At 36.4% G+C, this 230686-nt stretch carries 242 protein-coding genes, 2 tRNA genes, 4 pseudogenes and 6 other annotated features (2 of these 254 running past the window's edge); of the genes and pseudogenes, 180 read left to right on the plus strand and 68 right to left on the minus strand.

Annotated elements, in window-relative coordinates:
- Together MNO09_RS06245 and MNO09_RS06250 are read left to right on the plus strand one after the other, a co-directional pair.
- On the plus strand, window positions 1-574 hold the 3' end of the coding sequence (locus MNO09_RS06245) for a putative polysaccharide biosynthesis protein (RefSeq protein ID WP_001284032.1). Its footprint begins 1079 nt before the window's first position; the window shows 574 of its 1653 coding nt (coding positions 1080-1653); the start codon falls outside the window, past its left edge; it ends in the stop codon at window positions 572-574.
- A 41-nt stretch (window positions 575-615) separates the two neighbouring features.
- Window positions 616-1344, plus strand: coding sequence for a pseudouridine synthase (locus MNO09_RS06250; RefSeq protein ID WP_001234941.1), 729 nt, complete (start codon window positions 616-618; stop codon window positions 1342-1344).
- Window positions 1345-1425: 81 nt separating this feature from the next.
- Here the strand turns inward: MNO09_RS06250 and MNO09_RS06255 are convergent, their stop codons facing one another.
- Complete coding sequence (locus MNO09_RS06255; RefSeq protein WP_000805512.1) at window positions 1426-1647, minus strand: DeoR family transcriptional regulator; 222 nt, start codon at window positions 1645-1647, stop codon at window positions 1426-1428.
- Window positions 1648-2004: 357 nt separating this feature from the next.
- On the opposite strand from MNO09_RS06255, the gene pepV reads away from it, so the two are divergent.
- The 4 genes from pepV to MNO09_RS06275 all read left to right on the plus strand — a co-directional run bounded on the left by pepV (window position 2005) and on the right by MNO09_RS06275 (window position 7365).
- Entirely contained in the window at window positions 2005-3411 is a 1407-nt protein-coding gene (gene pepV, locus MNO09_RS06260) for a dipeptidase PepV (RefSeq protein ID WP_001274256.1), read from the plus strand.
- Window positions 3412-3514: 103 nt separating this feature from the next.
- Window positions 3515-4060, plus strand: coding sequence for an RNA 2',3'-cyclic phosphodiesterase (gene thpR / locus MNO09_RS06265; RefSeq protein ID WP_000418979.1), 546 nt, complete (start codon window positions 3515-3517; stop codon window positions 4058-4060).
- Between the two features lie 138 nt (window positions 4061-4198).
- Complete coding sequence (gene pulA / locus MNO09_RS06270; RefSeq protein WP_000921765.1) at window positions 4199-6340, plus strand: type I pullulanase; 2142 nt, start codon at window positions 4199-4201, stop codon at window positions 6338-6340.
- Window positions 6341-6567: 227 nt separating this feature from the next.
- Complete coding sequence (locus tag MNO09_RS06275; RefSeq protein WP_002096266.1) at window positions 6568-7365, plus strand: phosphotransferase family protein; 798 nt, start codon at window positions 6568-6570, stop codon at window positions 7363-7365.
- A gap of 3 nt (window positions 7366-7368) precedes the next feature.
- On the opposite strand, the gene MNO09_RS06280 is transcribed toward MNO09_RS06275, so the two are convergent.
- A complete protein-coding gene (locus tag MNO09_RS06280; RefSeq protein WP_001122237.1) occupies window positions 7369-7647 on the minus strand; it encodes a YtzH-like family protein in 279 nt (92 codons plus the stop codon).
- 228 nt (window positions 7648-7875) lie between these two features.
- Here MNO09_RS06280 and trmB point away from each other — a divergent pair, with 228 nt between their 5' ends.
- Window positions 7876-8529: a tRNA (guanosine(46)-N7)-methyltransferase TrmB gene (gene trmB / locus MNO09_RS06285; protein WP_001239384.1), complete on the plus strand. Its 654-nt coding sequence runs from the start codon at window positions 7876-7878 to the stop codon at window positions 8527-8529.
- A gap of 69 nt (window positions 8530-8598) precedes the next feature.
- Window positions 8599-9453 (plus strand): YtnP family quorum-quenching lactonase, encoded by an 855-nt coding sequence (locus tag MNO09_RS06290; protein WP_000436842.1) that lies wholly within the window; start codon window positions 8599-8601, stop codon window positions 9451-9453.
- 142 nt (window positions 9454-9595) lie between these two features.
- Here MNO09_RS06290 and MNO09_RS06295 read toward each other — a convergent pair whose 3' ends face one another.
- Window positions 9596-9907 (minus strand): PepSY domain-containing protein, encoded by a 312-nt coding sequence (locus tag MNO09_RS06295; RefSeq protein ID WP_000118541.1) that lies wholly within the window; start codon window positions 9905-9907, stop codon window positions 9596-9598.
- A 148-nt stretch (window positions 9908-10055) separates the two neighbouring features.
- On the opposite strand from MNO09_RS06295, the gene MNO09_RS06300 reads away from it, so the two are divergent.
- From MNO09_RS06300 to murC, 10 genes are all read left to right on the plus strand, one after another.
- Window positions 10056-11129 carry a M42 family metallopeptidase gene (locus MNO09_RS06300; RefSeq protein WP_002096267.1) on the plus strand — a complete coding sequence of 358 codons (1074 nt, stop codon included), beginning with the start codon at window positions 10056-10058 and terminating at the stop codon, window positions 11127-11129.
- 132 nt (window positions 11130-11261) lie between these two features.
- Complete coding sequence (locus MNO09_RS06305) at window positions 11262-11771, plus strand: DUF84 family protein (protein WP_000869956.1); 510 nt, start codon at window positions 11262-11264, stop codon at window positions 11769-11771.
- 83 nt (window positions 11772-11854) lie between these two features.
- On the plus strand, window positions 11855-12169 hold the full coding sequence (locus tag MNO09_RS06310) for a thioredoxin family protein (protein ID WP_000838193.1): 315 nt from the start codon (window positions 11855-11857) through the stop codon (window positions 12167-12169).
- A 78-nt stretch (window positions 12170-12247) separates the two neighbouring features.
- The gene (locus tag MNO09_RS06315; RefSeq protein ID WP_000784602.1) at window positions 12248-13060 is read left to right on the plus strand and encodes a DUF1444 domain-containing protein; all 813 of its coding nucleotides are present in this window, start codon (window positions 12248-12250) and stop codon (window positions 13058-13060) included.
- Entirely contained in the window at window positions 13057-13671 is a 615-nt protein-coding gene (ytpR, locus tag MNO09_RS06320) for a YtpR family tRNA-binding protein (protein ID WP_001006767.1), read from the plus strand. Before MNO09_RS06315 ends, ytpR begins: the two co-directional genes overlap by 4 nt.
- A gap of 194 nt (window positions 13672-13865) precedes the next feature.
- Window positions 13866-14210 carry a hypothetical protein gene (locus tag MNO09_RS06325; RefSeq protein WP_000813286.1) on the plus strand — a complete coding sequence of 115 codons (345 nt, stop codon included), beginning with the start codon at window positions 13866-13868 and terminating at the stop codon, window positions 14208-14210.
- Between the two features lie 40 nt (window positions 14211-14250).
- The gene (locus MNO09_RS06330; RefSeq protein WP_000874061.1) at window positions 14251-15207 is read left to right on the plus strand and encodes an N-acetylmuramoyl-L-alanine amidase; all 957 of its coding nucleotides are present in this window, start codon (window positions 14251-14253) and stop codon (window positions 15205-15207) included.
- Between the two features lie 155 nt (window positions 15208-15362).
- Window positions 15363-19040, plus strand: a complete 3678-nt coding sequence (locus tag MNO09_RS06335) for a DNA translocase FtsK (protein ID WP_088107407.1) — start codon at window positions 15363-15365, stop codon at window positions 19038-19040.
- A 61-nt stretch (window positions 19041-19101) separates the two neighbouring features.
- On the plus strand, window positions 19102-20220 hold the full coding sequence (locus MNO09_RS06340; protein ID WP_000658380.1) for a nicotinate phosphoribosyltransferase: 1119 nt from the start codon (window positions 19102-19104) through the stop codon (window positions 20218-20220).
- Window positions 20221-20473: 253 nt separating this feature from the next.
- Complete coding sequence (gene murC, locus MNO09_RS06345; protein ID WP_000219461.1) at window positions 20474-21784, plus strand: UDP-N-acetylmuramate--L-alanine ligase; 1311 nt, start codon at window positions 20474-20476, stop codon at window positions 21782-21784.
- Window positions 21785-21838: 54 nt separating this feature from the next.
- Here the strand turns inward: murC and MNO09_RS06350 are convergent, their stop codons facing one another.
- Together MNO09_RS06350 and MNO09_RS06355 are read right to left on the minus strand one after the other, a co-directional pair.
- Window positions 21839-22501: a hypothetical protein gene (locus MNO09_RS06350; RefSeq protein ID WP_001031386.1), complete on the minus strand. Its 663-nt coding sequence runs from the start codon at window positions 22499-22501 to the stop codon at window positions 21839-21841.
- Window positions 22498-22842 (minus strand): PadR family transcriptional regulator, encoded by a 345-nt coding sequence (locus MNO09_RS06355; RefSeq protein ID WP_000414144.1) that lies wholly within the window; start codon window positions 22840-22842, stop codon window positions 22498-22500. Before MNO09_RS06355 ends, MNO09_RS06350 begins: the two co-directional genes overlap by 4 nt.
- A 142-nt stretch (window positions 22843-22984) precedes the next feature.
- Here MNO09_RS06355 and MNO09_RS06360 point away from each other — a divergent pair, with 142 nt between their 5' ends.
- From MNO09_RS06360 to MNO09_RS06380, 5 genes are all read left to right on the plus strand, one after another.
- On the plus strand, window positions 22985-23533 hold the full coding sequence (locus MNO09_RS06360; protein WP_000494657.1) for a GNAT family N-acetyltransferase: 549 nt from the start codon (window positions 22985-22987) through the stop codon (window positions 23531-23533).
- Entirely contained in the window at window positions 23530-24021 is a 492-nt protein-coding gene (locus MNO09_RS06365; protein ID WP_001003143.1) for a GNAT family N-acetyltransferase, read from the plus strand. The genes MNO09_RS06360 and MNO09_RS06365 overlap by 4 nt, the downstream gene beginning before the upstream one ends.
- A gap of 76 nt (window positions 24022-24097) precedes the next feature.
- Window positions 24098-24502, plus strand: a complete 405-nt coding sequence (locus tag MNO09_RS06370; RefSeq protein ID WP_000347187.1) for a PH domain-containing protein — start codon at window positions 24098-24100, stop codon at window positions 24500-24502.
- Window positions 24499-24681 carry a hypothetical protein gene (locus MNO09_RS06375; protein WP_000878350.1) on the plus strand — a complete coding sequence of 61 codons (183 nt, stop codon included), beginning with the start codon at window positions 24499-24501 and terminating at the stop codon, window positions 24679-24681. Before MNO09_RS06370 ends, MNO09_RS06375 begins: the two co-directional genes overlap by 4 nt.
- Window positions 24682-24711: 30 nt before the next feature.
- Window positions 24712-25113 carry a hypothetical protein gene (locus MNO09_RS06380; RefSeq protein WP_000465680.1) on the plus strand — a complete coding sequence of 134 codons (402 nt, stop codon included), beginning with the start codon at window positions 24712-24714 and terminating at the stop codon, window positions 25111-25113.
- A 37-nt stretch (window positions 25114-25150) separates the two neighbouring features.
- Here the strand turns inward: MNO09_RS06380 and MNO09_RS06385 are convergent, their stop codons facing one another.
- Entirely contained in the window at window positions 25151-26266 is a 1116-nt protein-coding gene (locus MNO09_RS06385; protein WP_000654744.1) for an aminopeptidase, read from the minus strand.
- A gap of 187 nt (window positions 26267-26453) precedes the next feature.
- Between MNO09_RS06385 and MNO09_RS06390 the strand changes: the two genes are divergently transcribed.
- The 6 genes and pseudogenes from MNO09_RS06390 (at window position 26454) to ccpA (ending at window position 30760) form a co-directional block, all read left to right on the plus strand.
- Window positions 26454-26966: a DUF948 domain-containing protein gene (locus tag MNO09_RS06390; RefSeq protein WP_001197725.1), complete on the plus strand. Its 513-nt coding sequence runs from the start codon at window positions 26454-26456 to the stop codon at window positions 26964-26966.
- Window positions 26966-27292: a bacillithiol system redox-active protein YtxJ gene (ytxJ, locus tag MNO09_RS06395; RefSeq protein ID WP_001057455.1), complete on the plus strand. Its 327-nt coding sequence runs from the start codon at window positions 26966-26968 to the stop codon at window positions 27290-27292. The genes MNO09_RS06390 and ytxJ overlap by 1 nt, the downstream gene beginning before the upstream one ends.
- Window positions 27293-27409: 117 nt before the next feature.
- On the plus strand, window positions 27410-28426 hold the full coding sequence (locus tag MNO09_RS06400; protein WP_000738032.1) for a CamS family sex pheromone protein: 1017 nt from the start codon (window positions 27410-27412) through the stop codon (window positions 28424-28426).
- 92 nt (window positions 28427-28518) lie between these two features.
- Window positions 28519-29001, plus strand: coding sequence for a DUF2247 family protein (locus tag MNO09_RS06405; RefSeq protein WP_001049288.1), 483 nt, complete (start codon window positions 28519-28521; stop codon window positions 28999-29001).
- A gap of 256 nt (window positions 29002-29257) precedes the next feature.
- Window positions 29258-29379 (plus strand): annotated as a pseudogene (locus MNO09_RS30990) (bifunctional 3-deoxy-7-phosphoheptulonate synthase/chorismate mutase); the annotation flags it as partial.
- 382 nt (window positions 29380-29761) lie between these two features.
- Window positions 29762-30760 (plus strand): catabolite control protein A, encoded by a 999-nt coding sequence (gene ccpA, locus MNO09_RS06415; protein WP_001103308.1) that lies wholly within the window; start codon window positions 29762-29764, stop codon window positions 30758-30760.
- Window positions 30761-30794: 34 nt separating this feature from the next.
- On the opposite strand, the gene MNO09_RS06420 is transcribed toward ccpA, so the two are convergent.
- The 3 genes from MNO09_RS06420 to dhp61 all read right to left on the minus strand — a co-directional run bounded on the left by MNO09_RS06420 (window position 30795) and on the right by dhp61 (window position 31771).
- Complete coding sequence (locus MNO09_RS06420) at window positions 30795-31157, minus strand: DUF4288 domain-containing protein (protein ID WP_033657718.1); 363 nt, start codon at window positions 31155-31157, stop codon at window positions 30795-30797.
- Between the two features lies 1 nt (window position 31158).
- A complete protein-coding gene (locus tag MNO09_RS06425) occupies window positions 31159-31395 on the minus strand; it encodes a DUF3949 domain-containing protein (protein ID WP_000637905.1) in 237 nt (78 codons plus the stop codon).
- Window positions 31396-31474: 79 nt separating this feature from the next.
- Window positions 31475-31771: a protein Dhp61 gene (gene dhp61, locus MNO09_RS06430; protein WP_088107405.1), complete on the minus strand. Its 297-nt coding sequence runs from the start codon at window positions 31769-31771 to the stop codon at window positions 31475-31477.
- Between the two features lie 148 nt (window positions 31772-31919).
- On the opposite strand from dhp61, the gene MNO09_RS06435 reads away from it, so the two are divergent.
- Window positions 31920-32192, plus strand: a complete 273-nt coding sequence (locus tag MNO09_RS06435) for a DUF3917 domain-containing protein (protein ID WP_000636592.1) — start codon at window positions 31920-31922, stop codon at window positions 32190-32192.
- Between the two features lie 48 nt (window positions 32193-32240).
- Here the strand turns inward: MNO09_RS06435 and mscL are convergent, their stop codons facing one another.
- The 3 genes from mscL to MNO09_RS06450 form a co-directional block, all read right to left on the minus strand.
- Window positions 32241-32639: a large-conductance mechanosensitive channel protein MscL gene (gene mscL / locus MNO09_RS06440; protein WP_000267008.1), complete on the minus strand. Its 399-nt coding sequence runs from the start codon at window positions 32637-32639 to the stop codon at window positions 32241-32243.
- Window positions 32640-32767: 128 nt separating this feature from the next.
- The gene (locus tag MNO09_RS06445; protein ID WP_000042907.1) at window positions 32768-33694 is read right to left on the minus strand and encodes a Gfo/Idh/MocA family protein; all 927 of its coding nucleotides are present in this window, start codon (window positions 33692-33694) and stop codon (window positions 32768-32770) included.
- Between the two features lie 136 nt (window positions 33695-33830).
- Entirely contained in the window at window positions 33831-34511 is a 681-nt protein-coding gene (locus tag MNO09_RS06450) for an ankyrin repeat domain-containing protein (protein ID WP_000475149.1), read from the minus strand.
- A 149-nt stretch (window positions 34512-34660) separates the two neighbouring features.
- Here MNO09_RS06450 and MNO09_RS06455 point away from each other — a divergent pair, with 149 nt between their 5' ends.
- From MNO09_RS06455 to MNO09_RS06465, 3 genes are all read left to right on the plus strand, one after another.
- Window positions 34661-36115 (plus strand): sensor histidine kinase, encoded by a 1455-nt coding sequence (locus MNO09_RS06455; protein ID WP_000023887.1) that lies wholly within the window; start codon window positions 34661-34663, stop codon window positions 36113-36115.
- A gap of 1 nt (window position 36116) precedes the next feature.
- Entirely contained in the window at window positions 36117-36806 is a 690-nt protein-coding gene (locus tag MNO09_RS06460) for a response regulator transcription factor (RefSeq protein WP_000821763.1), read from the plus strand.
- A 113-nt stretch (window positions 36807-36919) separates the two neighbouring features.
- On the plus strand, window positions 36920-37168 hold the full coding sequence (locus MNO09_RS06465) for a hypothetical protein (RefSeq protein WP_002096278.1): 249 nt from the start codon (window positions 36920-36922) through the stop codon (window positions 37166-37168).
- Between the two features lie 65 nt (window positions 37169-37233).
- Here MNO09_RS06465 and MNO09_RS06470 read toward each other — a convergent pair whose 3' ends face one another.
- From MNO09_RS06470 to acuA, 4 genes are all read right to left on the minus strand, one after another.
- Entirely contained in the window at window positions 37234-38094 is an 861-nt protein-coding gene (locus tag MNO09_RS06470; protein WP_097860441.1) for an alpha/beta fold hydrolase, read from the minus strand.
- A 141-nt stretch (window positions 38095-38235) separates the two neighbouring features.
- A complete protein-coding gene (gene acuC, locus MNO09_RS06475) occupies window positions 38236-39402 on the minus strand; it encodes an acetoin utilization protein AcuC (protein WP_000092827.1) in 1167 nt (388 codons plus the stop codon).
- Complete coding sequence (locus tag MNO09_RS06480; protein ID WP_000634565.1) at window positions 39399-40043, minus strand: acetoin utilization AcuB family protein; 645 nt, start codon at window positions 40041-40043, stop codon at window positions 39399-39401. Before MNO09_RS06480 ends, acuC begins: the two co-directional genes overlap by 4 nt.
- An 18-nt stretch (window positions 40044-40061) precedes the next feature.
- Complete coding sequence (gene acuA, locus MNO09_RS06485; protein ID WP_000581390.1) at window positions 40062-40694, minus strand: acetoin utilization protein acetyltransferase AcuA; 633 nt, start codon at window positions 40692-40694, stop codon at window positions 40062-40064.
- 176 nt (window positions 40695-40870) lie between these two features.
- Here acuA and acsA point away from each other — a divergent pair, with 176 nt between their 5' ends.
- The 6 genes from acsA to tyrS all read left to right on the plus strand — a co-directional run bounded on the left by acsA (window position 40871) and on the right by tyrS (window position 46139).
- The gene (acsA, locus tag MNO09_RS06490) at window positions 40871-42589 is read left to right on the plus strand and encodes an acetate--CoA ligase (protein ID WP_088107404.1); all 1719 of its coding nucleotides are present in this window, start codon (window positions 40871-40873) and stop codon (window positions 42587-42589) included.
- 85 nt (window positions 42590-42674) lie between these two features.
- Entirely contained in the window at window positions 42675-43232 is a 558-nt protein-coding gene (locus tag MNO09_RS06495; RefSeq protein ID WP_000845594.1) for a maltose acetyltransferase domain-containing protein, read from the plus strand.
- Window positions 43233-43298: 66 nt separating this feature from the next.
- On the plus strand, window positions 43299-43754 hold the full coding sequence (locus MNO09_RS06500) for a hypothetical protein (RefSeq protein WP_000066430.1): 456 nt from the start codon (window positions 43299-43301) through the stop codon (window positions 43752-43754).
- Window positions 43735-44280: an RNA polymerase sigma factor gene (locus MNO09_RS06505; protein ID WP_000057177.1), complete on the plus strand. Its 546-nt coding sequence runs from the start codon at window positions 43735-43737 to the stop codon at window positions 44278-44280. The genes MNO09_RS06500 and MNO09_RS06505 overlap by 20 nt, the downstream gene beginning before the upstream one ends.
- Entirely contained in the window at window positions 44261-44506 is a 246-nt protein-coding gene (locus MNO09_RS06510; RefSeq protein WP_001293777.1) for a hypothetical protein, read from the plus strand. The genes MNO09_RS06505 and MNO09_RS06510 overlap by 20 nt, the downstream gene beginning before the upstream one ends.
- Window positions 44507-44583: 77 nt before the next feature.
- Window positions 44584-44812 (plus strand) — a binding site (T-box leader).
- 70 nt (window positions 44813-44882) lie between these two features.
- A complete protein-coding gene (gene tyrS, locus MNO09_RS06515) occupies window positions 44883-46139 on the plus strand; it encodes a tyrosine--tRNA ligase (protein ID WP_000512075.1) in 1257 nt (418 codons plus the stop codon).
- Between the two features lie 78 nt (window positions 46140-46217).
- On the opposite strand, the gene MNO09_RS06520 is transcribed toward tyrS, so the two are convergent.
- A complete protein-coding gene (locus MNO09_RS06520; RefSeq protein ID WP_000154636.1) occupies window positions 46218-46520 on the minus strand; it encodes a YjdJ family protein in 303 nt (100 codons plus the stop codon).
- A gap of 150 nt (window positions 46521-46670) precedes the next feature.
- Between MNO09_RS06520 and MNO09_RS06525 the strand changes: the two genes are divergently transcribed.
- Window positions 46671-46799, plus strand: a complete 129-nt coding sequence (locus tag MNO09_RS06525) for a hypothetical protein (protein ID WP_000050940.1) — start codon at window positions 46671-46673, stop codon at window positions 46797-46799.
- Window positions 46800-46864: 65 nt separating this feature from the next.
- On the opposite strand, the gene MNO09_RS06530 is transcribed toward MNO09_RS06525, so the two are convergent.
- The 5 genes from MNO09_RS06530 to rpsD form a co-directional block, all read right to left on the minus strand.
- Window positions 46865-47329 (minus strand): hypothetical protein, encoded by a 465-nt coding sequence (locus MNO09_RS06530; protein ID WP_001147017.1) that lies wholly within the window; start codon window positions 47327-47329, stop codon window positions 46865-46867.
- A 72-nt stretch (window positions 47330-47401) separates the two neighbouring features.
- Entirely contained in the window at window positions 47402-47866 is a 465-nt protein-coding gene (locus MNO09_RS06535) for a hypothetical protein (protein WP_000312812.1), read from the minus strand.
- A 256-nt stretch (window positions 47867-48122) separates the two neighbouring features.
- Entirely contained in the window at window positions 48123-48668 is a 546-nt protein-coding gene (locus MNO09_RS06540; protein ID WP_088107403.1) for a hypothetical protein, read from the minus strand.
- Window positions 48658-50049 carry a T7SS effector LXG polymorphic toxin gene (locus tag MNO09_RS06545; protein ID WP_002096281.1) on the minus strand — a complete coding sequence of 464 codons (1392 nt, stop codon included), beginning with the start codon at window positions 50047-50049 and terminating at the stop codon, window positions 48658-48660. The genes MNO09_RS06540 and MNO09_RS06545 overlap by 11 nt, the downstream gene beginning before the upstream one ends.
- A 496-nt stretch (window positions 50050-50545) precedes the next feature.
- Window positions 50546-51148 carry a 30S ribosomal protein S4 gene (rpsD, locus tag MNO09_RS06550; RefSeq protein WP_000135322.1) on the minus strand — a complete coding sequence of 201 codons (603 nt, stop codon included), beginning with the start codon at window positions 51146-51148 and terminating at the stop codon, window positions 50546-50548.
- A gap of 399 nt (window positions 51149-51547) precedes the next feature.
- On the opposite strand from rpsD, the gene megL reads away from it, so the two are divergent.
- Window positions 51548-52726, plus strand: coding sequence for a methionine gamma-lyase (megL, locus tag MNO09_RS06555; protein WP_000726585.1), 1179 nt, complete (start codon window positions 51548-51550; stop codon window positions 52724-52726).
- 62 nt (window positions 52727-52788) lie between these two features.
- On the opposite strand, the gene msrC is transcribed toward megL, so the two are convergent.
- Window positions 52789-53268, minus strand: a complete 480-nt coding sequence (gene msrC / locus MNO09_RS06560; protein ID WP_000494320.1) for a free L-methionine (R)-S-oxide reductase MsrC — start codon at window positions 53266-53268, stop codon at window positions 52789-52791.
- 147 nt (window positions 53269-53415) lie between these two features.
- Here msrC and refZ point away from each other — a divergent pair, with 147 nt between their 5' ends.
- On the plus strand, window positions 53416-54054 hold the full coding sequence (refZ, locus tag MNO09_RS06565) for a forespore capture DNA-binding protein RefZ (protein ID WP_000814940.1): 639 nt from the start codon (window positions 53416-53418) through the stop codon (window positions 54052-54054).
- Window positions 54055-54065: 11 nt separating this feature from the next.
- On the opposite strand, the gene MNO09_RS06570 is transcribed toward refZ, so the two are convergent.
- Complete coding sequence (locus tag MNO09_RS06570) at window positions 54066-55010, minus strand: DMT family transporter (RefSeq protein ID WP_000358804.1); 945 nt, start codon at window positions 55008-55010, stop codon at window positions 54066-54068.
- 124 nt (window positions 55011-55134) lie between these two features.
- Between MNO09_RS06570 and MNO09_RS06575 the strand changes: the two genes are divergently transcribed.
- The 8 genes from MNO09_RS06575 to MNO09_RS06610 all read left to right on the plus strand — a co-directional run bounded on the left by MNO09_RS06575 (window position 55135) and on the right by MNO09_RS06610 (window position 64716).
- Entirely contained in the window at window positions 55135-55977 is an 843-nt protein-coding gene (locus MNO09_RS06575) for a LysR family transcriptional regulator (RefSeq protein ID WP_000362566.1), read from the plus strand.
- A gap of 207 nt (window positions 55978-56184) precedes the next feature.
- Window positions 56185-57897, plus strand: coding sequence for a septation ring formation regulator EzrA (gene ezrA / locus MNO09_RS06580; RefSeq protein ID WP_000377307.1), 1713 nt, complete (start codon window positions 56185-56187; stop codon window positions 57895-57897).
- A 227-nt stretch (window positions 57898-58124) separates the two neighbouring features.
- Window positions 58125-59267, plus strand: coding sequence for a cysteine desulfurase family protein (locus MNO09_RS06585; RefSeq protein ID WP_000638959.1), 1143 nt, complete (start codon window positions 58125-58127; stop codon window positions 59265-59267).
- A 6-nt stretch (window positions 59268-59273) separates the two neighbouring features.
- Window positions 59274-60488, plus strand: a complete 1215-nt coding sequence (gene thiI, locus MNO09_RS06590; protein WP_000989277.1) for a tRNA uracil 4-sulfurtransferase ThiI — start codon at window positions 59274-59276, stop codon at window positions 60486-60488.
- A gap of 80 nt (window positions 60489-60568) precedes the next feature.
- The gene (locus tag MNO09_RS06595) at window positions 60569-60763 is read left to right on the plus strand and encodes an alpha/beta-type small acid-soluble spore protein (protein ID WP_000157912.1); all 195 of its coding nucleotides are present in this window, start codon (window positions 60569-60571) and stop codon (window positions 60761-60763) included.
- 176 nt (window positions 60764-60939) lie between these two features.
- Window positions 60940-62526: an acyl-CoA synthetase MbcS gene (gene mbcS, locus MNO09_RS06600; RefSeq protein WP_000817724.1), complete on the plus strand. Its 1587-nt coding sequence runs from the start codon at window positions 60940-60942 to the stop codon at window positions 62524-62526.
- A 102-nt stretch (window positions 62527-62628) separates the two neighbouring features.
- Window positions 62629-63060: a VOC family protein gene (locus MNO09_RS06605; protein WP_000600353.1), complete on the plus strand. Its 432-nt coding sequence runs from the start codon at window positions 62629-62631 to the stop codon at window positions 63058-63060.
- A gap of 87 nt (window positions 63061-63147) precedes the next feature.
- On the plus strand, window positions 63148-64716 hold the full coding sequence (locus MNO09_RS06610) for an amidohydrolase (protein WP_088107401.1): 1569 nt from the start codon (window positions 63148-63150) through the stop codon (window positions 64714-64716).
- Between the two features lie 107 nt (window positions 64717-64823).
- Here MNO09_RS06610 and MNO09_RS06615 read toward each other — a convergent pair whose 3' ends face one another.
- Window positions 64824-65627, minus strand: a complete 804-nt coding sequence (locus MNO09_RS06615; RefSeq protein ID WP_000785190.1) for an NAD kinase — start codon at window positions 65625-65627, stop codon at window positions 64824-64826.
- Window positions 65628-65832: 205 nt separating this feature from the next.
- Here MNO09_RS06615 and MNO09_RS06620 point away from each other — a divergent pair, with 205 nt between their 5' ends.
- The 5 genes from MNO09_RS06620 (at window position 65833) to ackA (ending at window position 70192) form a co-directional block, all read left to right on the plus strand.
- A complete protein-coding gene (locus MNO09_RS06620) occupies window positions 65833-66471 on the plus strand; it encodes a DUF2953 domain-containing protein (protein WP_002096283.1) in 639 nt (212 codons plus the stop codon).
- 12 nt (window positions 66472-66483) lie between these two features.
- Window positions 66484-66879: a GerW family sporulation protein gene (ytfJ, locus tag MNO09_RS06625; protein ID WP_000350005.1), complete on the plus strand. Its 396-nt coding sequence runs from the start codon at window positions 66484-66486 to the stop codon at window positions 66877-66879.
- Window positions 66880-67012: 133 nt separating this feature from the next.
- Window positions 67013-67513, plus strand: a complete 501-nt coding sequence (gene tpx, locus MNO09_RS06630) for a thiol peroxidase (RefSeq protein WP_000024522.1) — start codon at window positions 67013-67015, stop codon at window positions 67511-67513.
- 199 nt (window positions 67514-67712) lie between these two features.
- Window positions 67713-68699: a class I SAM-dependent methyltransferase gene (locus MNO09_RS06635; protein ID WP_000084362.1), complete on the plus strand. Its 987-nt coding sequence runs from the start codon at window positions 67713-67715 to the stop codon at window positions 68697-68699.
- Window positions 68700-68998: 299 nt separating this feature from the next.
- Complete coding sequence (ackA, locus tag MNO09_RS06640) at window positions 68999-70192, plus strand: acetate kinase (RefSeq protein WP_000034572.1); 1194 nt, start codon at window positions 68999-69001, stop codon at window positions 70190-70192.
- Between the two features lie 27 nt (window positions 70193-70219).
- Here the strand turns inward: ackA and MNO09_RS06645 are convergent, their stop codons facing one another.
- Both MNO09_RS06645 and MNO09_RS06650 read right to left on the minus strand, forming a co-directional pair.
- Window positions 70220-70651 (minus strand): NUDIX hydrolase, encoded by a 432-nt coding sequence (locus tag MNO09_RS06645; protein WP_000283463.1) that lies wholly within the window; start codon window positions 70649-70651, stop codon window positions 70220-70222.
- A gap of 71 nt (window positions 70652-70722) precedes the next feature.
- Window positions 70723-71358: a DUF1796 family putative cysteine peptidase gene (locus tag MNO09_RS06650; protein WP_001054279.1), complete on the minus strand. Its 636-nt coding sequence runs from the start codon at window positions 71356-71358 to the stop codon at window positions 70723-70725.
- A 137-nt stretch (window positions 71359-71495) separates the two neighbouring features.
- Between MNO09_RS06650 and MNO09_RS06655 the strand changes: the two genes are divergently transcribed.
- Window positions 71496-72329, plus strand: a complete 834-nt coding sequence (locus MNO09_RS06655) for an EcsC family protein (RefSeq protein WP_001256871.1) — start codon at window positions 71496-71498, stop codon at window positions 72327-72329.
- A gap of 31 nt (window positions 72330-72360) precedes the next feature.
- Here the strand turns inward: MNO09_RS06655 and MNO09_RS06660 are convergent, their stop codons facing one another.
- Complete coding sequence (locus MNO09_RS06660; RefSeq protein WP_001244522.1) at window positions 72361-73023, minus strand: YitT family protein; 663 nt, start codon at window positions 73021-73023, stop codon at window positions 72361-72363.
- Window positions 73024-73878: 855 nt separating this feature from the next.
- On the opposite strand from MNO09_RS06660, the gene MNO09_RS06665 reads away from it, so the two are divergent.
- Complete coding sequence (locus MNO09_RS06665) at window positions 73879-74073, plus strand: hypothetical protein (protein WP_000910293.1); 195 nt, start codon at window positions 73879-73881, stop codon at window positions 74071-74073.
- Between the two features lie 28 nt (window positions 74074-74101).
- Here the strand turns inward: MNO09_RS06665 and MNO09_RS06670 are convergent, their stop codons facing one another.
- Complete coding sequence (locus MNO09_RS06670; protein ID WP_000417209.1) at window positions 74102-74419, minus strand: hypothetical protein; 318 nt, start codon at window positions 74417-74419, stop codon at window positions 74102-74104.
- 166 nt (window positions 74420-74585) lie between these two features.
- Between MNO09_RS06670 and MNO09_RS06675 the strand changes: the two genes are divergently transcribed.
- On the plus strand, window positions 74586-75791 hold the full coding sequence (locus MNO09_RS06675; RefSeq protein WP_000412316.1) for an argininosuccinate synthase: 1206 nt from the start codon (window positions 74586-74588) through the stop codon (window positions 75789-75791).
- Window positions 75788-77179, plus strand: a complete 1392-nt coding sequence (gene argH, locus MNO09_RS06680) for an argininosuccinate lyase (protein WP_088107400.1) — start codon at window positions 75788-75790, stop codon at window positions 77177-77179. Before MNO09_RS06675 ends, argH begins: the two co-directional genes overlap by 4 nt.
- A 77-nt stretch (window positions 77180-77256) precedes the next feature.
- On the opposite strand, the gene MNO09_RS06685 is transcribed toward argH, so the two are convergent.
- Window positions 77257-77787, minus strand: coding sequence for a DinB family protein (locus MNO09_RS06685; protein ID WP_000834355.1), 531 nt, complete (start codon window positions 77785-77787; stop codon window positions 77257-77259).
- A gap of 101 nt (window positions 77788-77888) precedes the next feature.
- Window positions 77889-78068, minus strand: coding sequence for a hypothetical protein (locus MNO09_RS06690; protein ID WP_000342757.1), 180 nt, complete (start codon window positions 78066-78068; stop codon window positions 77889-77891).
- Between the two features lie 95 nt (window positions 78069-78163).
- Between MNO09_RS06690 and MNO09_RS06695 the strand changes: the two genes are divergently transcribed.
- Both MNO09_RS06695 and MNO09_RS06700 read left to right on the plus strand, forming a co-directional pair.
- Window positions 78164-78859, plus strand: a complete 696-nt coding sequence (locus MNO09_RS06695; protein WP_001252908.1) for a hypothetical protein — start codon at window positions 78164-78166, stop codon at window positions 78857-78859.
- Between the two features lie 83 nt (window positions 78860-78942).
- Window positions 78943-79614, plus strand: coding sequence for a hypothetical protein (locus tag MNO09_RS06700; RefSeq protein ID WP_000522932.1), 672 nt, complete (start codon window positions 78943-78945; stop codon window positions 79612-79614).
- A gap of 56 nt (window positions 79615-79670) precedes the next feature.
- Here the strand turns inward: MNO09_RS06700 and MNO09_RS06705 are convergent, their stop codons facing one another.
- Entirely contained in the window at window positions 79671-80129 is a 459-nt protein-coding gene (locus MNO09_RS06705) for a universal stress protein (protein ID WP_001066680.1), read from the minus strand.
- Between the two features lie 147 nt (window positions 80130-80276).
- Between MNO09_RS06705 and MNO09_RS06710 the strand changes: the two genes are divergently transcribed.
- The 9 genes from MNO09_RS06710 (at window position 80277) to MNO09_RS06750 (ending at window position 86388) form a co-directional block, all read left to right on the plus strand.
- Window positions 80277-81068: an SDR family oxidoreductase gene (locus tag MNO09_RS06710; RefSeq protein ID WP_033657720.1), complete on the plus strand. Its 792-nt coding sequence runs from the start codon at window positions 80277-80279 to the stop codon at window positions 81066-81068.
- A 213-nt stretch (window positions 81069-81281) separates the two neighbouring features.
- Window positions 81282-82415, plus strand: coding sequence for an alanine dehydrogenase (ald, locus tag MNO09_RS06715; RefSeq protein WP_001219405.1), 1134 nt, complete (start codon window positions 81282-81284; stop codon window positions 82413-82415).
- 142 nt (window positions 82416-82557) lie between these two features.
- Window positions 82558-82983, plus strand: coding sequence for a hypothetical protein (locus MNO09_RS06720; RefSeq protein WP_000532859.1), 426 nt, complete (start codon window positions 82558-82560; stop codon window positions 82981-82983).
- Between the two features lie 44 nt (window positions 82984-83027).
- The gene (locus tag MNO09_RS06725) at window positions 83028-83360 is read left to right on the plus strand and encodes a cupin domain-containing protein (RefSeq protein ID WP_000859795.1); all 333 of its coding nucleotides are present in this window, start codon (window positions 83028-83030) and stop codon (window positions 83358-83360) included.
- The gene (locus MNO09_RS06730; protein ID WP_000736762.1) at window positions 83357-84145 is read left to right on the plus strand and encodes a GNAT family N-acetyltransferase; all 789 of its coding nucleotides are present in this window, start codon (window positions 83357-83359) and stop codon (window positions 84143-84145) included. The genes MNO09_RS06725 and MNO09_RS06730 overlap by 4 nt, the downstream gene beginning before the upstream one ends.
- A gap of 2 nt (window positions 84146-84147) precedes the next feature.
- Window positions 84148-84492 carry a DUF6176 family protein gene (locus MNO09_RS06735; protein ID WP_001100229.1) on the plus strand — a complete coding sequence of 115 codons (345 nt, stop codon included), beginning with the start codon at window positions 84148-84150 and terminating at the stop codon, window positions 84490-84492.
- A 122-nt stretch (window positions 84493-84614) separates the two neighbouring features.
- On the plus strand, window positions 84615-85124 hold the full coding sequence (locus tag MNO09_RS06740) for an RNA polymerase sigma factor (protein WP_000017719.1): 510 nt from the start codon (window positions 84615-84617) through the stop codon (window positions 85122-85124).
- Window positions 85105-86118 (plus strand): anti sigma factor C-terminal domain-containing protein, encoded by a 1014-nt coding sequence (locus MNO09_RS06745; protein ID WP_088107399.1) that lies wholly within the window; start codon window positions 85105-85107, stop codon window positions 86116-86118. Before MNO09_RS06740 ends, MNO09_RS06745 begins: the two co-directional genes overlap by 20 nt.
- Window positions 86119-86181: 63 nt before the next feature.
- Window positions 86182-86388 carry a hypothetical protein gene (locus MNO09_RS06750; protein WP_001248904.1) on the plus strand — a complete coding sequence of 69 codons (207 nt, stop codon included), beginning with the start codon at window positions 86182-86184 and terminating at the stop codon, window positions 86386-86388.
- Between the two features lie 14 nt (window positions 86389-86402).
- On the opposite strand, the gene MNO09_RS06755 is transcribed toward MNO09_RS06750, so the two are convergent.
- Window positions 86403-87230 (minus strand): DUF2785 domain-containing protein, encoded by an 828-nt coding sequence (locus MNO09_RS06755; RefSeq protein WP_088107398.1) that lies wholly within the window; start codon window positions 87228-87230, stop codon window positions 86403-86405.
- Window positions 87231-87323: 93 nt separating this feature from the next.
- Between MNO09_RS06755 and MNO09_RS06760 the strand changes: the two genes are divergently transcribed.
- Window positions 87324-87698, plus strand: coding sequence for a hypothetical protein (locus tag MNO09_RS06760; protein ID WP_140399257.1), 375 nt, complete (start codon window positions 87324-87326; stop codon window positions 87696-87698).
- A gap of 20 nt (window positions 87699-87718) precedes the next feature.
- The gene (locus tag MNO09_RS06765) at window positions 87719-88084 is read left to right on the plus strand and encodes a DUF3221 domain-containing protein (RefSeq protein ID WP_088107396.1); all 366 of its coding nucleotides are present in this window, start codon (window positions 87719-87721) and stop codon (window positions 88082-88084) included.
- Window positions 88085-88113: 29 nt separating this feature from the next.
- On the opposite strand, the gene pepQ is transcribed toward MNO09_RS06765, so the two are convergent.
- A complete protein-coding gene (pepQ, locus tag MNO09_RS06770; RefSeq protein ID WP_061673019.1) occupies window positions 88114-89211 on the minus strand; it encodes a Xaa-Pro dipeptidase in 1098 nt (365 codons plus the stop codon).
- A 149-nt stretch (window positions 89212-89360) separates the two neighbouring features.
- On the opposite strand from pepQ, the gene MNO09_RS06775 reads away from it, so the two are divergent.
- On the plus strand, window positions 89361-90044 hold the full coding sequence (locus MNO09_RS06775; RefSeq protein ID WP_088107395.1) for a metal-dependent hydrolase: 684 nt from the start codon (window positions 89361-89363) through the stop codon (window positions 90042-90044).
- Window positions 90045-90084: 40 nt separating this feature from the next.
- Here the strand turns inward: MNO09_RS06775 and MNO09_RS06780 are convergent, their stop codons facing one another.
- Window positions 90085-90246, minus strand: coding sequence for a hypothetical protein (locus MNO09_RS06780; protein ID WP_000976301.1), 162 nt, complete (start codon window positions 90244-90246; stop codon window positions 90085-90087).
- A 244-nt stretch (window positions 90247-90490) separates the two neighbouring features.
- On the opposite strand from MNO09_RS06780, the gene MNO09_RS06785 reads away from it, so the two are divergent.
- The 3 genes from MNO09_RS06785 (at window position 90491) to MNO09_RS06795 (ending at window position 93541) form a co-directional block, all read left to right on the plus strand.
- Entirely contained in the window at window positions 90491-91804 is a 1314-nt protein-coding gene (locus tag MNO09_RS06785; protein WP_000201589.1) for a CBS domain-containing protein, read from the plus strand.
- Window positions 91805-92246: 442 nt separating this feature from the next.
- Window positions 92247-93188: a phosphotransferase enzyme family protein gene (locus MNO09_RS06790; protein WP_088107394.1), complete on the plus strand. Its 942-nt coding sequence runs from the start codon at window positions 92247-92249 to the stop codon at window positions 93186-93188.
- Between the two features lie 89 nt (window positions 93189-93277).
- Window positions 93278-93541, plus strand: coding sequence for a DUF3949 domain-containing protein (locus MNO09_RS06795; protein WP_000093751.1), 264 nt, complete (start codon window positions 93278-93280; stop codon window positions 93539-93541).
- A 17-nt stretch (window positions 93542-93558) separates the two neighbouring features.
- Here MNO09_RS06795 and MNO09_RS06800 read toward each other — a convergent pair whose 3' ends face one another.
- A complete protein-coding gene (locus tag MNO09_RS06800) occupies window positions 93559-93855 on the minus strand; it encodes a YtpI family protein (RefSeq protein WP_001144772.1) in 297 nt (98 codons plus the stop codon).
- 240 nt (window positions 93856-94095) lie between these two features.
- On the opposite strand from MNO09_RS06800, the gene MNO09_RS06805 reads away from it, so the two are divergent.
- Window positions 94096-95028: a DHH family phosphoesterase gene (locus MNO09_RS06805; RefSeq protein ID WP_048562137.1), complete on the plus strand. Its 933-nt coding sequence runs from the start codon at window positions 94096-94098 to the stop codon at window positions 95026-95028.
- A gap of 233 nt (window positions 95029-95261) precedes the next feature.
- Here the strand turns inward: MNO09_RS06805 and ytrI are convergent, their stop codons facing one another.
- A complete protein-coding gene (gene ytrI / locus MNO09_RS06810) occupies window positions 95262-95765 on the minus strand; it encodes a sporulation membrane protein YtrI (RefSeq protein ID WP_001265727.1) in 504 nt (167 codons plus the stop codon).
- Window positions 95762-96175, minus strand: coding sequence for a sporulation membrane protein YtrH (ytrH, locus tag MNO09_RS06815; protein WP_073516695.1), 414 nt, complete (start codon window positions 96173-96175; stop codon window positions 95762-95764). Before ytrH ends, ytrI begins: the two co-directional genes overlap by 4 nt.
- Before the next feature lie 42 nt (window positions 96176-96217).
- Between ytrH and dnaE the strand changes: the two genes are divergently transcribed.
- From dnaE to MNO09_RS06855, 8 genes are all read left to right on the plus strand, one after another.
- Window positions 96218-99544: a DNA polymerase III subunit alpha gene (gene dnaE / locus MNO09_RS06820; RefSeq protein WP_000673712.1), complete on the plus strand. Its 3327-nt coding sequence runs from the start codon at window positions 96218-96220 to the stop codon at window positions 99542-99544.
- Window positions 99545-99677: 133 nt separating this feature from the next.
- Window positions 99678-100886, plus strand: coding sequence for an NADP-dependent malic enzyme (gene ystJ, locus MNO09_RS06825; protein ID WP_161796084.1), 1209 nt, complete (start codon window positions 99678-99680; stop codon window positions 100884-100886).
- Between the two features lie 14 nt (window positions 100887-100900).
- Complete coding sequence (locus tag MNO09_RS06830; protein WP_000204434.1) at window positions 100901-101545, plus strand: FadR/GntR family transcriptional regulator; 645 nt, start codon at window positions 100901-100903, stop codon at window positions 101543-101545.
- Window positions 101546-101730: 185 nt separating this feature from the next.
- On the plus strand, window positions 101731-102600 hold the full coding sequence (gene accD, locus MNO09_RS06835) for an acetyl-CoA carboxylase, carboxyltransferase subunit beta (protein WP_000942866.1): 870 nt from the start codon (window positions 101731-101733) through the stop codon (window positions 102598-102600).
- Window positions 102588-103562, plus strand: coding sequence for an acetyl-CoA carboxylase carboxyl transferase subunit alpha (gene accA / locus MNO09_RS06840; protein WP_000818786.1), 975 nt, complete (start codon window positions 102588-102590; stop codon window positions 103560-103562). Before accD ends, accA begins: the two co-directional genes overlap by 13 nt.
- 128 nt (window positions 103563-103690) lie before the next feature.
- On the plus strand, window positions 103691-104650 hold the full coding sequence (pfkA, locus tag MNO09_RS06845; protein WP_000821162.1) for a 6-phosphofructokinase: 960 nt from the start codon (window positions 103691-103693) through the stop codon (window positions 104648-104650).
- 53 nt (window positions 104651-104703) lie between these two features.
- Window positions 104704-106461: a pyruvate kinase gene (gene pyk, locus MNO09_RS06850; RefSeq protein ID WP_001232679.1), complete on the plus strand. Its 1758-nt coding sequence runs from the start codon at window positions 104704-104706 to the stop codon at window positions 106459-106461.
- A gap of 195 nt (window positions 106462-106656) precedes the next feature.
- Window positions 106657-107046 carry an FxsA family protein gene (locus MNO09_RS06855; RefSeq protein WP_000871634.1) on the plus strand — a complete coding sequence of 130 codons (390 nt, stop codon included), beginning with the start codon at window positions 106657-106659 and terminating at the stop codon, window positions 107044-107046.
- A gap of 630 nt (window positions 107047-107676) precedes the next feature.
- Here the strand turns inward: MNO09_RS06855 and ytvI are convergent.
- Window positions 107677-108795, minus strand: coding sequence for a sporulation integral membrane protein YtvI (ytvI, locus tag MNO09_RS06860; RefSeq protein WP_001081380.1), 1119 nt, complete (start codon window positions 108793-108795; stop codon window positions 107677-107679).
- Between the two features lie 564 nt (window positions 108796-109359).
- Here ytvI and MNO09_RS06865 point away from each other — a divergent pair.
- From MNO09_RS06865 to MNO09_RS06885, 5 genes are all read left to right on the plus strand, one after another.
- Window positions 109360-109821: a DUF441 domain-containing protein gene (locus MNO09_RS06865; RefSeq protein ID WP_000625511.1), complete on the plus strand. Its 462-nt coding sequence runs from the start codon at window positions 109360-109362 to the stop codon at window positions 109819-109821.
- A gap of 386 nt (window positions 109822-110207) precedes the next feature.
- Window positions 110208-111356, plus strand: coding sequence for a citrate synthase (citZ, locus tag MNO09_RS06870; protein WP_140399256.1), 1149 nt, complete (start codon window positions 110208-110210; stop codon window positions 111354-111356).
- A gap of 160 nt (window positions 111357-111516) precedes the next feature.
- The gene (gene icd / locus MNO09_RS06875; RefSeq protein ID WP_117616433.1) at window positions 111517-112809 is read left to right on the plus strand and encodes an NADP-dependent isocitrate dehydrogenase; all 1293 of its coding nucleotides are present in this window, start codon (window positions 111517-111519) and stop codon (window positions 112807-112809) included.
- A 19-nt stretch (window positions 112810-112828) separates the two neighbouring features.
- Window positions 112829-113767, plus strand: coding sequence for a malate dehydrogenase (gene mdh, locus MNO09_RS06880; RefSeq protein WP_000153236.1), 939 nt, complete (start codon window positions 112829-112831; stop codon window positions 113765-113767).
- 216 nt (window positions 113768-113983) lie between these two features.
- On the plus strand, window positions 113984-114457 hold the full coding sequence (locus MNO09_RS06885) for a MaoC family dehydratase (protein WP_000914190.1): 474 nt from the start codon (window positions 113984-113986) through the stop codon (window positions 114455-114457).
- 56 nt (window positions 114458-114513) lie between these two features.
- On the opposite strand, the gene MNO09_RS06890 is transcribed toward MNO09_RS06885, so the two are convergent.
- Window positions 114514-114645 carry a hypothetical protein gene (locus MNO09_RS06890; RefSeq protein WP_001265021.1) on the minus strand — a complete coding sequence of 44 codons (132 nt, stop codon included), beginning with the start codon at window positions 114643-114645 and terminating at the stop codon, window positions 114514-114516.
- 88 nt (window positions 114646-114733) lie between these two features.
- Here MNO09_RS06890 and MNO09_RS06895 point away from each other — a divergent pair, with 88 nt between their 5' ends.
- The 19 genes from MNO09_RS06895 (at window position 114734) to MNO09_RS06985 (ending at window position 134938) form a co-directional block, all read left to right on the plus strand.
- Complete coding sequence (locus tag MNO09_RS06895) at window positions 114734-114970, plus strand: hypothetical protein (RefSeq protein ID WP_000871421.1); 237 nt, start codon at window positions 114734-114736, stop codon at window positions 114968-114970.
- Between the two features lie 148 nt (window positions 114971-115118).
- The gene (gene phoP, locus MNO09_RS06900) at window positions 115119-115838 is read left to right on the plus strand and encodes a two-component system response regulator PhoP (RefSeq protein WP_001065222.1); all 720 of its coding nucleotides are present in this window, start codon (window positions 115119-115121) and stop codon (window positions 115836-115838) included.
- Complete coding sequence (gene phoR / locus MNO09_RS06905; protein WP_001032126.1) at window positions 115831-117594, plus strand: sensory box histidine kinase PhoR; 1764 nt, start codon at window positions 115831-115833, stop codon at window positions 117592-117594. The genes phoP and phoR overlap by 8 nt, the downstream gene beginning before the upstream one ends.
- A 283-nt stretch (window positions 117595-117877) precedes the next feature.
- Window positions 117878-120511, plus strand: a complete 2634-nt coding sequence (gene polA / locus MNO09_RS06910; protein WP_140399255.1) for a DNA polymerase I — start codon at window positions 117878-117880, stop codon at window positions 120509-120511.
- Between the two features lie 12 nt (window positions 120512-120523).
- Window positions 120524-121354 (plus strand): DNA-formamidopyrimidine glycosylase, encoded by an 831-nt coding sequence (gene mutM, locus MNO09_RS06915; RefSeq protein WP_001114486.1) that lies wholly within the window; start codon window positions 120524-120526, stop codon window positions 121352-121354.
- A gap of 72 nt (window positions 121355-121426) precedes the next feature.
- Complete coding sequence (ytaF, locus tag MNO09_RS06920) at window positions 121427-122059, plus strand: sporulation membrane protein YtaF (RefSeq protein WP_000281748.1); 633 nt, start codon at window positions 121427-121429, stop codon at window positions 122057-122059.
- A gap of 53 nt (window positions 122060-122112) precedes the next feature.
- Window positions 122113-122715 (plus strand): dephospho-CoA kinase, encoded by a 603-nt coding sequence (coaE, locus tag MNO09_RS06925; RefSeq protein ID WP_070169143.1) that lies wholly within the window; start codon window positions 122113-122115, stop codon window positions 122713-122715.
- A 109-nt stretch (window positions 122716-122824) separates the two neighbouring features.
- Window positions 122825-123853 (plus strand): glyceraldehyde-3-phosphate dehydrogenase, encoded by a 1029-nt coding sequence (locus MNO09_RS06930; protein WP_000198978.1) that lies wholly within the window; start codon window positions 122825-122827, stop codon window positions 123851-123853.
- A gap of 388 nt (window positions 123854-124241) precedes the next feature.
- A complete protein-coding gene (gene speD / locus MNO09_RS06935; RefSeq protein ID WP_002003660.1) occupies window positions 124242-124625 on the plus strand; it encodes an adenosylmethionine decarboxylase in 384 nt (127 codons plus the stop codon).
- 285 nt (window positions 124626-124910) lie between these two features.
- Window positions 124911-125372 carry a transcriptional regulator NrdR gene (gene nrdR / locus MNO09_RS06940; RefSeq protein ID WP_001203687.1) on the plus strand — a complete coding sequence of 154 codons (462 nt, stop codon included), beginning with the start codon at window positions 124911-124913 and terminating at the stop codon, window positions 125370-125372.
- A 152-nt stretch (window positions 125373-125524) separates the two neighbouring features.
- The gene (locus MNO09_RS06945) at window positions 125525-126931 is read left to right on the plus strand and encodes a replication initiation and membrane attachment family protein (protein ID WP_000415023.1); all 1407 of its coding nucleotides are present in this window, start codon (window positions 125525-125527) and stop codon (window positions 126929-126931) included.
- 33 nt (window positions 126932-126964) lie between these two features.
- On the plus strand, window positions 126965-127903 hold the full coding sequence (dnaI, locus tag MNO09_RS06950; RefSeq protein ID WP_000400116.1) for a primosomal protein DnaI: 939 nt from the start codon (window positions 126965-126967) through the stop codon (window positions 127901-127903).
- 277 nt (window positions 127904-128180) lie between these two features.
- A complete protein-coding gene (gene ytxC / locus MNO09_RS06955) occupies window positions 128181-129062 on the plus strand; it encodes a putative sporulation protein YtxC (protein ID WP_000569607.1) in 882 nt (293 codons plus the stop codon).
- Between the two features lie 31 nt (window positions 129063-129093).
- Window positions 129094-129323 (plus strand) — a binding site (T-box leader).
- Window positions 129324-129370: 47 nt separating this feature from the next.
- The gene (gene thrS, locus MNO09_RS06960) at window positions 129371-131308 is read left to right on the plus strand and encodes a threonine--tRNA ligase (protein WP_000786074.1); all 1938 of its coding nucleotides are present in this window, start codon (window positions 129371-129373) and stop codon (window positions 131306-131308) included.
- A 210-nt stretch (window positions 131309-131518) separates the two neighbouring features.
- Window positions 131519-131639 (plus strand) — a sequence feature (ribosomal protein L20 leader region).
- Between the two features lie 62 nt (window positions 131640-131701).
- Complete coding sequence (gene infC, locus MNO09_RS06965; protein ID WP_000973214.1) at window positions 131702-132205, plus strand: translation initiation factor IF-3; 504 nt, start codon at window positions 131702-131704, stop codon at window positions 132203-132205.
- Between the two features lie 21 nt (window positions 132206-132226).
- Entirely contained in the window at window positions 132227-132427 is a 201-nt protein-coding gene (gene rpmI / locus MNO09_RS06970) for a 50S ribosomal protein L35 (protein ID WP_001125946.1), read from the plus strand.
- A gap of 37 nt (window positions 132428-132464) precedes the next feature.
- Window positions 132465-132821: a 50S ribosomal protein L20 gene (rplT, locus tag MNO09_RS06975; RefSeq protein ID WP_001138364.1), complete on the plus strand. Its 357-nt coding sequence runs from the start codon at window positions 132465-132467 to the stop codon at window positions 132819-132821.
- A gap of 470 nt (window positions 132822-133291) precedes the next feature.
- Window positions 133292-133783 carry a dUTP diphosphatase gene (locus MNO09_RS06980; protein ID WP_000365057.1) on the plus strand — a complete coding sequence of 164 codons (492 nt, stop codon included), beginning with the start codon at window positions 133292-133294 and terminating at the stop codon, window positions 133781-133783.
- Window positions 133784-133852: 69 nt separating this feature from the next.
- Window positions 133853-134938, plus strand: a complete 1086-nt coding sequence (locus tag MNO09_RS06985) for a M42 family metallopeptidase (RefSeq protein ID WP_000163550.1) — start codon at window positions 133853-133855, stop codon at window positions 134936-134938.
- A 40-nt stretch (window positions 134939-134978) separates the two neighbouring features.
- Here MNO09_RS06985 and MNO09_RS06990 read toward each other — a convergent pair whose 3' ends face one another.
- Window positions 134979-135596, minus strand: a complete 618-nt coding sequence (locus MNO09_RS06990; RefSeq protein ID WP_000023655.1) for a TetR/AcrR family transcriptional regulator — start codon at window positions 135594-135596, stop codon at window positions 134979-134981.
- Between the two features lie 297 nt (window positions 135597-135893).
- On the opposite strand from MNO09_RS06990, the gene MNO09_RS06995 reads away from it, so the two are divergent.
- Both MNO09_RS06995 and MNO09_RS07000 read left to right on the plus strand, forming a co-directional pair.
- A complete protein-coding gene (locus MNO09_RS06995; protein WP_001071413.1) occupies window positions 135894-136547 on the plus strand; it encodes an HlyD family secretion protein in 654 nt (217 codons plus the stop codon).
- A gap of 12 nt (window positions 136548-136559) precedes the next feature.
- On the plus strand, window positions 136560-138359 hold the full coding sequence (locus MNO09_RS07000; protein WP_000094766.1) for a DHA2 family efflux MFS transporter permease subunit: 1800 nt from the start codon (window positions 136560-136562) through the stop codon (window positions 138357-138359).
- A 21-nt stretch (window positions 138360-138380) separates the two neighbouring features.
- Here MNO09_RS07000 and MNO09_RS07005 read toward each other — a convergent pair whose 3' ends face one another.
- From MNO09_RS07005 to sspI, 5 genes are all read right to left on the minus strand, one after another.
- Entirely contained in the window at window positions 138381-138737 is a 357-nt protein-coding gene (locus tag MNO09_RS07005; protein ID WP_000467049.1) for a hypothetical protein, read from the minus strand.
- Window positions 138738-138775: 38 nt separating this feature from the next.
- A complete protein-coding gene (locus MNO09_RS07010) occupies window positions 138776-139147 on the minus strand; it encodes a hypothetical protein (RefSeq protein ID WP_000950047.1) in 372 nt (123 codons plus the stop codon).
- Between the two features lie 141 nt (window positions 139148-139288).
- On the minus strand, window positions 139289-140002 hold the full coding sequence (locus MNO09_RS07015; RefSeq protein WP_001182116.1) for a CPBP family intramembrane glutamic endopeptidase: 714 nt from the start codon (window positions 140000-140002) through the stop codon (window positions 139289-139291).
- Window positions 140003-140141: 139 nt separating this feature from the next.
- Window positions 140142-140699 (minus strand): HD domain-containing protein, encoded by a 558-nt coding sequence (locus MNO09_RS07020; protein ID WP_001189001.1) that lies wholly within the window; start codon window positions 140697-140699, stop codon window positions 140142-140144.
- 178 nt (window positions 140700-140877) lie between these two features.
- Window positions 140878-141087 carry a small acid-soluble spore protein SspI gene (gene sspI, locus MNO09_RS07025; protein ID WP_000009511.1) on the minus strand — a complete coding sequence of 70 codons (210 nt, stop codon included), beginning with the start codon at window positions 141085-141087 and terminating at the stop codon, window positions 140878-140880.
- A gap of 82 nt (window positions 141088-141169) precedes the next feature.
- On the opposite strand from sspI, the gene MNO09_RS07030 reads away from it, so the two are divergent.
- From MNO09_RS07030 to MNO09_RS07050, 5 genes are all read left to right on the plus strand, one after another.
- A complete protein-coding gene (locus tag MNO09_RS07030; RefSeq protein ID WP_002096285.1) occupies window positions 141170-141967 on the plus strand; it encodes a TrmH family RNA methyltransferase in 798 nt (265 codons plus the stop codon).
- Window positions 141968-142015: 48 nt separating this feature from the next.
- Window positions 142016-142244: a binding site (T-box leader), on the plus strand.
- A gap of 43 nt (window positions 142245-142287) precedes the next feature.
- Window positions 142288-143322: a phenylalanine--tRNA ligase subunit alpha gene (pheS, locus tag MNO09_RS07035; RefSeq protein WP_000388220.1), complete on the plus strand. Its 1035-nt coding sequence runs from the start codon at window positions 142288-142290 to the stop codon at window positions 143320-143322.
- A gap of 18 nt (window positions 143323-143340) precedes the next feature.
- Window positions 143341-145761: a phenylalanine--tRNA ligase subunit beta gene (pheT, locus tag MNO09_RS07040; protein ID WP_241950102.1), complete on the plus strand. Its 2421-nt coding sequence runs from the start codon at window positions 143341-143343 to the stop codon at window positions 145759-145761.
- 144 nt (window positions 145762-145905) lie between these two features.
- Window positions 145906-146157, plus strand: a binding site (T-box leader).
- A gap of 52 nt (window positions 146158-146209) precedes the next feature.
- Window positions 146210-147601, plus strand: coding sequence for an asparagine--tRNA ligase (asnS, locus tag MNO09_RS07045; RefSeq protein ID WP_000432172.1), 1392 nt, complete (start codon window positions 146210-146212; stop codon window positions 147599-147601).
- 91 nt (window positions 147602-147692) lie between these two features.
- Window positions 147693-147827, plus strand: a complete 135-nt coding sequence (locus tag MNO09_RS07050) for a YuzL family protein (RefSeq protein WP_000039594.1) — start codon at window positions 147693-147695, stop codon at window positions 147825-147827.
- A gap of 44 nt (window positions 147828-147871) precedes the next feature.
- Here the strand turns inward: MNO09_RS07050 and MNO09_RS07055 are convergent, their stop codons facing one another.
- From MNO09_RS07055 to rnhC, 3 genes are all read right to left on the minus strand, one after another.
- Window positions 147872-148123 carry a hypothetical protein gene (locus MNO09_RS07055; RefSeq protein WP_048562156.1) on the minus strand — a complete coding sequence of 84 codons (252 nt, stop codon included), beginning with the start codon at window positions 148121-148123 and terminating at the stop codon, window positions 147872-147874.
- Between the two features lie 13 nt (window positions 148124-148136).
- Entirely contained in the window at window positions 148137-148406 is a 270-nt protein-coding gene (locus tag MNO09_RS07060; protein WP_000925541.1) for a hypothetical protein, read from the minus strand.
- A 115-nt stretch (window positions 148407-148521) separates the two neighbouring features.
- On the minus strand, window positions 148522-149457 hold the full coding sequence (rnhC, locus tag MNO09_RS07065; protein WP_000071613.1) for a ribonuclease HIII: 936 nt from the start codon (window positions 149455-149457) through the stop codon (window positions 148522-148524).
- 124 nt (window positions 149458-149581) lie between these two features.
- Here rnhC and zapA point away from each other — a divergent pair, with 124 nt between their 5' ends.
- The 12 genes from zapA (at window position 149582) to srtB (ending at window position 165346) form a co-directional block, all read left to right on the plus strand.
- On the plus strand, window positions 149582-149851 hold the full coding sequence (gene zapA / locus MNO09_RS07070; protein ID WP_000082701.1) for a cell division protein ZapA: 270 nt from the start codon (window positions 149582-149584) through the stop codon (window positions 149849-149851).
- Between the two features lies 1 nt (window position 149852).
- The gene (locus tag MNO09_RS07075; RefSeq protein ID WP_000565411.1) at window positions 149853-150392 is read left to right on the plus strand and encodes a CvpA family protein; all 540 of its coding nucleotides are present in this window, start codon (window positions 149853-149855) and stop codon (window positions 150390-150392) included.
- 55 nt (window positions 150393-150447) lie between these two features.
- Complete coding sequence (gene polX / locus MNO09_RS07080; RefSeq protein ID WP_000867526.1) at window positions 150448-152166, plus strand: DNA polymerase/3'-5' exonuclease PolX; 1719 nt, start codon at window positions 150448-150450, stop codon at window positions 152164-152166.
- Between the two features lie 19 nt (window positions 152167-152185).
- The gene (locus MNO09_RS07085; protein WP_000893722.1) at window positions 152186-154546 is read left to right on the plus strand and encodes an endonuclease MutS2; all 2361 of its coding nucleotides are present in this window, start codon (window positions 152186-152188) and stop codon (window positions 154544-154546) included.
- 194 nt (window positions 154547-154740) lie between these two features.
- Window positions 154741-155430, plus strand: coding sequence for a 23S rRNA pseudouridine(2604) synthase RluF (locus MNO09_RS07090; protein WP_000700742.1), 690 nt, complete (start codon window positions 154741-154743; stop codon window positions 155428-155430).
- Window positions 155431-155538: 108 nt separating this feature from the next.
- Window positions 155539-155789: a binding site (T-box leader), on the plus strand.
- A gap of 115 nt (window positions 155790-155904) precedes the next feature.
- Window positions 155905-157230 (plus strand): branched-chain amino acid transport system II carrier protein BrnQ6, encoded by a 1326-nt coding sequence (brnQ6, locus tag MNO09_RS07095; protein ID WP_000842661.1) that lies wholly within the window; start codon window positions 155905-155907, stop codon window positions 157228-157230.
- A 499-nt stretch (window positions 157231-157729) separates the two neighbouring features.
- The gene (gene isdC / locus MNO09_RS07100; RefSeq protein WP_001226909.1) at window positions 157730-158437 is read left to right on the plus strand and encodes a heme uptake protein IsdC; all 708 of its coding nucleotides are present in this window, start codon (window positions 157730-157732) and stop codon (window positions 158435-158437) included.
- Between the two features lie 49 nt (window positions 158438-158486).
- A complete protein-coding gene (gene isdX2, locus MNO09_RS07105; RefSeq protein ID WP_241950195.1) occupies window positions 158487-161828 on the plus strand; it encodes an NEAT domain-containing hemophore IsdX2 in 3342 nt (1113 codons plus the stop codon).
- A 69-nt stretch (window positions 161829-161897) separates the two neighbouring features.
- Window positions 161898-162779 (plus strand): heme ABC transporter substrate-binding protein IsdE, encoded by an 882-nt coding sequence (gene isdE / locus MNO09_RS07110; RefSeq protein ID WP_002096287.1) that lies wholly within the window; start codon window positions 161898-161900, stop codon window positions 162777-162779.
- Window positions 162780-162806: 27 nt separating this feature from the next.
- Complete coding sequence (locus MNO09_RS07115; RefSeq protein WP_001036828.1) at window positions 162807-163790, plus strand: FecCD family ABC transporter permease; 984 nt, start codon at window positions 162807-162809, stop codon at window positions 163788-163790.
- The gene (locus MNO09_RS07120; protein ID WP_000403736.1) at window positions 163780-164550 is read left to right on the plus strand and encodes an ABC transporter ATP-binding protein; all 771 of its coding nucleotides are present in this window, start codon (window positions 163780-163782) and stop codon (window positions 164548-164550) included. Before MNO09_RS07115 ends, MNO09_RS07120 begins: the two co-directional genes overlap by 11 nt.
- A gap of 31 nt (window positions 164551-164581) precedes the next feature.
- Complete coding sequence (srtB, locus tag MNO09_RS07125) at window positions 164582-165346, plus strand: class B sortase (RefSeq protein ID WP_000095588.1); 765 nt, start codon at window positions 164582-164584, stop codon at window positions 165344-165346.
- A gap of 65 nt (window positions 165347-165411) precedes the next feature.
- On the opposite strand, the gene isdG is transcribed toward srtB, so the two are convergent.
- Complete coding sequence (gene isdG, locus MNO09_RS07130; protein WP_000587823.1) at window positions 165412-165735, minus strand: heme oxygenase; 324 nt, start codon at window positions 165733-165735, stop codon at window positions 165412-165414.
- Between the two features lie 295 nt (window positions 165736-166030).
- On the opposite strand from isdG, the gene MNO09_RS07135 reads away from it, so the two are divergent.
- Complete coding sequence (locus tag MNO09_RS07135; RefSeq protein ID WP_001255863.1) at window positions 166031-167230, plus strand: class I SAM-dependent rRNA methyltransferase; 1200 nt, start codon at window positions 166031-166033, stop codon at window positions 167228-167230.
- Window positions 167231-167269: 39 nt separating this feature from the next.
- Here MNO09_RS07135 and MNO09_RS07140 read toward each other — a convergent pair whose 3' ends face one another.
- Window positions 167270-167464: a YwbE family protein gene (locus MNO09_RS07140; RefSeq protein WP_001014310.1), complete on the minus strand. Its 195-nt coding sequence runs from the start codon at window positions 167462-167464 to the stop codon at window positions 167270-167272.
- Window positions 167465-167638 (minus strand): hypothetical protein, encoded by a 174-nt coding sequence (locus MNO09_RS07145; RefSeq protein ID WP_001293585.1) that lies wholly within the window; start codon window positions 167636-167638, stop codon window positions 167465-167467.
- 169 nt (window positions 167639-167807) lie between these two features.
- Here MNO09_RS07145 and MNO09_RS07150 point away from each other — a divergent pair, with 169 nt between their 5' ends.
- From MNO09_RS07150 to MNO09_RS07180, 7 genes and pseudogenes are all read left to right on the plus strand, one after another.
- Window positions 167808-168500, plus strand: coding sequence for a response regulator transcription factor (locus MNO09_RS07150; protein ID WP_000018045.1), 693 nt, complete (start codon window positions 167808-167810; stop codon window positions 168498-168500).
- A 1-nt stretch (window position 168501) separates the two neighbouring features.
- Window positions 168502-169437: a HAMP domain-containing histidine kinase gene (locus tag MNO09_RS07155; protein ID WP_000247695.1), complete on the plus strand. Its 936-nt coding sequence runs from the start codon at window positions 168502-168504 to the stop codon at window positions 169435-169437.
- Window positions 169438-169562: 125 nt separating this feature from the next.
- Window positions 169563-170486, plus strand: coding sequence for an ABC transporter ATP-binding protein (locus tag MNO09_RS07160; RefSeq protein ID WP_000221080.1), 924 nt, complete (start codon window positions 169563-169565; stop codon window positions 170484-170486).
- Complete coding sequence (locus tag MNO09_RS07165; protein ID WP_165690484.1) at window positions 170479-170640, plus strand: hypothetical protein; 162 nt, start codon at window positions 170479-170481, stop codon at window positions 170638-170640. Before MNO09_RS07160 ends, MNO09_RS07165 begins: the two co-directional genes overlap by 8 nt.
- A gap of 34 nt (window positions 170641-170674) precedes the next feature.
- Entirely contained in the window at window positions 170675-171379 is a 705-nt protein-coding gene (locus MNO09_RS07170; RefSeq protein ID WP_000945222.1) for an ABC transporter permease, read from the plus strand.
- A gap of 34 nt (window positions 171380-171413) precedes the next feature.
- Window positions 171414-172287, plus strand: a pseudogene (locus MNO09_RS07175) (DUF4097 family beta strand repeat-containing protein).
- A gap of 24 nt (window positions 172288-172311) precedes the next feature.
- Window positions 172312-173007 carry an ABC transporter permease gene (locus MNO09_RS07180; protein ID WP_000945190.1) on the plus strand — a complete coding sequence of 232 codons (696 nt, stop codon included), beginning with the start codon at window positions 172312-172314 and terminating at the stop codon, window positions 173005-173007.
- 60 nt (window positions 173008-173067) lie between these two features.
- Here MNO09_RS07180 and MNO09_RS07185 read toward each other — a convergent pair whose 3' ends face one another.
- The 4 genes from MNO09_RS07185 to fpuA form a co-directional block, all read right to left on the minus strand.
- Window positions 173068-173400, minus strand: a complete 333-nt coding sequence (locus MNO09_RS07185) for a YfjL-like protein (RefSeq protein ID WP_088107391.1) — start codon at window positions 173398-173400, stop codon at window positions 173068-173070.
- Window positions 173401-173534: 134 nt separating this feature from the next.
- Window positions 173535-174038 (minus strand): DinB family protein, encoded by a 504-nt coding sequence (locus MNO09_RS07190; RefSeq protein WP_000284969.1) that lies wholly within the window; start codon window positions 174036-174038, stop codon window positions 173535-173537.
- A gap of 113 nt (window positions 174039-174151) precedes the next feature.
- The gene (gene fhuB / locus MNO09_RS07195) at window positions 174152-176188 is read right to left on the minus strand and encodes a Fe(3+)-hydroxamate ABC transporter permease FhuB (RefSeq protein ID WP_001087097.1); all 2037 of its coding nucleotides are present in this window, start codon (window positions 176186-176188) and stop codon (window positions 174152-174154) included.
- Window positions 176189-176195: 7 nt separating this feature from the next.
- Window positions 176196-177170 carry a petrobactin ABC transporter substrate-binding protein FpuA gene (gene fpuA, locus MNO09_RS07200; protein ID WP_000821936.1) on the minus strand — a complete coding sequence of 325 codons (975 nt, stop codon included), beginning with the start codon at window positions 177168-177170 and terminating at the stop codon, window positions 176196-176198.
- A 448-nt stretch (window positions 177171-177618) separates the two neighbouring features.
- Here fpuA and MNO09_RS07205 point away from each other — a divergent pair, with 448 nt between their 5' ends.
- The 8 genes from MNO09_RS07205 (at window position 177619) to uvrC (ending at window position 186146) form a co-directional block, all read left to right on the plus strand.
- Window positions 177619-178467: a BclA C-terminal domain-containing protein gene (locus MNO09_RS07205; RefSeq protein WP_241950103.1), complete on the plus strand. Its 849-nt coding sequence runs from the start codon at window positions 177619-177621 to the stop codon at window positions 178465-178467.
- Window positions 178468-178655: 188 nt separating this feature from the next.
- Window positions 178656-180341 (plus strand): long-chain-fatty-acid--CoA ligase, encoded by a 1686-nt coding sequence (locus MNO09_RS07210; protein ID WP_117616430.1) that lies wholly within the window; start codon window positions 178656-178658, stop codon window positions 180339-180341.
- A gap of 106 nt (window positions 180342-180447) precedes the next feature.
- A complete protein-coding gene (gene fadR / locus MNO09_RS07215; protein WP_000742213.1) occupies window positions 180448-181035 on the plus strand; it encodes a fatty acid metabolism transcriptional regulator FadR in 588 nt (195 codons plus the stop codon).
- Window positions 181036-181046: 11 nt separating this feature from the next.
- Complete coding sequence (locus MNO09_RS07220; protein ID WP_000911294.1) at window positions 181047-181823, plus strand: enoyl-CoA hydratase; 777 nt, start codon at window positions 181047-181049, stop codon at window positions 181821-181823.
- Window positions 181824-181901: 78 nt separating this feature from the next.
- Window positions 181902-182675 (plus strand): electron transfer flavoprotein subunit beta, encoded by a 774-nt coding sequence (gene etfB, locus MNO09_RS07225; protein ID WP_001029031.1) that lies wholly within the window; start codon window positions 181902-181904, stop codon window positions 182673-182675.
- Between the two features lie 36 nt (window positions 182676-182711).
- Window positions 182712-183689, plus strand: coding sequence for an electron transfer flavoprotein subunit alpha (gene etfA, locus MNO09_RS07230; RefSeq protein WP_000101967.1), 978 nt, complete (start codon window positions 182712-182714; stop codon window positions 183687-183689).
- Window positions 183690-183899: 210 nt separating this feature from the next.
- Window positions 183900-184214: a thioredoxin gene (trxA, locus tag MNO09_RS07235; RefSeq protein ID WP_001018943.1), complete on the plus strand. Its 315-nt coding sequence runs from the start codon at window positions 183900-183902 to the stop codon at window positions 184212-184214.
- Between the two features lie 147 nt (window positions 184215-184361).
- The gene (uvrC, locus tag MNO09_RS07240; RefSeq protein WP_000544266.1) at window positions 184362-186146 is read left to right on the plus strand and encodes an excinuclease ABC subunit C; all 1785 of its coding nucleotides are present in this window, start codon (window positions 184362-184364) and stop codon (window positions 186144-186146) included.
- A gap of 114 nt (window positions 186147-186260) precedes the next feature.
- Here the strand turns inward: uvrC and MNO09_RS07245 are convergent, their stop codons facing one another.
- Window positions 186261-186710 carry a YslB family protein gene (locus tag MNO09_RS07245; RefSeq protein ID WP_000042225.1) on the minus strand — a complete coding sequence of 150 codons (450 nt, stop codon included), beginning with the start codon at window positions 186708-186710 and terminating at the stop codon, window positions 186261-186263.
- A 299-nt stretch (window positions 186711-187009) separates the two neighbouring features.
- On the opposite strand from MNO09_RS07245, the gene sdhC reads away from it, so the two are divergent.
- From sdhC to MNO09_RS07265, 4 genes are all read left to right on the plus strand, one after another.
- Window positions 187010-187636, plus strand: coding sequence for a succinate dehydrogenase cytochrome B558 (sdhC, locus tag MNO09_RS07250; RefSeq protein WP_088107389.1), 627 nt, complete (start codon window positions 187010-187012; stop codon window positions 187634-187636).
- 13 nt (window positions 187637-187649) lie between these two features.
- Window positions 187650-189443, plus strand: coding sequence for a succinate dehydrogenase flavoprotein subunit (gene sdhA / locus MNO09_RS07255; RefSeq protein ID WP_000676749.1), 1794 nt, complete (start codon window positions 187650-187652; stop codon window positions 189441-189443).
- Entirely contained in the window at window positions 189436-190197 is a 762-nt protein-coding gene (sdhB, locus tag MNO09_RS07260) for a succinate dehydrogenase iron-sulfur subunit (RefSeq protein WP_001291830.1), read from the plus strand. Before sdhA ends, sdhB begins: the two co-directional genes overlap by 8 nt.
- Before the next feature lie 93 nt (window positions 190198-190290).
- The gene (locus MNO09_RS07265; protein WP_000822749.1) at window positions 190291-190737 is read left to right on the plus strand and encodes an acyl-CoA thioesterase; all 447 of its coding nucleotides are present in this window, start codon (window positions 190291-190293) and stop codon (window positions 190735-190737) included.
- Window positions 190738-190773: 36 nt separating this feature from the next.
- On the opposite strand, the gene MNO09_RS07270 is transcribed toward MNO09_RS07265, so the two are convergent.
- Window positions 190774-191553 (minus strand): M15 family metallopeptidase, encoded by a 780-nt coding sequence (locus MNO09_RS07270; RefSeq protein ID WP_000720204.1) that lies wholly within the window; start codon window positions 191551-191553, stop codon window positions 190774-190776.
- Window positions 191554-191818: 265 nt separating this feature from the next.
- On the opposite strand from MNO09_RS07270, the gene motA reads away from it, so the two are divergent.
- Together motA and motB are read left to right on the plus strand one after the other, a co-directional pair.
- The gene (gene motA / locus MNO09_RS07275; RefSeq protein ID WP_000344854.1) at window positions 191819-192613 is read left to right on the plus strand and encodes a flagellar motor stator protein MotA; all 795 of its coding nucleotides are present in this window, start codon (window positions 191819-191821) and stop codon (window positions 192611-192613) included.
- The gene (gene motB / locus MNO09_RS07280) at window positions 192603-193391 is read left to right on the plus strand and encodes a flagellar motor protein MotB (protein ID WP_001256734.1); all 789 of its coding nucleotides are present in this window, start codon (window positions 192603-192605) and stop codon (window positions 193389-193391) included. Before motA ends, motB begins: the two co-directional genes overlap by 11 nt.
- Window positions 193392-193417: 26 nt before the next feature.
- Here motB and MNO09_RS07285 read toward each other — a convergent pair whose 3' ends face one another.
- On the minus strand, window positions 193418-194245 hold the full coding sequence (locus tag MNO09_RS07285; protein WP_000782761.1) for a 5'-nucleotidase, lipoprotein e(P4) family: 828 nt from the start codon (window positions 194243-194245) through the stop codon (window positions 193418-193420).
- A 343-nt stretch (window positions 194246-194588) separates the two neighbouring features.
- Between MNO09_RS07285 and MNO09_RS07290 the strand changes: the two genes are divergently transcribed.
- The 3 genes from MNO09_RS07290 (at window position 194589) to MNO09_RS07300 (ending at window position 197246) form a co-directional block, all read left to right on the plus strand.
- A complete protein-coding gene (locus MNO09_RS07290) occupies window positions 194589-195473 on the plus strand; it encodes an ABC transporter ATP-binding protein (RefSeq protein ID WP_000058125.1) in 885 nt (294 codons plus the stop codon).
- Window positions 195474-195475: 2 nt separating this feature from the next.
- Window positions 195476-196696, plus strand: coding sequence for an ABC transporter permease (locus tag MNO09_RS07295; protein WP_001225001.1), 1221 nt, complete (start codon window positions 195476-195478; stop codon window positions 196694-196696).
- A 118-nt stretch (window positions 196697-196814) separates the two neighbouring features.
- Window positions 196815-197246, plus strand: a complete 432-nt coding sequence (locus MNO09_RS07300) for an Rrf2 family transcriptional regulator (RefSeq protein WP_000512998.1) — start codon at window positions 196815-196817, stop codon at window positions 197244-197246.
- 59 nt (window positions 197247-197305) lie between these two features.
- Here MNO09_RS07300 and MNO09_RS07305 read toward each other — a convergent pair whose 3' ends face one another.
- Complete coding sequence (locus MNO09_RS07305; protein WP_000913205.1) at window positions 197306-197971, minus strand: aquaporin; 666 nt, start codon at window positions 197969-197971, stop codon at window positions 197306-197308.
- A gap of 143 nt (window positions 197972-198114) precedes the next feature.
- Window positions 198115-199080: a DMT family transporter gene (locus MNO09_RS07310; protein WP_001201647.1), complete on the minus strand. Its 966-nt coding sequence runs from the start codon at window positions 199078-199080 to the stop codon at window positions 198115-198117.
- Between the two features lie 100 nt (window positions 199081-199180).
- Between MNO09_RS07310 and MNO09_RS07315 the strand changes: the two genes are divergently transcribed.
- A complete protein-coding gene (locus MNO09_RS07315) occupies window positions 199181-199753 on the plus strand; it encodes a helix-turn-helix domain-containing protein (RefSeq protein ID WP_000658052.1) in 573 nt (190 codons plus the stop codon).
- Window positions 199754-199823: 70 nt separating this feature from the next.
- Here MNO09_RS07315 and MNO09_RS07320 read toward each other — a convergent pair whose 3' ends face one another.
- The gene (locus MNO09_RS07320; RefSeq protein ID WP_000044335.1) at window positions 199824-200009 is read right to left on the minus strand and encodes a PspC domain-containing protein; all 186 of its coding nucleotides are present in this window, start codon (window positions 200007-200009) and stop codon (window positions 199824-199826) included.
- A gap of 335 nt (window positions 200010-200344) precedes the next feature.
- Here MNO09_RS07320 and MNO09_RS07325 point away from each other — a divergent pair, with 335 nt between their 5' ends.
- The 6 genes from MNO09_RS07325 (at window position 200345) to MNO09_RS07350 (ending at window position 205462) form a co-directional block, all read left to right on the plus strand.
- Window positions 200345-201586, plus strand: coding sequence for an amidohydrolase family protein (locus MNO09_RS07325; protein WP_000219570.1), 1242 nt, complete (start codon window positions 200345-200347; stop codon window positions 201584-201586).
- Between the two features lie 98 nt (window positions 201587-201684).
- On the plus strand, window positions 201685-202980 hold the full coding sequence (locus MNO09_RS07330) for a purine/pyrimidine permease (protein ID WP_000792686.1): 1296 nt from the start codon (window positions 201685-201687) through the stop codon (window positions 202978-202980).
- 165 nt (window positions 202981-203145) lie between these two features.
- Window positions 203146-203370: a spore germination transcription factor GerE gene (gene gerE / locus MNO09_RS07335; protein ID WP_000659484.1), complete on the plus strand. Its 225-nt coding sequence runs from the start codon at window positions 203146-203148 to the stop codon at window positions 203368-203370.
- 186 nt (window positions 203371-203556) lie between these two features.
- The gene (locus MNO09_RS07340; RefSeq protein ID WP_000780756.1) at window positions 203557-203844 is read left to right on the plus strand and encodes a hypothetical protein; all 288 of its coding nucleotides are present in this window, start codon (window positions 203557-203559) and stop codon (window positions 203842-203844) included.
- 156 nt (window positions 203845-204000) lie between these two features.
- Entirely contained in the window at window positions 204001-204663 is a 663-nt protein-coding gene (locus MNO09_RS07345) for a type 1 glutamine amidotransferase domain-containing protein (protein WP_000919622.1), read from the plus strand.
- A gap of 160 nt (window positions 204664-204823) precedes the next feature.
- The gene (locus tag MNO09_RS07350) at window positions 204824-205462 is read left to right on the plus strand and encodes a TetR/AcrR family transcriptional regulator (RefSeq protein WP_001233026.1); all 639 of its coding nucleotides are present in this window, start codon (window positions 204824-204826) and stop codon (window positions 205460-205462) included.
- A 43-nt stretch (window positions 205463-205505) separates the two neighbouring features.
- Here MNO09_RS07350 and MNO09_RS07355 read toward each other — a convergent pair whose 3' ends face one another.
- A complete protein-coding gene (locus MNO09_RS07355) occupies window positions 205506-206195 on the minus strand; it encodes a type 1 glutamine amidotransferase domain-containing protein (protein WP_000728524.1) in 690 nt (229 codons plus the stop codon).
- Window positions 206196-206655: 460 nt separating this feature from the next.
- Between MNO09_RS07355 and MNO09_RS07360 the strand changes: the two genes are divergently transcribed.
- The 9 genes and pseudogenes from MNO09_RS07360 to MNO09_RS07400 all read left to right on the plus strand — a co-directional run.
- Entirely contained in the window at window positions 206656-207981 is a 1326-nt protein-coding gene (locus tag MNO09_RS07360; protein WP_070169136.1) for an MFS transporter, read from the plus strand.
- A 358-nt stretch (window positions 207982-208339) separates the two neighbouring features.
- Window positions 208340-209149 carry a glutamate racemase gene (gene racE / locus MNO09_RS07365; RefSeq protein WP_000773993.1) on the plus strand — a complete coding sequence of 270 codons (810 nt, stop codon included), beginning with the start codon at window positions 208340-208342 and terminating at the stop codon, window positions 209147-209149.
- A gap of 131 nt (window positions 209150-209280) precedes the next feature.
- Entirely contained in the window at window positions 209281-210330 is a 1050-nt protein-coding gene (gene gerM / locus MNO09_RS07370) for a spore germination protein GerM (protein WP_001126755.1), read from the plus strand.
- 128 nt (window positions 210331-210458) lie between these two features.
- The gene (gene rph / locus MNO09_RS07375; protein ID WP_001261774.1) at window positions 210459-211196 is read left to right on the plus strand and encodes a ribonuclease PH; all 738 of its coding nucleotides are present in this window, start codon (window positions 210459-210461) and stop codon (window positions 211194-211196) included.
- A gap of 11 nt (window positions 211197-211207) precedes the next feature.
- A complete protein-coding gene (locus MNO09_RS07380) occupies window positions 211208-211816 on the plus strand; it encodes an XTP/dITP diphosphatase (protein WP_000815934.1) in 609 nt (202 codons plus the stop codon).
- Between the two features lie 13 nt (window positions 211817-211829).
- On the plus strand, window positions 211830-212333 hold the full coding sequence (locus tag MNO09_RS07385) for a metallophosphoesterase (RefSeq protein WP_000645515.1): 504 nt from the start codon (window positions 211830-211832) through the stop codon (window positions 212331-212333).
- A 109-nt stretch (window positions 212334-212442) separates the two neighbouring features.
- Window positions 212443-212516, plus strand: a tRNA-Gly gene (locus tag MNO09_RS07390).
- Window position 212517: 1 nt separating this feature from the next.
- Window positions 212518-212591 (plus strand) — tRNA-Arg (locus MNO09_RS07395).
- Between the two features lie 110 nt (window positions 212592-212701).
- Window positions 212702-212959 (plus strand): annotated as a pseudogene (locus tag MNO09_RS07400) (hypothetical protein); the annotation flags it as partial.
- 220 nt (window positions 212960-213179) lie between these two features.
- Here the strand turns inward: MNO09_RS07400 and MNO09_RS07405 are convergent.
- Window positions 213180-213302, minus strand: a complete 123-nt coding sequence (locus MNO09_RS07405; protein ID WP_000756801.1) for a hypothetical protein — start codon at window positions 213300-213302, stop codon at window positions 213180-213182.
- Window positions 213299-214393, minus strand: a complete 1095-nt coding sequence (locus MNO09_RS07410; protein ID WP_000382780.1) for a response regulator aspartate phosphatase — start codon at window positions 214391-214393, stop codon at window positions 213299-213301. The genes MNO09_RS07405 and MNO09_RS07410 overlap by 4 nt, the downstream gene beginning before the upstream one ends.
- A 230-nt stretch (window positions 214394-214623) precedes the next feature.
- Here MNO09_RS07410 and MNO09_RS07415 point away from each other — a divergent pair.
- The 3 genes and pseudogenes from MNO09_RS07415 to MNO09_RS07425 all read left to right on the plus strand — a co-directional run bounded on the left by MNO09_RS07415 (window position 214624) and on the right by MNO09_RS07425 (window position 217803).
- A pseudogene (locus tag MNO09_RS07415) lies at window positions 214624-216124 on the plus strand (T7SS effector LXG polymorphic toxin).
- Between the two features lie 5 nt (window positions 216125-216129).
- Window positions 216130-216549: an Imm70 family immunity protein gene (locus MNO09_RS07420; protein WP_002096291.1), complete on the plus strand. Its 420-nt coding sequence runs from the start codon at window positions 216130-216132 to the stop codon at window positions 216547-216549.
- Window positions 216550-217602: 1053 nt separating this feature from the next.
- Window positions 217603-217803: a hypothetical protein gene (locus MNO09_RS07425; RefSeq protein ID WP_000124457.1), complete on the plus strand. Its 201-nt coding sequence runs from the start codon at window positions 217603-217605 to the stop codon at window positions 217801-217803.
- A 94-nt stretch (window positions 217804-217897) separates the two neighbouring features.
- Here MNO09_RS07425 and MNO09_RS07430 read toward each other — a convergent pair whose 3' ends face one another.
- Window positions 217898-218512 carry a PH domain-containing protein gene (locus MNO09_RS07430; RefSeq protein WP_000473874.1) on the minus strand — a complete coding sequence of 205 codons (615 nt, stop codon included), beginning with the start codon at window positions 218510-218512 and terminating at the stop codon, window positions 217898-217900.
- Window positions 218513-219032: 520 nt separating this feature from the next.
- Here MNO09_RS07430 and MNO09_RS07435 point away from each other — a divergent pair.
- The 7 genes from MNO09_RS07435 to ysxC all read left to right on the plus strand — a co-directional run bounded on the left by MNO09_RS07435 (window position 219033) and on the right by ysxC (window position 228473).
- Window positions 219033-219281, plus strand: coding sequence for a hypothetical protein (locus MNO09_RS07435; RefSeq protein ID WP_001983650.1), 249 nt, complete (start codon window positions 219033-219035; stop codon window positions 219279-219281).
- Between the two features lie 197 nt (window positions 219282-219478).
- Entirely contained in the window at window positions 219479-220477 is a 999-nt protein-coding gene (locus MNO09_RS07440; protein WP_000358261.1) for a hypothetical protein, read from the plus strand.
- A 309-nt stretch (window positions 220478-220786) separates the two neighbouring features.
- Window positions 220787-222064: a trigger factor gene (gene tig / locus MNO09_RS07445; protein ID WP_000729261.1), complete on the plus strand. Its 1278-nt coding sequence runs from the start codon at window positions 220787-220789 to the stop codon at window positions 222062-222064.
- Between the two features lie 264 nt (window positions 222065-222328).
- The gene (gene clpX / locus MNO09_RS07450; RefSeq protein ID WP_000472285.1) at window positions 222329-223588 is read left to right on the plus strand and encodes an ATP-dependent protease ATP-binding subunit ClpX; all 1260 of its coding nucleotides are present in this window, start codon (window positions 222329-222331) and stop codon (window positions 223586-223588) included.
- Window positions 223589-223694: 106 nt separating this feature from the next.
- Window positions 223695-225365 (plus strand): ATP-dependent protease LonB, encoded by a 1671-nt coding sequence (gene lonB, locus MNO09_RS07455; RefSeq protein ID WP_000119165.1) that lies wholly within the window; start codon window positions 223695-223697, stop codon window positions 225363-225365.
- Between the two features lie 184 nt (window positions 225366-225549).
- Entirely contained in the window at window positions 225550-227880 is a 2331-nt protein-coding gene (lon, locus tag MNO09_RS07460; RefSeq protein WP_241950105.1) for an endopeptidase La, read from the plus strand.
- On the plus strand, window positions 227877-228473 hold the full coding sequence (ysxC, locus tag MNO09_RS07465) for a ribosome biogenesis GTP-binding protein YsxC (RefSeq protein ID WP_000869124.1): 597 nt from the start codon (window positions 227877-227879) through the stop codon (window positions 228471-228473). The genes lon and ysxC overlap by 4 nt, the downstream gene beginning before the upstream one ends.
- Window positions 228474-228509: 36 nt before the next feature.
- On the opposite strand, the gene MNO09_RS07470 is transcribed toward ysxC, so the two are convergent.
- Window positions 228510-228926, minus strand: coding sequence for an organic hydroperoxide resistance protein (locus tag MNO09_RS07470; protein WP_000359787.1), 417 nt, complete (start codon window positions 228924-228926; stop codon window positions 228510-228512).
- Between the two features lie 2 nt (window positions 228927-228928).
- Entirely contained in the window at window positions 228929-229381 is a 453-nt protein-coding gene (locus tag MNO09_RS07475; RefSeq protein WP_000138543.1) for a MarR family winged helix-turn-helix transcriptional regulator, read from the minus strand.
- Window positions 229382-229796: 415 nt separating this feature from the next.
- Between MNO09_RS07475 and hemA the strand changes: the two genes are divergently transcribed.
- Window positions 229797-230686, plus strand: the 5' portion of a protein-coding gene (hemA, locus tag MNO09_RS07480; RefSeq protein WP_000547843.1) for a glutamyl-tRNA reductase. 445 nt of this gene lie beyond the right edge of the window; only the first 890 of its 1335 coding nucleotides appear in the window; the start codon lies at window positions 229797-229799; its stop codon lies off the right edge, out of view.

Below are 230686 nucleotides of genomic sequence, written 5' to 3' on the forward strand. Positions count from 1 at the left end.
TGCGTTCTATGACTCAGATCCATTAGGTGGACAAGTATTAATGTGGTATGCACCAGTTGCATTGTTATTCGCTTTATTTACAGTAACAGCAGCAATTCTGCAAGGAATCAATCAACAAAAACATGCGATTGTCGCGCTTATTATGGGTGTTATTTTGAAATTCGTATGTAACGTAATCTTTATCCGTTATTTCGGTACAGTTGGAGCGATTTTAGCTACTGCAGTCGGCTTCTTAGCTTCCGTATGGTATACGAATAGACAAATCAAAAAACATGTACACTATTCATTTGGTGTTGTATATAAGAGAACATTCCAAATTGCAATATTAACACTTATAATGGTCATTGCTGTAAAGTTATCACAATGGATTCTGTCCTTCATGATTTCGCCTGATGGCCGAATGGGTGCTCTTATTACAGTTGTGGTTTGTGCAGGTATTGGTGGTCTTGTGTACGGATTGTTAGCAATTCGCACAGGAGTACTTGAAAGAGTATTTGGCGGAGAAGCATTAGAGAAAATCCAACGTAAACTTGGCAATAGATTCAAAATAAAGTTGAAATCAAAAGGGGCGTAATTACGTCCCCTTTTCTATGATAAACAAAGAAGGTGAAAAACGTGAGATTAGATAAATTATTAGCGAATATGGGATATGGAAGTAGAAAAGAAGTAAAGAAATTATTGAAAGACGGCGTTGTGAAAATTGATGGAACGCCAGTGAAAGATGCGAAGGTTCATGTAAATGTAGAAGAGCAAGAAGTTATGATTCACGGAGAAGTTGTGGAATATAAAGAGTTTGTTTATTTAATGTTGCATAAACCACAAGGCGTTATTTCAGCGACAGAAGATGATAATCATGAAACGGTAATAGATTTATTAGAGTTAGAAGATGCAATCTTTGATCCGTTCCCAGTTGGACGACTTGATATTGATACGGAAGGTTTCTTATTGATAACAAATGACGGGAAGTTATCACATCAGTTGTTATCTCCGAAAAAGCATGTGCCGAAAAAATATTATGCACACGTTGCAGGAGTAGTAACAGAAGAGGATGTAAAAGAGTTTGCTAAAGGTGTTATTTTAGATGATGGCTATGAAACAAAGCCAGGTGCACTTACAATATTAAAAAGTGATGCGATTTCTGAAATCGAGCTTGTAATTACAGAAGGAAAGTTCCATCAAGTGAAGCGTATGTTTGAAGCGGTAGGGAAAAAAGTAGTCTACCTAAAGAGAACAGAGATGGGACCATTAGTATTAGATGAAGAGCTAGAACTTGGACAATACCGAGAGCTATCAGATGAAGAAGTAGAAATGTTAAAAACATATCAAGTAGATACTGAGAAATAGTGCTGTTTTTGGCGCAGAAAAGACCCCTTTCTAATGAGTTAGAAAGGGGTATGTATTTATTTACATACAATTATTTTTTCATTATGAGGTCATTCTCACTTTCTTTCCTGTTGTTGTCCACTTACCGCGGCAAGGGCTATACACGAGTTCATTAAACTGCAACACATTTAGATCACGTTGTATCGTTCGCGGTGTGATCCCGAACTCATCTACAAGGTCTTTCGTCGTTACCGTTCCGTTTTCATTGATGTACATATAAATTGATTTAATGCGTGTTAGCATACGAGTAGTTGTAGGTTTCAAGAGAAAACCACTCCTCTACTAGTTTTTTTGACCCCATTCAGGAAAGAAGGTCGTTACTACCATTGTACTCTACATGATAAAATTCATGCTTTAATCTACTTAAATTTTACAAAAGTTTAACAAATATTCATATAGAAAAATATTGGTAGTTGACATTTTATATATGGTCAGTCAACTAACACATAAAATTCTACGTAAAACGCCAAATTCCTGCAAATTTTTTTAGAAAAATAAAAGAAAAATTAATAAGAAATATCTGAAAAATTACAATTGTTCGGTATTTGGTTTTCGTATGTGGCATAAGAGATTTCGGTTTGTTATGATGAAAGAAACAATATAGTGAAGGATGGATGCGTGATGTCAGCAATTAATTGGACAGAAGAAGTTGCGAAACGAAAAGATGATTTAATTCGTGATACACAACAATTTTTACAAATTAAAAGTGTATGGGAAGAAGAATCAGCGAAAGAGGGCGCACCATTCGGTGAAGGTGTAGAAAAAGCTTTATCTTTCATGTTACATAAAGGAGAAACTGAAGGTTTTGCTTCTAGAAATTTAGAAGGGTATGCAGGTCATCTTGAAATGGGACAAGGAGAAGAGTTAGTAGGTATTCTTTGTCACGTTGATGTTGTACCAGAAGGAGATGGCTGGACGACTCCGGCATATAGTGCAGATATTCGCGATGGAAAGATTTTTGCACGTGGTGCAATTGACGATAAAGGCCCAACGATGGCAGCTTATTATGCGATGAAAATTGTGAAAGAATTAGGTTTACCTCTTTCAAAACGCGTTCGCATGATTTTAGGAACAGATGAGGAAAGCAATTGGAAATGTGTAGATTACTACTTTAAAAACGAAGAAATGCCAACAATCGGTTTTGCGCCAGACGCAGATTTTCCAATTATTAATGCAGAAAAAGGAATTTCTGATATACAAGTTGTGCAAAGTGGTAGTGAAAAGAAGAAAGGTACATATGAACTTGTTTCATTTGAATCAGGTCGCCGTTTAAATATGGTTCCTGATTTTGCAGAAGCGATTATTACAGGAGAAGATGTAAATGCACTTACAGTAGCATATGAAGAGTATTTACAAACTGCTAAAAAAATAGGTGAAGCAATTGTAGAAGGTAATACGGTGACGTTGCAAATTAAAGGGATTTCAGCTCACGGATCTACTCCAGAGAAGGGTGAGAATGCAGGTTTATTACTGGCAAACTTCTTAACTACAGTTGCTCTTGATGGAAAAGGGGCTTCGTTTGCATCGTTTGTAACAGAAACATTTACAGGAGATATTTTAGGAGAGAAAGCTGGTATTTCTTATAAAGACGATATTAGCGGTCCGTTAACAGTGAATGTTGGTCGCCTTTCTTATACGAAAGAGAATGGTGGTAATTTAGGATTAAATGTACGTTATCCAGTTACGACTAACTTTGAAGAAATGATCACGAAGTTAAAAGGGTATGTTGGTACTCATGGATTTGCGGTAGCAGACTATTCGAACTCTCGCCCGCATCACGTTGATAAAGACCACGTGTTAATTCGTACGTTGCAACGCGTATATGAAGAACAAACAGGTGAAAAAGCAGAGCTATTAGCAATCGGCGGCGGTACTTACGCTCGTTCATTGAAAGCTGGCGTTGCGTTTGGTCCGTTGTTCCCTGGAAAAGAAGAACTTGCGCATCAAAAAGACGAGTACATTGAAATTGAAGACTTATTAAAAGCAACAGCAATTTACGCGCAAGCAATTCATGAATTAGCGAAGTAATGGATATATAAATAATGACCGCTCTCTATTTTGGAGAGCGGCTTCTTTTTACCTGAATGAGATAAGAAAGAAAAGCAACAATAGAAAGAAGGAGAAGATGTAAATGGAGCTGCATTATTTTATCGCGATTACGTTACCGAATCATATAAAAGAAGTGCTGTCTAACTATAAAAAGGAAATGCAGGAGGAATTACCATTTCGTTCATGGGTACATAAAGAAGACTACCATATTACCCTTTCATTTTTAGGTAGTGCGACAAAGGAACAATTAGAAGGAATACAGAATGGATTACAAACACTTACAGAAACGAAAGAACTATCGTTCACATTACAAGGATTTTCAACGTTCGGTATGGAAGATAGGCCGCGTATTTTTTGGTCGAAGGTAAGTGAGAATCACGATTTGTTCCAGTTACAAAAGCAAGTGCACGCTATGTGTGAAGAAAATGGATTTTCTTTAGAAATGCGCCCGTATCATCCGCATATTACTGTTGCTCGTAAATGGGTAGGAGAAGAGAAGTTTGATTTAGAACATATAAAGGAAGTGCCTGAAATATCATTTCAAGCAGATACAATTACTTTATACGAATCTCACGTGAAGGAGACACCAAAGTATAAAGCGATTGCTGAAATAAAATTACAAAAATAGAATGTATGAAAACGTTTTTTATACAGGTGAATATACTATAGAGAATAATGTGTTACTGTATAGAGCTTTGCTGATAAGAAAAGCCTTATCATTTGCAGCTCGTTTCATTTTAACTTTAAGAATGATGGTGATTTTTTTATGTTGAAAGTAAAACGTCCATTTGATGCCTATTTAGATGAAATGAATAAAATTACAATTTTGCTCCCACATGCGTATGGAACAAGCCGGACATTTCGTTTGCAAGAAGGAAGTAACGTGAAAGATTTACCGATTTCTCATACAATTGCGCTTCCGGATGCAACGAAGTATGAGTGCTTTATAGAAGAGCCGCTAGATGTGGGGAAGTATTATACAGTACGAGATGAACGGAATGAAGAAACAGATTTACAAATAGGTGCTGTCATAAGAACAGCGATTTTCGATGAAAAGTATTATTACGAAGGTACAGATTTAGGAGCCGTGTATCAAAAAGAAGCAACGACATTTAAAGTATGGGCTCCAACTGCGAGGCTTGCGAAAGTAAGGATTTATAAAAGTGATAAAGAATATACCGATAATGAAATGCATAGAGGAGAAAATGGGGTTTGGACTCATACATTACAAGGCGATTTAGCCGGAGCAAAGTATACATTTCTTGTTTGTATTAATTTAATATGGAATGAAGCGGTGGATCCTTACGCAAAGTCAGTGACTGTAAATGGGAAGTACGGCGTTGTTATCGATTTGGAAAAGACAAATGTAACGAAACGAGAGCAATTACCACCATTACAGGCAATGACAGATGTCATATTGTATGAACTGCATATTCGTGATGCTACTATTCATCAGGGCAGCGGAGTGAGTAAAAAAGGAACATATAAGGGGTTAATGGAAGAAGGAACAACAGGGAGAAATGGGACGTTAACAGGCTTGTCCTATATAAAAGATTTGGGTGTTACACATGTTGAATTATTGCCTTTATATTGTTTCGGTGGTGTAGATGAGGCGAATCCTTCCTCTGCATATAATTGGGGTTACAATCCATTATATTACAATGCGCCAACGGGATATTATGCTACAAACCCTTCTGACCCGTATAACAGGATAGTAGAGTGTAAGCAACTGATTGAAACATTTCATGAGCACGGCATTAGGGTAATTATAGATGTTGTATATAATCATGTGTATGAAAGAGAGCTATCATCATTTGAAAAGCTTGTCCCAGGATATTATTTTCGTCATGGTGAAGATGGTATGCCTTCTAATGGGACGGGAGTCGGAAATGATATAGCATCTGAACGGAAAATGATGAGGAAATTTATTGTAGAGTCTATTTTATATTGGCTTACTGAATACAATGTTGATGGATTCCGATTCGACTTAATGGGAATTTTAGATGTTGATACAATGAATATAATAGAAAAAGAAGTGCGAAACATAAAGCGAGATGCATTGTTATTAGGAGAAGGGTGGGAGCTACAAACACCACTTCCTGCCGAAGAAAAAGCAACGTTAAATAATGCAAAGAAAATGCCGCATATTGCGCAATTTAATGATCAATTTCGTGATGGGATAAAAGGGAGTACCTTTCATATAAATAAGCGTGGTTTTGCATTTGGTGGGCATGTAGACTGTAATCATTTGCAGTATATAGCATCGGGAAGTCTTTTGAGTATGAAAGAAACAGGTCTGTTTCTAGAGCCTGTGCAAAGCATTAACTATGTAGAATGTCATGACAATATGACGATGTGGGATAAACTAATGCGGAGTAATGAAGAGCCAGAAGAGATTTTGAAAAAACGTCACCTTCTAGCGAGCGCAATGGTGATTCTTTCGCAAGGCATTCCTTTTTTACATGCTGGGCAAGAGTTTTATCGTACGAAGCAAGGAAATGAAAATAGTTATAATGCAAATGATGAAATTAATCAATTAGATTGGGATCAAAAAGAGGAAGAGATAGAGACCGTTAACTATATAAAAGGTTTAATTGCGATTCGCAAAGAGCACAGGGCATTCCGATTACAAAACGCAGACCTTATAAAAAAACACATGACTTTTTTGCAAACATCTCCAGAAGTACTTGCATATCACCTAGAGCATGCAGAATCATTTGGACCGTGGAAAGAGATTATAGTTTTATTTAATAGTGGTTTAGAAGCTAAAACAGTGCAACTTCCGAAAGAAGAAACGTGGCATGTGTTAGTAAACGAAAAGCAAGCGAAAATAGAGCCAATTTCTTCATTTAGAGGAAAGGAACTTAGGCTCGCTCCGATTAGCACGTATATATTGACGATAATGTGACAAATCGCTACTTGACGATGAGAATGTAATAAATGTAGAATTGACAAAGGTGACGATTTTGATAAGTTGTCATTCTATGACTGGTTTTGTAAAATAAAATAGAGAGTTTTTGGCTTATGCCAAGTTTTCTTTTCATTTACAGTAAAATATATGAATCCACAACATGTGTAGAAATGTTGCGGTTTTTCTTTTCATAACTATAAAAGATAAGGATTTGTTAACGGGTAATGAATATGGAATGGTTGGAACAATTATTAGGAAAAGAGTGGAGTCTTGTACCGGCTGGTGGAGTAACGGGCGATGCGTATATTGCGCAAAACGGACAACAGAAGTTATTTTTAAAGCGGAATACATCGCCCTTTTTAGCGGTATTGTCAGCAGAAGGAATTGTTCCAAAATTACTTTGGACAAGAAGGGTAACGAACGGTGATGTAATTTCTGCTCAAAAATGGCTTCCGGGACAGAAGCTAGAGCCAGAGGATATGAAACTAGAACGTGTTGCGAAACTTTTGAAGAAAATACACTCCTCTAAAGCACTTGTACAGATGATTCAAAGACTTGGGAAGCAGCCGCTTCACGCACAAGAGTTATTACAACAACTGCAACTTGTTTTAAGAGGAGATATAAGGGATGATGAAACAATTCAGCAAGGCCTTCAATATTTAATGGATTCATTAAAAGATATTGAATACAATGAATTCGTTGTATGCCATTGTGATGTGAACCATAACAACTGGCTATTGTCGGATGAAGATGAGTTGTTTTTAATTGATTGGGATGGAGCCGTAATTGCTGACCCAGCTCTAGACCTCGGTATGTTATTATATTGGTACATTCCGCGCCATGAATGGAGCGAGTGGCTCGAATATTATGATATTGAAATGGATGAATCGCTGCTTAGGCGTATGAGATGGTATGTAATAGCACAAACGATTTTGTCTATGCAATGGCACACAACAAAAAAACAGCAAGCAGAAGCTGAATATTGGCATCAATATTTACAGCAACTACTTGCTTCAGAGTAATACTTAAGAAAAATTGTCCATTCCAGCAATCCACTGAGTAAGTTGTTCTTGATTATTGGAAATGTGGTTGTCCAAATTAGAGGAAGATTTACCCGATTGACTATAAGAATATACATCGTTTAGCATTGTTTTAGCGTCACTACTTATACTATCGTTTGCGAGTAACGATTGAATGAGACGCTCTAATTGCTCGCATTCAGAAACTGTCCCGCAACAATCACTTTGATGATTGACTAAAATATCTTTCAGCACTTCTAATTGATGTTGTTGATTAATTGGCATGAACGGATCATCCTTTCGATTGTTTTTCTCTTCAAATGTACGAGAAAAAGCTGTTTCGTCATGGAATGTTTAATGCTGTATGTAGTTTTTATCAAAATGGTACATCTTATACTTGAAAGAAACGGACCGAGTGCTCGTACGTACTTGGTTTTTTGTTTGGGAGATTGATTAAAACAGAGATAAGGAATTATTCCTTTAAAATAGCTATGTAAAGAGAGGGAAACATCTATGCGTTTAAGACATAAACCATATGCAATGGATCGAATTAATGAGTATTCACATATCGTAATCGGAAACCCAGAGGAGCGCGCTGGTAACTGGAAAGAAGTATTTGGAAATGAACAACCAATTCATATTGAAGTAGGTACAGGTCGTGGCCGCTTTATGTATGATATGGCAAAAGCAAACCCACATATTAATTATATTGGAATTGAAAAATTCACAAGTGTTGTTGTAGATGCACTTGATAAATTAATTGAAGAAGAAGTACCGAACTTAAAGTTAATTAATAAAGATGCTGAAGATTTAACAGTTTTCTTTGCAAAAGGTGAGATTGACCGCGTTTATTTAAACTTCTCAGATCCATGGCCGAAGAATCGTCATACGAAGCGTCGTTTAACATATAAAACATTTTTACGCAATTATGAAGAAGTGTTAGTAGAAGGCGGAGAAATTCATTTCAAAACAGATAATCAAGGTTTATTTGAATACTCTCTAATGAGTATGGCTGAGTATGGTATGTTATTAACTTACCTGAGCCTAGATCTTCATAATAGTGATTATGAAGGAAACATTATGACAGAATACGAAGAGAAATTCTCAAGTAAAGGTCATCGTATTTACCGAGTTGAAGCAAAATATCGCACAGAGCCTATGCAGTAATGCATAGGTTTTTTGTAACTAAAATAATCGGAATTTTATGTTAATATTGAAAGGAAAGGGGGATGAAAAATGGAACAGTTACAAATTGGAGATATAAAAGTGACGTGGCTAAAAGGCGGGAACACACATTTAGATGGAGGAGCAATGTTTGGTGTTGTACCGAAAGTACTTTGGTCACGTAAATATAAACATAATGATACAAATCATATTTATTTACGAACAGATCCGTTACTTTTGCAAACGAAAGACGGTAATATGCTCATTGATTCCGGAATAGGAAACGGTAAATTGAATGAGAAGATGAAGCGAAATCAAGGTGTAACAGAAGAGTCAGCGGTTTATAAATCATTAGAAAAACTAGATTTAAAACCTGAAGATATTCAGTACGTCTTAATGACACACCTGCATTTTGATCATGCATCTGGTTTAACGAAATGGGAAGGTGATCACCTTGTACCATCGTTTCCGAATGCGAAAGTTTACGTAAGCGAAACAGAATGGAATGAAATGAGGAACCCAAATATCAGGTCGCGCAATACATATTGGAAGGAAAATTGGGAGCCGATTGTAGATCAAGTTGTTACATTCCAGCAAGAAATAGAAATTACGGATGAAATAAAAATGGCGCATACAGGTGGTCATAGTGATGGACATGCAGTTATTGCTTTAGAAAGCAAAGGTGAAACGATGCTTCATTTAGCAGACCTATTGCCGACGCACGCACATCAAAATGTACTATGGGTGATGGCCTACGACGATTATCCGATGACGTCGATTGAAAATAAGCAAAAGTGGATGAAGTACGGCGCTGAAAACGATGCTTGGTTTACGTTTTATCATGACGCATATTACCGTGCAGTAAAATGGAATGAGGAAGGACATATTGTAGAAAAGATAGAGCGGAAAACGAGTATAGAAGCATAAAAAGAGGAGGTTGTTCCAGCAGCCTCCTTTTCCGTTGTTGGCTTTTGTTGGTAAGTCGATATATTCGAAAAATCGCTGATATAAATTTAATCAATATCCGCAATTAAAAAATAAGAGGTTCACCTAATGGGAACCCTCCTTTTTATGCTGCTATAACCTCTAAAACAGTACCTGTTTTAGCATCAACTAAAAATTCAAATCGTTCTTGTATATCATCTAACATTGTTGTAAGACCGCCACGATAAACTTCGTATGCGACATCATATTTTTCAAATGTCTCTGGAACCATATGTACCCAAGAGCCAGTAATTTCACCTTTATGACTTAATGCTTGTTTCACCATTTTCAATGCTTTTTCTGAAGAAATATGGGATTGTTCTTGTACTTTGTTTGCAACAAGATAACCAGCTGCGAACCCAACGCCAAGACCTGCTACTAAACCTTTCCAGCTCATATATTCACCTCAATTCTATAAAATAAAAATAGTGTACCAATAATAATTATAAAGCAAATACAGTTAAAAAAGAAGAAACTAGAAACATTTCGAAAATTTCGTTACAATAAAAGAGGTATTCTACTAAGGTTTGAAAGAAGGGGACTTCGTGAATAAAGAGACATTACAATTATTTCGTACGTTAACAGAATTACAAGGTGCATCAGGTTTCGAACATGATGTACGCCGTTTTATGAAGCAAGAATTAAGCAAATATGCGGATGAAATTGTGCAAGACGGTTTAGGTAGCGTATTTGGTCTGAAAAAAGGGGACGAAACTGGCCCACGTGTTCTTGTAGCAGGTCATATGGATGAAGTAGGTTTCATGGTTACGCAAATTACGAAAAACGGTATGATTCGTTTTCAAACGTTAGGCGGCTGGTGGAGTCAAGTGTTATTAGCGCAACGTGTACAAGTTATGACGAAGAATGGTCCTGTTATTGGGGTTGTTGGTTCTATTCCTCCTCATTTATTAAGTGACGCGCAACGTGCAAAACCGATGGATATAAAAAATATGTTAATTGATATAGGTGCAGATAGCTACGAAGATGCGATTGAGATTGGTGTAAAACCAGGACAACAAATCGTGCCAATCTGTCCGTTTACACCGATGGCAAACGAAAAGAAAATTATGGCGAAAGCTTGGGACAACCGTTACGGATGTGGCCTTGCAATCGAATTATTAAAAGAATTAAAAGACGAAACATTACCAAACACATTATACTCTGGTGCGACTGTACAAGAAGAAGTTGGTCTTCGCGGTGCACAAACTGCTGCAAATATGATTCAACCAGACATTTTCTATGCGCTTGATGCAAGTCCAGCAAACGATGCATCTGGTGATAAAACGCAGTTCGGTCAATTAGGAAAAGGTGCTCTTCTTCGTATTTATGATCGTACAATGGTAACGCATAGAGGAATGCGCGAATTCATTTTAGATACAGCAGAAACACACAACATTCCGTACCAATACTTTATTTCACAAGGTGGTACAGATGCGGGCCGTGTACATACAAGTAACTCAGGTATCCCATCAGCAGTAATTGGTGTTTGCGCACGTTACATTCATACACATGCTTCTATTTTACATGTTGATGATTATGCGGCAGCAAAAGAACTCATTACGAAGCTTGTAAGAGCAACGGATAAAACGACGTTAGAGACAATTAAGAATAACGCATAGAGAAGAAGGGCTGAAGAGCCTTTCTTTTTTTAGGTGGGAGAGATACCCTATCGATGAGTGGTGGCCGTGCTCCCATGTATAAAGAGTAATTTGATTAAGGTAAGATGATGAATGTATATAGAGGTGAAAGAAATGAAAGTAGTAGTTGGATCGAAGAATAAAACGAAAGTTGGTGCTGTGGAGAAGGTTTGGAAAGATGCTACAATTACATCTCTTTCTGTTCCTTCAGGAGTAGCAAACCAGCCGTTTTCAGATGAAGAGACGATGCAAGGAGCGGTTAATAGAGCGAAGCGAGCGCTACAAGAAGGAGAAGCTCAAATTGGTATTGGATTAGAAGGCGGCGTAATGAAAACGGAGCACGGTTTATTTATGTGTAACTGGGGCGCGCTAGCAACAAGTGCCGGTAAAACATTCGTTGCAGGCGGTGCACGTATTACGTTACCAGATGATTTTTTAGCACCTCTTGAAGATGGCAAGGAGTTAAGTGAAGTGATGGAAGAGTTTGTACAGAGAAAAGATATTCGTAGTCACGAAGGTGCGATCGGTATCTTTACAGATGATTACGTCGACCGCACGGAATTATTTGTACACGTTGTTAAGTTACTTGTTGGGCAATATAAGTATGATGAAAAGCAAGCATAAACCTTGCACCATGCGCGATGTATGGTAGTATAAAAGAAAGATTATAACATGAAAAAAAGCACTCGTTAGAGGAGGAAATATAGATGAAATCATTAGAAAGCATGGAGCAATTCCAACAATTGAAAAATGAAGAGAATGTAGTCTTTATGTTCTCAGCGGAATGGTGCCCAGACTGCCGTTTTGTAGACCCGTTTATGCCAGAAGTAGAAGAGAAATATAGTGATTTCTCATTTTACTATGTAGATCGTGATGAGTTTATTGATCTATGCGTAAAATTAGACGTATTTGGCATTCCGAGCTTTGTAGCGTACAATAAGGGTGAAGAAACAGGTCGCTATGTAAACAAAGATCGTAAAACACAAGAACAAATCGAAGAGTTTATTGAAGGTTTAAAATAAGGCAATTTGCCAATTGAATTGTAAAACAACCTCTACCTTCGCGGGGGAGGTTATTTTTTTGGAAGGGAGGAAAAAGAGATGAAGATGACAAGTAAAAAGATGAAAGACGAGTTAATGAAGAAATTATCTCGCCCAGAATGGGACTTTCAGTATGATAGCGAGAAAGAAGTTCTACGCATAGAACAAAAAGACTCGAAAAAGGGTATTAACGTATCGCTTCCAGGAGTTGTGGCAAAATGGGAAGTGAATAAAGAAAAAGCAATTGAAGAGGTTGCTTATTACGTACAAGAAGCGTTAATTGCGATGCATAAAGAAGAAAATAGCGCAGCGAAAATTTTACCTGTTATTCGCTCTACTTCTTTCCCGAAACAAGCAGAAGAAGGAAATCCGTTTATTATGACGGATCATACGGCGGAAACACGTATTTACTACGCATTAGATTCGAATAAAACGTATCGACTCATTGATGAGCGTCTATTACAAAAATTAGAACTTACAGAGCAACAAGTGCGTGAAATGGCATTATTCAACGCTCGCTCATTAGGTTATGAATTTAAACAAGAAACAGTAGCAGGGAATACATTCTACTTTTTAAACACAAACGATGGGTATGATGCGACACGTATTTTAAACGAATCGTTACTACAATCGATGCGTGAAAAGATTTCTGGTGACATGGTTGTTGCTGTTCCTCACCAAGATGTATTAATTATTGCTGATATCGTCAACGAAATCGGTTATGATATTATTGCACAAATGACAATGAAATTTTTTGCCGAAGGGCATGTTCCGATTACATCACTTTCATTCGTCTATGAAGATGGGGACTTTGAACCAATCTTTATTTTAGCGAAGAATCGGAAGAAGACAGATGGAAAAGAGAAAGGATGAACGAAGTGAACGTTTTTTACAACCTTGAAGGAATTGGTGACACTCTAATTGTTGCCTTACAAGATATTACTTTAGAGAACCGTACTTTTGATCGCAAAGGAGATGTTGCGCGCGTATACGATCGTGAAAGCAATGTAACAGCAGGATTCAACATCTTTAATGCGTCTTCTTACTTAGAAGTAAAAGAAACAGGTAACCTAACATTAACGAAAGAATTTGTAGAAAAAATCAACGGAATTTTAGCGAAGAACGGCTTTGAAGAAACAGTAGAAGCAGATCTTTCTCCAAAATTTGTTGTAGGCTATGTAGCTGAAAAAGAGAAGCATCCAAATGCTGATAAGTTAAACATTTGTAAAGTAGAAATCGGTACAGAAACATTACAAATCGTATGTGGCGCACCGAACGTTGATGCAGGACAAAAAGTTGTCGTTGCAAAAATTGGCGCTGTAATGCCAAGCGGTATGCTAATTAAACCAGCTGAACTTCGCGGTGTTCCTTCTTCTGGAATGATTTGCTCAGCACGTGAATTAGAGCTTCCAGATGCTCCACAAGAAAAAGGTATTCTAGTATTAGAAGATAGCTTTGAAGTTGGACAAGAGTTCAAATTTTAATTGATGTAAGAAAAGAGAGGTTGTCCTTTTGGACAGCCTCTCTTTTCTGTTGAATCGTTGATATATTGCGAGTTGTGACAGATATATTCAAAAAATCGTTCATATTATAAGGATGTCACCTTTTTTCTCAAAAACTATATTGTATTTTATAAACAAACTAGTTAAAATTTAGAAAAATAGAAGGGGATATACGTATGAAACAACAACTAAAAATCGCGGAACTTCTGAAACGAATTGAAACTTCAAAACAGCAAGATATCGAACTAGGTTCTTATGAAATATATGTGTTTAGCGAAAATGAATTAGAAAAAGGACAAATCGGTTACCGATATGATAAACATAAAAACTCATTAATAAGTGAAGACAGTGGTAAATGGCAAGAAGAATGGATTGTTATTGGATATGAAACAGATATGGGGGATCCAGTTTTCGTAAATGTGGCTGATGATGCTTATCTAGTTTATACTGCAGAGCGTGGTACAGAAGCGTGGCAACCCGTTCATATTGGGAATATGGATGAGATTATAAAACAATTATAAGAAAAACTTTGAGACCGGTGCAAAGTGACGGGAGAAAAACATGAAGTATATAAAAATAATGAGCATGATTGCATTCATTGGAATATATATGGGAGGCTGTTCGCAAGAAGAGCCGAAAAAAGAAGTAACATCTTCTATGAAGGAAACAAACAAAGATAACAAGGAAGACGCACCGGTAGAAAAGCAGCAAGAAGAACAAGAAAAGAAAGAAGAACCACAAGCAGTTCAAACAAATGAGCAAGTGGAGCATAAGCAGGAGGAAGTGCCAGCCGAGGAAAAGAAAGAGGAAGCTACGCCAGTGCAGCCAACAGAGCAACCGCTGCAAAATAATGAACAAAAAGTAGAGAGTAATGAAAAACAAGGAAAGTTTCTTGTTGTTATTGATCCAGGGCATCAACAAAAAGCGAATTTAAATTTAGAACCGATTGGGCCAGGAGCAACGACGCAAAAATATAAAGTGACAGATGGTACAACTGGTGTTGTGACGAAAAAAAGAGAGGCTGTTCTTGTATTAGAAATGGCTTTCGTATTAAAAGAAAAGTTAGAAGCAAAGGGAATACAAGTATTAATGACGAGAACGTCACAAAATGTGGATATAAGTAATAAAGAACGCGCAACATTTGCGAATGACCATAAGGCGAATTTGTTTTTGCGTCTTCATGCAGATGGTTCTGAAAATTCGAATCAAAGTGGATTTGCTGTATTAACGCCGGCAGAAGGAAGTCCATATACGAAAGAGATTTATGCTGAAAGTCTTCAAATCTCTCAAACGATTGTAAATAAAATGAGAGAGAATCAGCAAGTGAAAGTAAATGGAATTAAATTCAGGGAGGATCTTTCTGGATTTAATTGGGCCAAAGTACCTGGTGTACTATTAGAACTTGGGTTTATGTCAAATCCTGAAGAAGATAAAAAATTATCTGACCCACAGTATGTAAATTCTTTATTGCAAAGTGTAACGGATAGTGTAGATGAGTATCGGAAGAGTAAAGCTTAAACGCAGTCTTACATGGAAGGCTGCGTTTTTCCATATGAAAAGACTCGTAAATTAGAATGTTATGGATAAATATGACATGCTTAATTTTACCTGCACTTTTCGCCGAATGCTGATACAATAAAGGATGTTACTATTTAGTAGAAAGAGTGGTAAGCATGTTAGATTGGATGAAAAAGCTGTTTAACAAAGAGGAAGAACAAACAGCGATAAATAAAGAAGTACCAAAGCAAATCGAAAGTCAGCCGAAGATCCCTCGTGTAAACCACTACACTGAAGCAAGAGAAGCACAAATGGCAAGTCGGAATGCAGGTAAATGCCGTTTTCCATTAGTACCGGATAATGGGTTCGATGAAGAGGATGTTATAGCAACAGGGCATTTTGAAGAACAACCTGTTCAAGTTGTAACATATGAAAATCAGCCTACTCAAAGAGGGGGCAAAGTGGAAAGAAGTAGACGACAGTATGTGGAAAAGGTAGTTTCTACATATGAAGAGCCGGAAGTACAATATGAACCGGAGAGAGAGCCTGTCGTAAAGAAAGCATCTGCACCTTCGCAAGAAAGTAACCGTAGACCATTTCGTCCAACAGAAATGATCTCGCCAATTTACGGATATAATCGTCCTTCTGTAGAGAAAAAGGTAGAAAAGCAGGAGGAAAAAAAGGAAAGAGAAGATCTTGAAATATCTGTAGAGGGCAAATCAGTCGTTGATGCATGGTTAGAGAAAAAAGGATATACATTATCTGATTTCTCAGAAGGACAAGCAACGAATTCTTCCAGTCATGAAGGCATTGATCAGCGAGATCAACAAAATAAAAAGGAAGAAAAGTCAGTTGTCGATCGATGGCTAGAGAAAAACGGTTATGAAATTGAAAGCCAAGAGCCTATAGTAGAAGAAAAAGAAGTGGTTCAAGAAATTAGTGCACAGCAGGCAGTTCCAGCGGGTGAAGTACCTCATCAAACAATTGCTGAGCGTATGGAAGATGCTAAGCAAGAAAGTGATGTAGTGGCCCAAAACATTCTACAAACGGAATTAGTAGATTCTAAAGTAGAGCACGAGGATACAATATTATCAGAAGAAACTAAACGTAATACAGAAATAGAACAACCTACTATTGAAGTAGAAAAACAAGCACCGGAAGAATCAGTGATTGTCAAAGCAGAAGAAAAACTTGAAGAAACAATCATCGTGGAAATACCAGAAGAAGTAGAAGTAATTGCAGAAGCGGAAGAGTCAGAAGAAGTGGAAGTAATTGCGGAAGCAGAAGCGCCAGAAGAAGTAGAAGTAATTGCAGAAGCGGAAGAGTCAGAAGAAGTGGAAGTAATTGCAGAAACAGAAGCGCCAGAAGAAGTGGAAGTAATTGCAGAAGCAGAAGAGCTAGAAGAAGTGGAAGTAATTGCAGAAGCGGAAGAGTCAGAAGAAGTAGAAGTAATTGCAGAAGCAGAAGAGCTAAAAGAAGTGGAAGTAATTGCAGAAGCAGAAGAGCTAGAAGAAGTGGAAGTAATTGTAGAAGCAGAAGAGCTAGAAGAAGTGGAAGTAATTGCGGAAACAGAAGCGCCAGAAGAAACGGAAGTAATTGCGGAAACAGAAGAGTCAGAAGAAGTGGAAGTAATTGCGGAAGCAGAAGCGGAAGAGTCAGAAGAAGTGGAAGTAATTACGGAAACGGAAGCGCCAGAAGAAGCAGAACCTGTAGCACTTGAGGAAACACAGCAAGAAATGGTTTTAAATGAAGCAATTGAACAAACGAATGAATTCATACATGTTGCAGAGGCTGAAGAACAAGCGAAGAAAGATGTTCAAAGCTTTGCTAATGTTTTAATTGCAGAAGAACAACAAGTTGTAGAAGAAGCACCGATTGCAGAAGAACAACGAGTTGTAGAAGAAGCACCGATTGCGGAAGAGCAGTCAGTTGTAGAAGAAGCACCGATTGCGGAAGAACAACCAATTGTACAAAAAGAAGAACCAAAACGTGAGAAAAAGCGTCATGTACCATTTAATGTTGTTATGTTGAAACAAGACAGAACGCGATTAATGGAAAGACATGCGGCTAGAGTAAATGCAATGCAATCTTCTATGAGCGAACGAGTAGAGAATAAGCCTGTACAACAAGTAGAAGAAGCACCAGTGCAACAAGTGGCAGTGGACCCACAAGTGGAAGAGAAACCAATGCAGCAAGTAGTGGTGGAATCACGAGTGGAAGAGAAACCAATGCAGCAAGTGGTAGTGGAACCACAAGTGGAAGAGAAACCAATGCAGCAAGTAGTGGTGGAATCACGAGTAGAAGAGAAACCAATGCAGCAAGTAGTGGCAGAGCAAGTACACAAGCCAATTTCAAGTACGGAAGTACAAGAGAAAGCATATGTTGTAAATCAAAGAGAGAACGATATGCGAAATGTATTGCAAACACCACCGACATATGCAATTCCGCCATTAACATTGTTGTCAATTCCGCAGCAGGCAGCGTTAGATAATACGGAATGGTTGGATGAACAGAAAGAATTATTAGATACAACATTTAATAATTTCCACGTTGGTGCACATGTTATTAACGTATCGCAAGGTCCAGCGGTAACTCGTTTTGAAGTACAGCCAGACCCAGGTGTGAAAGTAAATAAAATTACAAACTTAAGTGATGATATTAAACTGAGTTTAGCAGCGAAAGATATTCGTATTGAAGCACCGATTCCAGGGAAGAGTGCGATTGGAATCGAAGTTCCAAATAAAGAAAGTAAGCCAGTATTCCTTCGTGAAATTTTACGAAGTCCTGTGTTTACAAAGAGTGAATCACCGCTTACAGTTGCGCTAGGACTTGATATTTCAGGCGATCCAATTGTAACGGATATTCGAAAAATGCCACATGGACTTATTGCGGGTGCAACGGGTTCTGGTAAAAGTGTGTGCATTAACGCAATTTTAACGAGTATTTTATATAAAGCGAAACCGCATGAAGTGAAGTTAATGTTAATCGATCCGAAGATGGTTGAGCTTGCACCATACAATTCTGTTCCACATCTTGTAGCACCTGTTATTACGGATGTAAAAGCAGCGACAGCGGCTTTAAAGTGGGCAGTTGAAGAAATGGAGCGTCGTTATGAATTGTTTGCGCACGCGGGTGCTCGTGATTTAACTCGTTATAATACGATTGTAAGTGGGCGAGAAATTCCAGGAGAGACATTACCTTATATCGTTATTGTCATTGACGAGTTAGCCGACTTAATGATGGTTGCTCCTGGTGATGTTGAGGAAGCGATTTGTCGTATTGCACAAAAAGCTCGTGCTTGTGGTATTCACTTATTAGTTGCGACGCAGAGACCATCTGTAGACGTTATTACAGGTTTAATTAAATCAAACATTCCAACGCGTATTGCGTTTACAGTATCATCCCAAGTTGATTCGCGTACGATTATCGATATTGGGGGCGCGGAGAAATTACTTGGTCGTGGTGATATGTTATTCTTAGGAAACGGTACGTCTAAACCGGTTCGTGTACAAGGTGTATATGTATCGGATGATGAGATTGAGAAAACAGTTGATCATGTGAGAAAGCAAATGAAGCCGAACTACTTATTTAAGCAAGAGGATTTATTAGCGAAAACAGAACAAGCTGAGTCGGAAGACGAATTGTTCTTTGATGCATGTCAATTTGTTGTAGAACAAGGGGGAGCGTCCACATCTTCTGTACAGCGAAAATTCCGCATCGGTTATAATCGCGCGGCACGTCTCATTGAAGAGATGGAATCGCAAGGGATTATTTCTGAAGGAAGAGGAACGAAACCGAGAGATGTCCTTATTTCTGAGGATGAATTCGCTGCTATGCAGGAAACAAATGTATAGGAAACGGTTTTGCTGTATACTAATAGAAAATGTTGGATAGTAAAGTAGGGAGTAAAGCGACATGAAAGAAATTGAATTAAAATTAAAAGGTGAAATAAATAGACTAACAAATAGAACATTTAAATTTGACGAACGTGTTGGAGAAGGTTGGTTCTCTGCCGTTTACTTTTTAAAGACTAGAGAAATCATTGAAGAATTTCGCCCGAAAAGTGTTGTGACGATGCAATTTTTCCAAAAGGAAAATGCAGTTCTTTGCGGAACAGATGAAGTGATTGCATTGCTACAAACATTCGCAAAAAATCCTGAGGAACTTGAAATTAACTCTTTAAAAGATGGCGATAATATTAGTCCGTTTGAAACAGTGTTAACAATTCATGGTCCTTATGAAAATTTCGGATTTTTAGAAGGTGTCATTGATGGGATTTTAGCCCGTCGTACATCAGTTGCGACAAACGTATATAACGTTGTCCAAGCTGCACGTAGTGTAGATAAAGAAAAACCAGTTATTTTCATGGGAGATCGTGACGATCATTATACGCAACAAGCTGGTGACGGTTATGCAGCATACATCGGAGGTATGAGCGCACAAGCGACGCATGCGATGAATGAATGGTGGGGCAGAAGTGGTATGGGGACAATGCCTCACGCATTAATTCAAATGTTTAATGGTGATGTTGTGGAAGCGGCAAAAGCATATCATAAGAAATTCCCAGAAGATGAATTAGTTGTATTAATTGATTACAACAATGATGTCATTACAGATGCACTTCGCGTAGCGCGTGAATTTGGATCAACATTAAAAGGTGTACGTGTAGATACGTCGCGCACGATGATTGATCAATACTTCATTCGCCACCCAGAAGTACTTGGAACATTCGATCCACGTGGTGTAAACCCATCGCTTGTATTCGCACTTCGTAAAGCACTTGATGAAGAAGGATTCCAGCATGTAGACATCGTTGTAACTGGTGGATTTGATGAGAAGCGTATTCGTGAATTTGAAGCTCAAAACGTACCTGTTGATATATACGGAGTAGGAAGTAGCTTATTAAAAATGAATATTGGCTTTACTGGTGATAACGTAGAATTAAATGGAAAACCAGAAGCGAAAGCTGGTCGTAAATATCGTCCAAACCCACGTCTAGAGCGTGTTCAATTAGAAAAAAGAGAAGATATGTAAAAGAGAGAAAAACTGATAGGTGATTGACCCTATCAGTTTTTCTGTTATCATAGTATAGCGGCTTCTTTTTTGCTATAATGGATTTGTTATGGACATAAAAAAGAAGTACGTACGAGTTTATCCTGATAAGTGAAGGGAAAGAATAACTTCACTACATCAAAAATGTATGATGATTACCAAAATAAGAAAAGATTCATATACTGTCTTATAGATAGGCCGTTGTATTAGTTCGAAATGTTGGAGGTTCTTTAAGATGACAGTTTACCATTTTGTAGGAATTAAAGGAACAGGAATGAGTTCATTAGCTCAAATTCTTCATGACATGAAGCATACTGTTCAAGGGTCTGATTATGAAAAGCGTTTCTTTACACAAACAGCGTTGGAAAAGCGTAATATCTCGATCCTTCCTTTTGATAAAAATAATGTAAAAGAAGGACAAGTGATTATTGCAGGAAATGCATTTCCTGATACGCATGAAGAAATCGTAGCAGCAAAAGAATTAAACATCCCGGTACATCGTTACCATCACTTCTTAGGTGACCTTATGAACCAATACACAAGTGTTGCTGTAACTGGTGCACATGGAAAAACATCAACAACTGGCTTGTTAGCCCATGTAATGCAAGGTGCACACCCTACATCTTACCTTATTGGAGATGGAACAGGGCATGGGGTAGAAAATAGTAAGTATTTTGTATTTGAAGCTTGTGAGTATCGTCGTCATTTCTTGTCTTACAATCCAGACTATGCGATTATGACAAACATTGATTTTGATCATCCAGATTATTTCTCAGATATCAATGATGTATTCAATGCATTCCAAGAGATGGCATTGCAAGTGAAAAAAGGCATTATTGCATGTGGAGATGATGAAGAACTTCAAAAAATTCAAGCGAAAGTACCTGTTATTTTCTATGGATTTGGAGAAGATAATGATTTCCAAGCACGTAACATTCAAAAGAGAACAGATGGTACTATTTTCGATGTATTCGTTCGTAATACGTACTATGACACGTTCAAAATTACAGGATACGGCAATCACAGCGTATTAAATGCATTAGCAGTAATCGCGCTTTGCCATTATGAAAACGTTGATGTAGAAGCAGTTAAGCATCAGCTAACAACTTTTGAAGGCGTAAAACGTCGCTTTAATGAAAAGCCAATGGGAGAGCAAGTTATTATCGATGACTACGCACACCATCCGACAGAAATTAATGCAACGATTGAAGCAGCTCGTCAAAAACATCCAGAGCGTGAAGTTGTCGCTGTATTCCAGCCACATACATTCTCACGTACAGAAAAATTCTTAGATGAGTTCGCTGAAAGTCTAAGCAAAGCTGACCAAGTATACTTATGTGATATTTTCGGATCAGCACGCGAAAACAAAGGTGAATTAACAATCGAAGATCTGCAAAAGCGTATTGACGGTGCAGAACTAATTACAGATACAACAACGGATGTATTAAAGAAACATAAAAACGGCGTTCTAATTTTCATGGGCGCAGGCGACATCCAAAAATTCGAAGCGGCTTACGTAAAAGAAGTTCAAGTTGCAGAGAAGTAAGAAAAAAGACGCATAGCGGTGGCTGTGCGTCTTTTTTGTTGTGTTCGATATATTTTAAAAAGCGTTGATATGTTGGTATTGTTTATTTTTTTTGTATAGTTGTTTTAACAAAACGATATAAATTGAACTAAAAAGTACATATCCGATTAAATAATAGAATGAAAACATATCGAATTGTTTTGTTATCATAATTCGAATAGCGAAAAAGCTGAATGGGAGAGCAATTAGCAGTCTTGAACTGATGAAAATAATTGTTTTAAAGTATTTTAATAAATCTATATTCCAATGGTTTTCTCTAAAGATAAACCAAATGTTGCTTGCAATAAAGGCTAGTAAAAATGGTAAATTAGCAGAAAAATTTATAAAACCGAGTACAATAGGCACTGATAAAGCGCCGAGTGGACCGATAGATAGGCCGGAATAATATTTAATAAATGTATTTGTAGATTGCTGTGCATCTTGAATAACATCTGTATATTCTCCTGCAATTTCCTTTGCTGATTCTTTTGGAGGAAGAAATTCTTCAATCACTTGTGAAGGAATGCTCGCTAATGGTATCCCTTCACTTTCTTTACATAATGCATTTTCATATAAATCCGATTTGATCTCTAACACATGTTGTTCTCTTGCTGACGTAGGTAAGTTCATTAAACCTTTATGAAGATCGTGTAAGAAAGAAGTAATGAGTTCATTTGAAAAGAATTGTTCTTTGTTCATTTTTTATCCTCTCCTTTAGCTAGTAACATTAGAGCATGATACACTGCATCATAATCATGTAAGCGACTATTTAAAATTTCTCTCCCTTCGTCTGTAATTCGATAGTATTTTCTTTTTGGCCCATCACCGGACTCTTCCCAATAGGAAACAGCCCAATTGTTTTTCGTGATTCGATTTAATATAGGGTAAATCGAACCGTTCGGGATATGAAACACAGGGATATTTTGTAAGGCACTTGTAATTTCGTATCCGTACATAGGCTGTTTACTTATTAAAGACAAAATAGCGAGATCAAAAACACCTTTACGTAATTGAATTATAAAATTATCATTTTTTTCCATACCTTAACTATATATGATTCATATCTAGATATCAATCATATATAGTTGTTGTTCTTATATCAAATCGAAAAAAGTGTGAATATTTAACATTTTGCATCTATAAGTGTTAGAATAATAAGAAAACTAAAAGGGGCTAAAAAGCATGTTCACACTTCGAGTAGATGACGAAATCGAATTACAGTTATTAGAGAAGCATCATAAAGAGGAACTATATCAATTAATAGACCAAAACCGTAATCATTTACGAAGATGGCTTCCTTGGGTAGATGGGATGAAATCTGCTGGTGCGTATGATGAAATTTGTCCGATGTGGTTAAAGAAGTTTGCAGAGGGTGACGGTTTTGAAAGTGGCATACGTTATAAAGGAAAGCTAGTTGGGATGGTGGGCATTCATCCAGTAAGTTGGGGGAAGAAAGCGGCAAGTCTCGGATATTATCTTGCAGAAGATGCTGGTGGGACAGGTATTATGACGCGTAGCGTAAAGGCTGTACTTCACTATGCATTTGAGAATTTAAAATTAAATAAAATAGAAATTAGATGCGGTGTTGAAAACGAGAAAAGCCGAGCTATTCCAGAGCGTTTAGGTTTTAAGTTAGATGGTATTTTAAGAGATGAAGAATGGTTATATGATCATTTTCATGATATCGCTGTATATAGTTTATTAGCTTCAGAGTGGAAGGAGATCCGATGAACGAGAAGATACGCATTATTCCGTATGAAAGTACGTTTCAAGATAAAGTAGTAGATCTTATCGTTCATATTCAGCAAAAAGAGTACAATGTTCCCATTACGAAAGAAGAGCAGCCAGACTTACTTGAAATAGAAACGTTCTATCAAAGGGATTGTGGAAACTTTTGGATAGCAACTTATGATGATAAAGTAGTTGGAACAGTGGCCTTATTAGATATTGGCAACGATCAAGTAGCATTAAGAAAAATGTTCGTAAAAAAAGAGTTTCGCGGAAAAGATTGGGGTGCATCACATAAGTTGCTCCAAACGGCAATTTTGTGGGCTGAGAATAAAAAGCTGAAAGATATTTACTTAGGAACGACAGTGAAGTTTTTAGCAGCGCATCGCTTTTATGAAAAGAATAATTTCCAAAGTGTGAGTATAGACGAGTTGCCAAAAAGTTTTCCAGTGTTACAGGTAGATAAGAAATTCTATAGGTACATTGTTTGAAAAGGTCATTCAGAAATGGCCTTTTTTTATAATCAAAACGGAAAAATTGGTATAATTTAGGTTAGGGGGTGTAGGTATGGACTTTCCGATTCAAAGAAGTAAGTCAGTAGTAATTTTCGTTTGTCTCACGTTAGTTTTTATGTTCATATATCCACTTGTCATGATTATCTCAAATAAAGAGCAGTGGATGTCAGCGTTAATTGGAATGGGTTTATGCTTCCTTGTAAATGTGCCACTCGTTTGGGAAGTATTTATTAAAAAGCATAAAGTAGAAAATGGTGTATTAAAGTACGGCATTTTAAATGACGATATCGTATTGAAAGAGATAAGAATCATTCGTCAAGTTGGGAAATACCTTGAAATTACGACGAATGCATACAAAGTACATATGGTTGCGATACCGCAACATATGAATGAATTTTTGGCGCTTATCGAGAAAGAGAACCCAAATGTGAAAATAGAAATGGTAGGTAAGAAATGAAATATGTAAAACCTTTATTCTGTTTAGAAATTTTGTTTGTGCTTGTTGGTTGCACTAGAGTATATATGAAATGGGATCTGCCCTTATATGTACCAATATTAATAGGTACTATTGCAGTGGCGTTTTTATATTATTTTCATTTCCAGCAAACAAAAAGCGAGAAAAGTAGTTCTATATAGTGCAGGAGGATTAGAGATAAAAAAATCTGTATGTTTTTTCTATTTCTGCTAACAGCATCCTTTCTTGTAATAGGGTGTAGTGCGAAGAAGGAAAAGGTAGATATGAACTTAGAAAAGGCACAAAAGGTTGAGATTGAATCACTTACGGATTCAAGTGATAAGAAAGAAATTGAAAAGCTGTTTGAAGTTATGAAAATGGATAAGTGGGGAATGCAGTCGGTTCCTTTAGATACTCCGCAAGGGAAAACATTTAAAATGTACCAAGAGGATACAAAAAAATTATCGGAGTCGAGTAATGATAAAAAAGAGTTACATGAAATTGGTACGATGACAGTATATAAAGATGTCTCTTATGTCGAAGTTGAAATGAAAAATAAGAAAATGAGTTTTAAAGTGCCAGAAGATGTGGCGAAAGATTTATTACAATATTAATAAAAAGACGCTCGGAGAACATTCCGAGCGTTTTTCATTATTTTAAGTTCTCTGGGTTTAAAGCTTCTAATTCAGGTACAACGAAGCGTCCATCTTTACGGATTAGTACGTCGTCGAAGTAAATTTCGCCGCCGCCGTATTCAGGGCGCTGGATGCATACTAAATCCCAGTGAATATTCGAGTTGTTGCCGTTCCATGCATCGTCGTAAGCTTGTCCAGGAGTGAAGTGGAAGCTACCATCGATTTTTTCATCGAATAGGATATCTCCCATTGGATGTAAGATGTATGGGTTTACGCCGATTGCGAACTCACCAACGAAACGCGCGCCTTCGTCTGTATCGAAGATTTTGTTAATGCGCTCTGTATCGTTTGCAGTTGCTTCAACGATTTGACCGTTCTCAAATTTAAGTTGTACATTTTCAAATGTATAACCGTTGTAAGGAGATGGTGTATTGTATGAAACTGTACCGTTAACAGAATCGCGAACTGGTGCAGAATATACTTCACCGTCTGGAATGTTTAAATGACCTGAGCATTTAATAGCTGGAATGTTTTTAATAGAGAATGTTAAGTCAGTTCCAGGGCCAGTTAGGCGAACTTTATCTGTTTTATTCATTAATGTAACAAGGCTATCCATCGCCTTATCCATTTTACCGTAGTCTAAGTTACAAACTTCGAAGTAGAAGTCTTCGAAAGCTTCTGTGCTCATTTTAGCAAGCTGCGCCATAGATGCATTTGGATAGCGAAGAACAACCCAGCGCGTTTTCGGAACGCGGATGTCTCTATGAACTTTCTTACCAACTGTTTGACCGTGAATTTGCATTCTTTCACTTGGCACGTCAGCTTGTTCGTTAATGTTATCGCCAGAGCGAAGACCGATATAAGCGTCCATATCTTTCATTACACTTGCTTCATATGCAGCGATTTGTTCGAAATGTTCTTCAGTAGCACCCATTAATAAAGAGCGATCTACTTGATGATCTTTTAAAGAAACGAATGGGAAACCACCAGCTGCATATGCTTCTTTTACAAGTGCAGTTACAAGTCCTTTTTGTAAGCCAAAGTTTTCAATTAATACTTTTTCGCCTTTTTGTAAGCGAATAGAGTAGTTAATTAAATTGTATGCTAACTTTTCAATGCGTGGATCTTTCATATGTAAAGCCTCCCTACTAATTATGTATCCTCTCCTATTGTAACCTACTTAGTGGAATTTGTTGAATCATTTATGTTAAAGTTAACGAATAAGTATGAAAATTCTAATGAAAAGATAGGGATTAGAACGAAACGGAAAATGATTGTATAATAGGGGAAAGTATGAAAAAGATAAAGGAAGTGATGAAATGCAAGTTCTTTTATATGTAAGTGCGGCTATTATCGCGGTTGCTTTCGCTGTATTAGTAGTGTATGTATGCAGAACGTTGTTATCGGTTCAAAAGACGTTAGAAAACGTTGCAAGCACGTTAGAAGGTTTAGAAAAGCAAATGCAAGGGATTAGCGTAGAGACGGAGCAATTATTACATAAAACAAATGCGTTAGCTGATGACATTCAACAGAAGTCACAATCATTAAATAAAGTAGTATCGGGTGTAGATGGAATTGGAACGACAATCCATTCTTTAAATACGAAACTTCGTAATGTATCAGATTCTGTTACGGACGAAATTGAAAACAATGCAGATAAAGTAGCGCAAGTTGTACAGTGGAGTAGCGCAGCAATTGAAGTATACAATCATTATCGTGCGACAAGACAAGAGAAAAAGGTTGAAAAAGAAGAGCGTAAATTAGAAAGACTTGAGAAAAAAGCTGAAAAGAAAGAGAAGCGCTCTAGACTTCGTATGAGAGGTGAATCGTGATGAATATGACAAAAATTGAAGCAATTGAAGAGCTTGAAGTATTAGTAGAAAAAAACGAGCCGTATGTTCTTTTTAAACATAGTACGACATGCCCGATTAGTCACGGTGCATATACAGAATTTCAAGCGTATTGTAATGAAGAAAGAGCAGTACCAGCGTATTACTTATACGTACAAGATGCGAGAGATGTTTCGAATCTTGTTGCAGAACAGTACAGCATTAAACATGAATCTCCGCAAGTGTTATACATAAAAGATGGGATGGTAGTATGGAATACGTCTCATTGGAACATTAAAAAAGACGCTTTAGAAGAGAATATTAAGTAAAAAGAAGCAAGCTAAAGGTGCTTGCTTCTTTTTTTTGTTTTTGTTGAAATATATTTAATGGTACACTGTTAATAGTTCAAATTAAATAACTAGATTGTTGAAAGTAGGTTTTAAGTAATGAAGAAAATGGCATTATCCTTCGCGGTCGTAAGTTTATTACTAGGAGCTTGTAGTAATAATACGATTAGTAAGAAGGATGAAGTTATACAGAAGGATACGAAAGAAAAAAGCATGATCCCGAGAACTGCTGTTTCGAAAGATTATTATAGAACTGTAATTCCTTTAAAAGAACAAAAGGTTATAAATACAGCTAATATAAAAACAAATTCTAAATTAGATTTAGCAGAGTATGAAAATGGTTTAATGAATATTGCAGCGCAGCAATTTGATACAGAAAATCATGTACTACAATTAAATCAGTATATTCCGGAGAAGTTAGTTGATGAACTAGTCGCAAAAGTAGAAGCGCCAGTTTTGACGAATATTATAGAACAAGACTATTTCGGAAAACAGAATTCAAACGAACTAAGTTTATCTGGTGTTATGATCGGTTTAGCTATGTCTTCAAGTGTATCGAATGAAGAAGCTATGTCTAAGGGGGCTGAAGTTGCCAAGCAACTTATTGAAGCGATTAATAAAAATGACAAGTATAATAAGTCTCCAATTACGTTTGCTATCTTTAAGCAAGAAAGTACAAGTTCTTTAAAAAATGGTACGTATATTGCTAGTGCTACTGTTCAAAAGAATGATATGAACCTTGGAAATTGGAGTACGATTGATGAACAAGCGTTTTCATATCCTTCTGATGAATTTAAACAAGCACATGGAGAAGATAATACAAAAATAACTGAATTTGCTAAGGCAATGAAAGATTTTTCTCCGGCAGATTTTATCCCAGTAAATGCTAAAGTTTCTTACAAGAAAAACCAGATGGATACATTAAATATGAATATCGTTATTAAATACAATGGTAAAACAGAATTAATGGCTCTTACTCAAATGGCTGCTCAAAGTATGTTAGAAAAATTACCTAAAGATGCGAAAGTACAATTGCAGATAAAGTCCGAGAGTAAAATCGAGGCAATTATTATAAAAGAGAAAAACAGCGAAAAACCGTTTGTTTCCTTCTTGTAAAAAAGACAGTGTTTACACTGTCTTTTTTTTATTGAAAATGGTGTTATGGCGGGTGAGCCAAATCAAATTCCAAAAAGTAAGGGGGAAGTCATATGAACTTAAAAGACTTAAAAAATAAACATATTAAGTATGATTGGAAAACTATCTTTGTAGGCGTCCAAGGGAATTATTTTAGTAAAGACGTTATTTCTGATTATGCAGTAGAATTGATGGGGATTGGTGATGAGAGTGAGTTTGTTAGTGAACTGTCATGGGGAGTCTCTAATGAAAATTTAGGTAAGGTGATGTTAGAAATAAAAACTAATTATTTTCCTCAATTAGATGAAGAAAGCACAGTGTTAGTAGAGGAGAAGAGAAAACTAAGATTTGTTTGTTTATCTGAGATAAAAGAAAGATGTAAAGAAGATAATGAGTTATTAAATGAAATTGCAAAGTTTTATGGAAATCATCACTATCCAGAAGATATGGTGAGTTTTGTTAATTATATGCCTCAAGAAGTTCCCACTACGAAAAAAGATTTGGTAAATAGGTTTGGGGAATTTTTGAAATTAGAGGAATCGAGATTTAAATGCTAATATATACAAACTAACAATAAATAGGTCGTGACTTACAATTAGTTTCTGAAACGGGAAGGTAAGTTATGCTATATGTAATCGCAGAGAATAATAATGAGCCATTTGAAACCTAGATGTTATAACATACTTTCCAAGCTCGTTTAGAGTTACAAGAAGATACGATTGTTGAAATTAATGGTGATGGAAATCAGCTTTTTATTATGGGACCATGCACAGTAGAAAGTTATGAACAAGTACGTCAATTTTCTGAAGCAATGAAAGATCGATGCGTAATACGCTTCATGTTTCCGCTGTGCCGATTTTAAAGAAAGAAACACATATTTACCTGTCGTTGTCGATATAACGCATTCTACAGGGCGATGTGACCTCCTATTGCCAGCCCAGATCCAGCGCGCATCAAATGAATATCATTTTCGGTTTCTGTCGATAAGTCGATATATTTGAAAAATCACCGATATAAATTTCATTTACTATCTACTATCGTATTGCTTAAAATAAGGTTTCTACGTATTGAATATCTATATTTTTACAAAAAATGCCCTTTTTTTCATAAAAAATACGAAAATACGAGAAAAGAAGCGAATTTTTTCGAAACTTTTGCGGGAAAATATTGTATGAGCCTGCGTTTTTATCGTATCATTAGTAAAAGGAAGAACTCGGGACGATTGGTGGCATCTGCAAATAGAGTTGATGTCTTTTTTTCATTCAAGTAACCGATACATAAAAATAGATAACAAAAATAGAAGGAGTGTGCGATGAGATGAACGTAACAATTTATGATGTAGCGCGTGAAGCAAACGTTTCAATGGCTACCGTATCTCGTGTAGTGAACGGTAATCCAAATGTAAAGCCTACAACAAGAAAGAAAGTATTAGAAGCAATTGATCGTTTAGGGTACCGCCCAAATGCGGTAGCACGTGGACTAGCAAGTAAGAAGACAACTACAGTAGGTGTTATTATTCCTGATATCTCAAATACGTTTTATGCAGAACTTGCTCGTGGAATTGAAGATATCGCAACAATGTACAAATATAACATCATTTTAAGTAACTCTGACCAAAACAAAGAGAAAGAGTTCCATTTATTAAATACGATGCTTGGAAAACAAGTGGACGGAATTGTTTTCATGGGTGAAGATATTACAGACATTCACATTGAAGAATTCAAAAAGTCTCCAGTACCAATCGTATTAGCAGCGTCATTTGATGAGCAAAATGAAACGCCATCAGTAAATATTGATTACACGCAAGCAGCTTACGACGCAATGAAGCACTTTATTGAGCAAGGGCATACGCGTATCGGTTTCGTCTCTGGTCCTTTCATTGATAAAGCGGGAAGCGCGAAGAAGTTACAAGGTTATAAAAAAGCTTTAGAAGAAGCGGGTATTTCATATGATGAAAATCTTATAATCGATGGAGATTACACATATGATTCAGGTATCGAAGCATTCGAAAAGCTTTGGAGCAGTGATGAAAAGCCAACAGCAATCTTCGTATCTTCTGACGAAATGGCACTAGGTGTAATCCATGCAGCACAAGACGCTGGATTAAACGTACCAACTGATGTAGAAGTACTTGGTTTCGATAATACACGCCTTGCATTAATGGTTCGTCCACAACTTTCAACAGTTGTACAACCAATGTATGATATCGGTGCAGTAGCAATGCGTCTATTAACAAAGTATATGAACAAGGAAAAAGTGGAAGATCACACTGTTATCTTACCTCACCGCATCCAATTTAGAGATTCAACGAAGTAAGTATAAACAAGCTCACAGCAATTGCTGTGAGCTTTTATTCGTATTCAGGATAGTATGTTTTTACTACGGTATCTACCGTTTCGTTTTTCTTAACGTGTAAAAACCTTGCGTATAGTTCTTTTCCAGTTTCAAATGGTGTATCGTCTAATTCAAACACATGCAATACTTTTCGAAACGTCCATGTCACTTGCTCATCATACATGTTATTGTATGTATCTTCAGATTGCATAGCGATTTTCTCACCTAGTTCATGAGCTTCTTCTAAACTGTTTGCTTTAACAAGAATAATACTTTCTTCAAAAAGTGTATCGTGATTTTCTTCATAATGCTCATCCATTTTTGTAGTATTAGGCTCACCAGAATGAACAGATTCAAACAATAATTTTATAGCGTACATATTATGCTGCATGTTTCACTCTATAAATAATACTTGCGACAAGCGAAGCAGGTATTGTAAATACGTTACTTTGATAATGATAGTGTATTTGGGATTCTTCATAAGACATGTTGTCATATAGTTCGTTTTGTGACACGTTCATTTTTTTCTGTTTTGTCTTGAGCATTTTAATATAGTTATACTGTATTGGGACGAGAATGATGAAATAGGCTAATACGATTAGTGAAATCCAAATCATTATGAACACTCCCTTGTAAAGAATAGTTGTATATGGTAATTATATCAATTTATATGAATGATATCCATTTTTAAAGTGGTCAATTTCCTTTCCAAAATGCAAAAAGTTCTTCAGGACTTCGTAAATTATGTTCCAGGCATATTTGTGCCGTGTGCTTAAAGCTTTGAATTAAATGTTCTAACCGAGAAGGATCATATTGTTTTACATTGCCAGCAATAATAGTTTCATCCTTTTCTAAGTTAATTAATATTTTTAGCAAAGTGATATTTGTTTCTAATTGTACAACTTCGATATAAAAAAGTTTTTTGTCTAAGTCGATTGTAATATAATCGAATCGCTCTACTTGTTTAAAATATCCTACAATATCATCTTTCAATTGAAATCCTCCTAAGTATGCGTCCTATTGGTGACTTCGCTACAAAATGGTATTGTTCCTTGTTATATGTCACATAAGTGCAAATTTAACTATTATAGGGCAATGTCATGTATAATAGAAAGAAAAGGCTTGTGAGGGGGGAGAAGAGATGATCGTTCTTTGGATAATTACGCTTTGTATGACTGCTATTTTTGCATATATGACGTTAAAACAAAATGGCTTAAAGCGATTTGTTCCAGGAAGTATTCTTGCAGGAATTGCCCTTATCACTTATGTAATTTCTATTTTTATTGAAAGTGTATCAGTGGACATGAGCACAAGTTTAATGTTCATGGGTATTACACTATTTGCAGGTAGTATTATGGTACTTATGGTTGCAGGTATTATTTTATTTATTCATATGAATTCGGAAACGTTATAGCATATAGAAAAGGCATGTCCCGAGGGGCATGCCTTTTTATCCGTTCAATTATGCTCTATCTTTAGAAGAATTTTGTTGTTTTAATAAGTCGCGAATTTCGCCAAGAAGTTCTTCTTCTTTTGTTGGTTCTGGAATTTCTTCCACTTTTTCTTCTTCTCTTTTAGATGTTAGTTTGTTGAACACTTTAACGAACATAAAGATAGCAGCTGCAATAATTAAGAAATCAAAAATAGTTTGGATAAAGTTACCATACATAATGGATGATTTACCAAATGTAATTTTTAAATCTGTAAAGTTAACGCCACCTAATACCATACCAAGTAATGGTGTGATAATATCTTTTACTAAAGAACTAACGATTTTACCGAATGCAGCCCCGATTACAACCCCGACAGCCAAATCGATTACATTCCCTTTGAATGCGAATTTTTTAAACTCGTTCCACATGTGTTAATCCCATCCTTTCCACGATTCATTATGAAATTTATAATTCCTATCAACATATTCTATAGAAATTTGCGATAGAAATAAAGGGGAAATGGGAATGAAAGTAAATTCTGAAAAATGTATCCGTTTTAATTTTTGTTTAGATCGTTCAGTAGAGATTGCAACAGTTGCTGCGTTTTTAATCCTTCTAATCCATCTACAACAGGCTTTGTATCGCCGTGTACACATTCGATAAAATGATGAACTGCATCTTCAAAACCACGTTGTTTTAACGTTGTATCCCATGATGGTGAACCAATCTGAGAAACTGCATTTTCCTGCTCAACTTCAAATGTGTTCATATTTTTTACGCGAATGATTTTACCTGTCGTTACAAGTTCAATTTGTTCTAAATTTGTACCTGCATGGCGGTGCATCGCGGTAGAAAGTAACAGTCCACTTGGCGTTGTATATGTATGATGTCCGTAAAGAAGTTCGTTCTTTTCATTGATTTGCATCATATTATGAACGATGTTAAGGTCATCGTTAGCTAACCAGCGAGCAGTATCTACAATATGTAAGTAATCATCTAACATAGTAAAGTCATACGTATATGGCCCCACCTTATTTGTGCGGTGCTTTTCAATTCGAATCCATGAAGTATCATTAGCTTGCTCTTTGGCAGTAACGTACATAGGAACGAAACGGCGATTAAATCCGACCATTAACTTTCGATTATACTTTTCACTCATTTCAACTAGCTTCTCTGCTTGCTCAGTAGTAGCAGCTAGCGGCTTATCAACATAAACGTCGATTCCTTTTTGTAGAAGTTCAGAAACGATTTCATAATGTGTAGCAGTTGAACTATGGACGAAGATTGCATCACATTCTGAAGCTAACGTTTCAATAGAATGGAAGTCTTGAATCCGGTATTGCTCGCAAATTTGTTTTCTTTTATTAACATTAGGTGTAAACGCTCCCAAAAAAGTCCAATCAGTTTCCTTTGTGAGTGTTGGAAGGTAAGCCTTTTGTGCAATACTACCTAATCCAATCATTCCAATACGAGGTTTGCTCATGTGTTTTTCCCACCCTATTATAAATATATAAGTTGTCTAGCTGTATAGCTATGTGACGAAATAACTGTAGCATAGACTGGGGAGAATGGCAAAAAATAGATTTGAAAATGATACGTTTTTTATAGGAAATGAGCTTTTATTTATTTGTCGCTAACAAAATCTTCTCTATCTCTTCAAAGTTATGAGCGCGAGCGTGCTCTAACGGGGTAACACCATCGTTGTCTGGAATATTTACATCTGCACCGTGTTCAATAAGAAGCTGAATGACTTGTTGCTGTGTTTCGTTTCCGTTACTTAATACGATGGCTTCCATTAAAGCGGTCCACCCGAGATTATTTACATGGTTAACATCAATAGTTGTTCGCGTAAGGAGTTCTTTAATAACATCAATATAGCCATGTTCTGAGGCGGGGATAAGAGCTGTTCCGCCGTAACGATTTGTAAGCGATGGATCTGCACTGGCATCAATTGTTAGTTTTAAAATATCGAAGTAACCTTCTGCACCGGCGTATAGAAAGGGATTGTTTTTCATATCATCTTGGATATTTACGTTAGCACCTGCTTCAATAAGCGCTTTTGCGGTTTTCACATCATTTTTGTATGTAGCAATCATAAGAGGGGTACGTCCTTTATTGTCTGTTATATTTATGTCAGCCCCTTTTTTGAGTAACGATATAACGGTATTCGTTTCTTGTTTTTCAGTAGCTGCTAGTAGCGCTGTCTCCATGTTTGTCATCTCCTTTTTAACTCCTTGTTCTTGCGAGCAACCTTGCAAAAAAATTACGCAACAGATCATGCTTAATGTTTTTTTGAACATGGAATTTCAACCTCCTCATTTCAACTGTAAAATAAGAACATTAAATTTTTATAAACTGACGCTAAAATTACTATAAAATCGCTTGAGTATTTGAACATATATTTTTATGCTTATGAGTAATAAGGTTTGGTAAAGTGAGGATGTAACATATGTCTATTAAAACAAGATTTTTATTCTCTTATATTGCTGTTATTCTCGTTTCCATTACGCTCATATTAGTCGCGGGATTTTTAATTGTTTTTTCCATAACAGGAGACTTGGAATCAGTGAAAAATTTCTATAAAAGTTCCTATATTCAAAAGCCGCTTACGCCAGAAGAAGAGAATACGTATATTGAATTGAAATTAGCGGCAAAGAAAAATCAATCTCAACTATTAGATGAATCGTTCGTTTCAACACTTGAAAAAGAAGGTGTGAAAATAGTTGTAAGAAAGGGAGAAACCATTTCTTATGCTACAAAAATATTTGAAAGTGTATCTTTAAAAGAAGCCCTTCCAAAATTTGAATCAGCAAATATTAATAGTCGTGGTACAACGGAACTAGGCGATACATTTTATCGGTATGTAAAATTTGATTTTTATTTTCCTGGAGATGAAGAAGGGAGTATATTTGTACTAAAAAGGCAAAGTTCATTTGTCGATCTTACACAAAAGTTATTTCCGATTTTGTTCGGAGCGCTTTTACTGTTAGCCATTTTACTCATAGGGCTATTAAGTTATTTCGTCTCAAGAAGTGTGATAAAACCAATTTTTGTACTGAAAGATGCGACTGGGAGAATTAAAGAAGGGGATTTAGATTTTCAAATTCCAGTTACATCCCATGATGAGATTGGGCAATTAAATCAAGGATTTGAGGAAATGAGGAAGAGATTAAAAGAGTCGATTGAAGTACAAACGCAGTATGAAGAAAATCGAAAAGAGCTCATTTCAAACATATCTCATGATTTAAAAACACCGATTACATCTATTATCGGATATGTAGAAGGCATAAAAGACGGGGTCGCAAATACGCCAAAAAAAATGGATAAGTATTTAACGACCATTCATACGAAGGCGAAGCATATGGATACACTCATTGATGAGCTCTTTTTGTTTTCGAAGCTTGATTTGAATCGAGTTCCTTTTCAGTTTGAAACGATAGAATTAAACATGTTTATGCAAGAATTATTAGAAGAGATGCAGATGGATTTAAGTGAGGAAGGTATAGAAGTTTATTTACAATTACATTCATCACCACTATATGTAACGGCCGATTGCGAAAAGATAAATAGAGTGATATCAAATTTAATTCATAATAGTGTGAAATACATGGATAAAGAAGCGAAGAAAATTACTGTAACAGTATTAAGTGATAACAATACAGTCATTGTAAAAGTGGTGGACAATGGATCAGGTATAGAAGCTGATACGCTGCCGTATATATTTGAGCGGTTTTATCGTGCAGAGCAATCGCGAAATTCTAGCACAGGTGGAAGTGGACTTGGCTTAGCGATAGCGAAGCAAATTGTTGAAGAACATGGCGGAGAAATTTGGGCGGAAAGTAAGCTTGGGGAAGGTACAAGTATTTTCTTCTCATTGAAAAAAGTACAGGAATGTGGTGAGTAGAATGAAGAGAATTTTACTAGTAGAAGATGAAATAAGTATTGCAGAATTACAGCGAGATTATTTAGAAATTAGTGATTTTCAAGTCGATGTAGAGCATTCAGGAGAAATAGGTCTACAAATGGCTCTTCAGGAAGACTACGATTTAATTATTTTAGATATTATGCTTCCAAAAATGAATGGATTTGAAATTTGTAAGCAAATTCGAGCTATAAAAGATATTCCGATTTTACTTGTTTCAGCAAAGAAGGAAGATATAGATAAAATTCGCGGACTCGGTTTAGGAGCAGATGATTATATAACGAAACCGTTTAGCCCGAGTGAATTAGTCGCAAGGGTAAAAGCTCATATTTCTCGTTATGAAAGATTATCAGGAAATGTGAGTAAGCAACGCGATACGCTATACATTCACGGAATTTCTATTGACCAGCGAGCGAGAAAAGTTTGTATAAACAATGAAGAAATCGCGTTTACAACGAAGGAATTTGATTTATTAACATTCTTTGTAACGCATCCAAACCAAGTATTAAATAAAGAACAGTTATTTGAACGTATTTGGGGACTAGACTCAGCTGGCGATTTAGCCACTGTCGTTGTTCACATTAGAAAGCTACGTGAAAAAATTGAAAGAGATCCCGCCCACCCGCAATATATTGAAACAGTATGGGGAGCTGGTTATCGCTTTAACGTGTAATGTACCTGCCGAGTAATGGGCAGGTTTTTTATGTTATTTGAACGAAAAGGGAATAATAGGTAATTTATGTTAAAATATAAAGAGAGATAAAACACAGGAGAGCATGAGAGGGCGTGCTACATAACAAGGCTTTAAAGATTGGAACGAATATCGTACTTATTTTATTAATTATTGGTGCAATACAAATGTTTTATGATGAAGATTCTACGAATGATCATTTCGGTGGGTTATTTATGATGTTCTTTTTTGGAATTAAAATAATTTCTAGTTTTATGATAAGTTTAAAAGAAGGAGATCAAAAGGCAGTATTACTTGATGTAGGTTTAATGATTTTTTTGTTCTTCTTGTTGTTTCTAGTGTGAAATATTTCTTTTAAAAAAGCTCATAGTCTTATAGAGACTGTGAGCTTTCCTTAATAATAGCGGTACTAGTGTAACGATTTATAAAATGTTTGAGTAGTAGAAGTAAACTGAGCAGATTCTTCTAAAAAAGGATAATGGTTACTCTCCTCAAATGTCACAAAGATAGAATTACGTATACCCTCATGCATCTCGATAGAATATTGGATCGGGCACTGTACATCGTGTCTTCCGCAAATAATTAGCGTTTTTATGTTGATAGAAGGTAAGTACTTTCTTAAATCAAATGAAGGATATTCGTGAGAGAAAGCGTTCATCCGGCTAGCAGACATTGTTTTTTTGATTGGTTTACAAAAATAAGAGTTGTAGTTTTCAGGTTTATACAATGATAATTTTGTCCTCTTAGTAGATAGTTCTTTCCGTTCTTCACTTGTAAGGTGAGGGCTTTTTAAGTTTTCGACGAGCTGTTGCATATAATGAAACTGAGGATGTGCTGGGTGATAAATGCAAAATGGTGTTTCGGTATAATTACTTGCTGCAGCTCCGGCCACGACTAATGATTGTAAGGAATTTGGATATGTAATTGCATATAAAAGTCCAAGCATACCACCTGTTGAATGACCGGCGAAATGCCATGTTGGGAGTTGTAAAGCTTCTCGTATTGCTTCTAAGTCGTGAACTGTTTCAATCATACTTAATTCTTTTGCTGAATTGGCTTTTGCTGAGTTACCAGCATCTCTTAAATTAATGAGGAATACACGATGCGTAGAAGTGAAAACATCTGCAAAGTAATCACCAGTTTCATTAAATTGTGAATAGTGATGTGTAATGCAAAGCGGTTCGCCATTTCCTTTTGTAAAAAGTTCAAATGTGCCACGTTTCGTGTTGATTATTTGTTGTGTCCACATAATATCACGACCTTTTCTTATAAAAATTGGACCGGCTAATTCTTAAATAAAATATATCGGCGATTATTAGAATATATCAGCGAATCTAAAAATATATCGACTTACCGACAAAAGTCGTCAATAAATAAAAGGAGGCCATTAAAAAACGAGCCTCCTTTTCGTTTAGTACAAAGATTTTGTCATATTATTCCGAATAATTTCAAGGGATTTCGCTACAGTTAATGCATTCTTTTCTTCAATTTCTGGTTTACGGGGGATCGGTTTATACATGTTGTCTGGATCTTCCCATGTGAGGGGAAGTTCTGTTTCAGCTTGTCCTTTCCAAGCGTCAATCCATTCTGGAGGGAGATAACCTGAGATGTTTTGGATGTTGTTCATTTCGAGCCAAATAAGTGCCCAAGCTCTTGGGACGACGCGCCAGTGGTCATAGCCACCACCGCCGACAGCGATCCAGCGACCTTCGCAATATTCATTAGCGATTTCGCGAGCGAGCTTCGGTATTTCACGGTAAATATTCATCGTTGCGCAAAGGTGTGTAAGTGGGTCGTAATAATGTGCGTCAGCGCCGTTTTGCGTTAAAATAATATCCGGTTTAAAGTATGCGGCAACTTCTTTTACGACAGTACGATATGAATTTAAAAACGATTCGTCTTCTGTAAAGGCATCCAGTGGAACGTTAAAAGAATAACTATAGCCATTACCTTGTCCGCGCTCATTTACAGCGCCAGTTCCAGGGAATAAATAACGCCCAGTTTCATGTAGTGAAATGGTGCATACGTTAGGATCGTCGTAAAAAGACCACTGTACACCATCACCGTGATGAGCATCTGTATCAATATATAAAACACGTAAACCGTATTTTTTCTGTATATATTTCATTGCGATGGAACTATCGTTATAAATACAAAAGCCAGATGCCTTGCCGCGGAAGCCATGATGTAAGCCACCGCCTAAATTAAGTGCATGTTTTACTTTCCCGGAAAGAACAGCATCGACAGCTGTTAATGTTCCACCAACAAGTAATGCACTTGCCTCGTGCATATTTGGAAACATCGGTGTATCTTCTGTACCGAGTCCATATGTCATCGCAATTGATTTTTCTAACTTACCTTCTCCAGCACGTTTTACCGCATTTATGTACTCCTCTGTATGAACGTAGGCGATCTCTTCATCTGTAGCCATCCTTGGTGAGATGATTTGGGAAGGAGAGATGAAACCACCCTTTTGTAATAAGTCATACGTAAGTGTGACGCGAAGTTGGTTAAAAGGATGATCAGGGCTAAACGAATAGCCCCGAAAATCATCCGAATAAATAAACGCGCTACTCATGCTTGCATCCCCATAATGTTCGGCCATAATACGCGGTAGCCTTCTGCTTCAAGTGCATCAATCACTTTTAGCGGATTCATCGTTTGAATGCGGAAAACGAGTACTTTATCATTCTCATCTTTTGCTGGGTAGACGAGAACGCTCACGATATTTATTTGCAAATCACTAAAAATAGCAACGACTTTTCCAAGAATACCAGGTTCGTTTTTTACTTGAATTTCAATTTGTGAACTTGGTTGATGTGCTCCTGTTAATTTCACTAACGTGTGCAGTACAGTAGATTCAGAAATGATTCCAACTAGCTTGCCAGCCTTTGTAACAGGGAGACAGCCAATTTTATTTTCAAAAAATAAAGTAGCAATTTCTTCAACGAAATCGAGAGGATGGCAAGTCATAACAGGTTGTTTCATAATAAGGTCGAGCGGTTGTTTCAGCATAGCGAGTGGAACTTGTTCATCAAGAATTGATGGACTTGCATCTCTTACATCCCGATCAGAAATAATGCCTACCACATGATTATTTTGATCGACAATTGGAATGTGCCGAATGCCTTTCGTGCGTATCGTTCGGATTGCTGTTTCGATTGTATCGTTTGGGTGTAGTGTCACCACATCTTGATTCATAATTTCTTCTACAATCATTCCAGTTGCCCCCTTTATTTAGTACATAAAACGATTGTGAAAACGTAGACGATCAAATGCTTGAATAGACTCCGTATCAACGCGTTTACCGATGCGGACCATTAAACAGTTAGCGGGATGCGAGCAAATTTCAGGATCATCTGTAGCCATCCATTGTAAGCCACCAGCATTCATCATCTTTTCCATTACTTTTCGATATTCCCAAACATTTAAGCCTGTTTGTTTTAAATCCCAGTGCCAATAATATTCAGTCGTCAATATAATGTAATCTTCCATATGATCGTCCATCATTGAAACTTCTAATAAGTTCTTTCCGACAGAGCAACCGCGGAAGGTGGGGACAACTTCAATTGCCCCGAGTTCAATTAAGTTTTCAATCTTTCCTTCTGACCATCGTTCGAGTGGATCAGGATACAAGTATGTAACATATCCAACGATCGTTCGGTCATGTCTAGCAATAATGAGACGAGCTTCTGGTAATTTAGAAATTTCGACAATTGCTTTATATTGCTGCTCGGCAGGACGAAACGCAATTAAGTCTGGATGAAATTCATACATTTCTAAGTTATGTGTAGAGACAGGACCTTCAATAATTAAAGTGCCTTTCGCTGTTTTTAAGTTTCTGGCATTGTATATTTTTTTATGGATCAATGTATTGCTCACCACCTTGAGGGTTTGTGAATCTATTAATATCGTACTTTATAATATATGCGATGTGAATCGAATTTTGTCATTAAAAATTTGTCTAAAAATCAACAAATATACTGAAAATTTTAAATAATATCATTATAATAGATAATAGAATACATAGGAGGGGGATGTAAAGTATGAAAGTAGAAACGCTTCCTGTCATTAAAGGAGAAAATAATTTGCCGAATTATGATGAGGCATACGCGAATTTTAACTGGGAAGAGGTTAATAAAAATTTTACTTGGAATGAAACAGGTCGAGTAAATATGGCGTATGAGGCAATTGATAAGCATGCGAAATCCGATCGAAAGAATAAAGTAGCCCTTTATTATCAAGATGGATCGCGAAAAGAGAAATATACATTTAAGGAAATGAAGGATTTTTCTAATAAATCAGGAAACGTCCTGAAAAATTATGGCGATGTAGAAAAAGGCGATCGCGTTTTTATTTTTATGCCGCGTTCCCCAGAGTTATATTTTGCACTTTTAGGTGCAGTGAAATTGGGAGCAATCGTTGGTCCGCTATTTGAAGCATTTATGGAAGGCGCAGTTCGCGATCGTTTAGAAGATAGCGAAGCAAAAGTGTTAATTACAACACCTGAATTGTTAGAGCGAGTACCATTAAATGATTTACCTGCTTTAAAAACAGTATTCCTTGTTGGAGATAATGTAGAAGAAGGCGGTAAAACGGTAGCGTTCAATCCTTTATTTGAACAAGCTTCAAAAGAATTACATATTGAATGGCTAGGCCGTGAAGACGGTTTAATTCTACATTACACATCTGGTTCTACTGGGAAGCCAAAAGGTGTGCTACATGCGCAAAACGCAATGGTGCAGCACTATCAAACGGCGAAGTGGGTATTAGATTTAAAAGAGGACGATGTATATTGGTGCACAGCTGACCCAGGCTGGGTAACAGGAACGGCTTACGGTATTTTCGCGCCGTGGTTAGTCGGAGCATCAAATGTTATTTTAGGTGGCCGCTTTAGTCCAGAAGCGTGGTATGAAGCACTGCAAGATTACGGTGTAACAGTTTGGTACAGCGCGCCAACAGCATTCCGTATGTTAATGGGAGCTGGACAAGACGCAATTAAAAAATATGATTTATCACAAGTTCGTCACGTATTAAGCGTTGGTGAACCGTTAAATCCAGAAGTAATTCGCTGGGGTATGAATGCATTTGGACTTCGTATTCATGATACGTGGTGGATGACAGAAACAGGTGGACAAGTTATTTGTAACTATCCTTGTATGGAAATCCGTCCAGGTTCAATGGGTAAACCAATTCCAGGTGTGAAAGCAGCGATTGTTGATAATGAAGGAAATGAAGTGCCTCCATACACAATGGGCAACTTAGCAATTGGTAAAGGTTGGCCAGCTATGATGCGCGGGATTTGGAATAACAAGCAAAAATATGAGTCTTACTTTATGCCGGGAGATTGGTACGTATCAGGTGACTCTGCCTATATGGACGAGGATGGATACTTCTGGTTCCAAGGACGTATTGACGATGTTATTATGACGTCAGGTGAGCGCGTTGGTCCGTTTGAAGTAGAAAGCAAATTAATCGAGCATGCTGCTGTTGCAGAAGCTGGGGTAATTGGTATTCCTGATCCGGTGCGCGGCGAAATCATTAAAGCATTTATCGCGCTTCGAGCAGGATACGAACCATCTGATGAATTAAAAGAAGAAATTCGTCAATTTGTAAAGAAAGGCCTAGCAGCTCATGCAGCGCCAAGACAAATTGAATTTAGAGATAAATTACCGAAAACGAGAAGTGGTAAAATTATGCGCCGCGTATTAAAAGCGTGGGAGTTAAACTTACCAACAGGTGACTTATCAACGATGGAAGATTAAGAGAGGAAGGTCTGAACGAAATAACGTTCAGACCTTTTTTTATGTTATTGTAAACTTATATATATAAGTTAAAGGGGGTAATAAAATGAAAACAGAAAAAGAAAAGATGATACTAGGAGAAATGTACATACCAGCTGATCCAGTTTTAGTTCAAGAGAGGGAGCAGGCTCGTATATTAACGAGAAAATTAAATGAAACACCAGAAGTACAATTAAAAGAGCGTAGCGAAATCGTAAAAGAACTATTCGGAACGACTGGAGATAACATTCATCTTGAATCTTCTTTCAGGTGTGATTACGGCTATAACATTCACGTGGGCGAAAATTTTTACGCGAACTTTGACTGTACAATTTTAGATGTATGTCCAGTAACAATCGGAGTGAACTGTATGTTAGCTCCAGGTGTTCACATTTATACAGCAACACATCCGCTTGATCCAGTAGAGCGCATAAGCGGATCAGAATATGGAAAACCAGTTACAATTGGTGATAACGTATGGATTGGCGGAAGAGCGATTATTAATCCTGGTGTCACAATTGGAGACAACGCGGTGATCGCATCTGGCGCCGTTGTAACGAAAGATGTGCCGGACAATGTAGTAGTCGGCGGAAATCCTGCAAAGATTATTAAAAAAATAAAATAATATTTGAACGAAGTGCCTTCCTCGTCTGTATACATTTATGAAAGAATAGATGAGGGAGGCTTTTTTATGTCTAATAAATTACTTCTTGCTTTTGCTTTAATTGGAATTATCGTTGTATTTTCTTGTGGTCTGTTATTACCGATGCCAATTGGCTTTAAAGTTTCAATGATTACAGTTGGGATTATAATGATTGTTATTTTTTCAATCATTATTCCGTTGGATAAGAAGTATATTGTACGAAAAAATGGAAATAAAATTGATTTTACAAAAACAAAAATATATTTTCGTTGGAATGTATTTGATACAATTTCGGTCTGTCTTGCAGTGTATGCATGTATATGTGTGCTGGCGTTAAATATTTTCGTTTTTAGTGGATTTACGATTCAAAACCCATATGTTCAATTTTTTACGCATCAGTCACAAGCATGGGTCATTGTCGCAAGTGCATATTTAATTTCCCGTATTTCATTAACGTTAAAAGGAATAAAGGAGATCAAAAAAAATGGCGCAGATTGGGATTGAGGAGGAGCTCATGCTTGCGTACCAAAGTGGGGATAAGGAGGCTGGGGAAAAACTATATGTTTTAATTAAACCAGCGCTATATACATTTTTGTATCGCTTTAACCGAGATGAACAGTTAAGTATCGACCTTGTGCAAGATACATTTTTGACGTTAGAGCGTAAGAAACATATGTATGAACTTGAGAAAGGAAAAATAAAAACGTATTTATTTCAAATTGGTTATCGTCTTATGATTAATAAATTAAATAGAAGAAAAAAGTGGCGTACGCTTTTGCCATTTTTAGTGCCAATTCAAGAGGTAGAGTTTTCACAAGAAGACCGTCTTACTGTAAGGGACGCAATTTTGAAAGTTCCTGAAGACCAGCGAGCTGTCCTCATCCTTTTTTATTATCATGATATGCAGCAAAAAGAAATTGCAGAGATATTAAACATTCCGATTGGAACAGTGAAGTCGAGACTGCATAACGGGATAAAGAAATTGAAACAATTGCTGGAGGTGGATGAAATTGAGCGAAAATCCCTTTAAGAGTGAATATAAATTAAAACAACATTTAGATAGTGACCATGTAGAAATACCGGATTTTCCAAAAACGGTAAGTCGCTTCGACCGATTCATTGGCTTTCTTGGTTCTCCAGCGAAAGATCCTGTGGAGGCGACGATTGGGAATGATTTATCTGTTGTGTTTCACGTATCGTTATTAGTTGGGGTTCCAATTCTTTCTCTTATTACGATACTCTTTGCGACGTTGTAAAGGATTGGCAAGGAGAGAACACCTACCTCTATTTGACATGCCTATATAAATGATGGTATAAAGAAAAGTATATGAATAATTGAGCGTGGAAAGGGAGAAGTAGTGATCATTTCCCTGTTTTAGAGAGCTGATGGCCGGTGAAAATCAGCACATAGATGATCGCGAATTACGCCCCTAGAGCATCTTTTTTCGATTGAATTGTATTCAAAAGGGAAAAGACGGTGCTAAGCCGTTATGTAAATAAGGTGGTAGGCTTTTTTGGCCTGCAACTAGGGTGGTAACGCGATAATCAAAATCGTCCCTTATTTCAAGGGGCGATTTTTTTATGTTTTCAACCTTCACGCCAGTAATGAACTTAAAGGAGAGTATGTAGGATATGGGTATTTTACAAGATCTTGAATTTCGCGGTTTAATTAATCAGCAAACAGATGCTGAGGGACTTGAGCAATTATTAGAAAAAGAAAGCGTTAAATTATACTGTGGTTTCGACCCGACAGCGGATAGCTTACACATCGGTCATATGTTACCAGTATTAATGTTACGTCGTTTCCAATTAGCTGGTCACCAACCAATCGCACTTGTTGGCGGTGGTACTGGTATGATCGGTGATCCAAGTGGTAAAAAAGCAGAGCGTACATTAAATACGAAAGATACAGTTGCTTACTACACAGAAAGCATTAAAAACCAACTTTCAAACTTCTTAGAGTTCGAAAACGTGGACAACCCAGCAACGATGGCTAATAACTATGATTGGCTTGGTAACTTAGATGTAATTTCATTCTTACGCGATATCGGTAAAAACTTCGGTTTAAACTATATGTTAGCAAAAGATACAGTAGCATCTCGTTTAGATACTGGTATTTCATTCACTGAGTTTAGTTACATGATTTTACAATCATACGACTTCTTAAACTTATACCAAAACCATAATTGCCGCTTGCAAATCGGTGGTAGTGATCAATGGGGTAACATTACAGCTGGTCTTGAATTAATCCGTAAATCAGAAGAAGATGCGAAAGCATTCGGTTTAACAATTCCGCTAGTTACAAAATCTGACGGTACGAAGTTTGGTAAAACAGAGGGCGGCGCAATTTGGTTAGACCCAGAGAAAACAACTCCTTACGAGTTCTACCAATTCTGGATTAATACAGATGACCGTGATGTTGTAAAATACTTAAAATACTTCACATTCTTATCTCATGAAGAAATTCTTGAGCTTGAAAAGCAAGTAGCTGAAGCGCCAGAAAAACGTGCAGCACAAAAAGCATTAGGTTCTGAAATGACAAAACTTGTTCACGGCGAAGAAGCATTAGAGCAAGCGATTAAAATCTCAGCTGCATTATTCAGCGGTTCTGTAGCAGAACTGACTGCAAGCGAAATCGAACAAGGATTCAAAGACGTACCATCTGTAGAACGTACTGCAGAAGATACAGTATTAATCGACTTACTTGTAGAAAGCAAAATCTCTCCATCAAAACGTCAAGCACGTGAAGATGTAACGAACGGCGCAATCTACGTAAACGGTGAGCGTACACAAGCATTAGACTACGTTGTAACAGAAAACGACCGCATCGAAGGTAAATTTACAATCATTCGCCGCGGTAAAAAGAAATATTTCTTAATTCGTTACTAATCAGAAACGAATATAAAACAAATAGTACCCCGGATTGTAGGCTGAAAAGTCTATGATTCGGGGTTTTTATGTATAAATTTAGATTGCCTTACGAGTTCTTGTAAATAGAATATGAAGAATTAATACGAGCATATAAAGTAAACTAATAAGCATAACAACAAATGCTGTTGGATGAAATTTTGCCGCATATATAAAGAAATCGATTTGATAAATATCTTGGTAATTTGAAACGGTACCTTTAAAGTAATTCGTAAACTTAGCGCTATATTTCCATTCATCAGGATCATCTATCAAATTACTCCCTTGATACCAATTAATAAGCGCGGAAGTAATAAATAACATACATGCACTACCTAATTGAACCATTTGGTTTATTGTCAAAATGAATCAACCTCCTATTTAATGGTTATTATAGCGTGCATTCGTATTCTTGTAACCTTTTTGTTGTAATCTCCTTTTCGAGTTCATACGAAAATCACATGTAAGCGGTATGATAAATGTATAACAACTAGAAAGGAGTGGTAAAACAAAATGTCACTAGAAGCGCTCATTATTTTTTCTTTGCTAAACGCGGGTCAGCTTGCAGAGAATTCGAAGGTGGATATACATAAAGAGCAGAAAGATGCTTATGTATATGTTCAGAAAGAGGAAAATAAATAACTTTAATATATATAAATAAAAGCTACTCGAAGTAACTGTTTAGTTGTCTTCGGTAGCTTTTTACATTATGAATAAATAGGAATTAATTCTCGCTTGAAATCTTCGTACATTTCAAAGGAAATTTTCATGATTTCTTTGAGTTCTTCATAACTGTGGAAACCTGGACGGAGCACTTTTTCAGTATCATTGGATAATACGTCTACAAACATAGCCCAAGATGTTCCAGTTCTAACTTCACCAGTGTGCCATGCTTCCCAAATAAATTCAACGAGCCCATATTTTAAGCTGATATTGAATCTGAAAGTATAGAAATCCTTGTTCTTTACTTCACCAACAATAAAAAAGTTTTCTTTTTTCATAAAACGAGCTTTATAGCCAAGAGACTCGAATACTTCAATTACTTTTTCGTTTTCATGGTTTTCAAATGTATTTTCCCTATCAGAAAACTTTTCTGATAGGGCTTTATATCTCTTAATAAAATCAATTTTTGCAAGACTGGCTTGTATTTCAGGTTTTAATGAATAAGGCAAAAGTTATTCCTCCTAAAATATTAAGTCTATCCTTATTTTTGGGTCATTACTTCATATATCTTTAAGGTGAAATCATGAATAAATAGGAATTAATTCTCGCTTAAAATCTTCGTACATTTCAAAGGCAATTTTCATGATTTCTTTGAGTTCATTGTAACTGTGGAAATATAGCACGGGTACTTTTTCCGTGTCATTTGATAACAATCTTATAAATATGTCCCAAGGGTCTCCAGCTCTAACTTCACCATTATGCCATGCTTCCCAAATCAATTCAGCAACACCATATTTTAAGCTGATGTTGAATCTAAAGGTGTAGACATCTTTGTTTTTTACTTCTCCTACAATAAAAAAGTCTTCTTTTTTATTGTAACGAGCTTTATAGCCAAGAGACTCGAATACTTCAATAGCTTTTTGATTTTCATAGTTTTCAAATGTATTTGTTCTATCGGGAAATTTTTCTGATAAGGATTTATATCTTTCTACAAAATCAATTTTCTCAAGTACCTCTTTTATTTCAAGTTCTAAATCATATGCCATCAATTATTCCTCCCTAAACCTAATCTCAATAGCATATTTACCTTTCATTTCTTTCAAATACGTCTCAAAATTTTTCCTGAATTTGTTTCTTTTTTCGTACGTGAAATTGAAGTCTTTGCAAATGTATAATCCGCTTGATACAGTTCATTTTGAAGTATCTTAGTTATAATATTTTCACCAGTAAAATCAAATATGCCTTTTCCATGATATTTGATTTGAAACAAAGGAAAAGCTAACGTAAACGTTAGTTTAAATATCAATCAGGTGTTACATCGAGTACATCCCTAAATAGAATGTCATCAACAGTTACATCGGGACCAAATAGTGCGACATCGTCTGCAAATTTTATTCCTTCTATTTTTCGGCTACTATCTGTGTAACCAATTCTTTCATATCCGCTTGCTTTTAGAGTTGTTTCAATAACTGATATTAATTGAGATTGCAATCTATTATATTCTTGCTCTGAATCTCCAGTTAAAGTAGGCATCATGCCATTGACATCTTTATTTACAATTTCAAAGGAATTAAGGATAGAATATACATTAGCTAGTTTAGAAATGATAAGATATGTAGTATATTCAACTTCAAACTCACCTTTTACATAACTTGGTAAAGTAATATACCAATCATTTGAAGGAAATACTATGTCGCTATCTCCTTTAATTTTAATATTATTTTTATTACAAAAATCAATTATTTGTTTAGGGAGAGTTAGTTTGATAGAAGACTTTTGTAGATATTCTTCTATATTTTTTTCAACGTAGTATTTTCTTTTTACTTCTTCAATTTTTTTATTTAACATTTATGTCATGCCCTCCTGACTTATCTGGTCCTTTAGTTCCTTTCAAATCAAAATCAATTTCACCTAAATGTTTACCTCTTTTATTGAGTTCTTCAAATCTTCCATGTTGAGTATCTACTGAGTAATGTTTTTTAGTTTTAGGGTCAGTATAAATAGTTCGTCCTTTATTCTTTTTTTCTAATGATTTATTTCTTTCCCATCCATTGTTTTTTGCGATTTCTTCCGCTTTCTTATTTACTTTGGGAATACGTTCTTCCTTAGGTAACTTGCTAATTCCTTTTTCAAAATCAGCTGCAATTCTACTAGAAGATTGGAATTTTTGAAGAGTATCAATACTATTTTGAATCGTATTATACCATACAAATGTACCATGTGTAGCAACACCTGCTCCAGCGGTTGTAAGAACTAAATCAGCTGGGATAACAATTGGTGATGCTGCCCCGAAAGTTACTCCTTCTAACAATACGGTTCCAACATTTGATCCTGTTACAATGGCTATACCGCCCAAAATTTCAAAAATAGATCCTACCCCTGATACAAAATTCCCCACAAGATTTCCGGCTTGAAAGGTTGTTTTGTTTTCTAATTCATTGCCCATTGGTAATTCCACGCCTGTAAAGTTTTCAGCAGCTGAATTACAAATTCCTTGGAAGAATTCCCAAGCGCCAATAGCTGTTTTTTGGTACCACGGTCTATTAGCTTCTTGTTCCTGCAAAGCCATTTTTTCTTCAATTTCTTTTTTTATTTCGGCTTCTTGAACTCTTTCCTCTGCAATTTTTTGAATAGAGGCTATCCATTCCATATTCAACCTTTGTGTACTAAATGTACCACTTACCGGACTAAAACCTTTCCCGCTTTGGACTTCCGCTAAACCCATAGCAATACTAGCTGCTAGTTGAAGGGCCGTGCTGTAGTTATTACTGGATGTATAATCGAATTCATGTAGACGCTCTAGTTTTTCATCAAGCTTTTTTCTCATCGTAATTAAAACAGCCACAATTGAGTCTACTCCAGGCATTGGTGTAAGTACCTCTATTGCTTCTATACTTGCAATGGTTTGATTGATTTCTTGGATTTGTTCTCTTATTTCTTGTTCGATAACATCTGTAGAAGCTACCTGTGATTGAAAGTCTCTTGGAAAAGCATCATTTTGACGGATTAATTCTTCGCATAAGTAAATGATTCCTTGTGCTAACGGACGAAAGGTTTGTAAGAAATATGCTTTTGCACTACTATATGTTTGTCCTTGTAGAACAGTATCCAATGCAAAAGCGTCAATAGAATGAATAATTTGTTCCATTCCTTGAATAGTAGCGTTACAGAAAGCATTCATACTTTCTGTTTGAGCTTGTACTTCACCGAGATACATATTTAAAGACATGAACTTTCCCTCCCCTTACAAGAAAATAATACCAATTTAAGGGAATTGTTGTAAATGTAATGTTCTGATTATTGAGCTGAAAAGTTGCTTGTTCATTAAGTTTTTTAATCTTATTCGGATGCTCTGGTGATGAAGAGGTTTTTAAGGTTGAATGTAAATAGAAAAAGGGAAGGTATAGATTATATACAAATAAATACGTTGTAAAAATCATGTTAACGAAAGGAGAGTATAGCAAAGAAAAATGAGTTATGGGGGAGAATATAGTATTTTTAAGTGTTAGAAGAAGGGGGAGGTTTTTATTAATGTGGATAAAAAATTGATGAAATTCTAGAGAGAGGGTTAATTTTTATTAACTATAGACTTGCAGTTCTTTTTTATTTTGTTACATTGTTCTGTTTCTATACATATACCGGCTATATTCAATAAAAAAAGCCCAGGCCCCTTGATAAACAAGGTTCCTAAGGCTTTTAATACTACTCTTTTCAGAGTACCGAGATTAACGAGAGTAGAACTCTACGATTAATGCTTCGTTGATTTCAGCTGCTAACTCAGAACGCTCAGCGTGACGAGTGTAAGTAGCTTCTAATTTATCAGCATCGAAAGTTAAGTATTCTGGTACGAAGTTGTTAACTTCGATCGCTTCTTTAACAACAACAAGGCTGTTAGATTTTTCGCGAACGCTGATTGTTTGACCAGGTTTTACACGGTAAGATGGGATATCTACGCGAGATCCATCAACTGTGATGTGGCCGTGGTTTACTAATTGGCGAGCTGCACGACGAGTGCGAGCTAAGCCCATACGGTAAACTAGGTTGTCAAGACGAGCTTCAAGAAGGATCATGAAGTTTTCGCCGTGCTTACCAGGCATTTTACCTGCTTGGTCAAATGTGCGACGGAATTGACGCTCAGTCATGCCGTACATGTGACGAAGTTTTTGTTTCTCTTGTAATTGTAAACCGTATTCTGAAAGTTTCTTACGTTGGTTAGGACCGTGAGGACCTGGTGCGTAAGGGCGTTTTTCTAATTCTTTTCCTGTGCCGCTTAGAGAGATTCCAAGACGACGAGACAGTTTCCAAGCTGGACCTGTATAACGAGCCATAGTTGACTCCTCCTTTAAAAATGTTTTTATTTACGTAAAATAAAAACAGACGTAATCGATATTTACGGGCATTTTGTTTTCATGTACCTTCGCTCCAGCAGCAGGGAGTTACGAGATACACCTCCGTAGAGGAACAAAATACAAACGATAAACTCACATTACAAGGCTGCCTTTTTATTTTACACAAACGCTATTATATCTTTTACCTAGAGTTTCGTCAAGCGGGTACGTTTTTGTTTTATGCATATAAATTTTGGAAATTAATAAGAAGGAATTTAAAACGATATACAAGAATTGATAGAAACACAAATAAAACGCTTACATAAAATGTGGTAAAAAATGTTCATTAATTTTTTGTTGATGAATATGCGGTATAAAAACATAAAAGGGGATGTTTTTATGAAAAAGAAGCATATGGAGACAGCGTTAATTCATCACGGTTATACATCTGAGGAACATAAAGGAAGTTTAACACCACCGCTATTTCAAACGTCTACATTTACATTTGAGACTGCGCAGCAAGGAGAGGCGAGTTTTGCGGGAGTGGATCCATCTTATATTTACTCAAGACTTGGAAATCCAACTGTAAAATTATTTGAAGAACGTATGGCGGTGTTAGAAGGAGGAGAAGAAGCACTTGCTTTCGGATCCGGTATGGCAGCCATTTCCGCAACGTTAATTGGTTTTTTAAAAGCTGGAGATCATATTATTTGTTCAAATGGATTATACGGGTGCACGTACGGTTTTTTAGAAGTGTTAGAAGAGAAATTTATGATTACGCATTCGTTTTGTGATATGGAGACAGAGGCTGATATTGAAAATAAGATTCGCCCAAATACAAAGCTTATTTTCGTTGAAACACCGATTAATCCAACGATGAAATTAATCGATTTAAAACAAGTGATTCGGGTTGCGAAGCGAAATGGCTTACTTGTTATTGTTGATAATACGTTTTGTTCACCTTATTTACAAAGACCGCTTGAACTTGGCTGTGACGCGGTTGTTCATAGTGCGACAAAATATATTGGCGGTCATGGTGATGTTGTGGCGGGTGTAACGATTTGTAAAACGAAAGCGTTAGCTGAAAAAATTCGCCCGATGCGAAAAGATATCGGTGGTATTATGGCGCCGTTTGATGCATGGTTATTGTTACGCGGATTAAAGACGTTAGCGGTAAGAATGGACCGCCATTGTGATAATGCCGAAAAAATTGTATCGTTTCTGAAAAATCATGATGCAGTAGAGGGCGTTTGGTATCCAGAAGGTGAGTTAGCATCTCGCCAAATGAAACGGGGCGGCGGTGTGATTTCTTTTTCAGTAAAAGGCGGAAAAGAAGAGACGCAAGCGTTTATCAATGACCTTCATTTTATTACAATTGCCGTAAGTTTAGGAGATACAGAAACGTTAATTCAGCATCCGGCAACGATGACGCACGCTGCGATTCCAGCTGAGCTAAGACAAGAAATGGGTATTTACGATAATTTAATACGTTTATCTGTCGGTTTAGAATCATGGGAGGATATCGTTTCTGATTTAGAACAGGCACTAAAGAAAATATCTACTGTTAGTAATCAATAAAAAAGAGTGAGCTATCGGTTTCGTACGTGATGTACGCAATCGATAACTCGCTCTTTTCTTTTTTAAATATGTTTTAGGAGTGTTTCCACAAACTTTTCTAAATAGCGCTGATCCACTTCGTCAAAACGATTTTTTTCAGGGCTATCGATATCAAGTACACCAATAACAGTTCCTTCTTTCACAATCGGTACGACGATTTCTGAATTAGAAGCACTATCGCAAGCGATATGTCCTGGGAATTGGTGAACGTCTGCTACAAGCTGCGTTGTTTTCGTTTCAGCTGCAACGCCGCAAACGCCTCGTCCAAATGGAATGCGCACGCAAGCAGGCATTCCTTGGAAAGGTCCAAGAACAAGCTGATTTCCTTCTGTTACATAAAAGCCAACCCAATTCACACGATCTAAAAATTGATTTAATAATGCGGACGCATTTGATAAGTTTGCGACTACGTTCGGTTCGCCAGTTAATAATGCATCCAGTTGTTTAATTACTGTCTCGTATTGTTCTTCACGAGAACCTGCATAACTTTCTTTTGTAAACATGGAAACAACTCCCTTTTTATCGAGATGTGTAAAATATTAGCAAAATACGATGTATTTCACATGACTTTGTCGATAGAAAATTAAAGGAATTTGTCTTAAAAGTCAAGAAATTTAAACTATAGCTGTTCAGTGAGAGGAAGTGAGCGCATGAAACAGACGAAACAAAAAGTAATTGATGCGGCAATATCGTTGTTTAACACGAAAGGTTATGATGGAACGTCGGTGCGAGAAATTGCAAAGCGAGCGGATGTGAATGTAGCGAATATTTCATATTATTTTGCTGGAAAGCAAGGTTTATTAGAACAGCTTATTACTGACTTTTTAGAAGGATATATTCATGTGATTGAAACGTCCTTTGAACAGAGAGAATATTTGTCGGCTAAAGATATGATGGTGCAAATGGTGCGTGGGATTTTACGATATCAATTTGAAAATAGGGAATTGACACGTTTTTTTTACCGAGAGCTTTCGCTTGATACGACATTAATTCGCGAAGTGATGACCATTTACTTTTCTAAAGAAAGATATTATATAGAGCAAATTATAAAGCATGGACAAATGAAGCAAGAATTTAAAAAGGTATCTTTTACAATGTTTATGACGCAATTAAAAGGCATGATGAATATGCCGTTTTTATATCCGCAATATATATCAGAAGTGCTGCATTCTTTTCCGTCTGAGACATTTTTCATAGAAATGTACACGAAAGAAATTGAACAATGGATGGAACACACATTATGTATAACGAATATATACTATGAATTACCAAGAGCTGTTCATATGTGAAGAATCCCCACCTAACGAACTGAGGTGGGGATTTTTGTGCTTTCTTTCCTTTGCCATACATTGTTGCATAATAGCGCGATAATTGTTAATGAGGCTCCGGCAATTTCAATTTTGTCGACTGTATAACCTCGAAAGATGGAACCGATAAGTGCAAGTACAGGAACTAAATTCATAAATAATATGCCGTTAATAGATGAAATATAGCGATTTCCTGTGTTCCAGCAAAATACAGCGATAACACCTGCAACAATCGACATATACAAGAGTTCAAAACGAACGCTCATAATTGTACGAAGTGACGGCATAGTAACGATGTTTGTGTAAGTGAAGAAAGTGACGATAACGATGAGTGAAACCGAGCCGAATAAACAAGTTAACGTCGTATATCGAAGTGGTGACCAAGATTGAAAACGAGCACCACCGTTCGTATAAATGACCCAGCAAGTAACGCCGCATAGCATAAGTATATTTGTTGAGAGGTGACTGGCAGCTCCAAATAAAAAGTGAATATTTCCTTTTGAAATGACAAGCATAACACCGAGCAATGCAACGAACATACAAAGGAATGTGTAGTTTTGTGGGCGTTTGTTTTTTGTTATCCACTGCAATAATAAAGCGATGAGCGGCATAAGAGATTGAATCATCGCAGCATGAATGGCCCCAGAAGGCCCGGCAAGTTGTTGGCCGTAAAAAATGAGAAAACCATATCCAGCGAAACCGACTGTTCCGTAAAAGAATAACGAAAGTGTTCTTTTTTCTAAGTGGAGTGAAGTTTTTCCTTCAGTAATGAATAGCAAAATAAGAAAAATAATAGCTGCTGATCCGTATCGGATAGTTGTGAAGAAGAACGGATCGATAAACTGCAGAGCATTTGCCATGACAGGAAACATAAATCCCCAAGCCGTTACGGCAAGTAAGCATAGGAGGGATCCGAGTAGCATTTGTTTTTTGTCCAAGAGTATCTTTCCCCTTTTCATTTCGTTATAGTAAGTTGATGAAATAAGTATAAAGAGTAATTGTTTATAGAGGGAAATATCGATTTTTTATGACAGTTATAACTTTTTGTTAGAGGTGTGTACGATGGATTTGGAAGCAGTACGATCGTTTATTGAAGTGAAGAATACGCGAAGTTTATCAAAGGCGAGTAAGCTTTTACATATTTCTCAACCGGCGCTTAGTAAGCAAATTCAAAGGTTAGAAGCGGATTTAGAGGTTACTTTACTGAAGCGTTCCGCGCAAGGAGTGGAATTAACAGAAGCTGGAGAGTTATTTATAACAAGAATGTTACCGATTTTGGAACACATCCATGAAGTGAAAGCCGAAATGAAGAATTTTCAAGAGAAGCGGAAAATTTCTATAGGCATATTGCCAAGTTTAGCAGCGCATTATATATCAAAATGTAAAGATGTATTAGGTGAAGGATTCGAAGTAGAATGGAAAATTGAGCATACGAAAGTACTAATGGGACTCTTTAAAGAGCGGAAGATTGAAGCGATGTTCGTCGATTCAGTAGTAGAAGACGCTACGTGTATAAAAGAAATGCGAGAAGAAAAAATTGTTTGTGTAGTTTCAAGTGATCATCTTTATAAAGAGAAAATAGTAATCCGAATGGAAGATTTGCAAAATGAAAAGTTAATCGTATATCCAGAAATTTGTGATGTAAGGAAAATGATTACGAATATGTTTCAAGGGATAGGGGCGAAACCAATCATTGCATTTGAAACTTCTTATGCAGAACCGATGCTTGCAATGGTCGGAGCTGGACTTGGTATTACGTTACTTCCAGAAATCGCAGTAGAGCAAGCGGTAAAGCAAGGAAATGTGCATGCGATTTCAATTGAGCCACCACTTGTGCGCAAAATTTATTTCGTATCTCATATGAAAGAGAACCTGTTATTACAATCATTTGATGATGGGAGATAATCCAAACAGAAGATTGAGAAAGATTACAATTGCATTGAAAGAAACATGAAATTTTAAAAAAAACTAGGTCAAAAACACGCCATTACATGGTATGATTAGTACATTGTTAGTTGTTAAATATAGGGGGATTCCCTTTTTATACATAATGCCTTCCATTTCATAAACGGAACGGACAAAAAAAGAGATATAACTAGGAGGCTTTTTTGCATGGATTCTATCCTGACGATCGTTATCATTGTAGTAAGCTCTATTCTAGTGCTGCTCATGATAGAGCTTGTGATAAGAAATCGTTCATATAAAGATATTGAAGCACTGGAGCAGTGGAAACAAGAGATAAAAGATAAGCCTGTGGCAGATGAACTAAAACGGGTGAAAGACTTAAATATGACAGGTCAAACAGAAGAACTGTTTGGTAAATGGCGTGAAGAATGGGATGAGATTGTATCAACAACCCTTCCGAAAGCAGACAAAGATTTAGCGCAAGCGCGAAAATTCGCCTCGCAATTCTCCTTCCGAAAAGCAAAGCATGCGATGAATGAATCCATAAGTGGTTTAGATGACGCTGATAATCGTATTACAGACATTTTAAATGAATTACAGCAATTGTTAGAAAGCCATGAAAAAAATAGCTCGGAAATTGAAGGGTTACGTGATACATATCGTAGTATGAAGAAGAGTGTTCTTGCTCATAGACATATGTATGGAGCAGCAGAGCAGAAAATCGAAGAGATGCTAGATGCTGAATCTAATAAGTTTAAAAGCTTTGAAGAGGCAACAGATAATGGCGACTACTTAAAGGCGAGAGAAATTGTCATTAGTTTAGAAGAAGGTTTAGCAAACTTAGAAATCATTATTCATCAAATTCCAGATTTATTGGTAGAGTGTCAAGCGACGTTACCAGTTCAGCTGGAAGATTTATTACACGGACATAATGACATGGTAAGACAAGGTTATGTATTAGAGTATTTGGAAGTCCCTAAAGAAGTTCGTGATATGACGACACAACTACAAACATGTTTAATGGATATACAGGAGCTTCATATAACGGAAGCAGCTGAAAAAGTAGAAAACTTAAAAACGCGTTTAGATGGCTTCTATGATCAATTAGAACAAGAAGTACATGCGAGACATTATGTGGAGCAAAAAACACTTTCTGTTTATGAAGACTTAGAAGAAATTCGCATTGAAACGATTGAAACAAAAGCAGAAACACAACTTGTGAAACAAAGTTATCAGTTACAAGATAAGGACATTGAGTCTCAAAAAGTAATTGAAAAGCAAATGCACATTTTAATGAAACGTTTTGAAATGCTGCAATTACGCGTTGCGGAACAAGATATTGCCTTCTCTATTATTCGTGAGGAACTAGAAGAGGTTTATGAGCAATGTGAAACGTTAAAAGTACTTCATGCAGAATATAAAGAAATGTTGCAAACGATGCGTAAAGAAGAATTTGAAGCGCGTGAGAAGTTACAAGAAATGCGAAATATCATTTTTGAAACGAAACGTTTTATGAAAAAGTCGAATTTGCCAGGTCTTCCAGAAAGCATTATGGAAGATTTAAAAAGAGGACAAATGGCAATGCAAGCTGTATATGAACAGTTAGAAGTGAAACCGTTAAATATGAACGCTGTAAATAGCAGTTTAGAAGAAGCGTACACAACTGTTAATGGTGTAGCTGAAATGACAGAAGAGTTAATTGGACAAGCGTATTTAGTTGAAAAATTAATTCAATACGGTAATCGTTACCGCAGTCATGATGAGAACCTTGCAGAGAGCTTAAATTATGCGGAGAAATTATTCCGTGAATATCAATACGATGCAGCTTTAGAACAAGCGGCTTCTGTACTAGAGCAACTTGAACCTGGCGTTGTTCAAAAAATAGCTGAATATGTAGACAATGAACAAACCCTTTCATAAGGGTTTGTTTTTTTGTGTAATTTTGCAGGCGATGTTGCTATAATGAATAGCGGAATACAGCAAGGTTATTCGTTTCAAAATAAAGTGAAACTGTAATCAGTGGGGGATCTCACTAATTATTATTATTCACTAATCGGGATAAAACGGAACCTTTGCGTAGTCTTAGCGTAATGACAAGTATTTATGATATGATTATATGATGTGATAGCGCTGAAAGGGGAAGAACGATGATCTATTTTGATAATAGTGCGACGACGAAGCCATATCCAGAAGCCCTTCAATCGTACGTGACGGTTGCTGGGAAATATTTTGGTAATCCTTCTTCTATTCATTCGCTTGGAGGAGAGGCAGAGCGTCTATTAACACAATCAAGAACGATTGCAGCGCAGCTTCTTCACGTTAAACCTTCTGAGATTATTTTCACATCAGGTGGAACGGAAGGGAATAACCTTGCGATTAAAGGAATAGCGATGAGGAATCGTTCGCGCGGTAAACATATCATTACAACAAATATTGAACACGCGTCTGTGTTTGAAGCATATAAACAATTAGAAGATCTCGGTTTTGATGTAACATATTTACCGGTTAATGAGCATGGTGTTGTATCGGTAGAGGATGTAAAACGAGCACTTCGTGAAGATACGATTCTTGTGTCAATTATTCACGTGAACAACGAGACTGGAGCAATTCAGCCTGTTGCTGAAATTGGAACGTTATTATCGAACTATCCGAAAATAAGATTCCATGTGGACCATGTACAAGGGATAGGAAAAGTACCGCTTGATTTATATGCTTCTCATATTGATCTTTGCTCAATATCTGGACATAAATTCCACAGTGTAAAAGGAACGGGTCTTCTTTATGTACGTGATGGCGTAAGGTTAGATCCAATTTTATCAGGTGGTCAACAAGAGCTTAAGTATCGCTCTGGTACAGAAAACTTACCTGGCATTGTAGCGATGGTGAAAGCACTTCGCATGACAATGGAACAAGTGAAAGAAAAGATAGCTCATTTGCACAATTTACAAACAGAGCTTGTCCGTTTCTTGAAAGAGATGGAAGATGTAACAATCAATACGTCGCTTGCATATGCAGCACCGCACATTTTAAATGTATCATTTGTTGGTTTAAAACCAGAAGTGGTCGTTCATGCTTTAGAAGAGCACGGTGTATATGTATCGACGAAGTCTGCTTGTTCTTCAAAAGCAAATGAAGTGAGCAGAGTGTTAGTGTCAATGGGAGTACCCCATGCCGCTGCTGCAAGTGCTATTCGTATTAGTTTGGCACCAGAAAACACGATGGAAGAAGTAAAACAATTTGAAGGTATTGTGAAAGAGACGATGCCAAAATTATATGAAGTGATGAGGTAAAGAAATATGATGACATATGAATATATTTTAGTTCGTTATGGAGAGATGACGACTAAAGGTAAGAACCGTTCTAAATTTGTAAGCACATTAAAAGATAACGTAAAGTTCAAACTGAAAAAGTTCCCAAATATTAAAATCGATGCAACACATGATCGTATGTACATCCAATTAAATGGCGAAGACCATGAAGCAATTTCTGAAAGATTGAAAGATGTATTTGGTATTCATAAGTTTAACTTAGCGATGAAAGTACCATCAGAATTAGAAGATATTAAAAAAGGTGCATTAGCAGCTTTCTTACAAGTAAAAGGCGATGTGAAAACATTTAAAATTACAGTGCACCGTTCTGATAAGCGCTTCCCAATGAAGACGATGGAGTTACTTCCAGAAATCGGTGGGCACATTTTAGAAAATACAGAGGATATCACAGTAGATGTTCATAATCCAGATGTGAATGTACGTATAGAAATTCGCAGTGGTTACAGCTATATTATGTGTGGTGAGCACATGGGAGCTGGTGGTTTACCAGTTGGCGTTGGCGGAAAAGTAATGGTACTTCTTTCTGGTGGTATCGATAGCCCAGTAGCAACGTACTTAACGATGAAACGCGGCGTGTCTGTGGAAGCAGTTCATTTCCATAGCCCACCTTTCACAAGCGAGCGCGCAAAACAAAAAGTAATCGATTTAGCACAAGAGTTAACGAAGTACTGTAAACGTGTAACGCTTCACCTTGTTCCATTTACAGAAGTGCAAAAAACGATTAATAAAGAAATTCCATCTAGCTATTCAATGACAGTTATGCGCCGTATGATGATGCGTATTACAGAGCGTATTGCAGAGGAACGTAATGCACTTGCAATCACGACTGGTGAAAGTCTTGGACAAGTAGCAAGCCAAACGTTAGATAGTATGCATACAATTAACGAAGTAACAAACTATCCGGTTATTCGTCCACTTATTACGATGGATAAATTAGAAATTATTAAAATTGCTGAAGAAATCGGCACATATGATATTTCAATTCGTCCGTACGAAGATTGCTGTACAGTATTCACACCAGCAAGCCCAGCGACGAAGCCGAAGCGTGAAAAAGCGAATCGTTTTGAAGCGAAATACGATTTCACACCATTAATCGATGAAGCTGTAGCGAACAAAGAAACAATGGTATTACAAACGGTAGAAGTAGTGGCGGAAGAAGAAAAATTCGAAGAACTTTTCTAAAACCATAAATTACCATATCTAAAACGTGTATGAAGTCATGTTGTTTATCACACTCTATACTCACAAGGAGGTGATACAACATGGCAAGCAACAATAAATTAGCAGTATCTGGTGCTCAAGCAGCATTAGATCAAATGAAATACGAAATCGCTCAAGAGTTTGGTGTTCAACTTGGAGCTGATGCAACATCTCGCGCTAACGGTTCTGTTGGTGGCGAAATCACTAAACGTCTAGTTTCACTAGCTGAGCAACAATTAGGCGGTTTCCAAAAATAATCCCATATATGATGGCTTAGAAAGAGCGGGTTCTCCCGCTCTTTCTTTTTGTTGTTTGCACCGTTATACATTCATTTCGACATAGATATAAAAAATTTGTCAAAAGAAGAGGGTTCAAAATTGACTGAAAATTCTTTATTATATAAGGGAGGCATAGAAATGGAGGAGGATATTGTATGAAGAGAGAAGAATTGTTGGCGCCAGCGTCTTATAATTTAGTTTCTGAAATAGAGAAATATACAAGTGATAAAGAGAAGCTTGCTTTAATTTGGCAAGATGATAAAGGGAATAGACGAGAAGTTACATACGCTGAGTTAATGAAAGGTGCGAACAAAATTGGAAACGCTTTTATAAAGAGTGGTCTGCAAAAAGGGGACAAGCTCCTCATTATGATGCCACGTTTAATTGAAGCGTACATGACGTATATCGCTGCGATTAAAGCAGGATTTGTCGTAATTCCGAGTTCGGAAATGTTACGCAAGAAGGATATCGAATATCGTATTGGGCACGGGGAAGTAAAAGCAATCGTAAGTTATGAGCCGTACATTGGGCAGTTTGATGATATAGAAGCGATGAAATCTCTTCAAAAATTCGTTCTGAGCGAGCAGTCAGTAGATGGATGGATTAATTTAAAAACAGCGTTAGAAACAGAAAGTGACCTGTTAGAAATGGCAAAGACAGATAAAGAAGATATGGTCTTTTTATCTTACACGTCAGGGACGACAGGAAATCCAAAAGGTGTTGTTCATACGCATGCATGGGCATACGCTCATTTACGTACGAGCGCTCCAAACTGGCTCGGGATTGAAGAGAATGATGTTGTATGGGCGACGGCTAGTCCAGGTTGGCAAAAGTGGATTTGGAGCCCGTTTGTAGCAACTCTCGGTTCAGGTGCAACAGGATTTGTATACCACGGTAAGTTTGAACCAAAAACGTATTTAAACTTATTAGGTGATAATAAGGTGAATGTGCTTTGTTGTACGCCGACTGAGTATAGATTAATGGCAAAAGTAGAAGACTTAAGTGAGTACAATTTAGAAGCGTTACATAGCGCTGTATCCGCAGGTGAGCCGTTAAATAGAGAAGTCATTGAAACGTTCCAAAAGCACTTTAATATTACAGTAAGAGACGGCTATGGGCAAACGGAAAACACATTACTTGTTGGTGTAATGAAAGGAATGGATATTAGACCAGGATCAATGGGAAAACCAACGCCAGGCAACCACGTTGATATTGTAGATGAGGAAGGTATTCCGGTAAAGGTAGGAGAAGTTGGTGATATTGCAGTTCACATTGAAACACCAGCCCTCTTTAAACAATATTATAAAGACGATGAGCGCACAGCAATGCAATTCCGCGGTGATTATTATATTACTGGTGATAAAGCGAAGAAAGATGAAGAAGGCTATTTCTGGTTTGAAGGGCGCGGTGATGATATTATTATTAGCTCTGGTTATACAATTGGGCCGTTTGAAGTAGAAGATGCACTCGTAAAACATCCTTATGTAAGAGAGTGTGCGGTTGTTGCAAGCCCTGATGAAATTCGCGGAAGTGTCGTGAAGGCATTTATCGTATTAAGAGAGAATATAGACAAGAACGAAGAAACATTAATTCCAGTACTCCAACAACACGTCAAAGAACTCACTGCACCATATAAATACCCTCGCAAAATTGAATTTATAGATGAACTACCAAAAACGATTTCCGGAAAAATTCGCCGTATTGAACTTAGAAAACAAGAGATGGAGATTCCGTCAAAATAATTTTGAAAACAGTGAAGGAAATAGTTGAATGAAATGGCAAACAATGATAATATAAAAACGAACACAAGTTCGATTTTATAAACTTAAAAAAGAGGTGTCCGTATGATTTTAGGTATTAATCCGTACTTAGTTTTAGATGGTAGTGGGCAAGAGGCTGTACAGTTTTATAAAGAGGCGTTAGACGCAAAAGTAGAAGTCATGCAAACTTTTGGTGACATGCCTGAAAATCCAGAATACCCGATTCCAGCTGAAGCAAAAGAGCGCGTTTTACATGCTACTTTAAAAGTTGGTAACACGGACCTTATGATTTCTGATACATTCCCAGGTCAAGGGCATGCAATCGGATCTCAAGTAACAATTGCAATTCAAATTAGTAATGCAGAAAAAGCGAAAGAAGTATTCGAAAAGTTACAAGAAGGTGGAGAAGTTATTATGCCACTTCAAGAAACATTCTGGAGCCCAGCATACGGACAACTAAAAGATAAATTTAGCATTGAATGGCAAATCACAACGAATCCTACTGAACAAAATTAATTTTTGGAAAAGCACCATTTTTAATCGAAATGGTGCTTTTTTTATACGGATTAATTTCGTAGACTTAAGGAAAAAGGGGATGGGTATATGGGAGAAATTTGGTATGGCGGCACCATTTACACGATGAGAGAAGAAAACGAAAAAGTGGACGCTGTTTACGTCGAAAATGGCAGGATTGTTGATATAGGGGAGAAACAAGAGTTAGAAGATCGATATTCTACGGAGAAGTTGCATGATTTAGAAGGTAAAATGATGATTCCAGGTCTCGTTGATAGTCATATGCATCTTATTGGTCATGGGGAGAGATTACTTCGATTAGATCTATCAAATTGTACATCTTATAGTGAAGTGCTTACTCTCGTTCGGAAACGAGTAGAAGAAGTGCCAAAAGGTTCTTGGATTATTGGAGAAGGCTGGAATGAAAATAATTTTACAGATACAAAACAAGTTCACGTACATGATCTAGATAAAATCTCTAAAGAACATCCGATATTATTAAAGCGTGTTTGTCGCCACGTTACATGGATGAACTCATACATATTGCAAGAAGCGAACATAACAGAAATGACGCAAGACCCGAAAGGCGGGAAAATCGGCCGGGATTCATCAAATATGTTAACAGGCCTTTTATATGAACAAGGACAAGAATTAATTAAACATGTGCAGCCAGAAATTGATGAAGCTTATTTACAAAGAGCCCTGCAAACAGCAATTAAAGATTGTTGGCAATATGGACTTGTTGGCGGGCATACGGAAGATTTAAATTATTACGGTGGTTTTAGAAAAACGCACAATGCTTTTTCTCATGTTATAAAAGAAATGCCATTTAAAGCACATTTACTCGTTCACCATGAAGTAGCACATGAACGAAAAGAATATGAAAATGGGCATTATATTGAATTTGGTGCGATGAAAATTTTTTCTGATGGCTCTTTTGGCGGAAGAACAGCTTTATTAAGTGAGCCGTATGAAGATGCGCAGGAAACAAATGGAGTTGCAATCTTCTCGCGTGAAGAGCTTGCGGAGTTAGTGAAAAAAGCACGTGATTTACATATGCCAGTTGCGATTCATACAATAGGTGATTTATCGCTTGAATATGTCATTGATGCACTTGAATTATATCCACCTGCAGAAGGATTGCGTGATCGCATTATTCATTGCCAGCTCGCTCGTGAAGAGTTAATTGAGAGAATGAAAAACTTGCAAGCCATTATTGATATACAGCCAGTCTTTGTTTCATCGGATTTCCCATCAGTCATTGAAAAACTAGGCGAGCATCGTCTTCGCTATGCGTACGCTTGGAAGAAGTTACTGGAAGCGGGATTACACTGCAACGGTGGATCTGATGCGCCAATAGAACAAGTGAATCCATTTTTAGGTATATATAGTGCTGTTACACGCAGAAGTTTTATTGACGGCGTATGTTATATACCGGAAGAAAGATTAACGGTATATGAGGCTGTTTCTTTATTTACAACAGGAAGTGCCTATGCAATCGGAAAAGAAGCGAAGCGAGGACAAATCGCAAAAGGATATGAGGCAGACTTTACGATAGTAGATCGAAACATATTTGAAATAGAGGCAGAAGAAATAAAAGAAGTACAAGCAGAAATGACTGTAATTGATGGGAAGATTGTGTATAGGAAAGACGCGTGAAAATATATCGACTTACCGACAAAAAATGACACGAAGAGTGGCCGGTAGCGAGAGAAATAAATAACCGCCGAATTATGGAATCCCATAATTCAGCGGTTATTTTAATGCTATAAAAACGTTCTCTGTACTTTTTCCCAGAAGGAATTGTTTTTTAATTTAACTGTTTTAATTTGTTTATCGCTTAAGCGTACAACAGCTTTTTCCACTTGTTTAATGCTAAGCGCTTCATTATCCAAACCGATAACAGGATAATCGTTACCGTTTGGTTTTAGTTTTAAAGTTAATGTACGCTTGTGATTTAAAATGAAAGGTGAACCGAGCGTACGGTATGTGTTGTTATTTAATGATGCTAGTTCGCTTACTTGGAAGCATGGGATGAGCGGATCAACAACCGCACCATGTAACGATTTATTGTAAGCTGTACTTCCTGTTGGGGTAGAAACAACTAAACCGTCCCCTCTAAATGTTTCGAAATATAGATCATCAACGTGAACATCTACTACGAATGTTTTAATAATGCTAGAACGTAATGAGAACTCATTTAAACAATGGAAAGATGTACCGTGATCTACATCTACCTGAATTGTTGGGTATTTTCGCACTTCAATTTCATTTTTTGTAATTTCTTGAAGGGCTGTATCAACGTGATCAATATGGAAATCGCAGTAGAACGAAATTTCATCTTTCGTAGAAATCCCTGCGTATAAGCAATCTTCTCTAAAACCAGTTTTACGAACGGCTTGTAAGAAAGTTGCATCATCTCCAACACTGACGATAGCGTTTGCATTTTTTGGATGATCTAATATGGTGAATCCATTCTCTTCTAAAATACGATAGATTGGTTTCATTCTTTCAACGAGCGTTGCTTTGTCATCACCATAAAAGAAAAATAAATTGCGACGATCTGCCATTATGTATCCCTCCACTGCAGTTAAATTTTCTGTTCTTCGTGCTACATATCATCCAAATACGTTCCCCGACGATATGTTCAAATAATATATTTCGATATAAAATGTCAAAATCCTTTTTTATTTTTAGAAAAATTTTTATATTCAATCTTAAAGGATTCTGTTTAATGATGAATAAACTTGTCGATAATGGGTACGGAGTGAAAGGATGATACGTATGAAGTGGCTCGTGATTGGAATAATAATTCTTCTCCTTTTTATTTTGCTTATACTATTGTCGAAAATAAAGCTTAAAGTGACATTTTTATATTCAGAAATGGAAAAGCAATGTTTGTTTCAAGTGAAAATATGGATGATTCGATATACGTTTGATGTATTGGAAAGAATTGAAAAACAACAGAAAAAGACAGGGCAGAAAATCGAAAAAGCTGAAAAAGACGGTGGATTAGATAATAAAATTATGGCGCAACTTGATAGTATGGGGGAGCTGATAAAAAAGCTACAAGAAGTTCATACTATTGTTAAAGATTTTCTCAAACGAGTGAAAATCAATGGGTGGAAATGGCACACGCAAATTGGAGCAGGCGACGCAGCTAGCACTGGAATTGTCACTGGATATGCATGGGGGACAAAAGGAATGGCTGCTGGAGTTGTAGGACAATATATGCATATTGTCGACGTACCAGAATTTGAAATTACCCCTGTTTTTCAAGGGAAAGGATTTGCATCAAGATGTGAGTTAACAGCATCTTTTCGTATATTTCGTGCTATAAAAACTGGTATCAAATTACTCACGTTTATGAGAAGACAAAGATCTGGTACGAATGAAAAATCAGTTCAAGCATAGGGGGGATATAGAATGGACCATCCAATTCAAGGTTTAATGACAACCGCAATGCAGCATTTAAAACAAATGACTGATGTGAATACAATTGTTGGTGATCCGATTAAAGCGGCAGATGGAAGTGTAATTCTTACCGTTTCGAAAGTTAGTTTCGGATTCGCCGCTGGTGGAAGTGAATTTGGTAAAGTAGAACATTCAGGCCGTCATCCATTTGGCGGGGGAAGTGGTGGAGGAGTTTCTATTAATCCTGTTGCTTTTCTTGTTATAAATGGAGAGGGTGTAAAAGTGTTGCATTTAGATAAGCAAACACACGTCATCGATAAAATAATTGAATTAGCGCCACAAGCTGTTGATAAAGTGAAGGAAATGATGGATAAACGAAAAGAAGACGATCCTGAATTTCAAATTTAACAAATAAGAAGCTAATCAATGGATTAGCTTCTTTAATTTTTTTGTAAATAAAGCGATTTTATTTGCATTATCGATAGGGACAAACTATCATTTACATTGTACATATTTTGTTTAAATAAGGGAGGATTTTCAAGTGGCAAACGTAACTTTTAAAGGTAACCCAATGACTTTAGTTGGAACAGAAGTTAAAGTTGGCGATCAAGCGCCAAAATTCCAAGTATTAGCAAATGACTTATCTCCAGTAAGTTTAGAAACATACAAAGGCGAAGTAAAATTAATTAGTGTTGTACCTTCAATCGACACAGGTGTGTGTGATGCACAAACACGTCGTTTTAACCAAGATGCAGCAGGTATTGAAAACGCGAAAGTATTAACAATTAGCGCTGACCTACCATTCGCTCAAAAACGTTGGTGTGCAGCAAACGGTTTAGAAAATGTTGTAACACTTTCTGACCACCGTGACCTTTCATTCGGTGAAGCTTACGGCTTAGTAATGAAAGAGCTTCGTTTACTTGCTCGTGCAGTATTCGTAGTAGATAGCAACGACAAAGTAGTTTACGCAGAATACGTAAGCGAAGGTACAAGCCATCCAAACTATGAAGCAGCATTAGAAGCAGCTAAAGCGGCAAAATAATGTGAAAGAAATGACCTCTTATAAAGAGGTCGTTTTTTCTCATATATTGCTGCGTAATGGTACCAATATATGAGAAAAAACGTTATATCATATATAACTTAAAGGGGAGCTCTTTGTAGGAGGTCGCTTTTTCTTTTTGGAAAAAAATACTTTGTGGTATGATATAAGTTATGTGTAAAAGAGAGAAGGAGGAATGTACGTGAGTCAGACAGTAGAAACATTATTTTCTATTTTTGATTCTTCTGCGGTAGTTTTACGTAAAGAATTAGATGTAACATATTTAGAGGCGCTTGTAGAAACAGGTGATAACTTGTTTGAAGGAGCAATTTTACAAGAGGAATTATCTGAATCAGCAATTGAAAGGCTGAATCGTGAATATAGTACGTTTAATGAAGAAACATATAAAGGGGAAGAAATTCGTAAAGCATTTCAGTTAGCCATCTTAAAAGGAATGAAAGAAGGCGTGCAAGCGAATCACGAAATGACGCCTGATGCAGTTGGAATGTTCATGAGCTACTTATTCCATAAATTTATGCAAGGGCAAAACGAAATTACTGTTTTAGATCCTGCAATTGGAACAGGTAACTTAATGACTACAGTATTTAATAGCGCCAAAGAAGGACTAGCAATGAGTGGATTTGGTGTAGAAGTGGATGAAGTGCTAATTAAACTTGCTTTAGTAAATGCGAATTTACAAAAGCATGCAATCGAATTCTTCCATCAAGATGGACTAGCGCCACTTTATATCGATCCGGTTGATGCAGTCGTTTCAGACTTACCGATTGGTTACTATCCAAATGAAATTGGTGCAAGTGAATATAAGTTAAAAGCAGATGAAGGAATGTCGTATGCACATCACCTATTTATTGAACAAAGTGTGAAACATACGAAAGAAGGCGGGTACTTATTCTTCCTAGTACCAAACTTCATTTTTGAAAGTGATCAAGCACCAAAATTACATGCATTTATTAAAGAAACATGTTTTATTCAAGGGCTATTACAGCTACCTGTTTCCATGTTTAAAAACGAGAAAAATGCAAAAAGTATATTTGTTCTCCAAAAGAAAGGTCCTAGTGTAACAATGCCAAAACAGGCGTTATTAGTGGAGTTACCTAAATTCTCCAACATGAAGGCGATGGAGAACATTATGGATCAATTAAATACTTGGTTTGCAACCCACAAATAAGGCGAGGTATATGTAACAGGGTTAGTAATTCATGTAGTACAGTTTTATATGATATGTCATATTTTTAAATATATACTAGATTAAACTGAATTTTTTTGAAATCTGTAATATATATTTTTTCTTGGTGTTACAATTTTTTCACTTGAAATATATGTCGGACGATGTTTAAATTAAAATCGTGAGTATAAAATTCACTAATGATGAAACGTTTTCATATTTAGTGAATTTAATCAGATAAAATCGAGCGGTTTGTGGACATATCCACACAACTACCAAGAGAAAAAGGGGCGAAAGACTAGATGTCAAAAATCATCGCGATTAACGCAGGAAGCTCTTCCTTAAAATTCCAATTATTTGAAATGCCAAGTGAAACAGTATTAACAAAAGGTTTAGTAGAACGTATCGGTTTAGAAGATAGTATCTTCACTATTACTGTAGATGGCGAAAAACAAAAAGAAATTACAAATATTCCAGATCATGCAGTAGCAGTAAATATGCTTCTTAAAAAATTAACTGAAAACGGAATCGTTAAGTCTCTAGATGAGATTGGCGGTATCGGTCACCGTGTTGTTCACGGCGGCGAAAAATTTGCTGACTCTGTTTTAATTACTGATGAAGTATTAGCTGATATCGAAGAGTTAAGCGATTTAGCACCACTTCATAACCCAGCAAACCTTGTTGGTATTAAAGCATTCCAAGAAGTATTACCAAACGTACCAGCAGTAGCAGTATTCGATACAGCATTCCACCAAACAATGCCGGAATCTGCATTCTTATACAGCCTACCATATGAGTACTATGAAAAATTCGGTATCCGTAAATACGGTTTCCACGGAACTTCTCATAAATACGTAACTGAGCGTGCGGCTGAATTATTAGGTCGTCCACTTGAAAGCTTAAGCTTACTTTCTTGTCACTTAGGTAACGGTGCAAGTATCGCAGCAGTAGAAGGCGGTAAATCTATCGATACTTCTATGGGCTTCACTCCACTTGCTGGTGTAACAATGGGTACACGTTCTGGTAACCTTGACCCTGCGTTAATTCCATACATCATGGAAAAAACAGGCCAAACAGTAGAAGAAGTAGTTAACGTATTAAACAAGAAGAGTGGTATGTTAGGTCTTACTGGTTACTCTAGTGACCTACGTGACATCATTGCGAAAGAAGAAGAAGGCGACCACCGTGCGAAAGTAGCACTTGATGTATTCGTAAGCCGTATCCACAAATACATCGGTTCTTACACTGCTCGTATGAAAGGCGTTGACGCTATCATCTTTACAGCTGGTGTAGGTGAAAACAGTGCGATTATTCGTGAGCGTGTATTAGAAGGCCTTGAGTACATGGGCGTATACTTCGACGTAAAACGTAATAACGTATTTGGTGAAGAAGCATTCATCAGCTTCCCACACTCTCCAGTAAAAATTATCGTAATTCCAACTGACGAAGAAGTTATGATCGCTCGTGACGTACTACGTCTTGGAGATATTGGTTAATATACTATATGAAAAAAAGACGAGATCCTATAGGGTTTCGTCTTTTTTTGGGATATATTTCAAAATTCCATCTGGATATAATATTTTTTCATTTTGAATGAATGCCGTAGTAGGAATCCATTTCGCATATGATACGGTTTGCTCATCTTGTATCTTCAGTATTTCCATTTCATATAGTGATGTGTCTAATAAGCGTAAAGAATATAGTTGAATGATTTCATGACCAATTTCTCCATCAAGATGAAAGATGTTTTCTAAGCAGCCTAAATAATGGGTGATTTCCACTTCCGTATGAAGCTCTTCTTTAAATTCACGAATAACGGTATATGCTGATTTTTCACCAAGTTCAATTGAACCGCCAAGAGGTCGGTAAAATGTTTCATCGCCTGTATGATATTCTTGTACGAGAAGGCGATCGTGATGTATAGCAATGCCAAAAGCTTTTGCACGTGGATACATATATAATCACTCCTTATTTCTTTTGTATAAGGATGATTATAATGTGTTTTGTAATAAAAAGTATCGTGTATTTAGGCCTGCGGTCTAATCGTGATCCCATCAAATAAATCATTCCAAAATGCTTCATTGTACTGGTATACATCCATAATAGGGCATTTTATAACACAAATGTTTTGTAATCCCCAATCTTCGTGGGCGATAGTTGGTACATCTGCAGGAATGAGTAATAGGACAGAGAATGTATGTTTAACTATTTGAGATAAAATTTGTTCTAATGAACGTGCTTCTTCGTATGTTCCTCCCGTTCGAATAAACAATGTGGATTCTGCCGTTTCCATTGTAGTTAGAAAACGATTAATTCGATGCTCATAGTTTAACTTAATTTCTGTATAAGAAGGCCAAGAAGTTGGTGTGTTTACATCTGTTTTAAAGTCATGGCAGGAGTCGATTTCATATAGGTTGTCACGGAGTCTTAATTTCGCACCATCATCCCAAAATGAGATGAAAGATAAGTTTTCGAACTGTAAAAAACGGTCAAATCGATTTTGTAATAATACATTCACTTTTTCTAATGAAGGGCTTAGCATAAAATCGATAACGCCAAAAAAGGGTGATAATTTGAATTGATATAACGCCCAAGCAGGCCAGCAGTTTTGTCCTAAGCTGAATACTGCATTATATTCTTTTTTTATATTGGATAGATTCATGTGATTTATCTCATCCTTTTTGCTAATATTTTATGTCATTAAAAAATGGTATGTGAATAAAGATAGACAAGCATATTTGCAAAGAATAAGCAGAAATATGTTACAATAGAAAAAAATCGAACGAGGTGGTTGTTACGATGCGATCGAAGCGAGAACAAGCCATTTTAGACAATATAAAAGAATGGGAATCGCAATTAGTTGAGCAAGAAGCGACTGATTTTCAAAAAATGTTTGATAAATGGGTACATACGACAATTGCGAAATTACCTGAGAAAAAACGAAAAGATTTCTTTACGAAAGCAGATGGATGGCTCTTTCATTTGCATGCATTGATTCAAAGTTCACAATCACAGTTAGACGCGCGTAATCGTATTTTAGGAACGTCGAGATTATTTGATGAATCAATTGAGCAACTAGAAGATTTGAAAGCATTATCTATTGATCAGTTAACATACATAGCAGAGCAGCAAACAGCGCGACATCGCCTATATTCATTCGTACAAGGCGGAGCAACGGGTGCTGGGGGTTTATTATTATTAACAGCCGATTTTCCGGTTATGATCGCATTAAATGTGAAGGCTGTTCAACTTATTGCAACATCATTTGGACATGATGTGAACAAGCCTTATGAAATGATGCTTGCGTTAAAAGTGTTTCATGCGTCATTACTACCAGGAAGGCTTCAGCAATACGCATGGTACAATTTACTGCAAGAGCTAGAGCAAGAAGATTCGTTCTTCTACGAAGGAGACGAAGCGGTGTTACAACCAGCTTCTACTGAAGTTGTGTTAAAACAAATTTTGAAAACATTTTCGATTTATGCTCTTCGTCGTAAATTATTCCAAGGTATTCCGGTAATTGGAATGGCAATCGGGTCTACAGTGAACTATCGTTTAACAAGAAACGTTACTGAATTTGCAAATAGATTTTATCAAGTGCGCCACATAGTTGAAAAAGAAAAGAGAGCGTAAAAAAAGCGAGAGGCCGAAGCCTTTCGCTTTTTTAATTTGTTGCATGTTTTTTTGGCATTGGAACAGATACTGGTTGCTTTTCCGCTTTTTTTTCTGCTTTTGGATAATAAATTAAATCCAATGTTTTTGCTTGTACGGCAATCGAAAGAATAGTGAAAGCAATTTCTGTCCAATTTAAATAATATAATGAAAGCGCAAGAACAATCGCGTCAAAGACGAAGAAAATTTGCCCAATTGTAAAGCGAGTTCGTTTACTTAATACAATTGTTAAAATATCGTCTCCACCGGTTGCACCGCCAAATCGCAATATAAAACCGAGTCCAATACCAGCTAACGCACCGCCAACTATTGCAGCTACAAATAAATTATTTGATAAATCTACCGTAAATGGAGAATAATTTTCCATAAGAGAATAAAATACTCCGAATGAAATCGAACCTAGGAATGAATAACCAACCATTTTTCTACCTAAAAATGAAGCACACAGTAAAATAATTGGGATATCCATAATTACAGTTGAAATAGATGGTGAAATATCATAAAAATTTTGGATGAATAGTGCAATACCTACAAAGCCACCTTCTGTTAAGTGGTTTTGGAAGTGAATGTGATATAGCGCTGCTGCTAAAATAAATGAACCGATTAAAACCATAAAAACTTCTTTAATAATTTGTCGACTTTGGATGTTCCTCATCGTTATTCCTTCTTTCCGTAGTTAGTAGTCCTTTTTGTGTTGTAAACTAACTACGAGCTCACATGTAGCTTCAGTTAGTTTACGAAAAAAACTAACTACGCTATATGTCGCTGAAGAAATAACGAATAATCCTCTCGTCCATCAATTCTCCCTACCTTCGTTTTAGTTTAAGTCTTAAAACGACTAAACAAAACGTGAAGTAGGATTCTTCATTTAGCAATCCTGCTCTTCTTTGTTTTGTTTAGCTAGTAACAATTAAGTCCTAAACAAAACGCTATGTGTAAGAAGAGTCTTTTTTTTGCCAAATTATCCTTCGGGCAATCATAATTTCCCCACTCTCGTATTTTTTTCGCTAGACTAAAGTATCTAAGCTGAAAAATACGCTACGTGTATGATTCGTCAATACGATGCCACATGCTCCTTCGAGCGATCATGATATCAAAATCCCTTCCTTCAAGATTTATATTATTATATCATACTTTCAAAAAATGTATGCGGATGGAAACCGACAATAAACGGAGGGAATCTACAAAAATTGTTATGTTTAAATATTTTTGTAGAAAAGCCTAAGTTATTTCGTGAAATCGGACAGTGTTTAAAAGTTTGTCCAATAAGTAAGAAAAAGATGGCGTTTATTCAGTTGTATCTTTCTGGTCACCTTTATCTTTAAAAAACGCATCCCAGCTAATCACACTTAAAAAAGTTAAAGCGATAATAATGAAAGCTCGCATAAAATTGAGACCTCCTTTTGTACATAGTATATGAATAATTTGTTTCAGAATGTGTCATTTTTTTACAAGTCTTAATTGTTATGAGATTATATCAGTATAGATAGATGAAAGGGAGAGAGAAGATATGCTAAAAGACATGTTTAAAAGAAAAGAATTAGTATGTGTTTCATGTCAGAAAAAGATTCAATATGAAGAAGAGCTAGTTGCTTTTGTAAAGTTGCCGAAAGAAAGAAGTATATTAGTTGGTCCGTTTGATGTGTGTTTGGCAAAAACAGCACAAGAAATATATTGTAAATCGTGTTACGACAAAAAAGCATGACCCAAAGTAATTGAGGGGCATGCTTTTTTCATTGGTGTGCTTTCCCCTCAGATACATTTTGAGTGAGTCGATACCAAAGCCAAAGGTCATTAATGATGGAAGCGAGATCGGCAATTTCTGAATTAAGTTTGCAAGAAATTTCGAAGTTTTCTTCGTTATTTAAATGATGCTGTTTTGCATTAATAGAGTGCTCGAGTTCTTTTATACGATCAGGAATCTTTCCGCGAACTTGTTCCCATTTTAATAAAATAGCATGCTGTATTTTTTCGGGGATATTTTCCCAATCTTCTTGTAAATACGGAATTTCAATTCCTAGATGATCGTCGTATAAGAAATACTTTTCCATAGGTTCACCCCCGTTTTCCTGCTTATATTGTACATGAAAACAGAAAGAAGCTCGACGAAATTGTTTGAAAAAATTTGAAAATGACTCTTGATACATTTTGTGAAAGGTGTTAAAGTGTGTATTATTATAAAAGAAAATGAATATTTATTCTTTAGGGGGATGCAAAATGGAGAAGAAAAAAGTGGTATTAGCATATTCCGGAGGTCTTGATACTTCCGTTGCAATTAAATGGTTACAAGAGAAGAATTATGATATTATCGCGCTTTGTTTAGACTTAGGGGAAGGTAAAGACTTAGCATTCGTAAAAGAAAAGGCACTTTCAGTAGGTGCAATTAAATCATATATGATCGATGTTCAAGAAGAATTTGCAAATGAATATGCATTGATGGCTATGCAAGCACACACGTTATACGAAGGGAAATACCCTCTCGTTTCTGCATTATCTCGTCCACTTATCGCTAAGAAATTAGTAGAAATTGCAGAACAAGAAGGGGCGACTGCAGTTGCACACGGATGTACAGGGAAAGGGAATGATCAAGTTCGTTTTGAAGTTTCTATTCAAGCGTTAAATCCTTACTTAGAAGTGATTGCGCCTGTACGTGAATGGAAATGGTCACGTGAAGAAGAAATTGCATATGCAAAAGAAAACGATGTTCCAATTCCTATTAATTTAGACAGCCCATTTTCAATCGATCAAAATTTATGGGGACGCAGCAACGAATGTGGAATTTTAGAGGATCCATGGGCAGCGCCGCCAGAAGATGCATATGAGATGACATTGGCATTAGAAGATACACCGAATAAGCCAGAGTTTGTAGAAATCGGCTTTGAAGCAGGCGTACCGACTACTTTAAATGGCACTGCATATTCACTTTCAGAATTAATTAAAACGTTAAATGCCCTTGCTGGAAAACATGGCGTTGGACGTATCGATCACGTAGAAAATCGTCTTGTTGGTATTAAATCGCGTGAAGTATACGAATGTCCAGCGGCAATGACGTTAATCACAGCACATAAAGAGCTGGAAGATCTAACGCACGTAAAAGAAGTGGCACATTTTAAACCGATGATTGAGCAGAAAATAACAGAACTTATTTATAACGGTTTATGGTTCTCTCCTTTAAAACAAGCGCTTCATGCTTTCTTACAAGAAACGCAAAAGAATGTAACAGGTACAGTGCGTGTGAAATTATTTAAAGGCCATGCGATTGTAGAAGGACGTAAATCTGAGTACTCTTTATATGACGAAAAATTAGCAACATATACTGCTCAGGACGAATTTAATCATGATGCAGCAGTTGGATTCATTTCATTATTCGGTTTACCGACGAAAGTATACAGCCAAGTGAATCAAAAGAAGGTGGAAGCGTGAGCAAACTTTGGGGCGGACGTTTTACAGAAGAAGCGGAAGCGTGGGTTGAAGAGTTTGGAGCATCCATCTCCTTCGATCAACAATTAGTAAATCAAGATATAAAGGGAAGTATTGCACACGTAACGATGCTAGCAAAGCAAGGCATCGTTACGAAAGAAGAAGCAGAGAAAATAAAGGTAGGGCTTCAGTATTTATTAAAAGAAGCAAAAGAGAATAAGCTTCAATTCTCAGTAGAAGCAGAAGATATTCACTTAAACATTGAAAAAATGTTAATGGAACAAATTGGCGAAGTAGGAGGGAAACTTCATACAGGCCGAAGTCGTAATGATCAAGTAGCGACTGATATGCATTTATATTTAAAAGAAAAAGTAGAACATATTATTAAAGCTACAAAACAATTGCAAACGGTTCTTGTTCATCAAGCAGAAAATAATATTGAAACCATTATGCCTGGCTATACGCATTTGCAGCGTGCGCAGCCAATTTCATTTGCGCATCATATTCTCGCTTACTTTTGGATGTTAGAGCGTGATGTGAATCGTTATGAAGATTCATTAAAGCGCATTAACATTTCACCATTAGGAGCAGGAGCATTAGCTGGGACAACATTCCCGATTGACCGAGAATATAGTGCGGAGCTTCTTGGATTTAATGGAATCTATGAAAATAGTTTAGATGCAGTAAGCGATCGTGATTTCATACTGGAGTTCCTAAGTAACTCATCTATGCTCATGATGCACTTATCACGCTTCTGCGAAGAACTTATTTTATGGAGTAGCCAAGAGTTTCAATTTATTGAAATGAGCGATCAATACGCAACGGGAAGCAGCATTATGCCGCAAAAGAAAAATCCAGATATGGCGGAACTAATACGCGGTAAAACAGGCAGAGTGTACGGTAATTTATTTAGTTTACTTACAGTCATGAAAGGATTACCGCTCGCTTACAATAAAGACTTGCAAGAAGATAAAGAAGGAATGTTTGATACAGTAAAAACAGTAGAAGGATGCCTTCATATTATGGCAGGCATGTTAGAGACGATGACTGTCAATAAAGAAAAGATGGGGCAAGCTGTAACGCAAGATTTCTCAAACGCAACAGAAATTGCTGACTACTTAGCAAGTAAAGGACTCCCATTCCGACAAGCTCATGAAATTGTTGGGAAGCTAGTGCTACACTGCACACAAAAAGGAATTTATTTACTAGATGTACCACTAGCAACATATAAAGAAATGAGCTCATTATTTGAAGAAGATTTGTATGAAGTTCTTTCACCATATGCAGCTGTAAAGCGTCGTAACAGTGCTGGTGGGACAGGGTTTGAGCAAATTGAAAAAGCTTTGGAGAAGGCGAAAGCGTTAGTTGGAGAGTTTGTAGGAATTAAATGATGTATGAGAGAGAAGGTAAGGTGCTTTTTTAGAAAGCACCTTACTTTTTTTGTGTTTAGATTTTTAGGGGGGATCTATCATTTCATAATCATAAAATGATGTTTCTCATGTATCGCTAATAGTTGGATAGATTGAATCAGGTTAGGATAGTGAGCGATTGGATCTAAAAATACGATATGTCCGGCGATATTTTCTTCTATATTTTGAACAAGTTTTTTTATTTCATCTGTTTCACGGGAAAGTAATTCTTCTAATTCAGTTACATTCATAGAGTGATAGATTTTTTTTGAGGGGATTAAAATCCAAGGTGCTTTCATTCCTTTACCATGCTTTTCTTTATATTCGGCATAAATGTCGTGTATTTCAGTTTCAAATGGGGTATTTTTTCTTAGCTTTGCATAAGGGATAAGAGTGAGAGAGAATTTAATCGCTACTTTGAGCATCCTTGTAATTAAATATAAGTGATAAAAGTGTTCACCAGTAGACCATTTTTTGTCCTCTTTCCTATACCATAATTGTTCTTGTGATAATGAATGGAGATGAGGAAGGAACTCGTTCCTTTGTACATGTAATGTGTGAAAATGTTTTGAGATATTTTCAGATTTCATAGTAGAGCATCCTCCATACTTGTTTTTTCCTAATCATAACATTTTTCGTGAGGAGGTAAGTAAGCCTAGAGCATTTTGCTCTAGGCTTAAAGTTTCATCGATTAATCATACTTATGTCGATCTTCCGTAATTCGAATATACTCAATATCCATCAAATCTCTAAGTAATGCACCATTACTTAGTTCCACGCCATGCTTATCTTTAAAATGAGTACGAATCGTATCTAGCATTTCAATTTCTTTCCCATTCACATCTAAAATAATGCGTTCGGAATCATCCATGCAGCATCCTCCTTTTTTAAACACATATATTTTGTCCATCTATTTCTAAAAAATGTATGTTAACCTAAAGTTAGAAAATAAGAAAGGAATGGAAAATGAGGCGTATTTATTTTATAGGGTTAATTTTGTACACGCTAATTGTATTACACGTTGCATTCCCAAATATCTTTTCATTTAAGGATGTAGAAACAGTACACGTTGGGATATTTATCTTTATTCTATTTGTAGTAGATTGCTGTATTTCAATATGGCTTTCGAAAAGAAAACATGTACAAGATAAAAAAGAAATCGAACGGAAAAAGAGAAAACGTTCATTTTGGATGATGACGTACTGTTTGTCTTTAGTACTTACTGCTGTTTTCTTTAGTGAGCATATTCCATTAGAAAGATTAAATATTGGATTTGGAGCGTTCGTATTTGCATACTATTTTTTCGTGCACTTTCTTCCTTATATGAAAGAAAAGCGAGGAGAAGAGGAAGATCCGTTTGTAGAAGAAGCGAGAGAACAAGAGCATAAGAGAATAGAAGAAGATATAAAGAAACTCGGAGAACAAAAATGGTATTTAAAATCTAAAGTCATATATGTTCTGTGCTTCATTACGCCGCCAATCGGTTATTTGTATGTGTTCTTGCTTCGTAAAAAAATGACAGAAGATGCAAAGCAAACGTATTTAACGATTGCGACGATTATGATGGCACTGTGGTCTATGAAGTTCTTACCATCTTATGTGTTGGCAATCGTCATTGTTGTGGTGGTTTGTCTTGTATTTATAGTGAAGTATGTGAAATAAGTTGTAGTTATATAGGCTACAACTATATAATTATAATTGTAATAATATTATATAATGATTTATAGAGAAAAAGGGGATGCGGTATGGGTTTAATAAAATCAATAACTGGAGCAGTGGCCAAAGTTACAGCTGAAGTAGTGGGTGGTGCGATAGAAGCGGTAGGAGAAGTTACGAATAGTAATTTCATAAAAGATGTTGGAAAAGGCGTTAATAAAGCTACTGTGAAAACTGGGGAAATTGTTGGAAATCTTGCTGATGGTACATATGATGCTATAGGTGGGCTTATTACAGACGATAAACAGCAAGCGAAGCGAGGGTACGAAGAAATACTTGGAACGGTTCAAGATACGGCAACGACAATTGGAAAAGGTATTGTACATGTTTCAGAAAAGGGAGTTGAAACGGTGCAAGCGATACGAGAGGGAGATACTGATAAAGCGATAGAGGCAGGAAAAGAATTAGCAAAGGTTGCGGCTGTAGGTGTTTTCTCGGTTGGAGTTATAGATATAGTTGATGGTGTAGATGGAATTGCTGAGGGAGTAGGAAGTGATAGCATAGCACAAGCAGTACATCCAGATGCAACTGACGTAGAATATACGACGGAGGAAAATCCAAATGCTCATCATGTAACACCCCATGAAAGAGTTTTACCTGACGGGAGAACAATATGGGTAGATGGTGATGGTGATACGAGTGTAGATACACAAGGTGGCTGGGAACAACATAATCCGGATTACAGAATTCCTAAAGTATAAATGAAAATAGGGTAGATAAGAGAAAGCCTCTTATCTACCCTATTTATTTTTATGAATTAAAGATCACCTTGCTCCTCATCACCACGAACAACAAGGACATCGCATTTCGCATAGCGAATAATATGTTCAGAGACGCTACCAATTAGGAAACGCTCAACAGCATTTAAACCAGTTGCACCACACATAATTAAATCTACTTTATGGTTTGGAGCGATTTCTTTTGAAATTTTAGATTTAGGATTACCAAATTCTAATACAGTTTCAATTTTTTCAAGGCCAGCTTCAAGCGCAGTTTTTTTGTAGTCTTCTAATAAGTCTTCTGCAAATAGATTTGCACGTTCAGCAATTGCGCGGCTATAAGCTTCTACTGCTGAGTATGCTTTTACATCAACGATATGAGCAATTGTTAATGTTGCATTGTTGCGTTTTGCGACTTGAATTGCTTTTTTAAAAGCTCTTTCTGCTTCTTTAGAACCATCCACCGCGATTAAAATATTTGTATATGTATTATTCATAGTAAATTCCTCCCAATCATTTTTATTACCGTTTACAACTTTATTATAAAACAAATTTTGGTAATGTGCTTGTCGGAAACGTTACAGAATTTTGAAAACTTTGCTTTAATTCATTTTAGTTGTAATTGGGGCGAGAACTTGTTACATATGAAGTATAGCAATTTAAAAGGAGGCATGTTTGTGAGACACGCGCTCATTACAGCCGGTACGAAAGGTTTAGGAAAGCAAGTAACAGAAAAGTTATTGGCTAAAGGGTATTCAGTAACAGTAACATATCATAGCGATATAACTGCTATGGAAACGATGAAAGAAACATATAAAAATATGGAAGAGCGTCTACAATTCGTGCAAGCGGATGTCACGAAAAAGGAAGATTTACATAAAATAGTAGAAGAAGCGATAAGCCGTTTTGGCAAAATTGATTTTTTAATTAATAATGCTGGTCCATATGTGTTTGAACGAAAAAAGTTAGTCGATTATGAAGAAGACGAATGGAATGAAATGATTCAGGGTAATTTAACAGCGGTGTTTCATTTGTTGAAACTTGTCGTTCCGATTATGAGAAAACAGAACTTTGGCCGTATTATTAATTACGGATTCCAAGGGGCAGATAGCGCACCAGGATGGATTTATCGTTCAGCTTTTGCAGCAGCGAAAGTAGGACTTGTTTCATTGACTAAAACAGTTGCTTATGAAGAAGCAGAATATGGTATTACTGCGAACATGGTATGTCCTGGTGATATTATTGGTGAAATGAAAGAAGCGACAATTCAAGAAGCACGTCAGTTGAAAGAACGTAACACACCAATTGGTAGATCTGGAACAGGTGAAGATATCGCAAGAACGATTTCGTTTTTATGTGAGGAAGATTCCGATATGATTACCGGTACAATTATTGAAGTAACTGGTGCAGTAGATGTTATTCATAGACATCGATAGAGCGAAATAAATTGAAGTTTCGTATAATTGGACAGTTTATCCTGTATGCTGAGAGGTGTGGATAATACTGTCCTTTCATGTAAGATTAAATCCATCGGAAAACTTGTATTATTTTTTGTCAAATATTGAGATATTATGTTAAAATATAAGAGCGTAGAAAGCGCTTTAAAAAATGATTCAGGGGTCATTTCATAACTCAAGGGGGAACTAATAATGCGTATCGGTATTCCAACAGAAATTAAAAACAATGAAAACCGCGTGGCAATGACGCCAGCGGGAGCAGTACACTTAGTACAAAATGGTCATGAAGTTTTTGTTCAAAAAGGAGCAGGTTTAGGATCTGGCTTTACAGATGAAGAATACGTACAAGCTGGTGCAAAACTTGTTGAAACTGCTGAAGAAGCATGGAATCAAGATATGGTTATGAAGGTAAAAGAGCCAGTTGCAAGTGAGTACGGTTATTTCCGCGAAGGTTTAATTTTATTCACATACTTACACTTAGCTCCAGAACCAGAATTAACGAAAGCATTAATTGATAACAAAGTTGTATCAATTGCATACGAAACAGTACAGTTAGACAATCGTTCTTTACCATTACTTGCACCTATGAGTGAAGTAGCTGGTCGTATGTCTGCACAAATCGGTGCACAATTCCTTGAGAAAAACAAAGGCGGTAAAGGTATTTTACTTGCAGGCGTTCCAGGGGTAAAACGCGGCAAAGTAACAATTATCGGCGGTGGTCAAGCTGGTACAAACGCAGCGAAGATTGCAGTAGGTTTAGGTGCAGATGTAACAATCATCGATTTAAGTGCAGAACGTCTTCGTCAACTAGATGACATTTTCGGAAACCAAGTAAAAACTTTAATGTCTAATCCATACAACATTGCAGAAGCTGTAAAAGAGTCTGATCTTGTAATCGGTGCAGTATTAATCCCAGGTGCAAAAGCGCCAAAACTTGTAACAGAAGAAATGATTCAATCAATGGAACCAGGTTCTGTCGTTGTAGATATCGCGATTGACCAAGGTGGTATTTTCGAAACAACTGACCGTATTACAACTCACGACAACCCAACTTACGAAAAACATGGCGTTGTTCATTATGCAGTTGCTAATATGCCAGGAGCAGTTCCACGTACATCAACTCTTGCATTAACAAACGTAACAGTACCATATGCAGTACAAATTGCGAACAAAGGCTACAAAGATGCTTGCTTAGGCAATACTGCATTACTAAAAGGTATTAACACATTAGATGGATACGTAACATTCGAAGCAGTTGCAGAAGCTCACGGCTTACAATACGCTGATGCGAAAGAGCTTCTTGAAAAAGCTCCTGCTTTATCATAATAGAGACAAATTCGAGACCTTCCTTTATGAGGAGGGTCTTTTTTTATAAGGTAATAAATTGTAAAAATTGTTGTGTATTACTGTTAATAAGTAGGGATTGTGATAATTTAGAATTATATAAAATTTGGGAGGGGGGATTAGATTGGGAAGAAAAAGTAAGCGGAGGAAGCATAAAAAACAAAGAGGAGTAATAAGGAGTAAACATGAGTTAGTAGTTACGAAAAAGAGACCTAGGTCTAAAATTGAAAGTGGTTTAATAGATGCGGCGAATGTTATGTATTTTATTGTCATGTGTATTATTTTTATTAACTTAATTAAGTTACCAGTTTCAAATTTATCCTTACATGTATTTGTACTTATTATTTTTTTAATGGTAGCCATTTTAGTACATGTTTTAGTGTTTGGAACATTACTATCAACTAATAAGAATGGTGGAGAAAAAAGGCAAAAAAAGAAAAGAAATTCGTCTTATTATTCAAGCTCATCAAGTGGATTCGGTGACTACAGTAGCAATGATTGTAGCAGCTCAAGTGATAGTGGAGGAGATTGCGGAGGTGGTGGAGACTAAATTAGTTTTTCAGAAGAACGACTAATGAAAGGGTGGGACGAAAGATGAAAACTGTGAATTTAATAGAATTATCGAAGGACATTCAAGATCAACATAAAAATTTTGTCGTTTCAAATGTAAATAGTCATTGCTTACGAATCGCTGTATTTACTGGTGAATATGATTGGCACTATCATTCTAATTCGGATGAATTATTTATTGTGCTAGAGGGAGAACTACTGATCGATTTTGAAGATGGAGAAACGGCGGTTTTAAAGCCAAATGATTCTATCTTAATTCCAGCATGCACGATTCATAGAACGAGAGCATTCAAGAGAACGGTAAATCTTTGTTTTGAAAATATAGAGGCTGATACGATTAAAGTGGAGCAATTATGAAAAAATTATCTGTAGCCGAGTATAGAAAAATCCTTCCGACTTTAGAAGGTCATACAAGGACAACAACCTTTGCTCATGCGGTATGTGATCAAATGATAGATGGTGAAGTTTTTGCAAACGAGAAGTTAACAGCAGGACTAATTCGTACAGCTAACGGTATCTATTATTTATTTGGTGATACGGATGATCAAAATTATAACGAATATTTATTTGCGCATTTAAAAATGGCTATTGAAAAAACAGAGAAGAGATTTACGTTGTTCACTTCGAGTGACGAGTGGGAAATGATGTTAGAAGAGCGTTTTAGTAATACACTTCGGAACATCCCGCGAATGAAATTTCAACGAGAAATTTTTGAAGAGAGAAAACGAAATGCAAACAAAAATACATATGAAGTGAAGCGTATTGATAAAAGTGATATAGAACGAAGCAATGAATTTACAGAGGAGTATTATAAAGAATATTGGGGATCAAAAGAGCTATTTTTGAACGGTGGTTTCGGATTTTGTATAGAACAAGATGGGATAATTGTAGCTGAATGTGTTTCGATATTTAATGGGAATGGATTTGCTGAAATTGATATTGCGACGCATAAAGCATATCAAGGGAAAGGATTAGCCCAAGCTGTTGCAACACGGTTCATTGAACATTGCATGCAAAATGATATTACACCGTGCTGGGATTGTTATGTAGACAATATTCCTTCGCGGAAATTAGCTAGTAAATTACGTTTTTATAATCCAATAGAATATAGATTGTTTGTACGTAAGAAAACGGGGGAATAAAAATGAATGTGGAGTTAACGAGATTTAAAGTGAAACAAGGTAAAAGTCATCGTGTAGATGAATGGATGCAGCTTCTTAATGACAATATGAAAGAAGTGCTTTTGACACTAAACGACGAGAAGATGTACGTTGAGACAATTTTCCGGGAAATAAGAGATGGAGAAGAGTACTTATATTGGTATTCTGTGCAAGGAGAAGGCGGGGCTCTTGTCGAAAATTCTCATCATGAAATTGATAAAAAGCATGTAGCGTTTTGGTATGAATGTATTGATGAAGAAGCACCGTCTGTTGATATGAAAACAGAAGTCGTTATGATTCAAGATGTTGTGAAGGAAGCGATGAAATAATAGAATAGTATGTTGGAGAGAAGCACATCAAAATAGGTGTGCTTTTTATGTTGAAAAAAATTATAGAAAAGCTGTATACATTTTACGCTCTCAAACGTTGAGTATATAGAAGGGAGAGCAGAATGAGTCATGATACGTTTGAATCGTTATTAATAGAGAAGTCAAAAGCTGTGTTTGGATACTTAATTAAGATTGGAGCAGATAGAAAAGAAGCGGAAGATATTGTGCAAGATACGCTGTATAAAGCTTTATTGCTTATGGAGGAAATACCGTTAGAGCATTTAACACCGTGGCTCTTTAGGGTTGCAATCAATCAACACCGAGATTTATATCGGAAAGAAAAAAGGCTAAATCCCATTGCGATTGAATCTGTCGTTCTTATTGGCCAAAAGTCATTAGATGAAGTGCTTTTAACAAGTGAACTACAAGGCGAGGTACAAGAAATATTGGAGACGATGACGGAGGATTATCGTCATATTTTACTGTTGAAATATGAATATGAACTATCTTATAAGGAAATTGCCATTTTATTAAGTATGAAAGAAGATACAGTAAAAACAAGTTTGTACCGTGCAAGAAATCAATTTAAAAAATTGTATAGGAGGAGAAACGATGAGTCGGAAAGACTTTGATTTGAATATGGATGATAAGCAGATGAAAGTTTTGATGAAGAGAGCGAAGCGGAAGCAACTTTGGAGAAATTGGGTTATTTCTATTTGTGCGTCCATTATTGTTATAGTAAGTTTGTTTTTGGGAGCAGCGTATTTTTCTCAGCAAACGTTTAGAAAAATGGAAAGAGAAATGAATGCACTACATAGGGTTCAAGGCCCTAATATTCGTTTCAGTGGAAGTATGTATTTAAGTCTCGGTGTTACAGGGAGTACGGTAATATATAACTCGTATAAAAATATAGCTGGCCAACCAGTAAAATGGGTAAATGATATATATGAATCTGGCATATGGGATTATAGTATGAAGCACTACAATGGTGAGCTTGTTAGTTTAGATGAGGAAAAAAGGGGTGAAGAGGCTGTTGCGATACCAGACTATAATGTACAAACAATGCAAAGAGAAATGAGGTTTTATTTACCTTTCGTTACTTATAAAAATTATGTGGATGACCTGAAAAATATTGGGGATTTGCAAAATAAAGTTGCAGAAGTAGCCTTATCTTTTGATAAATCGTATACAGTTGAACAAATTACTGAGATGCTTCCCAAAAGTGTACAGCCAGTTTGGTTTTGGGTAGATACATATAATGAAAAGAAAAGTGATTCTTATGTAGGGCTAAAAGATCCTAAAAATGGCGCAATATTAAATGCAGAAATGGCTAAAAATGTTTTTGGGTTTGAAGGGAGTTATGCAAAAGTAAAAGAAGATGTGAAAAATGATGTAACAATAAACTCAAAAGAGTTTCTATACCAAATGAAGTATTTAGCAAAAAATAGTGAAGGTATACCAAGTGATTATTTTGAACAATATTATAAAGAAATAAAAAATACGAAACCAAAAGACCTACCAATATACGGTGTAGTTGTAACAGGTAAAACAGAGGATTTACAAAGTTTACAAGGAGCACCATATATTAAGGCTGCTGTTAGAGGTGTAACAGTTGAGAAATATTGATTACAAGCTATTAATGTGAATAATCAGAAAATTTATGTTATAATATGGGAAAAGGAGGTTTATATGAGGCAAATACATGGAGCAATTTATATTTACATAACAATGTTTTTCGTGGCGATATCCTATGGATTAGGGCACGTGTATTCGCATCCTATACTAACTTTTTTAAGCGGAGCATGTATGGCGTTTGCGATTCTTGTCCACCTTTTCTCAGTTTGGATCGTGAAATTTCAATTAAATATTAGTGAAATAGAAGAAGGCACTTTCTAAGTGGCCTTCTTTTTTTAATAATATTTTGGAAGTTCTCGTAGCGATTTTTCAATTTTGCATTCGGTTTCTTCACATATAGAAAGTGTACGTAGTCTGAAAAATAAGCTGCGTAGGAAAGATTTTATATTTCCGTATAGAAACTCGTATGATTCAATATGTAGTGTTTGTTTTTGGACTGGTAATTGAGCTACTAAGTCATGAAGGGCTAATATGAGTACGTCTTCCTTTAGACTATTTTGTAGCATTGAGACAATCGGATAAACGAGTCGCTCGTCTTCTTCATATTTGTAGTAAATAGAATGGACACAAACTTTGTTTAATAAAGTTTGTAATATTTCTTCGTAATGTAAAGTTTCCAGTTTAGGACTACGAACAAGCGCTTCAAATGTATCAGAAGCATGAGCGATACTATGTGCCCAGCCGTGGTCTTGAACATATCCACGGAAATCATGTTCATTGTTCATATATAGAATCAATTGATCTTTTACAGTTAAAATATCATTCTGTGATAAGAAATTATATTTTGTATCAGCATCAATAATGAGCGCAAGTAATAATGTCGTAAATGCGCGGGTAAATACAGCATCTTCGTCATCCGAATGAATTTTATACAATAAATATTTTTCACTCATGCTTTCTAATAATAGTTTCTCTAATTGTGTGTGTGAAATGTAGTCCTTTTTGATGAGATGATAAAAAGTAGAGTAGATGAGCTTGTCTCTTAAATAGCTATCGGTAACACCGATATGCTCAAGCATATTGGAACTTAAAGAATCAATGTTAAGTGTTTTATTCAGTATGTAATTATTATTACGAATTTCTTCTAACTGTTGTTGTAACATATAAACCTCCTATTTTAGAAAATTCTGTATTTTTATAATATAATAAGAGGAAGAAATAGACAATAAATAAGTGCTTTTGAATGGAGGGGCATTATGAAGAGAGCATTATTCTTTTTTATTAGTATTTTCTTTTTAGGAAGTTGTTCGATTTCGTATGTTACTTTTTCTAGCGAGAGCAAAAGTTGGGCGGGGCAATATAAAGGATATATTAAGGATGACAGTGAAGATGGAATGTTTACGTTTCAGTATAAGGGCGGAGATGGAAATACAGAATTTAAAAATTTAGAGATTGCTATTAATGGAGCCTTTAGTACAATGAAAGAAACGTCAGAAGTTCATAAAGGAGTAAGGATTGAAATGAAATCTTCTTGTGTAAGTTGTGCGCCTCTATCTAAAGATGAACCGATAGAGGTTGTGATTAAATGGGATGATAAGTATGAGGAGAAGATGGTGTTAAATTTGAAATAGCTTAGAGTAAGGAGTTAAAAATGAATAGGCGTATGAAAAACTTTATGTTTTTAAGTGTATTTCTAATCATATTATCAGCGTGTACTACAAAACAAGTAGAGCAAGTAGCAGTAAAAAAAGTACCTGAAGAGGGGTATGTCATAGTAAGAAATGACACGGCATTTTTTGTCGATGATAAAACGTTTGAAACAAAAGTAGAGTTGCAAAATTATATAGAACAACAAATGAATAAAGAATATCCATCACATACGGTTTTGAGCTTTAAGGATAAAAGCGCATATAATCAATTAAAAACAGGGGATAAAATAAAAGTATGGTTTTCTCAAATACTTGAAAGTTATCCAGCAAAAATGATTGTAGAGAAATGTGAAATAGTAGAAAAATAGAAAAAGGCAGCAATTAAGCTGCCTTTTTCTTATTTCACAAATTGTAATTCTTTCGGGAATTTCGTTAAAATTTCTGACCCGTCTTTTGTGATGTAAATATCATCTTCAATACGAACGCCACCTACGTTTGGTACATAAATACCTGGCTCGATTGTGAAGACCATACCTTCTTTTAATGGAGACTCGTTACCAGCTTTTACATCTGGATATTCGTGTACGCTAATTCCAAGTCCGTGACCAAGGCGGTGTGGGAAGAAGTCCCCGTAACCTGCATCTGCGATAACAGAACGAGCAGCGTTGTCGATTGCGCCAAGTGTAACACCTGGTTTACATGCTTCAACTGCTTGTAGTTGTCCAGCAAGTACAGTGTTATAAATGCGAGTTTGTTCTTCAGAAATTTCACCGAATGCCACTGTACGTGTAATGTCAGAGCAATAACCTTCAATGATTACGCCTAAATCAAATAGTACGAAATCGCCGCGTTTCATTTTGTTTGCACCTGGAATACCGTGTGGAAGAGCAGAGTTTGCACCTGCTAATACCATCGTATCAAATGACATTTTATGTATGCCTTTTGTTTTTAATTCATGTTCAATAATTGCTAATACTTCTAGCTCGCTACGATTTTCTTTAATTGCATTTACACCCACTTCAACAGCATAATCTGCCATTTTAGCTGCTTCGCGTAAAATAGAAAGTTCTTTTTCATCTTTAATTAAGCGAAGTTCACGAACTTTTTCCTCAGCTGATTTGAAATCTGCATTTGGGAATAACTTTGTTAATTCTTCGTAGCGCTCTACGTTTAAATGTTCTTTTTCAATTGCAACTGCATTTGCATTGATGCCGCGGTCTTTAATTGCTTTTGCAATCATATCCCATGGTCTGTCAGTATCAGTAAATCCGATAATTTCATGTGCCCAGCCAGCGTTACGCGCTTGACCTTCTTCCATTTTAGGGCAAATTAAAATAGGTTCTTTTTCTTGGAATACAAACATACCAAGAAGTCTTTCGTGTGGTTCGCAGTGGAAGTTTGTCATGTAGAAAACGTTTGGTGTAGAAGTTAAGAACGCAGCTTCTACGTTTTTTTCTTTTAGCCATTGCATTAAATTTTCTAATCTAGCATTCATCGATTGGCACCCCCGAGATATTTAATTACAAATATAACTTTACATCGGAAGAAAGCGTTATGACAAGTAAATAGATGTTAGAAAAGACAGGGAATTGAAAAATCATGTAGAATAAAAAATGAGAATGTGAATAGGGGAGGAATGTAGTAATGAAAGTATCTTATCACGGGCATTCAGTTGTAAAGATTGAAACGAATGGAAAAGTGATTTTAATTGACCCATTTTTAACTGGAAATCCGACAGCGGATTTAAAGGCTGAAGATGTCAAAGTAGATGCAATTCTTTTATCGCATGGACATGGTGATCATGTTGGAGATACAGTAGAGCTTGCGAAGAAAAATAATGCAGTTGTTGTGGCACCATTTGAACTAGCGACATTTTTAAGTTGGCAAGGTGTAAATACACATCCGATGCATATTGGTGGTTCGCATGAATTTGACTTCGGAAAAGTGAAGTTTACACAAGCATTCCACGGTTCTAGTTATATTAATGAAGAAAATAAGACGATTACATATACAGGTATGCCAGCAGGTATTTTATTTACAGCAGAAGAAAAAACTGTGTATCATGCAGGGGATACTGCTCTATTCTCTGATATGAAATTAATTGGGGAGCTAAATAACATTGATATAGCATTTTTACCAATTGGTGATAATTTCACAATGGGACCAGAAGATGCTGTTTTAGCAGCAAAATGGGTTCAGGCGAAAACTGTTGTACCGATGCATTACAATACGTTCCCGGTTATTGAACAAGATCCATATCAATTTGTAGAAAAGCTACAAAATTGTACAGGAAAAGTATTAGAAGCTGGAGAAAGTATTACACTATAGAAAAGAAACCCTTCATTTGAAAAGACAAGTGAAGGGTTTTTTACGTGTGTAGGACAGCTTTTAAAGGTTGTACTTGTTTTGACGATTCTTTTCTTTTTGGAAGTGGCTGTTCAGGTGTTTCATTCAATTCCATTGCAACTTTTTTTCCGTCTACGAAAGCTAAAAATACAGCACCTACAACCTCTAATAATTTTTTCATCATGTATCCGCTCCTTTGTTTCATTTCTTGTCTTCATTGTATATGGAAGCGGCTGGACAAACTATCGAACGAGATGACAATACCATTACATTGTTGTAATAGAAGAAGTAGTGTCATGTAAGGCGTATTTTGTTATAAAAAAAATAGTACAGATATATAAAGAGAGAGTGTAACAGTTTTGAAAATATAGTATACTGAAAATACAACACATGAAGAATTTAGGGAAAAGAAAGTATGGTGAAACCATTTGGCTACCAAGCATAACCAAATTTTAGAACATATTAATAGCCTGCCAGTAGGGCATAAAATTTCTGTAAGGCAAATTGCAAAAGATTTGAGTGTAAGTGAAGGGACAGCTTACCGTGCAATTAAAGATGCAGAAAATAAAGGGTATGTTAGTACGATTGAACGTGTCGGAACCATTCGAATTGAACAAAAGAAGAAAGAAAATATTGAAAAGTTGACATATGCAGAAGTTGTTAACATTGTTGATGGCCAAGTACTTGGAGGCAGAGAAGGACTACATAAAACGTTAAATAAATTCGTAATCGGGGCAATGAAATTAGAAGCGATGATGCGCTATACAGAAGCTGGAAACTTACTTATTGTCGGTAACCGTACGAACGCGCATCAATTAGCGTTAGAAACTGGAGCCGCTGTATTAATTACGGGCGGATTTGATACGGAAGATCATGTGAAGAAATTAGCAGATGAATTAAAACTGCCGATTATTTCAAGTAGTTACGATACATTTACAGTTGCAACGTTAATTAACCGTGCGATTTACGATCAGCTGATTAAGAAAGAAATTGTACTCGTTGAAGATATTTTAACGCCAATTGAAGAAACGTTATATTTAAAACCAAATGATACAGTGCAGCAATGGCATGCGTATAACGAAGAGACGATGCACGGAAGATATCCGATTGTTGATGAAAATAAAAAGGTATTAGGTATTGTGACTTCTAAGGATATGATTGGTGTTGTAAAAGAAACACCAATTGATAAAGTAATGACAAAGCATCCAATTACGGTAAATGGAAAAATGTCTGTCGCAGCTGCGGCACGTATGATGGTGTGGGAAGGTATTGAGTTACTTCCTGTTGTTGATGAAGGAAATAAGTTGCAAGGTATTATTAGTCGTCAAGATGTACTTCAGGCGTTGCAAATGATTCAGCGCCAACCACAAGTCGGCGAAACAATCGATGATATTGTAACGAATCAATTTATGACGCCGAAAGAAGCGAAAAATGAACATTTATATCAATTTTCAGTGACGCCGCAAATGACGAATTCAATCGGAACGTTATCTTACGGTGTATTCGCAACAATTGTGACGGAAGCAACGAATCGCGTTATTCGTGCGCAAAAGAAGAGTGATTTAATTGTTGAGAACTTAACAATTTATTTCGTAAAACCAGTTCAAATTGACAATGTTGTATCGGTTCATCCGAAAGTATTAGAAATTGGACGTAAATTTGGTAAGGTTGATGTAGAAGTGCATCATGAAGGTAATGTCGTCGGGAAAGCATTACTTATGGTGCAGTTGATCGATAAATAAAAAGATGGAGCAGACCGCTTTGGTTTGTTCCATTTTTTTTTAGAACGCTACATGAGGGAGTTTTAAAATGTAGTTAGCAACTGAATCTATCATGGTTTGAATTGCGAAAGCGAAAAATAAATCACATTCTGTTTCATATTTATAAATAGGAACACGTAATCATTTGAAGATGCTTGAACAATAATTATGGAGGTGTCGAATGGGAAATTTCGTTTAATCCATTAGGCTTTTTCTTTAACTTTATATTGTTTTATTGGATTTTGAAGTTATTATTTAAGCTCGGTGGGCGTTTTAAGTAGAGAAGTGAAAAAATAGAAGGATATGTATCAATGTGGATAGAAAATTGGTTGTTAGTCGATTACGCTACTAATCGTTAAGAGATAACAATAATGTAATTGGATAAAAGGGACTACGCTTCACTATAGGAACTAGGGGGAGAAGAATGGATTTTCACACTAAAGAGCAGTTATGTAAGCAATATAATTTAAATAGTCTTACGAAAGTTTCATTGTTACATGGGGGAGAAAATCAAACATATATATTCGAATCGGACAAAAATAAATTTGTAGTTAGGCAGTACAGAGAAGGACGTTATACATGCGAGCAAATAGAGGCTGAAATACATTGGTTAATAGCGATACAAAAACAAATGTTAGTACCAGAAGTAGTTGTCAATAAAAGTGGTGATTTGATCACACCTATTATGAAAGGTGAGGGAAGTATCCAGTATTTTGTTGTCTTTAGGTTTATAAACGGAAGTGAAATTTTAGAACCAAAGGATAAAGATTATGAAAAGCTTGGATCATTAATGCGAATGTTTCATGAAAAAACAAATGGAGTGCTCAAAAGAGTACCGCAAACTTGGAGAGGTTATGAAAGGCCTATATATAGTGAGCGAAAGGTAAACCATGAACCTTTACAACGATTACTAAATGCTTCATTTCTATCGCATGCGGATAAGCATAAGTGCATAAGAATTGCAGAAAGAATACAAGAACTCGAAAATTCAACTCAACTAGGAGAAAAACAATTTGTTCACGGTGATATGCATTTTGGCAATGTTCTTGTAGACAGAGAGGATTGGTATTTACTCGATTTTGATGAATGTGGATTTGGCTATAAAGAGTTTGATATTGGTGTTCCGAGATTGCATTTAATTGCTTCGGGACAGTTAGAAGACGCATGGGGGAATTTCATGATGGGATATGGGGAAAATATTTCGGAAGCAGCTATTCGACTTGGGACTGCTTCGAGAATTTTTTATATGGCGGGAAAGATTCCGTTAAGACTGGATATAGAGCCTATTAGAAAAGATCCCGGTGCTTTTATTCGGCGATATGTTCAGTATGCTGAAGAGGAATTATGTGGTGAGACAATTGTATAACTAAAAAACAGAATATTAATTTAATTAGAGTTTATACTATGTTATAATTAAATTGTAAGAAAATGGATTTAGGGAAGGTGGTATGCATTATGTCATCAGAAGTGCTCTTTTTTGGTGGGATCGCACTATTTTACTTTCTTGTGATGATACCGCTTCAATATTTATATTTACAAGGTTTACATGAAAAAAAGAAACGAACAGGATTATCTCAGCAAGAATTATATGAAAAAATGTCTTTTGAAGAAGAACAATTACATTTTCACGTACAAGGCAACCCCTTTAATATACCGTCTGCGTTTGTTGCATATATGATTTTAAAAGTTAGGGGACGTAAAAAAGCATCACAATATTGATGCTTTTTTATGTTGCTTCAGACAGATTCAGCTTCTTCAACTGCTAATGGTAAGAAATGTTTGTATTGGCGAAATCCATTAAATACACTTGCACTACCAAATAGAACAAATAAAACACCAACGATAATACGAGCGGTTGAAAGTTCTAAAAAGAATTGGTTTATCCCGAAGAATAAGACGAATGAACCAAGTGCCATTGCGGATTTTCCTGAGAGCCAACCTTTCTCCATTGGGCGGTTTGTACGAAAGTATTTTGTTTTGTAGAAGAGGTACAACATAAATGAGACGATAATACAGAAGACTAATACTGGCATCATGCACACTCCCATCGCTTTGTGAAAAATAATAGTGGAGAAAAAATAAATATCTAAACTTTCTAACTTTTATTATAAAGCAATTGTTCGCATGTATGAAATACTTTCCGTTATAATGAAGGATAAAGTGAAACTTTAATTAGTGCGGGGATGTTACTGCGCGCTAATGATTAGCCTGCACCGATTGGGATGTTACTGCACGTTAAAGTGGAGAAGTTGAGTAAAAAGGAGATTATACATATGCATGAGCAAATTTTAGGAGCAATTAAAGAGTTTGATACAATTATTATTCATCGTCATGTGCGTCCAGATCCAGATGCATTAGGTTCACAGGGCGGTCTTGGTACAATTCTACAAGAATCGTTTCCAGAGAAAAATATTTATACGGTTGGGTACAATGAACCGTCACTAGAATATTTACGAGTAATGGATGATATTGAAGATAGTGTATATGAAAATGCACTTGTTATCGTATGTGATACTGCGAACCAAGAACGTGTTGACGATCAACGCTATGCAAAAGGGAAGATGTTAATTAAAATTGATCATCATCCGAATGAAGATCCGTACGGAGATATTACGTGGGTAGATACGACAGCAAGTTCTACAAGTGAAATGATCTATGAGTTTTACAGTTATGGAAAAGATAAAGGATTACAGATAACGAAAGAAGCAGCTCGTCTTATTTTAGCGGGTATTGTTGGGGATACAGGTCGTTTCTTATTCCCGAATACAACAGCGAAAACACTTCGTTACGTAAGTGAGCTTGTCGATATGGATGTGAAATTCACAGATTTATACAATGAAATGTATAAGACGAAAGAAAAAATTGCTCGTTTAAACGGCTATATTTTACAAAACTTTACGATGGTAGAAGAAGGAGCAGCTTACATTAAATTAACGAAAGAAGTATTAGAAAAGTTTGATGTACTTCCTTCTGAGGCATCTGGCGTTGTTGGAGCACTTGGTAATATTGATGGATTAAAGTCGTGGGTTCTATTTTTAGAGGAAGACGATGTGATTCGTGTTCGTCTTCGCTCAAAAGGACCAGTGATAAATAAATTAGCGATGCAATATAATGGCGGAGGGCATCCGATGGCTTCTGGTGCAAAAGCATCTTCTTGGGAAGAAGCGGATCGTCTTTTTGCTGATTTACGTGAGCTGTGTAGATAAAAAATTGTATGTTGAACGAAAGAGAAGGAGGACGCTTAAGCCCTTCTTTTTTGTTTTTAAAATGAAACATCAATAAATAGGGGTTTTTTGTTATTTATGAGATTGATTTGATGAAATAATGAAAAACTCCCAAAAACGTCTTTTTTTATGTTTTAAGAGAACCCTCATGACGATAATAAAATAAAAAGCCCCTCCATTTATCGAGTCATATATGTCGATAAAGTGGAGGGATTTTATTTTTCTTTTTCTATAGCAATGCTAATTTCAAGCACGGTATCAAAAGATATTGTATCGACTTTAAAGCGGTATAGACGATCGTAATGTTTATACGTTTTATTTTCGATTGCTTTTTTGAGTAGGTCTTTATTTTTTGCGATACTTTGTATGTTTTTCGTTAAAAGATGCTGGAGGTCATTATGAATAGAAGTGGTCATATTTTCGAGTGTAAGATTGTCTAAATCGTATTTTTCTCGATTGATTATTTTTATTTTAATCTCTTGAATAGTTAAGAGTCGTTTATTTTCTGTATTCAATTTTTCTTGATCTTCGAGAAGGACGTGGAGCTTTGCTTCTTGTTTTTCTATAATTTCTCGTTGCTCTGCTATTTTACTAGCTTGTTCTTCTTGAAAAACACCGTATATGTACAAAAAAACAAACCAGCTCAACACGCCTCCAACAGCAGCACCAGCTAAAACTAAATACCATTTTTTTGCTGTATTGGCACTTGGTACTCTCATACATGTTCCTGCGTTAGCCATTTAATAATAGTAAGACCTGTTTGCATACCACCCGTTGCGAAAAAAATAAGGAGAATTTGTTTTACAATATCTTTCATATCTCCGCCAAAGAAACTTCTTTCAAAGCTATAAAAAGTATCAAATGTTCCACCAATTGCTGCAACGAGTGCCCAAATTCTTAAATTTTGGGCGAATTGATTAATGTAAGTTAGAGTTGGTTTTCCGATAAGAAATGCACCAAATCCACCAATTAATGAACCACCAAGTATAACCCCAAAGGCAATAAAATAACTAATAATAAGCAGAGAGAAAAAAGTATGTTCTCTTACATCCATCGTCATTCCCCTTTCTTCTTCATATATATGGACAAAGTATAAGAAGTATGTTTTGATTTCCGCTTTCCTCATCACCTATAATAAAAGTAGTCAGATTGGTAAAGAGAGGGTACAACAGTGAAGTTTGTGCATTTACAATGTCAAACCGTTTTTAGTTTATTAAAAAGTGCTTGTAAAATTGATGAGCTTGTAGTCAGGGCGAAAGAACTTGGTTTTTCGTCACTCGCTATTACGGACGAAAATGTTATGTATGGCGTTATTCCGTTTTATAAAGCATGTAAGAAACATGGTATACAGCCTATTATCGGCTTAACAGCTTCTATTTTTAGTGAAGAAGAGGAAAAATCTTATCCGCTTGTTTTACTTGCTGAAAATGAAATGGGCTATCAAAATTTATTAAAGATTTCTAGTAGCATTATGACGAAGTCAAAAGAAGGTATTCCGAAAAAGTGGCTTGCCCATTATGCGAAAGGATTAATTGCTATTTCACCAGGTAAAGATGGGGAAATTGAACAATTATTATTAGAAGACAAAGAGAGTGAAGCTGAAGAAGTAGCTCGCATGTATCAAAGCATGTTCGGCAATTTTTATATGAGTTTGCAGCATCATGCGATTCAAGATGAACTGCTCCTGCAAGAGAAATTACCTGCATTTATGAGTAGGATAAATGTTCCGGTTGTTGCAACAAACGATGTACGCTACATCAATCAAAGTGACGCACTTGTTCATGAGTGCTTATTATCTGTTGAAAGTGGAACGAAAATGACTGATCCAGATAGACCAAGGTTGAAAACGGATCAATATTATTTAAAATCATCAGATGAAATGGAAGCACTATTTTCTCACGTAGAAGAAGCGATTTATAACACAGTAGAAATTGCAGAACGTTGCAGAGTAGAAATACCGTTTCATATAAATCAATTACCGAAATTTCCTGTTCCAGCTAACGAGACGAATGATATGTATTTACGCCGCGTTTGTGAAGAAGGCTTGCAGAAACGATATGGTACGCCGAAAGAAGTACATATAAAGCGTTTGAATCATGAATTAAACGTTATTTCTAGTATGGGGTTTAGTGATTATTTCCTCATCGTGTGGGATTTTATGAAGTATGCGCATGAAAATCATATTTTAACAGGACCAGGACGTGGATCGGCAGCTGGCTCACTCGTTTCTTACGTATTAGAAATTACAGATATTGATCCGATTGAATATGATCTATTATTTGAAAGATTTTTAAACCCCGAACGTGTGACACTTCCAGATATTGATATCGATTTTCCGGATATAAGACGTGATGAGATGATTCGATATGTGAAAGATAAATATGGTCAGCTTCGTGTTGCACAAATCGTAACGTTCGGGACGCTTGCAGCGAAAGCGGCAATTAGAGATATTGCGCGTGTAATGGGGCTTCCGCCGCGAGATATTGACATATTCTCAAAACTTATCCCATCAAAGCTCGGTATAACGTTAAAAGATGCATATGAGGAATCGCAATCACTCCGTGAGTTCATACAAGGGAATCTGTTGCATGAGCGTGTGTTTGAAATTGCAAAACGTGTAGAAGGCTTACCGCGTCATACGTCTATTCATGCAGCTGGCGTTATTATGAGCCAAGAGCCGTTAACAGGAAGTGTTGCGATTCAAGAAGGGCATAACGATGTGTATGTTACACAATATCCAGCTGATGCATTAGAAGAACTTGGTTTGTTAAAGATGGATTTTTTAGGATTACGTAATTTAACGTTACTTGAAAATATTATAAAGTTTATTGTGAAAAAGACGGGGACACAAATTGATTTAAGAAATTTACCACTTCAAGATGAAAAGACGTTCCAATTGTTAGGTAGAGGGGATACAACAGGTGTATTCCAGCTTGAATCAGGTGGTATGCGAAATGTACTTCGCGGGTTAAAACCGAATGAATTTGAAGATATTGTCGCTGTTAACTCATTATATAGACCAGGACCAATGGAACAAATTCCAACTTTTATTGAATCAAAGCACGGAAAAAGAAAAATTGAATATTTACATCCGGATTTAAAGCCGATTTTAGAAAGAACGTACGGTGTAATTGTATACCAAGAACAAATTATGCAAATTGCGTCGAAGTTGGCGGGATTCTCGCTCGGAGAAGCAGATTTATTACGCCGTGCAGTGAGTAAAAAAAATCGTGATATTTTAGATCAGGAGCGTAAGCATTTTGTACAAGGCTGTTTACAAAATGGTTATGACGAGACATCCGCAGAGAAAATTTATGATTTAATTGTAAGATTTGCAAATTACGGTTTTAACCGAAGTCACGCTGTAGCCTACAGTATGATTGGATATCAGCTTGCTTACTTAAAAGCGAATTATACGCTGGAATTTATGACAGCATTATTATCAAGTGCAATTGGAAATGAAGATAAGATTGTGCAGTATATACGAGAAACGAAGCGGAAAGGTTTTCACGTTTTGCCGCCGTCTCTTCAGAGAAGTGGTTACAATTTCCAAATAGAAGGTAATGCGATACGTTACAGCTTACTTTCAATTCGAAACATTGGAATGGCTACAGTGACAGCATTACTCGAAGAACGAGAGAAAAAAATATTTGAAGATTTATTTGAATTTTGTCTTCGTATGCCATCAAAGTTTGTAACAGAGCGAAATTTAGAGGCGTTCGTCTGGTCTGGGTGTTTTGATGATTTTGGTGTTTCGAGAACAAACTTATGGAAAAGCCTTAAAGGAGCGTTAGAGTACGCAAATCTTGCACGTGATTTAGGAGATGCTGTTCCAAAATCAAAATACGTGCAAGGAGAAGAGCTCTCTTTTATTGAACAGTTAAATAAAGAGAAGGAAGCACTAGGTTTTTATTTATCAAGCTATCCGACAGCGCAGTATGTGAAGTTAGCGAAAGAATTAGAAATTCCATCCCTTGCTCAGGCGATGCGACATAAGAAAAAAGTACAAAGGGCTATCGTGTATATAACAAGCGTGAGAGTGATTCGTACGAAAAAGTTGCAAAAGATGGCGTTTATTACATTTTGTGATCAAAATGATGAAATGGAAGCAGTTCTTTTCCCTGAAACGTATATACATTTCTCAGATAAGTTACAAGAAGGAGCAATTGTTTTAGTTGACGGCATGATTGAGCTAAGAAATCATAAGTTACAATGGATTGTAAATGGACTATATCCATTAGAAGAAATGGATGTGTATGAAGAAAAGAAAGACGCATCTGTTTACGTGAAATTGCCGTCTCAGTATGAGAAAAAGCTTTTAAATCAGGTTACTAAAATATTGTTTGACTATTCAGGTTTTGCGAAAGTACTAATTTATTATGAAAAGGAACATAAAATGGTACAATTATCTCGAAGTTTATCGATTCATCCAAGTGAAGAATGTTTAGGAGCACTTCGTGAAATTGTCGGGGAAGAAAATGTGGTTGTGAAAATATAATGGACAATTTCCCTACACTTCGATTATTATAGTAGTAGTGTTCGTGGTCAGACCACTTGGAGAAATTGATATCAGCTAGAATAATTTGAGGAGAGTGGATAGTTTGTCAACACTTCGTGAAGAAGCACTTCACATGCATAAAGTGCATCAAGGAAAATTAGAAACTGTATCAAAAGTAAAAGTAGAAAATGCAAAAGATTTAAGTCTTGCATATTCTCCAGGGGTTGCAGAACCTTGTAAAGAAATTTATGACGATAAAAGTAAGGTATATGAATATACGATGAAGGGAAATATGGTAGCAGTTGTGACAGATGGCACGGCTGTACTTGGTCTTGGTAACATTGGACCTGAAGCATCTCTTCCAGTAATGGAAGGTAAAGCTGTATTATTTAAGAGCTTTGCTGGTGTAGATGCATTCCCAATTGCCTTAAATACAAACGATGTAGATAAAATTGTTGAAACTGTAAAATTAATGGAGCCAACTTTTGGCGGCGTTAACTTAGAGGATATCGCAGCACCAAACTGCTTCATTATTGAAGAACGTTTGAAAAAAGAAACAAATATTCCTATCTTCCATGATGATCAACACGGAACAGCTATCGTAACAGTAGCAGGTCTTGTGAACGCGCTAAAATTAGTTGGAAAGAAAATGTCTGACATTAAAGTTGTCGCAAATGGCGCAGGTGCAGCAGGTATTGCAATTATTAAACTTTTATATCGCTATGGTGTACGCGACATTATTATGTGTGACCGTAAAGGCGCAATCTATGATGGTCGTCCTACAGGTATGAATCCGGTGAAGGATGAAGTTGCAAAATATACAAATAAGAATCGTATCGAAGGTTCTTTAGCTGACGTTGTACAAGGTGCGGACGTATTCATTGGTGTATCTGCAGAAGGTGCATTAACAGAAGAGATGGTTCGTACAATGAATGACGATGCAATTATTTTTGCAATGGCGAATCCAGTTCCAGAAATTATGCCAGAATTGGCAAAAGCAGCGGGCGCAGCTGTTGTTGGAACGGGTCGTTCTGACTTCGCGAACCAAGTAAATAATGTACTAGCGTTCCCTGGTATTTTCCGTGGTGCACTTGACGTACATGCGACACAAATTAACGAAGAAATGAAGATGGCAGCTGTACAGGCTATTGCTGAGCTTGTAGCAGAAGATGAGTTGAATGCAGACTATATCATTCCGGCACCGTTTGACGCGCGTGTAGCGCCTCAAGTGGCAGCTTACGTTGCGAAAGCTGCAATGGAGACAGGAGTAGCTCGCCGTCAAGTAGATCCAAATGAGATTGCTGAGAAAACAAAACAATTAGCGCTGATTGGTAAAGAATAAGCGAGGAATTTCCATTGACATCATCAAATACAAAAGTATATCTCGAAATTGTAAAAAAAATCCGTTCCATTATGGAAGAAGATGGATTGGTGGCGGGGGATCGTTTGCCGTCTGAGCGTGAGTTAAGTTCACGTTTAAACGTAGGGCGTTCCTCTGTAAGAGAAGCATTGCGTGCTTTAGAACTGGTAGGATTGATTGAAACGAGACGTGGTGAAGGGACGTTTATTCGAAACTTTTACGATAACGGTCTTGTACAATTGATTGCGCCGTTCTTGCTGCAAGATGAGAAAACAATTCGTGATTTATTACAAACAAAACGATTGCTTGAGAAAGATATGATTCGAATTGTATGTAATTTGCCGAAAGAAACGTTTTCTAAAGTGCTAAGAAAATTAAATCAAGTGCTTGAAGAAAATGAAAACTCAATTCCGATGCTTCATCAAACGTTCTTTAAAACACTCATTGAACAAGTCGATAATTATTTACTATATCGCATTTGGATGATCGTAAATGATTACGTATCAACTCTTTCTTGTGAAGTTTCAGGAGATTCTATCGATATGTATAGAAAGCTTTATGCTACTTTGGAAGAAAAACAAGAAAATGATGCACTAAAAATTTACGATGAATTAGTAGAGAATATACAGTTTCACTCGTAATGTATAAAATTTGTCGAAATGACCATGACACGTTATGACAAACATTCTATCGCGTAGCGGTTAAAGTTAAACGTAAAGAGTGAGGTTATTAGACAGATTGAGAAGATAAGGCTAACATCAAACTTTGGTGTTAGCCCAATTTTCTTCTTGCGCTAACCTTAGCTCTCAATGAAGGGGGTCAAATTGTGCTAAGAGATTTATTCGTGAAAAAGAAAAAGTACGCTGCAATACCTTCAGAACAAGTACGAAAAGATGTACCGGATGGCGTTATGACAAAATGTCCGAAATGTAAAAAAATCATGTATACGAAAGAGCTTCTAAAAAATTTAAAAGTATGTGTGAATTGTGGATATCATCATCCTATGAATGCATGGGAACGTCTTGATAGTATATTGGACGAAGGGTCATTCCGTGAGTATGACAAAGAAATGGTTTCATTAAATCCACTCGAGTTTCCAGGATATGAAGAGAAACTAGAGAGCGATCGTAAGAAGACTAAATTGAACGAAGCGGTTGTAACTGGTGAAGGAACAATTGATGACATGCTTGTTGTTGTTGCAGTAATGGATTCTCGTTTTCGAATGGGCAGCATGGGCTCTGTTGTAGGAGAGAAAATTGCCCGTGCAGTTGAAAAAGCATACGACTTACAAGTTCCATTTATTATCTTTACTGCGTCGGGTGGTGCCCGTATGCAAGAAGGGATATTAAGTTTAATGCAAATGGCAAAAACAAGCGTAGCTTTGAAAAAGCATAGTAATGCAGGAGGGTTATTTATTTCTGTTATGACTCACCCAACGACGGGCGGGGTTTCAGCGAGTTTCGCTTCACTTGGTGATTACAATCTTGCAGAGCCAGGTGCACTTATCGGATTTGCTGGTAGACGTGTAATTGAACAAACGGTGCGTGAAAAACTACCGGAAGATTTCCAAACGGCAGAATTTTTATTAGAGCACGGTCAATTAGATGCGGTTGTGCATCGTGATGATATGAGAGAATCGCTCCGTAAGATTTTAGAAGTTCATCAAGGAGGGGAAATGGCTGTATGGCAGAGCTAGAATTTGAGAAACCAGTTGTTGAGCTAAGAAATAAGATTCGTGAACTGAAAGACTATACGAAAAACAGCCAGATGGACTTCAGTGAGGAGATTCGTATTTTGGAAGACAAGCTAGAAAAATTAGAGGAAGATATATACGGCAATATGAAAGTATGGGACCGTGTTCAAATTGCTCGTCATGCAGAACGACCGACAACGCTCGATTATATTGAGCACTTATTTACTAATTTTTTTGAATGTCATGGAGATCGCCTATTTGGCGACGATGCAGCGATTGTCGGCGGCATTGCGAAATATAAGGGGATGCCTGTAACTGTAATTGGGCACCAACGCGGAAAAGATACGAAAGAAAATATTCGTCGTAATTTTGGGATGCCTCATCCAGAAGGATATCGAAAAGCACTGCGTCTAATGAAACAAGCGGAAAAGTTTAATCGTCCTATTATTTGTTTCATCGATACGAAGGGAGCCTATCCTGGTAAAGCAGCTGAAGAACGTGGACAAAGTGAGGCGATTGCCCGTAATTTATTTGAAATGGCGGGTTTAACTGTCCCTGTTATTTGTATTGTTATCGGTGAAGGTGGTAGTGGTGGTGCGTTAGGTCTTGGAGTAGGGGATTACATTCATATGCTGGAAAATTCCACGTATTCTGTTATTACACCAGAGGGTGCGGCGGCAATTCTTTGGAAAGACGCTGGTAAAGCAAAAGAAGCTGCAGAAGCGATGAAAATTACAGCATTAGATTTGAAAGAATTAGGTGTAATTGACGAAATTATTCCAGAGGCAAAAGGTGGAGCGCATCGTAATATTTTAAAACAATCAGAAAATATAGATTTAATGCTTAAGAAAACTTTTGAACAATTAAGCGGAATTTCGAAAGATGAATTAATCGAAAAACGTTATGAAAAATATATGAAAATTGGGCAAGTTTCGTTTTCAAACGCTTCCATTGGGATAAAATAATAAAAGCGTGCGTTCCTCTTCGCGAATGCACGTTTTTATTATGAAAAGACACATCTTCTCCATTGTGTTTTTATATTTTTTCGTGTTATTTTATTATAAGGCAAATAATCTTTATGAGGTGAGTACAAATGAAACGTATTGGTGTATTAACAAGTGGTGGAGATTCACCTGGTATGAATGCTGCCATTCGTGCAGTTGTTCGTAAAGCGATTTTCCATGATATTGAAGTATATGGTATTTACCATGGATACGCGGGTTTAATTTCTGGTCATATTGAAAAATTAGAACTTGGTTCTGTTGGCGATATTATCCACCGTGGTGGTACGAAATTATATACAGCAAGATGTCCTGAGTTTAAAGATCCAGAAGTACGACTAAAAGGTATCGAGCAATTAAAGAAACACGGTATCGAAGGACTTGTTGTTATTGGTGGAGATGGCTCTTACCAAGGTGCTAAAAAATTAACTGAACAAGGATTCCCATGTGTTGGTGTACCAGGTACAATCGACAATGATATTCCTGGAACAGACTTCACAATTGGTTTCGATACAGCTTTAAATACTGTTATTGATGCAATTGATAAAATTCGTGACACAGCTACATCTCATGAACGTACATATGTTATCGAAGTAATGGGGCGTCATGCTGGAGATATCGCATTATGGGCTGGTTTAGCTGATGGTGCCGAAACAATCTTAATTCCAGAAGAAGAGTATGACATGGAAGATGTTATTGCTCGTCTGAAGCGCGGTAGTGAACGTGGTAAAAAACACAGTATTATCATTGTGGCTGAAGGTGTTGGAAGTGCAATTGACATCGGTAAGCACATTGAAGAAGCAACAAACTTTGATACTCGTGTAACTGTATTAGGTCACGTACAACGTGGTGGATCACCAAGTGCACAAGACCGTGTATTAGCAAGTCGTCTTGGCGCAAGAGCAGTTGAATTATTAATTGCTGGTAGAGGTGGACGTTGTGTAGGTATTCAAGATAATAAACTTGTTGATCATGATATTATCGAAGCGTTAGCTCAAAAGCATACAATCGATAAAGATATGTATCAATTATCTAAAGAATTATCCATCTAATCGGCTTAATGTCGGATATTTGGGAACGGTTTCATAATTTTCGGAGGTGCAATATGCGTAAAACTAAAATTGTATGTACTATAGGTCCTGCTAGTGAAAGTATTGAGAAATTAGAACAATTAATCGAAGCGGGTATGAACGTTGCTCGTTTAAACTTCTCTCATGGTAGCCATGAAGAGCACGGCGCTCGTATTAAAAACATTCGTGAAGCTTCAAAGAAAACTGGTAAAACAGTTGGTATCTTACTTGATACAAAAGGTCCAGAAATCCGTACTCACGACTTCGTAGACGGACAAGCTGAGCTTGTAACAGGTGCGGAAGTAGTTCTTTCTACTGAGCAAGTATTAGGTACTGCAGAGAAGTTCTCTGTATCTTATGCTGGTCTTTATGACGATGTAGACCCAGGTTCTCGTATTCTAATCGATGACGGTCTTATCGAACTAGAAGTAATCGAAAAAGCTGACGGAAACATCCGTACAAAAGTTTTAAACAGCGGAACTGTAAAAAATAAAAAAGGTGTTAACGTACCAAACGTAAGCATTAAGCTTCCTGGTATCACTGAAAAAGACGTAAAAGATATCGTTTTCGGTATCGAGCAAAAAGTTGATTTCATCGCAGCTTCATTCGTACGTAAAGCATCTGACGTATTAGAAATCCGTGAATTATTAGAAGGGCATAACGCTCAATACATCCAAATCGTACCAAAAATCGAAAACCAAGAGGGTATCGATAACATCGATTCAATCTTAGAAGTTTCTGACGGTTTAATGGTAGCTCGTGGTGATATGGGTGTAGAAATTCCACCAGAAGAAGTACCATTAGTACAAAAACGTCTAATCAAAAAATGTAACGTGTTAGGTAAACCGGTTATTACTGCGACACAAATGTTAGATTCTATGCAACGTAACCCACGTCCAACTCGTGCGGAAGCAAGTGACGTAGCTAATGCAATCTTCGATGGTACAGATGCAATCATGCTTTCAGGTGAAACAGCTGCTGGTCAATACCCAGTAGAAGCAGTAACAATGATGGCTAACATTGCAGTACGTGTTGAAAAATCATTACAATATGAAGATATGTTCAAAAAACGTATTAAAGAGTTCACTCCAACAATTACAGATGCAATTAGCCAATCTGTTGCGCATACAGCACTTGCTCTTGATGTAGCTGCAATCGTAGCTCCAACAGAAAGTGGACATACTGCGAAAATGATCTCTAAATACCGTCCGAAATCTCCAATCGTAGCTGTGACATCTGACGAGCAAGTAGGACGTCGTCTTGCACTTGTTTGGGGTGTACAAGCATTTATGGCTGGAAAACGTGCAGCGTCTACTGACGAAATGTTAGATACTGCAATTCAAACAGGTATGGATGCAGGTCTAATTGGACTTGGAGACACTGTAGTAATCACTGCTGGTGTTCCAGTTGCTGAAACTGGTACAACAAACTTAATGAAAATCCATGTTGTTGGTGAAGAAGTTGCGAAAGGACAAGGAATCGGTCGTAAAGCTGCAAAAGGTAAAGTAGTTGTAGCGAAAACAGCTGCTGAAGCTGTAGCGAACGTAAACAAAGGTGATATCCTTGTTACAACAAGCACTGATAAAGATATGATTCCTGCAATCGAAAAAGCTGCTGCTCTAGTTGTAGAAGAAGGCGGTCTAACAAGCCATGCGGCTGTTGTAGGTGTATCAATCGGTATTCCTGTTATCGTTGGTGTAAACGGCGTAACAGCAACTTTAAAAAATGGCCAAGAAGTAACAGTTGATGCAGCACGCGGAATTGTTTATAATGGACATGCGGAAGTGCTATAAGTAATACGAAGAGAAGGATCGGAGTCCTTCTCTTTTTTTTACACAAAAACGAGGTGGGATCAGCTTGAAACGCCTGGAATTGCGTTTAAAAGCCGTTTGTTACGAGGTTCAATAGGGAAAGGTGTTTAGTTTCTGTGTAGCGTATATGGGCGCTCTGGGTTCGTTTAAAGTGATGTGTGAGAGGAGTGTAGAACTATGAAGTGGTTACTATTCTTGTTTATTTTAATACCGGCGATTGAGATTACAGTCTTAATTGGATCGAGTCATGTAATAGGTTTATGGTCTACGTTCGCCATGATTGTATTTACAGGTGTTGTAGGTGTCTATTTGGCGAAAAGACAAGGATTTAAGGTACTTGGAGAGATTCAATCTAAGTTGAATAGAGGAGAAATGCCAGGAGGAGCGGTACTGGATGGTATTTTTATCTTTATAGGAGGTATTCTTTTGGTGCTTCCTGGATACGTAACGGATATAATGGGTTTGATCTTCGTTATCCCTATGACGAGGGCTTTGTTGAAGCCATTTGTTATGAAGTGGATGGAATGGAAGTTTAGAAAGAGTTCTACTATTATTGTGCAGAAATAGTGCTTAGATTATAGCGATCTAAGCGCTATTTTTTTGCCCACAAAAGGATGGCGGGTGGATGAAGCTCTGTTAATTAAAGTTTTGCTGTATCATGCCTTAAAATGTGGTGAATGCGAAGGAGTTAAGTGGAAATTAGACTGCTCATACAAGTCCGGTTGGTGAAAGTTAATAATCGGTGGTGGACAAAATCCTTACTGATCATAGTTTTGCCTTATTATATTTGCTATGTATTTTTCGATTGGATATGTAGGTAGTTCTTACTGAGTGTGTTGTAGGGAAATTCATATGAACTCAAGTTGGTTTTGTATATAAAAAGAATCAATTGGAATGGAAAAGTTAGATACGAACAGGAAAATTGTTAGTTTAAGTCTCATTTTATACCATTTTGTATATTTATTCATTTGCATAAAAAGTAAAAAATGTAAGTAATAATTATAAAAATAATAGAATAAATATGTAAAAATACCTCGGAATATGCGTTTTCTATGCAAAAAAACAAGAGTATTATCCTTTTTGTGGGGAATCCTCTTGTTGCATGTAATGAGTGTGAAAAATAAGTACAAGGAATAATCAGTGGGAAATTCCCACTGATTACATGTAAGTTTTTTGTTGTATATGAATTAGAAACTATTATTTTGAAGGTGAGCCTTTAATATATTTCCACAAATCATGGAATACACGAGCTTTGTGCAATGTATTAAGTAGTACTAAGATGACTGGACCGATGATTAATCCTAAAAAGCCAAAAAGCTTAAAGCCGACAAATAGAGCAATCAGTGTTGCTAATGGATCGAGGCCGATATTAGATGAAAGTACTTTAGGCTCCATAATTTGTCTTTGGACAATCACGACGATGTATAAGATGAGAAGACCGATGGCGAAAGCAGTATCGCCAGTGAAAAATACGTATATAACCCAAGGAACGAAGACGGCACCTGTTCCTAAATACGGGAGTAAATCTACAACCCCTGTAATAATCGCGATAGTAATGGCGTATGGTACGCGTAATATTAAAAGTCCGATTAGTACAATAACAGTTGTCATAGATACGAGTGTAAGTTGCGCTTTAACAAAACCAAATAAAGCTTTTCTTAAATCGACAAAAATAGTTTTTCCATAGCCGTGAACACGGTTCGGCAAAAATTTTCTTACTTTCTGAGCAAGACGGTGCCAATCGTAACTAATGAAGAAAGTGGCTAATAAAACGAATACAAGGACAGTTAAAGTTGTTGGTAATGCACTAATGAAATTTGTTAACCCGCTTATAATAGCAGTTAAAAGTTCTTTCATTTGCGTCGTTGCTTCGGTTCCTAAGTTTTGAATGTTTTGTGTAATCGTATAGCGCTGTGGTTCCCCAAGATGATTAAATTTAGAAATTAAATCATCATAGAGAGGCATAATATGATTAAGTGCAAATTGCTCTGCGAATTTAACGATATCCGGGAACTTTACTGTAACAAGTTGTAGTAAGTATGTTGTGGCCGATATTGCTTCCGTTACAAGATATGTAACGAGTCCGACGATAGCTCCGAATACGAGAATTAAGCTAACGAGTACTGCTAGTGCGCGAGGAAATTGTAGTTTTTGATTAAGGAAATTGACGACGGGATTAATCAAATAAGCAAATGCGAAAGCGATAATAAAAGGATAGATAAGTCCTGACATATATAGTAATGCATAGAACCCGGCTACCGTTGCTACAATGACAAATATGAGTCGCAATATCATATATAGTAAGTTTCGGTTCAAAGATGTATACCTCCCATTCCAATTTGGATTATCCTAATTCGTTCAACTTATAACGAGTGTTCCCCACTGATTAAAGTTTCACTTTACCCCGCTATTTGCGGGCAAGTAAATCTCCTACCCGAAGTGCAGCTGGATCAAAGGAGTTAGATGGAGATAAACTGCCCGTAAATGCCCGATTGGTTCAACTAATAATCAGTGGAAAATGCCCCACTGATTAAAGTTTCACTTTATGTTATAGTGGAATGATGGATTTTTCCTGCTTTTTCAGTACATGAGTGACTGTAAAAGCTTGGTGTTGATGCTTCTACTATATGGTAAAAACTTCATTTTCTCTTCTTTTTATTTTACCTGTTTCTTATTAGAAAAGAAAGGAGAGACAATCGTTTTCAAAAATGTATACATGCTTAAATTTTTGATGATGAAAGTCTCAGTTTGTCATTTTAAAATACATAAAAAATGAAGTGGTTATTGTTGAATATACATCGATATAGCATGTATAACGATAGGTTTAAAGGTATTTTTGTTTGGAAATGAGTTCATTATTTTCAGAAAGGAAGTGCAAACATGATTAGTCAGTCAACGTTATTTTTATTCATACTACTTATTATAGGACTTGTTGCTAAAAACCAATCGCTTACTGTAGCCATTGGTGTGTTATTTTTATTGAAATTTACGTTTCTAGGAGATAAAGTCTTTCCTTATCTACAAACGAAAGGGATTAACCTCGGTGTAACGGTTATTACAATAGCAGTACTCGTACCGATTGCAACGGGGGAAATAGGTTTTAAACAACTTGGAGAAGCGGCGAAATCGTATTATGCATGGATTGCTTTAGCTTCAGGGGTAGCGGTTGCTTTGTTAGCGAAAGGCGGCGTACAATTATTGACGACGGATCCTCATATTACAACTGCGCTCGTTTTCGGGACAATTATAGCGGTTGCTTTATTTAATGGAGTTGCTGTAGGTCCATTAATTGGGGCTGGAATTGCCTATGCAGTTATGAGTATTATACAGATGTTTAAATGAGGAATTTTATAGTAATATAAAAATTTTGAATTCTTTCTGTTCACAAAAGTCAGATAATTGTTTATAATAGGATTAGAAACTTTGAAAAGTTACATAACAGCAGAGACTTTACACCAGATAAAATAAAAACAACATAAAACAATTTTATAATGATATTGTTTTATGTTGTTTTTATCATAAAACTCTTCGGAATTAATTTTCCTCACTAACTTGTTGTTTTGAGCGTGAGGATTCGGGGAGACATTCACGCTCATGCTTTCCATGTAGACAATGGACATAAGAGGGGAACATCGCAATAAATTTGCATGATCGTGCATTTTGCTTGCCTAAAGAGTGAACGGGCGTTCATAATTCAAAAGGGGAGCAAATAGATATAAGGAGCAAGGTTGGGAGAATTTTCAGGAAAAGGAGAGAATGTCATGACTGTTATTCGAGGTTTAGAAGGGGTAGTAGCAACAACATCATCTGTGAGCTCTATTATTGATGATACATTAACTTATGTTGGGTATAATATTGATGATTTAGCTGAGAATGCTACATTTGAAGAAGTAGTGTACTTATTATGGCATCGCAAGCTTCCTAGTGAACAAGAACTAGCGAAATTTAAAGAGACTGTATCGGAATACTATAAAGTTCCAGGTGAGATTTTAACATATTTGAAACAAGTAAATTTAAAAATCGCACATCCGATGTCTGTTTTACGAACTGCAATTTCCATGCTATCATTATACGATGAGAGCGCTGAAATTATGGATGAAAACTCCAATTATTTGAAAGCGGTTAAATTGCAGGCTCAAGTGGGAACTTTAGTTGCTGCTTATGCAAGAATTCGTAAAGGTTTAGATGTTGTTGAGCCTAGAAACGATTTATCATTAGCTGCAAACTTCTTGTACATGTTAAATGATCGCGAGCCAAATGAAGTTGAAATTGAAGCTTTTGATAAGGCGCTTGTACTTCACGCAGATCATGAGTTAAACGCTTCTACATTTACTGCACGCGTTTGTGTAGCTACACTTTCAGATGTATATTCTGGTATTACAGCAGCAATCGGTGCGTTAAAAGGTCCTCTTCACGGCGGGGCAAACGAAAATGTAATGAAGATGCTAACTGAAATTGGCGAAGAAGAAAATGTAGAATCATATATTCATAATGCTCTTCAAAATAAAGTGAAAATCATGGGCTTTGGCCACCGTGTATATGAGCAGGGTGATCCGCGTGCAAAACATTTACGCGAAATGTCTAAGAGATTATGCGTGCTTTTAGGAGAAGACAAATGGTATAATATGTCTATCAAAATTGAAGACATTGTAACAAAAGAAAAAGGTCTTCCACCAAATGTTGATTTCTATTCAGCTTCTGTATACCATTGTTTAGGAATTGACCATGACTTATTTACACCTATTTTTGCAATTAGCCGTATGTCAGGCTGGTTAGCTCATATTCTAGAACAATATGAAAACAACCGTTTAATCCGTCCACGTGCTGATTATAATGGACCAACACATCAAGTGTACGTTCCAATTGCACAACGATAAGCGAAAAACACTATTTTGATAGTGAAAATACGCTTTCAAAAGTCTGATTTTTTCGGAAAGACGTAATGATTAGAATATTTTAATTTAAATAACGGTTTGAACTGAGGGGTTATTCCCTCAGTTTCATACATATGAAATTTCAAACATGGGGGTTATCACATTGAAGACAGGTGAAAAAATTACTGTAACTAATGGTGTTATGAATGTACCAAACAATCCGATTATTCCATTTATCGAAGGAGATGGAATTGGTCCTGATATTTGGGCAGCTGCATCTCGTGTACTAGAAGCAGCAGTTGAAAAAGCTTATGATGGTGAGAAGGAAATCGTTTGGAAAGAAGTGCTTGCAGGGGAAAAAGCATTCAACCAAACAGGCGAGTGGTTACCAGAAGAAACTTTAAATTTAATCCGTGAATATTTAATCGCGATTAAAGGTCCACTTACAACTCCAGTTGGCGGTGGTATTCGTTCTCTAAACGTAGCACTTCGTCAAGAACTAGATTTATATGTATGTCTACGTCCAGTTCGTTATTTTGATGGTGTTCCTTCACCTGTAAAACGTCCGGAAGATACTGATATGGTTATTTTCCGTGAGAATACAGAAGACATTTATGCTGGAATTGAATATGCACAAGGATCTCCTGAAGCAGAAAAAGTCCTTGCTTTCTTAAAAGAAGCAATGGGTGTTAATAAAATCCGCTTCCCAGAAACATCTGGTATTGGTATTAAACCAATCTCAGAAGAAGGGACAAAGCGTCTTGTTCGTGCTGCAATTCAATATGCAATTAACGAAAAGCGTTCTTCTGTTACATTAGTTCATAAAGGAAACATTATGAAATTTACAGAAGGTGCTTTCAAAAACTGGGGTTACGAAGTAGCGGAACAAGAATTCGGCGATAAAGTATTTACTTGGGCTGAATATGACCGTATCGTTGAGAAAGATGGTAAAGATGCAGCGAATAAAGCAATGGCAGACGCTGAAGTGGCTGGAAAAATCATCGTAAAAGATTCTATTGCAGACATCTTCTTACAACAAATTTTAACTCGTCCACGTGAGTTCGATGTTGTTGCAACAATGAACTTAAACGGAGACTACATCTCTGATGCACTTGCTGCACAAGTAGGTGGAATTGGTATTGCACCTGGTGCAAACATTAACTATGTGACTGGACATGCTATCTTTGAAGCTACACATGGTACAGCTCCAAAATATGCAGGTTTAGATAAAGTAAACCCATCTTCAGTTCTTCTTTCTGGTGTATTATTATTAGAGCACTTAGGATGGAACGAAGCTGCGAAATTAGTAACTGATTCAGTTGAGAAAACAATTGCTTCAAAAGTAGTAACTTATGATTTCGCACGCTTAATGGAAGGTGCAACAGAAGTGAAATGTTCTGAGTTCGCTAATGAACTTATTAAAAACATGGATGTAGCGATAATCAAAAACGCATAATTAAAGCGGGGGGTAAATTATGACAATCAAACGCAAGAAAGTTTCAGTCATCGGTGCAGGATTTACAGGAGCAACAACAGCATTCTTATTAGCACAAAAAGAACTTGCAGATGTTGTATTAGTGGACATTCCACAACTGGAAAATCCAACAAAAGGGAAAGCGTTAGATATGTTAGAAGCGAGCCCAGTACAAGGTTTTGATGCTAACATTATTGGAACATCTGATTACGCAGATACTGCTGATTCTGACGTTGTCGTTATTACAGCAGGTATTGCACGTAAGCCTGGTATGAGCCGTGATGACTTAGTAGCAACAAACTCTAAAATTATGAAAAGTATTACGCGCGACATTGCAAAACATTCACCAAATGCGATTATTGTTGTATTAACAAATCCAGTTGATGCAATGACATATTCTGTATTTAAAGAAGCAGGATTCCCGAAAGAGCGTGTTATCGGTCAATCGGGCGTATTAGATACAGCTCGTTTCCGTACATTTATTGCACAGGAATTAAATCTTTCTGTGAAAGACATTACAGGATTTGTTCTTGGTGGACACGGTGACGATATGGTACCTCTTGTACGTTATTCTTATGCAGGTGGCATTCCGTTAGAAACGTTAATTCCGAAAGAGCGTTTAGAAGCAATCGTAGAACGTACCCGTAAAGGTGGCGGCGAGATTGTAGGCTTATTAGGAAACGGTAGTGCATATTACGCACCAGCTGCTTCTTTAGTTGAAATGACAGAAGCAATCTTAAAAGATCAACGCCGTGTATTACCAGCTATTGCATACCTTGAAGGTGAATATGGTTATAGCGACCTTTACTTAGGGGTACCAGTAATTCTAGGTGGTAACGGAATTGAAAAAATTATTGAGTTAGAACTTCTTACAGATGAAAGAGAAGCGTTAGATCGCTCTGTAGAATCTGTACGTAATGTAATGAAGGTTCTTGTTTAATAATTAAATATAAGTGGAAAAAGATTCGGGGCCCCGAATCTTTTTCTACTATTTATTCAAATGTTTTTTTGAAATAATATGAAAACGCTATCATTTGGTGTATCCTATAATGAAACTATAGATTTATACTATACATTGCCCTCATCATAGTAAATTTCGGATCAGGTATCGCTATTAGTAGGATAATAAGGTGAAAAAATCGGAGGGGGTTGTAACATGTTAAAGAAAAAAGTTCAAATTGGTCGTAGAATGGATGAAATTACAGTAGGAGAGAAATTATCTATCACTGAAAAAATTGAGGATAAAGATTTGTTATTGTACTTAGGGTTAACGAATGATGCCAATCCATTATATATTCAGCATGATTACGCATCCCAAACTCCGTATGAAAAGCCGATTGTACCAAGCATTATGCTAACGGGAATGATTACAACGGCAGTTACGAAATATTTACCAGGTCCAGGTAGTCATATTACTAGGAAGGACCTTACGTTCGTGAAGCATGTTCACCATTATGAAACGTTACAAATCCACTTTGAAGTTGTGGCTGTTTCTGAGGAGGAACATACAATTGATATGCTTGTATCTGCTCATGATGAAAAAGGAGAAACGGTTGTAAAAGGTTCCTTAACAGTAACGCCGCCTTTTAAATCAGTTTCTATTATGGAAAAAGCATTAGATAATTTTTAAAACATGAAAATATGAATAGCGCTAGCATACCTTACTATAAGGGGCTAGCGCTATTTTTAGTTGAAAAATCCTTCTTTAAACCCTTCGGCAAATTCTGAACAACCTGTTTTAATCGTATCCCAGCTTGGTACGTTAAAAGTAAGGAAACATGTTACTGCTAAAGTTAAAATAGGTAGTAATACTCGCATAATAGTCTCCTAATCATATTTATTTGTATATTTAAATAAATAATATATTTATTGGTAATTGAAGTCAATGAAAGGGGTGATTTTTAAGATGAAGTGGAAAAGAGAAGGTGTTATCTTTGAAACGATAAGAGAAGCTGAAGTGTGGGCAGACGGGGTCGCGAATGAAATGTACGGAAGAGTATTTGATGGATATGAAACGCTAGACTATAAAATAGCGTATGCTCTTGCGTTTTTGTTAGCGCAAAATCGAGAATTTAATATTTATACGAATGTGGAGTTTAATAACGATATAGAAGTGTATAAAGTATGGATAACAACACGTTAATTGGAGTGAATGAGTAATAACAATAGCACAATCTGAATCCATGTATAGACAATTATATTGAGAGGGACCTTGTTTTCTAGTATGATGAGAATAACGGGGAAAATACTAGGATGAAGAAGGTTTCAAGTCTATAACTTGGAGGAAAAGAATGAACAATCGTATTTTAGTAGTTGATGATGAGGAGTTTATCTTAACTTTAATTGAATTTAATCTACAACAAGCTGGGTTTGAAGTGATAACAGCGATGGATGGAGAAATGGCGCTTCAAAAAGCGACAACAGAACGCCCAGATTTAATTATATTAGATTTAATGCTTCCAAAAATGGATGGTATGGAAGTGTGTAAAGAATTACGATTGCAGCGCGTTATGACGCCGATTTTAATGTTAACAGCAAAAGATGATGAATTTGATAAGGTGCTAGGTCTTGAACTTGGGGCAGATGATTATATGACGAAGCCATTTAGCCCAAGGGAAGTTGTTGCGCGTGTGAAGGCAATTTTGCGCCGCACGAAATTACAACAAGAAGAACAAGTGAAAGAAGCGTCAGATGAAGAAAGCATCACAATTGCTGAACTTAAAATTTTGCCGGAATTTTATGAGGCTTATTTCCAAGGAAGAAAGCTTGAATTAACACCAAAAGAATTTGAACTACTTGTTTATCTTGCGAAAAATAAAAGTCGCGTGTTGACACGTGATCAATTATTAAGTGCTGTATGGAACTATGATTTTGCTGGTGATACACGAATTGTTGACGTTCATATTAGCCATTTGCGCGATAAAATTGAACAAAATACGAAAAAACCGACGTACATTAAAACGATACGTGGTTTAGGATATAAATTAGAGGAGCCAAAAGGGGATGAATAAATTTCGTTCCAGGCTTCTTTTTACATTTGTTTCTCTTATTGTTTTTATTTTAGTTGGACTAGGTTTATTACTGGAAACCGTGTTTGAAAACTACTATATAGATCATGCCAAAGAGAGAATGGTAAAAGAGACAGAGTATGTTGCGGTATTAGCAGAAGAACAGGGTTTTGATGATGTTTTAAAAAATCCATATGTATTTGAAAAGTTAGAAGAAAAAATACAGGCTTCTATTGCATTTGTAGATGAAAAAAAGAAAGTTCAATATAGCGGAGGAGAACAGTCTGCTTTTAGCCAAGGGATAATTAAAGAACTTACTTCTGAAACAACGAAACAAAGAAATAAAGTCATTACGAAAGAAACAGAGCAGAATAATGAATTTTACCATGCGGTGTTCGTTCAAGATGTAGCAGGAAAACAAGGGTACATTTTGGTAAAAAGTACAATTGAGCCTTTGAAATCTGTTCATCAAAAAACGTGGGGATTATTAATTATCGGATTTGTTATCGCTTGTCTCGTAGTCGTATTTTTAGGTATGAAAATTACAGGGCAATATATTAGGCCGATTGAATCCGTTACGAAAGTTGCTATCGAATTAGCGAAGGGAAATTATAAAGCACGCGCTTATGAGAGTCATTCGGATGAAACGGGAATGCTGAGTAAAGCGATTAATATTTTAGCCCGTAATTTACAAGAGATGACACTTGAGCAAGAAATGCAACAAGATCGTCTGCATACGTTAATTGAAAATATGGGAAGCGGAATGATTTTAATTGATAGTCGCGGTTATATAAACCTTGTAAACCGTTCGTATAAGGAGACTTTCCACGTAACAGATGAAGAATATTTAGATCGTTTATATTATGAGTCGTTTCATCATACAGAAATTATAGAGCTCGTGGAAGAAATCTTTATGACAGAAGTGAAAGTGCGTAAACAAATGTTATTGCCGCTTGGAATTGAGCGAAAGCATTTCGAAGTATATGGAGCACCGATTATCGGGACGAACCATGAATGGAAAGGGATTGTCCTTGTATTCCATGACATTACTGAGCTAAAGAAATTAGAACAAATGAGAAAAGACTTTTTAGCGAATGTTTCTCATGAACTAAAGACACCGATTACTTCTATTAAAGGTTTTTCAGAAACGCTCTTGGATGGAGCGATGGATAATAAAAAATTCTGCGAACATTTCTTGCACATTATTTTAAAAGAAAGTGAACGCATGCAAGGGTTAATTGAAGATTTATTAGATTTATCAAAGATTGAGCAACAAGGATTTAAATTGAGTATGGGGACCGTTGATATGAAGGGACTTCTTGAAGACATTCATATGGTGCTTGATAACAAAGCAGGAGAAAAAGAAATTTCTTTACAAGTAAATGCGCTAAAAGGAGTCTCGGTCATTGGAGATCCAAGTCGTTTGAAGCAAATCTTTATTAATTTAATGAATAACGCAATCGTATATACGCCGGCTGGAGGCGTTGTTTCTGTAGAATTAGCAGAAGATAAATATAATGCTTATATAAAAGTATCGGATACCGGAATTGGTATTAGTAAAGATGAAATTCCGCGTATTTTTGAACGCTTTTACCGAGTGGATAAAGCGAGAAGTAGAAATACTGGTGGTACAGGCCTTGGATTATCGATTGTAAAGCATTTAGTTGAGGCACATCACGGTACGATTACAGTGGATAGTGAAGTTGGGGAAGGGACAACATTTACAGTTGTTTTACCAAAATCAGCAACTGAAAAATAGGATGAAGGATGTTTACAATATATTAACAATGGCTTAATTAAATATTAATAAAGGTCTGTTAATATAATACATGAAAACCCCTTCATCCAAGGAGTAATTTTGGACGAGAATAGTTATGCTGTTCTCGTCACTTCCCTTTTATGTTAGTAAACGTTTGTATATATGATAGAAAATAGCCGTTATTTTTCTTCTCTCTATTAGTCATGTTAATATAGAGAGAGGAAAGGAACGGTTTTTTTCTGTGAAAAAAATTATTTCAAATTTGTATGGGGAGGTTTCTGGTTTGGAAAAAAAGGTCGTATTAGTAGATGGTAATAATATCGCGTATCGTGCTTTCTTTGCACTACCGCTTTTAAATAACGACAAAGGTATACATACGAACGCAATTTACGGTTTTACAATGATGTTAATGAGAATATTAGAGGAAGAAAAACCGACGCATATGTTAGTAGCGTTTGATGCGGGTAAAACGACATTCCGTCATAAAACGTATAGTGAGTATAAAGGAGGACGTCAAAAGACTCCACCTGAATTATCAGAGCAATTCCCGTTTATTCGTGAGATGCTTGATGCATTCAACGTACCGCGTTATGAATTAGAAAATTATGAAGCGGATGACATTATGGGGACGTTAGCGAAAGAAGCGAGTGAACAAGGGTTTCATGTAAAAGTTATTTCAGGAGATAAAGACTTACTGCAACTTGTTTCAGATAATACACTCGTATGTATTCCTCGCAAAGGGATTACAGAAGTGGATGAATATACGAAAGAAGCTTTATTTGAGAAATACAGCTTATCACCAAAGCAAATTATCGATATGAAAGGTTTAATGGGAGACCAGTCAGATAATATTCCAGGTGTACCAGGAGTTGGTGAAAAAACTGCGATTAAATTGTTAACACAGTTTGAAACGGTCGAGGCAGTGTATGAAAATATAGATCAAGTAAGCGGGAAGAAATTAAAAGAAAAGCTAGAAGCAAATAAAGACCAAGCTCTTATGAGTAAAGATCTTGCAACTATCATTACAGATGCACCGATTACAGTGCATGTGGATGATATGGAGTATAAAGGGTATGAAGCAAGTGATGTGATTCCAATGTTCGAGAATTTAGGATTTACATCCCTTTTAAATAAATTAGGTGTTACGCCAGAAGAAACGACTCCAGCTGAATTAGATGATATTACATTTGATATTGTGGAAGAAGTTTCAGAAGAAATGCTAGTGCAAGATAGTGCGCTTATTGTTGAAGTACAAGAAGATAACTATCATAGAGCAGACATTCAAGGTTTTGGTATTCAAAATGAAAATGGCTGTTACTTTATTCAAACAGACATTGCTCTTAAGTCAGACGCTTTTAAAGAGTGGCTTGCAGATGGAGAAATGAGAAAGTATACCTTTGATGCGAAGCGCGCAATCGTTGCACTTAAATGGAACGGGATAGATATGCAAGGGATTGACTTTGATCTATTAATCGCTGCTTATTTACTTGACCCGGCTGATACGGATAAAGATTTCCGTACTGTAGCAAAAATGAAAGAAACACATGCTGTGAAATCTGATGAAGAAGTTTACGGAAAAGGTGCGAAGCGTGCTGTTCCAGAGCTAGAAGTAGTAGCGGAGCATGTAGCTCGTAAAGTGCACGTATTATATGATGTAAAGCAAACATTCGTAGAAGAGTTACAAAAGAATGAGCAATATGAACTGTTTACAGAGTTAGAATTACCACTTGCGCGTGTATTAGCTGATATGGAAGTAAAAGGTGTAAAAGTTGATACGGAGCGTCTTCGTAATATGGGAGAAGAACTTGCAGGTAGATTAAAGGAAATGGAACAGGAAATTTATAAGCTTGCGGGAACAGAATTTAATATTAATTCACCGAAGCAGCTTGGTGTTATTCTGTTTGAGAACTTAAACTTACCAGTTATTAAAAAGACGAAAACAGGCTATTCTACGTCAGCTGATGTACTAGAAAAGCTTATGGATCGCCATGAAATCATTCCAAACATTTTACATTATCGTCAATTAGGGAAACTAAATTCAACTTATATTGAAGGTTTATTAAAAGTTGTACATGAAGATTCATCTAAAATCCATACTCGTTTCAATCAAGTATTAACGCAAACAGGTCGATTAAGTTCAACGGATCCGAACTTGCAAAATATCCCGATTCGATTAGAAGAAGGAAGAAAGATTCGTCAGGCATTTGTTCCATCAGAAGAAGGATGGATTATGTACGCGGCAGATTATTCACAAATTGAACTTCGCGTATTAGCTCATATTGCAAATGATAAAGGGCTAGTTGAAGCGTTCCAACATGATATGGATATTCATACGAAAACAGCGATGGATGTATTTGGCGTTGAAAAAGATGAAGTAACTTCGAATATGAGACGACAAGCGAAAGCTGTTAATTTCGGAATTGTGTATGGTATTAGTGATTATGGTCTTTCACAAAACTTAGGAATTACAAGAAAAGCAGCAGCGGAATTTATTGAAAAGTATTTAGAAAGTTTCCCTGGTGTACAAGAATACATGAGTGACATCGTAAAAGATGCGAAACAAAAAGGATATGTGGCTACATTATTAAATCGCCGCCGTTATATTCCGGAAATTACGAGTCGTAATTTCAATTTACGTAGCTTTGCTGAGCGTACGGCTATGAATACACCAATTCAAGGGACTGCAGCAGATATTATTAAAAAAGCGATGATTATTATGGCAGACCGTCTAGAAGAAGAAGGATTACAGGCGCGTCTACTTCTGCAAGTACACGATGAATTGATATTTGAAGCGCCAAAAGAAGAAATTGAAAAATTAGAGAAGCTTGTACCAGAAGTAATGGAGCATGCAATTGAACTCGCAGTTCCGCTGAAAGTTGATTATTCTTACGGTCCAACTTGGTACGACGCAAAATAAGGAAGTGATGAAATGCCTGAATTACCAGAGGTTGAAAACGTCAGACGGACACTTGAAAATCTTGTGACAGGAAAAACAATTGAAGATGTTATTGTTACCTATCCAAAAATAGTAAAACGTCCGGATGATGCAGAAATCTTTAAAGAAATGCTAAGAGGCGAAAAGATTGAAAATATAAAGCGAAGAGGAAAGTTTTTGCTTTTATATGTAACGAATTATGTTATTGTTTCACATTTGCGTATGGAAGGTAAGTTTTTACTGCATCAAGAGGACGAGCCAATTGATAAGCATACACACGTCCGTTTCTTATTTACAGATGGAACTGAACTACATTATAAAGATGTGAGAAAGTTTGGTACGATGCATCTCTTTAAGAAAGGTGAAGAATTGAATCAAATGCCTCTTGCTGACTTAGGTCCGGAGCCGTTTGATGCTGAATTGACACCGCAGTATTTACAAGAAAGATTGCAAAAGACCAATCGTAAAATAAAAGTCGTATTATTAGACCAGCGTCTTTTAGTAGGGCTTGGAAATATATATGTAGATGAAGTTTTATTCCGTTCTCAAATTCATCCGGAACGAGAAGCTTCGTCTTTAACAGCAGAAGAAATTGAACGAATTTACGAGGCGACTGTTACAACGTTAGGTGAAGCAGTGAAGCGAGGCGGAAGTACAATTCGAACGTATATGAATTCGCAAGGGCAAATTGGCTCATTCCAAGAACTTCTAAATGTATACGGAAAAAAAGGAGAACCATGTGTGACTTGCGGTACGATATTAGAAAAAACAGTTGTTGGCGGAAGAGGAACGCATTACTGCCCGATTTGTCAGCCGAGAATATAGAAAAGAGATAACATCGGATAGGCATTTGTCATATACATACAGCAGGGCTATGTATAAGGGAGGAGCTTACCGATGTACCTTTATTTATCTCTTATTTTATTAGCTTTTACATTAAGCTTAGATAGCTGTAGTGTAGGGCTAACATATGGTTTAAGAAGCGTAAGAATTCCACTAAGATCAATTATAATTATCGGAATGTGTTCAGCGGCTGTTATGCTTGTTTCAATGGGAGTTGGACATATGATCGCGAAAATATTTTCACCTGTTATCGCAACGCGTATCGGTGGGCTTGTTCTTATTGGAATAGGAATTTGGGTATTATACCAATTTTTTCGAAGTGAGAAAAAAGAAGAACCAAAGCAAGAGGAGAAGGTTTGGAAATTAGAAATTGCTTCGCTCGGGCTAGTGATTCAAATTTTACGGAAACCGACTGTTGCAGATTTTGATAAATCAGGCACCATTTCTGCAGGAGAAGCGTTACTTCTTGGTATCGCTCTTTCTATAGATTCGTTCGGTGCTGGAATTGGTGCATCTTTATTAGGTTATGCGCCCGCTATGATGGCAATATTGGTTGCGGTTATGAGTTCTTTGTTTTTATTTATTGGAATGAAACTTGGAACGGTTTTATCGAATATGAAATGGTTACAAAAATTTACATTCCTGCCTGGGGTATTACTCATTATTATTGGAATTTGGAAAATGTAAGTATGGGCGTGGAACATTAGTTTCGCGCCTTTTATATTGTGAGGAGGATTATGATGACAGTAGTAATTGGATTAACGGGAGGCATTGCAAGTGGAAAAAGTACAGTGTCTCAAATGTTTCGTGAACTGAGTATACCAGTTATTGATGCAGATATTATTGCGCGAGAAGTTGTAGAACGAGGAAAACCAGCATATAACAAAATTGTAGAAGTGTTTGGAACGGAAGTATTACAAGAAGATGGAGAATTGGATCGCCCGAAATTAGGAAGTGTCGTTTTCTATAATGAAGAAAAACGATTGCAGTTAAATAAAATCGTTCATCCTGCAGTTCGTGAGGAAATGAATACACAAAAGGAAAAGTACATAAAGGAAGGTATACAAGCGGTTGTGTTAGATATACCTCTCTTATTTGAAAGCAAATTAACAAGTCTCGTTGACCGCGTTTTAGTTGTAGCGGTTAAGCCACATACGCAATTAGAACGTTTAATGAAACGAAATAATTTTTCAGAAGAAGAAGCAACAGTTCGTATTCAATCTCAAATGCCGTTAGAAGAAAAAGTGAAAAATGCAGATGAAGTGATAAATAATGATGGCACAATTATGGGAACGAAAACACAATTACAGGTGATTTTAAAGAATTGGAACATTATTGACTAAAAAATTGTGAAATTAATGAAAATGCTTAGTGACATATCCCCTTTTTGTGTTATACTATTATTGGGATTGGAGATAAATAGTATAACGCATTCAAGGGGGATAACATATTATGACTCGTGTGGCAATTAATGGATTTGGACGTATTGGGAGAATGGTATTTCGTCAGGCAATAAAAGAAAGCGCATTCGAAATTGTAGCAATCAATGCAAGCTATCCATCTGAAACGTTAGCACATTTAATTAAATATGATACAGTTCACGGCAAGTTTGACGGAACAGTAGAAGCATTTGAAGATCACTTGTTAGTTGATGGGAAAATGATTCGCCTTTTAAACAACCGCGATCCAAAGGAATTGCCTTGGACAGATCTAGGTGTTGAAGTTGTAATTGAAGCAACTGGTAAATTTAATTCAAAAGAAAAAGCAATTCTTCATGTTGAAGCTGGAGCGAAAAAAGTTATTTTAACAGCGCCTGGTAAAAATGAAGATGTAACAATTGTAGTTGGTGTGAACGAAGACCAATTAGATATTACAAAACATACTGTTATTTCAAATGCATCTTGCACAACAAACTGTTTAGCGCCTGTTGTTAAGGTGTTAGATGAGCAGTTTGGAATTGAAAACGGTTTAATGACAACTGTTCATGCTTATACAAATGACCAAAAAAATATTGATAACCCACATAAAGATTTAAGAAGAGCACGTGCTTGCGGACAATCGATCATTCCGACAACGACAGGTGCTGCGAAAGCGCTTGCAAAAGTTCTTCCGCACTTAAACGGAAAACTTCATGGTATGGCACTTCGTGTACCAACGCCAAACGTGTCTCTTGTTGACTTAGTAGTAGATGTAAAGCGTGATGTGACAGTTGAAGCTATTAATGAAGCATTCAAAACTGTTGCAAACGGTGCGTTAAAAGGCATTGTAGAATTCAGCGAAGAGCCTTTAGTATCTATTGACTTTAATACAAATACACACTCAGCTATTATTGATGGTTTATCTACAATGGTAATGGGTGATCGTAAAGTGAAAGTACTTGCTTGGTATGATAACGAGTGGGGCTACTCTCGTCGTGTTGTAGATCTTGTAACGTTAGTTGTTGACGAATTAGCGAAACAAAAAAATGTGCAACATATTTAAGTGAATAAGGGAGAGGGCAAGTGGATATTTGCCTTCTTTTTTTTATTTTTTTCTGAAAAGGAAAAAAATTATATAAGTATATTTTTGAAAGTGGACATACCACGAAACGTTGTGATTACTGTATTTGTGAATCGTTTATTTTTTTTAGGGAAAAGTAAAGAGGAAAATATGACAGAAAATCGAAAAAACTGTTGTTGCAAAATGAAAATAAACAAAGTATACTAACACTCGTAAACTTAAGAGCTGAGGTACGTAGTCACTACTTAAAGGGTTAGGACCTCTCTGGACTAACTTTCCCCCGTGGTAGTGGAGCAAGCCAAATTGCAAATTAGTTTTCAATTCGAACAGTTAGAATAAATTTACAAGGGGGAACTGTAGAATGGATACTATGGATACGATGGGTCGTCACGTAATCGCTGAACTTTGGGATTGCGATTTCGACAAGCTTAATGACATGCCGTATATTGAACAATTATTTGTGGATGCAGCACTGAGAGCTGGTGCTGAAGTGCGTGAGGTTGCTTTCCATAAATTTGCACCACAAGGTGTAAGTGGAGTAGTAATTATCTCGGAATCACATTTAACAATTCATAGCTTTCCGGAGCACGGTTACGCAAGTATTGATGTTTATACTTGTGGGGATCGTATTGATCCAAATGTTGCTGCAGAATATATTGCAGAAGGTTTAAACGCGAAAACGCGTGAGAGCATCGAGCTTCCTCGAGGCACTGGTAGCTTCGAAATTAAGCAGAGAGAAACAAAAGCTCTTTAAAAAAGAACATAATTGATTTAAAATGTAAAGAGGTGTATAATGCACCTCTTTTTTAGTTTATAAAAAAGGAAAAATATAACGTACTCGTTAGTGAGATAAATTGAGCTCTTACGAATAAGTTAGCACTCCATCTACCATCTTATTTTTGAAAACGAGATGATAAAATAATGTGTTTAAACTTAAAGTGGTAAGAGAGTTAGAATGAGTTATATAATATTGTATATATATTGTCAGATGAAGTAAGTAGAGAAAAAATAAAGAGTATAGTGTAAAGGAGTGAATATATTGCGTTGTCCATCCTGTTCTCATAATGGTACAAGAGTGTTAGATTCGCGTCCGGTAGACGAGGGGCGCTCTATTCGAAGAAGGAGAGAGTGTGAAAGCTGTTTAAGTCGCTTTACGACATTTGAAAGAGTAGAAGAGTCACCTCTTATCGTTGTAAAAAAAGAAGGTACACGAGAAGAGTTTAATAAAGAAAAGATTTTGCGCGGCTTAATTAAAGCGTGCGAAAAAAGGCCAGTATCTTTAAGACAATTAGAAGAAGTAACTCAAAGTGTGGAACGTGAACTTCGTAATTTAGGTATATCAGAAGTGAAAAGTGATATGATTGGTGAAATTGTTATGGAAGAACTGCGTGATATTGATGATGTTGCTTACGTGCGTTTTGCTTCTGTATATCGCCAATTTAAAGATTTAAATGTATTTATTGAAGAATTAAAAGATATACTGCAAAAAGAAAGAGAGTAGAAGTTGTATTTTATTCTCTTTACATACCGTAAGTAATGAGATAAGAGAGCTAGAAGCGAAAGCTAATAGCTCTTTTTCGCTAAGCAATTATATAATGAAGATAGAACGAATGAAGTAGAGGATAGATTGGATGAGAGAAAGGAAAAGCAAGAATGGAAAAACAGTCATGGATGGAGCTATTGCCAATTGATCGTTATAAAGTAAGTGCGAAAGGGTTACTGCATAATTACGACCGAAAAGTGTTAACGATGTTGTATCAGCCGTTAATAGGTAGTAGAGCTTTTAGCTTGTACATGACGCTATGGGGAGAGTTAGAGCAAGATCGTGTGTTTGGAAAAGAGAATACACATCATTCCCTTATGGTGACCATGCAAATGCAGCTTCCCGAAATATATGAGGAACGAGTAAAGTTAGAAGCAATTGGGCTTTTGAAAGTATATATTAAGAAAGAAAAAGATATTCGAATGTTTATATACGAATTGCAACCACCTTTATCTCCGAAGCAGTTTTTTGATGATATTGTGTTAAGCATCTTTTTATACAATCGATTGAGTCGGACAAAATATAATCAAGTAAAGCAATATTTCTTAGAAGAAGAATTTGATTTTGCTTCTTATGAAAATGTTACGCGTTCTTTCAATGATGTGTTTGGTTCGTTTAATCCAGGACAGCTTGAGCATGCGCAAGAAGATCTTCGTATTCCAAAAACGACAGCTATGCCAAGTAACGAGAAGGGAGACGCTCCAAAAGTTTGGAATGATTTCTTTGATTTCTCCTTATTTGTAGATGGCTTGTCCGCTCTTGTCCCTAAAAAGGCGATTACAGATCAAGTGCGAGAATGTGTCAGTACACTTGCTTACGTGTACGATGTAGATGTGTTATCGATGCAAAATATCGTTCTTGGTACGGTGACAGAGATGCAGACAATTGATATCGAAAGGCTTAGAAAAGGAGCACGTGATTGGTATCAGTTCGAAAATGGTCAAGCGTTACCTGTATTAAGTGAAAGAGTACAACCTCACGCTGCACGTATGATGGAAGGGAAAGAGCCTTCTACGCAAGAAGAGATGTTAATAAAACAGTTAGAGGAAATCTCACCAAAACAACTATTAAAAGAAATCTCTGGTGGTGCAGAGGCGACAAAGGCTGACTTGCAGATCGTTGAAGATGTAATGATCAACCAAAAATTAACGCCAGGTGTTGTGAATGTACTTATTTATTACGTTATGCTACGCTCAGATATGAAGCTTGCGAAAACGTATGTGGAGAAAATTGCTGGGCATTGGGCACGTAAAAAGGTCGGTACAGTAGCTGAAGCAATGGCATTAGCGAAAGAAGAAAATCGTCAATATCAAGAATGGGCTGAGACGAAGAAAAAAGGCCGTACGTCGAAGAAAACGATAAGAAAAGAAATGGTACCAGATTGGCTGAAAGAAGAGCCGAAAGAACAAGAGAAAGAAACAGTGAAGAAAGATGTAAGTAAGAAAAAAGATGCAAGTACGTTAGATGATGAACGAAAACGACTAGAAGAAGTGTTAAAAAAATATAAGCGTGATTAATAGAAGAGAATGAACGCTCTTTGAGGTGAGAAAATGGAGCATATTCAAAATTCATTTGCAAAGTTAATGGAAAATAAAAATTTTAAAAATAGATATGAAGTATTAAAGGCGGAAGTAATGGCACATCCGCGTGTGAAAGAATTTATAGACGAACATCAAGGTGAAGTAACAACTTCTATGATTGAGCGTAGCCTTGTGAAGTTATACGAATATATTGGACAAAGTGTAGGTTGCGTAGATTGTCCGGATCTAGGTTCGTGTAAAAACATGCTGCAAGGATATGAGCCAAAGCTCGTTATCCAAGGGAAGATGATTGATATTCAATACGATCGTTGCGTTAGAAAAGTAGCATATGACGAGAGAAAGAAATATGAAAAACTCGTTCAAAGTGTATATATGCCAACTGACATTTTACAGGCAACGATGGAAAACTTAGATCCTTCAGATTTAGATGCGCGTATTGATGCAATTGGTGCTGCTAATGAATTTTTAAGTACATATGAACCTGGTAAAAAAGTACAAGGTTTATATTTGTACGGTAAATTTGGTGTAGGGAAAACGTATTTGTTAGGAGCAATGGCGAATGAGCTTGCTCAAAAGAAAATAAGTTCGATGCTCGTATACTTTCCTGAATTTCTACGTGAAATTAAAAGTTCGATTCAAGATAATTCGATTGGGGAAAAGATTGATGCGGTGAAACGCGTACAAGTTTTAATGCTAGATGATATCGGAGCAGAAGCGATGTCAAGCTTTGTGCGTGACGATGTGCTTGGCGCAATTTTGCAATTCCGTATGTTAGAAAACTTACCGACGTTCTTTACGTCTAACTTTGATTTCAAGGAATTGGAACATCATTTAACGTATACACAGCGTGGTGAAGCAGAACAAATGAAAGCAGCACGTATTATGGAACGAATTAAATATTTAGCGAAGCCAATTCCGATTGGCGGGAAAAACCGACGTCATAAGTAAAGAGTAAGCTGAAAAGCTTGCTCTTTTTTCGTTTTGAACACTTTTCAGAATAGGTGAATTGTAAAACGAAAAACTTCTTATAGAAAATTCATTGTAGCTTGTATCATTTTTTTCTCCCTCCCTTAATATATATAAAATTAGCAAGCCATATTGAGTGGATTTTCTAACGATAGGAAATGTAATTCTACTAAGAGTGAACTTCCACGGGACGGACTCTTATAGGATTTGTAACGTATAGATACAATCCTTTAGAGCAGGGATAAAAGGGGGGACAAAAGTGATTGAAATTTGCTTCGAAGAAAAAAATGATGCTATGCATGTATATAGACAACTATTGAAAAGAGCGGAACTGTTATATAAGGAAACGAGTGTGTATTTAGAGGAACAAAAAGTGGTGATTCATATACCAGTATGTGAATCGAATTATATTGAAAAGATTTTATTGCCGGTAATGGTATATTTCATTGTGAATGTAAAGCAAAATGAGTGGATTTATACAATCTTAAAAGAGAAGTTTTTTTATGAAGAAGAGGAAGAGTGTCATCAAATATTGCATATGGCACAAGAGATTTTAAAGGGAAGAAGAAAAGAGATTGCTCGAGAATTAACACGTCACACATTTGAATCATATATTAAATCCTCTTTAAATAACTGGCTTTGTGATCCGCTTTCGTTCTCGTTTTCATCATATGTTCGTTTTCGCCTTCGTACATATAGGGAAATGGTAGCTAAGCTTGCTGAAGTGTCGATTGATGAGTATAAGTTGGAACAAGAATATCAAATGTTTATTGAGACGCTAAGGCAACAAGTGCGTAGCCGAAAATCACGTTTGTCCTGTGTGCATCTTATTTTTGATGAAAGCTTTATTTTCTATGATGATAAAGGTAGACGTTTAAAACAGGAGAAATTGGTCCAATATATAGATGAGGAATTATTGAAGCAAAAGGATGTATATATTGATACGAAAGTAATTGCACCACTTCTTTCTATTTCGCCGAAAAAAATTTATTTATATACGAAAGAACAAGACCATAATATGATTATTACTTTGCGAAATGTATTTCAAGAACGGGTCCAATTACATGGATTACATGAGTTTGAGCGCAATGTGAAAAATTTAAAAAATAAAGGTAACGCCCTTGATTTTCTAAGTTTTTGAGCATATAATTACCTACATAAATGAAATATATTGAAATGTCATGATGAGGACATGAGTAGTTTTCTACGATTTTCAGAGAGGGAAGCCTTAGGGTGTGAGCTTCCTAGTACGGGATTATTACTTACCACCTCTAAACTTTAGCAGTGAACGGTTTTTCCTAGTAATTGCTAACGGACAACACCGTTATGTTGAACTTGAGCAATTAACAATAATGTTAATTGGAACAAGGGTGGAACCACGAATTCAACACTCGTCCCTTTTTACGGGATGAGTGTTTTTTATTTTGAAAAAAAGAGGAGTGACCAGTGATGGCAGATGTAGTTAAAATTACTTTCCCTGATGGAGCTGTGAAGGAGTTTCCAAAAGGCGTAACAACTGAAGAAATCGCAGCTTCTATTAGCCCAGGCTTAAAGAAAAAAGCTGTGGCTGGAAAATTAAACGATGAGATGATCGATCTTGTTACACCAATCGAAGAAGATGGTGCAGTTTCTATTATTACATTAGATTCTGAAGATGGCTTATACATTTTACGCCATTCAACAGCCCACCTATTAGCACAAGCGTTAAAACGTTTATATAAAGATGCTAAGCTTGAGCTTGGCATTGGTCCAGTAATTGAAAATGGCTTCTACTACGATATTGATATGGAAGAAGCAATTACAGTTGAAGACTTCAAGAAAATCGAAAAAGAAATGCAAAAAATTGTGAACGAGAACTTAGAAATCGTTCGTCATGAAGTGCCACGTGCAGAAGCACTTCGTCGCTTTGAAGAAATCGGCGATGAGTTAAAATTAGATTTAATTAACGACCTTCCAGAAGATGCAGTTATTTCAATCTATGAGCAAGGCGAATTCTTCGACCTTTGCCGTGGTGTTCACCTTCCATCTACAGGGAAAATTAAAGTATTTAAATTATTAAGCGTTGCAGGTGCTTACTGGCGCGGCGATAGCAATAATAAAATGCTACAACGTATTTACGGTACTGCATTCGTTAAGAAAGCAGAATTAGATGAGCACTTACGTATGCTTGAAGAAGCGAAAGAGCGCGATCACCGTAAATTAGGTAAAGAATTAAAACTATTTACTAATAGCCAAAAAGTAGGACAAGGTTTACCACTTTGGTTACCAAAAGGTGCAACTATCCGCCGCATTATCGAGCGTTACATCGTTGATAAAGAAGCAAGCTTAGGCTATGATCACGTATACACTCCAGTACTAGGAAGCAGAGAGCTTTATGAAACTTCTGGTCACTGGAATCACTACCGTGATGGTATGTTCCCATCAATGGAAATGGATAATGAAGAGTTAGTTCTTCGTCCGATGAACTGCCCTCACCACATGATGGTTTATAAAAATGATATTCACAGCTACCGTGAATTACCAATCCGTATTGCGGAACTTGGAACAATGCACCGCTATGAAATGTCTGGAGCATTATCTGGATTACAACGTGTACGCGGAATGACTTTAAACGATGCGCACATTTTCGTTCGCCCAGATCAAATTAAAGAAGAGTTAAAACGTGTTGTAAACTTAACTCTAGAAGTGTACAAAGATTTCGGTTTAGAGAACTATTCATTCCGTCTATCTTATCGTGACCCAGCTGATACTAAAAAGTACTATGCTGATGATGAAATGTGGGAAAAAGCACAAGGTATGTTAAAAGAAGCTATGGATGAAATGGGTCTTGATTACTATGAAGCTGAAGGTGAAGCGGCATTCTACGGTCCAAAACTTGACGTTCAAGTTCGTACTGCTCTTGGAAAAGACGAAACACTTTCAACTGTACAATTAGACTTCTTACTTCCAGAACGCTTTGAATTATCTTACGTTGGTGAAGACGGTAAACAACATCGTCCAGTTGTAATTCACCGTGGTGTTGTATCAACTATGGAACGTTTCGTAGCCTTCTTAATTGAAGAATACAAAGGTGCATTCCCAACTTGGTTAGCTCCAGTTCAAGCGCAAGTAATTCCAGTTTCTCCGCAAGTACATTTAGACTATGCGAAGAAAGTACAAGATGAATTACGACGTGCTGGTATCCGTGTTGAATTAGATACTCGCGAAGAGAAAATTGGTTACAAAATCCGTGAAGCACAAATGCAAAAAATTCCGTACATGCTTGTAGTAGGTGACAATGAAGTAACTGAAAACGGCGTAAACGTACGTAAATATGGTGAACAAAAATCAGAAACAATTGCATTAGATGCTTTTGTTGATATGATTAAAGTAGAAGGAAAACGATAAGACAGAGCCGCGGTATACCGCGGCTTTCGTATGTATTATAAAAAAGAAAAACTAGAAAAAATAACCAAACAATACTTATCATAAAAAAGTATTGCAAGTATGTTAGTTGTTTGTTACAATATTTCTTGTTGTTAGTAAAACACATCGCGTCTTCTTGACAGACGTCATGTCCTATGATAAACTCATCAAGGATAATAGAATATTGTTTTGTGGAAAAAGTAGAAGCACCCGCTTCTCACCTGATGGACGCATTCGCAGTTTACAGGTAAATGTATTTCTTACTTAAGAATTTACAAGTGTGGGTGTCGTATGCCCGCACTTTTTTTGTCGGGTTCTATGACTACAAAAGATGTTCTGAAAAAACCTTGGAGGTGGCTTACTATTAGCAAGGATATGATGATTAACGAGCAAATTCGTGCACGTGAAGTACGTTTAGTTGGTGCAAATGGCGATCAACTTGGAATCAAGTCTCGTAATGACGCTTTAGACTTAGCTGCAAATCTTAATCTTGATTTAGTATTAGTTGCTCCAAATGCGAAACCGCCAGTATGCCGCATTATGGACTACGGTAAATTCCGCTTTGAGCAACAGAAGAAAGAAAAAGAACAGCGCAAAAATCAAAAAGTAATTAGCATGAAAGAAGTTCGTTTAAGTCCAACAATTGATGAACACGACTTTAACACAAAACTTCGTAATGCTATCAAGTTTTTAGAGAAAGGCGACAAGGTTAAAGCGTCAATTCGCTTTAAAGGACGTGCCATTACTCATAAAGAAATCGGTCAACGTGTTTTAGATCGCTTCTCAGAAGCTTGTGCTGAAGTTAGTACAATTGAATCTAAGCCTAAAATGGAAGGACGTAGTATGTTCTTAGTTTTAGCACCGAAAAACGATAAGTAATAGATAGAGGAGGAAATACCTATGCCTAAACAAAAAACTCATCGCGGCTCTGCAAAGCGTTTCAAAAAGACTGGATCAGGTAAACTGAAACGTTCTCACGCTTACACAAGCCATTTATTCGCTAACAAATCTACAAAAGCTAAACGTAAACTACGTAAAGCTGGTGTAGTAAGCGCTGGTGACTTCAAACGCATTCGTCAAATGCTTGACAACTTAAAATAAGTTCGGCTGATATATAGAACAATTAGGAGGTAATATTATGCCAAGAGTAAAAGGTGGTACAGTTACTCGTCAACGTCGTAAAAAAGTTATAAAATTAGCAAAAGGTTACTACGGTTCTAAGAGTACATTATTCAAGGTTGCTAACCAACAGGTTATGAAATCTCTAATGTATGCATTCCGTGACCGTCGTCAAAAGAAACGTGACTTCCGTAAATTATGGATTACACGTATCAACGCAGCAGCTCGTATGAATGGTCTTTCTTACAGCCGCTTAATGCACGGTCTTAAAAATGCTGGCATCGAAGTTAACCGCAAGATGCTTGCTGACTTAGCTGTTCATGACGAAAAAGCTTTCGCTGAATTAGCAACAGTTGCAAAAAACAACATTAACTAATTAATTAGTTGAAACCTTAGAAGATTTTTCTTCTAAGGTTTTTTTATTTGTATTCAAAGAGAAGTATGTCGTTATCGATATGACAAAATCAATATAAAAGCTATAGCGATATAGAAGAATATATATATGAAGCCAGGAGAATTCTCCTGGCTTTTTTCAATTATCCCCCTTTGGAAAGAAGAGTATCTTTCCTACCTGAAACGACACTGCTATAATGGAAAGATGATATGGAACTTTCATCAGATAAAATAAATTTTTTATCAGTGGACAATCCCCGGATAATGATTAACTATCACCAATCGGAGTGAACAATCTAATAGTGATGATTGAAACGTATTTGTAAATTAAGGACAAGCTATTTTGTAAAGAGATAAATGGCTGACTTATTAATAAGAAACGAAAAATAATAATGAACTTTGAGATGAAACAACATTGTTGCGTAAAATGCGATGTTGGAGGAGGACAATAGAATGGACTTACTACAACTATTTAAATTACAAAAAGAATTAGATGACCGTATTGTGAAAGAGCATGATTTACAACCGAAAAAGTTGTTAAAAGAAAAAATGTTAGCTCTTCTTGTAGAAATTGGAGAACTTGCAAATGAAACACGTTGTTTTAAATATTGGAGCAACAAACCAGCATCAGAACGTGAAGTAATATTAGAAGAATACGTAGATGGCTTGCATTTTATTTTATCAATCGGAATTGATTTAGGTATTGATAAAAACTTCCTATTCTATAAATGTGCACAAACGAATAAAACACAAGTAGAAATTTTCTTAGACACATATGCGAAAGTAATTCGTTTTACAGATCAACCATCTATTACGAACTATATTGAATTATTTACAAGCTATCTTCGACTTGGACAAGCGCTAGAGTTTGAGCAAGAAGAGATTGAAAAGGCATATTTAGATAAAAATGAAGTAAATCATCAGCGTCAAACACAAGGATACTGATTTAATTTTTGAATATTTCAATTTCCTTTTGTATAATGAAGTGACTGAAGAAAAAGGAGGGTGTTGGCAATGACAAAATTAGACGCGACATTGACAATGCTAAAAGAATTAACAGATGCACGTGGTATTGCGGGTAACGAGCGTGAACCACGCGAAGTAATGAAGAAATATATTGAGCCGTTTGCGGACGAACTTTCTACTGATAATTTAGGAAGCTTAGTTGCGAAAAAAGTAGGGGAAGAAAACGGCCCGAAAATTATGGTTGCAGGTCATTTAGATGAAGTCGGCTTTATGATCACGCAAATTGATGACAAAGGTTTCCTTCGTTTCCAAACGGTTGGTGGCTGGTGGTCACAAGTTATGCTTGCGCAGCGCGTGACAATTGTAACGCGTAAAGGAGATGTAACAGGTGTAATTGGTTCAAAACCACCGCACATCTTACCTCCAGAAGCGCGTAAAAAGCCAGTTGAAATTAAAGACATGTTCATCGATATTGGTGCTTCTAGCCAAGAAGAGGCAATGGAGTGGGGCGTACGACCAGGAGATCAAGTTGTACCTTACTTTGAATTCCAAGTGATGAAAAATGAAAAAATGTTACTTGCAAAAGCATGGGATAACCGAATTGGTTGTGCAATTGCAATTGACGTATTAAAACAGTTAAAAGATGAAAAGCATCCAAACGTTGTATACGGCGTAGGGACTGTACAAGAAGAAGTTGGCCTTCGTGGCGCGAAAACATCTGCGAATTATATTAAACCAGATATCGCGTTCGCAGTAGATGTTGGCATCGCTGGAGATACGCCAGGTGTAACGGCAAAAGAAGCGCAAAGTAAAATGGGCGATGGACCACAGATTATTTTATATGATGCGTCTGTTATTGGTCATACTGGTTTACGTGACTTTGTAGTTGATGTTGCTGACGAATTAGAAATTCCGTATCAATATGATTCAGTAGCGGGCGGAGGAACGGATGCAGGTGCCATTCATATTGCTGTAAATGGTATTCCGTCTATGGCAATTACGATTGCAACGCGCTACATTCATTCTCATGCGGCAATGTTACACCGTGATGACTATGAAAATGCAGTGAAGTTAATTGTAGAAGTTATTAAACGTCTTGATAAAGAGGCTGTACATAACATTACATTTAATTAATAGAAAAAGCGAAGGAGGTTCTCCTTCGCTTTTTTATGTTTTAAAAAGGTCGTTCTAATCCTGCAGCAGTATGAGCTCCTAAAATAATTAAACGAGTTAATTGCATGGCCATAAAATGCGGGGTATAAATCATCCCTCTTTTTAACCATGACATAATCATCCCGATATGAGCTCCTGTCACATAACTAATTAAAATATCACGAGGAACCATAAGATCTTTATCATCTGGCTGTGAAATAGACAAGCTTAATGTTAAATGTGTTTGTATTGTTTTCATCATTTTATAAGAGTAGTTTCCAGCGGCTTTATCACCAAGCATAACGTTATAGAAGTTCACATTTTCTGCGATATGTTCGAACAAAGCCAAAAATGTCGGATGTGGTGAATCAAATGTAAGTTGAAACTCTTCTTTATTTCTATTTTTCGGCTTAATAACTTCTGTTAATTTCTCTAACATTTCTTCGATGCTTTTGTCTAATAGGTCATATTTATCATGGTAATGGCTATAAAACGTAGCACGATTTACGGGAGCACGTTCTGCAATATGTTGAACAGTTACATCATCAAATCCTTTTTCGCCTACTAAAGCGACAAAAGCATCCTGTATGAGTTGTCTCGTCCGCTTTACACGTGGATCATTTGTATTTTTAATAGACATTTTTACTTCCCCTCGTTTAATTTTTTATACTTAAACAACATATAGGTATTATATTGTTGTTTAAGCAACATTTCATACTTAAATTGTCGGTTGTAGATTCAAAATAATTATTTATAATTATAAACGATAGTCCTTCAGAAATCAGCACCGCTCGCAGGTAGATAAATTTCGATTTACACCGCAGATGGTGTGATTTTTTTGTTTAAAAGTTAATATAATTAACAATTAAACAATCTAAACAATAAGGACGTAAATAGTTTAGAAAAAAATTATATGCGATATAAGGAGAGGAATGCAATGAATCAGTTTCGAAGAATGGTGATTATCAACATTATCACATTAATTGTACTAGTTGGCGGCGGTATTGGCGGTTATTACTATTACAATCAAGCGGAAAATTATTTGAAAACAGAAAATGCAAAAATTGATGGAAAGGTAATTCCGATTGCATCACCAGTAGCAGGTAAATTAACTGACTGGAAAGCTGAAGTAGGAAAGAATTACAATGAAAATGATAAATTAGGTGCTGTTACTGTAGCGGCAGCAAATGGAGAACAAACAGTAGATGTAACAATTCCACAAAATGCAACAGTTGTACAATCAAATGCAACAACAAATGCTTTCGTTGGAGCGGGTAGCCCAATTGCTTATGCATTTGATATGAACAATTTATGGGTAACAGCAAACATTGAAGAAACAGATGTTGACGATGTACAAAAAGGTCAAGATGTAGATGTGTATGTAGATGCATACCCAGATACAACGTTATCAGGAAAAGTAGAGCAAGTTGGATTAACAACAGCGAATACATTCTCTATGTTACCATCAAGCAACGCAACAGCGAACTATACGAAAGTAACACAAGTAGTACCAGTTAAAATTTCTTTAGATCATAGTAAATCAGTAAATATTGTTCCTGGAATGAATGTGTCAGTTCGTATTCATAAGTAAGGGGGAGATGAGATGTCCTCAATTGCAATTGCAGGATATGCACTATTTTGTATAATCGTCTTCTTCCTTGTAAATCGTCTTTTACGAAAGAAAAAAACGAACGTGGGAGAAGAACAAGTCCCAGCCGTAAATAAAATAGAAGTAAGTAAGGTAGAAACAGAAGAGAAAGAAATTGAACGAAAGCAAGAAGCAGAAATTTCTAATGTAGTTGAGTTAGAAACAGGAAAGCAAGAAGAAGTAAAACAAGAAAAAGAAGTGCCGAAAAAACAAATGTTTACGCCTGCAGAGAATGTGAACGTAAAAGCAGTTGTAGCCGTATTAATTCTCGGTATGTTCGTTTCTATTTTAAACCAAACAATCATTAACGTTGCATTGCCTCCGTTAATGAATGAATTTAACGTATCAACTTCAACAGCACAATGGTTAATTACAGGTTTCATGCTTGTAAATGGTATTTTAGTACCAATTAGTGCCTTTTTAGTTTCACGATTTACGTATCGTAAATTATTCGTAGCGGCAATGTTATTCTTCACGGTAGGATCTATCATTTGTGCTATTTCAGGAAACTTTACAATGATGATGACGGGCCGCGTTATTCAAGCTGTTGGTGCAGGTATTTTAATGCCGGTTGGTATGAATATTTTCATGACATTATTCCCGCCTCATAAGCGCGGAGCAGCGATGGGATTACTAGGTGTAGCGATGATTTTAGCACCAGCTATCGGACCGACTGTAACGGGCTGGGTGATTGAAAACTATAGCTGGAACTTAATGTTCTATGCGATGTTTATTATCGGTTTAATTATTACATTCCTATCTTTAAAATTCTTTACACTAGCTCAGCCGGTATCTAAAACGAAGTTAGATGTATTCGGTGTTGTTAGTTCAAGTATTGGACTAGGTAGCTTATTGTACGGATTTAGTGAAGCAGGAAATAATAGTTGGACTAGTGCAGAGGTTGTTATTTCACTTATCATTGGTGTAGTAGGTATTGCGGTATTTATTTGGAGAGAGCTAACAACGGACAATAAAATGCTTGATTTACAAGTGTTTAAATACCCAGTATTTACTTTCACTTTAGTAATTAATGCAATCGTTACGATGGCATTATTCGGAGGTATGTTATTGCTTCCAGTATACTTGCAAAACATTCGCGGTTTCACGCCGATAGAATCAGGTTTATTATTACTTCCAGGATCATTAATTATGGGGATCATGGGACCTATTGCAGGTAAACTATTTGATAAGTATGGTATTCGTCCGTTAGCAATTGTCGGTTTAGCCATTACAACGTTTGCGACATATGAATTCACAACGTTATCGATGGATACACCATATAGCGTTATTATGACGGATTATATTATACGTTCGATTGGTATGTCATTCATTATGATGCCAATTATGACAGCTGGTATGAACGCACTGCCGATGAAATTAATTTCTCACGGTACAGCAACGCAAAATACATCAAGACAAGTAGCTGGTTCAATTGGAACAGCGATTTTAATCACACTTATGACGCAGCAAACGACTGCTCACGTAGCAGATTATGGAAATATGTTAACAATATCAAACCCAATTTTAGTTGATAAAGTACACGGCATGGGGCAAAGTTTAGCAGCGATTGCTGGATCAGCTCAAGCAGGAGATGCGATGAGCACGCAACTATTATTTGGACAAATTTCAAAACTATCTGCAATTAACGGTATTAACGATGCCTTCTTAATTGCGACAATATTAGCTGGTATTGCTTGGGTGTTATCGTTCTTCTTACCTTCAGGCAATAAACCAAATAGAAAAGCAGGGAATTAATTTCCCTGCTTTTTTGTCTTTTTAAAGAGTTAAATATAAAAAATGATAACCAGTTACGGAGCACAATCCTGTTATAAACAAAACCATTCCCAAAGCACGAATACTTGATATTTGTCTGCCACTTATAATAGCTAATAGTCCAGCCAAAGAGAAGAAACACCAATATAAAGTTCCCGAAATTGGAACCATCCCCTCTAAATCTATTCCAGAACCTATACAAAGGATAGGAACAACAATAAGCGATATGCTAATGAAACCAGCCATAATAGTAAGTGATTTACGACATTTAATACCAGCAATAATTAAAAAAATGCCAACGATGAATTGGCATAACATCAAAGTAAGAGCCACAACCAACCAAGTTAATATTCCGAACACTTTTGTATTACCTCCGATTTATGCGTTTCTAAAAAATATTATATATAGTATGAATCACCTACAGTCATGAGTAACCAGAAGATAACCCCTAATATACCAGCGATAAAAATAATGAATCCCATATTACGTATACTTTTAATTTTGGCTTGGACTCCACTTACCCCTGCTAATAATCCAGTTAAAGAAAACAGTATCCAATATAAAGTTGTTGAAATAGGGAGGATTGTATTGCTATCCACTCCCATGCCCCAAAAAACAAAAGGTAGTGTGACAAAGGAGAAGCTAAGTAGCCCCATTAAACCAACAAATAATTTACGATGTTTCATGCTAATAACAATTAAAAAGATACCACCGAAAAATCCGCATAAAACAAGAAGTGGCATATAAACAACCCAAAGTAAGCTCAACATATATAGTCTCCTTCTATGTAATCAGTTATATTTTACTACATGAGGTTTATTTTGGATATTATTAATAAATATGTATAAATTGATAGAAATGAGAAGTAACAATACGAATTAATAAAAGAGGTATCGCGATGATACCTCTTTTTAACTCAAGAATGCCAACATATTATTCATAATATGAAATAACATAGCTGGAATAATGGATTTTGTTTTTTTACATAAAATAGCCATTAATAATCCCATGAAGAAAGTAATTACCATGACTCCAAGTGAGTATGTATGAGCGATACCGAAGAAGAAACTTGTTATGATGGCTGCAATCCAAAATGGAAATCGCTCTGAGAAGAAGCCAAGTATAAAGCCACGGAAAATAAGTTCTTCAAAAATTGGTGTGAGTATTGCGAAGCCGAGAAGTAATAATATTTGATACTGCTTAAAAACGTCTAAGTTAAGTGCGGAAGATTGCTGCTTTGTTGCGTCTTGGAACATATAATTTAACAAGATGTAATTGAGTATAATGTTTATAGTGAAGAAAAGAAGTAAGTATACGTATGTACGCCATTCTTTAAGTGCTTTAAAGTTAAAAGATTTTAGTAGTAATTTTTTTGCGGGTTCGAATTTAAAAATGAAGAATAACAACACGGCTAGTTGTAATACGATACTTGCAGTATTTACGATAGATTCATACAGGGCAATTTGTTTTTTATCTGTAAGACCGGCTGTATAAATTGTTAAGGGCATTGCGAGGAACACAGTAATAAGTCCGGTTCCGAAAAAAGCGAATAAAACTGAGCTAATAAATTGTCCCCATGACATAGAGTATTTCTGTTCATTAGAAAGTTGTGTAGCGGGTTGCATTTATAAAATCACCTCTTTATATTTGTATATTTAATTATAAAGTATTTTGTTTTTATATGTAATATTTAAATATTACATATAAAGGTGTATTTTCCATAAAATAATAAAAGAGGTATCACCCTATAGTGATGCCTCTTTCTCATTGATAACTATGTTCTATCTTGTTATTCGATTTTGATTGCTCTATTTGTAATTCACGTTCTACCAATCGGTCTAACTGCTGAATAGCTTTAAGTGCTTTTTCATAAGAAATCGTTCTATAATGGTGTGCTCCGCCTGCTTCTTCATCTGCTTCGTCTGCCCATTTAATAATGTTTTGAAGAGATGTCCTTTCAATTTCTTGCTGTACTAAGAAAGAATCTGTATGAAGAAGAATCGCGATAGAAATTTCTTTTGCTAGTTTCGGATGTTCTCCTAATCTAATAAGCAATTTATGAGCTCTTTCTGCTCCTTTAATTGCATGTATATCATTCTTTTTATACAAGTCATAGTCCCATTCTCCCTCGCTGTACCATGTGTGATGTCCGATATCATGAAGGAAACCAGCTTTTGTTGCAGCATCGACTGAGGCATGATGCTTTTTCGCTAAGTGAAACGCATGGTAAGCGACAGCAATCGCGTGGACCATTCCAGAACGGTTTACATATTTTTGTGTAATGTGATGTTTAAAAACTTGTTCAAGCGTAATACGTTGCATAAAACATTCACTCCTTTTTATCTAATGGTGTCTATAAGAAAATCGATCGGTTTAAATGTATTTTGAACATTGTACTCCATCGGGATAGCGTTAGTAAAGTAGAAATGTTTAGGAGAAGAAAAATTTTATAGACATAAAAGGTCACCTTAGTTTTTTTTCTAAGGTGACCTTTTATTGTTTATTTTTTTAATCCTTGCTCCAGTGTTCCTAACATTTCGTGTTTTTCATTTTCATCAGCATTTTTCCAAATGACTTCGAATAAAACGCCAAGACCTGGAAGCATTTTTTCTTCACCGCTTTGAATTGCATCGACAATCGTTTCTTGTAATTGATCTTGTGAATTTCCAGATACATTCGCTAATACAGCACCGCGTAAATTAAAACTCATTATCTTCACCTCTTCTTCAGAATTGAAACTGACGTTAGTTTTTGTTCTTTTTTATGTAAATATGTATGAAAAATAGGCTATAATGATAAGACAAGAAGAGAGGGAAATACATATTATGAAAAACATTGATTCAGTGCAAAATCCGCGTGTGAAGCAGTGGAAAAAGCTGCAGACGAAAAAAGAGCGCGATAAAAAAGGTTTATTTTTTGTAGAAGGATTCCACTTAGTGGAGGAAGCTTTAAAAGCAGGAGTTGTAACAGAACTTATCGTTTCTGATCAGACAGATCTTCCGAAAGATTGGACAGTTAATGATGTGGAAATGTATATCGTACCTGAAGCAATCGTAAAAGTACTCCGTGAAACAGAAACGACGCAAGGGGTATTTGCTGTTTGTGAGAAACACGAGAGTGAAGTAGCTCTTGCAGATGGAAAGTTTCTTTTATTAGATGGTCTTCAAGACCCGGGCAACTTAGGGACAATTATTCGTACAGCTGATGCAGCTGGTATTCATGCTGTTGTGCTTGGAGAAGGATGCGTTGATGCATATAATAGTAAAGTGCTTCGTTCTACACAAGGTTCTATTTTCCATTTACCAGTTGTAAAAGGGAACTTAGAAGAGTGGGTAGACAAGTTAAAAGAAAATAACGTTCCTGTATATGGAACCGCTCTTGAAAATGGAGTTCCATATGGTGAAGTAACACCAGCTGGTAGTTTTGCATTAATTGTAGGAAATGAAGGAAGTGGCGTAAGCGAAGAAATTCTTGCAAAAAGTGATCAAAACTTGTATATTCCGATTTACGGCGGGGCAGAATCATTAAATGTTGCGGTTGCAGCAGGGATTTTAACGTATTATTTGCAAAGCCCAGTTGCGAACAAATAAAAAACTTCTTATAATAAGTTGAAGTATATTATATTAAAAGTTAAATAACGAAAAACGTTGATAGAGAAGAGTAACTTACAAAATCGCCATAAAGGGAGAGAATGCCTTAGACTGAAAGTATTCTTATGGTAGACGGAAGTGAATTCACCTCTGGAGTTGACGCCAGGACCATATATATGTAAAGGCGTTCCGGTCAGAATTGATCGTTATAACTAATGAGTGGGCAGACCTGGTCTGTCAATTTAGGGTGGTACCGCGAATTTACCTCGTCCCTTTTTGGGAGCGAGGTTTTTTTATTTTTAAAATTAGGAGGGTTCCAAATGGAAGCACGTTTAAAAGAGCTAAAACAAAAAGCGTTAGAGCTTATTGAAGAAGCGAAAGAGCTAAAGGGCTTAAACGACGTACGCGTAGCGTATTTAGGGAAAAAAGGTCCAATTACAGAAGTATTACGCGGCATGGGAAAATTATCAGCAGAAGAGCGTCCACGTATGGGAGCATTAGTAAATGAAGTACGTGAAGCGATCCAAACGCGTTTAGAAGACAAAATTGGTAACTTAGAAAAAGCAGTAATTGAAGCGAAATTGGCTACGGAAACAATTGATGTTACACTACCAGGCCGTCCTGTTGAAACAGGTTGTCACCATCCGTTAACAGCTGTTGTTGAACAAATTGAAGATGTATTCATCGGTATGGGTTATGAAGTAGCTGAAGGAACAGAAGTAGAAAAAGACTACTACAACTTCGAAGCATTAAACTTACCGAAAGATCACCCAGCGCGTGATATGCAAGATACATTCTACATTACAGAAGAAACGTTACTACGTACACATACATCTTCTGTGCAAGCACGTACGATGGAAAATAATAAAGAAAAAGGCCCAATTAAAATTATTTGTCCTGGTAAAGTGTATCGCCGTGATGACGATGATGCGACGCATTCACACCAGTTCATGCAAATTGAAGGTCTTGTAATTGATAAAAACATTCGCATGAGTGACTTAAAAGGTACACTGCAAGTATTCGTGAAAAAGATGTTCGGTGAAGATCGTGAAATCCGTCTTCGTCCAAGTTTCTTCCCATTCACAGAGCCATCTGTAGAGATGGATATTTCTTGTATGATGTGTCACGGCAAAGGTTGCGGCACTTGTAAAGGAACTGGCTGGATCGAAATTTTAGGCGCAGGTATGGTTCATCCGAACGTACTTGAAATGGCTGGTTATGATTCAAAAGAATATCAAGGTTTCGCATTCGGTATGGGCGCAGAGCGTATCGCAATGTTGAAATACGGCGTAGATGACATTCGTCATTTCTATACAAATGATGTACGTTTCTTACAACAATTCAAACGAGCGTAAGGGAAGGAGAGGATAAGTATGTTCGTATCATATCGTTGGTTACAAGAGTATGTAGATATTAAAGATGTAACAGCACAAGAACTAGCAGACAAAATCACGAAAAGTGGTATTGAAGTAGAAGGTGTTGAAGTATTAAATAAAGGTGTAAAAGGTGTTGTAGTTGGTCACGTATTAGAATGTGAAAAACACCCAGAAGCTGATAAATTAAGCAAATGCTTAATCGATATCGGTGAAGAAGAGCCAGTTCAAATTATTTGTGGAGCTGCTAACATTGCAAAAGGTTTAAAAGTACCAGTTGCAAAAGTTGGTGCTGTACTTCCTGGCAACTTCAAAATTAAAAAGGCAAAACTACGTGGTGAAGCTTCTCACGGTATGGTTTGTGCGCTTCAAGAGCTTGGCATTGATGGAAAGTTAGTTTCAAAAGAATATGCAGACGGTATCTTCATCTTCCCGAGTGACGCTGAAGTTGGTGCAGACGCACTTGAAATTTTAAACTTACATGATGAAGTACTTGAGCTTGGTTTAACACCAAACCGTGCAGATTGCTTAAACATGCTAGGTGTTGCATATGAAGTCGCTGCTATTTATGGTCGTGAAGTAAAACTTCCAGCTATCAGCTTACAAGAAACAGCAGAAAAAACTTCTGATTACATTTCTGTAAGTGTAGAAGCGAAAGAAGAAAACCCATTATATATTGCAAAAATGGTGAAGAACGTAAAGATTGGTCCATCACCAATGTGGATGCAAACGCGCCTTATGGCAGCTGGCATTCGTCCGATTAGCAATGTAGTTGATATTACAAACTACATTTTAATGGAATACGGTCAACCGTTACATGCATTCGATTACGATAAATTAGGTTCAAAAGAAATCGTTGTTCGTCTTGCAAAAGAAGGCGAAAAAATTGAAACGTTAGATGATCAAGAGCGTACGTTACAAAGCCACCACCTTGTAATTACAAACGGAACAAAAGCTTTAGCTGTTGCTGGTGTAATGGGCGGAGCGGATTCTGAAGTTACAAATGAGACAGTAAATGTTTTGATTGAATCTGCATACTTTGCAGGTCAAACAGTACGCCGTACATCAAAAGACTTAGGTCTTCGCAGTGAATCAAGTGCACGTTTTGAAAAAGGAATCGACCCAACACGTACATTTGAAGCAATTCAACACGCAGCTGCTTTAATGGCGAAATACGCTGGTGGAGAAGCACTTGAAGGTGTAGTAGAAGCTGACAACTTACAAGTACAAGAGCGTACAGTATCTGTTACTGCTGAAAAAGTAAATCGTGTATTAGGTACAGATATTTCTGCAAGTGAAATGGGTACAATGTTCACAAACTTGAAATTCCCATTCACAGAAGTAGAAGGGACATTCCATGTAAATGTACCAGCACGTCGTCCTGACATTACAATTTCAGAAGACTTAGTAGAAGAAGTGGGCCGCCTATACGGTTATGACCACATTCCAGTTACATTACCTTCTGGAACGATGACTCGTGGTAAATTAACAGCAGCACAAACGAAACGTCGTAAAGTACGTCGCTTCTTAGAAGGTGCTGGTTTATATGAAGCAATCACATATTCATTAACAAGCACTGATAAAGCGAAACAATATATGGTTGAGCCAAATGAAAAAGCTCCTGTAAATCTTGCACTTCCAATGAGTGAAGAGCGTAGCCAACTTCGTTTAAGTTTAGTACCGCAATTACTAGAAGCAGTTTCATACAATGTTGCACGTAAAAACGATAGCGTTGCTTTATACGAAGTAGGTTCTGTCTTCTTACCGACAGAAGCAGGAGAACTTCCGAAAGAAGAACAACATCTTGCAGGTGTTATGACAGGTCTTGCTCTTCACCATGCATGGCAAGGTGAAAAGAAAGTAGTAGACTTCTTCGTTTTGAAAGGTGTACTAGAAGGATTATTCGATGTACTTGGCGTTTCAAACCAAATCACTTATGCACCAGCAAAACGTGAAGGTATGCACCCAGGTCGTACAGCTGACATCGTATTAGATGGCGAAGTAATTGGTTTCATCGGTCAATTGCACCCTGAAGCAGAAAAACAATTAGATGTGAAAAATACATTCGTATTCGAACTATCTCTTGTAAAAGTATTCGGTGCAGACGCAGAAGAAACTTACTACTCAGCAATCCCACGTTTCCCATCTATGACACGTGATATGGCTGTTGTCGTAACGAAAGAAACAAAAGCTGGCGAAATGAAGCAAGTCATTGCTGAAGCTGGAGGAGAACTTCTGAAAGACGTAGCGCTATTCGACTTATACGAAGGTGAAAAAATGGAAGAAGGCAAGAAATCACTTGCATTCTCTATGACCTACTTCGATGCAGAACGTACGTTAACAGACGAAGAAGTAACAGAAGCACATAACCGTGTATTAACAACGGTAGAAGAGAAATTTGGTGCGGAGTTACGTAAGTAAAAAAAGATTGCCGGATTCAGTCCGGCAATTTTTTTTTATGGCACGATTGTCGGTAAGTCGATATGTTACAAAAATCGCTGATATATTTTTTGGTATCTTGCATCTTTCTCTCGAATGTAGTACATTAATTTTAGTTTAACAAAATGAAAGACGATGATAAGGAAAAGTAGTATATACTATAATCCAAAGCGAGTCAGGGACGGTGAGAGCCTGATGAGGCGGTATATGTGAAGAACACCTTGGAGTTGCTAACCGAAATTGAAACTTGTATTCAAGAGTAGGCTTAGACGGGAATCCGGCCTGTTACAAACCGGGAAGTATGTATTACATACGAGTTAAAGTTGGTCTTTATGACAAATTGGGTGGTACCGCGAAGTTTAACCTTTCGTCCCTTTATGGATGAAAGGTTTTTTTGTATTTAAATATATGTGCAAAGGAGAATTTCACTATGGAAAACACATTAGTAAAAAGTCTGTATAGAGATACAGATAAATACGCAGGTCAAACAGTACAAGTATCAGGGTGGATTCGTAACTTACGTGATTCAAAAGCATTTGGTTTCATCGAATTAAACGACGGTAGCTTTTTCAAAAGCGTTCAAATCGTTTTCGATACAGAGTTAGAAAACTTCAAAGAAATTGCAAAACTTCCACTTAGCTCTTCAGTTAAAGTAGAAGGTACAGTAATTGCAACGCCTGGAGCGAAGCAACCATTTGAAATTAAAGCAGAAAAAATTGATATCGAGGGCTTATCAGATTCTGATTACCCACTTCAAAAGAAACGTCACACGTTTGAATACTTACGTACAATTGCTCACTTACGTCCAAGAACAAATGCATTCTCTGCAACGTTCCGTGTACGTTCTGTCGCAGCATTTGCGATTCACCAGTTCTTCCAAGAGCGTGGATTCGTACATGTTCACACACCAATCATCACTGGTAGTGATACAGAAGGTGCAGGCGAAATGTTCCGCGTAACAACGCAAGATTTAAACAACGTACCAAAAGGTGAAGACGGACAAGTTGATGAATCAAAAGACTTCTTCGGCAAAGAAACAAACTTAACAGTAAGTGGACAGCTGAACGCTGAAGCTTATGCATTAGCATTCCGTGACGTATACACATTCGGACCTACATTCCGTGCAGAAAACTCAAACACAACTCGCCACGCAGCTGAGTTCTGGATGGTTGAGCCGGAGATTGCATTCGCTGAATTAGGCGACGTAATGGATCTTACAGAAGATATGCTGAAATATGCAATGAAATACGTACTAGAGCATGCACCAGAAGAAATGGAATTCTTCAACAGCTTCGTTGATAAAACAGTTCTTGAGCGCATGAACAACGTAATCAACTCTGACTTCGGTCGTATCACATATACAGAAGCAATTAAAGTGCTTCAAGAGTCAGGTGCTGACTTCAAATATCCAGTAGAATGGGGTATTGACTTACAAACAGAGCACGAAAGATACTTATCAGAAGAAATTTTCAAACGCCCTGTATTCGTAACTGACTATCCAAAAGACATTAAAGCGTTCTACATGCGTATGAATGAAGATGGAAAAACAGTAGCTGCTACTGACCTTCTAGTTCCTGGCATCGGCGAATTAATCGGCGGAAGCCAACGTGAAGAAAGAATGGACGTTTTAGTAGACAGAATTAAAGAATTAGGTATGAACGAAGAGGACTACTGGTGGTACTTAGAACTTAGAAAATACGGCGGTACAAAACACGCTGGATTCGGTCTAGGTTTTGAGCGCTTCTTAATGTACATCACTGGCATGGCTAACATCCGTGACGTAATTCCATTCCCAAGAACTCCAGGTTCTTCTGAGTTTTAAGATATGAAAAAGCGAGAGGGTTTCCTCTCGCTTTTTTGTTTGCATAGTTTATTACCTCGTAGCAAAAAGTAACGCGAAGGGGTGAATATAAATGAGTAAAAAAGTAAAAAAAGATCATTCAAGATCAAGCCTAGGTTCTCCAGAAGTAGAAGGACAAGGAACGACGACACATGAAACAGGTTCTCATAAAGTATCTTCATCAAATAAGAAGCAGAAAAGAAGCTAACATAAAAAAGGAGAGTCTTGGCGGCTCTCCTTTTTTTATATGTATTACACCTTATTATCATTAATCTCTTTTGTAATTTTATCTACATCTTTGTCTAATCGATCTAAATAGAAAAACCACAGTAAGCTCATGAGCACGTAATAGATGGCCATCACACCAAGATTATCAGATATATTTTCGAATGTGGATTTAGAAGTGAAAAAAGCTCCCCAAATGGTAGAAATAGTCAGGTAAGAAAGTGGGCCTACGAGGTGTACGAAAACATATAATAACTTTTTAACTTTTAAAGCGTTCATATGAATTCCCTCCTTATGTAAACAATCTTTTTCTTCTAATCATACATTCAAGTTCCTCACAGAAGTGTTGTAGTTTTGCTGGATTATGTATTAACAAGCGGGCATCGTGTTTCCCGATAAATCTTCGAATCCGAAAGTTTAATAAGAAAGATCGGCCATAGCGCTCTATTAAATCGTTGAATTCTCGTTGTTCACTTAGTAGCTGAATGTTTTCTCTAATTTCAAACTGTCTTTCGTGTGGATCGCCTAGTAAAATATTTAGAATCATTTGTAGAAGTAGCAATGGGAATCTCCTCCTGTGTTAGAATAATCTGTATATTTTAATTGTAACAAAATTATAAGGATAATAGTAGGGAAACAAAAAAACAGGAGTTTGTAGCCTCCTGTTTTTGTCGATACTATTTTAATAAGCGAAAGGCCTTCTCCTTATTAGCGAAATGCATTTTCACAAACTCAGGTAATCGTTCTTTACCAAGCTTTTGAATTAATTTAGCAGCGGCGATATCGACTTGTTTACCAGCACCTTTTGGAAGTGACATACCAGCTTTTTTGCTTAATTCGTCAAACTGTTTTACGAATGAGTAGCGAGCTAAAATAGAAGCAGCGGCTACTGCTAAATGGACGCTTTCGCCTTTCGTCGCGAAGTAAACATTTTCACGCTGTACCTGCTTTTGCTTTGCTAAATATTTATAGTATGTATCTGGTTGTGTGAATTGATCGATTAAGACGCCTTCAGGCTTTGTAGGTGCAATTTTAGCTAATAAGTTTGTAATAGCTTTATTATGTAGTAAAGCTTTTAACTTACCTTGGTTGTTTCCTTTATCAAATAGCTCGTTATATTTTTCATTATGAAGGACAAGAGAGCTGTAAGGAACAACGTGTAGAAGTTGTTTTGCAATGGCAGTAATTTGATCGTCATTTAAGTTTTTAGAGTCTTTTACACCAAGTTCTTTTAACAGTGGGATTTGCTTCGCATCCACATATACAGCAACTACTGTCATCGGTCCGAAGAAATCACCAGTACCAACTTCATCTGACCCTACGATAGACATTGTACCGATGGAAGCAGGGGGTGCATAACGGTGTGAATCGACAGATTTTTTTACAGCTGTTTTCGGTGTTTGAGAGACAGTTTGCCAACGAGAAGCTTCTGCTTCAGCACGGCCTCCTTGGAACATTACTTTTCCAGATTTATAAGCTGTAATCGTGCAAGATGGCACCTTTGCCATGAAGATCCCGCCTTGTGGGATTTTTGGGCTAAGCGCTTGTTTATATTGTTGTTTCATGTCTTCAATTACTGTAGAACTTGTTTGTATTACGATAGAATTTGACAAGATGGTCGCTCCTTTTTTTATATTGTTATTTTTATCATATCGGATTGTTCTTTCTGTTTCCATAATATGATGGTTCATGGTATGATAAACTTTAGGATTCTGTACGTGATTGGAGGCCGGTGAGTTGTCACAACAAAAGGGAAAGAAAAGTCGAATTAATGTAGAAATCTATGGTCAACAATATTCAGTTGTTGGCGATGAAAGTACAAGTCATATCCGCATGGTAGCAGCGATTGTGGATGATAAAATGCGCGAACTCAATGCCAAGAATCCTTCGCTTGACACGAGTAGACTAGCGGTATTGACGGCAGTAAACGTCATACACGATTACATAAAATTAAAAGAAGAACATGAGAAATTGAAAGAAAGTATGACAAAAAAAGGAATGGAATAACATGATTGATATTATTATCATTTTACTGCTTGTTATGGGATTTTTCCTCGGCTTACGCAGAGGGTTTATTCTGCAACTTGTAAAGTTAACAAGCTTTATTATCGCATACCTTGTTGCATACTGGTACTGTAAAGATTTAGCGCCAGCACTTGCGAAATTTATTCCGTATCCATTTGATAAAAACGTATCTGTTCCAGAATGGATTGATGCAAATAATATTGAAACAGTATTTTATCAAGCACTAGCGTTTATCATATTGTTTATTATTACAAAAATTGCACTTTCATTACTTGGTAATTTGTTAAATATGTTTGCAGAAATACCGGTTTTAAAGCAAGTCAATGCGTTTGCGGGGGCAATTCTCGGATTTTTAGAAGTATATATTATTTTGTTTGTTTTAATTATCGTTGGAAACATTCTTCCAATTGAACAAATACAAACACCATTACAAAAATCATCAATTAGCAAAATAATTGTAGACGATACACCGATTCTTTCTGAAAAGGTGAAGGAACTATGGCAGACAGGTAGCAGAGTATAACTTCTCTTTTTTCGGAAAGAGGAGTTTTTTTCTATGAAAGAAAGGCGGGGTAATGATGAAAGTAAATAAAAAACAAGTTATTAAATTACTAGAGACAATTGGGCTTTTTATGGAACTAAAGGGCGCGAATCCATTTAAAATATCTGCATTTCGTAAGGCGGCGGCAGCGTTAGAAAGTGACGATCGCAGTCTTTCTGAAATTGAAGATTTTACGAAGATTCCGGGCATTGGAAAAGGAACAGCGGCAGTTATTCAAGAATATATAGAATCGGGAACATCTGAAGTATTACAAGAGCTTGAGAAAGAAGTGCCAAGTAGCTTATTACCGTTATTAAAATTGCCAGGACTTGGTGGTAAAAAGGTGGCTAAGTTATATAAAGAACTTGGTGTTGTTGATATGGAATCGCTAAAAGCGGTTTGTGAGGAAAATAAAGTACAAGCTTTAGCAGGTTTCGGTAAGAAGACAGAAGAGAAAATATTAGAAGCAATCGATCAAGTAGGATCTCGTCCAGAGCGTTTACCAATCGCAATGGTATTGCCTATTGCCGGGGAAATAGAGGAGAAATTGTCGAATATTGCTGAAGTAATTCGTTTCTCTCGTGCTGGTAGTTTGCGCCGTGTTCGTGAAACAGTGAAAGATTTAGACTTTATCATTGCAACGTCAGAACCAGCTGCAGTACGTGAGCATTTACTGCAATTTGATAATATGATTGAAGTAATCGCAAGTGGAGATACGAAAGTTTCTGTTCGTCTTCAATATGAATATGATATTTCAATCGATTTCCGCTTAGTAAAACCTGAAGAATTTATTACAACTCTTCATCATTTCACAGGATCAAAAGACCATAACGTAAAAATGCGCCAAATCGCGAAAGATAGAGGCGAGAAAATTAGTGAGTACGGTGTAGAAAACTTAGAAACAGGTGAAGTGAGAACATTTGAAACAGAAGAGGAGTTCTTCGCTCATTTCGGTCTTCCATTTATCCCACCAGAAGTGCGTGAAGATGGAAAAGAAATTGAATTAATTAAAGAGTATCCAAACTTAATTCAGTTCTCTGACATACAAGGTGATTTACATATGCATACAACATGGAGTGACGGTGCTTTTTCCATTGAAGAGATGGTACAAGCGTGTCGTGCTCGTGGATATAAGTTTATGGCGATTACAGATCACTCACAATACTTGAAAGTAGCGAACGGTTTAACGAAAGAGCGCCTTCGTGAACAAGCGAAAGAAATTGAACGTATGAACGAAAAGTATCCAGACATTACAATTTTACGCGGAATTGAAATGGATATTTTACCGGATGCAACACTTGATTTTGACGATGAAGTATTAGCAGAATTAGATTATGTCATTGGAGCGATTCACTCTAGCTTCTCACAAGACCGTGAAACGATTATGAAACGTCTTCGTGCTGCGCTAGAGAATAAGCATGTCACAATGATTGCTCATCCGACAGGACGTCTTCTTGGACGCCGCGAGGGCTATGATGTGGATACAGATTTATTAATCGAGCTCGCAAAAGAAACAAATACAGTTTTAGAATTAAATGCGAATCCAAACCGTCTAGATTTAAGCGCGAAATTATTAAAACAAGCACAAGATGCTGGTGTGAAAGTAGCGATTAATACGGATGCTCATACGCTTGAAATGTTAGAAGATATGGAAACAGGTGTAGCAGCAGCACGTAAAGGTTGGATTCAAAAAGATAACGTGATTAACACGTGGGATATTGAACGTTTATTAGATTATATTAAACGTAATAAGTAACACAAGGGGGACCTGCAACATGTTAGAAAGAACGTTGCGTGTATTAGAATACAATAAAGTAAAAGAACAATTACTTGAACATACAGCCTCTTCACTTGGCCGTGACAAAGTGAAGCATTTAGTGCCAAGCACTGATTTTGAAGAAATTGTAGAAATGCAAGATACAACGGATGAAGCAGCGAAAGTCATTCGCTTAAAAGGTAGTGCACCATTAGGTGGTATTACGGATATTCGCTCAAATGTGAAGCGTGCAAAGATTGGAAGTATGTTAAGTCCGAACGAACTACTTGATATTGCAAATACAATGTACGGTAGTCGTAATATGAAACGTTTCATCGAAGATATGGTTGATAATGGTGTGGAGCTTCCAATTTTAGAAACTCATGTCGCTCAAATTGTATCTTTATATGATTTAGAAAAGAAAATTACAAATTGTATTGGTGATGGCGGTGAAGTAGTCGATAGCGCAAGTGATAAACTGCGTGGTATTCGTACTCAAATTCGTACTGCGGAAAGTCGTATTCGTGAAAAGTTAGAAAACATGACGCGTTCTTCCAACGCGCAAAAGATGTTGTCTGACGCGATTGTAACGATTCGTAACGAACGTTACGTAATCCCAGTAAAACAAGAATACCGCGGTGTATATGGCGGTATTGTCCATGATCAATCAGCTTCTGGGCAAACGTTATTTATTGAACCACAAGTCATTGTAGAGTTAAATAACGCGCTTCAAGAAGCACGAGTGAAAGAAAAACAAGAAATCGAACGCATCTTATTGATGTTAACAGAAGAAGTGGCAGTAGAAGCGGATATCGTTTTATCTAACGTAGAAGTAGTTGCGAATCTTGACTTCATCTTTGCGAAAGCTTTTTATGCGAAGCGAATTAAAGCAACGAAGCCAATTGTAAATAACGAGCGCTATATGGATTTAAGACAAGCACGTCATCCGCTTATTGATCCAGAAATTATCGTGCCAAATAACATTATGTTAGGTAAAGATTTCACGACAATTGTTATCACAGGACCGAATACAGGTGGTAAAACAGTTACGCTGAAAACAGTTGGTATTTGTGTATTAATGGCGCAATCTGGCCTTCACATTCCAGTAATGGATGAGTCAGAGATTTGTGTATTTAAAAATATCTTTGCCGATATCGGTGATGAGCAATCGATTGAACAAAGTTTAAGTACGTTCTCCTCACATATGGTGAACATTGTTGATATTTTAGAAAAAGCTGATTTTGAAAGCTTAGTTCTATTCGATGAATTAGGTGCTGGAACAGACCCGCAAGAAGGGGCTGCATTAGCAATTTCAATTTTAGATGAAGTATGTAATCGTGGTGCTCGCGTTGTTGCTACGACGCATTACCCAGAATTAAAAGCATACGGATATAACCGTGAGAAAGTTATTAATGCGAGCGTTGAGTTCGACGTGAATACATTAAGCCCAACGTATAAATTATTAATCGGTGTACCAGGACGTAGTAATGCCTTTGAAATTTCGAAGCGCCTTGGATTATCTGATCGCGTGATTGATCAAGCTCGTAACCACATTAGTACAGATACAAACAAAATTGAAAATATGATTGCGAAGTTAGAAGAAAGTCAAAAGAATGCAGAGCGTGACTGGAACGAAGCAGAAGCACTTCGCAAGCAATCTGAAAAACTGCATCGCGAATTACAGCGTCAAATTATTGAATTTAATGATGAGCGCGATGAAAAATTATTAAAAGCGCAAAAAGAAGGGGAAGAAAAAGTCGAAGCTGCAAAGAAAGAAGCAGAAGGCATTATTCGAGAACTTCGTCAATTGCGTAAAGCACAGCTTATAAACGTGAAAGACCATGAGCTTATTGAAGCAAAGAGCCGTCTAGAAGGTACGGCGCCAGAGCTTGTGAAGAAACAAAAAGTAAACGTGAAAAACACAGCGCCAAAACAACAATTACGCGCAGGTGATGAAGTAAAAGTGTTAACGTTTGGTCAAAAAGGTCAATTACTTGAAAAGGTAAGTGATACAGAGTGGAGCGTACAAATTGGTATTCTGAAGATGAAAGTGAAAGAATCCAATATGGAATACATTAATACACCGAAGCAAACTGAGAAAAAAGCGGTCGCAAGTGTGAAGGGTAGAGATTATCACGTTTCGTTAGAGCTTGATCTTCGCGGTGAACGTTATGAAGATGCAATGATGCGCGTTGAAAAATATTTAGATGATGCACAGCTTGCAAGCTATCCGCGCGTATCAATTATTCACGGTAAAGGAACAGGAGCGCTTCGACAAGGTGTACAAGATTACTTGAAGAAGCATCGCGGTGTGAAAAACTACCGCTACGGTGACATGGGCGAGGGAGGCCTAGGCGTAACAGTTGTCGAATTAAAATAGCAAACAACGAAACAAAGGGGAACCATTATATGTTTATGGACAAACTTGCAAAAGTATTGTTAGCTTGTTGCGGAATATTTTTGGTGATTGGGGTTATTTATTTAGTTGTTTTTGCGAAGTAAACGAGCGTCAATCGTGGCAGAGTGATATTGCCATAGATTGACGCTTTTAATATATAGGAAAAGGAATAAGCTATGAAAATCAACCAATACATAAGCGAAGCAAAATCTTGCTCAAGACGCGAAACAGACCGTCTCATTAAAGCCGGACGCGTGGCTATTAACGGCGAAATATGTACGCACGGTGCACTCGTGAGCGATGGTGATGTGGTAACGATTGATGGACAGGTTATTGCAAAAGAAGAGAAGGAAAAGGTGTATATTGCCTTTCATAAACCAGTTGGTATTACTTGTACAGCAGCCGAGCATATTGAAGATAATATTATCGATTATATCAATTACCCAGAGCGTATCTTTCCTGTTGGGCGATTAGATAAAGCGTCGGAAGGACTAATCTTATTAACGAATGACGGTGGGATTGCAAATCAAATTTTACACGGTGATCATGAGCACGAGAAAGAATACATCGTTACGGTTGATAAGCCGTTTACAGATTGGTTTATTGATGAGATGTCCAGCGGTGTAAAGATTAAAGATGGAATGACGAAGCCTTGTAAAGTGACGAGAATGGATCAATCTACATTTCGCATTGTTTTAACGCAAGGAATGAACAGACAAATTCGTAGAATGAGCCGTGCTTTCGGGTTTACTGTAACAAAGCTAAAGCGGGTTCGTATTCTGAATATAGAGCTAGACGATCTTGAAGTGGGAAAATGGCGGAGCGTTACATCTGAGGAATTAGACATTTTAATAAATCAGTTATAGGGAGGGAAAATTTTCTCCCTATATTTTTTTGTCAGAAAAAATAAAACTATTGATTTTTTAAAAAATAGCCCATATAATAAAAAACAACAAGTTTCGACAAGATATTTTATAAAAGTAATGATGAGGACATGAGTTGTTTTTGACGATTCTCAGAGAGGGAAGCCTAGGCTGTGAGCTTCCTAATACGGAAAGACAAACTTACCACCTCTAAACTTCAAGAGTGAACTGCATGATGCATTGTAATTCTTGGCGGATAAAACCGTTATCAATTTACACGAGCTATAAAATGAGCTTATTTTGTTATAAATTCATTTTATTAGAATAAGGGTGGAACCACGATTTCAACACTCGTCCCTTTGTTAGGGACGGGTGTTTTTTGCGTTCTTTTACGGGGAAGTATGCTTGAAAGAGGATATGTGACGGTATTTAATTCAGAATATTTTGTTAATATAAAAAATTAGGAGGTTAGTAGAAATGAAATCATCTTTAAAGTTTTCTGAGATGTTTGCAATAAGTTTAATGTTGTTTGCACTATTTTTCGGTGCAGGTAATATGATTTTCCCGCCGGCGTTAGGGCAAGGTGCTGGAACAGACGTATGGATCGCGTTATTTGGCTTTATCGTAACAGGTGTTGGATTACCTTTATTAGGGGTAATTGTTATAGCTCTAAAGGGAGATATTAATGAGCTAGCGGGACGTGTACACCCTGTATTCGCACTTGTTTTTATCACTGCAATTTATTTATGTTTAGGCGTATTCGTAAGTGTTCCGCGTACAGGAACAGTTGCTTATGAAATGAGTGTTGCACCATTTTTACCAAGTGAGATAGCTGGTCAATCTTATCCACTTGTTATCTTTACATTCATTTTCTTTGCAGTAACTTTCTATTTAGCTTTAAACCCATCGAAATTAGTGGGCCGCATCGGTAAAGTATTAACTCCGATTTTGTTAGCTGTTATAGCAATTATCGTAGGTAAAGCAATTATTACACCAATTGGAGAATTTGGTGCACCGACAGAAGCGTATAATGCTCCGCTCTTTAAAGGTTTTATTGATGGATATTTAACTTTAGATGGACTTGCAGCACTTGTTTTCGGAAATGTTGTTATTAATGCTTTAAAAGCAAAAGGCGTTACAAATAAGAACAGCATTGCAAAAGTAACAATCTTTGCAGGATTTATTGCAGCGCTCGGTTTACTACTTGTTTATTTAGCACTTGCTTATCTGGGAGCTTCTAGTGTGTCTCTTGGAATGGGGGCAAACGGAGGAATTATTTTAACAAACGTTGTAAATCATTTATTTGGTAGTTACGGAACTTTATTATTAGGGATCGCAATTACAGCGGCATGTTTAACAACTTCTGTAGGTATTGTTGCAGCTTGTGGGGAATATTTTTCTTCCTTATTACCAAAGCTTTCTTATCAAAAGGTTGTTTTCATCTTCTGTGTATTAGCATTTATGGTAGCAAACCTTGGGTTAACTCAGTTAAACGCATTAGCATTACCGATTTTAATTGCAATTTACCCAATTGGTATCGTACTGATTGTATTATCACTTGTTGAAAACTATATTCGTCTTCCATTAGCTATGTATGTAGGCGGTATTGTAGGTTCATTTGCAATTAGCTTCTTTGATGGGTTGCATAATGCAAATCTTCAAGTAGTGGCCCTTGCTCCTATCTTAGATAAAATTCCACTATATAGTGTAGGGATTGGTTGGCTAGTTCCGGGTATCATTGGAATTGCAATTGGATATGTAGTTTCTTTATTTCAAAAGCAAGAAGTTGCTGTAGAAAAATAGTGAAAAGAGGCTTTCTATGAAAGAAAGTCTCTTTTTTTGTAGAAAAAATTACATATAGGGAAATTTAGATATTAAAAATTTTATACGTAATATAGTTGACAAAAAAATTAGCATTAGGCTAAGATTGACTTAGTTGTGGAAATATTGGAAGGAAAGTGAGGAGTGAAAGGTATAAGGTTTTCTATAACGATATCATTTTGTAGATAGAGGTGATAGAGTAGGAGAATGGTTAGTTTTATTTTTTTTGACCTTCATTGAGAATGATAATCATCAAAAGAAATAGGGACTTATGTTAAAATGTAAATCGCTCTTTATAAGAAATAGGGAGGGATATTATTTTTAACACGTAGTGAGAATGATAATCAATAATATCTACATTACATAAATAAATTACAATTAAATAATGATAGAGGATTATTATTTTTTTCTTATAAATTGAGAATAATTATCATTTTCAAAAAAGTATGGATGAAAGATAAACAAGGAGGAAGTAAGCCAAATGAGAAAGATTTCTGTATTACCCGCTTTTATTATGACATTCGTATGTATGCTAGCTTTTTTCGTAGTGCCATTTGGACAAGCTTCGGCAAATGTAGCTGACGGTACTTATGATATTAACTATGTCATACAAAAAGCAGAAAATGATTCAGCTTCAATGGCAAATGATTATTTTGAAAAACCAGCTAAGTTAATTGTGAAAAATGGTGAGATGAGAGTACAAATTCCGATGAATCATAGTGCTTGGATTACAGAATTTAAAGCACCAGAGAACGGGAACTTTGTTGATGCAAAAGTTGTTAGTAAAGATGAATCAGCAGATAAAAGAACTGTAGAGTTTAAAATAGACGATTTATCTAAGCCAGCAGCTGCAAAAATTCATGTTGTTGTACCTAACGTAAATTATGACCATAACTACACAATTCGCTTTGCGTTTGATGCAAATGTAAAAGCGGTAGGTGGAGAAAATAAAGCAACTGCTGCAACAAAGAATAATGATCAGACAAAAACAGATACAAAAGTAAAAGAAGAAGTGAAGAAAGAAGAGAATAAAGAAACAAATAAAGAGGCGAACAAAGGAACAAATGAAAGTGGTAAAGCTGAAAAAACAGATAACCCAAAAACAGGCGATGAAGCACGCATCGGATTATTTGCAGTGTTAATTCTTATTTCAGGTGTTTTCTTAATTCGTAAAGTACGTCAAAACTAAATAAAGGAGCGTTATCCCATTGAATAGATATCTTAAAATTGTTGTTGCGATGTGTTTAATGATATTTACATTCGTATCAACATTACAACCTCTTGCAGTTCAAGCAGCAAGCCAACTAGCTGACGGTGAATATTCAATCGGTTTCAAAGTTCTTAAGGATACATCAGATGAAGAATCTATGATGAATCAATACTCTGTAAGTCCAGGAACTTTAAAAGTGAAGGATGGGAAGAAGAAGGTATCCTTTACGTTAGAACATAGTTCATGGATTACGAAGTTTGAAACAGAAAAAAGTGGCCAGTTTGTTGCGACAAATGTAATTAGTGAAGATAAAGAAAAAGATACACGAGTAGTAGAATTTGAAGTGGACGATGTAGAGAAAGTATTAAATGCGAAAGTAAAAGTAGACATAGACTTTTTAAGTTATCATCATGACTATGATGTGCGTATTGCATTTGATCAAAATAGTATTACACCGATTCATGTAGAAAAACCAAATGAAAAAGAGGATCCAGCAAATAAGCCAGATCCAAATGAAAAACCGGATCCAAGTCAGAAGCCCGACCAAAAGCCTGACCCAGATCAACAACCCAATTCTAACACAATTAACGATGGGAATTATAGTATTCCATTTAAAGTGTTAAAAGATCAAACAGATGAAGAATCTAAGATGAATACTTACATGGTAAATCCAGGAGTATTAAAAGTAGAAAACGGTAAGAAAAAGGCAATTGTAACACTAACAAGTAGCTCATTAATTAAAAATTTCCAAACGGAAAAAGATGGCGCATTTGTTGATGCAAAAGTAGTGAGTGAAGATAAAGAAAAAGATACAAGAGTAGTAGAGTTTGAAGTGGACGATTTATCTAAAAAAATAAATACAAAAGTATTTATTGAAGTGGCATCACAAGGTTACAAGCAAACACATAATGTACAACTTTTATTTGAACAAGATAAACTTGAACAAATTAAAAATGAAGAAAAACAACCGGATGGAGATAAAAAGCCGGAAGTAGAAAAACCAGAAGTTGAAACAATTAAAGATGGAGAGTACAGCATTCCATTTAAAGTATTAAAAGATAAGACAGATGAAGAATCTAGAATGAAAGACAAGCTAATAAGTCCAGCAGTATTAAAAGTAGAAAACGGTAAGAAAAAAGCGACTGTAACATTAACAGATAACGCATCAATTAAAAATTTCCAAACAGAAAAAGATGGTTCATTTGTTGATGCGAAAGTAGTAAGTGAAGATAAAGAGAAAAATACAAGAGTAGTAGAATTTGAAGTAGACAGTTTATCTAAAAAGTTGAATACAAAAGTATTTATTGAAGTGGCATCACAAAATTATAAACAAACGCATGAATTACAACTTCAATTTAATCAAGATAAACTTGAGCCAATTAAGAACGAAGAAAAGCAACCAGATGGAGATAAAAAGCCAGAGGTAGAGAAACCAGAAGTAGAGAAGCCGAATGTTGAAACAATGAAAGATGGCGAATACAGCATCAGTTTCAAAGCTTTAAAAGATCAAACAGAAGAAATTTCAATGATGAACACGTATACGAAGAGTCCGGGCGTGTTAAAGGTGAAAGATGGTAAAAAATATGTATCATTCACATTAACGAATAGTGCATGGATTACAAAGTTTGAATTTGAGAAAAATGGTTCGTTCGTTGATGCGAGTGTATTAAGTGAAGATAAAAAAGCTGATACACGCGTAGTGGAAGTAGAAGTAGATGATTTATCTAAAAAGTTAAATGCAAAAGTAAAAGTAGATATCGATTCAATGAATTATCATCATTTCTACGACATTCAATTCGCATTTGATAAAGATAGCGTTAAACCGTTAGACAATCAAGGCGGAAACGATAATCAAGGCGGAAACGATAATCAAGGCGGAAACGATAATCAAGGCGGAAACGATAATCAAGGCGGAAACGATAATCAAGGCGGAAACGATAATCAAGGCGGAAACGATAATCAAGGCGGAAACGATAATCAAGGCGGAAACGATAATCAAGGCGGAAACGATAATCAAGGCGGAAACGATAATCAAGGCGGAAACGATAATCAAGGCGGAAACGACAACCAAGGCGGAAACGATAACCAAGGCGGAAACAATAACCAAGGCGGAAACGACAACCAAGGCGGAAACAACAACCAAGGCAACAACACAACCATTGATCCAAAAGCCCTTAAAGATGGTGAATACAGCATTGGCTTTAAAGTTCTAAAAGATAAAACAGAAGAAATTTCAATGATGAACACATATACAAAGAGTCCAGCTGTACTAAAAGTGAAAGATGGTAAGAAGTATGTATCGTTTACATTAACGAATAGTGCATGGATTACAAAGTTTGAGTTTGAGAAGAATAGTTCTTTTGTTAATGCAAAAGTATTAAGTGAGAATAAAGAGCAAAATACAAAAGTAGTAGAGTTAGAAGTAGATGATTTATCTAAAAAATTAAACGCAAAAGTAAAAGTAGATATTGATGCGATGAATTATCACCATTTCTACGATGTTCAATTTGTATTTGATCAAGATAGTATAAAAGTTTTAGGTAATCAAGGCGGAAACGACAACCAAGGTGGAAACGACAACCAAGGTGGAAACGACAACCAAGGTGGAAACGACAACCAAGGTGGAAACGACAACCAAGGCGGAAACGACAACCAAGGTGGAAACGACAACCAAGGCGGAAACGACAACCAAGGCGGAAATAATCAACCAAAAGTAATAGTTGATCCGAAAAATTTAGTGGATGGTCAATATGATATTCCATTTAAAGTGTTAAAAGATAAAACAAATGAGCTTTCAAAGATGCATGACTATACTGTACACCCAGCAAAATTAATCGTTAAAGATGGTAAAAAGTACATTGAGATGACGTTGAAAAATAGTGCATGGATTACAAAATTCCAAACGGAAAATAACAGTCTTTTTGCTGATGCGAAAGTAGTAAGCGAAGATAAAAATGCAAATACGAGAGTAGTGCAATTTGAAGTAAGTGATTTATTTGCAAAATTAAATGCAAAAGTAAAAGTTGATATCAATGAAATGAACTACCATCATTTCTACGATGTCCAAATTCAATTTGATACAAATAATATTGGTGCGTTAGGCACAATTAAAGAGGATCCAAAAAAAGATCCGAAAAATGATCCGAACAATCCAGTGATTACACCGAAAGTAGATAATGTGAAAAAAGTAGATAATCCTGACTTTAACCGAAATGCAGATGATAAGAAGAAAAAAGAAGATCAAAAAAATGATCCAAAAAAAGAGAAAAACTCAAAAACGGCAGATACAGCACAACTAGGTTTATACATGGTGCTATTGCTTGGGTCACTTGCTTTACTAGTTCGTAAATATAGAGCAGGAAGATTGTAATTTTTGGAGTCTTGATGCATGTTCGCATGCATCAAGACTTGTTTCATATTGTTTGGAAAGGAGTGGTGATTGAGAGTGAAGAAAATTGCTAGTGTACTAATGGCTATCATTCTATTAGTGAGTATAGCTGGATGCTCGGCGCCCAAAAAAGAAGCAGCAAAACAGGTAAAGAGTGAGAGTAAAGAGAGAATTGTTGCAACGACAGTTGCTGTTACTGAAATTATGGATGCGTTAGAAGTAGATTTAGTTGGTGTTCCAACAAGTACGAAAGATTTACCAAAGAGATATAAAGGTTTACCAGAAGTCGGGAATCCGATGAGTCCTGATATGGAAAAGGTAAAATCGTTAAAGCCGTCAGAAGTATTATCCGTGACAACACTTGAATATGAATTAAAGCCAGTTTTTGATGGTGTGGGCATGAAAGCAAACTTTTTAGATTTAACAAGCTTGAAAAATATGCAAAATTCCATTAGCGATTTAGGTAAGCAATATGGACGTGAAAAGCAGGCTGAAGCAGTTGTAACGAAGTTAGATAACAAGGTTGCAGAGATTAAAAAAGTAGTAAAGGGAAAGAAAGAACCGACAGTGCTTATTTTATTAGGTGTACCAGGGAGTTATTTAGTAGCAACAGAGCATTCTTATATTGGAGATTTAGTGAAACAACTAGGTGGTAAAAATATTGTGCAAGGTGAACAAGTAGAGTATTTAGCTTCTAATACAGAGTATTTAAAAAAAGCTGATCCAGATATTATTTTACGAGCAGCTCATGGTATGCCTGATGAAGTTGTGAAAATGTTTGATAAAGAATTTAAAACAAATGATATTTGGAAACATTTCGCTGCAGTTAAAAATAACCGTGTTTACGATTTAGAAGAGCGCTTATTTGGGACGACAGGTAATTTAGCAGCAATGGAAGCGTTAGATGAATTGAAAAAAATGATGTATCCGTGATGCATTTTAATATAAAGGAAGAGTGGAATGAATAAAAAAACTTGGAGTTTCCTCATTGTTACTGCATTGCTTATTGTTATGACATCATTGTCAGCGATGAAAGGGAGTTTAGAAATAGGTATTGTTGAGCTTGTGCAAGGGATATTTACAGGGGGGAATGAAGATGTTGAAGTGATTAAAGATTTACGTTTCCCACGTATTATTATTGCACTATTTACTGGAGCAGCTCTGGCCGTTTCAGGTGTGCTTTTTCAAGCTGTTATGAAAAACCCACTTGCTGATGCTGGGGTAATCGGGATATCTTCTGGGGCAAGTTTTATGACACTTGTTATTATTACGTTATTCCCGCAATTCTTTTTCTGGACACCCGTATTCGCCTTTTTAGGTGGTGCGTTTGCATGTTATCTCGTTTATGCATTTTCATGGAAGTCAGGGTTAAGTCCGCTTCGCATTATTTTAGTTGGTATAGCTATTAATGCAATGTTCACTGGATTAAATGAATCGTTCATTACGATTTGCGGATACTTCATTAAGAGTATTAAGCAAACGACGACTTCTAACATAACGATGAAGACGTGGGGCGATGTAGAAATAATGGTTACATATGGAACAATTGGTCTTATTCTTGCTCTGTTTGTAGGAGCTTGGTGTAACTTATTATCGCTACAAGATAAGACTGCGAAAAACTTAGGTTTGCACGTAACGAGAGTTCGTCTTATTATTTCTGCTATTGCAGTACTTTTAGCAGCAGTATCAACAGCGATTGCAGGAGTTATCGCTTTCGTAGGATTACTCGTTCCGCACATTTCAAGACAACTAGTCGGTTCAGATCATAAAGTATTAATTCCATTTTCTGCTCTTGCAGGAGCGTTATTAATTTTGACGGCGGATACGATTGGAAGGTTAATTGTGCCACCTAACGAAATTCCAGCGGCGACGATTATGGCAGTTATTGGTGGCCCATTCTTAATATTCTTGCTTAGAAAGAGTGATAAAGTTCATGGAAATTAAAAATGTAACCTTTTCGTATGATAATGTAACGGATCGATTAAAGTCGGTTAGTAGTGAAATAGAAATTGGTAAAATTACAACAATTATTGGTCCAAACGGTTGCGGGAAATCGACATTACTTGGCGTGATGTCAAGAAATCACGACCCTCGTAGCGGAGAGATAATACTGGATGGAAAGGCGATTAGTCAATATAAACCGAAAGAGTTTGCTAGAAAGTTAGCCGTTGTCCATCAACAAAATGAAGCACCGGCAGATATGACGGTAGAGAAATTAACAAGTTATGGTCGTATGCCTCATAAAAATATTTTTTCCTCGCAAACTGATGAAGATAGAGAAGCAATCGAAAGGGCTTTAGCATGTACGAATTTACTAAGTAAACGTGATAAAGAGATTCATGCTTTATCTGGTGGAGAAAGACAACGTGTTTGGATTGCTATGACGTTAGCTCAGAAAACACCAATGCTCTTTTTAGATGAACCGACCACCTATTTAGATATTTATTATCAACTTGAAATATTAGAGCTAGTAAAAGAGTTAAATGAAGTACATGGATTGACAATCGTTATGGTATTACATGATATCAATCAGGCGATTCGCTATAGTGATCATATCATCGTTATGAAAGATGGCGAAATTGTTACGAAAGGTAAGCCGAATGATGTTGTGACAGAAAGTATGATAAAGACGATATACGGTGTAGATGTCGTTGTAAAGCAAGATGAAGATACAGGGTTGTATATGGTCCCGATGGGTATTTAAATATGCGAACAATCCGTTTTGAGGTGATAATTTGAGTAGTAAAAAAGAACGGAAGAAGAATTCTTTTTTTCAACGAATACTTACAGTTGTTTTTTTAGGTACCTTTTTCTATTCAGTATATGAATTAGGTGATATTTTTATGGATTACTATGAAAATCGTAAAGTAATGGCCGAAGCACAAAACATTTATGAAAAGAGTCCGATGGAAGAGCAATCAGAAGACGGGGAAGTACGTAAACAGTTCAAAGCTCTGCAGCAAATTAACCAAGAAATAGTTGGATGGATTACGATGGACGATACACAAATTAATTATCCAATCGTTCAGGCGAAAGACAATGATTACTATTTATTTCGTAATTATAAAGGTGAAGATATGAGAGCAGGCAGCATTTTTATGGACTATCGTAATGATGTGAAATCTCAAAATCGAAATACTATTTTATATGGTCACCGTATGAAAGATGGTTCTATGTTTGGAAGTTTAAAGAAAATGTTAGATGAAGAGTTCTTCATGTCGCATCATAAATTATATTACGATACATTATTTGAAGGATATGATCTTGAAGTGTTCTCGGTGTATACAACAACAACTGATTTTTATTACATTGAAACGGATTTTAGCAATGATACGGAATACACATCATTTTTGGAGAAAATTCAAGAAAAGTCGCTGTACAAAACGGATACAAAATTGACAGCAAATGATCAAATCGTAACACTTTCGACGTGTGACTATGCACTTGATCCGGAAGCAGGAAGGTTAGTCGTGCATGCGAAACTAGTAAAGAGACAGTAAAAAAAGTATAGAATATGAGAAGTGGTAACGCTTCTCATATTCTATACTTTAAAAAAGAAATATGTTTACTGTGCTGCAGCCATTGGCATACGTACAACTTCAACATTGTAGTAAGTGATTTTATTATCAAGAATATATTCTGGCATCCCGCCTTGATGTGAGTGAGCATCTTTAAATGCTGAGCTCTTCGTCCAACCTTGGAAATCTTCTTTTGCATTCCAGCGTGTGCTAATTGTTACTTCATCATGATCAACTGTATTTTGCGTTAAAAGAACTTCTAATCCTAAAAAGCCTGGCATCGTTTCGACTTGACCTACTTTATTAAAACGCTCAATTAATTTATGTCCATTTCCCTTTGTAATTTTAGCTGTATTTGTAACAATAATCATGTTTTATTCCTCCTATAAATGTAGCCTTTATTTTCGAGAACTCATATACATTAAATGATAATGAAAATCATTATCATTGTCAATGGTAAATGTGAAATAAATAAGTTTTTTTATTATTTTGAACAGTGGGATTTCCGTTTCAAAATGTAGTAAATATGTGGCGGTTAAGTGAGAGAATGAGCGAGTTGTACTAGCAAAGCAATAATATGGTATAGTGAAACGAGGCTGTTTTTTCAGGCTCGTTTTTTAAATGCTTCCTATAGAGAAAGCATGCAAATGGAAAGGAAGTTATTATATGCGATCAGAAATAACTGTAAAAATAAAACCGAAATTTATAAAAGAAATTAAAAGTGGATATCCGCTTATTTTAAAAGATGCGATTCAAAATTTAAACGATGTTCAGGAAGAAGGAACAATCATTAAAGTAGTAGATGAGAAGAACAATTTTGTCGGAAAAGGTTATTATGGAAAACAAAATAAAGGATACGGCTGGATTTTAACGAGAAAAGAGAGTGAACAAATTAATCAATCTTTCTTTGAAAGTAAAATAAAATCTGCCTTACATAAACGAAAGCAATTTTACAAATCAAGTGATACGACAGCATTCCGTGCCCTAAATGGTGAAGGTGATGGTCTTGGAGGCTTAATTATCGATTATTATGACGGCTATTATGTAGTCAGTTGGTATAGTGAAGGGATTTATACTTTCAGAGATGAGATTATAGCAGCTCTTCAAAAAGTAGCAAACTTTAAAGGTATTTATGAGAAAAAGCGTTTTGATACGAAAGGGAAATACATTGAAGGCGATGATTTCGTAGCAGGAGAGCGCGGCGAGTTCCCGCTTATCGTAAAAGAAAATGGTGTGAACTTTGCTGTTTATTTAAATGACGGAGCGATGGTTGGTGTATTTTTAGATCAGCGTAACGTTCGAAAACAAATTCGTGATAAATATGCAAAGGGGAGAACAGTATTAAATATGTTCTCTTATACAGGTGCTTTCTCTGTATTTGCAGCGCTTGGCGGAGCGAATAAAACGACGAGTGTCGACCTTGCAAATCGTAGTTTAAGTAAAACGATTGAGCAATTTAGTGTAAATGAAGTTGATTATGAAGCGCAAGATATTATTGTAGAAGATGTATTTCTTTACTTCAAATATGCAGCTAAGAAAAAGATGAAATTTGATATGGTTGTACTTGATCCTCCAAGCTTTGCACGCTCAAAAAAATATACATTTAGTGCAGCGAAAGATTATAAAAACTTATTAAAAGAAACAATTGCGATTACAGAAAATAATGGGATTATCGTTGCCTCTACAAATTGTAGCGCATTCGATATGAAAAAGTTTAAAGGCTTTATCGATACAGCATTTAAAGAAATGAATGGTAAATACAAAATATTAGAAGAACATTCTTTACCAGAAGATTTTCGTACCATTGATCAATTTAAAGAGGGAGACTATTTAAAAGTAGTTTTCATCGAGAAAATTAAAGGTTAATAAAGAAAAAGGAGCTCGAGTTTACTTGAGCTCCTTTTCTTATTGAACGATATTTTGTACTCTACCGACTTGCCCGTCCTGCAATCGCACCTTAATGCCATGCGGATGAGAAGGGGAGTTAGTTAAAATATCTTTTACAATTCCACGTGTTAATTTACCGGTGCGTTGATCTTGTTTTAATACAATATCAACTTCAAGACCGGGTGCGATATTAGAGCGTTTTTGTCCGTTCATTTATACACCTGTACGTCTACGTTGGTTGTTTGTTTTCTTTGTTTGTTGGTTTTGTAATTTTTTCGTTTCTTGGCTTTGATTTGTATTATTTGAACCATTTCCATTTCCTTGCTTTTTCTTTGCAAGTTGTTCACGCATTAAATCAGCTAAGCTTACTTTTTTGTTTTCTGACATGATAAGTCTCCTTTATATAAAGTTAATTATGAACAATAGTAGTGAATTTTATCATATCATTGTTAAGGAAGGAAGGGAAGTTGGTTTGAAAATTCATATAATTCTTTCCAGTATTCATTGGTTACGATACAATTGAAATGTTAATGTTTGTGAAAAAGGGGATAGACATATGTCACATCATATTTTATTAGTTGAAGATGATATCTCAATTCAAGAGATGGTGGAAAAGTATTTAATAAAAGAAAGTTTTCAAGTTACAATCGCGTCTGACGGAGAAGAAGGGGTGCAAGCATTTTTTAAATCATCCTTTGATTTAGTTATCCTCGACATTATGATGCCAAAGCTAGATGGCTTAGAGGTTGTGCGAATCATTCGGGAAAAAAGTGCAGTTCCGATTTTAATGATGTCGGCAAAAGATACAGATGTTGATAAAGCTGTTGGATTAGGACTGGGAGCAGATGATTACATTTGTAAGCCATTTTCTATGATTGAATTGGCTGCACGTGTAAAAGCGGGTATTCGGAGGTCTACGAAATATTCGACTACAGAAACAACAGAAAAGATGATTCAAATTGGTGATTTAACAATTAATCCAATTAATTTTACGGTTGAAAAAAACGGGAAGCCCCTCAAACTTACTTTAAAAGAATTTGAGATTTTAAAGCTATTCGTAAAGAATCAAAATCGTGTATTTACGAAAGCGCAAATATATACGTTAGTTTGGAACGAAGAGTATTACGGTGATGATAACGTTATTAATGTTCATATGAGAAGGTTGCGCGAGAAAATTGAAAGTGATCCATCTAATCCAGAATATATTAAAACGTTATGGGGCATCGGTTATAAGCTGGAAGTGATGTAATATGGTCAATTTATTAATGGCTCTTATTTTTATATTGTTATGTGTCATTTATATACAATATAAAATGAGAAAAAATAGTAGCAAAAATTTACGATACACATATGAAAAGTTAGAGAGCATTGTAAATGGACAAACAGGCGAGAAGTTACTCGTTATGACAGATGATCTAGAATTGCAAAAATTATTAGTGGCAATTAATCAACTATTAGATGCAAAACAGAAAACGAATGCGGATCATGCAAAAGTAGAAATTTCGATGAGAAAAATGCTTTCAAATATTTCACATGATTTAAAGACACCACTAACAGTTATTCTTGGATATACAGAAATGTTAAATAAGGATAAAACGATAAATAAAGAAGAACAGCAAACATTACTTGAAAAGGTGCATGTAAAAACACTAGAAGTAATGGAACTGATTCATAAGTTTTTTGATTTGGCAAAACTAGAGTCTGGTGACAAGGCAATCGAGATGACAAAAGTAAATATGAATGAAGTTTGTCGGGAGAAGATTTTGTCTTTTTATGATTTAGTGACGACGAAAGGATTTCAAGTTCATATTGATATACCAGAAAGAAATATATATGCACTTGGAAATGTAGAAGTATTAGGTAGAGTATTAAATAATTTAATATCAAATGCAATTACATATGGAGACGATGGAAAGACACTTGGGATGACATTAAGAGACGATGAAACGAGTGTGTATATAGATGTATGGGATACAGGAAAAGGAATTGATGAATCTCATATTGATAAAGTGTTTGAGCGTATGTACACACTTGAAGATTCAAGAAATAGATTGTATCAAGGAAGCGGTCTAGGATTAACGATTACGAAAAGGCTTGTGGAAGCGATGGACGGAGAAATACATCTTTCTAGTAAGCCGTATGAAAAAACAATTTTTACAGTTGTATTAAAAAAGATGCTGTTTTAGCTTGTAGAGAAGTAAATTCTACAAGCTTTTTTTCAGCGTAAGGAATTTGTAAGGAACGGGTAAGAAAAAAGAGATTTCCGTTGTCTATTATAGAAATATAAAGTAGTGCGAAAGGAGAAAATGACATGACATATATATTAAAAACGAATCAGCTAACGAAAGTGTTTAAAGGGAAAGAAGTTATTTCTAGCGTTAACATGCATGTAAAAAAAGGAGAGATATACGGTTTCTTAGGACCGAATGGTGCAGGTAAAACAACGATTATGAAAATGATCACAAATTTAATAAAACCGACGAGCGGTGATATTGAAATTTTTGGTGAGAAGTTAACGGATACATCTTATGAATTGTTAAAGCGCATGGGGACAATTATCGAATATCCAATCTTTTATGATAAATTAACGGCGAAGGAAAACCTAGAATTACATTGTGAATATATGGGGTATTACGACAAGAGCGCAATTGATCATGCTTTACATTTAGTGAAACTGCACGGTATAGATGATAAAAAAGTAAAAGATTTTTCATTAGGTATGAAGCAACGACTGGGTATTGCAAGAGCAATCATGACAAAGCCAGAATTACTCATTTTAGATGAACCGATTAACGGTTTAGATCCAATTGGTATTAAAGAATTACGAGACTTATTTAAAATGCTCTGCAAAGAATATGGTATTACGTTATTAGTTTCTAGTCATATTTTAGGCGAGATGGAACTAATGGCGGATACAATTGGTGTAATTCAAAATGGAAAACTAATAAAAGAAGTTTCAATGAAGAGTATTAACGGAAAACAAACAGAGTACATTGAAATTACTGTTCCTGATGTGAAGCGTGCAGCTTATATTTTAGAAGATAAACTCGGTATAAAAAATTACAAAATAATGAGTGGAAACATGATTCGTGTGTACGAATTAAAGGTGACGCAGCAAGCTATTTCAAAAGCACTTATTATGAATGATGTGGAAATTGAAAGTATTAATAAGAAACATAGTTCCTTAGAGGAATATTTCTTAAATGTAATGGATGGAGAGGGCATTCATGCTTAATGGATTGTTAGTGAATCTACTAAGTGGATTGATCGTAATGTTCCTAAGTGGGATTTTATATTATAGAAAACCTGAGCGGAAATGGTTATTAATTCTAATAGTAATAGGAATGTTAAGCTTCGTTACTGCTGGAATTAGAATGTTAGCAGCGTAGAGATAGTTATATAAAGAATGGAGGAGTGGTTTGTATGCTTAGATTAATGAAGCTTGAGTGGAAAAAGCATCGATTATCTAGTTACTTTAAAAGTGTAGCAATTTGTATTATAGCAATTTTCGCTGCAGTAAGCCTTATGGCATTGGGAATGAAAGCCGAGGGAGCCGTGCTCTTCTCTGACTTCACACAGAACATGGCTTTAGCAAATATTTTTATTAGAATAACATTCATTATTTTTAGTTCGGTCATTTTATCACGTTTAGTAATTGATGAGTATAAGAACAAAACGATACAACTATCATTTATGTACCCACTGCAAAGGAAAATGTTAATGAGAGCGAAATTAACAATTGTTTTTTGTTTTTGTTTTGTGAGCACGATTATCGCTACTTTTATTATTAGTTTGCTCGTATATTTTGTGAGTCCAATGATGGGACTGATTGAAACACCTGCTACGATAGGCGAAATAATAGCTATCGTTCCAGCTACTATTATAAGTGCATTTATGATATCTGGTATAAGTTTAATTCCTTTATTTTTTGGGATGAGAAAGAAATCAACACCGACAACGATTACTTCGGCAGTAATAATTGGTATGCTGATTAGTGGTAACGTTGGGGCTGAAAGCAATCAAGTAAGTATGTTTGATTTTATAGCTATCCCAATAGTGCTCTGTTTATTAGGGATTTTCATTAGTTATCTATCGTTTCGTAAAATCGACAAGATCGATGTGGCGTGAAGCAAGCCTAAAACAAAAACGAACTGGGGTATGAATGGTGAAAAAAATAATAGTAATTGCAATATTATTAATTACAATTGCTAGTGTGGTTTTTGGTTTTAAGACATTTCAGGGGAAAGATTTTAAGAAAGAAAAGTCTTTTGAGATAAATCATATAAAAGAAATAGAAGTGGACAATGAAAACTGGGATATTGAATTTAAAAGTACAGACGCTAACAAAATAGTGATTTTCGCTCAAGGTCAACGAGCAGATAACAATCTAGATCCCGTCGAAATAGAACATGAAGGAAATAAAGTTGTGATTAAGCAAAAGCAAAGGATGAACAGATTCTTTAATGGTTTTACGTTTAGGAAGAAAAATAGTATATCTATAGCTATTCCGAAGAAAGAAATAGATAAAATTGTATTAAATAATAAAGCGGGTGATGTGAAAATAAGCGATATAGTAGTAAAAAGTATTGTGACAAAAGGCAAGTCTGGAGATGAAATGATTGTAGGACTATCGGCAGATAAGGGGGAGTTCACATTCGAAAGTGGAGATTTAATGTTAAAAGATAGTTCATTACAAGAAGTAAATATAACTTCTACTACTGGTGATAATTATGTGAAAAATATAAAAAAATGAAAATATGAACATCACTTCAACATCTGGGGAAGTATTATTGAAAGATATGACAGAAGGACAATCATTATTTATAGAAACAAAATCAGGCGACATTGGCGTAAGGTATAAAGATGTCCCAGCTTCATTGAAACTTACGGCCAAAAGTAATTCGACTGACATAATGATAGATTTAAAAGGACTTAAGAAAGATAAAAATACAGAAAAGATAAAAGAAGGAACCATCGGTGATGCAAAAAACGAAGTGAAGATTTTAAGTAAAACAGGGGCGATTTATATCGATTAAATTTAAAATGAAAGGAGGACTATTATGCTACGTCTTATGAAGCTAGAATTGAAAAAGTTTAAGCTTGGCTGGTATGTGAAAGGGGCAGTTATTACAAATATCGCTATACTGGCATTAATGATCTTTACGAGCATCGTTGCTCAAGTAGAAGGTGATCCGGAAATAAGGGATCCACAGACAATGTTGTTGATGGCTAGTACATTAGTACGAGCAACATTCATTATTTTTGGTGGTGTACTCATAGCGAAACTAATAATTGATGAATATAAAAACAAAACAATATTACTCATGTTTTCTTATCCCATTAACCGAAAGAAAATGATGGTTAGTAAGTTGGCCATTACAGCAACATTAACATTTATAACAGTTATTGTATCGAACATTTTAGTAGTAGGAATTTTCTTTGGGATAGATAGTTATTTTTCAATTCTTCCTAATTCATTCACAGTAGATCAATTGATTCAAGAAGGGATAAATCTTATTCCTTTAGCCATTGCCACGGCAGGAATAAGCTTAATTCCTCTATATTTCGGAATGCGTAAACGTTCAGTGCCGACTACAATCGTTTCTTCTATTATCGTTGTATTAATCGCAATTAATAACCAGCCCATATTTCCTATAGCGACGTTTCTTCCTCTTCAATTCACATTTGCAGCGATTGGAGCTGCGATTGCATATTACGGAATTAAAAATATAGAGAAGGAAGATATAACAGTATGACAAGAATAAAAAAAGAGTTGGCGTTATACCAACTCTTTTTTGTATATGTATGCTTCGTTACTACTCTGTAAAATTATAGTGTTTGCTTAAATACTCTTGTACTCCTGGAGAAATGTTAAAGTTATTAGGACCTTTATATTCGATAGTAAATTCTCCATCTTCAATTGTTTCAAAGGCGATTGCATAGCTATTCATTTTAGAATCGTAAGAAGTATTTTTGACTTTTGCATCTAGATTAAAGTATTTTGTAATATACTCTTTTGATTCAGCAATTGCTGTTTGTTTTCCCCAAGGGGTACCATAACTTGTGAAATAAGGAGATACACCGATAACGCCAATGATAGAAGTTAATAAGAGAGTTCTTATTGTTATTTTTTTGTTTTTTGTATTCAATTTAGTTCCCTCCAATTAATATGAATTTATCTTAACGTATTTTCTCATAAAATACCATTTAGTAGAAAATAGTTTCACATGAAACAAGTTACAGAAAAAGACAAGATGTGTAAACACCTTGTCCTTTTTTGTTGTTACATTTTAGGAGCTTCCATTCCAGCTGCAGCCCATTCTTCTTTTGCAGGACCATATACGCCAGGGACTGTTAAGCCAGCTTGTCGCATTAAAACCGTCATTTGTCCACGATGGTGATTTTGATGATTAATGAGTGTCATTAAAAATATAAAATTCGGCATAGGACGACCAAAGAAGTCATTAATAGTAGCTAAGTCTTTATCTGTCCATTCGCCTTGAAGAGCTTCAACAAAAGCTACATTCACTTTACGGTATTGATCAGCAATTGTTGTTGCAGAAGGTGGAACAGGATAATCTTTCGTTTCTCCTTCAAACTTAAGCCCTGTGCCAGATAGTATAACAGGAATTGCCGTCACGATATGCCAAGCAACTCTGCCTAACGTCCAGTGTCCAGGTGCAATTTCTTGTGATAAAGATTCATCGGTTAATGCATCGAGCATCTTTTGAGTAGACTCAGCCTCGTATGTCCATGATTGCAAGAAGCCTTCAATAGTTTGGTACATATTTATCCCTCCTAGTTATGTTCATAGGTTACATTCGTGAAAAAAAGATAGTTTCCTTTTAACCTATCAGAACGAATAAAAAAGAGGCTTCTCATATTAAGAAGCCTCTTTTTTTAACCAACCTTCTTCCCATTCTTCCTCATCAACCATAAGAAATAAGGTGCTCCAAGTACAGCAACGACAAGGCCAGAAGGGATTTCTTTCGGGTATGCAATTGTTCGTCCGAGTAAATCAGCAATGGAAAGAAGGATTGCTCCAAATAGTGCGGAGCAAACGAATAATCTTTGATGATTCATACCAACGACGATTCGTGCTAAGTGTGGTGCAACAAGACCTAGAAAGGCAATCGTACCGACAGCTGCGATATTTACAGATGCAAGTAGTGTTGCTAACACAATGAGAGCAAGGCGCGTTTTATTTACTGGTTGCCCGAGTCCCGTTGCTAAATCGTCTCCAAGTACGAGAACATCAAGTTGTTTTATTAAGAAAAAGATAATGAACACAAGAATTAGCGATGGATATAGAATGATATTTTCTAAGTGATTCCATCCTCTTGCATACGTGCTACCTGATAGCCATGTTAAAGCAGCAGCAACGTTCAAATTTGCTCTAACGATAAAGATCTGAATAATCGCTGAGCAAAGAGCTGAAATACCAATTCCTATTAAAGCAAGGGCTGTTGGGCTAAATCCTGATTTCCATGAGAAGAAGAGGACAATTCCAACTGCAAGTAGTCCGCCGATAAATGCACCAATTGGTAGGAAGAAACCAGGAAGTGCGGGAAAGACATACATAATAGTTAAAGCACCAACACCAGCTCCCGATGAAATACCAATAATAGAAGGATCGGCGAGTGGGTTTCGTAATATACCTTGGAAAACAAGCCCGCTTATTGCAAGGCATGCGCCAGCAATAGCAGCAACGAGCATTCTTGGTAAACGAAGGTTCATCATCATATTTTTATCAAATTGTGTTAATTGTCCTGATATAACATTTTTAATACTTTCGATATAAGCGTTACTACCGATTGTAACACCAAGAGCAATCGTCACAATGCAAAGTGTGATAGAGATAATGATTACCTTTTTATAAGAGTAATAGCGAGAACTAGCTCCAGCTGCATTTGCGCCGTTATCATTCATATATTGTTTCGATTTCATCATTCGATACACTAAATAAATAAGCCAAGGTGATCCAATCATTGCCGTGACTGCTCCGACAGGAAGTTCAGCCCCAGTTGGATCTATTAGTCTACCAACGACATCAGCTCCAAGTAATAGTACAGCTCCCCATAAGAAAGAAGAGAGAAGGAGAGTAAAGTGTTGACGGTAGCCAATAAGACGCATTAAATGTGGTGCAACTAAGCCGACAAATCCAATTGGTCCAACAACAGTTACAATTACTGCTGTTAAAAAGATCGCAGCAATGAAGGCGATAAGACGTGTTACTGCTGTTTTTTCACCAAGAGAAACAGCAACATCATCACCAAGTAAGAGAATGTTGAGTTTACGAGACATAAATAGTAAAACTAGGAAAGAAATAATGATAAATGGAAAAGCGAATTGAACGCCATCCCAGTTATTTTGAATAAGAGATCCAGCTCCCCATAAAAATAAACCAGCTGTTTCATTTTCATAGAAAAGCTGCATCGTTCCGGTAAAGGCAGAAAGCATTAATGTAACGACCATACCAGCTAGTGCCATTCTAAGTGGGGTTCCCTTTTTTCCACCAGAAATACGGTATACAAATAAAGCAGTAATAGCACCGCCGATAAATGTGAAAAGAAGTGAGTTAATTTGCAAACCTTTCGGTAAGAAAATTGTAGCTGCTACTAGAAAGAAATATGCACCAGAGTGAATACCCATTGTACTGGATTCAGCAAGTGGATTTTTCGTTAACGTTTGTAAAATGACCCCAGATGCAGCAAGAGCACCGCCAGCTAAAATGGCAATTACAGCTCTAGGTAATCGAAGCATGATTAAAGTTTGATGCTCTAGTGATTGGTTCGGTGAGATAAGAGCATCAATAATCATACTATAGGAAATGTTTGCTTGACCTTGTCCGATATGAATAAAGAAAAGGAGGAGCAAGAGAGCTGCTCCTCCTCCGAATACAAGACTTGCTCGAAGTGTATGTTGTAAGCTATTCATCGTGTAATCACTTCTTCGCTGTCATTACATCTGCTACTTGTGTTGCTAAAGATTTTGCAGACTCAGGACCACCGAAAATCCAAGTGTCGCCTTTTAATTTATACATTCTGTCTTCTTTTTTAAAATTTAATCCTTCCCAAGCAGGGTTACCTTTTAGTTGCGTGTCAAAAATGTTATCATCATCCGCTACAATGTAAATGAAGTTTGAATCTTGTACACTTTGTAATGATTCTACAGTTGTTTGTTTGAAACCATCTGCCTCTGATTTCCCAGCTTCAAAAGTGTTTGTTAAACCTAATTTTTTTGTAACTTGTAAAGCTGTAGAATTATCAGTCAATATACGGAATGTTGGTACGTTTTTGGCTGTAAATGCTTGTACCATTGCGATGTTTTTATCTTTTAAGTCTGCTTTTTCAATTTTTGCTTTTGCATCAGCAAATGCTTTATCCATATCAGCTAATACTTTTTTACCTTCTTCTTCTTTTCCGACTGCTTTTGCAATTTGTTTAAATGTTTCTGTCATTTCAGCAAAGTGATCGTTATTGCTTGTTGATGGATCGAACATAACTGTAGGAGCGATTTGCTCTAATTCGTTTTTAATAGCTTTACTACGGAATGAAGCTGTGATAATTAAATCTGGTTTTAGACGGCTAATTTCTTCTAAGTTTGGTTGTTGACGTGTTCCTACATCGACAACATCTTTACCTGGTTTTGTTGCTGTATTTACCCATTTATTATAATTCTTAATGTCTGCCATCCCTACTGGCTGAACACCAAGCGCTAATAAGTCTTCTGAATATACCCACTCAAGTACAACAATTTTTTTCGCTGGTTTATCTAACTTTGTTTCCCCTTCAGCGTGTTTAATTGTTATAGCTTGTTTCTTATCGTCTGTCTTTGTTTCTTTTTTCTCCTCTTTTTGCTGTCCACATCCAACAGCGAATAGAAGAACTACTATGAAAATACTGAGAATTCTCTTCATCTTCTGCCCCCAAATTAAGTATTTTTTGTAATTAGCGCCATAAGTGAAAATGGTTATCAATTACAACACCAAAATCATACTATGAGGATATTTTAAGTGTCAATATTTTTTTAAAATTTTGACGAAAAACAACAAATTATACGGATTTTTATATATTATAGTCGCTATTTATGAAGAATAAGACTCTTTACTAAAAAAATTGGTGAATATGGGAGAGTTTAAATGGGAACTTGGCTGTGTACGAAAGTGTAATGTATATGGTTAATAATCTGTGGAGATGGGGCGAAAGTACAAGCAAAAGGAGAGCGAATCGCATGTAATAATTACTAGAATGTATGGAATAAATCTGTGTTTATCCACTAGGTAAAGTATTTCTTTGTTATTTAGATAGGTGTTTTCTAATTCGGTGATTGTACTTAAAAGATCGAATGTAAAGGAAGTGATCAACATGTCTTCATGGAGCAATAATATAAATGGATATTGTGGGTGTAATAATCAAAATAGTGTACATGTTGATTCATGCTGTTTTAGTTGTGATGGGACAGTTCCTAAGCTTGGCCCAACAGGTCCGACGGGTCCAACAGGTGACACAGGTTCGACGGGAGCAACGGGCCCAACAGGTGACACAGGTCCAACAGGAGCGACGGGAATAACAGGGGCAACAGGTCCAACAGGAGCGACGGGAATAACAGGGGCAACAGGTCCAACAGGAGCGACGGGAATAACAGGGGCAACAGGTCCAACAGGAGCGACGGGAATAACAGGTTCAACGGGTCCGACGGGAGCAACAGGAATAACAGGAGTAACAGGTTCAACGGGTCCGACGGGAGCAACAGGAATAACAGGAGTAACAGGTCCAACAGGAGACACGGGGGCAACTGGCACAAGTATAACGGCAACATACGCTTTTGCAAATAATACGTCAGGTTCAGCAATATCGGTACTTCTCGGTGGAACAAATGTCCCACTTCCAAACAATCAGAATATCGGTCCGGGAATTACGGTGTCCGGGGGAAATACAGTATTTACGGCTGCAAATGCTGGGAATTATTATATTTCATATACGATTAATATAACGGCTTCATTATTAGTCAGTTCGCGGATTACAATTAATGGTGCACCTCTTGCTGGAACGATCAATTCTCCTGCGTTGGCAACTACATCATTTAGTGCAACAATTATTACGACTCTTGCGGCTGGAAGTGCCATTAGTTTGCAACTATTTGGTTTGTTAGCTGTTGCAACGTTATCAACAACTACACCAGGAGCTGTGTTAACGATAATAAGGTTGAGCTAAATAATAACTCTTTTATTCTTTTAAGATTAGGAGAGTTTATACATATAATAAGAAGTTAATGGAGTGAAGCATAGTTATATAAAAGTCAGAATATTATGATTGTAACGTTATGGCGACTATAATATAATGAAAACAACCATCATGAATGAACATTCATTTATTTTTATGTATTTGAAGGGGGAATGAAGGTGGAAAAACCATGGTTGAAAAGTTATCCAGAAGAAATTCCAAGTACGATTTCTTATGATATTCAGCCGCTTCATGGATATGTGGAACAGGTGGCTTCCCGTTATCCAGAAAAGAAAGCGCTTCACTTTTTAGGGAAGGATATTACATTTTCAGACTTCCACGATAAGGTGAAGAGGTTTGCAAATTATCTTCAAAAGCTCGGTGTGGAAAAGGGTGATCGAGTTGCTATTATGTTGCCGAACTGTCCGCAATCTGTAATTGGTTATTATGGTACATTACTTGCGGGAGGTATCGTAGTACAAACAAATCCACTATATACAGAAAGAGAATTAGAATACCAGCTTCATGACTCGGGAGCAAAAGTAATTCTTTGTCTCGATTTAGTGTTTCCGAGAGTAACGAATGTTCAATCTGCTACAAAAATTGAACATATTATCGTAACTCGGATTGCGGACTTTTTACCCTTCCCTAAAAATTTACTTTATCCATTTGTACAAAAAAAGCAGGAAAATCTTGTTGTGAATGTGTCGGAAAGCGAAACGATTCATCTATGGAAATCAGTAGAACGAGAAAGTAATGTTAATGTTGAAGTGCCTTGTGATCCTGAAAATGATCTAGCTCTTTTACAGTACACAGGAGGAACAACTGGATTTCCGAAAGGCGTTATGTTGACGCATAAAAACCTTGTTTCGAACACTTTAATGGGAGCTCATTGGCTATATAATTGTAAAGAAGGAGAAGAAGTAATTCTTGGTGTCCTTCCGTTCTTTCATGTGTATGGGATGACAGCTGTAATGAATTTAAGTATTATGCAAGGATATAAAATGGTGCTGATTCCGAAGTTTGATATGAAAATGGTTTTTGAAGCGATAAAAAAACATAAAGTCACACTATTTCCAGGGGCACCGACCATTTATATTGCTCTATTAAATAGTCCCCTCTTAAAAGAATATGATATTTCTTCTATTCAAGCTTGTATTAGTGGATCTGCCCCGCTTCCTGTAGAAGTACAGGAAGAGTTTGAGAGAGTTACAGGTGGAAAATTGGTAGAAGGTTATGGATTAACGGAGTCGTCGCCAGTTACACATGGGAATTTTTTGTGGGAAAAACGCGTGCCAGGAAGTATTGGTGTGCCGTGGCCAGATACAGAGGCAAACATTATGTCACTTGAAACTGGAGAGGCTTTACCTCCGGGTGAACTTGGTGAAATTGTTGTAAAGGGACCTCAAATTATGAAAGGGTATTGGAATAAGCCAGAAGAAACAGCAGCTGTATTACAAGACGGATGGCTTCATACAGGTGATGTTGGTTACATGGATGAAGATGGATTTTTCTATGTGAAAGATCGTAAGAAAGATATGATTGTTGCGAGTGGATTTAATGTGTATCCTCGTGAAGTAGAAGAAGTATTATATGAGCATGAAAAAGTGCAAGAAGTGGTGACGATTGGAGTTCCCGATCCGTACAGGGGAGAGACAGTTAAAGCATTTGTTGTGTTAAAAGAAGGTGCGGAGTGTTCTGAGGAAGAATTAAACCAGTTTGCGCGTAAATATTTAGCGGCTTATAAAGTGCCGAAAGTATATGAGTTTAGAGATGAACTGCCGAAAACGACAGTCGGAAAAATTTTACGCCGTGTCCTAATAGATGAAGAGAAAAGAAAAAATGAGGATGAGCAAACGGGCTAAGGCCCTTTCTTTTTGAAAAAATAGGATTGACACTTTTCTAAATAGTCAGTATTATAAGAATATGAATGACTATTCATTCAGTCATCTTCTTGAAGGGGACAGTAAAGTGAAAAAAAATAGACCGAAATACAATCAAATTATTGATGCGGCAGTCATTGTGATTGCGGAGAATGGGTACCACCAAGCGCAAGTTTCTAAAATAGCAAAGCAAGCTGGGGTAGCTGATGGCACGATTTATTTATATTTTAAAAATAAAGAAGATATATTAATATCCTTATTTCAAGAGAAGATGGGAGATTTTGTCGAAACAATTCGTCAAAAAACAGCAGGAATTGAAAGCGCTGTATCGAAGTTATTCATGTTGGTAGAAACGCACTTCTTGCTGTTATCACAAAATGATCCTCTTGCTATCGTTACGCAATTAGAGCTAAGACAGTCCAATCAAGACTTACGCCTGAAAATAAATGAAGTATTAAAAGGCTACTTACAAGTTATGGATGAGATTTTAGAGACAGGTATAAAGCAAGGTGAATTCCAAGCGGATTTAAATGTTCGCGTGGCAAGACAAATGATCTTTGGAACAGTAGATGAAGTTGTGACCAATTGGGTAATGAGCGATCATAAGTATGATCTGGTCGCACTTTCAAAAACGGTACATGGGCTACTTATTGCAGCTTGTGGTTATCGTCAATAATGGGAGGGATCATGTTGAAATTCCTATCTGTAAGAGTTGAAGATCATATCGCGGTGGCGACGTTAAATCATGCGCCAGCCAACGCGATGTCTTCACAAGTTATGCATGATGTTACTGAATTAATTGATCAAGTGGAGAAAGATGATAACATTCGTGTTGTTGTTATTCACGGTGAAGGGCGCTTCTTCTCGGCGGGAGCAGATATTAAAGAATTTACATCTGTTACTGAAGCGAAGCAAGCGACAGAATTAGCGCAGCTTGGACAAGTTACGTTTGAGCGTGTTGAAAAATGTTCAAAACCAGTTATCGCGGCAATTCATGGAGCGGCACTTGGCGGCGGCCTTGAGTTTGCTATGTCTTGCCACATGCGCTTTGCAACTGAAAGTGCAAAACTTGGTTTACCTGAATTAACACTTGGATTAATCCCTGGATTTGCAGGTACACAGCGACTACCACGTTATGTTGGGAAAGCGAAAGCTTGTGAAATGATGTTAACAAGTACACCGATTACTGGTGCAGAAGCATTAAAATGGGGACTTGTTAACGGAGTTTTTGCTGAAGAAACATTTTTAGATGATACGCTTAAAGTTGCAAAACAGATTGCTGGAAAAAGCCCAGCGACGACTCGTGCTGTACTAGAGTTATTGCAAACGACGAAATCGTCTCATTATTATGAAGGTGTACAACGCGAAGCTCAAATCTTTGGTGAAGTATTTACGGGTGAAGATGGAAGAGAAGGTGTAGCAGCGTTTTTAGAAAAACGTAAGCCTTCATTTAGTGGCAGGTAGTTCAATTATTTTTTTAATATAAATTAACAGAAAATTAAAATTGATAGAATCTTTCTGAAAAACAAGGGGGTAAATGGAATGAACATCTACGTACTCATGAAACGAACATTTGATACAGAAGAAAAAATCGTAATTAAAAACGGTGCAATTTACGATGGCGAAGCGGAATTCATCATCAACCCTTACGACGAATATGCGATTGAAGAAGCAATTCAAGTAAGAGACGCACAAGGTGGCGAAGTTACTGTTGTAACAGTCGGTGGCGAAGATAGTGAGAAAGAACTTCGTACGGCATTAGCGATGGGCTGCGATAAAGCTGTATTAATTAATATTGAAGATGATGTGGAAAATGGTGACCAGTTCACGACAGCAAAAGTACTTGCTGAATATTTAAAAGATAAAGATGCAGATTTAATTTTAGGCGGGAACGTTGCAATTGATGGTGCATCTGGACAAGTTGGTCCACGCGTAGCAGAAGCGTTAAATATTCCGTACGTAACGACAATTACAAAACTTGAAATTGACGGTACAAACGTGAAGATTGAGCGTGATGTTGAAGGTGATACGGAAGTGATTGAAACTTCATTACCAGTTTTAGTAACAGCACAACAAGGTTTAAATGAACCTCGTTATCCATCGCTTCCAGGTATTATGAAAGCGAAGAAAAAGCCACTAGAAGAAGTAGAATTAGATGATTTAGATTTAGAAGAAGATGATGTGGAAGCAAAGACAAAAACAATTGAAATCTATTTGCCTCCTAAGAAAGATGCAGGAAAAGTGTTACAAGGCGAGCTGCAAGATCAAGTAAAAGAACTTGTATCGTTGCTCCATACAGAAGCGAAAGTAATCTAATAAAATACGAAATTATATATGCAGGAGGGAAAATCTATGGCTCGTAAAGTATTAGTAATGGGTGAGGTTCGTGATGGATCGCTACGTAACGTTTCGTTTGAAGCGGTAGCAGCAGCAAAAACAATTGCAGAAGGCGGTGAAGTAGTAGGTCTTCTAGTTGGAGACAGCGTTGCCTCTTTTGCAAATGAATTGATTCATTACGGTGCAGATCGCGTTGTGACAGTTGAAAATGATAAATTAAAATCATATACATCTGATGGTTATGCACAAGCATTTTCAGCTGTATATGCTGAAGAAAAGCCAGAAGGTATTGTATTTGGACATACAGCACTTGGTAAAGATTTATCACCAAAATTAGCAGCGAAGCTTGAAGCTGGTCTAGTTTCTGACGTAACTGCTTTAGATGTTGAAGGTGGAAATGTTATCTTTACTCGTCCAATTTACTCTGGTAAAGCGTTTGAGAAGAAGATTGTAACAGACGGTATCTTATTTGCGACAGTGCGTCCAAATAACATTGCGACGCTTGAAAAAGATGAGTCTCGCAGTGGTGACGTGTCTTCTATTACAGTAGATGTGAAAGATTTACGTACAATTATTCAAGATGTCGTCCGTAAGACGGCAGAAGGTGTTGACCTTTCTGAAGCGAAAGTTATTATCGCTGGTGGACGCGGTGTGAAGAGTGAAGAAGGATTCAAGCCATTAAAAGAGTTAGCTGACGTATTAGGCGGCGCTGTTGGAGCATCTCGTGGTGCTTGTGACGCTGAGTATTGCGATTACTCATTGCAAATTGGTCAAACTGGTAAAGTTGTTACGCCAGACTTATACATTGCATGCGGTATTTCTGGTGCGATTCAGCATTTAGCTGGTATGTCTAACTCAAAAATAATCGTTGCGATTAATAAAGACCCAGAAGCAAGTATCTTCAAAGTAGCTGACTATGGTATTGTTGGCGATCTATTTGAAGTCTTACCTCTTTTAACAGAAGAGTTTAAAAAGTTAAAAGTACATTCATGATTTGAGTACCCTTGAGTTCCAAGTGAAGTACCCCTATATATAGAAAAGGTGAGAGATCCCCTGTCTCTCATCTTTTTAGTATTTAATCCGTATTTTTATATAGTATAAAGGAACACTTTTTTGTTACAATACATAACGATACATATTATTCGCCACGTATATAAGTTAATGATATACTCTTGGTAGAATATACTTGAAGGAGGAAATAAAATGGCAATTGTAAATGCAAATGACCAAAGCTTCGCAGCTGAAACTAGCGAAGGTGTTGTATTATTAGATTTCTGGGCACCTTGGTGTGGACCTTGTAAAATGATCGCTCCTGTATTAGAGGAAATTGATGCAGAATTAGGCGAAAAAGTAAAAGTAGTAAAAGTAGACGTGGATGAAAACCAAGAAACTGCTCGTCAATTCGAAGTAATGAGCATTCCAGCTCTTTTCGTATTAAAAGACGGTAAAGTAGTTGATCAAGCGTTAGGTTACAAACCGAAAGAAGCGTTAGTAGAATTAGTTTCTAAACACTTCTAAAATAAAGGGCTACCATTTGGTAGCCTTTTTTATTTTCCTTTTTTACACCTTTCCGTTACAATAAAGGAACGTATGTTGGGTGTTTTGGCATAGTATGTTTTCATGTGAAAATAAAGATGCTAAGCATGTAGAAATGGAGGGTAACGAGTGCACGAACATTTAAAAGAAAAATTGGCTATTTTACCAGATCAACCTGGTTGTTATTTAATGAAAGATAAGCAAGGAACGGTTATATATGTCGGAAAGGCAAAAGTGCTTAAAAATCGTGTGCGCTCGTACTTTACTGGTTCGCATGATGGAAAAACACTGCGGCTTGTAGGAGAAATTGTAGATTTTGAATATATTGTAACCTCCTCAAATCTAGAGGCTCTCATTTTAGAGTTAAACTTAATAAAAAAACATGATCCAAAATATAATATTCAATTAAAAGATGATAAAACATATCCTTTTATTAAAATTACAGCTGAGAAACAGCCGCGATTACTTATTACGCGAAATGTAAAAAAGGATAAGGGAAAGTATTTTGGTCCTTATCCGAATGCACAATCAGCTCATGAAACGAAAAAGCTGCTAGATCGTATGTATCCGCTTCGTAAGTGCTCAAATATGCCCGATAAAGTTTGTTTATATTATCATATGGGTCAATGTTTAGCGCCTTGTGTGAAAGAAGTGACGGAAGAACAAAACAAAGAAATTGTAGATGAAATTATTAAGTTTCTAAATGGTGGGCATAAAGAAGTTCGTTCAGAATTAGAAACAAAGATGTATGAAGCTTCAGAGAAACTAGAATTTGAACGTGCAAAAGAGTTGCGTGATCAAATTGCTCATATCGATGCGATTATGGAAAAACAAAAGATGATTATGAGTGACTTAGTGGATCGTGATGTGTTTGGGTATGCAGTTGATAAAGGATGGATGTGTGTTCAAGTTTTCTTCGTTCGAAAAGGAAAGCTAATTGAACGTGATGTTTCTATGTTTCCAATCTACGATGAACCAGAAGAGGGATTTTTAACGTTTATCGGTCAATTTTATGAGAACAGCAGTCATTTTAAGCCGAAGGAAATTGTCGTTCCAGGGAGTATAGACTCAGAGTTAGTAGAGCGCTTTTTAGAAGTTGAAGCGACACAGCCGAAACGTGGTAAGAAAAAAGATCTTGTAGAATTAGCAAATAAAAATGCGAAGATTGCTCTTGAAGAGAAATTCTACTTAATTGAACGTGATGAAGAGCGAACGATTAAAGCGGTAGATCATTTAGGGAAGCAGCTCGGGATTGAAACACCTTATCGTATTGAGGCGTTTGATAACTCAAATATTCAAGGGACAAATCCTGTTTCTGCAATGATTGCTTTTATCGATGGGAAACCAGCTAAGAAAGAATATAGGAAATATAAAATTAAAACGGTTCAAGGACCAGATGATTATGAGTCTATGAGAGAAGTTGTGAGACGCCGTTATACAAGGGCACTGAAAGAGCGTTTGCCTTTACCAGATTTAATCATTATTGATGGTGGAAAAGGTCATCTGGCAGCTGTAAGTGATGTTCTAGAAAACGAACTCGGTTTATATATTCCGATGGCAGGGCTTGTAAAAGATGACAAACATAAAACCTCCCATTTAATTATTGGAGATCCACCTGAACCTGTGATGCTTGAGCGAAATAGCCAAGAATTTTATTTATTGCAGCGCATTCAAGATGAAGTGCATCGATTTGCGATTACATTTCATCGCCAATTACACGGGAAATCTGTTATTCAATCAGCACTGGATGATATTCCAGGAATCGGTGATAAACGGAAAAAGGTATTGTTAAAACATTTTGGTTCATTAAAGAAGATGAAAGAAGCTTCTTTAGCTGAATTTGTCGAAGCGGGTATGCCGAAAAATGTCGCAGAGACGATTTATACTTATTTAGCGGATAAGAAGACGTTGTAGTTTACAACGTCTTCTATTTTCTGGTATAATTTCTGAAGATTTAAAATAAACCTAACTGAATGAAAATACAAAAAAGTCAACTAAACTTATATGTCTAGTTGACTGTAGGTAAAGCTACACTTCAATGAGATCTTTTATATCCCATTTCACAAGAAATGTAATAGAGTCTGAACGTTTTTTCTTTTCTTCATAGGACTCTGCAACGACGTTTCGTTGCTTTTGAATTTGTTCAGCGATGAATCCAGCTTCTAATTGATAAGAAGAATGTCTGTTTTGTTTTTGACGTTCAGCGATGAGTGTGCCTTTAAGTTGGAACTGCATTTCACGACGCTTATGTTCAATAATGCTTAAAGTGCCCCAGCCAGCTTTTTCAAAGAACTGAATGACTTCTTCAATTGTTTCTAGTGGATATTTTCTTGCAAGGTTTCTACCAGACCAGTATAAAATACCATCTAAATCGTTACCGATTAAATCAGGTAGTAATTCTTCACGTAGCAATTCATAAGCGAAGGCGTTCAATGAAACATCTTCTAAAGATGTTGTATCGATTGTATTTTTACTCACAATATTCCCCTCTTTCTATAGGGATTATTATATAACATTTCTCGTTTATAAAAACAGATTTTTCTTTGGGGAAATCTGAATATATAAGAAGGGAAAAAGAATTGGCAAATTATATGCAAATTATGTATACGTTTTCTTGACGCTTCGACAAAAATAGGGGTAAAATGAACTTGTTATCAAATTATGCTGAAATATTTCGAATAATTTTTTCAGTTTTTCTTATGCCAATAGTGAAAAAACATTATTGTTGTAAATTAATCTGAAAACAGCAGTCAAACATTCAAGGGGGTAATGGGGACATGAAAGGCCGCGAGTATACGTTTCGTAAGTGGCACTCATTAATGGGGGTCATCCCGGTTGGTGTCTTTTTGACGCAACATCTAATTGTAAACAACTTTGCAACAAGAGGAGCAGAGGCTTTTAACAAAGCTGCAGGCTTTATGGAGCTCCTTCCATTCCGGTATGCGCTAGAAATTTTCATCATCTTTTTACCTATACTGTACCATGCTATATATGGCTTATATATTGCATTTACAGCTAAGAACAATGCGGTATCTTACGGTTATTTCCGTAACTGGATGTTCGTCTTCCAACGAATTTCAGGTATCGTTACACTGATTTTCATTTCTTGGCACGTCTGGGAAACTCGTATTCAAGCATTGTTAGGTAAAGAGGTAAACTATGATATGATGGCAGATATTTTAAACAATCCAGCTATGTTTGGATTCTACTTAGTTGGTGTTGTTTCAACAATTTTCCACTTTGCAAATGGACTATGGACATTCTGCATAAGCTGGGGAATTACAGTATCTCCACGTTCACAAAGAATCTCTACTTATGTAACATTAGCTATTTTCTTAGGTCTATCCTATGTAGGTGTGAGTGCATTATTAGCGTTCATCGATCCACAGCTAGCAAACCAGTAAGGAGTGGGAGAGCATGAAAGGGAAACTTATAGTAGTCGGCGGTGGCTTGGCCGGCTTAATGGCAACGATTAAAGCGGCAGAAGCAGGAGTAAATGTTGAACTATTTTCTTTAGTACCAGTAAAACGTTCACATTCTGTATGTGCCCAAGGTGGAATTAACGGTGCCGTAAATACGAAAGGTGAAGGGGATTCTCCATGGATCCACTTTGACGATACAATTTATGGTGGGGACTTCTTAGCGAACCAACCGCCAGTTAAAGCAATGTGTGAAGCAGCACCTGGTATCATTCATTTAATGGACCGTATGGGTGTTATGTTCAACCGTACGGAAGAAGGACTTCTTGATTTCCGTCGTTTTGGTGGAACGCAACATCACCGTACAGCATTTGCTGGTGCAACAACTGGACAGCAATTACTATACGCATTAGATGAGCAAGTACGTCGTCACGAAGTAGCAGGACTTGTAACGAAATATGAAGGTTGGGATTTCTTACGAGCTGTTGTTGATGACGAAGGTGTGTGCCGAGGAATCGTTGCACAAGACTTACAAACAATGGAGATTAAAAGTTTCCAAGCTGATGCCGTGATTATGGCAACAGGGGGCCCTGGTATCATCTTTGGAAAATCAACTAACTCTATTATTAATACAGGTACAGCAGCTTCTGCTGTATATCAACAAGGCGCATATTATGCAAACGGCGAGTTCATTCAAATTCATCCAACGGCAATTCCTGGAGACGATAAATTACGTCTTATGAGTGAATCGGCACGTGGTGAAGGTGGCCGTGTTTGGACATATAAAGATGGTAAACCATGGTACTTCCTAGAAGAAAAATATCCGGCTTACGGAAACCTTGTACCTCGTGATATTGCAACGCGTGAAATCTTTGACGTTTGCGTAGAGCAAAAACTAGGTATTAACGGTGAAAACATGGTGTACTTAGATCTTTCTCATAAAGATCCGAAAGAACTAGATATTAAACTTGGTGGAATTATTGAAATCTATGAGAAGTTTACAGGTGATGATCCTCGTAAACTACCAATGAAAATCTTCCCAGCAGTTCACTATTCAATGGGCGGACTATGGGTTGATTATAAGCAGATGACAAGTATTCCAGGTTTATTTGCAGCAGGTGAGTGTGATTATTCTATGCACGGTGGTAACCGCCTTGGTGCGAACTCACTATTATCAGCAATTTACGGTGGTATGGTAGCAGGACCGAACGCGATTGAGTATATGAAAGGTCTTTCTAAATCGTCTGATGCTGTTTCATCTACTGTATATGAGCAAAATGAATTAATCGAAACAGAGAAATTTAACAATATTTTAACGCTTGATGGTAACGAAAATGCATATGTTCTTCATAAAGAGCTTGGAGAATGGATGACAGATAACGTTACAGTAGTTCGTGAAAATAAAAAGCTACTAGAAACTGATGCGAAAATTGAAGAGTTAATGGCGCGTTACAAACGCATTAACATTAACGATACAGCGAGATGGAGTAACCAAGGTGCTTCATTTACACGCCAACTTGCAAATATGTTTGAATTAGCACGTGTTATTACAATTGGAGCATATAACCGTAATGAGAGCCGCGGGGCGCATTACAAACCTGAATTCCCAAATCGTGATGATGCAAACTTCTTAAAAACTACGATGGCGAAATTTGAAGGAGAAGGAAATGCACCAGCATTCCATTACGAAGAAGTGGATGTTTCATTAATTAAACCACGTAAACGTGACTATTCTTCAAAACATGATGTAGCTGCTAAGGGTGAAGAGAAGGGGGATAAGCAACATGTCTGAGAAAACAATCCGCCTCATCATTACGAGACAAGATGGACCAGATGCACAAGAGTTTGACCAAGAGTTTGAAATTCCATATCGTCCAAATATGAACATTATTTCGGCACTGATGGAAATTCGTCGTAATCCTGTTGATTCAAAAGGAAACCAGACGACTCCGATTGCATGGGATATGAACTGTCTAGAGGAAGTATGTGGCGCATGTTCGATGGTGATTAACGGAAAACCACGTCAATCATGTACAGCTCTTATTGATCAGTTAGAACAACCAATTCGCTTAAAGCCGATGAAGACATTCCCAGTGGTACGTGACTTACAAGTTGACCGTAGTCGCATGTTTAACGCTCTAAAACGCGTTAAAGCTTGGATTCCAATTGATGGTACGTATGACTTAGGACCAGGGCCAAGAATGCCTGAGAAGAAACGTCAATGGGCTTATGAGCTTTCAAAATGTATGACATGTGGTGTTTGCTTAGAATCATGTCCAAACGTAAATAGTAAATCTGACTTTATTGGACCAGCACCGTTATCACAAGCTCGTTTATTCAACTCACATCCAACGGGTGAAATGCATAAAGCAGATCGCTTACGTGCAATTATGGGAGATGGAGGACTTGCAAACTGTGGTAACTCTCAAAACTGTGTGCAATCATGTCCAAAGGGTATTCCATTAACAACTTCAATTGCGGCATTAAACCGTGATACAACAATTCAATCGTTCAAAGATTTCTTTGGTAGCGACAATAACTATTAATAAATATTGCCTCTTCATGTTGAAGAGGCAATATTTATAACTTTATTTTTCTGTTTATTCTGTTTATTTTGAAGGCGAAAAGGAGAGGGAACAATGAAGAGGATTTCTTATATTGAAGACTTTGAGAGATGGGAAAGTGGTTTTTCATTTTACAATCCTGTAAAAGTTCGTTTTGGTGAAGTAGATATGTTTGGGCATGTAAATAATGTCGTTGCCTTTACCTATTTTGAAGAAGCACGTATCGCATTGTTTAAAGAACTTGGATTTATGCAAGAATGGACGCATGAATCTTCAGAAACGATGATCGTTGTTGCAGATTTACAATGTAATTTTATTAAGCAAATATATTTTGATGAACAGTTGAAGGTATATGTAAAAGCGGGATCGGTTGGGAATTCTTCTTTAGATTTGCATTATATGGTGAAGAATGCAGAAGGAGAAGCTTGTTTAGTCGGTCGTGGAATGATGGTTCAAGCATCGAAAAAAACGGGAAAAGGCGAACCGTGGCCTGAAGAATGGAAGAAAAAATTACTACAATGATAGAGTGAAAGAAAAATAAGAGAGCAATTTGCTCTCTTATTTTTTGTCTTTCATTGCTTCTTCTAATGTTAAATGATGTTTATATATGTATGTAGCGTATGGATTACCAACGTAGCGCAAATGCCACGGTTCATATGAATATTCTGTTGTTTCTGTTTTATCTTCTAAATAACGAATGACAAAGCCAAATTCATGGGCATGTTTTGCAACCCATTTTCCTTCGGCTGTCTCTCCAAAAATAGGCTCTAATTGGAATTTAGCAGATTTTGAACTAATATCCATTGCTAAACCAGTTTGATGTTCACTCGTACCAGGAATGGCACTTACTGAATCAGCTTCAGCTTTTCCTTGACGTCTAACGTATGTATCATGTAATGATTTTTGGCGTTTGTATGAACGATAACCAGATACAGCTGTAAGTTCAAGTCCTTCTTTCTTTGCCGCTTCAAACATATTTTCAAGCGCATCTGCAGCATCTTTACGCAGTAGCGTTTTTTCTTTATCTTTTGGACTAGTAAATGGTACGTTTGGTCTTGTTAAGTCTTCAGGTGTGTATCCGTCTGGTAGTTTTCGATGTTTATTAACTAAGACAAGATTAGACTCTGGATTTGTTACAACGGAAAAATCATTTTCTAGCTTCTTTGCAGTATGATCAGCTTTTGGAAAAGCAGGAATCTCTTCTTTTTGGTGATTACTATGCTGTTGACTTTCGACAGCTTTCGCCTCATTTTGTAGTGGTGGTTTAGAACTAAAGTAAGCGAAAGAAGTGATACCGATTACAATAGTAGTGGCAGAAATAATGATTATCTTTTTCATGATACCTTGTAATCACAGTCCTTTCTTAATAAAATATGTATCGTTTTTTATTATAAGTCTAGTTTACTGAAAAAGAAATATAAGAGTCGTAACGTAATAGAAATGCAAAGAAAATGTCAGAAAATGTGTGAAATTGTAGTATTTTTTCATTTAATTCATTTCTTATCTTTCATGAAATGAATTTTTTATGTAATATATATACATAAGAAGATGTAGCGATTATCGAGAATAAAGAACTTCTTGTATAGACTAGGAGTGAATGGGAATGGATTTTGCAACAATTATTGGACTTATTTTAGGATTTGTAGCAGTGGTAGTAGGGATGGTCGTCAAGGGCGCTGACGTAAATGCCTTATTGAATCCTGCCGCAGCATTAATTATTTTTATCGGTACATTTGCTGCAGTATGTATAGCATTTCCGATGAATCAACTAAAAAGGGTTCCAAAATTATTTAAAGTTCTTTTTGGTTCAAATAAAAAGGATTTAAGTTATGAACAGTTGCTAGAATTATTTGTTCATTGGACATCAGAAAGTAGAAAATACGGTATTTTGTCTTTAGAGCAACAATTAGACAAAATTCAAGATGAATTTCTTTTGCGTGGTATGAAATTTGTGATTGATGGCGTATCCGCAGAAGATTTAGAGCAGATTTTAGAAGCTGAATTAGAAGCAATTGAAGAAAGGCATGCAAAAGGAGCAGCAATTTTTTCTCAAGCTGGTACATATGCACCGACATTAGGGGTTTTAGGTGCTGTTATTGGTCTTGTAGCTGCGCTTGGTAATTTAACTGATATTGAAAAGTTAGGACATGCTATTTCAGGTGCGTTTATTGCAACGATTTTTGGTATTTTTTCAGGTTATGTATTATGGCATCCATTTGCAAATAAGTTAAAACAAAAATCTGCAGCTGAAATCGAGAAAAAACGTTTAATCATTGATTGTTTATTAATGTTACAAGAAGGTACATATCCGTTTATTATGAAGAACCGCATTTTAGGTTCACTTTCTGCAACTGAGCGTAAAAAGCTAGAAAAAGGAGCAGAAAAAAATGCGGAGTAAGAAAAATAGAAGAGGCAAAAAGAAAAAACATGATGAGCATATCGACGAAACTTGGTTAATTCCATATTCTGATATGTTAACGTTGTTATTTGCATTGTTCATCGTTTTATTCGCAATGAGTAGTATAGATGCTGCGAAGTTTAAACAGATGGCAGTTGCTTTTCGAAGTGAATTAGCCGGTGGAACAGGTAACAAAGAATTTTTAAGTGATCAAAAGCCAAATGATGAAAAAGAATTATCAGCAAGTAGCCTTGAGGCAGAACAAGCAAAAAAACAAGAAGAAGCTAGAGCGAAAGAAAAAAAAGAGATGGATGAATTGAAAGCATTACAAAAAAAGATTGATCAATATATTAATGAAAAACAATTATCCTCTTCTTTTCAAACTAAATTAACTGAAAAGGGATTAATGGTGACAATATTAGAGAATATACTGTTTGATTCGGGGAAAGCAGATGTGAAATTAGAATCTTTAGGGATTGCAAAAGAGATGTCTAGCTTACTTGTTTCAGCGTCACCTCGTGAAATTACAGTATCGGGTCATACGGATAATGTCCCTATTGCCAATGCGCAGTTTGCGTCGAACTGGGAATTAAGTACGCAGCGGGCAGTTAATTTTATGCAAGTATTACTGCAAAATAAAGAATTACAACCAGAAAAATTTAGTGCGATTGGTTACGGAGAATACCGTTCGATTGCTCCAAACGATACACAAGAAGGAAAGGCAAAGAATAGACGTGTGGAAGTATTTATCTTGCCTTTAACAGAGAAAGTAAAATAAAAGAGGATGGCGAATGCCATCCTCTTTTATTTTGCATCAAATGATTTTAAGTTGTCGCGACGGATTTTATCTTTTTCTGCATCTGATTTTTTGAAATCATAATCATATAAAGCGCCTTCCCAATCGCCATACATCGGATTCGGGAAAATAATAAATTTCTCACCAAATTGTTCTTTTGAATCTGCGACTGTTTGATTTCGATCTTTTACAGACTTTCCGTCAAAACCAGTGAAATCAGATAAGTTATCACCGAAGAATAAGACGATATCATGTGTTTGCGAAACGAGTTCACGTCGTTTTTCTTTTCCTTTTTCTTTCGGATCCTGTAGTAATATATGTTCTTTCGTTGCTTGAGGAGCACCTACACGCTCAAGATTTTTAATTGTTGCATCTAGTTGGTTCGTTTTACGATTTGAGATGTAATAAATATCTACACCTTTAGACTCCGTATATTTTAAGAAATCAATTGCGCCTGGAAGGGCTTCAGCTTCAGCCTTATTAATCCAATCATCCCATTTGTAAGGATAGCCTTTTCCTGTTTTTACGCTCATTGCTTGATGAGGGCTGTTGTCTAAAACAGTTTCGTCTAAATCAAGTACGATAGCAGGCTTTTTCTCTGTCCCTTTTGCAAGAGCTGCATCAAGCTTCAATTGACCGATATTGTACCCTTGGTAGTAAAGTGCTTTCGTTTCACCGGCTGTTTGATACCATAAATCAGCCATTAATTGCTGTTCTGTTAATTTTACTTTTTCTTCTTTTGCCACTGTTTTCTCTGGTGTTCCTGAACATGCTACAAGCGATGTAGATAGAACCGCTACAGATAATAAAGTGGTAATACCCCTCTTCATCTTCATATGTATCCTCCTTGATGTTAGAAAATCATCTTATATTATATATTAAAATATAAAAATTTTTTTATGAACATTTGCATATTGTCTTTTGTATATATAGTAGTATGTCCTATATTAGAAAGATGAGAAAAATGATGGAAATTATTTTGACAATTTTTATTGTCGAAATGACAATTATAATTGACAAATGACGTAATATTATTTACAATTTTAACTAAATGGAACAAATGATGGATTAAGGAGATGTTACATACTAAGAGGATGAAGTGTAGTGCTATATTTTATCCTGAATAAACATAGTCTTTGAAAGAGAGTATGAATGATATTAAAGGGGAGGCTTTATACTTTGAGTTTACAAATTCAGAACTTAACGAAACAATTTGGGGAATCAAAAGCAGTGAACGGTTTGCAAATTTCGTTACCAAAAGGTGAAGTGCTAGGATTACTTGGACGAAATGGTGCAGGAAAAACAACGACAATCAAAATGCTTCTCGGATTATTAACGCCTAATGAAGGATCTATTACATGGGATGGAAAATCATTTGGGACTAGTGGGGTAACGATTGGGTATTTACCAGAAGAAAGAGGTTTATATACAAAAAGTAGAGTAATAGATCAGTTGCGATATTTTGGTAGATTAGAAGGAATGTCGAAAAAAGAAGTAGATCTTGCTATTGATCACTGGTTAGAACGATTAGCAATACCGGAATATAAATTTAAAACGGCAGGAGAGCTTTCAAAAGGGAACCAGCAAAAAATCCAATTAATTGCTGCCCTTCTTCATAATCCTGAACTTCTCATTTTAGATGAACCATTTAGCGGACTAGATCCAGTTAATGCTGGGATGTTAGCTAGCATTATTGAAGAACAAGTACAGAGCGGAAAGACCATTATTTTATCTAGTCATCGTATGGAACAAGTAGAGGCTTTTTGCCAACATGTATGTATTTTGAAAAAAGGCGAAGCAGTCGTAAAAGGCCAGTTAAGTGATATTAAAAAAGAGTACGGTTTCCGTAATTTAACGATTGAAGATACAGAAGAGAATGCGAAGGGATTAGAAGCTATTCATGTATCGTATGAAAAACAACAAGGCCTTCTTTATGTGCAAGTACAAGATGATGCAGAAGCTCTAAAGATTTTACAACAGTTGCAAGAACAAGGTGTTACCTTACGACAATTTAAAATGTTAGAGCCGACGTTAAACGAAATCTTTGTAGAGAGGGCGAAATAACGATGCGTAAATTTTCTCACGTATTTTCATTTTATTTCAGGGAAGCATTTTTATCTAAAAAATCATTAATTACGAGTGCGATTTTATTTTTAGTTGTGTTTGGACTTTTCGCATTTAATCATTTCACTGCTGATAACGATAAAGGAAAAGATAAATTTGCGGTAGTAACGGAAAGCGATACTTATAAAGTTCAAGAAAGTGATGTAACAAAGTTACTTCCGTCTGCTAAAGTAACTGTAGAAAATAAGGATAAATTTAATGAGTTACGTAAGCAAGTGGAAGATGGGGATTTAGACGGTTTATTCCATATTACAGAAAAGAATGGTATTCCGGAAGTGACGTATATGTATAGTGGTTTTCCGAGTCAATCAACTGCTACACTTATGGCAAGTTATTTAAAGGAACAGTATACAGCGGTAATGATCGAAAAAAATAATGTATCTGCCGAAGTAGCAAAACAGTTACAGATGGAAATTCCGTTAAAACAAGAAGCAGTAAAGGATCATGCATCTTCCTTTGGAATTGGTTATGTTTTCTCGTTTGTTTTATATATGTTTATTATTGTGTTTGGAACTGCAATTGGAACGACGATAGCATCTGAAAAATCATCCCGTGTTATGGAGTTAATGCTTCCGAAAGTAAAACCATTAACAATGCTACATGCCAAAATTTTAGCAATTGTTTCTAGTGCTTTACTATTACTAGTTATTGCTTCCTTCGGTTTTCTTGTACCATATTTATTAGGTTGGGTAGATTTAGAAAACGCATCTTTAATAGGACTTACACTAGACTTTTCTAAATTGGATGCGGTAGTAATTAGTATGTTCGTTGTATATTTTGTTACGGGCTACTTACTATATGCAATGCTATATGCAGCAGTTGGGGCTGTTGTATCAAAAATTGAGGATGTGCAATCTCTTTCGTTCCCAATTACAATGTTAGGTATAGCAGCATTTTTCATTAGTATTAAATCATTATTTGATCCTAATAGTACATTAGCTGTAGTTAGTTCATATATTCCATTCTTTACACCTATGGTTACATTTTCAAGACTTGTAGCTGGTGAAGCTGGGGCTGTAGAAATTGGTGTGACGTTAGTAATTTTATTGGTGACTATCGTTATCATCAATATACTTGCAAGCCGCATTTACGTAAACGGCGTAATGAATTACTCAGATAAAGTGAAATTTAAAGATTTAGCGAAATTTATAAAGCGTCAATAATGAGAGAAAAGCATGATTTCCTATTGAAATCATGCTTTTTCTTTATGTATAAATTAAAAATAGTATATAATAATAAGAGTCGTCTTTTAATAGAATGAATAAAAAGGAGGGTGTGCAGATGGGGATTAGTAGTCGGTTTACAGTAGGTGTTCATATGCTGACATTACTTGCGATAGATCGAAACTCTCGCTGTACCTCTGAATGGATTGCTGGTAGTGTGAATACAAATCCAGTTGTGATTCGTCGCATTACAGGAATGTTGAAGAGAGCAGGACTTGTTGATGTACAAGCTGGTAAAGGTGGTACGACACTTGCTCGTGATTTAGAAGAAATTACATTACTTGATGTATATAAAGCAGTGGAAGTTGTAGAAGAAGGACAACTATTTTCCTTCCATGAAAATCCCAACATTGAATGTCCAGTAGGAGCTAATATTCAATCAGTATTAGAAATTATTTTAATGCAAGCGCAAGAAGCGATGGAAAACGTACTTGCAAATGTAACGGTAGATCAATTAGTTACAAACTTAAAGTCTAAAATGAAAGAGTAAAAAAGCGAGCAACCTCATAATGAGGGCTCGCCTTTTTTTATTCAGAAATATTGAAAATTCTATTTTTCAGTATTTAAAATGAATTTACCAACAATAGCTGCTACGATACCACCAAGAATTGGTGCTACGATGAATACCCATAGTTGAGAAAGTGCTTCTCCGCCAACGAATAAAGCTGGTGCGATACTACGAGCTGGGTTAACAGAAGTTCCAGTTAACGGAATACCTAATAAGTGAACTAAAACTAATGTGAAACCAATTACTAATCCTGCTAGAGAAGAACTTCCTTTTTTACCTGTTACAGCAACGATAACTAAAATGAATACGAAAGTTAAAATAAATTCAACTAGAAATGCTCCAGATAAACCAAGAGTTCCAAAACCATTTTGTCCTAAATTATCTAAAGGTGTTTTAGCAGAGCGCAAAATCGTTACTAACGTTGCAGTTCCTAATAAACCACCTAAAATTTGAGCTAATACATAATAACAAAGTTCCATAGCGTTCATTCTTTTGTTGATGAACATAGCTACTGATACTGCTGGGTTAATGTGACATCCAGAAATTGTTCCGATGCTATATGCCATAGCCACAATAGATAGACCGAAAGCCATAGCGATTCCTAATGTTCCAATTCCTTCAATTCCGCCGCCAATGACAGCTACTCCAGTTCCGAATAATACAAGTACAAATGTACCAATAAATTCAGCGATTGCTTTTTTTAACATAATTTACCTCCTAATATTGCGCATGAAACGTATTATAACATAGGTTTTAGTATAAACAGCTAATGAAATACTATTCTGATAAGGCGAAATAGGGGGAAAATAAAAAAAGAGTATAGTTCTTTGTTAGAGAACTATACTCTTTTTTATGCAGTTTTTTTCTGCTTAACGACTGGAGCAGAACGGTTTAAAACGCTATTTGCAACCATTCCTAACATAATAATAATCATTCCAAGTAGGGAAAGACCACCAGGAAATGAACCATTCAAGAAAACAATTTCGCCAAGCACGGTAAAGACCATCGTTCCAGCTTGCGTTGCTTCAACAGCTCCAAGTAGAGAGAGGTTATCTTTGGCTAAGTCAGTAGCAAAGAAAAATGTCATCGTCGCAATCACGCCAGAACATAAGGCTAACAAAAATCCTTGCAACATTTGGCTGGATGTTGGAATACCGGTAGTAGAAAATCCATATATACCAAGTAAAATTGTTATAGGTAGACTCCCTATTGCCATTCCTAATACACGTTGGAACGTATCAAGACGTCCGCCAACAAGTTCCATCATTTTTCGGTTGCCGAATGGATATAAGAAGGCTGCTACTACGACAGGTAAAAAACCTGAAATGAACTGAGTCATTGTAATATGACCTGCTGCAGTCACTTGCATACAAATTACACCAAGTAAAATAAATAATGCGACATATAAACTACGAAGTGGAATTTTTCCGCGTACAAGTTTTGTGCCTGATTTCGTTTCTATTTTAACGAAGAATAATGGTGATAAAAGTAAACCTGCTAATATAGTAACTTGCCAAGTTCCAGCAACGAGCCAAGCTGGAGAAAAGACAGCTGCGAAACTTAATAAAGAATAGAAACCAATACCAGCAACGGAACCCCATCCGATCCACGCTAATGGATGTTTCTTTAATTCTTCCCATAAACCCTTTAAGTTTTTGCGAAATAAAACGATAAGGAATAAAATAGGGAGAGCAAATAAAAAACGGAAGGAAGCTGTCCAGGCCCAGCTCGTTCCAGATACATTCATCGCTCGATTAATAATAAAGGTTGCGGAAAAAAAGGCTGATGATAAAAGGCCTAATAAAATTGCGCGCATGAAGCATAGCACTCCTTTCGGAATTTGATGATTATGTATAGTATAATATACTTAAAAATAATAAAAGTAAACTATTTTATACTTTAAGGTGGTTTTATAGATGAAAGAACATGAAGATATGCAAACGAAAGAAGTCATTCAGCAAGTAGGTCAGCTGTTAAGACAAATTCGAAATGAACAAAAATTAAGTTTAGAAGAATTAGCCCAAAAAACTGGGGTTAGTAAATTAACATTAGGAAAGATTGAAAGAGGCGAAACGAATCCGACGTTAGCTGTCATTTGGAAAATAACGAAAGGGTTATCGATTCCTTTATCGCGATTGATGGTTGTTGGAGAACCTGTAGCTGTGGCGCGCTGCGGAGAAGGATTTGCAGTAGATGTAGGACAAGCATGGCATTTAGAAACGATGTTCCGCTATACGAAAGAAACGGGGATGGAAATGCATCGTGCTTGTTTAAGGTCGAATAGTATATATGAACCAGAAGCTCATCATGAAGGTGCTATTGAGCTTGTAACAGTAATGAAAGGGAAAGTATCGATTCAAGTAGAAAGCGATGTATACGAATTAAATGAGTTTGACTCTATTCAATTTGAAGCGAATAAAAAACATAGTTATAGAAATGAAGAAGATGAAGTAGCAGTATTACATTTAACGATGAAATATTCTTCATGAAAAAATCCCCTATAGAAAAATCTATAGGGGATTTTTTATACGCTATGCTCAAATAGATGAAAGAATGTTATTAGTAAGAGCGTGGCATAAGTAATAAACAAATAAAATAAACTAAAAACCCCGTCCCAAAACATAAAATAGCAATGACCCAAAGTATGCGAATGAGAGTAGAGCTAATATCAAAATATTCCCCTAAACCACCGCATATACCAAATAGCATTTTATCAGTTTCGGATTTACATAATCTTTTTGACATCTTCCAATCTACTCCTTTTTATCCCGTTTTAACGGGCAGTAAGACCTCCACCTAAAAATTCAGCGAAAGCAAAGAAGTTAGGTGGGGATTAACTGCCCGTAAAAGCCCGATTGGTTTAACTAATGATCAGTGGGGGGATGAACAAACCCCCCTACTGATCAAAGTTTCACTTTATACCAAGCTATATACTTCTATTCTATATGGAAATTTATGAGAAGACTATGAGGTTGTATGACATTTTTTTTAGGGAACAGTCGTATTAATTGTCTTAATTTTCAGTTGATATTAAAATTATAGTAAGAGGTAACTTTTAATAAAGGGTGGGGGAAATAGAGATGACAGTATATTGGTTGACTAATGTAATGCTTGAATCAGGGTATACATATGAAGAGGGGAGAATTTCCCAAGCAGAAACAGAGTTATGTAGTTTACTCATTGAAGATGGACGAATTAAAAAAATGATAGCAGGGGCTGTTCAAGAGGAAGGAGTATTAATTCTTGATGCTAAGCGTTTATTAATTTTGCCTGCTTTTGAAGAGATGCATATTCATATTGATAAGACGTATTATAGTGGTCCTTGGAAAGCCAGTATGCCAGCAGAGAATATTTTTACGCGTTTTCATGAAGAAGAAAAAATTCTGCCGAAGCAATTAGCAACTGCTCAAGATAGGGCGGAAAATATGTTAGCGTTATTGCTTCGAAATGGTGCAACGAATATTAGAACGCATTGTAATGTTGATCCGATTATTGGACTTGGTAATTTGGAGGCGACGTTAGCGGCGTTGGAAACATATAAAAATCAGGTTTCTGGTAGAATTGTTGCTTTTCCGCAACACGGATTATTGCGCAGCAATTCTGTGCAACTTGTGAAAGATGCGATGCGTATGGGTGCGCATCTAGTCGGTGGAGTGGATCCAGCTACAGTGGATAATGATATTGAAAAATCATTACATACCATTATGGATATCGCAGTAGAATTTAATGCAGATGTTGATATTCATCTGCATGATGCGAATAATCTTGGGACGTTTACGATGAAGCGATTGGCAAGTTTAACAGAAGAAGCGGGATGGCAAGGTCGCGTAACAATTAGTCATGCACTTGGACTTGGTGGTGTTACGGATAAAGAAGTTGAAGAAGTGGCGGAAAGACTAGCTGCTTTAAACATTGATATTACTTCAACGGTGCCAATTGGGAAACAAGTAATCCCAATTCCGTTATTAGATAAAAAAGGTGTGAAAGTCTCGTTAGGAAATGATAGTATTACTGATCATTGGTCACCGTTTGGCACAGGTGATATGATGCAAAAGGCAAATCGATTGGCGGAACGTTTTGGGTGGAGTGACGAAAGGTCTTTAGGAAAAGCTCTTCGCTTTATTACGGGAGGCAAAGAAACGTTAAACGATGAAGGGAAGCGAGCGTGGCCGAATGTAGGAGATGAAGCGAGTTTTGTTTTGACGAATGCAACATGTACTGCTGAAGCGGTAGCGCGTCAAACAGAGAAAAGTTTAGTCGTGCATAAAGGGAATATTGTTGTTGGTAGTTTAAATGAGGTGGAATTAAATAATCTTGTGTAAAAGAATCGTTTGAATGTTTAGAGGAGGGTTCTAATTGTGAGTGTAGAACCCTTCTTTGTTATGCTTGCAATATATTTCTTATAGGGAAGCTAGAAAGGATGAAAAATTTGGACAATCAACATAACCAAAATCATATTATGGGAACTTTGCAATGGTTTATATTTTTATTAGCGAATTCAATCGCACTACCAATTGTCGTTGGCGGATTATTTCATCTTACGACGGAAGAAATATTTTATTTAATGCAGCGTACGTTTTTTGTAGTTGGTATATCTTCTTTTTTACAAGGGTGGTTTGGACATAGACTACCAATTGCGGATGGCCCAGCTGGATCTTGGGTTGGCGTATTTACCGTACTTGCTTACGCAACTGTCGGACAAGATCAATTACATAGTACGTTGCAAATTTTAGAATTAGGAATGATAATTTCCGGTGTTATTTTAATAGGATTAGGAGTAACTGGTTTTATCGGACGTATTTTATTTTTATTTACGCCACTTGTGACAGGAACATTTTTACTTTTATTATGTTTGCAATTAAGCGGTGTATTTCTAAAAGGGATGCTAGGAATTACTGCTACTGTTTCTCAAATCGATGGATTTACAGCAATAATTGCGTTTAGCATATTTCTTTTCGTTATTATACTATCTAACTTCGGAAAAGGTTTTGTCAAAAGTTATGCGGTTTTAATAGGATTAATTAGTGGGTGGATTCTTTTTCTAATTGCAGGAAAAGTGACGATTCCAGCTCAAGTAACTCATTTTGTGCAACTTCCGCAAATATTTGCTTGGGGACTTCCAAAGTGGAATACAGGTATGGCTGTATCGAGTTTCGTTATGGTATGTATTTTAGTTTCAAATACAGTGGCAGCGATTATAGCAATTAATCAAGCTACTATTCAAAAAGGGACTATTGAACAGAAACAGTTGAAGGATGGTACGTGGGTTGGAGGGATTTCACATATCATTTCTTCTGTATTTTCAACTGTAGGTGTCGTACCATTACCAGCGACGGCGGGATTTATACGTTTAACGAAACAAAAGTATATACGATCGTTCTTACTAGCATGTATGTTACTAGTCGTAATGTCACTGTTTCCAAGTATTATTCGTTACTTAGCATCGTTGCCATCCGCTGTCGCATCTGCGGTTTTAATGGCTTCGTTCGTACAGCTAATTGGAATTGGATTTCATAATATAAAACAAGTGCCAATGAACGAAAGGAATGTAACGGTTTTAGGAGTTGCTGTATTATTTGGAAGCGGTGTTATGTTTTTACCGTCTGGAGCACTCCAATCCTTACCCTCTGTTATGCAATATATATTCGGGAATGGTTTGTTCGTAGGTACAGTTGTCAGTATATTACTAGAACAAATATGGCGTACTGAAAAGTGAGTGGATACAAAGAGTGTGCGAACTGTATAAAAGTCTAAAATAACATGTGAAATAAAGCCCATTTTCATTCACCACCCGCACATTTCGTTCATACAATATCTTGACTAAATAAACACCCAACTTACACATACACGGCTCTGGCTTAAGCAAGGAGGGTTATACCAGTTGAAGGAAAAAGCGTATCAATCTAAACCGTTACTCACAAAGAGAGAGAGAGAAGTATTTGAATTACTGGTTCAAGATAAAACAACGAAAGAAATTGCAGGTGAACTTTTTATCAGTGAAAAAACAGTGCGCAACCACATCTCAAACGCAATGCAAAAGCTAGGAGTTAAAGGACGTTCACAAGCAGTTGTTGAGCTTCTTCGCATGGGAGAGCTCGAACTATAAAAAGAAAGCCGACTTTTATATGAAGAGTCGGCTATTTTTTTGTTTATATTTTGAACTTAAAAAGGTATCTCAGACTTTGAGAAGGAAGATATGTTTAAGAAAGAAACGTTAAAAATAACTACTTTATAACATGATGAGGCATTCAGGGTAGGTATCTTTGTCATTTATGAATAAGAAGGTGCAAATATGAAGTTGTATTTTAAGGATATGGAGATAGGTGAAATTAAAGATGTTTTTGGAGACATGCCATGGATGTATGGAACAATTCGTCTATCTGAAAACAGTAAACCGTTCCAAAAATATTTTCGTGAGATGGTAGACGAAGATAGTGGATTTGATTTTGAAAGCATAGATCCTGAATTTTTATATGAAGGAAATTGGTCTGTTTTTGATGAGGATAATCAGCAGTATTTAGGGATTGATATACCTGCTATTCATATGGAGGATAAAACGATTGCGTGGCGTTGGAGATAAAAGCTATCAGATTGTGAACATCTTTGTACGAAATAATTCAAACGATAACAACAAGCAGAATTTTATACAAAAGGTCAGCTTGTTGTTATCGTTTTTTCCGCTTGCTATATGAATGATAAGAACATTTCATACATAAATAGGTAGTAAGGAGGGGATATGTTGAAAAGGATATTGTTAGTTTCAACAAGCGCTCATGATATGAATGGACACCCGACTGGTTTGTGGTTGGAAGAGCTCGCAGCTCCTTATAATGTGTTTAAAAAGGCTAAGTTCGATGTTGATATTGTGTCGATAAAGGGCGGTAAAGTACCTATTGATAGAGTGTCTATTCCAAATGGCATACCTCGTGAATTTAAGTATGTCGCTTCTTTATTGCAAAATACGAAGCCGATCTCAAATGTTCATTTTTCGGATTATGATGCAGTTTTATTTGGTGGTGGGCACGGGGCGATTGTAGATTTTCCAGGTAATCCATATGTTGCAAATTTAATTGAGAATATGTATAACAATAACAGAATTGTAGCGGCTGTTTGTCACGGAGTAAGTTCTTTAGTCGGTGTGAAAAATAAGGATGGCTCGTTTTTTAGTGCCGGTAAGCGTTTAACAGGTTATACGAATGATGAGGAAAAAGCTGTACATTTAGAAAAGCGAGTGCCGTTTTTATTAGAAAGTAAATTGAAAGAAGAAGGGGCTTTGTTTTATGTTGCTCCAAATTTCACACCGCATGTAGTAGTAGATGGACGTTTAATTACAGGGCAAAACCCGCAGTCTAGTATGGAAATAGGGAAAGCTATAAGAAGAGCTGTAAATAAATTATAGAAAAAATGCTCGCTACTAATAAAGGTAGCGGGCATTTTTTCTATAGTGCAAATGAAAAATACCTTAAACTAAAAAGATGTATTGAGTATAATGACTTCATTTATAATTAATCGTGAATTTGCTATACTATTTTGTATGGACAAAAGGGGAGGCTCTTTTAATGAGGAAAGTTGCGTGTGCAAACACTTATATTAATAAAATAAAGCCCGTTATTAGAAAAACGAGTTTTAGCCAATTGAAAATAGATGAAATTGCGAAGTATATGGATATTAGTAAAGCTACTTTATATAAACGTTTTTCTTCAAAAGATGAGATTATTGAAGCTGTGGTAGAAGATTTTATGAACTACCTTCTTGAAGGAGATGCGGATAATCAAGATGAAAGTATGTCTTTTGCAGAACGTTTCCAAAAGACGTTTATCCATTCTTTAAAGTGTGTGACATATATTTCTGATGTCTTTTTACAAGATTTGAAAGAGGCATATCCGCACTTATCTGATCGGTTAGTTGCTGCACAACAAAATCGTAATCATAATTTGCAAATGTTTTTTGAAGCTGGTATGGAACAAGGCTACTTTAATAAAATGAACGCACAATTATTTATGGTGCAAGATGATGTGATGTTAAGACGTATTATAGATCATTCTTTTTGTATTCAGTACGATATTACGTTAAAGAAAGCGATACTTGATTTTTATCAACTAAAGAAGTACCAACTTTTTAAACCAGAGTATATAGAAGCAATTGATGATTCGGAAATTGAAAAAGAAGTTATTGCTATTTTGCAAATGATTTCGTAAAAAAGCAGGTTTTCCTATAGTAATGGAAAACCTGCTTTTTTTATTACATGTTATTTTTTATGTGTTGTAATACTAATTCAGCTACTGGACCACCTGAAGCTGGGTTTTGACCAGTTATAACACGATTATCTTCTACAGCGTAAGCTTCCCAAGGTTGCGCGGCTTTTTCGTAAAGCCCTCCATTTTTAATGAGTTCATCTTCTGTTAAAAATGGAACGAATTGATCCAATTCAACTAGTTTTTCTTCTTCATTTGAGAATCCTGTTACTTTTTTACCACTAATTAAGCGTTCCCCATTATTTAATGTGATATGAAATAAACCAGCAGCTCCGTGACAAACAGAGGAGACGATTCCGCCATTTTCATAAATGTTGCGGCTAATCATTTGAAGTTCTTTATTTTCTGGGAAGTCCCAAATTACACCGTGACCGCCTGCGTAATAAATCGCAGCGTAGTCTGCTGGATTCACTTCACTCGGTTGCATTGTAGAACCGAGACGATTCATAAATTCTTTCTTTTGATACCATTCCCAATCGACGCTCTCCGCCATTGCTAAACTATGAGGATCAATCGGTGTATAGCCACCTTGTGGGCTGACATAATCTACTGTGTAACCAGCTTCTTCAACTTTTTTAACGAAATGGACAGCTTCACCAAGCCAAAGCCCAGTCGCTCTATTTAAATTTGGATATTTTTCTACGCTCGTTAATACAACTAACATTTTTTTCTTCATCATAATCCTCCTATAATGTTTCTTCTATATAAAAGTTCTTTATTTACTTAATTTTATTAAGTTAGAAATTGCAAATTTGAATAACCATGTCAGTCCTCCTTATATCGGATTCGAAATTAGTGTATAACAATCTTTGAACAAAGTAAACCAAAAAGACGAAATTAGTTTACTTTGTATATTTTTCGTTGACAAACTGTAATGCTGAAACTATGATAGTTCCATGAATATCGAACAATATACATGCTTCGTTTCGAATTCAGTTTGTCGCGCGATAAATTTATACATTTGATGAAGTTGTTTAGTTGTGATAGCGGAGCTAAACAACCTTACCCCGCTATTTGCTGGGCAGTAAGATCCCGATTGGTGAAGGCTAATAATCAGCGGTGGATGAAGCCCCCGTTAATTAAAGTTTCACTTTATTTTTCATTTACAGTTACTACAATCAGGAGAGGTGTTACACATGGGGAGAGATATAAGTAACCATTCAAAATGGTTTGTTTTCACATTATGTTTTATCGTTTTATTAGGACCGATGAATGCGGTTTTATTTAATGTAGCGTTAGAGGATATGGCGAACGATTTATCCATTAGTCAATCGAAAGTAAGTTGGGTTGTAGTAGGGTATTCCTTAGTTGTCGGTATTGGTTCGATGATCTACGGGAAGTTGGCTGATCGTTATAGTGTAAAAAAACTATTAATTATTTCAATTATCATATTTGTAGCGGGTTCTATTATTGGATTTATGAATCAATCTTATGCGATTACCATTCTTGCAAGATTAGTGCAGGCGAGTGGGGGCGCGGCGTTTATTGCGCTTAGTATGATTGTAGTGGCAAAATTAGTTGTTCCTGATAAGAAGCCTGGTGCATTAGCGATGATTAGTTCTTCTATTGCATTAGCGATAGGTATTGGTCCTTTAGTTGGCGGGGCTATTACAAATACATTGGGGTGGCCATATTTATTTTTATTTATGGTTATTTCAGTAGTTGGGATTTTCTTGCTTATAAAATTTATGCCAGAAGAAGCGCAGCATACGGATGAAGCGTTTCATTTTGATTACATTGGAGCGGTGTTATTATTTGCGTTCATTACGACTGTTTTATTAGGTGTAAATATTAATAGTTGGCTATTTATGTTATCGGTAGCTTTCTTATTTTTATTCACGGTTCGTATGAAGAATGCGGAGCATCCATTTATTGATATTGAGTTGTTTACAAATAAACCATTTCTTCGTTTAATAGCGGTCGGATTTATAATGAATGTGGCGCTATGTGCTAGTTTATTATTATTACCATTGCTGTTAGGCAGAGAGCACGGATTGTCTCCATTTGTTATCGGAATTGTTTTGTTTGTTGCATCACTTTTTGGTATTGTATCTAGTTTTATTACTGGAAAGATTGTCCCTTCGTTTGGAAATGTGAATATGATTTATGTAGCGTCTGTCATTATGATCGTTGGCTTTTTAATTTTGGGGTTTATTCCGAATGGGAACATAGTCGTTATTGTAGTGGCAATTATTTTAACATTTATGAGTTATTCAGCTATTCAAGTATCATTAAACACATTTATACCGAAAACATTACATCCAGCTAAAGTTGGAGTCGGTCTTGGTTTATATAATTTAATTAATTTTTTCGGTATGGCATTTGGACCAGCTGTAGCGAGCAAAACTATGGAATCTACAAATAGTTATCGTTTGAATTTTATTTTAATCGTCATTTTAATCTCTGCTCATTTCTTCTTATTAATAGGAATGTCTTCTTTCCAAAAAAAGATGGAGCAATAAAGTGAAACTTTAATTAGTGGGGGCATCCCCCCACTAATTATTAGTTAAACCAATCGGGCTTTTACGGGCAGCCCGATCCCCACCTAACTTCTTTGCTTTCGCTGAATTTTGAGGTGGGGGTCTTACTGCCCGGCAAATAACGTGGTAAATACGCATTTTATATAGAAGAAACCGACTTTCATATAGAAGGTCGGTTATTTTTCTGTCTTGCAAATTATGAAAAAAAGGAGCAAAATAAAAAAGGTCCTAGTCTATACAGGTACAAATGAAAATTTTCATACAGAAGCAGTTTAAGTTAGCGAACTTAAAGTGTGTAAAATATAATGATAAAATAAGATGATGAATGAGAAAACGGGTGATGAAGTTGAATAGAGCAATCGGTGTTATCGATTCAGGAGTTGGCGGTTTAACAGTAGCAAAGGAATTAATTCGTCAGTTGCCGAAAGAGCGTATTATATATTTAGGGGATACGGCACGTTGCCCTTATGGTCCACGTTCTCGAGAAGAAGTGCATCAATTTACGTGGGAAATGACGGAGCATTTACTAGATTTAAATATCAAAATGTTAGTTATTGCGTGTAATACAGCAACTGCGGTTGTATTAGAAGAGATGCAGAAACAATTACCAATTCCAGTGGTAGGAGTTATTCACCCAGGATCACGTACAGCTTTAAAAGTGACAAACACGTATCATGTTGGGATTATTGGAACGATTGGAACGGTGAAAAGTGGTGCATACGAAGAAGCGCTAAAGTCTATTAATAACCGTGTTATGGTAGAAAGTTTAGCGTGTCCGCCTTTCGTTGAGCTTGTAGAGAGTGGAAATTTTGAAAGTGAAATGGCGTATGAAGTTGTACGAGAAACGTTGCAACCGCTGAAAAATACTGATATTGATACACTTATTTTAGGTTGTACACATTATCCAATTTTAGGTCCTGTTATTAAAAAAGTAATGGGAGATAAAGTACAACTAATTAGTTCAGGTGATGAAACAGCGCGCGAAGTAAGTACAATTTTATACCATAGTAAAATGTTGAATGAGGGAGAGGAACAAAGTGATCATCTCTTCTTAACGACAGGAAAAATAGGCCTATTTAAAGAAATTGCATCAAAATGGTTCGGTCAACCGATTGAAAATGTGAAACATATTCATTTAGAAAAAGAATAATAGTAGAATCCATATAAGTGAGCTCCTGAGAAATCGGGAGTTTTTTTGTTTATAGGAAGCACAGCTTGTTCTAAAAAGTGAAACAGCTCGTATACATAATAGTACAAACTTAGATTTTAGGGGGGAATGGCATGCCTAAATCCACTTTTAAATGGGTTGTTGGTGCTACTGTGAGCGCTGTTTTACTAACAGGGTGTGGCTTTATAAATCAGGAGAAAGCAACGGAACAAATTGATCCACCAAAACAAGTTACGTATACAGAGGGTGGAAAGAAAGAAGTAGCTAAGAAAGATAAGCAAGGACAAACGGTAAATAGAGAACTATACCTTGTTGATAAAAATGGCTATGTTGTACCGCAAACGTTAGCGATACCTACTCCGAAAGCAAATGAGGTCATTCAGCAAACGTTAGAGTACCTTGTGAAAGATGGGCCGGTAACGAATCTATTACCGAATGGGTTCCGTGCAGTCATTCCAGCGAATACATCGATGACACTAGATTTGAAAAAAGATGGGACGGCAGTCATTGATTTCTCTAAAGAAATGAAAAACTATGCAAAAGAGGAAGAGCGTCAGATGGTTGAGTCAATAGCCTGGACGTTGACGCAATTTAAAGAAATAAAACAAGTGCAGTTCCAAATAAATGGTGAGAAATTGGCGAAGATGCCTGTTGGTGGTACACCACTTGGTGAAGGGGTGAGCCGTGCTAATGGTATCAACTTCGATGATGAACAAGTAGCGGATGTAACAAATACAAAACCTGTTACACTTTATTTTATGGCACAAAATAATAATAAGCAGCAATACTACGTACCAGTAACACGCCGCGTTGTAGAAGGAAAAGAAAATGATTATACAGCAATTATAGATGAACTTGTAAAAGGACCGATTCATCAATCGCTTCTGAATGATTTTAATCCAGGAGTTAAGTTGATTACGAATCCGAAGTTACAAGATGGAAATCTTACATTAAACTTTAATGAAAATATATTTATAAACCCAGATAAAAATATGGTTTCAAATTACGTATTGAAGTCGTTAGTTTTATCTTTAACAGAAAAGAAAGGCGTGAAAAGTGTTTCTATTGAAGTAAATGGTAAAGCGAATCTTATAGATGAAAAGGGCGGAAAGTTAATAAAACCTGTCGATCGTCCAGAAAACGTGAATACAGGTAGTTTTTAATCTTCAATAATTTGATATACTTAAGTAAGAAAGGGGAATTGCTTTTTTGGTTCCCCTTCTTTTATTGTATACATATCATACATTTAAATTTGGCTATACTAACAAGTAGTTATGAGGAGGTTATTTTTATGCGAGTAGATGGTAGAGAGAAAACAGAATTACGCCATATACATATTCATACGAATTATTTAAAAAATCCAGAAGGGTCAGTATTAATTGAAGTTGGGGATACAAAGGTAATTTGCTCAGCGACAATTGAAGAGCGTGTCCCACCGTTTATGCGTGGAGAAGGAAAGGGCTGGGTAACAGCTGAATATGCGATGATTCCACGTGCAACAGAACAACGTACAATTAGGGAATCAAGTAAAGGGAAAGTAACAGGACGTACAATGGAAATCCAGCGCTTAATTGGACGAGCTTTACGTGCGGTAGTTGACCTAGAAGCACTTGGTGAAAGAACAGTTTGGATCGATTGTGATGTTATTCAAGCGGATGGTGGAACGAGAACTGCTTCTATTACAGGTGCATATGTAGCAATGGTATTAGCGTTCGAGAAGTTATTACAAGCAGAAAAAGTATCTAAAATTCCAGTAAAAGATTATTTAGCAGCAACGTCAGTAGGAATTGTTGAAGAGCAAGGTGTTGTTTTAGATTTAAACTATGTAGAAGATTCTAAAGCAGACGTTGATATGAACGTGATTATGACTGGAAAAGGCCAGTTTGTTGAAGTGCAAGGAACTGGAGAAGAAGCGACGTTTAGCAGAGCGCAGTTAAATGAATTGCTTGATGCTGCGGAACAAGGCATCTTCCAACTGATTGACATGCAAAAAGAAGCGTTAGGTGACATCGTATCTCATATAGAGTAGAGGTGGAAAGTATGAAACAAGTTGTTGTAGCGACAAAAAATATGGGGAAAGTACGTGAATTTGCTGAGTTATTTGAGCGATTTGATTTAGAAGTAAAATCATTACACGATTTTCCTCATATTGAAGAAGTCGAAGAAACTGGTGAAACATTTGAAGAAAATGCGATCTTAAAAGCGGATAGTCTGAGTAGACAGCTGAATGCGATCGTAATCGCAGATGATTCAGGTCTTATTGTAGATGCTTTAAATGGAAAACCAGGCGTGTATTCAGCTCGTTTTGCTGGAGAGCCGAAAGATGATCAAGCGAATATTGATAAAGTGTTACAAGAATTAAATGATGTAGCGTTTGATAAGCGTAAAGCTCGCTTCTACTGTGCATTAGCAGTGGCTTTCCCTGAAGGTGATAAAAAGCCTGTTATTGTAAACGGGACGTGCGAAGGGTATATTTTAGAACAGCGCCGCGGAGAAAACGGCTTTGGATATGATCCGATTTTTTATGTGGAAGAATATAAAAAAGCGATGGCGGAACTAAGCTCGGATGAGAAAAATGCCATTAGCCACCGCGGACGTGCTCTTCGTAAATTAGAAGAAAAAATCCCAGAATGGTTTTTAGGAGAATAAGGGAGAGAGATTGATGAAAGCTTTAATCGTAAGCGATAGTCATAGCTCTGTGAAGGAATTACAGCAGTTGAAAGAGAAATATGAAGGAAAAGTAGATGTCATGATTCATTGCGGTGATTCAGAGCTAACGCCTGCTCATGAAGAGCTGCAAGGTTTCCATGTTGTAAAAGGGAACTGTGATTATGCTAACTTTCAAGACGAAATTGTAACTGATGTAGATGGCATTCGTTTCGTAGTTGTGCACGGACATCGTCATAACGTGAAAATGACATTACAAACATTAGCGTACCACGCAGAAGAGGTAGGGGCGCAAGTTGCATGCTTCGGACACTCTCACGTATTAGGTGCAGAATTAATCGACGGCGTTTTATTTATTAATCCAGGCAGCATTTTATTACCACGTCAGCGTGTAGAAAAGACATTTGCTTTATTAGAAATGGATGAAAATCAAATGGAAGTTCGTTTTGAAACATTAGACGGACAACTAGTTGAACAAGCAGTTTTTAAAAGAGGATAAGAAAAATTATCCTCTTTTAAAAAAGGTGTTGACTTTATGTATGGTTATACATATAATAAATATTGTCGATAGGGCAACGGCGCTAACGAAGAAAAATAAAATAACATATGCGGGTGTAGTTTAGTGGTAAAACAAGAGCCTTCCAAGCTCTGGTCGAGAGTTCGATTCTCTTCACCCGCTCCATGTCCCAGTAGCTCAGCCGGATAGAGCATACGCCTTCTAAGCGTACGGTCGGGAGTTCGAATCTCTCCTGGGACGCTAATGAAACCTTTGCGGTGACGTCAAAGTCCGCAATATATAAGCTCTCTAATTCGTAAGTTGAATCGTACAATGTGCGGTCGCTAACGAGTTAGGGGGCTTATTTTTTTATGTCAAAAAGACGTGATTCATTAACGATTAGTGAGGACTTATCGAATGTTTTTGGCGATAGATTGAAAAGCAATCAGCGAAAGAAAGTATCCGCAGAGGATCGTTATAAATTTAATTTAACAATCGAGAAAGTCCTCGAAATAGTTGTATGTCAAATGAAGGCGACAGGCTTACGTGAGCGCACGATAAATGACTACTATTTACACGTAACAGATACGCAATACTTAGAAGAATTAAACGTTATTCATATTTACCAACTTCCTTAGTTGTTGCCGCTATTACAAGTTTATTAACACTATATAATACAGCTGGTATAAGTAAGGTGGCTATAATTGTAGTCAATGCAGGTGTAAATTTGCCTGTTGTCTCTATTGTTAGTCCGTCAAACATTTTCGTTGTTCAATCCTTTCAAAGTTAAAGTTAGATAAAAAAGAACGCTGTCCTAAGAATAGGTAAGCGTCCTATGTTTTTAATAAATCAACCTGTATCACCATCAGCTAAACCTTGTATAATATTAATAGCTGTTTGAGTGTTAACTGAAGTATGTGTGCCTATCGTTACAATTGTAATCAATAGCATTCCTAATAATACTTTCTTCACTTTAACGCCTCCTTTTTAAAAATTTCTTTTTTAGCTTCATAACTTAAATAGAAATATTTACTTCCTTGTTCAAAGTTTCCTTCGTTATGAAATTGGACTGCTACTGCTTCCGTGTATTCTTGAACATACTCCCATAATCTTTCGTTTTTAAAGTAGTTCATTCCTGCTAGCATAGCTTGTTCTAATTTTTCGGCAGTAACTTTTTTATTTATTTTTCTTAGAATTGTAAAGCGGTATTGATATTCTTGATTTCCTAATTCATTGCAGATAGTTAAACCTTTTTCAATGAGTTGAGATGCAATTTCTTCTTCACCTAGCTTGACGTGTTCCTTGGCTTTAACAAAAATAGCTTTATAATTATGAGGTTTCTTTTCAACAACTTCTGAAAGGTATCGAATTGCCGAAATAGAGAGATTTTGACTCGCATACATTAAGCCTAAATTATGACGAACTAGTAAGATTGCTTTCTCATTTTTTTGCTTTTGGAATGTGTTCATTGCAGTAACAAAGTATTCTTCAGCCAGTTCAAATTCTCTTAAATGCGTACAAGCTAATCCTAATAAATTATCGCAATAGGCTGTTTTTAATTCATAGCTTTCATGTTTAGAAAATATGTCCCTAGCTTTTGTACCATGCTTAATGGCTAAAAGTGCTTGATAAATATGATAATGATATGTTGCTAAGTTATAATGAAATTCTGCTTTTTCAAGTTCATCAGGAATGTGTTTAAGTAAAATTTCTGCTTTATCATAATGTTCTTTAGCAAGGCTATAATTACCGATTGCGTTAGAATGAATAGCCTTATAAAAATGGTAGTAGTAAGATAAAAAGTTATCTGTGGGAATATTAAAAGATTCAATTTTATCAAAGCTATTTTTTGAAATACTTAAATTATCCACTAAATATTTATAACCGAAATCTAAAAGGTAATAGTAGAGTAACAATTTTGGGTCTGCTTCGTTAGTGTGAATGATAGAATTAATTTCTTCTTTTAAACAATGGGCATTATCTATATTACGTGAACGTATTTCTTGATACCATTCGTTAAGTAGTTTTGAAATTTGTTCATTCCCCTTTATTAGAACGTCCATGAAATCCCCTCCCTTTTTGAATATTCTTATAAATAATAATAGCAAGAATAGAATTTGATGGAAATTGAATTTCAATATTTCTCAACATTTGTGTAACAATTTTATTTTCAATTATGTAACTAATTGCATTCATTCTCCCTGTTAGTAATTTCAAATATTTGGCACAGTGAAATAACAAGACATGGTATAATTTTCTTATAAAATACTTTATAAAGAAGGAGGGGCAATGCATGAGTTTAAATATGTATTTGGGAGAAGTACAAAGCCAAACTCATAGCATAAACGCTGTATGTTCCGCTACCATTCAAGGTATGGAACAAGCCATTCAGTCGATTGATGCTTTTACAAGCGATACCTGTTCTACAAAGGCAAACTTACGATAGTGCAAAAGCATTCTTCGCAGAAACTTTTCGTCCTTTAGCACAAGGAATCATTTATTTATGTGAAGAATTAATCCGTCAGAATGATGCCTTTCCAAATCAATTTCAATCACAAGTCGCTTCCACAGATGTAGTTGAACAAGAATTGTTAGAACAAATTCGAGAGATTGACAGAATGACAAGTACAGAAGCACTCAATCAAGCTATGCCAATCTCGGGCATGGAAGCTATGGTAAATCTTTTTATTGAGATGCGGCGTAAAATTCAGGAAAAATTAGAACATCTATATGAATTTAATCGAACGTCTAGTAATAATTACGCAACAGCACTTCAACTAGCCGCTAGTATTGCAACAGGTCTTGCAGAAGTACAAAGTGGAAAAGGATTTAGTCCTGCAAGTGGTACATTTAGTACGAAAGAATTAAATATGGAGTGGGTGGCTTCTATTCAAGCGATTGCAGAAGATAGGAATCGTCAGGCTGATAATTCAATTGAAGAAGGTGCAATGTGTGGCAAACCAAAATCTGATTTAGAGAAAGCTTGGGATGGTCTTTATGATGGTGCAGGAAAAGGTGTTGGAGATGCTTGGGAAGGATTTAAAGCGTTAGGTGACGGTGAAACATGGTCAGACATGTGGGGTGCTGTTGTCAATTATGATGAGACTCTTCCTGCTATGTGGAACGCTTTCTCGGATTCTTTTATGAATGACGTTTGGCATGGAGATGTCGAAAGTGGATTCCGCTGGGGTTCTTATTTAGTAACATCAGTCGGTCTAGGGTTACTTGGTGGGAAAGGTCTTGATAAGGCTTTTAAACTTGCTAGAGGAGCAAACATGTACAAAGTAACTGAAGCTTTTCCACCACGTTTACAACCTGCTTTTGCAGGTGGTGGTTTAACTGGCGAAGCTATACTTAGTACATTGCCATCATCAGGACACTGGGGAAATTATTTAAGTAGCTATTTCATGTTTGCTAGACCTTCATGGAGAGAGTCTGAAAATGAGATTGGTGGGATACATCCTGATTATGATGACCAAGTTGCTTTTAAGGATAGAGAGGTAGTTTCTAAATACACAAAAGGTAGTACTAGACCTGATTTTTATATAGAGGGTCATAGTATAGAAGTGAAAAATTATGACTTGTCCACTAAATCAAGGAGAACTAATTTAGTAAATACAATTGTTAAACAAGTAAATGATAGAGCCATTCACTTGCCTGAAGGCACAAAGCAAACTATCATTATAGATACAAGAGGACAAACTGTTTCTAGTGACATTCTGAGGGAAATTAGAGCAGAAATACATAAAAAAGCTAATACATTACCTGAAATAAAATTTATTAAAAAGGACTGATGAAAATGGCAGTTGGATTTTCTGTAGACATATTTTTCTATGAGGCAGGACACCCTGACTTTTTACACAGCTTTTTCTCAACAATCTCTTATCACACTGAACCTGAGGGATGGGGAACTAAATATCCTCTACTAATGAAAGACTTATATTTTGATAAATTAAAGTGGCAAGATGTCCCTGAGGCTTTGAAAAATGTAGAAGAAATCAGAGAAACATTGAGTGAAATACCTCCATCAGAGGTAATATGGGATATTGAGGACTTAACTAAAAGACCACCTTGGGGAGATAAAATTCCTTCTAAAATAACTAACTTAGCAAACTACCATTCTATTCAAGGGACAGACTTTCTTACTTTGTTAAAAAATGCCCTAAAGGAGTCGGAGGATTGCAAATCAGATGTGAAAGTTGAGAAGTTAGGTAAATAATTTCCTTAGATACCTTGGAAAAATTCTGAGGTGTTTTTGTTTTGAAAAAGGGAGTGGATTGGTATCTATTTTACTCCAATAAAAATAGATAAAATATTCGATATTTTATCTAAAAATAATTAATCTATCATTTTTATTCATTCAAATTATATTAGAGGTAGCGTCCCGAGAATGAGGATTTACAACGTTAAGATATTTGAGACAAGTTATATGAGATATTACGAAGCCTTTATTCTTAATAATTGTTTTTTATCTCAATAGGGTTTACTCTACGCTATTGGAACGAACTAAGAACAATGAACAGATTACAAAATTGCTAAATGATTGGTATGTAGAACTTCGTACAAGACGCATAGGGGATATAAAGAGAGGGAATTGGAGATGATAGTAGGATTTTGGGGGAGATGTTATTTTTTATGAAGTAGATCATCTTGATTTATTACACAGCTTTTTTTAACGATGTCTTACCATACAGAACCTGAAGGTTGAGGGACAAAATATCCTTTACGTATGAAGGATTGGTCCTTTAAAAAAATTAAGTTGGGAAGATGTAAAAGAAGCAAAAAGTAGAATTTTAACAAATGGTCAGTTGATCGAAAAAATGAACGATTCAACAAACAGATTATACTAGTGTTTGTATATTTTGGTTAAAGACGGATCGGGAGTTCGAATCTCTCCTGGGACGCTAAAAAAATTGATGTATGCGCAAGAGGTGTAAAAAATATAAAGTAACATATGATAATTATTATATACAACAGATTAAAGTGCATTAAGAAAAGAGCGCCATTTATGCGCCCTATTTCTCTTGTTTAATTTAAAGAATCAATAGGCTTATGAAGGAACTTAAATCCATATCTGTATTATCCCAATTGTTCACTTAGAATGTTATAAAACTTTTTACCATTCTAGTAAGATTGAGCACCGTTATCGGAATTTATCCCCGACAGTGTGTTACAATTAATAGAAGCGGAAAACGAGAATCTCCAATTGACTGGACTTGTGATTGGTTGGACAGTTTAAGAAGGTTGTATAAAAAAGGGAGATGGCGCAAAGATGGCGAGATCAAATGAGAATGATTTAACGGAGAAATTGGCAGAAGGTCACCGGAAATATGGTGATGGCAACTTTACAGTACAGAACATCGGTGATGAAACTAACCCAGATTGGACTGTCATAAAAAATGTGAGGAAGGGATCGGCAGGCATTCGTGAAGGAGAAGATATATTAAGACTGCGATCAAAATATATAAAATAGTACGAAAATGAGCGGGCCGAGAGTTCGAACCTCTCCTGGGACGTTAAAAAAACCTTGATATCTTTTGATAACAAGGTTTTTTGTTTGTTTTAAATTAGTTATTAATAAATTTGTCAAAGACAAAACCATAATCTTTCACGTTATATTGTTTCTTCGTATCAACGAGCCAGTTAAAGGCGATCTCGTTCATTTCTTTAAATTGTTCTGCTAAATTTACTTGTGCGTTTGAAATACGGCTGAAAGCGTTAGATGCCATATCTAGACTTTTATGTGCATACTGCAATGTAATATCGTTGTCGTATGAAATTTCTTCTATTTTAAGTAAAGCCTTATATAAATCTTTTAATTCTTCAATATGTTTTTTATGAACATCAATTGAATAATGCTCATCTCCCATTTGAAACTTAATTTCTACATCTAAATCAATTGTTCCCGCAGTTTCAAGTGCTACATTTTTAATTTGATATTTACTATAGCTAAAGCGGCGTAGTGTGCGTTTTTTACTTGTCGCACTTGTACCATCTAGGTGGAGTAATCCTTTGTTTGTGAAACAATATTCATCTGATTTTGATTTAATTAGAAAATAAATTTTCTCCCCATCTTCATGCATCACGTAATCATCAGCATCAACTTTATCGTAATCTTTCGGTGTGATGACAGAACCTACATCGCTTAGTCCTAATACATCTGCAGCCATTTTCTTAAACATATAGAATCCCCCTTGTAAATTAAATTCTTAATTGTATAAAAATATATTAACACGATTTCAATAAAGTGTTTTCATATAATTAAAAACATTTGAAGGTAAGTTAAGAAAAGTAACGAATGATTATTTCAACCCTAAGTTATTTAGTAAATCTATTAGTTTAAGAGTGGATTCTCCGAAAAATAATCAAGAGAAAAAAGTTAATTTTGCAAATAATTATAGAGAAATTCCGTGAAAACCTCTCAAGTAATATGAGGTTTTTTTCTATCCATTTTGAAATCTTACAATTCTGTAAGGTAACTGTAAGGAAGTTCGATGGTAACAAATTGCTAATCCTCTATAATGAAGGTAACAACGATAAAACGAGGAGGAAGAAATGATGAAAGGGTTAATCGTAACGGGTTTAACAGTTGCTTTTGGATTTGTAGCGTATGAGAAATTAACGTATGTAGTTGATGTTGTAAAACATTTAATCGCTTAGTAAAAAAAACTGCCATGAGAGGGAAAGGGAATGAGTGAATGAATGGAATGGTTATTTGGAATTATAGGTACTTGTAGTGTAGTGTTATTGTTCTTTGTCCCGAGTGGTATACTTAGTTCGACAACGAGTTTGTTCTTCTTAAGTTTGTTTGCTTGTACGATGCTTATTATTATGTTTTTAATGAAGCGAAGTAAACCAATCTTCTATTTTAGCATGATTGTTATGGCAATTATTGTTCTCCAAATTATTACCCTTGTTATATACCCCACTATTATAAAAGCTTTCCATTAATGATGAATCCTCTGCTTTAATTGCTGAGGATTTTTATTTGCACATTTTTAATTTTTAGTAAGGATTTGTTTATATTGAAATATAAAAATTAAATATTTTCATATTTCAAACAAAGGGTTTTGGGATGTTGTGTTCTTATTACTCATTTGATATATTTACTTTAAAGATAATTAAAATCTAGAAAAAGAGGCGGACGTATGGATAAAAAAGAAAATACGGTCGTATTGTTTCCACAACTATCAGAGCGATATATTGATGAAGGTTTTTTAGCACTGAAAGAGCGGAAATTCGAAGATGCATTGCGCTGCTTTGAAATATTACGTCAGTATAATGCAGAAACGGAACAAACGGAACTCGCTTCTGTTATTTGTTTGTTAGAATTAAAACATATGGAAGAAGCGAAAGACAAATGTGAACAGTTACTTGAAACAGGAGCTGTATTATTTGGTGATATTCTTGAAACATATGTGACGATTTTAGTTCAAACAAATGATTATGAAGGTGTCATTGAAATCGTTGAAAAGGTTTTGCAAACGAAAGATGTAATGCCTGAGCAAAAGGAAAAATTAGCACAGCTCGCTTTATTTGCAGAAGGTATGTTAAGTGAAGTAGATACGTCACTAGTCGATTCGAATTTTGAATTGGATGAGTTTACTAATGAAATGTTTGGAGAAAACTTTGGACAAAAGCTAAGAGCGATTCAGCAACTTTCGTTAAAAGACTTGGATCTTGCATTACCTATTTTAAAGAAATTTTTAATAGACGAAAAACAGCACCCTTATTTGAAAACTTCTATTTTATATAAAATGATAGAAAATCAAATAGAAGAAGAGATAGAGGTAGAAAAGTTTGGGAATACAATCAAGGTGATTCCAGCATTTACAGGTCATAATGAGGAGCAATCCGATAACATTATACATACACTATCAAGCCGATTAGAGCAAAATTATCCCGATATATTTGATGCTATGGTTACATATTGGAAAGAATTGCGAATTAGCGTTTTCCCATTCGCTCTATTAATGGATAAAGTGGAGATTTGGGCTGCTGTTTTAGAGAGAATTGGAAGAAAGCGTTTCGGATTGACTATTGATGAAGAAGAGCTTATGACAGCGTATAATATTGAATTAGAAGAGTTTCATATTGCCTATCAATGGTTATTACGTGTTGAAAGAGAAGGATATTTGCCCGTATAATTATGAAAAAGAATCGTTCGGTTCTTGAAACGAGCATATTCTATGTTATAATGTAAGGGTTGCAAAAGGCAGAAATCTGCCTGTTTGTAAGAGAAGAGAAGTGTAATTCTCTTACTTAATATGTTTCATATTATTCTCGAACAAAATATACCGTAGTTGTCTTTTAGACAATTAGTAGATTGGAACATTATATCTGAAAGCTTTTGCTAGAGGATTATTTGTACTTTTGTTATTTCAAAAAAGAGATAATGAAGATTTTAATCTATAGAGGTATGTGCATACATTATTATAGTTGGAGGGAAAGAATAAATGGCTGCAAAATGGGAAAAATTAGAAGGTAACGTAGGCGTTTTAACAATCGAAGTTGATGCTAAAGAAGTAAACAACTCTATCGACGCTGCGTTCAAAAAAGTAGTACAAACAATCAACGTACCAGGTTTCCGTAAAGGGAAAATGCCTCGTCCGTTATTCGAACAACGCTTTGGTATCGAATCTTTATACCAAGATGCTTTAGATATCATCTTACCAAAAGCATACGGTGAAGCGATCGATGAAGCTGGTATCTTCCCAGTTGATCATCCTGAAATCAACATCGAGAAGTTCGAAAAAAATGCTAACCTTATCTTCACTGCAAAAGTTACAGTGAAACCTGAAGTTAAATTAGGTGAGTACAAAGGTTTAGCAGTAGAAAAAGTTGAAACAACTGTAACTGACGAAGATGTAGAGAACGAATTAAAATCTTTACAAGAGCGTCAAGCTGAACTAGTTGTTAAAGAAGAAGGAACTGTTGAAAACGGTGATACAGCTGTAATCGACTTCGAAGGTTTCGTTGATGGCGAAGCATTTGAAGGCGGAAAAGGCGAAAACTATTCTCTTGCAATTGGTTCTGGTACTTTCATCCCTGGTTTCGAAGAGCAAGTAATTGGTCTTAAATCTGGTGATTCTAAAGAAGTTGAAGTATCATTCCCAGAAGAGTATCACGCTGCTGAATTAGCTGGTAAACCAGCTACATTCAAAGTAACAATTCACGAAATCAAAACAAAAGAACTTCCTGAGTTAAACGACGAGTTCGCTAAAGAAGCTGACGAAGAAGTTGCAACTCTTGATGAATTAAAAACAAAACTTCGTACAAACTTAGAAGAAGGCAAAAAGCACGAAGCTGAGCACAAAGTGCGTGACGAAGTAGTAGAATTAGCTGCTGCTAACGCTGAAATCGAGATTCCAGAAGCTATGATCGACACTGAGTTAGATCGTATGGTTCGTGAATTCGAGCAACGTTTAAGCCAACAAGGTATGAACCTTGAGCTTTACTACCAATTCACAGGTACTGACGCTGACAAGTTAAAAGAGCAAATGAAAGAAGACGCTCAAAAACGCGTAAGAATCAATCTTGTTCTTGAAGCTATCATTGAAGCTGAAAACATCGAAGTTACTGAAGAAGAAGTAACTGCAGAAGTTGAAAAAATGGCTGAAATGTACGGTATGCCAGTAGACGCTATCAAGCAAGCTCTTGGAAGCGTAGACGCTTTATCTGAAGACCTTAAAGTGCGTAAAGCTGTAGACTTCTTAGTAGACAACGCTGCATAATAAAATAACAAGGCGCGATTTTAATCGTGCCTTGTTTTATAAATATAGAAATATATTTATAAAACTTTTCGATGAAGAAGGAAAACTTCCTTTACAAGTCGAATATACATATTTCAAAAGTTTTAAAATTTTTTTATTTGTACATAACTAGTCATATTATTTGTATTTCTCGCCACGTAGTGACATAATATGTATTTACATACGATACATTTATCGTGTACATACGAAGGCAAGAGGTTAGCACTTTGTAAGGGGTGTGAAAATATGTTTAAATTTAATGATGAAAAAGGTCAATTAAAATGTTCTTTCTGTGGTAAAACACAAACGCAAGTTCGAAAGTTAGTTGCAGGTCCAGGTGTTTACATTTGTGACGAGTGTATCGAACTTTGTACTGAAATTGTACAAGAGGAGCTTGCGAAGGACGAAGAAGTAGAATTCAAAGATGTACCGAAACCGGTAGAAATTCGTGAAATCTTAGATGAGTATGTCATCGGACAAGATAACGCGAAAAAAGCACTAGCGGTAGCGGTATATAACCATTACAAACGTATTAATTCTAACAGTAAAATTGATGATGTAGAATTAGCGAAGAGTAATATTTCACTTATTGGGCCAACTGGTAGTGGTAAAACATTATTGGCACAAACATTAGCGCGTATTTTAAATGTTCCATTTGCAATCGCGGACGCAACATCTTTAACAGAAGCTGGATATGTAGGGGAAGATGTAGAAAACATCTTACTAAAATTAATCCAAGCAGCTGATTATGATGTAGAGAAAGCGGAAAAAGGAATCATTTATATTGATGAGATTGATAAAGTGGCACGTAAGTCCGAAAATCCATCAATTACACGTGATGTATCTGGTGAAGGTGTACAGCAGGCACTTCTGAAAATTTTAGAAGGTACTGTAGCGAGCGTTCCACCTCAAGGTGGTCGTAAGCATCCGCATCAAGAGTTCATTCAAATTGATACAACGAACATCCTATTCATTTGTGGTGGAGCGTTTGATGGCATTGAGCCAATTATTAAACGTCGCCTTGGTGAGAAAGTAATTGGATTTGGTGCTGAGAAGAAAAATGCTGATGTAAATGAGAAGCATGTTTTATCTCACGTTTTACCAGAGGATCTTTTAAGATTCGGTTTAATTCCGGAGTTTATCGGTCGTCTTCCAGTTATTGCGAACCTAGAGCCGCTTGATGAAGATGCTCTTGTAGATATTTTAACGAAACCGAAAAATGCACTTGTTAAGCAATTCCAAAAATTATTGGAGCTTGACGATGTTGAGTTAGAGTTTGAAGAAGGTGCACTAGTTGAGATTGCGAAAAAAGCAATTGAACGTAAAACAGGTGCTCGTGGACTTCGTTCTATTATTGAAGGCTTAATGCTTGATGTAATGTTCGAACTTCCATCTCGCAAAGATATCGAGAAGTGTATTTTGACGAAAGAAACAGTAGCTGATAATGAACCGCCGAAATTGGTGTTACAAGACGGTACTGTACTTGATACAAAAACATCTGCATAGTGCGAAGAAGAAACAGCAATTTTTATAATTGCTGTTTTTCTTTATGTTTAGCTATGTTCCTCCGCGGAAATACTAAATGATAAAACATTGCGGGAGGAAATAAATTATGAGCTGGACAAATATATTTTTACTTGTTCAACTTGTTTTTGGTGTAATTGTCGGATTGTATTTTTGGCATTTACTTCGAAATCAGCGAACACAAAAAGTTTCAATTGATCGAGAATCGAAAAAAGAATTAGAACAGCTTCGTAAAATGCGTGAGATTTCTTTAACAGAGCCGCTTGCGGAGAAGGTACGTCCTACATCCTTTTTAGATATTGTAGGGCAAGAGGACGGGATTAAGTCGTTAAAAGCGGCTCTTTGTGGTCCGAATCCGCAACATGTAATTATATATGGTCCGCCAGGTGTCGGGAAGACAGCGGCAGCACGTCTTGTATTGGAAGAAGCGAAACGCAATCCGAAATCTCCATTTCGTACGAATGCAACATTTATCGAACTTGATGCGACGACAGCAAGATTTGATGAACGTGGTATTGCAGACCCATTAATTGGTTCAGTCCATGATCCGATTTATCAAGGGGCAGGTGCAATGGGGCAAGCGGGTATCCCACAGCCGAAAAAAGGGGCTGTAACAGATGCGCATGGTGGTATTTTGTTCATTGATGAGATTGGTGAATTACATCCAATTCAAATGAACAAAATGTTAAAGGTGTTAGAAGATCGGAAAGTATTTTTGGAAAGTGCGTACTATAGTGAAGAAAATTCGATGATTCCAACGTATATACATGATATTTTTCAAAAAGGTTTGCCAGCCGATTTTCGCTTAGTTGGGGCGACGACACGTTCGCCAGAGGAGATTCCTCCTGCTATTCGGTCACGCTGTTTAGAAGTGTTTTTCCGTGAGTTAGATACAGAAGAGATTCAAAAAGTAGCGAAGAATGCAGCTGATAAAGTGGAAATGCAAATAGGTAAAAATGGTATTGAAATGATCGGGATGTATGCAAGAAATGGACGAGAAGCGATTAACCTTGTACAAATTTCTGCTGGTATGGCAATAAATGAAGAACGTTCTTTCATTAAAGATGAAGATATAGAGTGGGTTGTTCACTCTAGTCAACTTACACCGAAATATGAAAAACGTATTTATCCTATTCCGAGAATCGGTCTTGTAAATGGACTTGCTGTATACGGACCAAATACAGGCGCGTTATTAGAAATTGAAGTAACAGCAATCAAGGCGAAAGATAAAGGATCCGTAAATGTTACCGGGATTGTGGAAGAGGAAAGTATTGGTAGTCAAACGAAATCCATTCGCCGTAAAAGTATGGCGAAAGGTTCTGTAGATAATGTATTAACAGTACTTCGTTCTCTAGATGTATTGCCAGAAGGGTACGATATACATATTAATTTTCCAGGTGGTATCCCAATTGATGGGCCTTCGGCAGGTATTGCTATGGCAACAGGTGTATATTCAGCAGTGCATCGTACGTATGTGAGTAATGAAGTAGCGATGACCGGTGAGATAAGTATACACGGGGAAGTGAAACCTATTGGTGGTGTGTACGCAAAAATAAAAGCCGCGAAAAAAGCAGGTGCTAAGAAAGTCATCATTCCTGCTGAAAACATGCAACCGTTTTTGTATACAATAAAAGGAATTGAAATCATTCCTGTTCGTAAGTTAAAAGAAGTATTTGAGCTAACATTTATGCAGGAAAATATGCATCGAGACCTTGATATACATACTACTGTAGACGAAACAGATGCACAATCAATGTGAGAATGAATGATAATAAAATTTGCCAGACTTCGTTTAAGTTTGTATGCTTAAGCGGAGTCTCTTTTCCTTTTTAAAAGGGAGAAAAAACGAGAGATTTACAATTGCGGAAAATCTCTGCAATTGCATCTAGATGTATTGTAATATAAAATAGTTGAACAGGAGTTTAATTTATTATGGAGGTGCTATGTCTAGTATGAATACGAATGAAAGAATCGTACCCCTCCTACCATTAAGAGGCGTTCTCGTATATCCAACGATGGTTCTGCATCTTGATGTAGGACGTGATAAATCGATACAAGCACTAGAGCAGGCGGCAATGGATGAAAATATCATCTTTTTAGCGATGCAAAAAGAAATGAATATCGATGATCCGAAAGAAGATGACATATATAGTGTAGGTACAGTGGCGAAAGTGAAGCAAATGTTAAAATTGCCGAACGGTACGCTTCGTGTCCTTGTAGAAGGTTTACATAGAGCTGAAGTAGTAGAGTTTATCGAAGAAGAGAATGTAGTGCAGGTTTCTATCAAAACGGTAACTGAAGAAGTGGAAGATGATCTAGAAGAGAAAGCTCTTATGCGTACATTACTCGAGCATTTCGAACAATATATTAAAGTTTCGAAAAAAGTTTCAAATGAAACATTTGCAACGGTAGCTGATGTAGAAGAGCCAGGAAGATTAGCTGATTTAATAGCTTCTCACTTGCCGATTAAAACGAAGCAGAAACAAGAAATCTTAGAGATTGTATCTGTGAAGGAACGATTACATACACTTATTTCAATTATTCAAGATGAACAAGAGTTACTTAGTTTAGAAAAGAAAATTGGACAAAAAGTGAAACGTTCAATGGAGCGCACGCAAAAAGAGTATTTCTTACGTGAGCAAATGAAGGCGATTCAAACTGAACTTGGTGATAAAGAAGGTAAGGGCGGGGAAGTTGAAGAACTTCGTGAGAAAATTGAACAGTCGGGGATGCCTGAAGAAACAATGAAGGCCGCACTGAAAGAATTAGACCGTTATGAAAAGTTACCAGCAAGTTCTGCGGAGAGCGGTGTTATTCGCAATTATATGGATTGGTTATTAGCACTTCCATGGACAGAAGCGACAGAAGATATGATTGATCTTGCTCATTCTGAAGAGATTTTGAACAAAGATCATTACGGTCTTGAGAAAGTGAAAGAGCGCGTACTCGAATATTTAGCTGTACAGAAGTTAACGAATTCATTAAAAGGACCTATCCTTTGCTTAGTAGGACCTCCTGGGGTCGGGAAAACTTCGTTAGCGCGTTCGATTGCAACATCATTAAATCGTAATTTTGTCCGTGTATCCCTTGGTGGTGTACGTGATGAATCGGAAATCCGTGGTCACCGTCGTACGTACGTTGGAGCGATGCCAGGACGCATTATTCAAGGTATGAAAAAGGCGAAAACAGTTAATCCAGTCTTTTTATTAGATGAGATTGATAAAATGTCTAACGACTTCCGTGGAGATCCATCAGCGGCATTACTTGAAGTGTTAGACCCAGAACAAAACCATAACTTCAGTGATCATTACATTGAAGAACCGTATGATCTATCGAAAGTTATGTTTGTAGCAACTGCGAATACACTTTCAAGTGTTCCAGGTCCGTTGCTTGACCGTATGGAAATTATTTCGATTGCTGGCTATACAGAAATTGAAAAAGTTCACATTGCCCGTGAACATTTATTGCCGAAACAATTAAAAGAGCATGGCTTACGAAAAGGTAATTTACAAGTACGTGATGAAGCACTTCTTGAAATTATTCGTTATTATACACGTGAGGCTGGTGTTCGTACACTAGAGCGTCAAATCGCAAAAGTTTGTCGTAAAGCAGCAAAAATTATCGTTACAGCAGAACGCAAGCGCATTGTAGTAACAGAGAAAAACATTGTTGATCTACTTGGTAAGCACATATTCCGTTATGGGCAAGCCGAAAAAACAGACCAAGTTGGTATGGCAACAGGGTTAGCGTATACAGCAGCAGGCGGTGATACACTTGCGATTGAAGTGTCTGTAGCGCCAGGTAAAGGGAAATTAATTTTAACGGGTAAACTTGGGGATGTTATGAAAGAATCCGCACAAGCAGCGTTTAGCTATATTCGTTCTCGTGCAGAAGAGCTTCAGATTGATCCGAATTTCCATGAGAAAAATGATATTCATATTCATGTTCCAGAAGGAGCAGTTCCAAAAGATGGACCGTCAGCAGGTATTACGATGGCAACGGCACTTATTTCTGCGCTAACAGGTATTCCTGTAAGTAAAGAAGTGGGGATGACAGGTGAAATTACACTTCGTGGTCGTGTATTACCAATTGGTGGTTTAAAAGAAAAAACATTAAGTGCTCACCGCGCAGGCTTAACAAAAATTATTTTGCCAGCAGAAAACGAGAAAGATTTAGATGATATTCCAGAAAGCGTAAAAGAAAACCTTACGTTTGTGCTTGCATCTCATTTAGATGAAGTATTGGAGCACGCATTAGTAGGAGTGAAACAATGAAAGTAACAAAAGCAGATATTGTAATTAGTGCTGTTAAACCAGAACAATATCCAGACAGTGATTTACCAGAAATTGCATTAGCGGGTCGTTCAAATGTCGGGAAGTCTTCCTTTATTAATAAAATTTTAAATCGTAAAAAGTTAGTACGTATTTCTTCTAAACCAGGGAAAACGCAAACGTTGAACTTTTTCTTAATCAATGAGATGATGCATTTTGTTGACGTTCCAGGTTATGGATATGCGAAAGTATCTAAAACAGAGCGCGCAGCATGGGGCAAGATGATTGAGACTTACTTTACAACGCGTGAGCAATTAGACGCAGCTGTATTAGTAGTTGATTTACGTCACCAACCAACAAATGATGACGTGATGATGTATGATTTCTTAAAACATTATGAAATCCCAACAATTATTATTGCGACGAAAGCCGATAAAATTCCGAAAGGGAAATGGCAAAAGCATTTAAAAGTTGTAAAAGAAACGCTTGCTGTTGAAATTGGCGATGAAATCGTTCTATTCTCTTCTGAAACAGGACTTGGAAAAGAAGAAGCGTGGAAGGCAATTCATAGAATGACAAAAACAAAAAACGCGTGACGAATGTCGCGCGTTTTTTTTATTTACTAAATTTTTTTATCTTACGTTTAATGTAACCTCGATATTACCTCTTGTTGCTTTCGAATAAGGACATACACCGTGAGCGGCTTCTACAAGTTCTTGTGCTTCGGCATGAGAGACGCCAGCAACGTGTACATCAAGTACAGCAGATAGGCCGAAACCACCATCTGTATCTTTTCCGATAGAAACGTGAGCAGTTACTTCTGTACTTTCTACTTTCACACGTTTTGTACGAATGACAAGTTGTAATGCACTATCAAAACAAGCGGCATAACCAGCAGCAAATAGTTGTTCTGGATTCGTTGCCTCTCCGCCTGCACCACCTAGTGCTTTCGGCATTTTTACATCAAGATTTAATATGCCATCATCTGAAATTACTCTTCCGTTTCTTCCACCTGTAGCAGTTACTGAAGCAGTATATAATTTATCCATGTTTATTCCCCTTTTCTATCATTAATTGTTTTCATTGTTTCAATTAGTTTATTTAATTGAATTAATAAAGAACGATATTCTTGTTCTGTAATTCCTAAATTTGTTGCCATTGTTGTCGGCAATGAACAAGCCTTTTCTTTTAAATCTTTACCTTGTTCTGTTAATTTAATACAAACTTTGCGCTCATCTTCTTTGGAACGAACGCGTTTTACAAGTTTTAATGATTCCATTCGTTTTAACATAGGTGTTAACGTACCGGAATCTAAAAATAGACGTTCTCCAATTTCTTTTACTGTTAGTCCATCTTGCTCCCATAGTACGAGTAAAGTAATGTACTGGGGATACGTAATACCCATCTCTTCTAAATATGGTCGATAAAAGCGGGTAACTTCTTTAGAACAGGCGTAAATAGAAAAACAAAGTTGGTTATCTAGATGTAAAGAATTCTCTGTCATACATAACTCCTCCCTAATTAAGTTTTGCGCAATTTAATTTTGTAAAACCAATATAACGAAAAAGAAATACAATGTCAAATACATTGTATTGAGAAAGTTTGTGCTACAATTTGGAACAATCATACATATTTTCCTTCATGATGAAAGAAGATAGGAAAGATGATGTTATAATTCATATGGAATAGTTTCCATCACTTGATTATGAGGGCTTTTTTTGGTAACGTACAAATAGAGTTATTAATTTATAATCATTATAAAGTAGAAAATCTTTATTAGTTTTACTGAATCTCCTTTATTACATACGGAGAATAAATAAAAAATAATCGGTTGTTCACACGATTGTCAGATTCATAAGAGGAAAGTTGTATTATGATAGTAGATAAAGTGATAAAACGGGTGAAGGGGGACATGCTGCGTGCATATTCTTGTTGTTAGTGTAAATTATCGAACAGCCCCTGTAGAATTTCGTGAGAAACTCACATTTCAGGCAGCAGAGCTAGAGCAAGCAATGACTACATTACAAAATCAAAAGAGCGTGTTAGAGAATGTCATTGTATCAACTTGTAATCGCACTGAGATTTACGCTGTTGTCGATCAATTACACACGGGACGGTATTATATTAAGAAGTTTTTAGCTGATTGGTTTCAGTTTGAAATAGAAGAAGTCGCACCATATTTAACTATTTTTGAACAAGACGGTGCAATAGATCATTTATTCCGCGTGACGTGCGGTTTAGATTCTATGGTAGTTGGAGAAACACAGATTTTAGGCCAAATAAAAGATAGCTTTTTAGAAGCGCAACAAGTAAAAGCGACAGGCACAATTTTTAATGAGTTGTTTAAGCAGGTGGTTACGTTAGCGAAACGTGCGCACTCAGAAACGACGATTGGTGAAAGTGCGATGTCTGTTAGTTATGCTGCTGTTGAGCTCGGAAAGAAAATATTTGGTGAGTTAACAGATTGTCATGTGCTTATTCTTGGTGCTGGTAAGATGGGTGAACTGGCACTGCAAAACTTATATGGAAGCGGTGCTCGAAAAGTAACAGTCATGAATAGGACGTTTACGAAAGCGGAAGTAATGGCTGAGAAATATATGGGACATGCAAAGCCTTTAAGTGAATTGCAATGTGCATTATTAGAAGCAGATATTTTAATTAGTTCAACTGGTGCATCTGAATATGTTATTACGAAAGAGATGATGACAAAGGTAGAGAAAATGCGCTCTGGTCGTCCGTTATTTATGGTGGATATTGCAGTGCCACGTGATATTGATCCAGCGATTGATGAACTAGAAGGTTCTTTCTT

This window comes from Bacillus sp. N5-665 (genome assembly GCF_022637375.2).
Classification (GTDB): Bacteria; Bacillota; Bacilli; order Bacillales; family Bacillaceae_G; genus Bacillus_A; species Bacillus_A wiedmannii.

Coding starts and splice junctions, on each gene's coding strand:
- pepV (WP_001274256.1), top strand. CDS start 2,005: ATGTCAGCAATTAATTGGACAGAAGAAGTTGCGAAACGAAAAGATGAT.
- thpR (WP_000418979.1), top strand. CDS start 3,515: ATGGAGCTGCATTATTTTATCGCGATTACGTTACCGAATCATATAAAA.
- pulA (WP_000921765.1), top strand. CDS start 4,199: ATGTTGAAAGTAAAACGTCCATTTGATGCCTATTTAGATGAAATGAAT.
- MNO09_RS06275 (WP_002096266.1), top strand. CDS start 6,568: ATGAATATGGAATGGTTGGAACAATTATTAGGAAAAGAGTGGAGTCTT.
- MNO09_RS06280 (WP_001122237.1), bottom strand. CDS start 7,647: ATGCCAATTAATCAACAACATCAATTAGAAGTGCTGAAAGATATTTTA.
- trmB (WP_001239384.1), top strand. CDS start 7,876: ATGCGTTTAAGACATAAACCATATGCAATGGATCGAATTAATGAGTAT.
- MNO09_RS06290 (WP_000436842.1), top strand. CDS start 8,599: ATGGAACAGTTACAAATTGGAGATATAAAAGTGACGTGGCTAAAAGGC.
- MNO09_RS06295 (WP_000118541.1), bottom strand. CDS start 9,907: ATGAGCTGGAAAGGTTTAGTAGCAGGTCTTGGCGTTGGGTTCGCAGCT.
- MNO09_RS06305 (WP_000869956.1), top strand. CDS start 11,262: ATGAAAGTAGTAGTTGGATCGAAGAATAAAACGAAAGTTGGTGCTGTG.
- MNO09_RS06310 (WP_000838193.1), top strand. CDS start 11,855: ATGAAATCATTAGAAAGCATGGAGCAATTCCAACAATTGAAAAATGAA.
- MNO09_RS06315 (WP_000784602.1), top strand. CDS start 12,248: ATGAAGATGACAAGTAAAAAGATGAAAGACGAGTTAATGAAGAAATTA.
- ytpR (WP_001006767.1), top strand. CDS start 13,057: ATGAACGAAGTGAACGTTTTTTACAACCTTGAAGGAATTGGTGACACT.
- MNO09_RS06325 (WP_000813286.1), top strand. CDS start 13,866: ATGAAACAACAACTAAAAATCGCGGAACTTCTGAAACGAATTGAAACT.
- MNO09_RS06330 (WP_000874061.1), top strand. CDS start 14,251: ATGAAGTATATAAAAATAATGAGCATGATTGCATTCATTGGAATATAT.
- MNO09_RS06335 (WP_088107407.1), top strand. CDS start 15,363: ATGTTAGATTGGATGAAAAAGCTGTTTAACAAAGAGGAAGAACAAACA.
- MNO09_RS06340 (WP_000658380.1), top strand. CDS start 19,102: ATGAAAGAAATTGAATTAAAATTAAAAGGTGAAATAAATAGACTAACA.
- murC (WP_000219461.1), top strand. CDS start 20,474: ATGACAGTTTACCATTTTGTAGGAATTAAAGGAACAGGAATGAGTTCA.
- MNO09_RS06350 (WP_001031386.1), bottom strand. CDS start 22,501: ATGAACAAAGAACAATTCTTTTCAAATGAACTCATTACTTCTTTCTTA.
- MNO09_RS06355 (WP_000414144.1), bottom strand. CDS start 22,842: ATGGAAAAAAATGATAATTTTATAATTCAATTACGTAAAGGTGTTTTT.
- MNO09_RS06360 (WP_000494657.1), top strand. CDS start 22,985: ATGTTCACACTTCGAGTAGATGACGAAATCGAATTACAGTTATTAGAG.
- MNO09_RS06365 (WP_001003143.1), top strand. CDS start 23,530: ATGAACGAGAAGATACGCATTATTCCGTATGAAAGTACGTTTCAAGAT.
- MNO09_RS06370 (WP_000347187.1), top strand. CDS start 24,098: ATGGACTTTCCGATTCAAAGAAGTAAGTCAGTAGTAATTTTCGTTTGT.
- MNO09_RS06375 (WP_000878350.1), top strand. CDS start 24,499: ATGAAATATGTAAAACCTTTATTCTGTTTAGAAATTTTGTTTGTGCTT.
- MNO09_RS06380 (WP_000465680.1), top strand. CDS start 24,712: ATGTTTTTTCTATTTCTGCTAACAGCATCCTTTCTTGTAATAGGGTGT.
- MNO09_RS06385 (WP_000654744.1), bottom strand. CDS start 26,266: ATGAAAGATCCACGCATTGAAAAGTTAGCATACAATTTAATTAACTAC.
- MNO09_RS06390 (WP_001197725.1), top strand. CDS start 26,454: ATGCAAGTTCTTTTATATGTAAGTGCGGCTATTATCGCGGTTGCTTTC.
- ytxJ (WP_001057455.1), top strand. CDS start 26,966: ATGAATATGACAAAAATTGAAGCAATTGAAGAGCTTGAAGTATTAGTA.
- MNO09_RS06400 (WP_000738032.1), top strand. CDS start 27,410: ATGAAGAAAATGGCATTATCCTTCGCGGTCGTAAGTTTATTACTAGGA.
- MNO09_RS06405 (WP_001049288.1), top strand. CDS start 28,519: ATGAACTTAAAAGACTTAAAAAATAAACATATTAAGTATGATTGGAAA.
- ccpA (WP_001103308.1), top strand. CDS start 29,762: ATGAACGTAACAATTTATGATGTAGCGCGTGAAGCAAACGTTTCAATG.
- MNO09_RS06420 (WP_033657718.1), bottom strand. CDS start 31,157: ATGTACGCTATAAAATTATTGTTTGAATCTGTTCATTCTGGTGAGCCT.
- MNO09_RS06425 (WP_000637905.1), bottom strand. CDS start 31,395: ATGATTTGGATTTCACTAATCGTATTAGCCTATTTCATCATTCTCGTC.
- MNO09_RS06435 (WP_000636592.1), top strand. CDS start 31,920: ATGATCGTTCTTTGGATAATTACGCTTTGTATGACTGCTATTTTTGCA.
- mscL (WP_000267008.1), bottom strand. CDS start 32,639: ATGTGGAACGAGTTTAAAAAATTCGCATTCAAAGGGAATGTAATCGAT.
- MNO09_RS06445 (WP_000042907.1), bottom strand. CDS start 33,694: ATGAGCAAACCTCGTATTGGAATGATTGGATTAGGTAGTATTGCACAA.
- MNO09_RS06450 (WP_000475149.1), bottom strand. CDS start 34,511: ATGTTCAAAAAAACATTAAGCATGATCTGTTGCGTAATTTTTTTGCAA.
- MNO09_RS06455 (WP_000023887.1), top strand. CDS start 34,661: ATGTCTATTAAAACAAGATTTTTATTCTCTTATATTGCTGTTATTCTC.
- MNO09_RS06460 (WP_000821763.1), top strand. CDS start 36,117: ATGAAGAGAATTTTACTAGTAGAAGATGAAATAAGTATTGCAGAATTA.
- acuC (WP_000092827.1), bottom strand. CDS start 39,402: ATGAGTAGCGCGTTTATTTATTCGGATGATTTTCGGGGCTATTCGTTT.
- MNO09_RS06480 (WP_000634565.1), bottom strand. CDS start 40,043: ATGATTGTAGAAGAAATTATGAATCAAGATGTGGTGACACTACACCCA.
- acsA (WP_088107404.1), top strand. CDS start 40,871: ATGAAAGTAGAAACGCTTCCTGTCATTAAAGGAGAAAATAATTTGCCG.
- MNO09_RS06495 (WP_000845594.1), top strand. CDS start 42,675: ATGAAAACAGAAAAAGAAAAGATGATACTAGGAGAAATGTACATACCA.
- MNO09_RS06500 (WP_000066430.1), top strand. CDS start 43,299: ATGTCTAATAAATTACTTCTTGCTTTTGCTTTAATTGGAATTATCGTT.
- MNO09_RS06505 (WP_000057177.1), top strand. CDS start 43,735: ATGGCGCAGATTGGGATTGAGGAGGAGCTCATGCTTGCGTACCAAAGT.
- tyrS (WP_000512075.1), top strand. CDS start 44,883: ATGGGTATTTTACAAGATCTTGAATTTCGCGGTTTAATTAATCAGCAA.
- MNO09_RS06525 (WP_000050940.1), top strand. CDS start 46,671: ATGTCACTAGAAGCGCTCATTATTTTTTCTTTGCTAAACGCGGGTCAG.
- MNO09_RS06535 (WP_000312812.1), bottom strand. CDS start 47,866: ATGGCATATGATTTAGAACTTGAAATAAAAGAGGTACTTGAGAAAATT.
- MNO09_RS06540 (WP_088107403.1), bottom strand. CDS start 48,668: ATGTTAAATAAAAAAATTGAAGAAGTAAAAAGAAAATACTACGTTGAA.
- MNO09_RS06545 (WP_002096281.1), bottom strand. CDS start 50,049: ATGTCTTTAAATATGTATCTCGGTGAAGTACAAGCTCAAACAGAAAGT.
- rpsD (WP_000135322.1), bottom strand. CDS start 51,148: ATGGCTCGTTATACAGGTCCAGCTTGGAAACTGTCTCGTCGTCTTGGA.
- megL (WP_000726585.1), top strand. CDS start 51,548: ATGAAAAAGAAGCATATGGAGACAGCGTTAATTCATCACGGTTATACA.
- msrC (WP_000494320.1), bottom strand. CDS start 53,268: ATGTTTACAAAAGAAAGTTATGCAGGTTCTCGTGAAGAACAATACGAG.
- refZ (WP_000814940.1), top strand. CDS start 53,416: ATGAAACAGACGAAACAAAAAGTAATTGATGCGGCAATATCGTTGTTT.
- MNO09_RS06575 (WP_000362566.1), top strand. CDS start 55,135: ATGGATTTGGAAGCAGTACGATCGTTTATTGAAGTGAAGAATACGCGA.
- ezrA (WP_000377307.1), top strand. CDS start 56,185: ATGGATTCTATCCTGACGATCGTTATCATTGTAGTAAGCTCTATTCTA.
- MNO09_RS06585 (WP_000638959.1), top strand. CDS start 58,125: ATGATCTATTTTGATAATAGTGCGACGACGAAGCCATATCCAGAAGCC.
- thiI (WP_000989277.1), top strand. CDS start 59,274: ATGATGACATATGAATATATTTTAGTTCGTTATGGAGAGATGACGACT.
- MNO09_RS06595 (WP_000157912.1), top strand. CDS start 60,569: ATGGCAAGCAACAATAAATTAGCAGTATCTGGTGCTCAAGCAGCATTA.
- mbcS (WP_000817724.1), top strand. CDS start 60,940: ATGAAGAGAGAAGAATTGTTGGCGCCAGCGTCTTATAATTTAGTTTCT.
- MNO09_RS06605 (WP_000600353.1), top strand. CDS start 62,629: ATGATTTTAGGTATTAATCCGTACTTAGTTTTAGATGGTAGTGGGCAA.
- MNO09_RS06610 (WP_088107401.1), top strand. CDS start 63,148: ATGGGAGAAATTTGGTATGGCGGCACCATTTACACGATGAGAGAAGAA.
- MNO09_RS06615 (WP_000785190.1), bottom strand. CDS start 65,627: ATGGCAGATCGTCGCAATTTATTTTTCTTTTATGGTGATGACAAAGCA.
- MNO09_RS06620 (WP_002096283.1), top strand. CDS start 65,833: ATGATACGTATGAAGTGGCTCGTGATTGGAATAATAATTCTTCTCCTT.
- ytfJ (WP_000350005.1), top strand. CDS start 66,484: ATGGACCATCCAATTCAAGGTTTAATGACAACCGCAATGCAGCATTTA.
- ackA (WP_000034572.1), top strand. CDS start 68,999: ATGTCAAAAATCATCGCGATTAACGCAGGAAGCTCTTCCTTAAAATTC.
- MNO09_RS06645 (WP_000283463.1), bottom strand. CDS start 70,651: ATGTATCCACGTGCAAAAGCTTTTGGCATTGCTATACATCACGATCGC.
- MNO09_RS06650 (WP_001054279.1), bottom strand. CDS start 71,358: ATGAATCTATCCAATATAAAAAAAGAATATAATGCAGTATTCAGCTTA.
- MNO09_RS06655 (WP_001256871.1), top strand. CDS start 71,496: ATGCGATCGAAGCGAGAACAAGCCATTTTAGACAATATAAAAGAATGG.
- MNO09_RS06660 (WP_001244522.1), bottom strand. CDS start 73,023: ATGAGGAACATCCAAAGTCGACAAATTATTAAAGAAGTTTTTATGGTT.
- MNO09_RS06665 (WP_000910293.1), top strand. CDS start 73,879: ATGCTAAAAGACATGTTTAAAAGAAAAGAATTAGTATGTGTTTCATGT.
- MNO09_RS06670 (WP_000417209.1), bottom strand. CDS start 74,419: ATGGAAAAGTATTTCTTATACGACGATCATCTAGGAATTGAAATTCCG.
- MNO09_RS06675 (WP_000412316.1), top strand. CDS start 74,586: ATGGAGAAGAAAAAAGTGGTATTAGCATATTCCGGAGGTCTTGATACT.
- MNO09_RS06685 (WP_000834355.1), bottom strand. CDS start 77,787: ATGAAATCTGAAAATATCTCAAAACATTTTCACACATTACATGTACAA.
- MNO09_RS06690 (WP_000342757.1), bottom strand. CDS start 78,068: ATGGATGATTCCGAACGCATTATTTTAGATGTGAATGGGAAAGAAATT.
- MNO09_RS06695 (WP_001252908.1), top strand. CDS start 78,164: ATGAGGCGTATTTATTTTATAGGGTTAATTTTGTACACGCTAATTGTA.
- MNO09_RS06700 (WP_000522932.1), top strand. CDS start 78,943: ATGGGTTTAATAAAATCAATAACTGGAGCAGTGGCCAAAGTTACAGCT.
- MNO09_RS06705 (WP_001066680.1), bottom strand. CDS start 80,129: ATGAATAATACATATACAAATATTTTAATCGCGGTGGATGGTTCTAAA.
- MNO09_RS06710 (WP_033657720.1), top strand. CDS start 80,277: ATGAAGTATAGCAATTTAAAAGGAGGCATGTTTGTGAGACACGCGCTC.
- ald (WP_001219405.1), top strand. CDS start 81,282: ATGCGTATCGGTATTCCAACAGAAATTAAAAACAATGAAAACCGCGTG.
- MNO09_RS06725 (WP_000859795.1), top strand. CDS start 83,028: ATGAAAACTGTGAATTTAATAGAATTATCGAAGGACATTCAAGATCAA.
- MNO09_RS06730 (WP_000736762.1), top strand. CDS start 83,357: ATGAAAAAATTATCTGTAGCCGAGTATAGAAAAATCCTTCCGACTTTA.
- MNO09_RS06735 (WP_001100229.1), top strand. CDS start 84,148: ATGAATGTGGAGTTAACGAGATTTAAAGTGAAACAAGGTAAAAGTCAT.
- MNO09_RS06740 (WP_000017719.1), top strand. CDS start 84,615: ATGAGTCATGATACGTTTGAATCGTTATTAATAGAGAAGTCAAAAGCT.
- MNO09_RS06745 (WP_088107399.1), top strand. CDS start 85,105: ATGAGTCGGAAAGACTTTGATTTGAATATGGATGATAAGCAGATGAAA.
- MNO09_RS06750 (WP_001248904.1), top strand. CDS start 86,182: ATGAGGCAAATACATGGAGCAATTTATATTTACATAACAATGTTTTTC.
- MNO09_RS06755 (WP_088107398.1), bottom strand. CDS start 87,230: ATGTTACAACAACAGTTAGAAGAAATTCGTAATAATAATTACATACTG.
- MNO09_RS06760 (WP_140399257.1), top strand. CDS start 87,324: ATGAAGAGAGCATTATTCTTTTTTATTAGTATTTTCTTTTTAGGAAGT.
- MNO09_RS06765 (WP_088107396.1), top strand. CDS start 87,719: ATGAATAGGCGTATGAAAAACTTTATGTTTTTAAGTGTATTTCTAATC.
- pepQ (WP_061673019.1), bottom strand. CDS start 89,211: ATGAATGCTAGATTAGAAAATTTAATGCAATGGCTAAAAGAAAAAAAC.
- MNO09_RS06775 (WP_088107395.1), top strand. CDS start 89,361: ATGAAAGTATCTTATCACGGGCATTCAGTTGTAAAGATTGAAACGAAT.
- MNO09_RS06780 (WP_000976301.1), bottom strand. CDS start 90,246: ATGATGAAAAAATTATTAGAGGTTGTAGGTGCTGTATTTTTAGCTTTC.
- MNO09_RS06790 (WP_088107394.1), top strand. CDS start 92,247: ATGGATTTTCACACTAAAGAGCAGTTATGTAAGCAATATAATTTAAAT.
- MNO09_RS06795 (WP_000093751.1), top strand. CDS start 93,278: ATGTCATCAGAAGTGCTCTTTTTTGGTGGGATCGCACTATTTTACTTT.
- MNO09_RS06800 (WP_001144772.1), bottom strand. CDS start 93,855: ATGCCAGTATTAGTCTTCTGTATTATCGTCTCATTTATGTTGTACCTC.
- MNO09_RS06805 (WP_048562137.1), top strand. CDS start 94,096: ATGCATGAGCAAATTTTAGGAGCAATTAAAGAGTTTGATACAATTATT.
- ytrI (WP_001265727.1), bottom strand. CDS start 95,765: ATGAGAGTACCAAGTGCCAATACAGCAAAAAAATGGTATTTAGTTTTA.
- ystJ (WP_161796084.1), top strand. CDS start 99,678: ATGCATAAAGTGCATCAAGGAAAATTAGAAACTGTATCAAAAGTAAAA.
- accA (WP_000818786.1), top strand. CDS start 102,588: ATGGCAGAGCTAGAATTTGAGAAACCAGTTGTTGAGCTAAGAAATAAG.
- pfkA (WP_000821162.1), top strand. CDS start 103,691: ATGAAACGTATTGGTGTATTAACAAGTGGTGGAGATTCACCTGGTATG.
- pyk (WP_001232679.1), top strand. CDS start 104,704: ATGCGTAAAACTAAAATTGTATGTACTATAGGTCCTGCTAGTGAAAGT.
- MNO09_RS06855 (WP_000871634.1), top strand. CDS start 106,657: ATGAAGTGGTTACTATTCTTGTTTATTTTAATACCGGCGATTGAGATT.
- MNO09_RS06865 (WP_000625511.1), top strand. CDS start 109,360: ATGATTAGTCAGTCAACGTTATTTTTATTCATACTACTTATTATAGGA.
- mdh (WP_000153236.1), top strand. CDS start 112,829: ATGACAATCAAACGCAAGAAAGTTTCAGTCATCGGTGCAGGATTTACA.
- MNO09_RS06885 (WP_000914190.1), top strand. CDS start 113,984: ATGTTAAAGAAAAAAGTTCAAATTGGTCGTAGAATGGATGAAATTACA.
- MNO09_RS06890 (WP_001265021.1), bottom strand. CDS start 114,645: ATGCGAGTATTACTACCTATTTTAACTTTAGCAGTAACATGTTTCCTT.
- MNO09_RS06895 (WP_000871421.1), top strand. CDS start 114,734: ATGAAGTGGAAAAGAGAAGGTGTTATCTTTGAAACGATAAGAGAAGCT.
- phoP (WP_001065222.1), top strand. CDS start 115,119: ATGAACAATCGTATTTTAGTAGTTGATGATGAGGAGTTTATCTTAACT.
- phoR (WP_001032126.1), top strand. CDS start 115,831: ATGAATAAATTTCGTTCCAGGCTTCTTTTTACATTTGTTTCTCTTATT.
- mutM (WP_001114486.1), top strand. CDS start 120,524: ATGCCTGAATTACCAGAGGTTGAAAACGTCAGACGGACACTTGAAAAT.
- ytaF (WP_000281748.1), top strand. CDS start 121,427: ATGTACCTTTATTTATCTCTTATTTTATTAGCTTTTACATTAAGCTTA.
- coaE (WP_070169143.1), top strand. CDS start 122,113: ATGACAGTAGTAATTGGATTAACGGGAGGCATTGCAAGTGGAAAAAGT.
- MNO09_RS06930 (WP_000198978.1), top strand. CDS start 122,825: ATGACTCGTGTGGCAATTAATGGATTTGGACGTATTGGGAGAATGGTA.
- speD (WP_002003660.1), top strand. CDS start 124,242: ATGGATACGATGGGTCGTCACGTAATCGCTGAACTTTGGGATTGCGAT.
- MNO09_RS06945 (WP_000415023.1), top strand. CDS start 125,525: ATGGAAAAACAGTCATGGATGGAGCTATTGCCAATTGATCGTTATAAA.
- dnaI (WP_000400116.1), top strand. CDS start 126,965: ATGGAGCATATTCAAAATTCATTTGCAAAGTTAATGGAAAATAAAAAT.
- thrS (WP_000786074.1), top strand. CDS start 129,371: ATGGCAGATGTAGTTAAAATTACTTTCCCTGATGGAGCTGTGAAGGAG.
- infC (WP_000973214.1), top strand. CDS start 131,702: ATGATGATTAACGAGCAAATTCGTGCACGTGAAGTACGTTTAGTTGGT.
- rpmI (WP_001125946.1), top strand. CDS start 132,227: ATGCCTAAACAAAAAACTCATCGCGGCTCTGCAAAGCGTTTCAAAAAG.
- rplT (WP_001138364.1), top strand. CDS start 132,465: ATGCCAAGAGTAAAAGGTGGTACAGTTACTCGTCAACGTCGTAAAAAA.
- MNO09_RS06980 (WP_000365057.1), top strand. CDS start 133,292: ATGGACTTACTACAACTATTTAAATTACAAAAAGAATTAGATGACCGT.
- MNO09_RS06985 (WP_000163550.1), top strand. CDS start 133,853: ATGACAAAATTAGACGCGACATTGACAATGCTAAAAGAATTAACAGAT.
- MNO09_RS06990 (WP_000023655.1), bottom strand. CDS start 135,596: ATGTCTATTAAAAATACAAATGATCCACGTGTAAAGCGGACGAGACAA.
- MNO09_RS06995 (WP_001071413.1), top strand. CDS start 135,894: ATGAATCAGTTTCGAAGAATGGTGATTATCAACATTATCACATTAATT.
- MNO09_RS07000 (WP_000094766.1), top strand. CDS start 136,560: ATGTCCTCAATTGCAATTGCAGGATATGCACTATTTTGTATAATCGTC.
- MNO09_RS07010 (WP_000950047.1), bottom strand. CDS start 139,147: ATGTTGAGCTTACTTTGGGTTGTTTATATGCCACTTCTTGTTTTATGC.
- MNO09_RS07015 (WP_001182116.1), bottom strand. CDS start 140,002: ATGCAACCCGCTACACAACTTTCTAATGAACAGAAATACTCTATGTCA.
- MNO09_RS07020 (WP_001189001.1), bottom strand. CDS start 140,699: ATGCAACGTATTACGCTTGAACAAGTTTTTAAACATCACATTACACAA.
- sspI (WP_000009511.1), bottom strand. CDS start 141,087: ATGAGTTTTAATTTACGCGGTGCTGTATTAGCGAATGTATCTGGAAAT.
- MNO09_RS07030 (WP_002096285.1), top strand. CDS start 141,170: ATGATAAGACAAGAAGAGAGGGAAATACATATTATGAAAAACATTGAT.
- pheS (WP_000388220.1), top strand. CDS start 142,288: ATGGAAGCACGTTTAAAAGAGCTAAAACAAAAAGCGTTAGAGCTTATT.
- pheT (WP_241950102.1), top strand. CDS start 143,341: ATGTTCGTATCATATCGTTGGTTACAAGAGTATGTAGATATTAAAGAT.
- asnS (WP_000432172.1), top strand. CDS start 146,210: ATGGAAAACACATTAGTAAAAAGTCTGTATAGAGATACAGATAAATAC.
- MNO09_RS07050 (WP_000039594.1), top strand. CDS start 147,693: ATGAGTAAAAAAGTAAAAAAAGATCATTCAAGATCAAGCCTAGGTTCT.
- MNO09_RS07055 (WP_048562156.1), bottom strand. CDS start 148,123: ATGAACGCTTTAAAAGTTAAAAAGTTATTATATGTTTTCGTACACCTC.
- MNO09_RS07075 (WP_000565411.1), top strand. CDS start 149,853: ATGATTGATATTATTATCATTTTACTGCTTGTTATGGGATTTTTCCTC.
- polX (WP_000867526.1), top strand. CDS start 150,448: ATGAAAGTAAATAAAAAACAAGTTATTAAATTACTAGAGACAATTGGG.
- MNO09_RS07085 (WP_000893722.1), top strand. CDS start 152,186: ATGTTAGAAAGAACGTTGCGTGTATTAGAATACAATAAAGTAAAAGAA.
- MNO09_RS07090 (WP_000700742.1), top strand. CDS start 154,741: ATGAAAATCAACCAATACATAAGCGAAGCAAAATCTTGCTCAAGACGC.
- brnQ6 (WP_000842661.1), top strand. CDS start 155,905: ATGAAATCATCTTTAAAGTTTTCTGAGATGTTTGCAATAAGTTTAATG.
- isdC (WP_001226909.1), top strand. CDS start 157,730: ATGAGAAAGATTTCTGTATTACCCGCTTTTATTATGACATTCGTATGT.
- isdX2 (WP_241950195.1), top strand. CDS start 158,487: ATGTGTTTAATGATATTTACATTCGTATCAACATTACAACCTCTTGCA.
- MNO09_RS07115 (WP_001036828.1), top strand. CDS start 162,807: ATGAATAAAAAAACTTGGAGTTTCCTCATTGTTACTGCATTGCTTATT.
- MNO09_RS07120 (WP_000403736.1), top strand. CDS start 163,780: ATGGAAATTAAAAATGTAACCTTTTCGTATGATAATGTAACGGATCGA.
- isdG (WP_000587823.1), bottom strand. CDS start 165,735: ATGATTATTGTTACAAATACAGCTAAAATTACAAAGGGAAATGGACAT.
- MNO09_RS07135 (WP_001255863.1), top strand. CDS start 166,031: ATGCGATCAGAAATAACTGTAAAAATAAAACCGAAATTTATAAAAGAA.
- MNO09_RS07140 (WP_001014310.1), bottom strand. CDS start 167,464: ATGAACGGACAAAAACGCTCTAATATCGCACCCGGTCTTGAAGTTGAT.
- MNO09_RS07145 (WP_001293585.1), bottom strand. CDS start 167,638: ATGTCAGAAAACAAAAAAGTAAGCTTAGCTGATTTAATGCGTGAACAA.
- MNO09_RS07150 (WP_000018045.1), top strand. CDS start 167,808: ATGTCACATCATATTTTATTAGTTGAAGATGATATCTCAATTCAAGAG.
- MNO09_RS07155 (WP_000247695.1), top strand. CDS start 168,502: ATGGTCAATTTATTAATGGCTCTTATTTTTATATTGTTATGTGTCATT.
- MNO09_RS07160 (WP_000221080.1), top strand. CDS start 169,563: ATGACATATATATTAAAAACGAATCAGCTAACGAAAGTGTTTAAAGGG.
- MNO09_RS07165 (WP_165690484.1), top strand. CDS start 170,479: ATGCTTAATGGATTGTTAGTGAATCTACTAAGTGGATTGATCGTAATG.
- MNO09_RS07170 (WP_000945222.1), top strand. CDS start 170,675: ATGCTTAGATTAATGAAGCTTGAGTGGAAAAAGCATCGATTATCTAGT.
- MNO09_RS07180 (WP_000945190.1), top strand. CDS start 172,312: ATGCTACGTCTTATGAAGCTAGAATTGAAAAAGTTTAAGCTTGGCTGG.
- MNO09_RS07190 (WP_000284969.1), bottom strand. CDS start 174,038: ATGTACCAAACTATTGAAGGCTTCTTGCAATCATGGACATACGAGGCT.
- fhuB (WP_001087097.1), bottom strand. CDS start 176,188: ATGAATAGCTTACAACATACACTTCGAGCAAGTCTTGTATTCGGAGGA.
- fpuA (WP_000821936.1), bottom strand. CDS start 177,170: ATGAAGAGAATTCTCAGTATTTTCATAGTAGTTCTTCTATTCGCTGTT.
- MNO09_RS07205 (WP_241950103.1), top strand. CDS start 177,619: ATGTCTTCATGGAGCAATAATATAAATGGATATTGTGGGTGTAATAAT.
- MNO09_RS07220 (WP_000911294.1), top strand. CDS start 181,047: ATGTTGAAATTCCTATCTGTAAGAGTTGAAGATCATATCGCGGTGGCG.
- etfB (WP_001029031.1), top strand. CDS start 181,902: ATGAACATCTACGTACTCATGAAACGAACATTTGATACAGAAGAAAAA.
- etfA (WP_000101967.1), top strand. CDS start 182,712: ATGGCTCGTAAAGTATTAGTAATGGGTGAGGTTCGTGATGGATCGCTA.
- trxA (WP_001018943.1), top strand. CDS start 183,900: ATGGCAATTGTAAATGCAAATGACCAAAGCTTCGCAGCTGAAACTAGC.
- sdhC (WP_088107389.1), top strand. CDS start 187,010: ATGAAAGGCCGCGAGTATACGTTTCGTAAGTGGCACTCATTAATGGGG.
- sdhA (WP_000676749.1), top strand. CDS start 187,650: ATGAAAGGGAAACTTATAGTAGTCGGCGGTGGCTTGGCCGGCTTAATG.
- sdhB (WP_001291830.1), top strand. CDS start 189,436: ATGTCTGAGAAAACAATCCGCCTCATCATTACGAGACAAGATGGACCA.
- MNO09_RS07265 (WP_000822749.1), top strand. CDS start 190,291: ATGAAGAGGATTTCTTATATTGAAGACTTTGAGAGATGGGAAAGTGGT.
- MNO09_RS07270 (WP_000720204.1), bottom strand. CDS start 191,553: ATGAAAAAGATAATCATTATTTCTGCCACTACTATTGTAATCGGTATC.
- motA (WP_000344854.1), top strand. CDS start 191,819: ATGGATTTTGCAACAATTATTGGACTTATTTTAGGATTTGTAGCAGTG.
- motB (WP_001256734.1), top strand. CDS start 192,603: ATGCGGAGTAAGAAAAATAGAAGAGGCAAAAAGAAAAAACATGATGAG.
- MNO09_RS07285 (WP_000782761.1), bottom strand. CDS start 194,245: ATGAAGATGAAGAGGGGTATTACCACTTTATTATCTGTAGCGGTTCTA.
- MNO09_RS07295 (WP_001225001.1), top strand. CDS start 195,476: ATGCGTAAATTTTCTCACGTATTTTCATTTTATTTCAGGGAAGCATTT.
- MNO09_RS07300 (WP_000512998.1), top strand. CDS start 196,815: ATGGGGATTAGTAGTCGGTTTACAGTAGGTGTTCATATGCTGACATTA.
- MNO09_RS07305 (WP_000913205.1), bottom strand. CDS start 197,971: ATGTTAAAAAAAGCAATCGCTGAATTTATTGGTACATTTGTACTTGTA.
- MNO09_RS07310 (WP_001201647.1), bottom strand. CDS start 199,080: ATGCGCGCAATTTTATTAGGCCTTTTATCATCAGCCTTTTTTTCCGCA.
- MNO09_RS07315 (WP_000658052.1), top strand. CDS start 199,181: ATGAAAGAACATGAAGATATGCAAACGAAAGAAGTCATTCAGCAAGTA.
- MNO09_RS07320 (WP_000044335.1), bottom strand. CDS start 200,009: ATGTCAAAAAGATTATGTAAATCCGAAACTGATAAAATGCTATTTGGT.
- MNO09_RS07325 (WP_000219570.1), top strand. CDS start 200,345: ATGACAGTATATTGGTTGACTAATGTAATGCTTGAATCAGGGTATACA.
- MNO09_RS07330 (WP_000792686.1), top strand. CDS start 201,685: ATGAAAAATTTGGACAATCAACATAACCAAAATCATATTATGGGAACT.
- MNO09_RS07340 (WP_000780756.1), top strand. CDS start 203,557: ATGAAGTTGTATTTTAAGGATATGGAGATAGGTGAAATTAAAGATGTT.
- MNO09_RS07345 (WP_000919622.1), top strand. CDS start 204,001: ATGTTGAAAAGGATATTGTTAGTTTCAACAAGCGCTCATGATATGAAT.
- MNO09_RS07350 (WP_001233026.1), top strand. CDS start 204,824: ATGAGGAAAGTTGCGTGTGCAAACACTTATATTAATAAAATAAAGCCC.
- MNO09_RS07355 (WP_000728524.1), bottom strand. CDS start 206,195: ATGAAGAAAAAAATGTTAGTTGTATTAACGAGCGTAGAAAAATATCCA.
- MNO09_RS07360 (WP_070169136.1), top strand. CDS start 206,656: ATGGGGAGAGATATAAGTAACCATTCAAAATGGTTTGTTTTCACATTA.
- racE (WP_000773993.1), top strand. CDS start 208,340: ATGAAGTTGAATAGAGCAATCGGTGTTATCGATTCAGGAGTTGGCGGT.
- gerM (WP_001126755.1), top strand. CDS start 209,281: ATGCCTAAATCCACTTTTAAATGGGTTGTTGGTGCTACTGTGAGCGCT.
- rph (WP_001261774.1), top strand. CDS start 210,459: ATGCGAGTAGATGGTAGAGAGAAAACAGAATTACGCCATATACATATT.
- MNO09_RS07380 (WP_000815934.1), top strand. CDS start 211,208: ATGAAACAAGTTGTTGTAGCGACAAAAAATATGGGGAAAGTACGTGAA.
- MNO09_RS07385 (WP_000645515.1), top strand. CDS start 211,830: ATGAAAGCTTTAATCGTAAGCGATAGTCATAGCTCTGTGAAGGAATTA.
- MNO09_RS07410 (WP_000382780.1), bottom strand. CDS start 214,393: ATGGACGTTCTAATAAAGGGGAATGAACAAATTTCAAAACTACTTAAC.
- MNO09_RS07420 (WP_002096291.1), top strand. CDS start 216,130: ATGGCAGTTGGATTTTCTGTAGACATATTTTTCTATGAGGCAGGACAC.
- MNO09_RS07425 (WP_000124457.1), top strand. CDS start 217,603: ATGGCGAGATCAAATGAGAATGATTTAACGGAGAAATTGGCAGAAGGT.
- MNO09_RS07430 (WP_000473874.1), bottom strand. CDS start 218,512: ATGTTTAAGAAAATGGCTGCAGATGTATTAGGACTAAGCGATGTAGGT.
- MNO09_RS07435 (WP_001983650.1), top strand. CDS start 219,033: ATGGAATGGTTATTTGGAATTATAGGTACTTGTAGTGTAGTGTTATTG.
- MNO09_RS07440 (WP_000358261.1), top strand. CDS start 219,479: ATGGATAAAAAAGAAAATACGGTCGTATTGTTTCCACAACTATCAGAG.
- tig (WP_000729261.1), top strand. CDS start 220,787: ATGGCTGCAAAATGGGAAAAATTAGAAGGTAACGTAGGCGTTTTAACA.
- clpX (WP_000472285.1), top strand. CDS start 222,329: ATGTTTAAATTTAATGATGAAAAAGGTCAATTAAAATGTTCTTTCTGT.
- lonB (WP_000119165.1), top strand. CDS start 223,695: ATGAGCTGGACAAATATATTTTTACTTGTTCAACTTGTTTTTGGTGTA.
- lon (WP_241950105.1), top strand. CDS start 225,550: ATGTCTAGTATGAATACGAATGAAAGAATCGTACCCCTCCTACCATTA.
- ysxC (WP_000869124.1), top strand. CDS start 227,877: ATGAAAGTAACAAAAGCAGATATTGTAATTAGTGCTGTTAAACCAGAA.
- MNO09_RS07470 (WP_000359787.1), bottom strand. CDS start 228,926: ATGGATAAATTATATACTGCTTCAGTAACTGCTACAGGTGGAAGAAAC.
- MNO09_RS07475 (WP_000138543.1), bottom strand. CDS start 229,381: ATGACAGAGAATTCTTTACATCTAGATAACCAACTTTGTTTTTCTATT.